At 72.8% G+C, this 226,843-nt stretch carries 216 protein-coding genes and 4 tRNA genes (2 of these 220 cut by a window edge); 161 read left to right on the top strand and 59 right to left on the bottom strand.

Annotated elements, in window-relative coordinates; translation table 11 throughout:
• The 5 genes in view from SERN_RS03225 to ccsB are tightly spaced (at most 3 nt apart) and all read left to right on the top strand, a layout consistent with a single transcriptional unit that may run on beyond the window.
• Window positions 1–176: the final stretch of a histidine phosphatase family protein gene (locus tag SERN_RS03225; protein WP_135848644.1), read on the top strand. The gene continues 472 nt to the left of window position 1, outside the view; the window shows 176 of its 648 coding nt (coding positions 473–648); its start codon lies off the left edge, out of view; it ends in the stop codon at window positions 174–176.
• Window position 177: 1 nt separating this feature from the next.
• A complete protein-coding gene (locus SERN_RS03220) occupies window positions 178–792 on the top strand; it encodes a TlpA family protein disulfide reductase (protein ID WP_233251428.1) in 615 nt (204 codons plus the stop codon).
• A 3-nt stretch (window positions 793–795) separates the two neighbouring features.
• Complete coding sequence (locus SERN_RS03215; RefSeq protein WP_135848643.1) at window positions 796–1,566, top strand: cytochrome c biogenesis CcdA family protein; 771 nt, start codon at window positions 796–798, stop codon at window positions 1,564–1,566.
• Window positions 1,563–3,293, top strand: a complete 1,731-nt coding sequence (resB, locus tag SERN_RS03210) for a cytochrome c biogenesis protein ResB (protein WP_233251427.1) — start codon at window positions 1,563–1,565, stop codon at window positions 3,291–3,293. The genes SERN_RS03215 and resB overlap by 4 nt, the downstream gene beginning before the upstream one ends.
• Complete coding sequence (ccsB, locus tag SERN_RS03205; RefSeq protein WP_233251426.1) at window positions 3,286–4,248, top strand: c-type cytochrome biogenesis protein CcsB; 963 nt, start codon at window positions 3,286–3,288, stop codon at window positions 4,246–4,248. Before resB ends, ccsB begins: the two co-directional genes overlap by 8 nt.
• A 13-nt stretch (window positions 4,249–4,261) precedes the next feature.
• Here the strand turns inward: ccsB and SERN_RS03200 are convergent, their stop codons facing one another.
• Complete coding sequence (locus SERN_RS03200) at window positions 4,262–4,606, bottom strand: hypothetical protein (RefSeq protein ID WP_135848642.1); 345 nt, start codon at window positions 4,604–4,606, stop codon at window positions 4,262–4,264.
• A 43-nt stretch (window positions 4,607–4,649) separates the two neighbouring features.
• Here SERN_RS03200 and SERN_RS03195 point away from each other — a divergent pair, with 43 nt between their 5' ends.
• Window positions 4,650–4,970, top strand: a complete 321-nt coding sequence (locus SERN_RS03195) for a DUF4229 domain-containing protein (RefSeq protein WP_158292551.1) — start codon at window positions 4,650–4,652, stop codon at window positions 4,968–4,970.
• A 27-nt stretch (window positions 4,971–4,997) separates the two neighbouring features.
• Here the strand turns inward: SERN_RS03195 and SERN_RS03190 are convergent, their stop codons facing one another.
• Together SERN_RS03190 and SERN_RS03185 are read right to left on the bottom strand one after the other, a co-directional pair.
• Window positions 4,998–5,915 carry a 1,4-dihydroxy-2-naphthoate polyprenyltransferase gene (locus tag SERN_RS03190; RefSeq protein ID WP_135848640.1) on the bottom strand — a complete coding sequence of 306 codons (918 nt, stop codon included), beginning with the start codon at window positions 5,913–5,915 and terminating at the stop codon, window positions 4,998–5,000.
• An 82-nt stretch (window positions 5,916–5,997) separates the two neighbouring features.
• Window positions 5,998–7,167 (bottom strand): AMP-binding protein, encoded by a 1,170-nt coding sequence (locus SERN_RS03185; protein WP_233251425.1) that lies wholly within the window; start codon window positions 7,165–7,167, stop codon window positions 5,998–6,000.
• Between the two features lie 50 nt (window positions 7,168–7,217).
• Between SERN_RS03185 and SERN_RS03180 the strand changes: the two genes are divergently transcribed.
• Both SERN_RS03180 and SERN_RS03175 read left to right on the top strand, forming a co-directional pair.
• Window positions 7,218–8,342, top strand: coding sequence for a DUF3048 domain-containing protein (locus SERN_RS03180; protein ID WP_233251424.1), 1,125 nt, complete (start codon window positions 7,218–7,220; stop codon window positions 8,340–8,342).
• A 149-nt stretch (window positions 8,343–8,491) separates the two neighbouring features.
• Window positions 8,492–8,671 (top strand): hypothetical protein, encoded by a 180-nt coding sequence (locus SERN_RS03175; RefSeq protein WP_135848638.1) that lies wholly within the window; start codon window positions 8,492–8,494, stop codon window positions 8,669–8,671.
• An 11-nt stretch (window positions 8,672–8,682) separates the two neighbouring features.
• Here SERN_RS03175 and SERN_RS03170 read toward each other — a convergent pair whose 3' ends face one another.
• On the bottom strand, window positions 8,683–9,681 hold the full coding sequence (locus SERN_RS03170; protein WP_135848637.1) for a 1,4-dihydroxy-2-naphthoyl-CoA synthase: 999 nt from the start codon (window positions 9,679–9,681) through the stop codon (window positions 8,683–8,685).
• Window positions 9,682–9,819: 138 nt separating this feature from the next.
• On the opposite strand from SERN_RS03170, the gene SERN_RS03165 reads away from it, so the two are divergent.
• The 5 genes from SERN_RS03165 (at window position 9,820) to SERN_RS03145 (ending at window position 16,310) form a co-directional block, all read left to right on the top strand.
• Window positions 9,820–11,352: a hemolysin family protein gene (locus tag SERN_RS03165; protein WP_135848996.1), complete on the top strand. Its 1,533-nt coding sequence runs from the start codon at window positions 9,820–9,822 to the stop codon at window positions 11,350–11,352.
• 9 nt (window positions 11,353–11,361) lie between these two features.
• Window positions 11,362–12,318, top strand: a complete 957-nt coding sequence (locus tag SERN_RS03160) for an o-succinylbenzoate synthase (protein WP_135848636.1) — start codon at window positions 11,362–11,364, stop codon at window positions 12,316–12,318.
• Window positions 12,315–14,057: a 2-succinyl-5-enolpyruvyl-6-hydroxy-3-cyclohexene-1-carboxylic-acid synthase gene (gene menD, locus SERN_RS03155; RefSeq protein WP_199241482.1), complete on the top strand. Its 1,743-nt coding sequence runs from the start codon at window positions 12,315–12,317 to the stop codon at window positions 14,055–14,057. The genes SERN_RS03160 and menD overlap by 4 nt, the downstream gene beginning before the upstream one ends.
• 145 nt (window positions 14,058–14,202) lie before the next feature.
• Window positions 14,203–15,753, top strand: coding sequence for a S1C family serine protease (locus tag SERN_RS03150; RefSeq protein WP_199241481.1), 1,551 nt, complete (start codon window positions 14,203–14,205; stop codon window positions 15,751–15,753).
• Window positions 15,754–15,938: 185 nt separating this feature from the next.
• Window positions 15,939–16,310, top strand: coding sequence for a VOC family protein (locus SERN_RS03145; protein ID WP_135848635.1), 372 nt, complete (start codon window positions 15,939–15,941; stop codon window positions 16,308–16,310).
• Here the strand turns inward: SERN_RS03145 and SERN_RS03140 are convergent.
• The 4 genes from SERN_RS03140 to SERN_RS03125 form a co-directional block, all read right to left on the bottom strand.
• Complete coding sequence (locus SERN_RS03140; protein WP_135848634.1) at window positions 16,294–17,031, bottom strand: DUF4184 family protein; 738 nt, start codon at window positions 17,029–17,031, stop codon at window positions 16,294–16,296. The two genes, SERN_RS03145 and SERN_RS03140, sit on opposite strands and share 17 nt — an antisense overlap.
• A gap of 85 nt (window positions 17,032–17,116) precedes the next feature.
• Complete coding sequence (locus tag SERN_RS03135) at window positions 17,117–17,401, bottom strand: DUF2277 domain-containing protein (RefSeq protein WP_135848633.1); 285 nt, start codon at window positions 17,399–17,401, stop codon at window positions 17,117–17,119.
• Between the two features lie 41 nt (window positions 17,402–17,442).
• Window positions 17,443–18,732 (bottom strand): isochorismate synthase, encoded by a 1,290-nt coding sequence (locus SERN_RS03130; RefSeq protein WP_135848993.1) that lies wholly within the window; start codon window positions 18,730–18,732, stop codon window positions 17,443–17,445.
• Window positions 18,733–18,808: 76 nt separating this feature from the next.
• A complete protein-coding gene (locus SERN_RS03125) occupies window positions 18,809–19,696 on the bottom strand; it encodes a hypothetical protein (protein WP_135848632.1) in 888 nt (295 codons plus the stop codon).
• A 70-nt stretch (window positions 19,697–19,766) separates the two neighbouring features.
• Between SERN_RS03125 and SERN_RS03120 the strand changes: the two genes are divergently transcribed.
• The 19 genes from SERN_RS03120 (at window position 19,767) to SERN_RS03030 (ending at window position 40,868) form a co-directional block, all read left to right on the top strand.
• On the top strand, window positions 19,767–20,459 hold the full coding sequence (locus SERN_RS03120) for a demethylmenaquinone methyltransferase (protein ID WP_135848631.1): 693 nt from the start codon (window positions 19,767–19,769) through the stop codon (window positions 20,457–20,459).
• 423 nt (window positions 20,460–20,882) lie between these two features.
• Window positions 20,883–22,187 (top strand): geranylgeranyl reductase family protein, encoded by a 1,305-nt coding sequence (locus SERN_RS03115; protein WP_135848992.1) that lies wholly within the window; start codon window positions 20,883–20,885, stop codon window positions 22,185–22,187.
• Complete coding sequence (locus SERN_RS03110) at window positions 22,184–22,543, top strand: NADH-quinone oxidoreductase subunit A (RefSeq protein ID WP_135848630.1); 360 nt, start codon at window positions 22,184–22,186, stop codon at window positions 22,541–22,543. Before SERN_RS03115 ends, SERN_RS03110 begins: the two co-directional genes overlap by 4 nt.
• Window positions 22,544–22,551: 8 nt before the next feature.
• Window positions 22,552–23,106: an NADH-quinone oxidoreductase subunit B gene (locus SERN_RS03105; RefSeq protein WP_135848629.1), complete on the top strand. Its 555-nt coding sequence runs from the start codon at window positions 22,552–22,554 to the stop codon at window positions 23,104–23,106.
• The gene (locus SERN_RS03100) at window positions 23,103–23,861 is read left to right on the top strand and encodes an NADH-quinone oxidoreductase subunit C (protein ID WP_135848628.1); all 759 of its coding nucleotides are present in this window, start codon (window positions 23,103–23,105) and stop codon (window positions 23,859–23,861) included. The genes SERN_RS03105 and SERN_RS03100 overlap by 4 nt, the downstream gene beginning before the upstream one ends.
• Window positions 23,858–25,213, top strand: coding sequence for an NADH-quinone oxidoreductase subunit D (locus tag SERN_RS03095; protein ID WP_135848627.1), 1,356 nt, complete (start codon window positions 23,858–23,860; stop codon window positions 25,211–25,213). Before SERN_RS03100 ends, SERN_RS03095 begins: the two co-directional genes overlap by 4 nt.
• Window positions 25,210–26,115 (top strand): NADH-quinone oxidoreductase subunit NuoE, encoded by a 906-nt coding sequence (nuoE, locus tag SERN_RS03090; RefSeq protein WP_135848626.1) that lies wholly within the window; start codon window positions 25,210–25,212, stop codon window positions 26,113–26,115. The genes SERN_RS03095 and nuoE overlap by 4 nt, the downstream gene beginning before the upstream one ends.
• Window positions 26,112–27,416, top strand: coding sequence for an NADH-quinone oxidoreductase subunit NuoF (nuoF, locus tag SERN_RS03085; protein ID WP_135848625.1), 1,305 nt, complete (start codon window positions 26,112–26,114; stop codon window positions 27,414–27,416). The genes nuoE and nuoF overlap by 4 nt, the downstream gene beginning before the upstream one ends.
• A complete protein-coding gene (locus SERN_RS03080; RefSeq protein ID WP_135848624.1) occupies window positions 27,413–29,932 on the top strand; it encodes an NADH-quinone oxidoreductase subunit G in 2,520 nt (839 codons plus the stop codon). Before nuoF ends, SERN_RS03080 begins: the two co-directional genes overlap by 4 nt.
• Complete coding sequence (nuoH, locus tag SERN_RS03075) at window positions 29,929–31,272, top strand: NADH-quinone oxidoreductase subunit NuoH (protein ID WP_135848623.1); 1,344 nt, start codon at window positions 29,929–29,931, stop codon at window positions 31,270–31,272. The genes SERN_RS03080 and nuoH overlap by 4 nt, the downstream gene beginning before the upstream one ends.
• The gene (gene nuoI, locus SERN_RS03070; RefSeq protein ID WP_135848622.1) at window positions 31,265–31,948 is read left to right on the top strand and encodes an NADH-quinone oxidoreductase subunit NuoI; all 684 of its coding nucleotides are present in this window, start codon (window positions 31,265–31,267) and stop codon (window positions 31,946–31,948) included. The genes nuoH and nuoI overlap by 8 nt, the downstream gene beginning before the upstream one ends.
• Window positions 31,945–32,817 (top strand): NADH-quinone oxidoreductase subunit J, encoded by an 873-nt coding sequence (locus SERN_RS03065; RefSeq protein ID WP_269846116.1) that lies wholly within the window; start codon window positions 31,945–31,947, stop codon window positions 32,815–32,817. The genes nuoI and SERN_RS03065 overlap by 4 nt, the downstream gene beginning before the upstream one ends.
• Window positions 32,814–33,113: an NADH-quinone oxidoreductase subunit NuoK gene (nuoK, locus tag SERN_RS03060; RefSeq protein ID WP_135848621.1), complete on the top strand. Its 300-nt coding sequence runs from the start codon at window positions 32,814–32,816 to the stop codon at window positions 33,111–33,113. The genes SERN_RS03065 and nuoK overlap by 4 nt, the downstream gene beginning before the upstream one ends.
• 7 nt (window positions 33,114–33,120) lie before the next feature.
• A complete protein-coding gene (nuoL, locus tag SERN_RS03055; protein ID WP_135848620.1) occupies window positions 33,121–35,037 on the top strand; it encodes an NADH-quinone oxidoreductase subunit L in 1,917 nt (638 codons plus the stop codon).
• A gap of 13 nt (window positions 35,038–35,050) precedes the next feature.
• A complete protein-coding gene (locus SERN_RS03050; protein WP_135848619.1) occupies window positions 35,051–36,577 on the top strand; it encodes an NADH-quinone oxidoreductase subunit M in 1,527 nt (508 codons plus the stop codon).
• On the top strand, window positions 36,574–38,157 hold the full coding sequence (gene nuoN / locus SERN_RS03045) for an NADH-quinone oxidoreductase subunit NuoN (protein ID WP_135848618.1): 1,584 nt from the start codon (window positions 36,574–36,576) through the stop codon (window positions 38,155–38,157). Before SERN_RS03050 ends, nuoN begins: the two co-directional genes overlap by 4 nt.
• An 8-nt stretch (window positions 38,158–38,165) precedes the next feature.
• Window positions 38,166–39,179, top strand: a complete 1,014-nt coding sequence (locus tag SERN_RS03040; protein WP_135848990.1) for a polyprenyl synthetase family protein — start codon at window positions 38,166–38,168, stop codon at window positions 39,177–39,179.
• 14 nt (window positions 39,180–39,193) lie between these two features.
• Window positions 39,194–39,979, top strand: coding sequence for a putative protein N(5)-glutamine methyltransferase (locus SERN_RS03035; RefSeq protein WP_135848617.1), 786 nt, complete (start codon window positions 39,194–39,196; stop codon window positions 39,977–39,979).
• Window positions 39,980–40,076: 97 nt separating this feature from the next.
• Window positions 40,077–40,868 (top strand): HAD-IIA family hydrolase, encoded by a 792-nt coding sequence (locus SERN_RS03030; protein WP_135848616.1) that lies wholly within the window; start codon window positions 40,077–40,079, stop codon window positions 40,866–40,868.
• A 25-nt stretch (window positions 40,869–40,893) separates the two neighbouring features.
• Here SERN_RS03030 and eccCa read toward each other — a convergent pair whose 3' ends face one another.
• On the bottom strand, window positions 40,894–44,859 hold the full coding sequence (gene eccCa / locus SERN_RS03025) for a type VII secretion protein EccCa (RefSeq protein ID WP_135848615.1): 3,966 nt from the start codon (window positions 44,857–44,859) through the stop codon (window positions 40,894–40,896).
• A 125-nt stretch (window positions 44,860–44,984) separates the two neighbouring features.
• On the opposite strand from eccCa, the gene SERN_RS03020 reads away from it, so the two are divergent.
• Window positions 44,985–46,400 carry a hypothetical protein gene (locus SERN_RS03020; RefSeq protein ID WP_135848614.1) on the top strand — a complete coding sequence of 472 codons (1,416 nt, stop codon included), beginning with the start codon at window positions 44,985–44,987 and terminating at the stop codon, window positions 46,398–46,400.
• Window positions 46,400–47,620: an RDD family protein gene (locus SERN_RS03015; protein WP_135848613.1), complete on the top strand. Its 1,221-nt coding sequence runs from the start codon at window positions 46,400–46,402 to the stop codon at window positions 47,618–47,620. Before SERN_RS03020 ends, SERN_RS03015 begins: the two co-directional genes overlap by 1 nt.
• A 12-nt stretch (window positions 47,621–47,632) precedes the next feature.
• Here SERN_RS03015 and SERN_RS15230 read toward each other — a convergent pair whose 3' ends face one another.
• From SERN_RS15230 to SERN_RS02995, 4 genes are all read right to left on the bottom strand, one after another.
• Window positions 47,633–49,009: a hypothetical protein gene (locus SERN_RS15230; RefSeq protein WP_158292550.1), complete on the bottom strand. Its 1,377-nt coding sequence runs from the start codon at window positions 49,007–49,009 to the stop codon at window positions 47,633–47,635.
• A complete protein-coding gene (locus SERN_RS03005; protein WP_135848612.1) occupies window positions 49,006–49,527 on the bottom strand; it encodes a hypothetical protein in 522 nt (173 codons plus the stop codon). Before SERN_RS03005 ends, SERN_RS15230 begins: the two co-directional genes overlap by 4 nt.
• Before the next feature lie 169 nt (window positions 49,528–49,696).
• Window positions 49,697–49,990, bottom strand: coding sequence for a WXG100 family type VII secretion target (locus SERN_RS03000; protein ID WP_135848611.1), 294 nt, complete (start codon window positions 49,988–49,990; stop codon window positions 49,697–49,699).
• Window positions 49,991–50,004: 14 nt separating this feature from the next.
• The gene (locus tag SERN_RS02995; RefSeq protein ID WP_135848610.1) at window positions 50,005–50,322 is read right to left on the bottom strand and encodes a WXG100 family type VII secretion target; all 318 of its coding nucleotides are present in this window, start codon (window positions 50,320–50,322) and stop codon (window positions 50,005–50,007) included.
• Window positions 50,323–50,528: 206 nt separating this feature from the next.
• Between SERN_RS02995 and SERN_RS02990 the strand changes: the two genes are divergently transcribed.
• The 4 genes from SERN_RS02990 to SERN_RS02975 all read left to right on the top strand — a co-directional run bounded on the left by SERN_RS02990 (window position 50,529) and on the right by SERN_RS02975 (window position 56,125).
• Window positions 50,529–51,929 (top strand): EsaB/YukD family protein, encoded by a 1,401-nt coding sequence (locus SERN_RS02990; protein ID WP_158292549.1) that lies wholly within the window; start codon window positions 50,529–50,531, stop codon window positions 51,927–51,929.
• Window positions 51,930–51,945: 16 nt separating this feature from the next.
• Window positions 51,946–53,385: a type VII secretion protein EccB gene (locus tag SERN_RS02985; protein ID WP_158292548.1), complete on the top strand. Its 1,440-nt coding sequence runs from the start codon at window positions 51,946–51,948 to the stop codon at window positions 53,383–53,385.
• The gene (locus SERN_RS02980) at window positions 53,382–54,641 is read left to right on the top strand and encodes a S8 family serine peptidase (RefSeq protein WP_135848607.1); all 1,260 of its coding nucleotides are present in this window, start codon (window positions 53,382–53,384) and stop codon (window positions 54,639–54,641) included. The genes SERN_RS02985 and SERN_RS02980 overlap by 4 nt, the downstream gene beginning before the upstream one ends.
• 104 nt (window positions 54,642–54,745) lie before the next feature.
• Window positions 54,746–56,125 carry an FAD-dependent oxidoreductase gene (locus tag SERN_RS02975; protein ID WP_135848989.1) on the top strand — a complete coding sequence of 460 codons (1,380 nt, stop codon included), beginning with the start codon at window positions 54,746–54,748 and terminating at the stop codon, window positions 56,123–56,125.
• Window positions 56,126–56,226: 101 nt separating this feature from the next.
• Here SERN_RS02975 and SERN_RS02970 read toward each other — a convergent pair whose 3' ends face one another.
• Window positions 56,227–56,514, bottom strand: a complete 288-nt coding sequence (locus SERN_RS02970; protein WP_135848606.1) for a hypothetical protein — start codon at window positions 56,512–56,514, stop codon at window positions 56,227–56,229.
• A gap of 150 nt (window positions 56,515–56,664) precedes the next feature.
• A complete protein-coding gene (locus tag SERN_RS15945) occupies window positions 56,665–56,787 on the bottom strand; it encodes a hypothetical protein (RefSeq protein WP_269846115.1) in 123 nt (40 codons plus the stop codon).
• Between the two features lie 121 nt (window positions 56,788–56,908).
• On the opposite strand from SERN_RS15945, the gene SERN_RS02965 reads away from it, so the two are divergent.
• The 5 genes from SERN_RS02965 to SERN_RS02945 all read left to right on the top strand — a co-directional run bounded on the left by SERN_RS02965 (window position 56,909) and on the right by SERN_RS02945 (window position 63,883).
• On the top strand, window positions 56,909–57,835 hold the full coding sequence (locus SERN_RS02965; RefSeq protein WP_135848605.1) for a LysR family transcriptional regulator: 927 nt from the start codon (window positions 56,909–56,911) through the stop codon (window positions 57,833–57,835).
• A 70-nt stretch (window positions 57,836–57,905) separates the two neighbouring features.
• A complete protein-coding gene (locus tag SERN_RS02960) occupies window positions 57,906–58,712 on the top strand; it encodes an ABC transporter ATP-binding protein (protein ID WP_135848604.1) in 807 nt (268 codons plus the stop codon).
• Entirely contained in the window at window positions 58,712–61,357 is a 2,646-nt protein-coding gene (locus SERN_RS02955; protein WP_135848603.1) for an ABC transporter permease, read from the top strand. Before SERN_RS02960 ends, SERN_RS02955 begins: the two co-directional genes overlap by 1 nt.
• A 65-nt stretch (window positions 61,358–61,422) precedes the next feature.
• Window positions 61,423–62,250: an aldo/keto reductase gene (locus tag SERN_RS02950; RefSeq protein ID WP_135848602.1), complete on the top strand. Its 828-nt coding sequence runs from the start codon at window positions 61,423–61,425 to the stop codon at window positions 62,248–62,250.
• A 136-nt stretch (window positions 62,251–62,386) separates the two neighbouring features.
• Window positions 62,387–63,883, top strand: a complete 1,497-nt coding sequence (locus tag SERN_RS02945; RefSeq protein WP_135848601.1) for an APC family permease — start codon at window positions 62,387–62,389, stop codon at window positions 63,881–63,883.
• Window positions 63,884–63,928: 45 nt separating this feature from the next.
• Here the strand turns inward: SERN_RS02945 and SERN_RS02940 are convergent, their stop codons facing one another.
• From SERN_RS02940 to SERN_RS02920, 5 genes are all read right to left on the bottom strand, one after another.
• Complete coding sequence (locus tag SERN_RS02940; RefSeq protein ID WP_135848600.1) at window positions 63,929–64,540, bottom strand: MBL fold metallo-hydrolase; 612 nt, start codon at window positions 64,538–64,540, stop codon at window positions 63,929–63,931.
• Entirely contained in the window at window positions 64,537–65,637 is a 1,101-nt protein-coding gene (locus SERN_RS02935; protein ID WP_135848599.1) for an S-(hydroxymethyl)mycothiol dehydrogenase, read from the bottom strand. Before SERN_RS02935 ends, SERN_RS02940 begins: the two co-directional genes overlap by 4 nt.
• Before the next feature lie 83 nt (window positions 65,638–65,720).
• Complete coding sequence (locus SERN_RS02930; protein WP_135848598.1) at window positions 65,721–66,533, bottom strand: polyprenol monophosphomannose synthase; 813 nt, start codon at window positions 66,531–66,533, stop codon at window positions 65,721–65,723.
• The gene (locus tag SERN_RS02925; protein ID WP_158292547.1) at window positions 66,530–67,636 is read right to left on the bottom strand and encodes a glycosyl hydrolase family 8; all 1,107 of its coding nucleotides are present in this window, start codon (window positions 67,634–67,636) and stop codon (window positions 66,530–66,532) included. The genes SERN_RS02930 and SERN_RS02925 overlap by 4 nt, the downstream gene beginning before the upstream one ends.
• An 85-nt stretch (window positions 67,637–67,721) precedes the next feature.
• Window positions 67,722–68,231 carry a GtrA family protein gene (locus tag SERN_RS02920; RefSeq protein ID WP_233251421.1) on the bottom strand — a complete coding sequence of 170 codons (510 nt, stop codon included), beginning with the start codon at window positions 68,229–68,231 and terminating at the stop codon, window positions 67,722–67,724.
• A gap of 124 nt (window positions 68,232–68,355) precedes the next feature.
• Here SERN_RS02920 and SERN_RS02915 point away from each other — a divergent pair, with 124 nt between their 5' ends.
• Window positions 68,356–69,576 (top strand): amidohydrolase family protein, encoded by a 1,221-nt coding sequence (locus SERN_RS02915; protein WP_135848595.1) that lies wholly within the window; start codon window positions 68,356–68,358, stop codon window positions 69,574–69,576.
• 18 nt (window positions 69,577–69,594) lie between these two features.
• On the opposite strand, the gene SERN_RS02910 is transcribed toward SERN_RS02915, so the two are convergent.
• Both SERN_RS02910 and SERN_RS02905 read right to left on the bottom strand, forming a co-directional pair.
• Window positions 69,595–70,278, bottom strand: coding sequence for a GntR family transcriptional regulator (locus tag SERN_RS02910; protein ID WP_135848594.1), 684 nt, complete (start codon window positions 70,276–70,278; stop codon window positions 69,595–69,597).
• Between the two features lie 53 nt (window positions 70,279–70,331).
• Window positions 70,332–71,306, bottom strand: coding sequence for an ornithine cyclodeaminase family protein (locus SERN_RS02905; protein ID WP_158292546.1), 975 nt, complete (start codon window positions 71,304–71,306; stop codon window positions 70,332–70,334).
• A gap of 286 nt (window positions 71,307–71,592) precedes the next feature.
• Between SERN_RS02905 and SERN_RS02900 the strand changes: the two genes are divergently transcribed.
• The 7 genes from SERN_RS02900 to SERN_RS02875 all read left to right on the top strand — a co-directional run bounded on the left by SERN_RS02900 (window position 71,593) and on the right by SERN_RS02875 (window position 79,202).
• Window positions 71,593–72,513: an ABC transporter permease gene (locus SERN_RS02900; RefSeq protein ID WP_135848592.1), complete on the top strand. Its 921-nt coding sequence runs from the start codon at window positions 71,593–71,595 to the stop codon at window positions 72,511–72,513.
• A complete protein-coding gene (locus tag SERN_RS02895; RefSeq protein WP_135848591.1) occupies window positions 72,510–73,469 on the top strand; it encodes an ABC transporter permease in 960 nt (319 codons plus the stop codon). The genes SERN_RS02900 and SERN_RS02895 overlap by 4 nt, the downstream gene beginning before the upstream one ends.
• A 4-nt stretch (window positions 73,470–73,473) precedes the next feature.
• Window positions 73,474–74,460: an ABC transporter ATP-binding protein gene (locus SERN_RS15420; protein ID WP_199241480.1), complete on the top strand. Its 987-nt coding sequence runs from the start codon at window positions 73,474–73,476 to the stop codon at window positions 74,458–74,460.
• Complete coding sequence (locus tag SERN_RS15415; protein WP_233251420.1) at window positions 74,457–75,341, top strand: ATP-binding cassette domain-containing protein; 885 nt, start codon at window positions 74,457–74,459, stop codon at window positions 75,339–75,341. The genes SERN_RS15420 and SERN_RS15415 overlap by 4 nt, the downstream gene beginning before the upstream one ends.
• Window positions 75,342–75,433: 92 nt before the next feature.
• Entirely contained in the window at window positions 75,434–76,954 is a 1,521-nt protein-coding gene (locus SERN_RS02885) for an ABC transporter substrate-binding protein (protein ID WP_135848590.1), read from the top strand.
• Window positions 76,951–78,444 (top strand): chlorohydrolase family protein, encoded by a 1,494-nt coding sequence (locus tag SERN_RS02880; protein WP_199241479.1) that lies wholly within the window; start codon window positions 76,951–76,953, stop codon window positions 78,442–78,444. The genes SERN_RS02885 and SERN_RS02880 overlap by 4 nt, the downstream gene beginning before the upstream one ends.
• Window positions 78,445–78,449: 5 nt before the next feature.
• Window positions 78,450–79,202: an aspartate/glutamate racemase family protein gene (locus tag SERN_RS02875; protein WP_233251419.1), complete on the top strand. Its 753-nt coding sequence runs from the start codon at window positions 78,450–78,452 to the stop codon at window positions 79,200–79,202.
• A 102-nt stretch (window positions 79,203–79,304) separates the two neighbouring features.
• Here the strand turns inward: SERN_RS02875 and SERN_RS02870 are convergent, their stop codons facing one another.
• The 4 genes from SERN_RS02870 to rarD form a co-directional block, all read right to left on the bottom strand.
• Window positions 79,305–79,967 (bottom strand): hypothetical protein, encoded by a 663-nt coding sequence (locus tag SERN_RS02870; RefSeq protein WP_135848589.1) that lies wholly within the window; start codon window positions 79,965–79,967, stop codon window positions 79,305–79,307.
• 27 nt (window positions 79,968–79,994) lie between these two features.
• On the bottom strand, window positions 79,995–80,492 hold the full coding sequence (locus tag SERN_RS02865) for a YajQ family cyclic di-GMP-binding protein (RefSeq protein ID WP_135848588.1): 498 nt from the start codon (window positions 80,490–80,492) through the stop codon (window positions 79,995–79,997).
• 490 nt (window positions 80,493–80,982) lie between these two features.
• A tRNA-Tyr gene (locus tag SERN_RS02860) sits at window positions 80,983–81,064 on the bottom strand.
• Between the two features lie 74 nt (window positions 81,065–81,138).
• Window positions 81,139–82,101 carry an EamA family transporter RarD gene (rarD, locus tag SERN_RS02855; protein WP_135848587.1) on the bottom strand — a complete coding sequence of 321 codons (963 nt, stop codon included), beginning with the start codon at window positions 82,099–82,101 and terminating at the stop codon, window positions 81,139–81,141.
• A gap of 118 nt (window positions 82,102–82,219) precedes the next feature.
• On the opposite strand from rarD, the gene SERN_RS02850 reads away from it, so the two are divergent.
• From SERN_RS02850 to SERN_RS02830, 5 genes are all read left to right on the top strand, one after another.
• A tRNA-Thr gene (locus SERN_RS02850) sits at window positions 82,220–82,292 on the top strand.
• 43 nt (window positions 82,293–82,335) lie between these two features.
• Window positions 82,336–82,409, top strand: a tRNA-Met gene (locus SERN_RS02845).
• 114 nt (window positions 82,410–82,523) lie between these two features.
• Window positions 82,524–82,694, top strand: a complete 171-nt coding sequence (gene rpmG, locus SERN_RS02840) for a 50S ribosomal protein L33 (RefSeq protein ID WP_135848586.1) — start codon at window positions 82,524–82,526, stop codon at window positions 82,692–82,694.
• A 3-nt stretch (window positions 82,695–82,697) separates the two neighbouring features.
• Window positions 82,698–83,153: an FAS1-like dehydratase domain-containing protein gene (locus SERN_RS02835; protein ID WP_135848585.1), complete on the top strand. Its 456-nt coding sequence runs from the start codon at window positions 82,698–82,700 to the stop codon at window positions 83,151–83,153.
• Window positions 83,150–83,626 (top strand): MaoC/PaaZ C-terminal domain-containing protein, encoded by a 477-nt coding sequence (locus SERN_RS02830; RefSeq protein WP_135848584.1) that lies wholly within the window; start codon window positions 83,150–83,152, stop codon window positions 83,624–83,626. Before SERN_RS02835 ends, SERN_RS02830 begins: the two co-directional genes overlap by 4 nt.
• Window positions 83,627–83,647: 21 nt before the next feature.
• On the opposite strand, the gene SERN_RS02825 is transcribed toward SERN_RS02830, so the two are convergent.
• Window positions 83,648–84,703, bottom strand: coding sequence for a LacI family DNA-binding transcriptional regulator (locus SERN_RS02825; protein ID WP_233251418.1), 1,056 nt, complete (start codon window positions 84,701–84,703; stop codon window positions 83,648–83,650).
• A gap of 85 nt (window positions 84,704–84,788) precedes the next feature.
• On the opposite strand from SERN_RS02825, the gene SERN_RS02820 reads away from it, so the two are divergent.
• From SERN_RS02820 to SERN_RS02800, 5 genes are all read left to right on the top strand, one after another.
• Entirely contained in the window at window positions 84,789–86,057 is a 1,269-nt protein-coding gene (locus tag SERN_RS02820) for an MFS transporter (protein ID WP_233251417.1), read from the top strand.
• Between the two features lie 9 nt (window positions 86,058–86,066).
• A complete protein-coding gene (locus SERN_RS02815; RefSeq protein ID WP_135848582.1) occupies window positions 86,067–87,179 on the top strand; it encodes a UDP-N-acetylmuramate dehydrogenase in 1,113 nt (370 codons plus the stop codon).
• Between the two features lie 91 nt (window positions 87,180–87,270).
• Window positions 87,271–87,903 (top strand): PadR family transcriptional regulator, encoded by a 633-nt coding sequence (locus SERN_RS02810; RefSeq protein WP_135848581.1) that lies wholly within the window; start codon window positions 87,271–87,273, stop codon window positions 87,901–87,903.
• A complete protein-coding gene (locus tag SERN_RS02805) occupies window positions 87,900–88,724 on the top strand; it encodes an ABC transporter ATP-binding protein (RefSeq protein WP_135848580.1) in 825 nt (274 codons plus the stop codon). Before SERN_RS02810 ends, SERN_RS02805 begins: the two co-directional genes overlap by 4 nt.
• Before the next feature lie 7 nt (window positions 88,725–88,731).
• Window positions 88,732–91,473 (top strand): ABC transporter permease, encoded by a 2,742-nt coding sequence (locus tag SERN_RS02800; RefSeq protein ID WP_135848579.1) that lies wholly within the window; start codon window positions 88,732–88,734, stop codon window positions 91,471–91,473.
• Here the strand turns inward: SERN_RS02800 and SERN_RS02795 are convergent.
• Entirely contained in the window at window positions 91,427–92,491 is a 1,065-nt protein-coding gene (locus SERN_RS02795) for an adenosine deaminase (protein WP_135848578.1), read from the bottom strand. The two genes, SERN_RS02800 and SERN_RS02795, sit on opposite strands and share 47 nt — an antisense overlap.
• Window positions 92,492–92,571: 80 nt before the next feature.
• On the opposite strand from SERN_RS02795, the gene SERN_RS02790 reads away from it, so the two are divergent.
• A complete protein-coding gene (locus SERN_RS02790) occupies window positions 92,572–93,822 on the top strand; it encodes an aminoglycoside phosphotransferase family protein (protein WP_158292545.1) in 1,251 nt (416 codons plus the stop codon).
• The gene (locus SERN_RS15225) at window positions 93,819–94,310 is read left to right on the top strand and encodes a hypothetical protein (RefSeq protein ID WP_158292544.1); all 492 of its coding nucleotides are present in this window, start codon (window positions 93,819–93,821) and stop codon (window positions 94,308–94,310) included. Before SERN_RS02790 ends, SERN_RS15225 begins: the two co-directional genes overlap by 4 nt.
• 142 nt (window positions 94,311–94,452) lie before the next feature.
• Here the strand turns inward: SERN_RS15225 and SERN_RS02780 are convergent, their stop codons facing one another.
• Genes SERN_RS02780 through SERN_RS02765 form a run of 4 tightly spaced genes read right to left on the bottom strand, consistent with a single transcriptional unit; the run spans window position 94,453 to window position 98,353 of the window.
• The gene (locus SERN_RS02780; protein WP_135848576.1) at window positions 94,453–95,124 is read right to left on the bottom strand and encodes a response regulator transcription factor; all 672 of its coding nucleotides are present in this window, start codon (window positions 95,122–95,124) and stop codon (window positions 94,453–94,455) included.
• Window positions 95,121–96,659 (bottom strand): sensor histidine kinase, encoded by a 1,539-nt coding sequence (locus SERN_RS02775; RefSeq protein WP_135848575.1) that lies wholly within the window; start codon window positions 96,657–96,659, stop codon window positions 95,121–95,123. Before SERN_RS02775 ends, SERN_RS02780 begins: the two co-directional genes overlap by 4 nt.
• On the bottom strand, window positions 96,649–97,071 hold the full coding sequence (locus SERN_RS02770; RefSeq protein WP_135848574.1) for a hypothetical protein: 423 nt from the start codon (window positions 97,069–97,071) through the stop codon (window positions 96,649–96,651). Before SERN_RS02770 ends, SERN_RS02775 begins: the two co-directional genes overlap by 11 nt.
• Window positions 97,072–97,114: 43 nt before the next feature.
• Window positions 97,115–98,353, bottom strand: coding sequence for a pyridoxal phosphate-dependent aminotransferase (locus tag SERN_RS02765; protein WP_158292543.1), 1,239 nt, complete (start codon window positions 98,351–98,353; stop codon window positions 97,115–97,117).
• A 171-nt stretch (window positions 98,354–98,524) separates the two neighbouring features.
• On the opposite strand from SERN_RS02765, the gene SERN_RS02760 reads away from it, so the two are divergent.
• The 5 genes from SERN_RS02760 (at window position 98,525) to rplA (ending at window position 101,173) form a co-directional block, all read left to right on the top strand.
• Window positions 98,525–98,597: transfer RNA gene (locus tag SERN_RS02760), tRNA-Trp, on the top strand.
• 61 nt (window positions 98,598–98,658) lie between these two features.
• A complete protein-coding gene (gene secE / locus SERN_RS02755; protein ID WP_135848572.1) occupies window positions 98,659–98,916 on the top strand; it encodes a preprotein translocase subunit SecE in 258 nt (85 codons plus the stop codon).
• A 79-nt stretch (window positions 98,917–98,995) separates the two neighbouring features.
• Window positions 98,996–99,814 carry a transcription termination/antitermination protein NusG gene (gene nusG / locus SERN_RS02750; protein WP_135848571.1) on the top strand — a complete coding sequence of 273 codons (819 nt, stop codon included), beginning with the start codon at window positions 98,996–98,998 and terminating at the stop codon, window positions 99,812–99,814.
• An 83-nt stretch (window positions 99,815–99,897) separates the two neighbouring features.
• Window positions 99,898–100,329 (top strand): 50S ribosomal protein L11, encoded by a 432-nt coding sequence (rplK, locus tag SERN_RS02745; RefSeq protein ID WP_135848570.1) that lies wholly within the window; start codon window positions 99,898–99,900, stop codon window positions 100,327–100,329.
• 127 nt (window positions 100,330–100,456) lie between these two features.
• Window positions 100,457–101,173 carry a 50S ribosomal protein L1 gene (gene rplA, locus SERN_RS02740; RefSeq protein WP_135848569.1) on the top strand — a complete coding sequence of 239 codons (717 nt, stop codon included), beginning with the start codon at window positions 100,457–100,459 and terminating at the stop codon, window positions 101,171–101,173.
• Window positions 101,174–101,295: 122 nt separating this feature from the next.
• Here the strand turns inward: rplA and SERN_RS02735 are convergent, their stop codons facing one another.
• Complete coding sequence (locus SERN_RS02735) at window positions 101,296–101,973, bottom strand: hypothetical protein (protein ID WP_135848568.1); 678 nt, start codon at window positions 101,971–101,973, stop codon at window positions 101,296–101,298.
• Window positions 101,974–101,980: 7 nt separating this feature from the next.
• The gene (locus SERN_RS02730; protein WP_135848567.1) at window positions 101,981–102,391 is read right to left on the bottom strand and encodes a DUF4383 domain-containing protein; all 411 of its coding nucleotides are present in this window, start codon (window positions 102,389–102,391) and stop codon (window positions 101,981–101,983) included.
• 362 nt (window positions 102,392–102,753) lie between these two features.
• On the opposite strand from SERN_RS02730, the gene rplJ reads away from it, so the two are divergent.
• The 38 genes from rplJ to SERN_RS02540 all read left to right on the top strand — a co-directional run bounded on the left by rplJ (window position 102,754) and on the right by SERN_RS02540 (window position 132,798).
• Complete coding sequence (rplJ, locus tag SERN_RS02725; RefSeq protein WP_135848566.1) at window positions 102,754–103,275, top strand: 50S ribosomal protein L10; 522 nt, start codon at window positions 102,754–102,756, stop codon at window positions 103,273–103,275.
• An 84-nt stretch (window positions 103,276–103,359) separates the two neighbouring features.
• Window positions 103,360–103,746 (top strand): 50S ribosomal protein L7/L12, encoded by a 387-nt coding sequence (rplL, locus tag SERN_RS02720; RefSeq protein ID WP_135848565.1) that lies wholly within the window; start codon window positions 103,360–103,362, stop codon window positions 103,744–103,746.
• 451 nt (window positions 103,747–104,197) lie between these two features.
• A complete protein-coding gene (gene rpoB, locus SERN_RS02715) occupies window positions 104,198–107,710 on the top strand; it encodes a DNA-directed RNA polymerase subunit beta (RefSeq protein WP_135848564.1) in 3,513 nt (1,170 codons plus the stop codon).
• A 101-nt stretch (window positions 107,711–107,811) separates the two neighbouring features.
• A complete protein-coding gene (locus SERN_RS02710; protein WP_135848563.1) occupies window positions 107,812–111,702 on the top strand; it encodes a DNA-directed RNA polymerase subunit beta' in 3,891 nt (1,296 codons plus the stop codon).
• A 420-nt stretch (window positions 111,703–112,122) separates the two neighbouring features.
• The gene (gene rpsL, locus SERN_RS02705; protein WP_135848562.1) at window positions 112,123–112,497 is read left to right on the top strand and encodes a 30S ribosomal protein S12; all 375 of its coding nucleotides are present in this window, start codon (window positions 112,123–112,125) and stop codon (window positions 112,495–112,497) included.
• On the top strand, window positions 112,497–112,967 hold the full coding sequence (gene rpsG, locus SERN_RS02700; RefSeq protein WP_135848561.1) for a 30S ribosomal protein S7: 471 nt from the start codon (window positions 112,497–112,499) through the stop codon (window positions 112,965–112,967). The genes rpsL and rpsG overlap by 1 nt, the downstream gene beginning before the upstream one ends.
• Before the next feature lie 111 nt (window positions 112,968–113,078).
• Entirely contained in the window at window positions 113,079–115,181 is a 2,103-nt protein-coding gene (gene fusA, locus SERN_RS02695; RefSeq protein ID WP_135848560.1) for an elongation factor G, read from the top strand.
• Window positions 115,182–115,286: 105 nt separating this feature from the next.
• Window positions 115,287–116,477, top strand: coding sequence for an elongation factor Tu (gene tuf / locus SERN_RS02690; protein WP_135848559.1), 1,191 nt, complete (start codon window positions 115,287–115,289; stop codon window positions 116,475–116,477).
• 475 nt (window positions 116,478–116,952) lie between these two features.
• Complete coding sequence (rpsJ, locus tag SERN_RS02685; protein WP_109228855.1) at window positions 116,953–117,261, top strand: 30S ribosomal protein S10; 309 nt, start codon at window positions 116,953–116,955, stop codon at window positions 117,259–117,261.
• A gap of 10 nt (window positions 117,262–117,271) precedes the next feature.
• The gene (gene rplC, locus SERN_RS02680; RefSeq protein WP_135848558.1) at window positions 117,272–117,928 is read left to right on the top strand and encodes a 50S ribosomal protein L3; all 657 of its coding nucleotides are present in this window, start codon (window positions 117,272–117,274) and stop codon (window positions 117,926–117,928) included.
• Window positions 117,929–117,930: 2 nt separating this feature from the next.
• Entirely contained in the window at window positions 117,931–118,590 is a 660-nt protein-coding gene (gene rplD / locus SERN_RS02675) for a 50S ribosomal protein L4 (protein WP_135848557.1), read from the top strand.
• Entirely contained in the window at window positions 118,587–118,889 is a 303-nt protein-coding gene (gene rplW / locus SERN_RS02670) for a 50S ribosomal protein L23 (protein WP_135848556.1), read from the top strand. The genes rplD and rplW overlap by 4 nt, the downstream gene beginning before the upstream one ends.
• Before the next feature lie 32 nt (window positions 118,890–118,921).
• Window positions 118,922–119,758 (top strand): 50S ribosomal protein L2, encoded by an 837-nt coding sequence (gene rplB, locus SERN_RS02665; RefSeq protein ID WP_135848555.1) that lies wholly within the window; start codon window positions 118,922–118,924, stop codon window positions 119,756–119,758.
• Window positions 119,759–119,773: 15 nt separating this feature from the next.
• Complete coding sequence (rpsS, locus tag SERN_RS02660) at window positions 119,774–120,055, top strand: 30S ribosomal protein S19 (RefSeq protein ID WP_109228850.1); 282 nt, start codon at window positions 119,774–119,776, stop codon at window positions 120,053–120,055.
• Between the two features lie 40 nt (window positions 120,056–120,095).
• Window positions 120,096–120,455, top strand: a complete 360-nt coding sequence (gene rplV, locus SERN_RS02655) for a 50S ribosomal protein L22 (protein WP_135848554.1) — start codon at window positions 120,096–120,098, stop codon at window positions 120,453–120,455.
• On the top strand, window positions 120,455–121,273 hold the full coding sequence (gene rpsC, locus SERN_RS02650) for a 30S ribosomal protein S3 (RefSeq protein ID WP_135848553.1): 819 nt from the start codon (window positions 120,455–120,457) through the stop codon (window positions 121,271–121,273). Before rplV ends, rpsC begins: the two co-directional genes overlap by 1 nt.
• A gap of 5 nt (window positions 121,274–121,278) precedes the next feature.
• Entirely contained in the window at window positions 121,279–121,698 is a 420-nt protein-coding gene (rplP, locus tag SERN_RS02645; RefSeq protein WP_135848552.1) for a 50S ribosomal protein L16, read from the top strand.
• Complete coding sequence (gene rpmC / locus SERN_RS02640; protein ID WP_135848551.1) at window positions 121,698–121,937, top strand: 50S ribosomal protein L29; 240 nt, start codon at window positions 121,698–121,700, stop codon at window positions 121,935–121,937. The genes rplP and rpmC overlap by 1 nt, the downstream gene beginning before the upstream one ends.
• Window positions 121,938–121,945: 8 nt before the next feature.
• Window positions 121,946–122,236: a 30S ribosomal protein S17 gene (gene rpsQ, locus SERN_RS02635; RefSeq protein WP_135848550.1), complete on the top strand. Its 291-nt coding sequence runs from the start codon at window positions 121,946–121,948 to the stop codon at window positions 122,234–122,236.
• Window positions 122,237–122,306: 70 nt separating this feature from the next.
• Complete coding sequence (gene rplN, locus SERN_RS02630; protein ID WP_135848549.1) at window positions 122,307–122,675, top strand: 50S ribosomal protein L14; 369 nt, start codon at window positions 122,307–122,309, stop codon at window positions 122,673–122,675.
• A 3-nt stretch (window positions 122,676–122,678) separates the two neighbouring features.
• Window positions 122,679–123,026 (top strand): 50S ribosomal protein L24, encoded by a 348-nt coding sequence (gene rplX / locus SERN_RS02625; protein ID WP_135848548.1) that lies wholly within the window; start codon window positions 122,679–122,681, stop codon window positions 123,024–123,026.
• A complete protein-coding gene (gene rplE / locus SERN_RS02620; protein ID WP_135848547.1) occupies window positions 123,026–123,616 on the top strand; it encodes a 50S ribosomal protein L5 in 591 nt (196 codons plus the stop codon). The genes rplX and rplE overlap by 1 nt, the downstream gene beginning before the upstream one ends.
• Window position 123,617: 1 nt before the next feature.
• On the top strand, window positions 123,618–123,803 hold the full coding sequence (locus SERN_RS02615; RefSeq protein ID WP_109228841.1) for a type Z 30S ribosomal protein S14: 186 nt from the start codon (window positions 123,618–123,620) through the stop codon (window positions 123,801–123,803).
• Window positions 123,804–123,869: 66 nt separating this feature from the next.
• A complete protein-coding gene (rpsH, locus tag SERN_RS02610; protein WP_135848546.1) occupies window positions 123,870–124,268 on the top strand; it encodes a 30S ribosomal protein S8 in 399 nt (132 codons plus the stop codon).
• A 10-nt stretch (window positions 124,269–124,278) separates the two neighbouring features.
• Entirely contained in the window at window positions 124,279–124,815 is a 537-nt protein-coding gene (gene rplF, locus SERN_RS02605) for a 50S ribosomal protein L6 (protein ID WP_135848545.1), read from the top strand.
• Between the two features lie 2 nt (window positions 124,816–124,817).
• Window positions 124,818–125,195, top strand: coding sequence for a 50S ribosomal protein L18 (rplR, locus tag SERN_RS02600; RefSeq protein ID WP_135848544.1), 378 nt, complete (start codon window positions 124,818–124,820; stop codon window positions 125,193–125,195).
• A gap of 31 nt (window positions 125,196–125,226) precedes the next feature.
• A complete protein-coding gene (gene rpsE, locus SERN_RS02595) occupies window positions 125,227–125,916 on the top strand; it encodes a 30S ribosomal protein S5 (protein ID WP_135848543.1) in 690 nt (229 codons plus the stop codon).
• Window positions 125,916–126,098: a 50S ribosomal protein L30 gene (gene rpmD, locus SERN_RS02590; RefSeq protein ID WP_135848542.1), complete on the top strand. Its 183-nt coding sequence runs from the start codon at window positions 125,916–125,918 to the stop codon at window positions 126,096–126,098. Before rpsE ends, rpmD begins: the two co-directional genes overlap by 1 nt.
• The gene (gene rplO, locus SERN_RS02585; protein ID WP_135848541.1) at window positions 126,098–126,610 is read left to right on the top strand and encodes a 50S ribosomal protein L15; all 513 of its coding nucleotides are present in this window, start codon (window positions 126,098–126,100) and stop codon (window positions 126,608–126,610) included. The genes rpmD and rplO overlap by 1 nt, the downstream gene beginning before the upstream one ends.
• A gap of 109 nt (window positions 126,611–126,719) precedes the next feature.
• Window positions 126,720–128,030 (top strand): preprotein translocase subunit SecY, encoded by a 1,311-nt coding sequence (gene secY, locus SERN_RS02580; protein ID WP_135848540.1) that lies wholly within the window; start codon window positions 126,720–126,722, stop codon window positions 128,028–128,030.
• Between the two features lie 14 nt (window positions 128,031–128,044).
• On the top strand, window positions 128,045–128,602 hold the full coding sequence (locus tag SERN_RS02575) for an adenylate kinase (RefSeq protein WP_135848985.1): 558 nt from the start codon (window positions 128,045–128,047) through the stop codon (window positions 128,600–128,602).
• Between the two features lie 231 nt (window positions 128,603–128,833).
• Complete coding sequence (gene infA, locus SERN_RS02570; protein WP_135848539.1) at window positions 128,834–129,055, top strand: translation initiation factor IF-1; 222 nt, start codon at window positions 128,834–128,836, stop codon at window positions 129,053–129,055.
• 59 nt (window positions 129,056–129,114) lie between these two features.
• A complete protein-coding gene (rpmJ, locus tag SERN_RS02565; protein WP_015883600.1) occupies window positions 129,115–129,228 on the top strand; it encodes a 50S ribosomal protein L36 in 114 nt (37 codons plus the stop codon).
• A gap of 149 nt (window positions 129,229–129,377) precedes the next feature.
• Window positions 129,378–129,758 (top strand): 30S ribosomal protein S13, encoded by a 381-nt coding sequence (rpsM, locus tag SERN_RS02560; protein ID WP_135848538.1) that lies wholly within the window; start codon window positions 129,378–129,380, stop codon window positions 129,756–129,758.
• A 63-nt stretch (window positions 129,759–129,821) separates the two neighbouring features.
• Complete coding sequence (rpsK, locus tag SERN_RS02555; protein WP_109228831.1) at window positions 129,822–130,229, top strand: 30S ribosomal protein S11; 408 nt, start codon at window positions 129,822–129,824, stop codon at window positions 130,227–130,229.
• A gap of 118 nt (window positions 130,230–130,347) precedes the next feature.
• The gene (locus SERN_RS02550; RefSeq protein WP_135848537.1) at window positions 130,348–131,358 is read left to right on the top strand and encodes a DNA-directed RNA polymerase subunit alpha; all 1,011 of its coding nucleotides are present in this window, start codon (window positions 130,348–130,350) and stop codon (window positions 131,356–131,358) included.
• A gap of 56 nt (window positions 131,359–131,414) precedes the next feature.
• Window positions 131,415–131,969 carry a 50S ribosomal protein L17 gene (gene rplQ / locus SERN_RS02545; protein ID WP_135848536.1) on the top strand — a complete coding sequence of 185 codons (555 nt, stop codon included), beginning with the start codon at window positions 131,415–131,417 and terminating at the stop codon, window positions 131,967–131,969.
• Window positions 131,970–132,030: 61 nt separating this feature from the next.
• Complete coding sequence (locus SERN_RS02540; protein WP_158292542.1) at window positions 132,031–132,798, top strand: alpha/beta fold hydrolase; 768 nt, start codon at window positions 132,031–132,033, stop codon at window positions 132,796–132,798.
• Here the strand turns inward: SERN_RS02540 and SERN_RS02535 are convergent.
• Window positions 132,773–133,522: an ROK family protein gene (locus tag SERN_RS02535; RefSeq protein WP_135848534.1), complete on the bottom strand. Its 750-nt coding sequence runs from the start codon at window positions 133,520–133,522 to the stop codon at window positions 132,773–132,775. The genes SERN_RS02540 and SERN_RS02535 overlap by 26 nt on opposite strands.
• Window positions 133,523–133,553: 31 nt before the next feature.
• On the opposite strand from SERN_RS02535, the gene truA reads away from it, so the two are divergent.
• On the top strand, window positions 133,554–134,414 hold the full coding sequence (gene truA, locus SERN_RS02530; RefSeq protein ID WP_233251416.1) for a tRNA pseudouridine(38-40) synthase TruA: 861 nt from the start codon (window positions 133,554–133,556) through the stop codon (window positions 134,412–134,414).
• A 37-nt stretch (window positions 134,415–134,451) separates the two neighbouring features.
• Here truA and SERN_RS02525 read toward each other — a convergent pair whose 3' ends face one another.
• On the bottom strand, window positions 134,452–134,886 hold the full coding sequence (locus tag SERN_RS02525; RefSeq protein WP_199241478.1) for a DUF5709 domain-containing protein: 435 nt from the start codon (window positions 134,884–134,886) through the stop codon (window positions 134,452–134,454).
• 387 nt (window positions 134,887–135,273) lie between these two features.
• On the opposite strand from SERN_RS02525, the gene rplM reads away from it, so the two are divergent.
• The 4 genes from rplM to SERN_RS02505 all read left to right on the top strand — a co-directional run bounded on the left by rplM (window position 135,274) and on the right by SERN_RS02505 (window position 138,513).
• Window positions 135,274–135,717 carry a 50S ribosomal protein L13 gene (gene rplM, locus SERN_RS02520; protein ID WP_135848533.1) on the top strand — a complete coding sequence of 148 codons (444 nt, stop codon included), beginning with the start codon at window positions 135,274–135,276 and terminating at the stop codon, window positions 135,715–135,717.
• Window positions 135,718–135,776: 59 nt separating this feature from the next.
• Window positions 135,777–136,262 (top strand): 30S ribosomal protein S9, encoded by a 486-nt coding sequence (gene rpsI, locus SERN_RS02515; protein ID WP_135848532.1) that lies wholly within the window; start codon window positions 135,777–135,779, stop codon window positions 136,260–136,262.
• A gap of 14 nt (window positions 136,263–136,276) precedes the next feature.
• Window positions 136,277–137,650, top strand: a complete 1,374-nt coding sequence (gene glmM / locus SERN_RS02510) for a phosphoglucosamine mutase (RefSeq protein ID WP_135848531.1) — start codon at window positions 136,277–136,279, stop codon at window positions 137,648–137,650.
• Between the two features lie 176 nt (window positions 137,651–137,826).
• On the top strand, window positions 137,827–138,513 hold the full coding sequence (locus tag SERN_RS02505) for a DedA family protein (RefSeq protein ID WP_135848530.1): 687 nt from the start codon (window positions 137,827–137,829) through the stop codon (window positions 138,511–138,513).
• Between the two features lie 38 nt (window positions 138,514–138,551).
• On the opposite strand, the gene coaA is transcribed toward SERN_RS02505, so the two are convergent.
• Window positions 138,552–139,583 carry a type I pantothenate kinase gene (gene coaA / locus SERN_RS02500; protein ID WP_408640856.1) on the bottom strand — a complete coding sequence of 344 codons (1,032 nt, stop codon included), beginning with the start codon at window positions 139,581–139,583 and terminating at the stop codon, window positions 138,552–138,554.
• Window positions 139,584–139,623: 40 nt separating this feature from the next.
• Here coaA and glmS point away from each other — a divergent pair, with 40 nt between their 5' ends.
• The 7 genes from glmS to rimI are packed head-to-tail and all read left to right on the top strand — an operon-like array spanning window position 139,624 to window position 147,063.
• Window positions 139,624–141,471, top strand: a complete 1,848-nt coding sequence (gene glmS, locus SERN_RS02495) for a glutamine--fructose-6-phosphate transaminase (isomerizing) (RefSeq protein WP_135848528.1) — start codon at window positions 139,624–139,626, stop codon at window positions 141,469–141,471.
• A 12-nt stretch (window positions 141,472–141,483) separates the two neighbouring features.
• On the top strand, window positions 141,484–141,840 hold the full coding sequence (locus tag SERN_RS02490) for a holo-ACP synthase (RefSeq protein ID WP_135848527.1): 357 nt from the start codon (window positions 141,484–141,486) through the stop codon (window positions 141,838–141,840).
• 1 nt (window position 141,841) lies between these two features.
• Window positions 141,842–143,341 carry a bifunctional ADP-dependent NAD(P)H-hydrate dehydratase/NAD(P)H-hydrate epimerase gene (locus SERN_RS02485; protein ID WP_233251415.1) on the top strand — a complete coding sequence of 500 codons (1,500 nt, stop codon included), beginning with the start codon at window positions 141,842–141,844 and terminating at the stop codon, window positions 143,339–143,341.
• Between the two features lie 4 nt (window positions 143,342–143,345).
• A complete protein-coding gene (alr, locus tag SERN_RS02480; protein WP_135848526.1) occupies window positions 143,346–144,518 on the top strand; it encodes an alanine racemase in 1,173 nt (390 codons plus the stop codon).
• Window positions 144,515–145,003 carry a tRNA (adenosine(37)-N6)-threonylcarbamoyltransferase complex ATPase subunit type 1 TsaE gene (tsaE, locus tag SERN_RS02475; RefSeq protein WP_135848525.1) on the top strand — a complete coding sequence of 163 codons (489 nt, stop codon included), beginning with the start codon at window positions 144,515–144,517 and terminating at the stop codon, window positions 145,001–145,003. Before alr ends, tsaE begins: the two co-directional genes overlap by 4 nt.
• Window positions 145,004–145,012: 9 nt before the next feature.
• A complete protein-coding gene (tsaB, locus tag SERN_RS02470; protein WP_135848524.1) occupies window positions 145,013–145,717 on the top strand; it encodes a tRNA (adenosine(37)-N6)-threonylcarbamoyltransferase complex dimerization subunit type 1 TsaB in 705 nt (234 codons plus the stop codon).
• Entirely contained in the window at window positions 145,714–147,063 is a 1,350-nt protein-coding gene (rimI, locus tag SERN_RS16055; protein ID WP_135848523.1) for a ribosomal protein S18-alanine N-acetyltransferase, read from the top strand. Before tsaB ends, rimI begins: the two co-directional genes overlap by 4 nt.
• Before the next feature lie 4 nt (window positions 147,064–147,067).
• Here rimI and SERN_RS02460 read toward each other — a convergent pair whose 3' ends face one another.
• The gene (locus SERN_RS02460) at window positions 147,068–147,679 is read right to left on the bottom strand and encodes a malonic semialdehyde reductase (protein ID WP_158292541.1); all 612 of its coding nucleotides are present in this window, start codon (window positions 147,677–147,679) and stop codon (window positions 147,068–147,070) included.
• A gap of 94 nt (window positions 147,680–147,773) precedes the next feature.
• Between SERN_RS02460 and tsaD the strand changes: the two genes are divergently transcribed.
• Window positions 147,774–148,823 carry a tRNA (adenosine(37)-N6)-threonylcarbamoyltransferase complex transferase subunit TsaD gene (gene tsaD / locus SERN_RS02455; protein WP_233251414.1) on the top strand — a complete coding sequence of 350 codons (1,050 nt, stop codon included), beginning with the start codon at window positions 147,774–147,776 and terminating at the stop codon, window positions 148,821–148,823.
• Window positions 148,824–148,903: 80 nt separating this feature from the next.
• Here tsaD and SERN_RS02450 read toward each other — a convergent pair whose 3' ends face one another.
• Window positions 148,904–150,052: a glutamate--cysteine ligase gene (locus tag SERN_RS02450; protein ID WP_135848520.1), complete on the bottom strand. Its 1,149-nt coding sequence runs from the start codon at window positions 150,050–150,052 to the stop codon at window positions 148,904–148,906.
• Window positions 150,052–151,293, bottom strand: coding sequence for a class I SAM-dependent methyltransferase (locus SERN_RS02445; protein ID WP_135848519.1), 1,242 nt, complete (start codon window positions 151,291–151,293; stop codon window positions 150,052–150,054). The genes SERN_RS02450 and SERN_RS02445 overlap by 1 nt, the downstream gene beginning before the upstream one ends.
• 259 nt (window positions 151,294–151,552) lie before the next feature.
• Here SERN_RS02445 and groES point away from each other — a divergent pair, with 259 nt between their 5' ends.
• Window positions 151,553–151,849, top strand: a complete 297-nt coding sequence (gene groES / locus SERN_RS02440; RefSeq protein ID WP_135848518.1) for a co-chaperone GroES — start codon at window positions 151,553–151,555, stop codon at window positions 151,847–151,849.
• Between the two features lie 77 nt (window positions 151,850–151,926).
• Here groES and SERN_RS02435 read toward each other — a convergent pair whose 3' ends face one another.
• Window positions 151,927–152,217, bottom strand: coding sequence for a WhiB family transcriptional regulator (locus tag SERN_RS02435; RefSeq protein ID WP_135848517.1), 291 nt, complete (start codon window positions 152,215–152,217; stop codon window positions 151,927–151,929).
• Window positions 152,218–152,571: 354 nt separating this feature from the next.
• On the opposite strand from SERN_RS02435, the gene guaB reads away from it, so the two are divergent.
• Window positions 152,572–154,038, top strand: a complete 1,467-nt coding sequence (guaB, locus tag SERN_RS02430) for an IMP dehydrogenase (RefSeq protein ID WP_233251471.1) — start codon at window positions 152,572–152,574, stop codon at window positions 154,036–154,038.
• 12 nt (window positions 154,039–154,050) lie between these two features.
• On the opposite strand, the gene SERN_RS02425 is transcribed toward guaB, so the two are convergent.
• Both SERN_RS02425 and SERN_RS02420 read right to left on the bottom strand, forming a co-directional pair.
• Window positions 154,051–154,416, bottom strand: coding sequence for a GntR family transcriptional regulator (locus SERN_RS02425; RefSeq protein WP_135848516.1), 366 nt, complete (start codon window positions 154,414–154,416; stop codon window positions 154,051–154,053).
• A 26-nt stretch (window positions 154,417–154,442) separates the two neighbouring features.
• Complete coding sequence (locus tag SERN_RS02420) at window positions 154,443–155,303, bottom strand: hypothetical protein (protein ID WP_135848515.1); 861 nt, start codon at window positions 155,301–155,303, stop codon at window positions 154,443–154,445.
• A 133-nt stretch (window positions 155,304–155,436) separates the two neighbouring features.
• Between SERN_RS02420 and SERN_RS02415 the strand changes: the two genes are divergently transcribed.
• The 10 genes from SERN_RS02415 to fdhA all read left to right on the top strand — a co-directional run bounded on the left by SERN_RS02415 (window position 155,437) and on the right by fdhA (window position 167,825).
• Window positions 155,437–156,840: a dihydroorotase gene (locus tag SERN_RS02415; RefSeq protein ID WP_233251413.1), complete on the top strand. Its 1,404-nt coding sequence runs from the start codon at window positions 155,437–155,439 to the stop codon at window positions 156,838–156,840.
• A gap of 139 nt (window positions 156,841–156,979) precedes the next feature.
• Entirely contained in the window at window positions 156,980–158,743 is a 1,764-nt protein-coding gene (locus SERN_RS02410; protein WP_199241476.1) for a urocanate hydratase, read from the top strand.
• Window positions 158,736–159,878 (top strand): S-methyl thiohydantoin desulfurase domain-containing protein, encoded by a 1,143-nt coding sequence (locus tag SERN_RS02405; RefSeq protein ID WP_135848513.1) that lies wholly within the window; start codon window positions 158,736–158,738, stop codon window positions 159,876–159,878. Before SERN_RS02410 ends, SERN_RS02405 begins: the two co-directional genes overlap by 8 nt.
• Window positions 159,879–159,924: 46 nt before the next feature.
• Window positions 159,925–160,881, top strand: coding sequence for an ABC transporter substrate-binding protein (locus tag SERN_RS02400; RefSeq protein ID WP_135848512.1), 957 nt, complete (start codon window positions 159,925–159,927; stop codon window positions 160,879–160,881).
• Between the two features lies 1 nt (window position 160,882).
• Window positions 160,883–162,598 (top strand): aromatic amino acid ammonia-lyase, encoded by a 1,716-nt coding sequence (locus SERN_RS02395; RefSeq protein ID WP_135848511.1) that lies wholly within the window; start codon window positions 160,883–160,885, stop codon window positions 162,596–162,598.
• Window positions 162,595–163,743, top strand: a complete 1,149-nt coding sequence (locus tag SERN_RS02390) for an ABC transporter ATP-binding protein (protein WP_135848510.1) — start codon at window positions 162,595–162,597, stop codon at window positions 163,741–163,743. The genes SERN_RS02395 and SERN_RS02390 overlap by 4 nt, the downstream gene beginning before the upstream one ends.
• A complete protein-coding gene (locus tag SERN_RS02385; RefSeq protein WP_233251412.1) occupies window positions 163,740–164,468 on the top strand; it encodes an ABC transporter permease in 729 nt (242 codons plus the stop codon). The genes SERN_RS02390 and SERN_RS02385 overlap by 4 nt, the downstream gene beginning before the upstream one ends.
• Window positions 164,458–165,177, top strand: coding sequence for an ABC transporter permease (locus SERN_RS02380; protein WP_135848509.1), 720 nt, complete (start codon window positions 164,458–164,460; stop codon window positions 165,175–165,177). The genes SERN_RS02385 and SERN_RS02380 overlap by 11 nt, the downstream gene beginning before the upstream one ends.
• A 7-nt stretch (window positions 165,178–165,184) precedes the next feature.
• Window positions 165,185–166,486: a M20 family metallo-hydrolase gene (locus SERN_RS02375; RefSeq protein ID WP_135848508.1), complete on the top strand. Its 1,302-nt coding sequence runs from the start codon at window positions 165,185–165,187 to the stop codon at window positions 166,484–166,486.
• A gap of 121 nt (window positions 166,487–166,607) precedes the next feature.
• Window positions 166,608–167,825 carry a formaldehyde dehydrogenase, glutathione-independent gene (fdhA, locus tag SERN_RS02370; protein WP_135848507.1) on the top strand — a complete coding sequence of 406 codons (1,218 nt, stop codon included), beginning with the start codon at window positions 166,608–166,610 and terminating at the stop codon, window positions 167,823–167,825.
• A gap of 16 nt (window positions 167,826–167,841) precedes the next feature.
• Here fdhA and SERN_RS02365 read toward each other — a convergent pair whose 3' ends face one another.
• The gene (locus SERN_RS02365; protein WP_135848506.1) at window positions 167,842–168,702 is read right to left on the bottom strand and encodes an exonuclease domain-containing protein; all 861 of its coding nucleotides are present in this window, start codon (window positions 168,700–168,702) and stop codon (window positions 167,842–167,844) included.
• 83 nt (window positions 168,703–168,785) lie between these two features.
• Between SERN_RS02365 and SERN_RS02360 the strand changes: the two genes are divergently transcribed.
• The 6 genes from SERN_RS02360 (at window position 168,786) to SERN_RS02335 (ending at window position 175,436) form a co-directional block, all read left to right on the top strand.
• Window positions 168,786–169,910 (top strand): GuaB3 family IMP dehydrogenase-related protein, encoded by a 1,125-nt coding sequence (locus SERN_RS02360; protein WP_135848505.1) that lies wholly within the window; start codon window positions 168,786–168,788, stop codon window positions 169,908–169,910.
• Window positions 169,911–170,001: 91 nt separating this feature from the next.
• Window positions 170,002–170,799 carry a dimethylargininase gene (gene ddaH / locus SERN_RS02355; RefSeq protein WP_135848504.1) on the top strand — a complete coding sequence of 266 codons (798 nt, stop codon included), beginning with the start codon at window positions 170,002–170,004 and terminating at the stop codon, window positions 170,797–170,799.
• 14 nt (window positions 170,800–170,813) lie between these two features.
• Complete coding sequence (locus SERN_RS02350; protein ID WP_135848503.1) at window positions 170,814–172,214, top strand: class II fumarate hydratase; 1,401 nt, start codon at window positions 170,814–170,816, stop codon at window positions 172,212–172,214.
• Between the two features lie 283 nt (window positions 172,215–172,497).
• Entirely contained in the window at window positions 172,498–173,337 is an 840-nt protein-coding gene (locus SERN_RS02345) for a DeoR/GlpR family DNA-binding transcription regulator (RefSeq protein WP_332888452.1), read from the top strand.
• A gap of 127 nt (window positions 173,338–173,464) precedes the next feature.
• Window positions 173,465–173,914 (top strand): PTS sugar transporter subunit IIA, encoded by a 450-nt coding sequence (locus tag SERN_RS02340; protein ID WP_135848502.1) that lies wholly within the window; start codon window positions 173,465–173,467, stop codon window positions 173,912–173,914.
• Between the two features lies 1 nt (window position 173,915).
• The gene (locus tag SERN_RS02335; RefSeq protein WP_135848501.1) at window positions 173,916–175,436 is read left to right on the top strand and encodes a PTS fructose transporter subunit IIC; all 1,521 of its coding nucleotides are present in this window, start codon (window positions 173,916–173,918) and stop codon (window positions 175,434–175,436) included.
• A 90-nt stretch (window positions 175,437–175,526) separates the two neighbouring features.
• Here the strand turns inward: SERN_RS02335 and SERN_RS02330 are convergent, their stop codons facing one another.
• The 3 genes from SERN_RS02330 to SERN_RS02320 are packed head-to-tail and all read right to left on the bottom strand — an operon-like array spanning window position 175,527 to window position 181,332.
• Window positions 175,527–176,753, bottom strand: a complete 1,227-nt coding sequence (locus SERN_RS02330) for an acetate/propionate family kinase (protein ID WP_135848500.1) — start codon at window positions 176,751–176,753, stop codon at window positions 175,527–175,529.
• On the bottom strand, window positions 176,750–178,828 hold the full coding sequence (gene pta, locus SERN_RS02325) for a phosphate acetyltransferase (protein WP_135848499.1): 2,079 nt from the start codon (window positions 178,826–178,828) through the stop codon (window positions 176,750–176,752). The genes SERN_RS02330 and pta overlap by 4 nt, the downstream gene beginning before the upstream one ends.
• Window positions 178,825–181,332, bottom strand: coding sequence for a phosphoketolase family protein (locus SERN_RS02320; RefSeq protein ID WP_135848498.1), 2,508 nt, complete (start codon window positions 181,330–181,332; stop codon window positions 178,825–178,827). The genes pta and SERN_RS02320 overlap by 4 nt, the downstream gene beginning before the upstream one ends.
• A gap of 159 nt (window positions 181,333–181,491) precedes the next feature.
• Between SERN_RS02320 and SERN_RS02315 the strand changes: the two genes are divergently transcribed.
• Entirely contained in the window at window positions 181,492–182,328 is an 837-nt protein-coding gene (locus SERN_RS02315; RefSeq protein ID WP_135848497.1) for an SURF1 family protein, read from the top strand.
• A gap of 93 nt (window positions 182,329–182,421) precedes the next feature.
• The gene (locus tag SERN_RS02310; protein WP_135848496.1) at window positions 182,422–183,984 is read left to right on the top strand and encodes an AMP-binding protein; all 1,563 of its coding nucleotides are present in this window, start codon (window positions 182,422–182,424) and stop codon (window positions 183,982–183,984) included.
• Window positions 183,985–184,022: 38 nt separating this feature from the next.
• Here the strand turns inward: SERN_RS02310 and SERN_RS02305 are convergent, their stop codons facing one another.
• Window positions 184,023–185,762: an ABC transporter ATP-binding protein gene (locus SERN_RS02305; RefSeq protein WP_135848495.1), complete on the bottom strand. Its 1,740-nt coding sequence runs from the start codon at window positions 185,760–185,762 to the stop codon at window positions 184,023–184,025.
• Window positions 185,759–187,633 (bottom strand): ABC transporter ATP-binding protein, encoded by a 1,875-nt coding sequence (locus SERN_RS02300; RefSeq protein WP_233251411.1) that lies wholly within the window; start codon window positions 187,631–187,633, stop codon window positions 185,759–185,761. Before SERN_RS02300 ends, SERN_RS02305 begins: the two co-directional genes overlap by 4 nt.
• Before the next feature lie 151 nt (window positions 187,634–187,784).
• Here SERN_RS02300 and SERN_RS02295 point away from each other — a divergent pair, with 151 nt between their 5' ends.
• From SERN_RS02295 to SERN_RS02285, 3 genes are read left to right on the top strand one after another with little or no spacing between them, the layout of a single operon-like run.
• The gene (locus SERN_RS02295) at window positions 187,785–188,222 is read left to right on the top strand and encodes a DUF3817 domain-containing protein (RefSeq protein ID WP_135848494.1); all 438 of its coding nucleotides are present in this window, start codon (window positions 187,785–187,787) and stop codon (window positions 188,220–188,222) included.
• Window positions 188,223–188,242: 20 nt separating this feature from the next.
• Window positions 188,243–189,823 (top strand): glutamine-hydrolyzing GMP synthase, encoded by a 1,581-nt coding sequence (gene guaA, locus SERN_RS02290; protein ID WP_135848493.1) that lies wholly within the window; start codon window positions 188,243–188,245, stop codon window positions 189,821–189,823.
• Window positions 189,824–189,851: 28 nt separating this feature from the next.
• Entirely contained in the window at window positions 189,852–190,994 is a 1,143-nt protein-coding gene (locus tag SERN_RS02285; RefSeq protein ID WP_135848492.1) for a glycosyltransferase family 4 protein, read from the top strand.
• Between the two features lie 102 nt (window positions 190,995–191,096).
• Here the strand turns inward: SERN_RS02285 and SERN_RS02280 are convergent, their stop codons facing one another.
• Both SERN_RS02280 and SERN_RS02275 read right to left on the bottom strand, forming a co-directional pair.
• Window positions 191,097–191,390: a hypothetical protein gene (locus SERN_RS02280; RefSeq protein WP_135848491.1), complete on the bottom strand. Its 294-nt coding sequence runs from the start codon at window positions 191,388–191,390 to the stop codon at window positions 191,097–191,099.
• Window positions 191,387–192,823: a PspC domain-containing protein gene (locus tag SERN_RS02275; RefSeq protein WP_135848490.1), complete on the bottom strand. Its 1,437-nt coding sequence runs from the start codon at window positions 192,821–192,823 to the stop codon at window positions 191,387–191,389. The genes SERN_RS02280 and SERN_RS02275 overlap by 4 nt, the downstream gene beginning before the upstream one ends.
• A 126-nt stretch (window positions 192,824–192,949) precedes the next feature.
• Between SERN_RS02275 and SERN_RS02270 the strand changes: the two genes are divergently transcribed.
• From SERN_RS02270 to SERN_RS02250, 5 genes are all read left to right on the top strand, one after another.
• Complete coding sequence (locus tag SERN_RS02270) at window positions 192,950–194,254, top strand: ATP-binding protein (protein ID WP_135848489.1); 1,305 nt, start codon at window positions 192,950–192,952, stop codon at window positions 194,252–194,254.
• 1 nt (window position 194,255) lies between these two features.
• Window positions 194,256–194,963, top strand: coding sequence for a LuxR C-terminal-related transcriptional regulator (locus tag SERN_RS02265; RefSeq protein WP_135848488.1), 708 nt, complete (start codon window positions 194,256–194,258; stop codon window positions 194,961–194,963).
• 105 nt (window positions 194,964–195,068) lie between these two features.
• Window positions 195,069–196,316 (top strand): S-layer homology domain-containing protein, encoded by a 1,248-nt coding sequence (locus SERN_RS02260; protein WP_135848487.1) that lies wholly within the window; start codon window positions 195,069–195,071, stop codon window positions 196,314–196,316.
• Window positions 196,316–197,641, top strand: coding sequence for an S-layer homology domain-containing protein (locus SERN_RS02255; RefSeq protein WP_135848486.1), 1,326 nt, complete (start codon window positions 196,316–196,318; stop codon window positions 197,639–197,641). The genes SERN_RS02260 and SERN_RS02255 overlap by 1 nt, the downstream gene beginning before the upstream one ends.
• 132 nt (window positions 197,642–197,773) lie before the next feature.
• On the top strand, window positions 197,774–200,080 hold the full coding sequence (locus SERN_RS02250) for a polysaccharide pyruvyl transferase family protein (protein ID WP_135848485.1): 2,307 nt from the start codon (window positions 197,774–197,776) through the stop codon (window positions 200,078–200,080).
• Window positions 200,081–200,112: 32 nt separating this feature from the next.
• Here the strand turns inward: SERN_RS02250 and SERN_RS02245 are convergent, their stop codons facing one another.
• From SERN_RS02245 to SERN_RS02230, 4 genes are all read right to left on the bottom strand, one after another.
• The gene (locus tag SERN_RS02245; protein WP_135848484.1) at window positions 200,113–201,273 is read right to left on the bottom strand and encodes an ABC transporter permease; all 1,161 of its coding nucleotides are present in this window, start codon (window positions 201,271–201,273) and stop codon (window positions 200,113–200,115) included.
• Complete coding sequence (locus SERN_RS02240; protein ID WP_135848483.1) at window positions 201,270–202,208, bottom strand: ABC transporter ATP-binding protein; 939 nt, start codon at window positions 202,206–202,208, stop codon at window positions 201,270–201,272. The genes SERN_RS02245 and SERN_RS02240 overlap by 4 nt, the downstream gene beginning before the upstream one ends.
• Before the next feature lie 138 nt (window positions 202,209–202,346).
• Window positions 202,347–203,051 carry a response regulator gene (locus SERN_RS02235; protein ID WP_135848482.1) on the bottom strand — a complete coding sequence of 235 codons (705 nt, stop codon included), beginning with the start codon at window positions 203,049–203,051 and terminating at the stop codon, window positions 202,347–202,349.
• Entirely contained in the window at window positions 203,048–204,373 is a 1,326-nt protein-coding gene (locus SERN_RS02230; RefSeq protein WP_135848481.1) for a sensor histidine kinase, read from the bottom strand. The genes SERN_RS02235 and SERN_RS02230 overlap by 4 nt, the downstream gene beginning before the upstream one ends.
• Before the next feature lie 102 nt (window positions 204,374–204,475).
• Between SERN_RS02230 and SERN_RS02225 the strand changes: the two genes are divergently transcribed.
• The 5 genes from SERN_RS02225 (at window position 204,476) to SERN_RS02205 (ending at window position 211,406) form a co-directional block, all read left to right on the top strand.
• The gene (locus SERN_RS02225) at window positions 204,476–207,127 is read left to right on the top strand and encodes a UvrD-helicase domain-containing protein (RefSeq protein WP_135848480.1); all 2,652 of its coding nucleotides are present in this window, start codon (window positions 204,476–204,478) and stop codon (window positions 207,125–207,127) included.
• A 50-nt stretch (window positions 207,128–207,177) separates the two neighbouring features.
• On the top strand, window positions 207,178–207,567 hold the full coding sequence (locus SERN_RS02220; RefSeq protein WP_135848479.1) for a hypothetical protein: 390 nt from the start codon (window positions 207,178–207,180) through the stop codon (window positions 207,565–207,567).
• Between the two features lie 140 nt (window positions 207,568–207,707).
• Window positions 207,708–208,877 (top strand): ADP-forming succinate--CoA ligase subunit beta, encoded by a 1,170-nt coding sequence (sucC, locus tag SERN_RS02215; protein ID WP_135848478.1) that lies wholly within the window; start codon window positions 207,708–207,710, stop codon window positions 208,875–208,877.
• Between the two features lie 38 nt (window positions 208,878–208,915).
• On the top strand, window positions 208,916–209,806 hold the full coding sequence (sucD, locus tag SERN_RS02210) for a succinate--CoA ligase subunit alpha (protein WP_135848477.1): 891 nt from the start codon (window positions 208,916–208,918) through the stop codon (window positions 209,804–209,806).
• A gap of 100 nt (window positions 209,807–209,906) precedes the next feature.
• Complete coding sequence (locus SERN_RS02205) at window positions 209,907–211,406, top strand: cell division protein PerM (RefSeq protein WP_135848476.1); 1,500 nt, start codon at window positions 209,907–209,909, stop codon at window positions 211,404–211,406.
• Here SERN_RS02205 and SERN_RS02200 read toward each other — a convergent pair.
• Window positions 211,393–212,109: a hypothetical protein gene (locus SERN_RS02200; protein ID WP_135848475.1), complete on the bottom strand. Its 717-nt coding sequence runs from the start codon at window positions 212,107–212,109 to the stop codon at window positions 211,393–211,395. The genes SERN_RS02205 and SERN_RS02200 overlap by 14 nt on opposite strands.
• A gap of 134 nt (window positions 212,110–212,243) precedes the next feature.
• On the opposite strand from SERN_RS02200, the gene purN reads away from it, so the two are divergent.
• The 3 genes from purN to SERN_RS02185 all read left to right on the top strand — a co-directional run bounded on the left by purN (window position 212,244) and on the right by SERN_RS02185 (window position 214,973).
• Window positions 212,244–212,882 carry a phosphoribosylglycinamide formyltransferase gene (purN, locus tag SERN_RS02195; RefSeq protein ID WP_233251410.1) on the top strand — a complete coding sequence of 213 codons (639 nt, stop codon included), beginning with the start codon at window positions 212,244–212,246 and terminating at the stop codon, window positions 212,880–212,882.
• 158 nt (window positions 212,883–213,040) lie between these two features.
• Window positions 213,041–214,696 (top strand): bifunctional phosphoribosylaminoimidazolecarboxamide formyltransferase/IMP cyclohydrolase, encoded by a 1,656-nt coding sequence (purH, locus tag SERN_RS02190; protein ID WP_135848473.1) that lies wholly within the window; start codon window positions 213,041–213,043, stop codon window positions 214,694–214,696.
• Window positions 214,697–214,721: 25 nt separating this feature from the next.
• Window positions 214,722–214,973, top strand: a complete 252-nt coding sequence (locus SERN_RS02185; RefSeq protein ID WP_135848472.1) for a DUF3017 domain-containing protein — start codon at window positions 214,722–214,724, stop codon at window positions 214,971–214,973.
• A gap of 91 nt (window positions 214,974–215,064) precedes the next feature.
• Here the strand turns inward: SERN_RS02185 and SERN_RS15410 are convergent, their stop codons facing one another.
• Window positions 215,065–216,183: an aquaporin gene (locus tag SERN_RS15410; RefSeq protein WP_199241475.1), complete on the bottom strand. Its 1,119-nt coding sequence runs from the start codon at window positions 216,181–216,183 to the stop codon at window positions 215,065–215,067.
• A 233-nt stretch (window positions 216,184–216,416) separates the two neighbouring features.
• Complete coding sequence (locus tag SERN_RS02175; RefSeq protein WP_135848471.1) at window positions 216,417–218,633, bottom strand: NADP-dependent isocitrate dehydrogenase; 2,217 nt, start codon at window positions 218,631–218,633, stop codon at window positions 216,417–216,419.
• A 149-nt stretch (window positions 218,634–218,782) separates the two neighbouring features.
• Here SERN_RS02175 and SERN_RS02170 point away from each other — a divergent pair, with 149 nt between their 5' ends.
• The 6 genes from SERN_RS02170 (at window position 218,783) to SERN_RS02145 (ending at window position 226,083) form a co-directional block, all read left to right on the top strand.
• Window positions 218,783–219,766, top strand: coding sequence for a malate dehydrogenase (locus SERN_RS02170; RefSeq protein ID WP_135848470.1), 984 nt, complete (start codon window positions 218,783–218,785; stop codon window positions 219,764–219,766).
• 250 nt (window positions 219,767–220,016) lie between these two features.
• Window positions 220,017–221,198, top strand: a complete 1,182-nt coding sequence (gene chvE, locus SERN_RS02165; protein WP_135848469.1) for a multiple monosaccharide ABC transporter substrate-binding protein — start codon at window positions 220,017–220,019, stop codon at window positions 221,196–221,198.
• A gap of 94 nt (window positions 221,199–221,292) precedes the next feature.
• Window positions 221,293–222,846, top strand: a complete 1,554-nt coding sequence (gene mmsA / locus SERN_RS02160) for a multiple monosaccharide ABC transporter ATP-binding protein (protein ID WP_135848468.1) — start codon at window positions 221,293–221,295, stop codon at window positions 222,844–222,846.
• Window positions 222,843–224,021: a multiple monosaccharide ABC transporter permease gene (gene mmsB / locus SERN_RS02155; RefSeq protein ID WP_135848467.1), complete on the top strand. Its 1,179-nt coding sequence runs from the start codon at window positions 222,843–222,845 to the stop codon at window positions 224,019–224,021. Before mmsA ends, mmsB begins: the two co-directional genes overlap by 4 nt.
• A 47-nt stretch (window positions 224,022–224,068) precedes the next feature.
• The gene (locus SERN_RS02150; protein ID WP_135848466.1) at window positions 224,069–225,271 is read left to right on the top strand and encodes an ROK family transcriptional regulator; all 1,203 of its coding nucleotides are present in this window, start codon (window positions 224,069–224,071) and stop codon (window positions 225,269–225,271) included.
• Window positions 225,268–226,083, top strand: coding sequence for an ATP-binding cassette domain-containing protein (locus SERN_RS02145; RefSeq protein WP_135848465.1), 816 nt, complete (start codon window positions 225,268–225,270; stop codon window positions 226,081–226,083). The genes SERN_RS02150 and SERN_RS02145 overlap by 4 nt, the downstream gene beginning before the upstream one ends.
• A 27-nt stretch (window positions 226,084–226,110) precedes the next feature.
• On the opposite strand, the gene purU is transcribed toward SERN_RS02145, so the two are convergent.
• Window positions 226,111–226,843: the 3' portion of a formyltetrahydrofolate deformylase gene (gene purU, locus SERN_RS02140; RefSeq protein ID WP_135848464.1), read on the bottom strand. The gene runs 110 nt beyond the window's last position; only the last 733 of its 843 coding nucleotides appear in the window; the start codon falls outside the window, past its right edge; the stop codon is at window positions 226,111–226,113.

Here is a 226,843-nt window from a genome sequence, read left to right as displayed (position 1 = left end):
GGGCCGTGCGCCGCGCGCTGCAGAACAAGCCGCTGTGGCACGACCCCCGGGCGCGCGAGTGCTCGCTCGCCTCGGTGACGTCGCTCACGTTCGACGGCACGACCCTCGTCGCCCACAGCTACAGCGAGCCCGCCGCCGCGCTCCTGCCCGGCGCCTCGGCGGTGGCCGGTGCGTGACGTGGCGACCGGGTCGGTGCGGGGGCCGGGACGCCGGCCGCGCGGACTGCGCGCCCTCGGCGCCGTCCTCGCACTGGGACTCGCCGCCGTCGCCCTGACCGCGTGCACGCCCGACGACGGCGACCCCACCGTCGCCGAGCCGGGCTACCAGGAGGGCAACGGCGCGTTCACGACGTGGAGCCCGGCCGAGCGCCCGGACGCGCCCGCCATCGCGGGCGTGGACTTCGCGGGTGAGGCCGTCGACGTGGCGGACTGGCGCGGCCAGGTCGTCGTGCTGAACTTCTGGTACGCCGCCTGCCCGCCGTGCCGCGCCGAGGCGCCCGACCTCGCGGAGATCTCGCAGGAGTACACGGGCGACGTGCAGCTGCTCGGCATCAACGGCACCGACGACGCCGCGACCGCCGACGCCTTCGCCCAGACCTACGGCATCACCTACCCGAGCCTGGACGACGGCGACGCCTCCGCCGTCGCCGCGCTCGAGGGTCTCGTGCCCCTGCGCGCCATGCCGACGACAGTCGTGCTGGACCGCGAGGGCCGGCCCGCCGCGCGCATCGTCGGACTCGCGTCCAAGATCACGCTGAGCGGCCTGATCGACGACGTCCTGGCCGAGGGCTAGCCGGTGGACCTCGGCTCGGTCGCGCAGGCGTTCCAGGACACGGTGCTCTCCGGACCGCTGCTCCTGGCGCTGCCGGTCGCGCTGATCGCCGGATTCGTCTCGTTCGCCTCGCCGTGCGTGCTGCCCCTGGTGCCCGGCTACCTGGGGTTCCTCGGCGGAATGACCGGCTCGGACCTCGCGGAGACGAAGGGGGCCGAACGCGGGCGCCTGCTGGCGGGGGTGCTGCTCTTCATCGCCGGCTTCACCGTGGTGTTCGTCGGGCTCGGGTACGCGTTCGTGTCCGTCGGCGTCCGGATCCTCCCGCACGTCGACGAGATCATGCGGATCCTCGGCGTGGTGGTCATCCTCATGGGGCTGTCGTTCGCCGGCTGGCTGCCGTTCTTCCAGCGCGAGCGTCGGCTCCACCTGGCGCCGAAGGCGTCGCTCGCGGGTGCCGCGCTGCTCGGCATCACGTTCGGTCTCGGCTGGGTGCCGTGCATCGGCCCGACGCTGGCCGCCATCTCCATCCTCGCCCTCGAGACGGGTTCGGCCGACCGCGGCGCGGTGCTCGCGCTGGTCTACAGCCTCGGGCTCGGGGTGCCGTTCCTCATCATCGCGCTCGCGTTCCGCCGTTCAGCGCGTTCGGTGAGCTTCCTCAAGCGGCACCGGGTCGCGATCATGCGGATCGGCGGGATCATGCTGATCGTGCTCGGTCTCGCGCTCGTCTCCGGTGTCTGGCAGCACCTGTCGCAGCAGCTCCAGGGCTGGGTCGCGCAGTACGGGACGCTGCTGTGAGCGCCGGCTACCGCCCCGAGGGGCTCGTCTCCGGCGACGACCCGGAGCGGCCCGACGGCGACTCCACCGACACCACCCGGCCCACCGCGCAGGCCCCCGCCCCCGGCCCGGTCGGTTTCGGACCCGTCGCGTGGCTGCGCTGGACGTGGCGGCAGCTGACCTCGATGCGCGTGGCGCTCCTGCTCCTGCTGCTGCTCGCCGTCGTCGCGCTGCCCGGCACGTTCTTCCCGCAGCGTCCGCAGGACCCCGCCCGCGTCGCGCAGTACTACCTCGACAACCCCTCCCTCGCGCCGGTGCTGGAGCGCTGGGGGCTGTTCGACGTCTTCGCCTCGCCGTGGTTCTCCGCGGTCTACCTGCTGCTGTTCCTCAGCCTGGTGGGCTGCATCGTGCCTCGCTCGCTCGACCACATCAAGGCGCTGCGACGCCCGCCGCCCGCGGCCCCGAGCCGCTTCACGCGGTTCCCGGTGCGGGACGCGTTCGCGTCCCCGGTCGCCCGCGACGAGGCCGTCGCGACGGCGACCACCGCGCTCAAGGGCTACCGGCTGCGCCGCACGGACGGCGCCGACGGCGCGGTCACCACGCTGTCGGCCGAACGCGGCTACACGCGCGAGTCCGGCAACATCGTCTTCCACCTCGCCCTCGTGGGGCTGCTCATCGCCGTCGGCTACGGCACCTTCGTGCACTACCGCGGTCAGGTGATCGTGGTGGAGGGCGACACCTTCGCCAACTCGCAGGTGCAGTACGACTCCTTCGAGTCGGGGCCGTGGTTCGACGAGGGCGGGCTCGAGCCGTTCCGCATGCGCCTGGACCGCTTCACGTCCGCGTTCGACGAGGTCTCGGGCCAGGCGGCGGACTTCCGCGCCGAGGTCACCGTGACCGAGCCCGACGGCGACGAGCAGCCCGAGACGATCCGGGTCAACCACCCGCTGCGCACGGGTGGTGCGAGCGTCTACCTCATGGGCAACGGTTTTGCGCCCGACGTCACGGTGACCGACGCCGAGGGGAACGTCGGGTTCTCCGGCCCCGTGCCGTTCGTCATCGTCGACCAGGCCACCTACGACTCCCGCGGCGTCATCAAGGTGCCGGACACCCAGGTCGGGGACCAGATCGGGCTGAGCGGGGTGTTCCTGCCGACGGCGGTGGTCGACCCCGCGAGCGACACGGCCTTCTCGATCTCGCCCGAGCCGAACGAGCCGCTGCTCGTGCTCGACGTCTGGTACGGCAACCTCGGCCTGGACGACGGCGTGCCCCAGAACGTCTACCAGCTGGACACGCAGGCGATGCAGCAGGTCAGGGCTCCCGGGCCCGACGGCGAGGACGCCCCCGTGCGCGTCGTCGTCGCCCCCGGTCAGACCGTCGATCTCCCCGACGGGCTCGGGACGATCACGTTCAACGACCTCCCGCGCTACGTCGGGCTCGACCTCCGCTACGACCCGACGCTGCCGTGGGTGCTGACGTTCGCGCTGCTCGCGCTCGCCGGCCTCTCGGCGTCGCTGTTCCTGCCTCGCAGGCGCGTCTTCGTGCGGATCGGGCAGGACGAGGGTGGTCGTACAGTGGTGACCGCAGCCGCGCTCGCGCGTGGCGACGACCCCGGCCTGGAGCGCGAGCTCACGCGAGTGCTGGAGCCGCTCCGCCCCGCCGTCGGGAAGACGGACCAGGACAGGATGAACCAGGAGACCGGCCAGGCGCCGGACCGGCAGCAGGACGAAGGAGCCCGACGTGGCTGAGCTCGGTCAGATCAGTCTGTACCTCGTGACGGCGGCCATGACCGCCTACCTCATCGCGACGATCGCGTTCGCCATCGACTTCTCGCGTCTCGCCGCCGACCGACCCAGCCGCGTCTCGCGCACGGCCGACGCGCGCGAGCTCGTGAGCGCCGGCGTGGCCGACGCGCCCGTCGTCGCGGCCCGTCCCGTGGCCGACGCCCCGCTGCCGCCCGTCCGCCGCGCTGCGGCCATCGGGCAGTCGACGTTCACGGTCGCCGTCCTGATGCTCGTGGCCGGCGTCGTCACGCGCGGTTTCGCGGCCGGACGCGTGCCGTGGGCCAACATGTACGAGTTCACCACGGTGTCCGTCGTGGTCGCCTCGGTCGTCTTCCTCGGCATCCAGCGCAGGCGCGACGTCCGCTTCCTCGGCACGTTCATCTCGCTCTTCGCGCTGCTGGCGCTGTTCCTCGCGCTCGCGGTGCTCTACACGGACCCGACCGCGGTGCAGCCCGCGCTGCAGAGCTACTGGCTCGTGATCCACGTGGCCATCGCGACCTCGGGGATGGGCGTCTTCGCCGTCGCCGCCACCGTCTCGGGGCTGCAGCTGGCCAAGGACCGCGCGATCGGCCGGGGCACGCAGGGCCGCATCCTGTCCTCGCTCCCGACCTCGGCAGACCTCGAGCGGCTCGCGTTCCGCATCAACGCGGTCGGCTTCGTACTGTGGACCTTCGTGCTGATCTCCGGTGCGATCTGGGCGGAGCACGCGTGGGGCCGGTACTGGGGCTGGGACGCCAAGGAGGTGTGGTCGTTCGTCATCTGGGTGGTCTACGCCGCCTACCTGCACGCCCGCTCCACGCGCGGCTGGGAGGGCCGCCGCGCCGCCTGGTTCTCGGTGGCCGGCTTCGCGTCGATCCTCATCAACTACTACGTCGTGAACCTCTTCGTGAACTCCCTGCACAGCTACTCGGGAGTCTGATCCGGCGCGTCGCTCAGGCGGGGCGGGCCTCGGGCTCGTCGTCGCCCAGGTCGGTGTCGTCCGTGCCGCCGGCGGCGTCGCCGGGAGTCGTGGGTGCGTCGTCGGTGTTCGTCCCGCCGTCGCCCGCAGCAGCCGCAGCGGCGTCGTCCTGCGCCTGCCGGCGGCGTCGCGCCTGCTCGGCCTGGCGGCGCTGCTCGCGCAGGCGCGAGTCGAGCTGGGCGAGGAACTGCGGGTCGTCGTCGGGCGCGGGACGGCGCGGGGCCGCGGCGACGCGGCGCTCGCGGGCACGCATGGACAGCCACACCAGCCCGTAGACGACGAGGCCGGCGATGACGACGAACAGGATCAACCGAGGCATCCCTCGATGCTACGTCGACCGCACGACGACTTACCCTTGTCGGGTGCCCCTGCTCCGCTACTCGCTCCTGCGCGTCGTCGTCCTGCTCGCGTCCTTCGGCCTGTTCTGGCTGATCGGGATGCGCGGCTGGCCGTGGCTGATCGTCAGCGTGATCGTCGCGGGCGCCGTCAGCTTCCTCACGATGCGCACGCAGCGCGACGCCGCCGTCGGATCGCTGACCTCGCGCGCCGAGGCCGTGGACGCCCCCGTGCGCGGTGACGACGAGGACGTGGAGGACCGCGCACTGGACGAGGCGGAGCGCGCCGAGCGGGCTCGTGACGAGCGTGCCCGCGACGACGACGGCGCCGCGCCGCCCCGCGTCTGACCCGCGCGCCCGCGCCCCGGCGTCGCCCTACAGCCCGATCGGCCCCGCCGGTCCGCTCCACCACAGTCCCAGCGCGAAAGCGACGGCGACGCCCAGCTCGAGCAGGCCCGTGTCGCGCAGCACGCCGATGAGGTCGCGACCCGACGCGCCCCGCAGCACGATCAGCGAGAGCGCGATCGCGACCGGGAGCGTGGCGAGCACGAGCAGCGGCGCCAGGCTGAGCGGGACGTCCGTGGGCGCGGCCAGCGCGGCCACGACGGCGGCCAGGTAGGGGACCGCGAGCATCCCGGCGTAGGCGAGGCGGGCACGGTCCTCGCCCAGCCGGACGGCCAGCGTGCGCTTGCCCGCCGCGGGGTCGGTGTGGATGTCGCGCAGGTTGTTCGCCATGAGGATCGCGCAGGCGATCGAGCCGACCGCGGCGGCCGCCGCCCAGGTGCCCACCGTGACGGTGCCGGCCTGCGCGTAGGCGGTGCCCGCCGTCGCGACGACACCGAAGAACGTGAACACCATGACCTCGCCGAGCCCGAGGTAGCCGTAGGGCCGGGCGCCGCCCGTGTAGCCCCACGCGGCGACGAGGCAGGCGGCGCCGACGGCCAGCAGCCACCAGTGGCCGGTCCAGGCGCACAGCGCCACGCCCGCCAGGCCGCCGACGCCGCCGGCCAGCAGCGCGGCCCGCTTGACGGCGGCGGGCGTCGCGGCCCCTGACGCGACCAGGCGCATCGGGCCGGTGCGGACGTCGTCGGTGCCCCGGACGCCGTCGGAGTAGTCGTTGGCGTAGTTCACGGCGACCTGCAGCGCGAGCGCGAGGATCACGCACAGCAGCGCGGCCAGCGCGTCGAACCCGCCGAACCCCGCTGCGGCACCGCTGCCGGCGAGGACGGGGGCGAGGGCGGCGGGCAGCGTGCGCGGGCGCGCACCCTCGAGCCACTGGGCGGAGGTCGTCATGGTGGGGCGGTGCTCCTTGCGGACGGGTGGTGCCGGCGGGGTGGGGCGGTGTTCGACAGTAGTCGGCGGGCGTCGGTGGCGGTCAGCCGGCGAGGTGTCGGTCCGACCCCGGCAGCAGCGCGCGGACGGCGGCGCGGTCGGGCTTGCCCGGTCCGCGCAGCGGCAGCGCGTCGAGCACGACGACGCGGCGCGGCACCCACGGCCCCCCGAGGCGCGCGCGGACGACGTCCTGGACGGCGGCCACGAGCGCGTCGCGCCGCGCGGGGTCGGCGTGCACGGCCGCGTCGGTCGGCACGAGGGCGGCTACGACGACGGCGCCCCACTCGGCGTCGGGCACCCCCGTCACACACACCTCGGCGACGCCCGGCACGGTCGCGGCCACGGTCTCGACGTCGACCGGATCGACGTTGACGCCGCCGGTCAGCACGACGTCGTCGGCGCGGCCGAGGACTCTCAGGTGGTGGCCGTCCCACGTGCCGCGGTCGGCCGTGACGAGCGAGCCGTCGAACGCCTCGAGCCCGTCCGGGGTGAGGTACCCGAGCGCCAGCTGCGGACCAGCGAGGACGATGCGACCGCCGTCGTCGATCGAGACGCGCACCCCCGCCAGGGGAACGCCGTCGTAGACGCAGCCGCCGCTGGTCTCCGTCATGCCGTACGTCGTCACGACGCGGACGCCCGCGGCGCGGGCCCGGTCCAGCAGCGGGCCGGGGGTGGCGGCGCCGCCGACGAGGACGGCGTCGAACGACGCGGCGGCGGCGAGCGCGCGCGGGTCGTCGAGGACGCGGCGCAGCTGGGTCGGGACCAGGGAGGTGTAGGAGCGCGGGGGAGCGCCGTCGTCGGTCGCGCGCGCGTCGTCTCGGGCGGCGAGGTGGCGCGCGACGTCGTCGGCGAACGTGCCGGCGCGGAACGGCCCCGGTGCGGCCACGGTCAGCTCCGACCCGGCGATCAGCGCACGAGCGGTCACCATCACCCCCGCCACGTGGTGCGCCGGCAGGGTCAGGAGCCAGGCCCCCGGCCCGCCGAGGGCGGCGTGCGTGGCGGTGGCCGACGCACGCACCGCCGCGGCCGTGAGCGCCACCGGGCGCGGGGTGCCCGACGTCGATCCCGACGTCTCCAGGACGAGGGCCGCCTCGGACGGGAGGCGGTGGGGGAGGGCGTGAGCCGCCGCGACGAGCACCAGCGGGGCGCCGCCGTCGAGCGCCCGCGCGAGCCCCTCCCGGACGTCGTCGGGGGGCACTGGTGTGGTGGGCACGCCCGCCAGCCTAGGAGCCTCGCGCGGGCGGCCGTGGCACAGTGACCCGCATGCGCCAGATCCGCGCGCGCGTCCCGCGCGCCAGCAGCAGCCTCCGCCGCCGTTCCGGCGGGCGTCGCACTACCACCGCCGCCGCCGCGAGCGGGCTCGTGCTGGCCCTCGGGCTGCTGGCGGGGTGCGCGGGTGAGGTCGAGGTCGAGCCGACCACGCAGCCGCCGACGACGGTCCAGCCGGACACCGGCGTGGACAAGACCCCGGCGCCCGAGCCGGCCATCCCGGCGACGTGGCCGCTGACCGGGGTCGAGGGTGCGCCCGAGGCGCGCCCCGCCGTCGCCGTGAAGATCGAGAACTCCACCCAGGCGCGGCCGCAGACGGGTCTCGGTTCCGCCGACATCGTCTGGGAGGAGATGGTCGAGGGGGGCATCACGCGATTCAACGCCGTCTACCACTCGGCCGTCCCCGAGACGGTCGGGCCGATCCGGTCGGTGCGGCCCATGGACGCCGGCATCGCCGCGCCGCTGGGCGGTCTCATCGTGTTCTCCGGCGGTCAGCCCCAGTTCGTGCAGAAGATGCGGGACTCCGGCCTCCAGGTGATCAGCCAGGACGAGGGCGCACCGGGCATGTACCGCTCGAGCGAGCGCCGCGCCCCGCACAACGTCTACGGCACGATGGCCGACTTCCTCGGCGCGGCCGACGGCGGGCGCACGTCCCCGCCGCCCGCCCAGTTCGCGTTCGCGCCGCGCGCCCAGGAGGCGTCGACGGCGACGGCGGGCACCCCCGCCTCACGCCTCGTCACCGCCTTCCCGCAGGCGACGCCGAGCTGGGACTGGGACGCCGGCAGCGGCCGCTGGCTGCGCAACGAGGGCTCAGCGCCGGCCGTCGGGGCCGACGGCGAGCGGCTCTCGGCCGCGACCGTCGTCGCGATGCGCGTGGAGGTGCGGAGCTCCGGCGCCCTCGACCCGGCGGGCAACCCCGTCCCCGAGACGGTGCTGACCGGGTCGGGCGAGGTCACGGTGGCCTCCGGCGGCGCGACCGTGACCGGCACCTGGACCAAGAACAGCGACGGCGAGCCCGTGGTGCTGACGGGAGCCGACGGCGCCCCGATCCTGCTGACGCCCGGCAACGTGTGGGTCGAGCTCGTCCCGACCTCGGGCGGGTCGGTCACGGTCTCCTGACCCCGCGTCCCCGCGACCCACCCCGAGGGGGAGGGAGTCGGGGTCAGCCCGGGGGATGACGCGGTCTCCGCCGGTCGACCGACCCCGGGGCGGACGAGCGTGACCGTCGGGCTGATGTGCGGCGCACCCGCCCCGGCCAGGCTGGACGCATGGCCACGCTCAGCAGTCCCCAGCCCACCACGTCCACCACCCGGACCGAGCGGTTCCTGCGCTCCTCGACGGTCCTGCCGGTCGCCGTCGCCCTCGTGGTGGTGACGTCCCTGATCGTCGGGGGCGCCGCCGTCGTCAGCCGCTGCATCGCGATCGTCAGCGGTCTGCTCGGCGGCTGACGCCGCCGGCGTCAGAAGTAGTGCGGGAAGCCGGACCAGTCGGGGTCCCGGCGCTCCAGGAACGCATCGCGACCCTCGGCCGCCTCGTCCGTCATGTACGCCAGCCGGGTCGCCTCGCCCGCGAACACCTGCTGACCCGCCAGGCCGTCGTCGGCCAGGTTGAAGGAGTACTTCAGCATCCGGATCGCCTGCGGCGACTTGGTCGCGATCGTCGCGGCGTACTCCAGCGCCCGCTCCTCGAGCTCGGCGTGCGGGACCGACTCGTTGATCGCGCCCCAGCGCTCGGCGTCGTCGGCCGAGTACCGCCGCGCGAGGAAGAAGATCTCCCGCGCACGCTTCTGGCCCACCTGCCGCGCCAGCAGCGCCGACCCGTACCCCGCGTCGAACGACCCGACGTTCGCGTCGGTCTGCATGAACGCGCCGTGCTCCCGCGAGGCGATGGCCAGGTCCGCCACGACGAACAGGGAGTGGCCACCCCCGGCCGCCCAGCCGTTGACGACGGCGAGCACCACCTTCGGCATCGTCCGCATCAGCCGCTGCACCTCCAGGATGTGCAGGCGTCCCGCACGCGCGGGGTCCACGGACTCGCGCGTCTCGCCCGCCGGCGTCCCGTCGGCGTGCTCGGTCACGTACCGGTAGCCGTCCTTCCCGCGCACCCGCTGGTCGCCGCCCGAGCAGAAGGCGTAGCCGCCGTCCTTCGGGCTGGGGCCGTTGCCCGTGAGGATGACCGTGCCGACGTCGGAGGTCATGCGCGCGTGGTCCAGGACCCGGTAGAGCTCGTCCACGGTGTGGGGGCGGAACGCGTTGCGCACCTCGGGGCGGTCGAACGCGATCCGGACCACGGGGAGGTCACGGACCGTGGTGCGAGGAGCGCCGCCGTCGCCCGCGTCGTCGATCGTGCGCTCCACGCCCCGGTGATAGGTCACGTCCGTGAGGTCGAAGCCCTCCACGGTGCGCCACCGCCGCGGGTCGAAGGTGTCGGAGACCTGCTGCGGGAGGGAGTCGCTCATGCCACGAGCCTAGGAGGCGCGGCGCGCCGCCCGCGCGGTCGCCTTGCGGAACGTGCCACCGATGTCGTTGCATATGGGGATGGATGACTATCGAAGTCTGTGGCCCAGCTCTCCCCGTACCGCGGCGGTGGCCGCCTGATGGACGGTGAGACCTGGGTCAACATCGCACTCGTCCTCGTGTTCATCCTCGTCGGAGGAGTGTTCGCGGGAACCGAGATCGCACTCGTCTCCCTGCGCGAGAGCCAGATCGACCAGCTGGCCAAGCAGGGGAAGCGCGGCCGCAGGGTCGCGCAGGTCGCGCGGGACCCCAACCGGTTCCTCGCCGCCGTGCAGATCGGTGTGACCGTCGCCGGCTTCGCGTCCGCCGCGTACGGCGCCTCCACGATCGCCCCGGACATCGCACCGCTGTTCGTCACGTGGGGCCTGTCGGAGTCGCTCGCCGGCACCGTGGCCACGCTCGTGATGACGCTGATCATCGCCTACCTCTCGCTCGTGCTCGGTGAGCTCGTGCCCAAGCGCCTGGCGCTGCAGCGCTCCTCGGCCCTCGCCCTCACGGTCGCCCCGCCGCTCGACACGTTCGCCAAGGCGATGCGCCCGGTGATCTGGCTGCTGTCCCGCTCGACGAACGCCGTCGTCCGCCTCCTCGGCGGTGACCCGACGCAGTCCGGCGAGCAGATGAGCGACGAGGAGCTGCGCGACCTCGTCGTCGCGCACGAGGGTCTGCCCGACGTCGAGCGCGCCATCCTGCGCGACGTCTTCGAGGCCGCCGACCGCACGCTGGTGGAGGTCATGCGCCCGCGGCACGAGGTCGCGTTCCTCGAGGCCGACTGGAGCATCGCCGAGGCCATCGCGTTCGCGTCCACCGCGCCGTACTCCCGGTTCCCCGTCAAGGACGGCGACGTCGACTCGATCCTCGGGTTCGTGCACGTGCGCGACCTGTTCCTCGCGGGCGTCGACCCCTCCGACCCCTCGCTCGAGGCGGCGCGCCGCTCGGGTGACGACGACGCCGGCGCGACGCTGGTGGACGACGTGGCGGGCGAACCCGCCCGCACCGTGCGCGACCTCACGCGCCGGATCATCGTGCTGCCGGGGTCGAACGTGCTGCTGCCCGCGATGTCCACGATGCGCCGCGAGCGCATCCACATCGCGATCGTCATCGACGAGTACGGCGGCACCGACGGCATCGTCACGCTCGAGGACCTGGTGGAGGAGCTGGTCGGCGAGATCCACGACGAGCACGACGCCGTCGTGCTCGAGCAGCGTCCGGTGCCCGGCGCGCCCGTGGTCGTGCCCGGTGGCCTGACGATCGAGGACGTCGCCGAGCGGACCGGCGTCGAGCTGCCGGACGGCGGCTACGAGACCATCGGCGGCCTCGTGCTCGACCTGCTCGACCGCACGGCCGAGGTCGGGGACAGCGTGCTCGTCCTGGCCGCCGAGCAGGGTGACGACGACGTCGTCGACCTCGGCGAGGACGAGGTGCTCGGCCACCGCCTCACGGTCACGGAGATCGACGGTCACCGCATCGTCGCCGTCGGCATCGAGCCGGAGGTGGCCGCCGCGGCCGCCGTCGTGGCGACGCCGGGGGGTGCGCCCGTCGAGGCCGCCCCGATGCGTGCCGGCGCGGGCGCTGCGGCGCACGAGGCCGGGGCGGAGCCGACCGCCCGGTCGTAGGGTGGTCGGGTGCTCGCCGCCCCGCTCGTCTACGCCACGCCGCTGCGCACGCGGTTCCGCAACATCGACGTCCGTGACGGCGTCCTGATCCGCGGCGAGGCCGGCTGGGGCGAGTTCTCACCGTTCTGGGACTACGACGACGTCGAGTCCGCCGCCTGGCTCCGCGCCGCGCTCGAGAGCGCGGCGCGGGGCTGGCCGGACCCCGTCCGCACCCGCGTCCCGGTGAACGTGACGATCCCCGCCGTCGGGCCCGAGGTCGCTCGCCGCCTTGTCCTGGCCTCCGGCGGCTGCACGACGGCGAAGGTCAAGGTCGCGCAGACCGGCCAGGACGTCGGTGCGGAGATCGAGCGCCTCGAGGCCGTGCGCGACGCGCTCGGACCCGACGGCCGCATCCGGATCGACGCGAACGCCGCGTGGGACCTCGACGAGGCGCTGCGCCGCCTGCCCGTGCTCGACCGCGCGGCCGGCGGCCTGGAGTACGCCGAGCAGCCCGTGCCCGACGTCGCCGACCTGGCGGCGCTCCGCCGTCGTCAGCACGTGCCGATCGCGGCCGACGAGTCCATCCGGCGCGCCGCCGACCCGCTCGCCGTGCGGCGGGCGGAGGCGGCCGACGTCGTGGTGCTGAAGGTGCAGCCGCTCGGCGGCGTGCGCGCGTGCCTGGACCTGGCCGAGGCGGTCGGGCTGCCGGTCGTGGTGTCCTCGGCGCTGGAGAGCTCGGTGGGGATCGCCGCCGGGCTGGCGCTGGCGGGTGCCCTGCCCGAGCTGCCGTACGCGTGCGGGCTCGCGACCGTGCACCTGCTGGAGCACGACGCCGTCGCCTCGCCGCTGCTCCCCGTCGACGGGACGATGCCGGTGCTGCGCGCGGACGAGCTCGACCCGCTGGCCGACCTCGGCGCCGACGGGGCGACGACGGCGCGCTGGCACGCGCGGTTCGCGCGGGTCGAGGGGATGGTGGGACGGTCGTGAGCGACGTCCCCGTCGAGGGCGTGCCCGACGAGTCGCTGCCGCCCGCGCAACAGCTCGCGCGCCGCGTGGTGCGCGCCCTCGTGCACAGCGGGGTGCGCGACGCGGTGCTCGCGCCCGGATCGCGCAGCGCACCGCTCGCCTACGCGCTGCTCGACGCCGAGACCGCGGGGGTGCTCCGGCTGCACGTCGTGATCGACGAGCGCTCGGCCGGTTTCGTCGCGCTCGGTCTCGCGGCGGCCACGGAGCGACCGGTGCCGGTGGTGGTGACCTCGGGGTCCGCCGTCGCGAACCTGCATCCCGCCGTCGTGGAGGCGGGGCACCAGCGCGTCCCGCTCGTGGTGGTCAGCTGCGACCGGCCCGCGGAGCTGGTGCGGCGCGGTGCGAGCCAGACGACCGAGCACGTCGGCATGTTCGGCGACGGGACGGGGCTGTCCCGGCCGCGCGCAACGGCGGAGGTCGACGAGGCGTTCCAGGCGGCGACCGAGGTGCCGCGCGTCGTGCGCGCTGCCGTGGGGTCGCGCCGTCGCGTCGATCCCACCGGCCTCGCCGTGCCGGGACCCGTGCACCTCAACGTGGTGCTGGCGGATCCGCTCGTGCCGGACGCGGCGGGCGCAGCGCCCGATCTCGAACCGGGGGAGGTGCCGCTGCGGTGGTCCTCGTCGGTCCCGCACCAGCTCGACCTCGGACCGCGGACCGTGCTGCTCGCCGCCGACGGCGCGGGGTGGGCGGGTGCCGCCCTCGCGGCGTCCGGCCGCTGGCCCGTGCTCGCCGAGCCGTCCGCCGGCATCGATGCCGGGCACGCGCTCGGGGCCGTCCCCGCCCTGCTGGACGCGCTCGGGTCCGAGATCGAGCGGGTCGTGGTCGTCGGACGGCCGACGCTGTCGCGTCAGGTGACGCGGCTGCTCGCGCGGGACGACGTCGAGGTCGTGCTGCTCGATCCCCGCGGCGCGCCCTGGCTGGACGTGCCGGGGGCGGTGCACGTCCAGGAGCACGAGGTGCTCGACCCGGAGGCCTCACCGGCAGGACCGGACGACGCCGCGTGGTCGGTGGCCTGGGCCGAGGCCGGCGCGGCGGTGCAGGCGGTGCTCGACGCCGAGGTGGCCGGTGCGACGGACGGTAGTCCGCCGGTCGGCGACGTCGTCGCGCGGCTGGTCTCGTCCGCCGTCGCGCGCGATCGCGGACTGCTCGTGGCGGGCGCCTCGATGGCGATCCGCTACCTCGACCTCGCGGGTGCGCCGGGCGCGCCGGTCGTCGCGAGCCGCGGGGTGGCGGGGATCGACGGGACGCTCTCGACGGCGCTGGGGCGGGCGCTCGGTCGGTCCGGCGCCGGGGAGACCGGTCCCGTGCGCGCCCTGGTCGGCGACCTGACGTTCCAGCACGACGTCGGCGGGCTGGTCCGCGGTCGGCTCGAGCGCGAGGTCGACCTCCAGGTCGTCGTGCTGGCCGACGACGGCGGTTCCATCTTCGCCACGCTCGAGCACGGCCGACCCGAGCACGCCGCGGCGCACGAACGCGTCTTCGCGACGCCGCAGGCCGTCGACATCGGCGCGCTCGCCCGCGGGGCGCGGGTCGCGCACGCGGTCGTCGACGACGTCGCCGGGCTGGTCGCCGCACTGGCCGACCCCGTGCGGGGGCGGTCGGTGCTCGAGGTGCGCCTGGATCGGACCGGCGCTGCGGCGCGGCGTGCGGCGCTCCAGTCGCGGCTCGTCGCCGCGGCGCGCGACGCCGTCGGCGGCTGACCGCACGGAAACTACCTCGCGAGCGCCCTGAAGTACCTCGCGAACGGTTCCCAGGGAGTCCTCAGGGTGCGCCCAGGGGGGCGTCAGGTCGACCGCGTTGACTCCAGGACATCACGAGAGCACGACCCAGCCCCTGGAGGACGACATGGACGAGCGCGACAACCGCGAACCGCAGACCGGTGACCGGGCGGACACCCCGCCCACGTTCCCCCCGGCCTCCACCCCCGCCCCGCCCCCCGCGGCGACGCCCGCCCCCTCGCAGGAGAGCTCGCACGTCTTCGGGTTCGGCTGGGAGCGCCCGCAGGGCCAGCCGCCGACGACCGCCGGTCAGCAGCAGCCGCAGCAGCAGCCCACGGCGACCTACCCCGCCTGGGCGACGCAGGCGCACCAGCCGATCGGCGCGCAGCAGGCCCAGCAGCACGGCGCCTACCCGACCCCCACGCCGATCCCCGCGTCGGCCACGGCCGCCCCGCCGCGCCGTCGCCGCCAGTGGCCCGGCATCGTGACCGCGGCCGTCCTGGCCGCCGTGCTCGCCTCCGGCGGCACCGCCCTCGCGACCGGCGCGCTCGATCAGGACGGCACCTCCTCGGCCTACTCCGGCCTCGGCGGCACCACACCGGTCGCGGCCTCCTCCGCCACGGACGTGGAGTGGCAGGCGCTGGCATCCCAGGTCCGGGACGCCGTCGTCGCCATCACCGTGACCACCGCGCAGGGCACCGGTCAGGGCTCCGGCGTCGTGATCGACGCCGACGCGGGCTACGTGGTCACGAACAACCACGTCGTGGGCGACGCCAGCAACGGTGGGATCACCGTCACGCTCGCCGACGGCCGCATCATCGACGCGACCATCGTCGGCACCGACCCGACCACCGACATCGCCGTGGTCCAGCTCTCCGACGTCCCGGACGACCTGCAGGCCGCCCCCTGGGGCGACTCCACCGACGTGCTCGTCGGTCAGGACGTGATGGCCGTCGGCAACCCGCTCGGGCTCGCGAGCACCGTCACCACCGGGATCATCTCCGCGATCGACCGCCCGGTCTCCACGAGCGCCGAGGACGCGAGCTCCGCCGTCGTGACGAACGCGATCCAGATCGACGCGGCCATCAACCCGGGCAACTCGGGCGGCCCGCTGTTCAACACGGCGGGCGAGGTCATCGGCATCAACTCCTCGATCGCCACGACGTCGGAGGCCTCGGGCAGCATCGGTCTCGGCTTCGCGATCCCGTCCGCGCAGGCGAGGCGCGTGGCCGAGCAGCTCGTCGCGGACGGCGTGGCCGACCACGCCTACCTCGGCGTGAGCCTGTCGGACGCCACCGCGACGGCCGACGGCGTGACCCGCTCGGGCGCCCAGGTCGAGTCCGTCTCGTCCGGCACGCCCGCGGCCGACGCCGGTCTCCGTGCCGGCGACGTCGTCGTCGGCATCGACGCGAAGGCCGTCGGCGGCGCCGAGTCGCTCACCGGTTTCGTCCGGCAGTACGCCGCAGGCGACGAGGTCACCCTCACCGTGGTCCGCGGCGGCGAGGCGACGGACGTCAACGTGACGCTGGCGGACCTTCCGGTCCAGCCGACCTCGGGCACCCCCGGTCAGTCCGCTCCCGACCCGACGACCCCGGACCAGCAGCAGTCGCCCGACAGCGGCTCCGGCCAGCTCCCGCAGCTGCCCGGGCTGCCCTGGGGCGGCCAGGACAACGGCTGATCCCACGAGCTGCGGGTCGGTGGCGGTCAGGCCACCGTCCCGCTGTCCGGGAGGCGACATCAGGGGCGCCCACCGGACCCTGCGAGACCCGGACGCGGTGCCCCCTCACCCGGCGTCCGGGTCTCGCTCTGCCTGCGGTGCGGGTCTACCCTGACCGCACCGGTGTCGGAGCGAAGGAGCACGTCATGGTCAGCATCTCCTCGGGCTGGGCGGGCTACGCCGCCCCCGACCTCGACGTCGCGCAGGCGTTCTACACGGGTCTCGGCATCACGGTGGAGCGCGACGACGAGATGGCGATGCTGTCCCTGAAGCTGACCGCCGACGTCTCGATCTACCTCAAGCCCGACCACGTCCCCGCGACGTTCACGGTGCTCAACCTGCTGGTGGACGACCTCGAGGCGGCGGTCGACGGCGCGGTCGCCGCCGGGGCGACGTTCGAGCGCTACGAGGGTTTCGAGCAGGACGAGCGCGGCATCGCCCGCGGTCCGGTCGGCCCCGCGATCGCGTGGACGACCGATCCCGCGGGCAACGTCGTCGCGTTCATCGAGTCCTCCTGACCCGTCCCAGGTGCCACAGGGCGCACCCGATAAGGATCACGACGGTGACGGCGACCATTCCCGTCCGCGTGCCCTCGTAGGCGATCCGCCACAGCGGTCCGCCGTGGACCAGCCCGACGACGACCCCGGCGACCAGGGCGCCGAGCACGGCCACCGCCGTCGCCCGCCGGAGCGCGGCCGTGCGCTCGCGCGAACCGCGGTCGAGCCGACGACGGGGCCGCCGCCAGAACCAGACCGCGAGGACGAGGAGACCCAGCACACCCGAGAGGTCCTGGAACCACGCGTACAGCGGGACGCCGCGCACCCGGTCGTCCAGGACGGGCGCGAGGGCCACGCCCCAGCGGCCGTGGTGGGTGAACGCGTCCCACACCACGTGGGTCAGCACGCCGAGGGCGAGCGCCGCCGTCGCGAGGAGGCGGCGACGGGCGGGCGACGCGGTCGCCCCCGTGGCCGAGGAACCCGCGTACCGCGCGGCGCACCACGACGGCGACAGGTCGGACGCGGCCGGGAGGACCACCACCCGCCAGGCCAGCCAGAGGGCGCCGGCGAGCAGCGTGGTGACCGGGAGCCACGCGAGGGAGTGCGTCGTGGAGTACAGCGGCGCGAACGGGACGAAGAGGCGCAGGTCGGGGGTCATCGCCCCGACGGCGACCGCGCTCGCCGGGAGTGCCGTGCGTCGCAGCGGCAGGGCGACGACGGCGTGGCTGACGGTGAAGGGCACGCACCGAACCTACGGCTCGTCCCCGGAGGCGGGACGGGGAGGGTGTGGGAATCCCGGGGAGACCCGGCGCGCGCGGACGGTCGGGTCAGCCGGCCTTCGCGGCCTCGCGCGCGGCGATCCGCGCCTGCACCTCGGGGCGACGCAGCGGCGGCAGCACGGTGGCCGGCTTCTGGCGCTCGGGCAGCTCGTCGAGGAGCTCCCGGGTGAGGACGGCGATCGCGGCGACGGCGCGCTCGAACACCTCCTCGGTGCGGGCGGAGGGGTGGGTGATCCCGGAGACCTTGCGCACGTACTGGCGGGCGGCTGCCTCGACCTCGTCGGTGGTCGCGGGCGGTTCGAGCCCGCGCAGGAGAGTCACGTTGCGGCACATGCCGACACCCTCGTCCCGTGCGCCGCGAGGCGTCAAGGGCCTCAGCCCAGCAGGGCCTGGCGCATCGGTTCGAGCTTGGCCTCGGTCTCGTCCAGCTCGGCGCCCGGGTCGGAGGCCGCCACGATCCCGCAGCCCGCGAAGAGTCGGATGCGCCGCGGGTCGGCGGGGTCCAGGGCGCCGCAGCGCAGCGCGATGCACCACTCGCCGTCGCCCTCGGACCCGATCCAGCCGACGGGGCCGGCGTACCGGCCGCGGTCCATGCCCTCGATCTCGCCGACGAGGCGGACCGCGTCGGCGGTCGGGGTGCCGCCGACGGCGGCCGTCGGGTGCAGGGCGGCGGCGAGCCGGAGCGCGGACGGGCGGGCGCCGTCGGCCCCGCGCTGCAGCACGGCCGTGACGTCCGTGGCCAGGTGCATGACGTTGGGCAGGTGCAGGACGCTCGGGACCTCGGGCACGTTGGCGCTCTCGACGAACGGTGCGAGTGCGCGCGCCAGGGACTCCACGGCGAACTCGTGCTCCTCGAGGTCCTTGGAGGAGCGTGCCAGGGCCGCGGCGTGGGCGAGGTCGCGCTCGTCGTCGCCCGTCCGTCGGATCGTGCCGGCGAGCACGCGCGAGGCGACCATGCGGCGCTCGCGGCGGATCAGCATCTCGGGCGTCGCGCCCACGAGGCCGTCGACGGCGAACGCCCACGTCGTGGGGTAGGCGTGGGAGAACCGGGTGACGAGCGCACGGGGGTCGAGCGGCGAGCTCGAGGTGGCCCAGACGTCGCGCGCCAGCACGATCTTGGCTGCCTCACCGGCGCGGATGCGAGCGACGGCGTCGGCCACCTTCGCCTTCCACTCCTGCGGGGTGACCGCGCCGGGGGAGTAGGTGACGTCGGTGGGCAGGGCGAGCGGGGCGCGGTCGCCGTCGATCGCGAGGGGGGCGGCGCCGTCGGGGTCGATGGTCGTGATCCAGGCGTGGCCGGCGCGGCGACCGACGACGACGCGGGGGACGATCAGCGCGCCACCGGCGGGGGCGTCGTCGTCGAAGGAGAACGAGCCGAAGGCGATCAGCCCGGTGCCGGGGAGGTCGACGTCGTCGCTGATGTCCGCGCCCTCGCGCAGCCGGCCGAACCAGGCATCGGCGTCGAGCATGCGCGTGGCGCCGGCGGTGTCGATGCGGGCGGCCTCGCCCCACGCGACCATGCCGTCACCGCGGCGCACCCAGGTGGAGACGCTGTCGTTCGCGGGGATGAGGTCGAGCAGGTCACCGGGATCGGCGACGGCGTGCGTGCGCACCTGGAGGGTGGGGACGCGCGCGGCCTGGCGGGTGGGGGCGGGAGCGGACATCGCCAGCCAGCCTACGCCCGGGATCGCGCGGATCATGAGGGTGGCGGGCGTCTCCTGCGTCACGTGGTGACGGTGCTCAGGAGACCGGTCGCAGGGCTCCGGTGACGCGGACCTGGGCCGGGGTCAGCCACGGCGACACCGCCTCCTCGATCGCGGCGACCGTCGCGGTGTCGGCCACCTCGACGTCGACGGCGAGCACGCCGTCGACGCCGGAGCCCGACGACATCACGCCGCTGACGCCGTCGGAGCCGTGCACGGCCGACTGCGCGGCCGCGACGTCCTGCGAGGTCGGGAGGTCCTTCTCGGCGACGCAGAGCCAGCCCGGCCACACCTCGCGCAGGCTGGCGTGCGCGGCGTCCGCGTCGCCCTCGTCCGCCGAGACGACGACGTTGAGCTGCTGAGCACCGTCGCTGACGTAGGTGGTGACGTAGCCCGGGAGTGCGGCAGCCGCCGCCACGAGGTCGTTCTGCGCCTCGGCGGCCTCCGGTTCGGCGGCCGCCGCCTCGTCACCGCCCCGCCAGGGATCGGTGCACAGCGCGTCGAACGAGACCGTGCCCCACTCGTCGGACGGTGCCGCCGAGCCCGGCGGTTCCGCCGCGGGCGTTCGCGTCAGCGTGAGGGTCCTGTCCGCGTACGTGCCCACGAGGTAGCCCCGACCCGAGGTGGTGCCGTCGACCGTGGTGGCCCCGGGGACGTCGTCCCAGTCGAGCCCGTCGACTCGGGGTCCGCCGCACGGAGGCGCCGGGTAGATCGCCGGCATCGGGCCGATGCAGAGAACCACCCCGCCGCCGTCCCGCTCCTCGAACCCCGCCACCACCTCGTACTCGACCGCGCCGTCGCCGGGTGTGCCGTCGGTCCCGTCCGGGGCGCCGCAGGCGGCAAGCAGCGCGGTCGTCACCAGCGCGGTCGCCGAGGCCCCCGCGGTGGTCGTCGTCGTGCGGGCACTGCCACCGAGGGTTCTCATGCCCGGCCTGTGTCGCGGAGCTCGGGGATCTTGCACGGCTCGGACCGGCCGCCCGTGAAAGGATCGGCCCATGGCTCGCGCTCAGCTCGACAAGGACCCTGCCGACGTCGCCGGGATGTTCGACGACGTCGCCGGTCGCTACGACCTCACCAACGACGTCCTCTCCCTCGGCATGGACCGGCTGTGGCGCCGCGCCACCGTGCAGGCGGTCGACGCCGCCCCGGGCGAGCGGCTGCTCGACCTCGCCGCGGGCACCGGCACCTCCACGGCCGCGTTCGCGGATCGCGGCGTGGACACGGTCGCGTGCGACTTCTCCACCGGCATGGTCTTCGAGGGCAAGCGACGCCGCCCCGACCTCGCGTTCGTCGCCGGGGACGCCACCCGGCTGCCGTTCGCCGACGACACCTTCGACGTCGTGACCATCTCCTTCGGGCTGCGGAACGTGAACCCCACGGTCGACGGGCTGCGCGAGATGCTGCGCGTCACGCGCCCCGGGGGTCGCCTGGTGGTGTGCGAGTTCTCGACGCCGCCGCTGAAGGCGTTCGGCGCGCTGTACCGCTTCTACCTGCGCAACGTGCTGACCCCGATCTCGCGCGCCGTCAGCTCCAACCCCGAGGCCTACGACTACCTCGAGGAGTCGATCCTGGACTGGCCCGACCAGGCGGGCGTCGCGGCGCTGCTGCACGAGGCCGGGTGGCGCTCGGTCACCTACCGCAACCTCACCGGCGGCATCGTCGCGCTGCACCGCGCCGTCGCGCCGTAGCGCGTCGCCCCCTCGATGAGGGAGGACGACTGCCGACGGTGACCGCCCGATGCCGGCGTCGTCGCAGGTCGCGACCCTGCGCCTGAGTCAGGCCCGGCGCTCGACCGACGTCGTCCTCCCCGCGCGAGGGCGGGGGTCCCGACCCGGCCCACGACGGGGCCGCCTCGACCGACCAGCGCCTCCCCTCCGCGACAGGCAGTCTCGGAGCGGGAGACGCCGTGACCGGCATCACCTGCAACGACTGCACCAGCGACGATGCCCGCCAGGGACCTAGGTCCCGACCCGCGTCGCATGGTTAGGTGATCCTTGGGAGACACCCCGCGAGGGCGTTTGTAGAGTGCGAACGGTGCTCGACTCGAACGGGGTTCTCCCGTGCGGGCGAACGCCCTGCGGAACGGCTATCTTGACGGCGAGGTGGACACGATGGGCACGGCTGCCCGGACGGCTGACGTCGTCGTCGTCGGCGCGGGGCCAGGAGGCGCCGCCACCGCGCACTACCTCGCCCAGCGCGGACTGGACGTCGTGGTGCTCGACAAGGCCACGTTCCCCCGCGACAAGATCTGCGGTGACGGGCTGACCCCGCGCGCGGTCGCCGAGCTCATCTCCATGGGCGTGCCCACGCGCGAGGAGGACGGCTGGGTCCGCAACACCGGCCTGCGCGTCGTCGGCGGCGGTCACACCATCGAGATGGACTGGCCCGACCTCGAGACGGTCCCGAGCTACGGCCTCGTGCGCACGCGCCAGGACCTCGACGAGACGCTCGTGCGGCACGCCGTCACCACGGGGGCCACGCTGCTCGAGGGGCACAGCGTCACCGGCGCCCTGCGCGACGACGACGGCCGCGTCACCGGTGTCACGGCCAAGCGGGTCGATGGTCGCGGCCGCGCCGTCGGTGAGCCCGAGATGACCTTCACCGCCCCGTTCGTCATCGATGCGGGCGGCGTCTCGGCCCGGCTGGCCACGTCCGTGGGGCGCGAGAAGCGCAGCGACCGTCCGATGGGCGTCGCGGTCCGCACCTACTTCCAGGTGCCGGAGACCTCGCCCCGCTACACCGACCCCCTGATGGAGTCCCACCTCGAGCTGTGGGACGGGGCGCCGAACGCGAGCGACCTGCTGCCCGGCTACGGCTGGATCTTCGCGGCCGGCGGCGGCCTGGCCAACGTGGGCCTCGGGAGCGTCAGCTCGACCGCGAAGGCCACCAAGCTCGACTACAAGGACATCTTCGCGCGCTGGATGGCGAACGTCCCGGACGAGTGGGGCTTCACCCCCGAGAACCAGGTGGGCGACCTGCGCAGCGCCGCGCTGCCGATGGCGTTCAACCGTCAGCCCCTGTACGCCGACGGGCTGCTGCTGGTCGGTGACTCCGGCGGCATGGTCTCGCCCTACAACGGCGAGGGCATCGCCTACGCGATGCAGGCCGGCCGGATCGGTGCCGATGTCATCTCCCAGGCGCTGGCCCGCCCGAACGCCGCGAGCCGCGAGCGTGCGATGCAGGCCTACGCCCGGACGATGAAGGCCGAGCTCGGTGGCTACTACTCGCTCGGCAAGCAGTTCGTGCGGATCATCGAGCACCCCGGCATCATGCGGCTCTGCACCAGGTACGGGCTGCCCCGGCCGCTGCTGATGAAGTTCGTCCACAAGCTGCTGTCCGACTCCTACGACCGGACCGGCGGCGACGCCCTGGACCGGATCATCACCGCGCTCACGAAGGTGGTGCCGAAGGCATGAACCCCTACGTCCCGATCCTGATCATGATGGGCGTCGCCGCCGTCATGGCGATCGCCGGCCTCGCGACGAGCGCCATCATCGGGCCCAAGACCTACAACCGCGCCAAGCTCGAGGCCTACGAGTGCGGCATCATGCCGACGCCGCACGCGCTGGGCAAGGGCCGCTTCAACATCAAGTACTACCTGGTGGCGATGACGTTCATCGTCTTCGACATCGAGGTCGTCTTCCTCTACCCGTGGGCCGTCGCATTCAGCGACCTCGCCGTCTTCGGGCTCGTCGCGATGCTGGGGTTCATCGCGCTCATCACCGTTCCGTACATCTACGAGTGGCGCCGCGGCGCGCTCGACTGGGACTAGGAGTCATCGTGGCCGGTATCGAGGAGAAGGCACCAGGTTTCGCGCTCGGCACGATCAGCGACCTGGTGGGGCTCGCCCGCAAGGCGTCGATGTGGCCCGTCACGATGGGTCTGGCGTGCTGCGCGATCGAGATGATGGCCACGGGCGGCGCCCGGTTCGACATCTCGCGGTTCGGCATGGAGGTGTTCCGCGCCTCCCCGCGCCACGCCGACGTCATGATCGTCTCCGGTCGCCTGTCGCAGAAGATGGCGCCCGTGGTCCGCCAGGTCTACGACCAGATGGCCGGTCCCAAGTGGGTCATCTCGATGGGCGCGTGCGCCTCCTCCGGCGGGATGTTCAACAACTACGCGATCGTCCAGGGCTGCGACCACATCGTGCCCGTGGACATCTACCTCCCCGGCTGCCCGCCCCGGCCCGAGATGCTGCTGCACGCGATCCTCGAGCTCCACGAGCAGGTCAAGAACACCCCGCTCGGGCTCGACCGCGTGAAGGCGGCCCGCGCCGTCGAGGCCGCCGCGCTGGCCGCGGTGCCGGTCCAGGCGCAGAAGGGCCTGCTCGCGTGACGACACCGAACGTGCCGCAGGGCCCGGCCGGCGGCAGCCAGGCCGGCTCGGACCTCGGCCTGACCCCCGTCACGCGCGGCGGGCAGAGCCTCGGCGACCTCGTCGCCAAGCGGCAGGGGCTGTTCGGCAACGACGGCTCCGGCGACACGTCGGGCTTCGGCGGGCTCGTGTCCACCGTGGTCCTCGGCGTCCCGAGCGAGCGGCCGTACGGCGGCTGGTTCGACGACGTCGTCGACATCCTGGCCGAGTCGCTCGCCGACCGCGGACTCGCCTACGACGACGCCGTGGCCAAGGTCGTGGTGGACCACGGCCAGCTGACGCTCGAGATCCGGCGCGAGCACATCGTCGCCGTCTGCCGGACGCTGCGCGACGAGCAGGACCTCCGGTTCGAGCTGTGTCTCGGCGTCAACGGCGTGCACTACCCGAGCGACGTCGGGCGCGAGCTGCACGTGATCTACCCGCTGCGGTCGATCACGCACTCGCCGCGCACGCTGTGCCTCGAGGTCGCGGTGCCCGACTCCGATCCGCACGTTCCCTCCACCACGGACGTCTACCCGACCAACGACTGGCACGAGCGCGAGGCCTGGGACTTCTTCGGGATCGTCTTCGACGGCCACCCCGCCCTGGCTCGCATCGCGATGCCGGACGACTGGGTCGGCCACCCGCAGCGCAAGGACTACCCGCTGGGCGGGATCCCGGTGGAGTACAAGGGCGCCACCATTCCCCCGGCGGACGAGCGGAGGTCCTACCGATGAGCACCACGGGCTTCGACAGCGACGTCGACAGCGAGGCGGACGGCACCGAGGGTGTCCGCACGTTCACCGCCAACGGCGGCGACTGGGCCGCGATCGCCGAGGAGGCGGCGCGCCTGGGCGAGGAGCGCATCGTCGTCAACATGGGTCCGCAGCACCCCTCCACGCACGGCGTGCTCCGCCTGATCCTGGAGATCGACGGCGAGACCGTGCGCGAGGCCCGCGTCGGCATCGGCTACCTCCACACGGGCATCGAGAAGAACATGGAGTTCCGCACCTGGACCCAGGGCGTGACCTTCTGCACCCGGATGGACTACGTCGCCCCGTTCTTCCAGGAGGTCGGCTACTGCCTGGCTGTCGAGAAGCTGCTCGGCATCGAGGCGCCCGAGCGCGCCACGCTCGTGCGCGTGCTGCTGATGGAGCTGCAGCGGGCGGCGTCGCACCTCGTCGCGATCGCCACCGGCGGAAACGAGCTCGGCGCCACCACGATCATGATCGAGGGCTTCCAGGCGCGCGAGGAGATCCTCAAGATCTTCGAGCTCGTCTCCGGTCTCCGCATGAACCACGCCTACATCCGCCCGGGCGGCCTGGCGCAGGACGTCCCGCCGGGCACCACGCAGGCCATCCGCGACATGCTGCCGCGCTTCCGCAAGCACGTGAAGCACCTGCACATGCTGATGGACTCCAACCCCATCTTCGCGGGCCGCGCCAAGGGCGTGGGCTATCTGCCGCTGTCGACCGCGCTCTCGCTCGGTGTCACCGGTCCGATCCTGCGCTCGGCCGGGCTGCCGTTCGACCTGCGCAAGGACGATCCGTACTGCGGGTACGAGACCTACGACTTCGACGTCCCGACCTCGACCGACGCCGACGCCTTCGCCCGTGTGATGCTCCGCTTCGACGAGATCGACGAGTCCCTGAAGATCGCGATGCAGGTCGTCGAGCGCCTGGAGAAGCAGGACCGCGACGGGCAGAGCCACCCGGTGATGGTGGACGACCCGGCCATCGCCTGGCCCGCGCAGCTCGCGATCGGCCCGGACGGCCAGGGCAACTCCGCCGCCCACATCCGCAAGATCATGGGCCAGTCGATGGAGTCCCTCATCCACCACTTCAAGCTGGTGACCGAGGGCTTCCGTGTGCCGGCCGGGCAGGTCTACCAGCAGATCGAGCACGCCAAGGGCGTGCTCGGCATCCACCTGGTCTCCGACGGCGCGACGCGGCCCTACCGCGCGCACTTCCGCGACCCGTCCTTCACCAACCTGCAGTCCCTCGCGGCCATGTGCGAGGGCGGGCAGATCGCCGACGTCGTCGTCGCCGTCGCCTCCATCGACCCCGTCCTGGGAGGGGTGGACCGATGACCACCGAGTCGCCGTCGCACGCCGCGCCCACCGTGGCCCCAGGAGCGTCCTACCCCGAGGACGTCGCGGTGCGCCTGCGCGCCGACGCCGCCGTGGTCGTGGCGCGCTACCCGGACGAGCGCTCCGCGCTCCTGCCGCTGCTGCACCTCATCCAGTCGGTGGACTCGTTCGTCTCGCCGCGCGGTGTGGCGTTCTGCGCCGACGTGCTGGGCCTCTCCCGGGCCGAGGTCTCCGCCGTCGCCACGTTCTACAGCCAGTACAAGCGCAAGCCCAACGGTCGATACACGGTCGGGGTCTGCACGAACACGCTGTGCGCCGTCATGGGCGGCGACGACGTGTACGACGCCGTCAGCGCCCACCTCGGGCTCGGCAACGACGAGACGACGCCGGACGGCGTGGTGACCCTCGAGCGCCTCGAGTGCAACGCCGCGTGCGACTACGCACCGGTCGTGATGGTCAACTGGGAGTTCTTCGACAACGTCACCCCCGACAGCGCCGTCGACCTCGTGGACCGCCTCCGGGACGGTCAGGCCGTCACCGCCTCGCGCGGCCCCGTCGTCCAGGACTTCCGCGCGGTCTCGCGCGTGCTGGCCGGGTTCGAGGACGGTCTGGTCGACGACGGTCCGGGCGCCGGCGACGCCACGCTCGTGGGCCTGCGGATCTCCCGCGAGCACGACTGGCGCGCACCGGCCTACCCCTCCGACGCGACGCAGGACGAGGCCGACACGGCCGACGCCGTCGGGCACGGCGACGGAAGGACGGGTCTGCACGAGGTGGGCGAGGAGCAGTCCTCGTCCGATCACGCGGCGGCGACGCCGTCGGAGAGCACGGTGGGGCAGCGACCCGACCAGCCCGTCGACGACGACGCCAAGGCCGACGACACGAAGGGGCAGGCGACGTGACGAACTCCCACAGCACCCTCACCCCGGTCCTCACGGACATCTGGGACGCCCCGCGCTCCTGGACGCTCGCGACGTACCGGGACCACCGCGGCTACGAGGCGCTCGCGAAGGCGCGGGACACGGCGCAGGCCGACCTCGTCGAGCTGGTCAAGGGCTCCGGTCTGCGCGGCCGCGGCGGCGCCGGGTTCCCGACCGGGCTGAAGTGGAGCTTCCTGCCGGCGCCCGACGGCGGCCCGCGCTACCTGGTCGTCAACGCCGACGAGTCCGAGCCGGGCACGTGCAAGGACGTCCCGCTCATGATGGCCAACCCGCACGTGCTCGTGGAGGGTGTGGCGATCACGTCGTACGCCATCGGCTGCGACCACGCGTTCATCTACCTGCGCGGCGAGGTCGTGCACGTCTACCGCCGGCTGCTCGCTGCCGTGCGCGAGGCGAAGGAGGCCGGCCTGCTCGGCGACCTCGAGATCACCGTGCACGCGGGCGCCGGCGCCTACATCTGCGGTGAGGAGACGGCGCTGCTGGACTCCCTCGAGGGTCGGCGCGGCCAGCCGCGCCTCAAGCCGCCGTTCCCCGCCGTCGCGGGCCTGTACGCCCGGCCGACGGTCGTGAACAACGTCGAGACCATCGCCTCGATCCCCGCCATGGTGCTGGGCGGCTCGGAGTGGTTCGCCGGGCTCGGCACGCCCAAGAGCGCGGGCCACGGCATCTTCTCGCTGTCGGGCCACGTCACGCGCCCCGGACAGTACGAGGCGCCGCTCGGCATCACGCTGCGCCAGCTGCTCGAGCTCGCTGGCGGCGTCCGTGCCGGCCACCGGCTGAAGTTCTGGACCCCCGGGGGATCCTCGACGCCGCTGCTGACGCAGGAGCACCTGGACGTCCCGCTGGACTACGAGGGCGTCGCCGGTGCGGGCTCCATGCTCGGCACGCGCGCGCTGCAGATCTTCGACGAGACGGTCTCGGTCGTGCGCGCGGTGAGCCGCTGGATCGACTTCTACAAGCACGAGTCCTGCGGCAAATGCACGCCGTGCCGCGAGGGCACGTTCTGGCTGCAGCAGATCATGCACCGGCTCGAGGAGGGCCGCGGCACCGCCGACGACCTCCAGTCGCTGTCCGACATCGCGGGCAACATCCTGGGCCGCAGCTTCTGCGCGCTGGGCGACGCCGCCGCGACGCCGATCCAGAGCGGCCTGACGTACTTCCGCGACGAGTTCGAGGCCGGCTGCCACACGCCGGCGCGCGAGCTGTTCCCGCCGCACCGCTCCGTGCTGCACGCGACGGACTCCGAGGAGGTTCCGGCATGACCGCCACCCAGCCCGACTCGCGCGCCGGCGAGCGCACCCCGGTGCCGCTGGTCGAGGTGACGATCGACGGCGTCGTGACCGAGGTGCCGAAGGGGACCCTGGTGATCCGCGCGGCCGAGGACATCGGCATCGCGATCCCGCGGTTCTGCGACCACCCGCTCCTGAAGCCGGCCGGCGCGTGCCGGCAGTGCCTGGTCGACGTCGCGATGCCCGACCGCGAGGGCAACGTCCGCCCGATGCCGAAGCCCCAGGCCTCGTGCACGCTCGAGGTGACGCCCGGCATGGTCGTCAGCACGCAGCTGACGAGCGAGACGGCGGACGCCGCCCAGCGCGGCGTGATGGAGTTCCTGCTCATCAACCACCCGCTCGACTGCCCGATCTGCGACAAGGGCGGTGAGTGCCCGCTGCAGAACCAGGCGATGAGCCACGGACGCGGCACGACGCGCTTCGTCGACGTCAAGCGCACCTTCCCCAAGCCGCTGAGCATCTCCACCCAGGTGCTGCTCGACCGCGAACGCTGCATCCTGTGCCAGCGCTGCACCCGGTTCTCCGACGAGATCGCCGGCGACCCGTTCATCGACCTGCAGATGCGCGGGGCGCGCCAGCAGATCGGCACCTTCGACGAGACGGTGCTCGGCTTCGAGGGGCAGGCGCCCGTGGGCGACGCCCAGATCGACGTCTCCGGCCGCCCGTTCGCGTCCTACTTCTCGGGCAACACGATCCAGATCTGCCCCGTCGGTGCGCTGACGTCGGCCGCCTACCGCTTCCGCGCCCGCCCGTTCGACCTCGTCTCGGCCCCGGCCGTGGCGGAGCACGACGCGTGCGGCGCCGACATCCGCGTCGACCACCGCCGCGGCGTGGTCCTGCGCCGGCTCGCCGGCAACGACCCGGCCGTGAACGAGGAGTGGATCAGCGACAAGGACCGGTTCGCGTTCCACTGGCAGTCCGCCGCCGACCGCCTCGTCGCGCCGCTGGTGCGCGAGCACGGCGGCCGCGGCGATACGGACGATGCGCTGGTGGAGACCTCCTGGGCCGATGCGCTCGACGTCGCCGCCACGCTGATCGCCGAGCGCCGCGGCCGGCTCGCCGCCCTGCCCGGCGGACGCGGCACGCTCGAGGACGCGCTCGCGTGGAGCGCGTTCACCCGCGTCGTGCTCGGCACGAACGACGTCGACTTCCGCTCCCGCGCCTACGGCGACGCCGCCGAGGAGCAGGTGCTCGGTTCCCACGTGGCCGGCTCCGGCATCGCCGTCACCTACGCGGACCTCGAGGGCGCCGACGTCCTGCTCGCCGGGCTCGAGCCCGAGGAGGAGGCCGCCACGATCTTCCTGCGGCTGCGCAAGGGCGTGCTCGCCGGACGCGCCAGCGTCCGCACCGTCGCACCGCTGCTGTCCGGCGGGGCGAGCAAGCTGCGCGCCGACCTCCTCACCGCCGCGCCGGGCACCGAGGCCGAGGTGCTGGACGCCGTCGCCGAGCTCGGCTCGGCCGATCGTCCGGGCGTGGTGCTCGTGGGGGAGCGGCTCGCCGCCGCCCCCGGCGGCCTCGCCGCCGCCGTCCGGCTGGCGGAGCGCACCGGTGCTCGCCTGGCCTGGGTGCCGCGCCGGGCGGGCGACCGCGCCGCGCTCGAGGCGGGGCTGCTCCCGCGTCTGCTGCCCGGTGGTCGTCCGGTCGACGACGCCGCGGCCCGCGCCGAGGTCGCCGCCGCCTGGGGCGCGGACGAGCTGCCCGCGCAGCCCGGCCGCGACCTGACGGGCATCCTGGCCGCGCTCGCCGCGGGGGAGCTCGACGGTGTCGTGATCGGCGGCGTCGATCTCGACGACCTGCCCGACCCCGTCGCCGCGCGCGCCGCCCTCGCGGCCGTCCGCGCCGCCGGGGGAGTGGTCGTCCAGCTCGAGGTCCGCACGTCCTGCGTGACGCCGTACGCCGACGTCGTCCTCCCGGTCGCGCCGCCGAGCGAGAAGTCCGGCACCTACCTGACGTGGGAGGGCCGCCCGCGGCCGTTCGCCGAGGTCTTCGCGACCTCCGCGATGTCGGACGCCGCGGTCCTCGGCCTCGTCGCCGCCGAGCTCGGCCTGGGGTGGGCCGACGACGGTGCCGCAAAGGCGCCCGCCGCCTGGACGGGTGCACGGCTGACCGTCGACGCGACGCGCGGGGCCGCGGCGGACGCCGTCGAGCCGCCGGCGCTCGGAGCGGGGCAGGCCGTGCTCGCGACCTGGAAGCTGCTGCTCGACGGTGGTCGCGGCCAGGACGAGGAGCCGCACCTGGCCGGCACCGCTCGCCGCGCCGTCGCCCAGCTCTCGCCCGCGACCGCCGCCGCGCTCGGCGTCACCGGGGCCGAGCGCGTGACCGTCCGCGGTCCGCGCGGTGAGCTCACCTACCCCCTGGTCGTGGCACCGATGGCCGACGGCGTGGTCTGGGTCCCGACCCGGCCTCGCTCGACGGGCGCCGGATCCGACACGCTCGACGTCGCCACCCTCGGCGCCCGCGCCGGCGAGATCGTGGAGGTCCGCGCATGAACCACGGGGTCGTCGCCGACTTCTCCCAGGAGACCTGGTGGATCTCGGTCATCAAGGCCGTCGCCATCCTGGTGTTCCTGCTGCTCAGCGTGCTCATCGCGATCTGGGCCGAGCGTCGGGTGCTCGCGCGCATGCAGATCCGCCCCGGGCCGAACGTCCACGGGCCGTTCGGTCTGCTGCAGTCGCTCGCCGACGCCATGAAGCTCCTCCTCAAGGAGGACCTGACGGTCAAGGCCGCGGACAAGTTCGTCTACGTCCTGGCGCCGCTCATCACGGTGTTCGCCTCGCTGCTCGTCTTCGCGGTCATCCCGTTCGGGCCCGAGGTCAGCGTGTTCGGCGTCGTGACGCCGCTGCAGCTCACCGACCTCCCGGTCTCGGTCCTCTACATCCTGGCCGTGACCTCGTTCGGCGTGTACGGCATCATGCTCGGCGGCTGGGCCTCCGGCTCGACCTACCCGCTGCTCGGCTCCGTCCGCGGTACCGCCCAGGTCATCTCCTACGAGCTCGCGATGGGCCTGTCGCTCGTGAGCGTGTTCATCGTCTCGGGGTCGATGTCGACCTCGGCCATCGTGGAGTCGCAGCAGGGCTTCTGGTGGGCGGTCGCACTGCTGCCCGCGTTCGCCGTCTACCTCGTCTCGATGGTCGGGGAGACCAACCGTCTCCCGTTCGACCTGCCCGAGGCCGAGGGCGAGCTCGTGGCCGGTCACATGACCGAGTACTCCTCGATGAAGTTCGCCTGGTTCTTCCTGGCCGAGTACATCAACATGTTCAACGTCGCCGCCGTCGCCACCACGCTGTTCCTCGGCGGCTGGCGCGCCCCGTGGCCCATCTCCGCGATCAACGACGGGATGTTCAACGAGGGCTGGTGGCCCGTCCTGTGGTTCCTGGCCAAGCTCTGGCTCGTGATGTTCTTCTTCTTCTGGCTCAGGGGAACGCTGCTGCGCTTCCGCTACGACCAGTTCATGAACATCGGCTGGAAGGTGCTCATCCCGATCGCCCTGGTGTGGCTCGTCGCCGTCGCCGGCGTGCAGGCGGTGCGCCAGTTCGCCGATGTCGACCTGCGGACCACCCTGATGTGGATCGGGATCCCGCTCGTGGTGGTCCTGGCCCTCCTGCTGCTCTGGCCCGAGAAGAAGGCGCCACCGGAAGCCGCGGGGCCGAGCGAGCCCGAGGAGATCGACGCCTTCGCCGAGGGCTTCCCCGTCCCGCCGCTGCCCGGTCAGGTGCTGCCGCCGTCGCCGCGGCGCGCCGTCCTCAGCGTGACCGCGCCGGCCGCCACGGCCACGACCACCACCCCGACCGCCACGACGACGTCCGACGAGGAGGCCAGCGATGGCTGAGGAGAAGAAGAGCTCGACATCGTCGGGGCCGTCAGGAATCGGGAGGGCGCTGAGCGAGCTGCTCGCCCCCGTCGCCGGGTTCGGCGTGACGTTCTCGAACATGTTCCGGCCGGCCGTGACCGAGCAGTACCCGTTCGTCAAGCACCCGACCGCGCCGCGCTACCACGGGCGGCACCAGCTCAACCGGTACCCGGACGGGCTGGAGAAGTGCATCGGGTGCGAGCTGTGCGCGTGGGCCTGCCCGGCCGACGCGATCTTCGTCGAGGGTGGCGACAACACGCCCGACGGCCAGTACTCCCCGGGCGAGCGGTACGGCCGCGTCTACCAGATCAACTACCTGCGCTGCATCTTCTGCGGTCTGTGCATCGAGGCCTGCCCGACGCGTGCGCTCACGATGGGCAACGACTTCGAGCTCGCCGGACCCACGCGCGAGGGCCTCATCTTCACCAAGGAGGACCTGCTCGCGCCCCTGAAGGAGGGCATGCTCGCCGCGCCGCACCCCATGGTCGAGGGCACGACCGACGGCGACTACTACCGCGGCGACGTCACGGCCCCCACCTCGGCGCAGGTCGACTGGGTCGCCGAGCAGCGCCCGGAGGACCCGACGCTCGAGGCCGCGGGTCGCGCTGCGGCGTCGGACACCTCGGGACCGTCGGCGCGGAAGGGCGCGAAGTGACCGAGAGCGCCGTGGGCTCGGGAGGCGAGCTCGTCCTGTTCTGTATCATCGGCCCCCTCATGGTGGTGGCGGCGCTCGCGCTGCTGTTCGCGCGCAAGCCCGTGCACGCCGCCGTCGGCCTGATCTTCGTCATGATCGGCATGGCGTTCCTCTACACCGCGCTCGAGGCGCCGTTCCTCGGCGTCGCCCAGGTGGTCGTCTACACCGGCGCGATCATGATCCTGTTCGTGTTCGTGCTGATGCTCGTGGGCGTCGACGCCGCCGACTCGGTCGCGGAGACGATCAGGGGTCAGCGCTGGATCGCCGTCGCCCTCGGAGCCGGACTCGTCGCGGTGCTCGCCGGCGTCGTGCTCACGGCCAACCTGCCGCCCGCCGTCGGGCTGGAGGAGGCGAACGCCATGACCAACCCGGTCGGCGTCGCGTACGAGATCTTCGGCAGCACCGTGTTCGCGCTCGAGCTCGTCGGCGTCCTGCTGATCACCGCCGCGCTCGGGGCCATCACGCTGACCCACAAGGAGCGTCTCTCGGCGATCCGGGACCAGCGGGCCACCGTGCGGCTGCGACAGCGCGCATATGCGCGCGGCGAAGGTTCGCAGGTGCTCACGCCCGCTCCCGCGCCCGGCGTCTACGCGCTGCACAACGCGGCCGACGTCCCCGCGCTGGACCCCGAGGGCAACCCGATCGACATCTCCGTGCCGCGCGTGCTGCGCATCCGCGGCCAGGAGCTCGCCCCCGCCGACGTCGACGGCCACGTCGCCTCGATCGCGAGCGGCACCTTCGTGCAACCGGTCGCGTCCCCGCCGGCCCCGTCGCCCGACACGTCCGACCCCGCCGCGGGTCGGACCGACGAGGAGGGGGGCGAGCGATGAGCCTGATGCACTACCTGGTGCTGTCCGGGATCCTGTTCACGATCGGCGCGGTCACGGTTCTCGTGCGCCGCAACGCGATCCTCGCCTTCATGGGCGTCGAGCTCATGCTCAACTCCTGCAACCTGGCGCTCGTGGCGTTCAGCCGGGTGCACGGCACGCTGACCGGGCAGGTGATGGCCTTCTACGTGATGGTCGTGGCCGCCGCCGAGGTCGTCGTCGGCCTCGCGATCATCGTCTCCATCTACCGCGCGCGTCGGACGGTCTCCGTCGACGAGCCGAGCCTGCTGAGGAACTGAGCCAGCCATGATCGATCTCGCCTGGCTCGTCGTCGCCATCCCCCTGGCCTCGTCCGCCCTCCTGCTGCTCCTGGGCCGCCGCAGCGACGCCTGGGGTCACCTCCTGGCGACGCTCGCGGCGGTCGCGTCCTTCGTCGTCGGGCTGCTCGTCGTCCTGGAGGTCCTCGGGCAGAGCCCCGAGGAGCGCATCAACGACGTCCACCTCTTCTCGTGGATCCCGGCCGGGGAGCTGAGCATCGACGCCGGCCTCCGCGTCGACCCGTTGTCGCTGACCTTCGTCATGCTGATCACGTTCGTGGGCTCGCTGATCCACGTGTACTCGATCGGGTACATGACGCACGACCCGGCCCGCCGCCGGTTCTTCGCCTACCTCAACCTGTTCGTGGCCGCGATGCTCGTGCTGGTGCTCGCCGACTCCTACGCGCTGCTGTTCGTCGGCTGGGAGGGGGTGGGCCTCGCGTCCTACCTGCTCATCGGCTTCTGGAACCACAACACCGACTACGCGGTCGCCGCCAAAAAGGCGTTCGTGATGAACCGCGTGGGCGACATGGGCCTCATCGTCGCGATGGGCCTGATGTTCGCGAGCCTCGGCACCGTGAGCTTCTCCGGCGTCGACGCCGCGGCGAGCGGTCTGAGCACGCCGATGGCGACGGCGATCGGCCTGCTGCTGCTGCTCGGGGCGTGCGGCAAGTCGGCGCAGTTCCCGCTGCAGGCGTGGCTGGGGGACGCCATGGCCGGCCCGACGCCGGTCTCCGCCCTCATCCACGCCGCGACCATGGTCACGGCGGGCGTCTACCTCATCGTCCGCGCGGACTCGATCTTCTCCGCCGCCCCGACGGCGCAGCTCGTCACCGCGTGCGTCGGCGCATTCACGCTGCTGCTCGGCGCGGCGATCGCGTGCGGCAAGGACGACATCAAGAAGTCGCTCGCCGGCTCCACGATGTCCCAGATCGGCTACATGGTGCTGGCGGCCGGGCTCGGCCCGATCGGCTACGCCTACGCGATCTTCCACCTCGTCACGCACGGCTTCTTCAAGGCCGGTCTGTTCCTCGGGGCCGGTTCGGTGATGCACGCCAACGGCGACTCCACCGACATGCGGACCTACGGGGGGCTGCGCAAGGTCATGCTCGTGACCTGGGCGACGTTCGCCGTCTGCTGGCTCGCGATCATCGGAGTCCCGCCGTTCGCCGGCTTCTACAGCAAGGACAAGATCATCGAGACGGCGTTCGTCGGCGAGGGCTGGCAGCCGTGGGTGTTCGGCGGCGCGGCCCTGGTGGGCGCGGCCGTGACGGCGTTCTACATGTCGCGGATGTTCTTCATGACCTTCCACGGCAAGGCCCGCTGGGTCGACGAGGCCTCCAAGCTGGGCGCCGACGACCCGCGCCCGCGCCGCCACCCGCACGAGTCCCCGCTCGTCATGACGCTCCCGGTCGTGGTCCTCGCGATCGGCGCCGTCAGCCTCGGCTTCCTGCTCAGCCTCGGAGACGGGATCACAGGGTGGCTCGAGCCCGTGACCGGTCATGTCGACCACCCCGAGCCCGTGCTGCCCGTCCCCGTGATCCTCACGGCCACCCTGGTGCTGGTGGCGGCCGGCGTCGCGCTGGCCTGGCGCCAGTACGGTATGAACACCGTGCCGCTGACCGCACCGGCCGGGAGCCCGCTGACGCGCGCCGCGCGCCGCGACTTCTTCGCCGACGACGTCAACGAGGCCCTCGCGATGCGGCCCGGTCAGCACCTCACCCGCACGCTGGTCTACGCCGACACGGCGGTGGTCGACGGCGCCGTCACCGGTGCCGCGGCCGGCACCGTGGCCTCGGGCCGCGTGCTGCGGAAGCTGCAGAACGGCTACGTGCGCAGCTACGCCGCCATGATCCTTGCCGGCGTGGTCATCGCCGGCGCCGTCCTGCACCTCGTGCGCCTGTAGGAGAGGAGGAGACGTGAGCTCGCTTCCCTGGATCACCATCCTGATCGCCGTCCCCCTCGTCGCAGCACTCGTGCTGTGGCTCGTCCCCGGACTCCACCGGTTCGCCCGCCCCGTCGGGCTCGCCGTCTCGCTCGTCACGCTGGGCGGGGCCGTCGCCATGGCGACCGGCTTCGACCCCTCGCGCGCCGGTGAGCAGCAGCTCACCCAGACCGTGGGCTGGATCCCGTCGATCGGGGCGAGCTACGCCGTCGGGCTCAACGGCCTCGGCCTCGTGATGGTGCTGCTCGCCCTCGCGCTGGTGCCGATCGTGCTCGCGGCCGACTGGCACGCCGTCCCCGACGCGAGCGAGGCCGACCGCCGAGCCACCGACCGCCGCCGGGCCACCTTCGTGGCGCTCGTGCTGGCGCTCGCCTCGCTCATGGTCGCGGTGTTCGCCGCACGCGACGTGTTCCTGTTCTACGTGGTGTTCGAGGTCATGCTCATCCCGGTGTACTTCCTGGTCGGCATGTTCGGCGGTGCCAACCGCCGCTCCGCCGCGGTGAAGTTCCTCGTCTACTCCCTCGCGGGCGGGCTGATCATGCTCGTCGGCGTCGTGATGCTCTACCTCCAGGGCCCCGGCGGCCCGCAGGGCTTCCTCATCGACAACCTCGCGGGCGTCGTGAGCGACCCGACGACGGAGCGCTGGCTGTTCGTCGCGTTCTTCGTCGCGTTCGCGGTGAAGGCACCGATGTGGCCCGTGCACACCTGGCTGCCTGACACCACGGCCCAGGCAACGCCCGGCACCTCCACGCTGCTGGTCGGCGTGCTGGACAAGGTCGGCACCTTCGGGATGCTCGCCCTGTGCCTACCGCTGTTCCCGGGCGCCGCCCGCTGGGCCGCACCGGCGATCGTCGTCCTCGCGCTGATCTCGATCGTCTACGGCGCGCTCGTGGCGATCGGCCAGCAGGACATGATGCGCTTCATCGCCTTCACGTCGATCTCGCACTTCGGCTTCATCGTGCTGGGCATCTTCGTCGGCTCCGAGGTCGCGATGACCGGGGCGATGTTCTACATGCTCGCGCACGGCCTCTCGATCGCCGGGTTGTTCCTGCTCGCCGGCTACCTCGCCGAGCGCGGCGGCTCCCGACGCATCGACGCCTACGGCGGCTGGCAGCGCGTGACGCCGGTCCTGGCCGGGCTGTTCCTCGTCTCGGGCATGGCCTCGGTGGCGCTGCCCGGGCTGTCGGGCTTCATCGGCGAGTACCTCGTGCTGGTGGGCAGCTTCGCGTCCTCGATCCCGGCGGCCGCCGTCGCCACGCTCGGGGTCGTGCTCGCCGCCCTCTACTTCCTGCTCGTCTACCAGCGGGTGTTCACGGGTCAGCCGCGTGCCGAGATCGCGCAGGCGCGCGCCGACGGCGCGCTGCGCGACCTCGGGGCGCGCGAGCGCTGGAGCCTGGTGCCCGTCGTGGTGGCCATGGTGGTGCTGGGCGTGCTGCCCGGCCCGGTGCTGGACCTGTTGACCCCGCTCGCGCAGGTGCTCGCCCTGGGAGGCGCCCAGTGACCACGTTCCAGCCCCCCGTCATCGACTGGGCCGCGCTCACGCCGGTCCTGGTGATCGTCGGCGCCGGCGTCCTCGGAGTCCTCGTCGCGGCGTTCGCGCCGGCCGCGCGGCGCCGCAGCATCCAGGTCGTCGTCGCCCTGCTGGCGCCGCTCGCGGCCCTGGGTGCGGTCGCCTGGCGCTGGAGCGAGGTGGTCGGCGGTGGCGAGTCCACGTTCGTGGCCGGTCAGCTCGCCGAGGACGGTTTCGGCCTCGCGGCCCAGATGATCCTGCTCGTCATCGCCCTGGTCGGGTTCGCCGTGCTCGCCTCGCGGCTGCCGGGCGGCGAGGACGCGTTCACGCCGCAGGGTGCCTCGGCACCCGGTTCGGCCTACGAGGAGGCGGCGCGCAAGGCCGGTCTCGAGCAGACCGAGGTCTACCCGCTGGCGCTGTTCAGCCTCGCGGGCATGCTCGTCTTCACGATGGCGAACGACCTCCTGGTGCTGTTCGTCGCCCTCGAGGTGCTCTCGCTCCCGCTGTACGTGCTGACCGCGCTGGCCCGGCGTCGCCGCGTGCTGTCGCAGGAGGCCGCGCTGAAGTACTTCCTGCTCGGCGCCTTCTCCTCGGCGATCTTCCTGTTCGGCGTCGCGCTCCTGTTCGGCTACTCCGCCTCGCTCACCTACGCGGACATCGGCACGGCCGCCACGGCGAGCGTCGGGATGGACGGGATGGCCGTCGTCGGCCTCCTGATGGTCCTGACCGGTCTGCTCTTCAAGGTCGGCGCCGTGCCGTTCCACGCGTGGGTCCCCGACGTCTACCAGGGTGCGCCGACGCCCGTGACCGGCTTCATGGCCGCCGCCACCAAGACCGCCGCGTTCGCCGCGATCGCCCGCCTGCTGTACGTCGCGGCGCCGGGCTTCGCGTGGGACGTGGAGCCCGCGCTGTGGGTCGTGGCGATCGCCTCGATGCTCGTGGGCACCGTGCTGGCGATCGTGCAGACCGACATCAAGCGGACGCTGGCCTACTCCTCGGTCGCGCACGCCGGGTTCGCGCTCGTCGCGATCGTCTCGCTGCCCGAGGGTGGTCCTGACGCGCTGCTGTTCTACCTGCTCGCCTACAGCTTCGCCACCGTCGGTGCCTTCGCCGTCGTCACGCTCGTGCGCGAGCGCGACGACGCCGGGAACGTCACCGGCGAGGCCACGCACCTGTCGCAGTGGGCGGGCCTCGGCCGCCGCAGCCCGGTGCTGGCCGCCGCGATGGCGCTGTTCCTGCTGTCGTTCGCCGGCATCCCGCTGACGGCCGGGTTCCTGGGCAAGTTCACCGCGTTCGTCGCCGCGGCCGACGGCGGCGCGTGGCCGCTCGTCGCGGTCGCGGTGCTCGCCTCGATCGCCGCCGCGTTCTTCTACGTGCGCGTGATCGTGCTCATGTTCTTCACCCGGCCCGAGGAGTCCGACGAGCCGCAGCGCCAGCGCGCGCAGGCCGTCGCGCCCGGTGCGCTCACGCGCGTCGCGCTCGTCGTGTGCGCCGCGGGCACCCTCGTGCTCGGCGTCTGGCCGACCCCGGTTCTCGACCTGCTCGCGCAGGCGGCTAGATTCGTCGTGTGAGCCCGCGCGTGAACCAAGGACCCCTCCCCCTGAGCGACCCCGGGCTGGAGCAGGTCCTGCTCGACGGGCTCGCGGAGATCGAGAGCCGGCTCGACGTGGCGGTGTCGCGCACGCGCGTGCTCGGCGACGCGCCCTCGCGCCACCTGCTGTCCGCGGGTGGCAAGCGGATGCGCCCGGCGCTCGCGCTGCTGACCGCCCAGCTCGGCACCGGGACGTCGGAGGAGGTCCTCGAGGCCGCCGTCGGCGTCGAGCTCACCCACCTCGCCTCGCTGTACCACGACGACGTGATGGACTCGGCGACCACGCGTCGCGGTGCCCCGAGCGCGCACCAGGTGTGGGGCAACTCCGTCGCGATCCTCGCGGGTGACCTGCTGTTCGCGCGCGCCTCGCAGACCGTGGCCGGCCTCGGGGCCACCGCCGTGAAGATCCAGGCCGAGACGTTCGAGCGCCTGTGCGTGGGGCAGCTCCAGGAGACGATCGGACCGCAGGACGGCGAGGACCCGGTCGAGCACCACCTCGAGGTCCTCGCGGGCAAGACCGGGTCGCTCATCGCGGCCGCCGCCCACTTCGGCGCGCTGTTCGGCGGCCTGACGGGGGAGCGGCTGCGTGCCGTCGTGGCGTACGGCGAGCGCGTGGGCGTGGCGTTCCAGCTGGCCGACGACGTGCTCGACCTCGCCTCCTCGGCCGAGGTGCTCGGCAAGATCCCCGGCACCGACCTGCGCGAGGGCGTGCCGACGATGCCCGTCCTGCTGCTGCGCCGGGCCGGCTCCGACGCCGACGACTCCGGCATCGACGACGAGGGCCGCGCGATCCTCGCCGCGCTCGACGGCGACCTGCACTCCGACGAGGCGCTCGCCGCCGTCGTCGCCAGGCTCGCCGCGCACCCCGTGATGGAGCAGGCGCGCGAGATGGCGCGGGGCTCCTCGCGCGACGCCGTCGCCGCGCTCGACGTGATCGAGAGCTCGCCCGCGAAGGACGCGCTGCGCGAGTTCGCCGACCTCGTGGTCGAGCGTCTGGCCTGAGGCCGCGGGCCGCCATGACGTCCGACGCGGGCAGCGGAGCGCCGGTCGAACCGCTCGTCGCGCGGCTGCGTGCCGCCGGGTGCGTCTACGCCGAGGACGAGGCCGCCGCGCTGCGCGAGCTCCCGCCCGAGCGGCTCGAGGCCTCCGTCCGACGCCGCGAGGCGGGAGAGCCGCTCGAGCACGTGCTCGGGTGGGTGGAGCTCGGCGGACGTCGGCTCGCGATCGAACCCGGCGTGTTCGTCCCGCGGCAGCGCACGCTGCTGCTCGTGGCCGAGGCGGTCCGGCTGACGCCTCCGGGATCGCGCGTCCTGGACCTGTGCTGCGGGTGCGGCGCGGTCGGCAGGCTGCTGGCCGAGCGGGTGCCCGGACTGCACCTGGACGCGGCCGACGTCGACGAGCGCGCGGTCGCCGTCGCGCGCCGCAACCTCGCTCCCGTGGGGGGCCGCGTGTGGTGCGGCGACCTCGTCGATCCGCTGCCGACGGCGCTGCGCGGTGCGCTCGCGACCATCACCGCCAACGTCCCCTACGTCCCGAGCGGCGCGGAGCACCTCGTGCCCGGGGACCTGCGAGCGGCCGAACCGCGGTTCACGCGCGACGGCGGGGAGGACGGCCTCGACGTCCTGCGTCGCGTGGCGGCGGTGGCGGCGTCGTGGCTCGCACTTGGCGGCCACGTGCTGAGCGAGGTGGCCGAGCACCAGGTGCCCGCGGCGGTGGCGGTCCTGGCAGCGGCGGGGCTGACGCCCGCGCACGTCGTGGACGACGACGGCACCGCCGTGGTCGTGGGCGCCCGACGGCGCTGACGGGGCTGACGGGGCTGACGGGGCTGACGCGGACACGGCCTCGGGGGCAGGATGGTGGCGACGACAGACGGTCGCCACAAGGACCCCAGGAGCCGAGATGTCCCGACGCGACGAGATCCAGTGCTGGCTGACCGACATGGACGGTGTGCTGGTCCACGAGAACCACGCGCTGCCGGGGGCGGCCGAGCTGCTGGAGCAGTGGGCGACCGAGGACCGGCCGTTCCTGGTGCTGACGAACAACTCGATCTTCACGCCGCGCGACCTCAGCGCCCGGCTGCGAGCGTCCGGCCTGATCGTGCCCGAGGAGGCGATCTGGACCTCGGCCCTGGCGACGGCGGACTTCTGCGCCTCGCAGATGCCCGGCGGCTCGGCGTTCGTGATCGGCGAGGCCGGCATCACCACGGCCCTGCACGAGGCCGGGTTCATCATGACCGAGACCGACCCCGACTACGTGGTGGTCGGGGAGACCCGGAACTACTCCTTCGAGGCGATCACCAAGGCGATCCGGCTCATCGGTGCGGGTGCACGCTTCATCGCCACCAACCCGGACGCCACCGGCCCCTCGGCCGACGGGCCGATGCCCGCCACGGGAGCCATCGCCGCGCTGATCACGAAGGCCACGGGACGCGAGCCCTACGTGGTGGGCAAGCCCAACCCGATGATGTTCCGCTCGGCCATGAACCGCATCGGCGCGCACTCCGAGAACACCGCCATGATCGGCGACCGGATGGACACCGACATCGTCGCGGGCATCGAGGCGGGCCTGCACACGATCCTGGTCCTCACGGGCATCAGCGACGAGGCCGAGATCAACCGCTACCCGTTCCGGCCCGACGAGGTCATCTCCGGTGTCGGTGAGCTGGTGCGGCACCCGCGGTCCGCAGTCTGACGCCGGGCCCGCCGGAGCCGAACCACTAGAGCTGGACCGGCGGCACGTAGGCCAGCTGCGCCACCTGCACGCCCGCCTCGCGCGTGATGACCTGAGCGCGACCGGGAACGCCGATGCGGGCCTTGATGCGCCCGAGCAGGGCCCCCTCGTCCGGGCTGCCGGACAGCAGGATCGTCGGGACCGCGAGGTCCTTGAGCGGCTGGAGCACGGGGTCGTACAGGGCCCGGCTCGCGCCGCCCACGCGCCGGGTGACGGCGAGGTGCAGCCCGACGTCGCCCGCCTGGGCGAACAGCGGCGCCAGGGCCAGCAGCGGGTTGCCGGCCGACGTCGCCACGAGGTCGTAGTCGTCCACGAGCACGAAGACGTCCGGCCCCTTCCACCAGGACCGGGCGCGCAGCTGGGCGGGCGTCACGTCGGGTCCGGGCATCCGTGTGCGCAGGAACTGCACGAGCCCCTGGAGGCTGCCGGTGGCCTGCTCGTGACCGGTGTAGTAGCCGTTGAGGTAGGAGTCCGGGATCTCGCCGAGCAGCGCGCGCCGGTAGTCCAGCACGACGAACTGCGCCTCCTTCGGCGTCCGCGTGCGCATCACCTCGTGCACGAGGCCGCGCAGGAAGGACGTCTTGCCCGCCCCGCTGTCGCCCAGCAGGAGCACGTGCGGCTCGTCCGTCGGATCGAGGCCGAGGGGCGCGAGGGCCGCCTCGTCGACGCCGAGCAGCAGCCGCGGGTCCTCGGCGCCGGCGTCGGCGCGCACCTCATCGAGCGAGATCAGCTCGGGCAGCAGGCGCAGCTTGGGGCCGGCCGGGCCGTCCCAGGCCGAGGCGATCGTCTGGACGAGGTCGCCCACGCCGTCGCCCAGCGTGCCGGGACGCGGATCGCCGTCGATGCGGGGGAGCGCGCCGAGCATGTGGTGCTTGGACGGCATGAGGCCGCGACCGGGCCGGTTCGCGGGCACCGTCTGGGCGACCTTGCGGTCGACCTCGGAGTCCAGGGAGTCGCCCAGGCGCAGCTCGAGCCGGGTGCCCACCACGTCCTTCATCTGCGAGCGCAGGTCCATCCAGCGTCCCGACGCGAGCATCACGTGCAGACCGAACGTGAGGCCGCGGCCCGCGAGCGCCTGGATGAGCGGCTCGATGTCGTCGAACTCGCTGCGCAGCGTGGTCCAGCCGTCGATGACGAGGAAGACGTCGCCGTAGCCGTCGTCGATCCCGGTCGGGTCGCCCGGCGTGCGGCGCGACCGGTAGGTCTCGACCGTGTCGATGCCCTTGTCGCGGAAGTACTTCTCGCGGGCGTTCACGATCGCCGTCACCTCGGCCACCGTGCGGCGCACGACGTCGGGCTCGCTGCGCCCGGCCACGCTCGCGACGTGCGGGAGGTCGCGGAACGGGGTGAACGTGCCGCCACCGAAGTCGAGCACGTAGAACTGCGCCTCGAGCGGCGTGTGCGTCAGCGCGACGCCCGTGACGATCGAGCGCAGCATCGTGCTCTTGCCGCTGCGCGGGGCACCGACGACGCCGACGTGCCCGCCCGCACCCGCGAGCGAGATCGTGAGGGTCTCGCGACGCTGCTCGAGCGGCCGGTCGACCAGACCGAGCGGCACCACCATGTCGCCCGCCGCTCGCCAGCCGGGGGAGTGCAGCCCGCGGCCCGGCTCGACCACGAGGTCGGGGGCGAGCTGGTCGAACGTGAGGGGGACCTCGAGCGGCGGCAGCCACACCTGGTGCGCCTCGGGACCCTGGTCCTTCATGCGGCGCACGGCGATGTCGAACGTCGCGCGACCCGCCTCGGGGTCGGGGGCGTCCTCCTGCTCGACCTCCACGACGCGCTGCGCCTGCACCGGCGCGGCCGTGAACGGCGTGAGACGCACGTCGCCGGACGAGCGACGGCGTCGGCGACGACGACGGGGCGGCGGTCCGGAGACGTAGGCGGCGCGGAACTGGATCAGCGACGTGGTGTCGGGCTTGAGGTAGCCGATGCCCGGGACCGAGGGCAGCGTGTAGGCGTCGGGGACGCCGAGCACGGTGCGCGACTCCGCCGAGGAGAACGTGCGCAGACCGATGCGGTAGGACAGGTGGGACTCCAGCCCGCGCAGCCGGCCCTCCTCCAACCGCTGCGAGGACAGCAGCAGGTGCATCTGCAGCGATCGGCCGAGCCGGCCGATGGCCACGAACAGATCGGTGAACTCCGGCTTCGCCGAGAGCAGCTCGGAGAACTCGTCGCACACGATGAGGAGCGCCGGCAGCGGCGGCAGGTCGGTGCGCCCCTCCTTGCGCGCCTTGGTGTACTCGCTGACGTTCGTGAAGTTGCCGGCCGAGCGCAGCAGCTCCTGCCTGCGGGTCATCTCACCCTGCAGCGCGTCCTGCATGCGGTCGACGAGCGCGAGCTCCTCACCCAGGTTGGTGATGATCGCCGAGACGTGCGGCATGTCCGCCATCCCGGCGAACGTCGCACCACCCTTGAAGTCGACCAGCACGAAGTTGAGGTCCTCGGACGAGTGCGTCATGGCCAGGGCCAGCACCAGCGTGCGCAGCACCTCGGACTTGCCCGAGCCGGTGGCGCCGATGATCAGCCCGTGCGGGCCCATGCCCTCCTCGGCGGACTCCTTGATGTCCAGGTGGATCGGGGCGCCCTGCGTGGTCATGCCGATCGGCACGCGCAGCCGGTCGCGCTTCGACCGCGGTCGCCAACCCTGCGCGACCGAGAAGTCGCGCACGTCCCCGAGCCCGAGCAGGTCCACGAGCTCGGCGGAGGTGACCGTCCGGGGACCCGACTCCTCCTCGGTCGGCAGCCCGCCGCGCACGAGACGTCGCGCGGCCGCCTCCGCCCCGGCGATCGAGAGCGCGTCCGCCTCGCCGATGCGCGGGTCGACGCCGTAGCGCACCACGCTCAGGCGCGACGGGCCGCCGCCCGCGGTCGGCTGCAGCAGCAGCCGCGTGTGGTGGACGTCGGCGACGTCGCCCCACTGCTGCGGCAGGTCGAGCACGGTGACGCCCTGCAGCCCGCCCTCGCGGGCCAGCGCGTGGGTTGCGGGCAGTGCGACGCCGTCGGTCACGAGGACGACGTGCGGCAGCGCCTGCTCGGCGGCCAGGGAGAACGGTCCGCGCTCGCCGAGCGGCAGCAGCACGAGCACCTCGGCGGCGTCGGAACCGATGACGCGGACGTGCCCGGCGCCGTCGGTCCGGGTGGGCGACCACGCGTGCGGCAGCCACTTCACCCACTCCCACGCCGGCAGGTTCTCGGGCGAGGCGACGACGGCGATGCGCACGTCGGCGGGGGAGGTGAACGTCGCCAGGTGGCACAGCACGGCGCGCGCGAGCGCGCGGGAGGCGTCGCCGTCGCCGGCGATCTCGACGCGGGACGTCGACATGAGGTCGAGGCGCGTGGGCAGGTCCGTCTGCACCGAGTGCGTGGTGACGAACCGGTGCGCGGCGCTCGCGGCGACGGGGTCGGGCTGGGCGTTCGGCTCGGGCTCCGCCTCCTCGATCGTCACCGAGAGCGGCGCCTGCGCGGTGCCGATGCGCACGTGCAGCAGGTCGGGGTCGCCGACCCGCCGCTCCCAGACGCGCGTGCCCTCCTCGGCCACGACCGCCAGCGCGGGCGGGCTGGGCATGTGCCACTCGGCGTTCAGCCGCTGGCGTCCGGCCGCCGCGCGCACGTCCTCGCGCAGCCCGGCGAGGTAGGACAGGTACTCGCGCCGCGCGCCCGTGACCGCCGAGCGGTGCATCGAGCGCTGCCGCATCAGGTTGACGATCACGAAGCCCAGCGACGCCACGAGGATCGCGCCGCCCATGAGGATGCGCGTGGTCGAGACGCCGCCACCGCCGGTCGCACCGAGCGTGATGACGGCGATCGAGCCGACGCTGCCCATCACGGGCATGATCGTCATCGCCGTGCTGCTGCCGCCCTCCGCCTTGACCAGGTCGGGGGGTGCCTGCAGCTCGATCGTCCCGGTCGGCACCGGGGGTGCCTCGACGCGGCCGGTCTCCACACTCATGTCAGTCCTTCCGGCGGCGAAGTCGACCGCCTGCCCAGGGTAGTTGCCCACCTAGACTCGGCGGGAGTCGAGACAGCGGTCCGTGCGGGCGGGATGCGCTGGTGGTCCACCACGGGAGGCGAGAGATGACGGCGACGGCATCGTCAACCGGTGGGGCCGACCTGGTCACGACCTACTCCGTGCTCACGCCGCAGGGCCGGCGCGACGTCGTCCTGACCGGCGCCGTCACCGTGGCCGACCTGCTCGAGGCCGTGCAGCTGCCGGCGACGACGGCGCTGCTCACGGCCGGCGGGCTGGTGCTGCACGCGAACGACGACCTCGACCGTCTCGCGGGCGGCGAGGTGCTGGTGGTCGGCGTGCGCCGCGGGGAGGGCCCGAGCCGGGGCCGGACGAGGGACGAGGACGACGACGAGGACGTCGCCGCGGCCCCCGCCGCCCTCGCCGCGCCGCTGTGGGCGGTCGCGGGTGCGACCGGCGCGCTGGCCCTGGTCCGCGCGGCCGAGCTCGCCGGCGGCGGTGCGGACGCCGCGGTGCCCGTCTGGCCCGCCGTGCTCGCGGGGCTCCTGGCCGTCGTGCTCGCGATCCTCGGGCCCCGTCGTGGCGCCGCCGCGACCGCCACGACGGTGGCGACCTGGACGGCCGCCGCCGCGGGCGGTCTGCTCGCCGTTCCCGGTGGCCTGCTCGACCCGGCCGTGGCCTCACCGCTGCTCCTGCCCGTCACGACCGCCCTGCTCGCCGCGTCGGCCGCGGTCGCCCTGCGGTACGCGTCGCTGCACGGCACCTCGGCCGCCGTCCTCGCCGGCGTCGTCCTGGCGTTCACGGGGGCGCTGGCGTCGGCCGGAGCCGTGGCCGTGATGACGGGGACGGGGGTCGTCGGCGCGTGCGCCGTGGTGCTCGGTCTCGCGCCGATCGTCGCTCGCGCCCTCCCGGCGGGGAGTCTCGACGTGCCCGACCACGTCGTGGTCGACCTGAGCGCGGCTCAGCGCACCGCCACGTCGGTGCGCGAGCGCGAGGTCGCCTCGCCGCCGTTCGTGCGTGGCCACACCGTCCGCCGATCCGTCACGACGGCGCAGGCCCGCCGCAGCAGCGCAGCGGTCCTGCTCGGGGTGGTCGTCGCCGTGCTGGCGCCGGTCGTGCTGCTCGCGCCGCTGCCGGAGCCGACGGGCTGGACCTCGCACGTCCAGCTGTGGGCGACGGGTGCGCTCGGCGTGGTCGTGTCCCTCGCCCTCGTCCTGATCCCGCGCCAGGAGCGACTCACGGCGGCCCGCCTCGGGCCGCGGCTGGCCGCCGGAGCCACCGCCGTGCTGTCGGCCGTCTGGTTCGCCCGCGTGCTCGACGCCGGGGTCCTGCCGGTCGCGGTCGCGCTGCTGGCAGCGGTCCTGGCGGTCGCGACGTCGTTCGCCCTCGGCCGCGGCTGGCGATCGGTCAGGGCCTCGCGCTCCGCCGACGCGCTGGAGTCCGTCGCGGTCGCCCTGGCCCCGGCGCTCGGCCTGCTGACGGCCGGGGTGCTGGCCTGGCTGCGTCTGTTAGCGTCCGGGTGATGGCCGTCCCGCCCCGTCCCAGCGCCCCGCCGCCGTCCACGGCGGCGGCCGTCGATGCGCCCGCGCTGCCGCGTGCCGGCGTGGGACAGCGCCTCGCGGCCTACGCCGTCGACCTCGCGCTGGTCGGGGCCGTGCTCGCCGTCGGCGTCCTCCTCGGCAGCTGGATCCTCGGCGTCGTGCTGGCGCTCGAGGTGGTCGTGATCTCCGTCGTCGTCGAGTCGCGGTACGGCCTCACCCTCGGCAAGCTCGTCACCCGCACGCGCACCACCACCGCGGGCGGCGACCTGGCCCCCGGGCTGCGACGCGGCGCGACGCGGGCCGCCCTGTTCGGCGCGGCCCACCTGGCCGCCGGGCTCGGGCAGATCGCCCTCCTCGCGGCCTCCGGTCGCGCCACGGCCTGGCACGACCGGGTCGCCGGCACCGACGTGGTGACGCTTCGCTCGCCCACCGCCCGGCGGGTACCGGCCGCGTCCCTCGCGGCGGCCGTGCCAGCGGTTCCGACGGCGCCCGCGGGCGTGCCCGCCGGCGTCTGGCCCGGAGCGGGGCCCGCCGGCTCCCGACAGCCGGGTGCGGCCGGGGCTCCGGCATCCTGGCGGCCGCCCGAGCTGCTGGACGTGCCCGTCAGCTCCGACTCGATCTCGATGCGCGAGTTCCGCGCGCTGCGCGACGCGGCCGCCGGCCGACCGCCGGCCGCCCCGCGACCCGCGGTCGCGGTCCCGCCGCGTCCGGGGCCAGCGGGTCACGTGCCGCCGTCGGCCCCTCGAACCGCGGCCCAAGACTTCCGGCCCCCGGCGGCGCCGGCGGCCTCGAGCGCCGTAGCCGCGCCCGTGACACCGGCCGCACGGATCGGCGCGCCGGCGGTTCCGGCTCCGCCGGTGACCGGGGCCGCGCGGGTCACCCGCGTCGTGCTCTCGCCCGGTGACGGCGCGACGCACACGATCACGGGCTCCGCCGTCGTCGGACGCCGTCCGCGTGCCGAGAGCGAGGACGTCCAGGTCGTCGAGATCGCGGACGTCGCACGGTCGCTCTCGCGCACCCACGTGCGCATCCGGGTGACGGGCGGGGTCGCCTGGGTCGAGGACGCAGGTTCGGCCAACGGCACGCGTCTCCGGGCCCCGGACGGGACGCTGACGCCGCTGGGCGCCGGGGTCCCCGTCCGGCTGGTCTCCGGAGCGGTGCTGGAGCTGGGGCAGGTCAGCCTGGGTGTGACCCTGGGCTGATCGCCCGCCCGGTCACCAGTCCTCGGACTCCGCGGGCGCCGCCTCGATCGAGGATCGGCTGCCCGAGGACGACGCCGCGGCCACGATGGCCGCGGCGGCCTCGTCCTCGTGCGTGCTGCGCACGATCGCCGTACCCGACTCCGCCTCGCCGCCCGTGCCGCCGCCCGAGCCGGGGACGAACGGGACGGCCGCACCGCCGGCGGCAGCGGCAGCCGTGGTCGGGGCCGCGGCGGCGGGGGCCGCCGAGGAGGCGGCCGCGGGGGACATCGAACCGTCGGGGCCGGTGTCGTGCTGCGCTCGCGTGGAGACCCAGGTGTCGCGGGGGGCCGTGCCGGCCGAACCGCCACCGGCGGACCGGTGGCCACCGCCGCCCCCACCACCGCGACGGGCCGACGCGAACCTGGCCGCACCCGCGGCCGCGGCCCCGGCAGCGCCACCACCGGCGACGGCACCGGTGGACGGCGACTCCTGCGCCACCGACGCCGAGTCGGGTGCGGGCTGCGGGTCGGTGACCACGCGTGGCTTCTCCACGATGATCGGCTCCGTGCGGGTGGGGTCCTCACCATCGAACGTGGGGACCTCGACCGGGCGCATCAGGCTCGCGGCGCGTGCCATGTCCGCCTCGAACCGCTGCATCGCCTGACGAGCGGCGACCTTCTGCTCCTTGCCGACCTCGGTCATCCAGTGCTGCTGGGCGGCGGCCGGGGTGAGCATCCCGACACCGGAGACGACGATCGGCTCACCGAGCGCCAGGAGCGAGCGGTGGGCGGGCGCCAGCTCGATCTTCTCGATCCGCCGGAACTCCTCGTGCGCCTCCTGCATCGCGCGCTCCGCGAGCTCGAGCCCGTCGAGCGAACCGCTGATGGCGTCGGCGGTGTCGCGCAGGTGCAGCGCGAGGGTCAGGTAGGCGACGCGGGCCGGATCGCCCTGGATGCCGTCGAGCATCGGCTCCTCGGACTGCCTGCGCAGGCGCGCCGACACCTCCTCGACCGCCTCGGCGCTGCGTCGCAGCGTCTGACGCTGCTCGCCGCGCACCCCGGCCTGGTCGGTGAACGCGGCCGCGACGGCCGACAGCTCCATCAGGCCACGGGGCGTGCGGCGGGGTCGACGGCGGCACCGAGCGAGACCGGTGACGCGGCTGCCGACGAGCCGGGCGCGGTCGCGCGGCGGCGTGCCGAGGGAGCTCGCGACGACTCGACGCTCGTCGGTGACGGGCGTCAGCACGTCGCGGCGAGGACCGCGGCCGTCGTCGCCGACGAGTCGGGCGCCCTCGCGGGGCGAACCGTTCAGCCCGGCGTCGCCGGGAGCGAACCCGACCAGTCGGGCCTCGCCGTGGTCGAGGGCGACCATCCGCTGCGCCGCGACCTCGGGGCGGTTGTCGTCGCTCATGCCTGCGTCTCCTGCTCGGGTGCGATCGGGGTGGGACGGACGTCGGGACCGCCCTCGAAGCGTGCCGGCAGGGCCTCGAACACGGGCTGCGAGGAGGAGATCGGTCGCGACGGGTCCAGGGTGGCCGGGGCGGGGAGGGTCCTGATCGGTGTGGCGCCCGAGCCCGTGGTGGAACCCGACGCACTCCCGCCGCCGTCGATGCCGTCCGCGATGGCCCGCAGCCGGTCGGCGAGGTCCTCGTCGACGGCGGTCACCTCACCCGCGAGCTGCGTCAGCTTCCTGGCCATCACCAGCAGCTCGTCCCCCATGACGGCGAGCGAGGCCTCGTAGCTCTCCAGCGCGTCGCTGAAGGAGGAGTCCAGGCGGACGCCGGGGTCGGTGGGGGAGTAGGGCTCGCGCTCGTTGAGGTCGGCCGTGAGGCCGAGGTCCTGCTCGTCGCGCCGGAGCTGGTCCGAGCAGTCCTCCATCACGGTCACGTGGTTCCTGACGACGCTCTCGTCGACGCTGATGCGCTTCATGCTCGGCCCCTGGATGGCTCGTGGCCGGTCCCGGACGGTCCCGGTCGGTGCTGTCTGGATCGGTGCTGGGTCTTCGGTGCTGGGTGGTGCGGCGTGGTGACGCCTCGCAGAACGGCGGCACGTACCGGAACCGCGCGGGGCTCCGGTACGACCGTCGTGCGGGGAGGCGTCACTGCCAGGCGCGGGTGGCCTTGCCCTCGACGCCCTGGTAGGCCTCGTTGCTGTTCGTGACGGTCGTGCCGACCTGCAGCAGGAGGGCCTTCATGTCCTCGAGCGCGCTGTTCCACTGGGTCTGCGCGACGCGGTAGGACTCCTTCGCGTCACCGTCCCAGTCGGCCTGGAGGGCCTGGAGGCGACCCTCGAGGTCGGCCAGCGTGCTGCCGATGTTGTTCGCGCCGTGCTTGATGTCGCCGGCCGCCGTGTCGAGCGCGGAGAAGCCGACTGTGATGCCGTTGCCACTCATGGTGTGTCCCCTTCTCAGTTCCCGCTGAGGCTGGCGTTGAACGCGTTCATCGCCTGCTGCGCGGAGTCGTCGGTCTCGGTGTACGCGGTGTCGGTGCCGGTGAGGTTGGCCTCGAAGGTCTCCAGGGCCGTGGTGAGGCGGCTCGCGTCGCGCTCCCAGTTGGTCATGACGTTGGAGAAGGCGAGCTGGCCGGTACCGCGCCACTGCCCCTCGAGCGAGGTGAGCTTCGTACGGAGGTCGGCGATCTGGGTGTTCAGCGTCGTGCGAGCGTCGCTGACGTGGCCGGCACCGGTCCGTAGCGCGCCTTCCTCGGCTGAGAACTGGTCAGCCATGTCACTCTCCTTTTCTCATGGGCCTCGGGCCCCCTGACGATGTCTCGTCCGTCACCGGTTCGGCGACATGGCTAGGACACTACGACGCGGTGACCACGGGTGGCGATGGGGAGATGTCCCCATGGGTGGCGGACCCACCCCTCGCGCCGCGCCCGCACCTATGCTGGGCCGAGCCCGCCGCCGAACCACGAAGGAGCACGGCGTCCATGACCCTCCCCGCGCCCGCCGCACCCCCGCCCACCGGTGGGGACGAGGCGACCGTCGCCGGTGGCGGCCTGGTACGCGTGACGGTGGCCGCCGGACCCCGCCGTGCCGACCTCACCCTTCCCGCCGAGGTCCCGCTGGTCGAGGTGCTGCCGGGACTCGCGCGCACGCTCGGCCAGCTCGAGGTCACCTCGGCGCACACCGGCCTCGAGCTCGTCACCACGCAGGGACGTCGCCTGGGCGGCGAGCTCACGCTGGCGGGGGCCGGGGTCCTCGAGGGCGCCGTCCTGACCCTCGCCCCCGCACGCGCGCGCTCGGGCAGCACCCGCTACGACGACGTCGTCGAGGCCGTCGCCGACGTGATCGAGCAGGGCAGCGAGCCGTGGAGCCCGCAGGACGCGGCGCGCGCCGCCGTCGGCGTCGCCTCGGTCTTCCTGCTGGCGGGCGGGGCCGTCCTCGCCGTCAGCGGCCTGGGCCCGGTGCTCACCGCGAGCCTCGGGGGAGCGGGTGCGCTCCTGGCGCTCGTGACCGCCGTCGTCCTCGCCCGCACCGACGCCCCGCGCACCGCCGCCCTCACGATCGGGGTCGTCGCCTCGGTGCTCGCCGCTCTCGCGGGCTTCCTCGGTCTCGACGGGCTGACCCGCCTGGCCGACGGCGAGGCCGCCCTCGCGCTGACGGCCGCCGGCGGCGGGGCCGTGCTCGTGGCGGGGCTGCTCGCCGCCCTCGTGCCCGGGCTGCGCCGCGAGATGGTCGGTCCCGCGATCGCGGGCACCGTCGCGCTGCTCGTGGGCGGCATCACCGCCTGGCAGGGGAGCGGTCTCGCCCCTGTCGTGACCATCGCGGCCTTCGCCGTCGTGGCGTGCGCCCTGGTCGGGGTGCCATGGCTGGCGCTCGCCGCCACGCCGCTGCGCGTCGTCACCCCGCGCGACGACCGCGAGATCCTCGCCGACGTGCCGCCCGTGGACATCGAGGCCGTGCGCGAGCAGGCGATCCAGGGCCAGCGGCTGCAGATCGCGATGCGCGCGGGCGCGGGTGCCGCGCTCGTCGCGCTGACGCCGGGGGCGGCGACCGCCGGCGTGGCGGGCCTCCTCATGACGACGGTGGGCTTCGGCGCGCTGCTCCTGACGGTGCGCGAGTCGCGCGCCCGGTGGGACGTGGCCGTCGTGACAGCGACGGGTGCCGGCGGATTCCTGCTGGCGATCCTCACGGCGGCGCTGACCCAGCCGACCTGGCGGCCCGCGCTCGTGGTGGTGCTCCTGGCGGGGGCGTTCGCCGTCGTCGTGACCGCCCTGCTCGTCACCGGCCGCCAGCTCCGCCTCGCGCGCGCGGCCGACGTCGCCCAGCTCGCGCTGCTGGCCGCGCTGCCGCCGCTCGCGGTCGTCGCGGCCGGGGCGCTGCAGTGACGGCGAGGGGCTGAGCGTGGCGTCGAAGAAGGAGCTGGTCGAGGCCCAGTCGTTCAGCCGCCGCAGGCTGCTGACCGCGTTCGTCTCCGGCGCCCCGGGCGGCCGCGAGCTCGAACCGACCTCCCCCGTGCGCGGCGTGGTCGCCGGCGTCGTCCTCGCGGTGCTGGTCGTGGCCGGCGGTCTCGGCAGCGGTCTGCTCAACCGCGGGCTGCCCGACGGCTGGGAGAACGGCCGCATCATGCTCGTGGGCGACAACGCCGCCCGCTACGTGACCGACGACGGACAGCTCGTCCCGATCCTCAACATGGCCAGCGCGCGCCTGCTCGTCGAGCCGGGGGCGCCGATCCACACCGTCAGGGCGAGCCTCGTGGAGGGGATCCCCGTCCTCGCCCCCGCGGGCATCGTCGGTGCTCCCGACAACCTGCCCGGCACGGACAGGCTCGTCGACGACGGCTGGCAGGCGTGCCTCGCGCTGGACGGCGGCACCGCGACGTCGCTCGGCAGCTCGGACGGCGCGGCGTCGGGCGACTCCGGTGCCGCAGACGACGACGCCGTCGCAGCCCCCGCGGGGCCGCCCGCCTCGATGCTCGCGCTCGTGGGCGACCAGGTGCACCTCGTGCAGGGCGGCTACTCCTACCTGCTCGGCGGCGGCGAGGAGCAGAGCGGCCTCCTGCGCGAGCTCGGCTTCGGTCCGGACAGCCCCCGTCCCGCGCGCGAGGAGTGGCTCGCGCTGGTCACACCGGGGGAGACCCTCGCGCCGTACCTGCCCGAGGGCGTCGGCGGTGTCCCCGCGGGCGACCTCGGTCAGATCGCCGGTGTCACGGTCGGAACGGTCGTGCAGCGCGAGGAGACCGGCCAGGAGTACGTGGCCCTCGCGGACGGGCGCCTCGCACCCCTGAACTCCTTCACGGCCGCGATCTACCGCACGGCACCCGGCGTCGGCGCGCCCGTGTCGGTCCCCGCCAACGCGCTGGCGTCGGTGGCCGACGTGCCGGCCGCCGAGACCCCGTTCCCGCGCGACTGGCCGCAGGAGCTCGGCGTTCCTCTCACGGACGCGCAGCCGGCGTGCGCCGAGCTCAGCGTCGCCGACTTCGGCGCCACGCTGGTGGCGGGCGACGGCGACGTCCCGGAGCGGTCGGGCGTCACCGTCGCGCAGGGTGGCGGCGCGCTCGCGCTGTTCGCCGCCGAGGCCGACACCACCTCCGGACCCGTCCGGTTCGTCGACGAGAACGGCACCGCCTACGCCGTCGAGGCGGCCGGGGGCGGCACGCGGCAGGACGCCCTGAACCGGCTGTTCTCGACCGGCGGCTCCGACGTGGTCGTGCCCGTCGTCGTGCCCTACGCCTGGGGCGACCTGTTCGCCTCGGGTCCGACGCTCTCGATCGAGGCCGCGCAGCGCTCGCGGACCGAGGTGCCCGCAGCCGCCGATGCCGCGAGCGAGGGCGGCACGCCGTGAGGCGAGGGTTGGCCGCGGTCACGACGGCGGCGCTCACGGCGGGGCTGCTCGTCGGCCCCGCGCTCGTGGGGCCGACCGGGTCGGCCGGGTCGGTCGGGGTGTCGACCGCGAGCGCCGCGGTCGGGGGGACGTGCGAGCCGGACGCGCTGATCGGTGAGCCCGAGTGGGGTCCTGCGGCGATCGGGCGCGACGCTGCGAATGCGCTGGCCGACGGCGCGGGCGTGCGCGTCGCCGTCGTCGACTCCGGCGTGCAGGCGACGTTCCCACACCTGGTGGGCGCGGTGGAGCCGGGGCGCGACGTCGTCGCCAAGGATCCCGAGGACGGCACGGGGACGCGCGACATCTTCGGCCACGGGTCGGCGGTCGCCACGATCATCGCGGGCCGACGGGTCGAGGGATCCGCGCTGGTGGGCATCGCGCCCGCCGCGACGATCGTGCCCTTCCGCGTCTACTACGAGGACGACAGCGACCAGGCCGAGCGCGAGGACAAGCACCCGACGCCGGCCAGGATCGCGGCGGGCATCAGGGAGGCGGCGGCCGCGGGCGTTCGCGTGATCGTCGTGGCCATGAGCACGGCCGAGGACAACCCCGAGCTCGCCGCCGCGGTCGCGGACGCGACGGCCGGCGGCGCGCTGGTCATCTCCTCGATGGGCAACGCGACCGAGGACTCCGACCCGACCCGTCCGCGCTACCCGGCGGCCTACCCCGAGGTGCTCGCGGTGGGCGCGTTCGACCAGGAGTTCACGCCCGTCCTCGCCTACCGGGGTGACCACGTGGACGTGGCCGCGCCCGGGGTCGGCGTCCTGACGACGGGGAGGTCGGGGGGCGACTGCCTCCTCGGCACGACCGAGCAGGCGACCAGCTGGGCGACCGCGCACGTCGGTGGTGTGGCCGCGCTCGTCGCCCAGACCCACCCGGAGGAGACCCCGGCGCAGTGGGCCTACCGGATCACGGCGACGGCGGCGCGCACCGTGCCCGACGAGCGGTCCGACCTCGTGGGCTGGGGACTCGTGCAGGCGCCCGACGCGATCGCGTTCGTCGACGACGGCAGCGCGCGCGGCCCGGTCAGCGGCGCCGTCCCCGCGGTCGAACGCCCCGTCGCCGAGAACGCGCCGGTGGTCATCACCTCGCCCCCCGACCCGTGGGCGGACGCGCGCGGCACGCTCGCGTGGTGGGCGCTTGGCGCCGCCGTCGTGGTCGCCGCCTCGCTCGTGGTGGCCCGCACGCCGTCGCGCCGGAGTGACCAAGGCAACTGAGGATGCCCTCACCCGGCCCGTACACTGGGGTCTTCCCGCGCACGCGGCCCCGCACGACCGGGCCCGAGCGCCACCCCCACGGATGAGGTTCACCTGTGAGCTCGTTGCGCGTCGCCGTCGTCGGCGCCGGCCCCGCCGGCATCTACGCCTCCGACATCCTGTCCCGCACGCTGCCCGGCACCGCGATCGACCTGTTCGACCGCCTGCCCGCGCCCTACGGGCTCGTCCGCTACGGCGTCGCGCCCGACCACCCCCGCATCAAGGCGATCGTCAACGCGCTGGACAAGATCCTCGGCCGCGGCGACATCCGGCTGCTCGGCAACGTGGACCTCGGCACCGACATCTCGATCGACGAGCTGCGCGAGCACTACGACGCCGTGATCGTCTCGACCGGCGCGATCAGGGACGCGGCGCTGCCGATCCCCGGCATCGACCTGCCGGGCTCGTACGGCGCCGCCGACTTCGTGTCCTGGTTCGACGGGCACCCCGACGTGCCGCGCACGTGGCCGCTGGAGGCGAAGGAGATCGCCGTCATCGGCGCCGGGAACGTCGCACTCGACGTCGCCCGCATGCTCGCCAAGCACCCCGCCGACCTCGGTCCCACCGAGATCCCGGCCAACGTGGCCGCCGGTCTGGCCGCCTCGCCCGTCACCGACGTGCACGTGTTCGCGCGCCGCGGTCCCGCCCAGGCCAAGTTCTCGCCGCTGGAGCTGCGCGAGCTGGGCCACGTGCCCGACGTCGACGTCATCGTCTACCCCGAGGACTTCGCGTTCGACGAGGGTTCCGAGGCCGCGATGGCCGCGTCCAACCAGACCCGCCAGGTCGTGGCGACGCTGACCGACTGGGCGCTGAACGATCCAGAGGACTCGACCGCCTCGCGCCGGATCCACCTGCACTTCCTGCACCAGCCCGTCGAGGTCGTCGGCGAGGTCGGCCCCGACGGCGTGGAGCGCGTCGCCGCGCTGCGCACCGAGCGCACGGAGCTGGTGGGCGACGGGACCTCGCGCGGGACCGGCGTCGTCGTGGACACCCCGGTGCAGGCGGTCTACCGCGCGGTCGGCTACTTCGGCTCGCCCGTCCCGGGCATCCCGTTCGACGACGTCCGCGGCGTCATCCCCAACGACGGTGGCCGCGTGCGTGGCGCCGACGGTGCGACGATCCCCGGGCTGTACGCCACGGGCTGGATCAAGCGCGGTCCGGTCGGCCTCATCGGCCACACCAAGTCCGACGCGCAGGAGACGATCCGCCACCTCGCCGAGGACGTCGAGGCGGGCATCGGGCTGCGCTCGGGTACCGGAGGTGGCGACGCGGTCGACGTCGTCGAGCTTCTCGAGGAGCGCGGCGTGCCGGTCACGACGTGGGAGGGCTGGGAGCTGCTCTCGGCCCACGAGCAGGCGCTCGGCGAGGCCGAGGGCCGGCAGCGCGTCAAGGTCGTGCCGCGCGAGGAGATGACGGCGCTCTCGCGCCCGCTCCGCGTGCGCTGAGCCCACCAGCCCGCCGAGCAAGCCGCAGGGGTCGTTATCGCGTCGATAGCGACCCCCGAAGGCTTGCTCGACGGCTCGTGGCGGGCTGTCGCGTGCCGGTCTCACCAGGTCCAGCCGCGGGCGGCGAGGTCGAGCTCCAGCCCGACGACGTCGCCCGGGTGGTGGAGCGCGTCGTCGCCGCCCGCGAGGCGCAGGGCTCGGCGCAGCACGCCCTCGTAGGCGCCCTGCGTCGCCCGGACGTGGTGCGCGCGCCCGAAGGCCCCGTCGGCGCGGTCGAGGCGGCACAGCTCCGTGGTCAGCCGGCCGAGCGTCGCCTGCGTCTCGAGCGTGAGCAGCGGGTCGACCGCGGGCGCGCGGCGCTGGCGCAGACGGGACCAGAGCTGCGGCACGGCGACCTCCGTCGGTCGACCTCGGGGTGCGCCGGTGAGGCGTGCGCCGGCGTCGGTCCCAGAGTAGGAACCATCGGGCCCGCCGGGCAATGGCGAGAGCCGCCGCCCCGGGTGGGGGCGACGGCTCGGCGCGTCAGGTCCGGCGAAAGATCAGCTGGGGACCCGGCTGTTGTAGGTGGGGTCGAACGGGCGACGCATCAGGCCGTCGTGGCGCACCTCGTGGACCACACCGGCGAGAACGGCGACGACCAGGGCAACGGCTGCGACGATCATGAGTATTCGACCTTCCGAGAGGGTCCGCGCGCGGGGTGCGCTGCGGGATGACTCCATTCTCGTCTCGTGCAACCCTCAGCACTAGTTAGTAGAAGTAGCACTCAGGGTTTAGCGTTGCTTCATGATCGACCCCCTCAGCCTGCGCGTTCTGATCGCCGTCTGCGACACCGGATCGGTGACCCGCGCGGCCCGGTTGCTGGCGTACTCGGCGCCCAACATCACGCAGCACCTGCGCAAGCTCGAGAAGGCCCTGGGTGCCCCGATGGTCGTCAGGGCGGGCCGCGGCATCGTCCTGACCCCCGAGGCGCTCGGTGTGGTCGAGCGGGCGCGCGGCATCGTGGACGACCTCGAGCAGCTCCGCGTGGCCGCCGCCGTCGAGGCCGAGCCGAACGGTCGCTTCCGGATCGCGGCCTTCCCGACGGCGCTGCGCCAGATGGTGATCCCGGCCATCGCCCAGGCGCGCACGGACTACCCGCTGCTGGACCTCGTGCCCACCGAGCTCGAGCCGGAACCCGCGTTCGACCTGCTGGGGATCGGGCGGGTCGACGCCGTGCTCGCCAAGGCGCTGGGGACCAGTCAGGTCACCGCGCCGGGCTCGGACCGACTGACCCGCATCCGGCTCGGCACGGATCCGCTGGACGTCGTCGTGCCGCGCGGCCACCGGCTGGCGGGGCGCCCCGGCGTCCACCTGGTCGAGCTCGCGCGCGAGCGCCTCGCGATCACGCCGCAGGAGGATCCGTACGGCGCGTGGATCGCCTCGCACTCCCCGGACCTGCTCGAGCTGGTCGGCCGGGCCTTCGAGGCGGTCGAGCTGCAGTCGCTCGTGCGCTACGTCGAGCTCGGCCTGGCGGTGACCGTGCTGCCGCGGATGGGTCGGCCGCACCTCCCTGAGTCGGTGGTCAGCGTCCCGCTCGACGACGACGACGCCTTCCGCACCATCGAGCTCCACGTCCGCTCGATCGCGGCGCGGTCGCGCACGGTGACCGCCGTCGTCGACATGCTGCGCACCCACCTGCGCGAGGGTGGCGGGGACGCGGGGCGGTCCTGACGGCCGGCGGTCCGCGAGATCGGGGCGATGCCGGATACCGCGCGGTCACCGCGCGTGGAAGAGTCGCGCCGTGACCGCATCCCGTCCCGCCGCCTCGCCCATCGCCTCCGCCCGCGGGCTCGTGAAGGTCTACGGCGGGGGTGACACCGCGGTCCGCGCGCTCGACGGCGTCGACGTCGACTTCGGGCGGGGCCGCATGACGGCGATCATGGGCCCGTCGGGCTCGGGCAAGTCCACCCTGATGCACTGCATGGCCGGGCTGGACCGCCCCACGTCGGGCTCCGCCGTCGTGGAGGGGGAGGAGATCGGCCGCATGAACGAGCGCCAGCTGACGAAGCTGCGCCGCACGCGCCTCGGCTTCATCTTCCAGGCCTTCAACCTCGTGCCCACGCTGACGGCGCTCGAGAACATCACGCTGCCGCTGGACATCGCCCGCACGCCCGTCGACCGCGCGCACCTCGACGCCGTCGTGCAGGCCGTGGGACTGACCGACAGGCTCGGGCACAAGCCGGGCGAGCTCTCGGGCGGGCAGCAGCAGCGCGTGGCGTGCGCGCGCGCCCTGGTGGCGCGACCCGCCGTCGTGTTCGCCGACGAGCCGACGGGCAACCTCGACTCCACCTCCTCGGGGGAGGTGCTCGGCTTCCTGCGACGCAGCGTGGAGGACCTGGGCCAGTCGGTCGTGATGGTCACGCACGACCCGACGGCCGCCTCCTACGCGCACCGCGTGCTGTTCCTCGCCGACGGACGGCTCGTCGGCGACATCGCCGACCCGACGCCGGAGACCGTGCTGGCCACGCTCGGGTCGCTGCGCCGCACCGGGCCCCGGCACGCGGCCCCCGCCGAGGCCTCGCCGTCCTCGAGCCCGACGGCGTCCTGATGCTGCGGGTCGCGCTGCGGGGGATCCGCGCCCACCTCGTCCGCTTCCTCCTCTCGCTGCTGGCGGTCGCGCTCGGCGTCGCTTTCGTCGCCGGGACCTTCGCGCTGCGCTCCATGCTGAGCGGCACGTTCGACGGGATCGTCGAGGCGAGCACGCCGGCCGACGCGTACGTGCGGGGTCTCGACCCCGCGGCCGACGCGTCCGACGACGGCGACGACGGCGGGACCGCCGCCCCGGCCGGAGGTCCGGGTGCCGCGTTCGGCTCCGCGAGCCCCGGCGTCCCGCTGACGCTCATCGAGGCCGCAGCCGCGGCGGACGACGTCGCGGCGGTCATCCCCGTGATCCAGGGTTCGGTCGTGCTCGTGGGCGCCGACGGGACCGCCGTCGCGGCCGGCCAGGCGCCGAGCCTCGCGCTCGTCTACTCCGCCGACGACCCCTCGATCACGCTGCTCGCGGGGTCGGCCCCGGTCGGCGACGGCGAGATCGCGCTCGAGAGCGGCGCCCTGGCCGCCTCGGGTCTCGCACCGGGCGACACCACGACCGTCGTGCTCGGGGGCGAGATCCGGGAGGTGACGGTCACGGGCGAGGTCGGTTACAGCGCCTCGTTCGCGGGCGCGACGCTGGTGCTGCTGCCGCAGGACGTCGCCCTCGCCGTCTACGCCCCGGACGGGCTGGTCAGCCAGCTCGCGGTCTTCGGTGCCGACGGCGCGACGCAGGACGACGTCGTCGCCTCCGTGACGCGGGCGCTGGCGGGGCTCGACGCCGGCGACGCCGCAGCCGCCGGCGTCGAGGTCGTCACCGGCGAGGACGTGGTCCAGGAGAACAAGGACGCCATCGGGACCGTGCTCGGCTTCATCACGACGTTCCTGCTCGTGTTCGCCGCGATCGCGCTGTTCGTGGGCGCGTTCATCATCTCCAACACGTTCGCGATGTCCGTGCGGCAGCGGATGCGGGAGTTCGCGCTGCTGCGCGCCGTCGGCGCCTCGCCGGTGCAGGTGTTCGCCTCGATCCTCGTGCAGGCGGCCGTGGTCGGACTCGTCGGCTCGGCCCTCGGGGTCGCGGGCGGGCTGGGCCTGGTCGAGCTGCTGCGCGCCGTGCTCGGCTCGATGGGGATGGAGCTGGCGGGCGACGTCCCGCTCGACGCCGCGAGCGTCGGGCTCTCGCTCGGCGTCGGCACGCTGGTGAGCGTGGTCGCGGCCGCGATCCCGGCGCGGCGGGCCGCACTCGTCCCGCCCGTCGAGGCGATGCGCGACGACGTCACCACGCCCGAGGCGCCCATGCACCGTCGCCTCGTCGTCGGCCTGGTGCTGGCCCTCGGGGGCGCCGCGGCGCTCGCGGCCGCGATGCTGCGCCCGGACTCCGGCCGCGCGGGTCTGCTGCTGGGCGTGGGGGCGGGCGCCGTCGTCGTGGCGATGCTCGCGCTCGCCCCGGCCATCGCCACCGCGGTGGTCCGCGTCCTGGCGTGGCCGCTGGTGCGTGCGCTGCCGCCGATGGGTCGCCTCGCTCGCGGCAACGTGGTCCGCAACCCTCGCCGCACCGCCAGCACGGCCGGTGCGCTGATGATCGGCATGGCGCTGGTCGGCGCCGCGACCGTCATCGCCTCGACGACGCAGGCCTCGGTCGCCGACGTCGTCGCGCAGGAGGTCGACGCCGACCTCGTGCTGCGCTCGGCCGGGGCGGGCATCCCCGCCGGCGCGGTGACCGACGTGCGTGCGCTGGACGACGTCGCGACAGCCGACGCGTTCGCGTTCGCCGCGCTGGCCGTCGCCGGTCCGGACGAGACCGGTGACGGTGGCGACACCGGTGACGCAGTCGCCCCGGCGGCCGGGACCATCGTCGTCGGCGCGACGCCGGGGACCTTCGGCCGCACCATGACCGTGACGACGGTCGACGGCGACCTCGCCACCCTGGCCGACGGCCTGGCGGCCGTGAACCAGACCGTGGCGGGCGAGGACTGGCGGGTGGGGGACACGCTGCGGATCACGTCCTCGACCGGGTCGCACGAGGTGCAGGTCGGCGCCGTCGTCACGTCGCAGGGGATCGGCGGGTCGGTCGTGGTGGACGCCGACGTCCTGGACACCTGGGAACCGCCGCAGGCCCAGGTGATCGACACCGTCTTCGTCCGCGGCACCACGGGCGACGTCGAGGCGCTGCGGACCGAGGTCGCGGCCGCCGTCTCGCCCTACATCGTGGTGTCGGTGATGACGAGCGACGAGTTCGTCTCCGACCTCGCGGCGCAGGTCGACCAGATCCTCGTGATCCTCTACGCCCTGCTCGGGCTGTCGATCGTGATCGCGGTGCTCGGGATCGTCAACACGCTCGCACTGTCGGTGATCGAGCGCACGCGCGAGATCGGGCTGCTGCGCGCCGTGGGGCTCGGCCGCCTGCAGCTCGCGGCCACGATCACGATCGAGTCGGTGCTGACGGCGGTGTTCGGGACGGCGATCGGGCTCGCGGTCGGTGTCGGCCTCGCCTCGACCCTGCCCACGCTGTTCGCCGACCAGGGGCTCTCGCAGCTGGCGATCCCCTGGGGGTCGCTGCTGGCGATGCTGGCGCTCGCGGTCGTGGTGGGCGTGCTCGCCGCCCTGTGGCCGGGTGTGCGCGCGGCCCGGTTGCGGGTGCTGGACGCCGTCTCCTACGAGTGAGTGGACGGGCGGGGTGCGGCGGCGCACAGCGTCGTCAGCGTCGCCGACGTCGTTAGCCTGGGAGGATGACGCACACGCTGAAGGACGGAACGACCCTGCCCGCCGTCGGGTTCGGCACCTACCCCCTCAAGGGTGAGGAGGGCGTGGCCGCGATCGTCTCGGCGCTCGAGGTCGGCTACCGCTACCTCGACACGGCGGTGAACTACGAGAACGAGACCGAGGTCGGACAGGCGCTGCGGCGCTCCGGTCTGCCGCGCGAGGAGGTCGTCCTCGCCACGAAGATCCCCGGCCGCTTCCACGAGCGCGAGCTCGCCCTGCGCTCGCTCGCCGACTCGGCGCAGCGCCTCGGCGTCGAGCGGATCGACGTCGGTCTCATCCACTGGCCCAACCCGAGCCGCGACCTCTACGTCGACGCGTGGCGCGCGCTCGTGCAGGCGCAGCAGGAGGGCCTCGTGGCGCACATCGGCGTCAGCAACTTCACGGCGGCGCACCTGGACCGGATCATCGAAGAGACGGGGGTGGCACCCGCGATCAACCAGATCGAGCTGCACCCCCGCTTCCCGCAGGCGGAGATGCGGGCCGCCAACGTCGAGCGCGGCATCCTGACCCAGGCCTGGAGCCCGCTCGGCAAGCGCGAGGCCCCGTTCGACGAGCCGGCCGTCGTCGCGGCGGCCGAGCGCCTCGACGTCACGCCCGCGCAGGTGCTGCTGGCCTGGCACCTCGCGGTCGGCAGCATGCCGCTGCCCAAGTCGGCCACGCCGGAGCGTCAGCGCGCCAACCTCGACGTCCCGCGGCTCGCGCTGACGAACGCCGAGATCGCGGCGATCACGGAGCTGGGGCGCGCGGAAGGACGGCTCTTCGGCGGGGACCCGGACACGCACGAGGAGCTCTAGCGGCCCGACGGCCGACCGGCGGGGCGGTCTCGTCCATCCCCTGGTCCGGGGTGTTGCCGCGGTGCGCGGCGGGTCTACGGTTCCCTCCCCGGTGAGCGCCGACCCGTGCTCGCCGACCGCAGCGAGAGAGCACGTGATGAGCTTCCTGACCCGCACCAAGAGCATCGAGGCGTCGCTGGCCGACACCTCCTCGGCGCACCACTCCCTCACGCGGTCGCTGACCGCGTGGGACCTCGCGATCATGGGGGTCGCGGTCGCCGTCGGGGCCGGGATCTTCTCGGTGGGCGCGAAGGCCGCCGGCCTGTACGCCGGACCGTCGATCTCGGTCGGGTTCCTGATCGCGGCGTTCACGTGCGGGCTCGCGATGATGGCCTACGCCGAGTTCGCCTCGACCGTGCCGGTCGCGGGATCCGCCTACACGTTCACCTACGCCACGCTGGGGGAGTTCCTCGCCTGGATCATCGGCTGGGACCTGATCCTCGAGACGCTCACGGCCGCCGCGGTCATCGCGAAGTACTGGGGCATCTACCTGCAGGAGGTGTTCGCGATCGCCGGGCTGGACGTGCCGGCGACGTTCCAGCTCGGCGCCGCCACCATCACGTGGGGGCCGTTCGTCATCGTCTCGATCTTCACCGTGCTCCTGGTGCTGGGGACGAAGCTGTCCTCGCGCGTCAGCGCGGTGTTCACCGTCCTGAAGGTCGCCACGGTCGTGTTCGTCATCGTCGTGGGCGCCTTCTACGTCAGGGCCAGCAACTACACGCCGTTCCTCCCACCGGCACAGGAGATCCCCGCGGGGGAGTCCACCGTGCTGCACCAGAGCCTGGTCTCCGTGATCCTGGGCGCCCCCGCCTCGACGTACGGCATGTTCGGGCTGCTGTCGGGGGCCGCCCTGGTGTTCTTCGCGTTCATCGGGTTCGACGTCGTGGCCACCTCCGCCGAGGAGGTGAAGAACCCGCAGAAGAACCTGCCGCGCGGCATCTTCGGCGGCCTGGCGCTCGTGACGATCCTGTACGTCGCGGTCAGCGTCGTCCTGACCGGCATGGTGCCCTACACCGACCTGGCGGCCGCCGAGGACCCCTCGCTCGCGACGGCGTTCACCCTCGTGGGGGCCGACTGGGCCGCTCAGGTCATCTCGCTGTCGATCCTGCTCGGCCTGACGACCGTGATCATGGTGCTGCTGCTCGGCCTGACCCGCGTGGTGTTCTCGATGAGCCGCGACGGGCTGTTCCCGCGCTCGTGGTCGGTGACGTCCCAGAAGCGCAAGACGCCCGCCCGGCTGCAGGTCGCCGTCGGGGCGGTCGTGGCCGTGCTGGCCGCGACGCTCGACGTCGGCGTGCTCGAGGAGATGATCAACATCGGCACGCTCTCGGCGTTCGTGCTCGTGAGCATCGCCGTGATCGTGCTGCGCCGGAAGTACCCCGACCGCGAGATCGCCTACCGGATGCCGTGGTCGCCGTTCCTGCCGATCCTCTCGGCGGTGCTGTGCCTGTGGCTGATGCTCAACCTGACGACGCTGACGTGGATCCGGTTCGCGGTCTGGCTGCTGATCGGCATCGCGATCTACCTGCTCTACGGGCGGCGCCACTCGCGCCTGGCGACCGAGTCCGGCGTCGACCGGTCCCTCGACCGCTGACGCCCCGGCCCACCCCCGGGGTGGGTGGGGTGGGTGGGCGCGGGGTCAGCGACCCAGCGCCGCGGCCTCCGCACCGATCGTGGTGGAGTCACCGTGGCCCGTGTGGACCACGGTCTCCTCCGGCAGCGCGAACAGCACGCGGCGGATGGACTCCACGATGAGGTCGGCGTCGGAGAAGGACCGCCCGGTCGCGCCGGGCCCGCCCTGGAACAGCGTGTCGCCCGTGAGCACGACGCCGAGGTCGGGCACGTGCAGCGACACCGCGCCCGGTGCGTGGCCGGGGGTGTGCAGCACGCGCACGACCGTCCCGCCCACGGTGAGCTCCTGACCGTCGGCGAGGTCGCCGTCGGGCGCCCGGTCGGGGTGGGTCAGCTCCCAGACGGGGGCGTCGGCCGGGTGCAGCAGGATCGGGGCGCCGGTGGCCTCCGCCAGCGCGGGGGCCACGCGGACGTGGTCGTCGTGCGCGTGGGTGCACACGATCGCGCTCACGCGCCGCCCGGCGACCACGGCCAGGATCGCCTCGACCGAGTGCGGGGCGTCCACGACGATGCACTCGGTGTCGTCCCCGACGACCCAGATGTTGTTCTCCACGTCGAACGTCTGACCGTCCAGCGAGAACGTGCCGGCGGCGGTGCCGTGGTCGATCCGCGCCGTCACAGCACGACCACGCTTCGCAGCACGTCGCCGTCGTGCATCTTCGCGAAGGCCGCCTCGACGTCGCCGATGCCGATCTTCTCGGTGACGAACTTGTCGAGCGGGAGGCGACCCTGCAGGAACAGGTCGATCAGCATCGGGAAGTCGCGCGAGGGCAGGCAGTCGCCGTACCAGGAGGACTTCAGCGCGCCGCCGCGGCCGAACACGTCCAGGAGCGGCAGGTCGGGGACGGTCATCTCCGGCGTCGGGACGCCGACGAGCACGACGACGCCGGCGAGGTCGCGCGCGTAGAACGCCTGCTTCCACGTCTCGGGCCGCCCGACGGCGTCGATCACCACGTCCGCGCCGTTGCCGCCGGTGAGGTTCTGGATGGCCTCGACGACGTCGCTCTCGCCACCGTTGACGGTGTGCGTGGCGCCGAGCTCGCGCGCCGTGGCGAGCTTCCGCTCGTCCAGGTCGACGGCGATGATCGTGGCCGCGCCCGCGAGGCGCGCCCCGGCGATCGCGGCGGCGCCGACGCCGCCGCAACCGATGACGGCGACCGAGTCGCCGCGGCCGACCTCGCCGGTGTTGATGGCGGCACCGATCCCGGCCATCACGCCGCAGCCGAGGAGCCCCGCGACCTCGGGGGCGGCGGCCGGATCGACCTTGGTGCACTGGCCGGCGGCCACGAGGGTGAACTCGGTGAACGCGCCGATGCCGAGGGCGGGGGAGAGCTCGGTGCCCGCGCCCTCGCCGTCGGCGATGGTCATCCTCTGCGCCGCGTTGTGCGTGTTGAAGCAGTACCAGGGGCGGCCGCGGCGGCACGCGCGGCAGTCGCCGCAGACGGCGCGCCAGTTGAGGATCACGTAGTCGCCGGGGGCGACGTCGGTCACGCCCTCGCCGACCTCCTCCACGACGCCGGCGGCCTCGTGGCCGAGCAGGTAGGGGAACTCCTCGCCGATGCCGCCGAGCTTGTAGTGCAGGTCGGTGTGGCAGACGCCGGAGGCCTGGACGCGGACGACCGCCTCGCCCGGCCCGGGGTCGGGGACGCTGATGGTGACGAGCTCGACGGGGGCGTTCTTCGCGCGGGCGATGACTGCCTGGGAGGTGCGTGGCATGGGAGACCCTTCGTGGGGAGGGGGCGCCGCGTCGTCGCGGGCTCGGGCGTCCTCCACCCTACGCAGGGTCGGGGCCGGATCGGCTACCGGCGGGTGGCTGCGCGGTCCAGCCCCTGGTCGCCGTGGCGCCGGGCGAACCCGGCCAGGCGCTGGAGCCGGCGCTCCAGCCCCCACCAGGTGAGGCGGGTCAGCGACTCGCGGACGATGCCGCCGGTCATCTTGCTGACGCCGTTGACGCGCTCGGTGAAGATGATCGGCACCTCGACCACCGTCAGGCCCGCCTGCAGCGCGCGGTGCGCGAGCTCGATCTGGAACACGTAGCCGCGCGAGGCGATGGTCGGCAGGTCGAGCTGCTCCATCGCCGAGCGGCGGTAGGCGCGGAAGCCGCCCGTCGCATCGCGCAGCGGCATCTCGAGCGCCACCCGCGCCACGAACGAGCCGCCCCGGGAGAGGATGCGGCGGTGCAGCGGCCAGTTCTCCACGCCGCCGCCCTCGACCCAGCGGGAGCCGAGCACGACGTCGGCCTTCGCGAGCGTGGCGAGCAGGCGCGGCACGTCCTCGGGGTGGTGGGACAGGTCGGCGTCCATCTCCATGACGGCGTCGTAGTCCCGCGCCAGCGCCCAGGCGAAACCGGCGAGGTAGGCGGCGCCGAGGCCGTCCTTGGTCGTGCGGTGCAGCACGTGGATCAGGTCGGACTCCTCCGACCGGCCCTGGGCCCAGGTGCCCGTGCCGTCGGGGGAGCCGTCGTCGACCACGAGCACGTGGACGTCGGGCGCCGCCGCGTGCAGGCGCTCGAGGAGCACCGGGAGGTTCTCGATCTCGTCGTAGGTGGGCACGACGACCAGGGGTCGGCGGACCGGTGTCCGCGCGCGCGAGGTGTCGGGGTTGTCGGTCATCGTTCCCTCTCCAGCGGCGGGCACCCGCCGAGCAGGTCGGTCTCCAGCGTGAGTCGTCCGAGCGCCGCCCAGGCGGAGCCGAAGTAGGTGGGGTAGCTCTCCAGCAGCGCCTCGGCCGCACGCAGGTCGTCGAGCGCGCCGGTGCGATCGCCGTCGAGCGCCCGGACCGCCGCGCGAGCCACGTGCGTGAGCGGGTGCTGGTCGGTGGTGGCGGAGGTCCCGTCGAGGTCGAGCTGCGCGTGCAGCGTGCGCGCCGTCCCGAGGGTGTCGAGCGTGCCGGCCACGACGCGGTGGTCCTGCGCGTCGCACGACTCGGCGTACCGCACGAGCGTGCGCGCCGCGTCGTACCCGAAGCCGACGTCGCTCCCGTCGGGGCCGCGGACCGGCTCGACGCGGCCGTCGCCGTCGACCTGCGCCCAGTTGGGCGGAAGGCTCCCGTCGCCGGTGAGCTCGCCGACGACGGCGCGCATCCCCTCGTCGAGCTCGGCCCACCGCGGATCGTCGTCCAGATCGGCGAGCAACCGGGTCGCGACGGGGGTGGGGTAGCTGGGGTTGACCTGGTACGGGTCGTCGTCCGCCCAGGGTCCGGCGAGCAGGATGCGCCCGGCGCCGGTCTCGGCCGTCTCGCGGTCGAGCACGGCCTGGCCGAGCGCCGTCGCGGCGTCGGTGTAGGTCGGGTCGTCGAAGGCCGCCCCGGCGAGGACGAGAGCGCGTGCGGCGTCGAGGTCGGCGTCGGAGGCGGGCTGGTCGTCCGCCACGGCGCCGTCGACCCAGCGCCACGACAGGAGGCCGTCGGGACGCTGGAGGTGCTCGCGGGTCCAGCCCCAGACCGCCGCGAACGTCTCCTCGTCCTGGAGCGCGACGGCGATCAGCATGCCGTACGCCTGACCCTCGCTCACGGTGTCGCCGCCCTGGTCGCGGCGGACGACACGGCCGTCGTCGTCGACGTACTCGGCCAGGAAGGCCTCGCCCGCCTCGACCGGCGTGCGGCCGGCGTCGGTCGCCGACGCCTCGGGCGCCGGCCCTGCCGCGGGGGTGCACGCGGCGAGCACGAGGGTGAGCAGGGCCACCGGGACGGCGAACCTGCGGGGGCTGTGGGTCACGACCGAAGTGTCCACGGTTCTCGGGCGTCGGGCCAACCCGGGAGCGCGACGTCGGCGACGGCGCACGTGGGAGGGACGCACGGGGTCACCGGGCGGCGGCGGACGCGAGCACCGGGTCGCCCGCGGTCGCGACCGTCGGGCGCGAGGGCGTCCGGGCGAAGACGAAGCGGCGGTACGCCACGTAGCGGAAGGCCGTGCCGAGGACCAGGCCGACACCGTTGCCCGAGACGTTGTCCGCGAGGCGTGAGGTGAACCCGAGGACGTGGTGGGAGACGAGCAGGCACGCCGCGGCGATGAGCAGCCCGACGACGTTGGTCACGACGAAGGCCGCCAGCTCCCCTGGAGCGGACTCGCGCCGCCGGTCGGAGAACGTCCACCAGCGGTTGCCGACCCAGGCCACCAGGACGGCCACGGCCACCGAGGCGACCTTGGCCCCCACGGGCTGGTCCGCCAGCACGGTGGAACGCAGCAGGTTGTAGACGCCGACGTCCACGACGAAGGCCGCGCCGCCCACCGCACCGAAACGCAGGATCTCGAGGAGCCTGGGCGGCAGGGTGACGCCGCGACGCGCGGTCGACGAAGCGGCACTGGTCACGTGGGAGGTTCGGGGCAAGGGTCGCCGCGGATGGGTCCGGCCCCTGCGGTATACGCGACCGGCAGCGAGAGCGAGCCCATCATACCGACACGCGCCCGTCACGTGGATCCGGTATACAGGAGGCATGGTCTCCACCACCCTCGTCAACGTCCGCCCCTGGGGCGCCCCCGCGAGCGACGTCACCGTCGACGACGGCCGGATCGCCGCGATCGCGGCGCACGACGCCGCCCGGCCGCCCGAGCCCGACGACGTCCCGGGCGAGGGGCGGATCCTTCTGCCCTCCTTCAGCGACGTCCACGTCCACCTGGACTCCACGCGCGTGGGCCTGCCGTTCCGGTCGCACTCCGTGCCGGAGCCCCGGACCCTGTGGGACTGCATCATGAACGACCGCGAGAACTGGCGCGACGCCGGGGCGAGCGTCGCCGAGCGCGCCACGACCACGCTGGGTCGCGCCATCGGCCACGGTCTGACGAGCGCTCGCTCCTACGCGCAGGTCGACGCCGACTGCGGGCTGGAGCGCCTGGCGGGGGTCGTCGCGGCGCGCGAGGCGCACGCCGGCCGGGCCGACGTCCAGATCGTCGCGTTCCCGCAGGCCGGCCTGCTCCTGGAGCCCGGGGTGCCCGAGCTGATGGACGCGGCGCTGCGCGAGGGGGCCGACGTCGTCGGCGGGATCGACCCGTGCGGTCTCGACCGGAACCCGGTCGCCCACCTCGACATCGTCTTCGACCTCGCCGAGCGGCACGACGTCCCGATCGACATCCACCTCCACGAGGCGGGCGAGCTCGGGCTGTTCTCGATGGGGCTGGTGCTCGACCGCATCCGCGCCCACGGGCTCACCTCCCGGGTCACGCTCGCCCACTCCTTCGCGCTCGCCTCCGGGCTGCCCGCCGTGGCGGGCGTGCTCGACCGGATCGCGGAGTGGGACGTCGCGCTCACCACCGTGGCCCCGGGGCCGCGGGAGGGGCTGCCCATGACCGACGTCCTCGCGCGCGGGATCCGCGCGGGACTGGGGCAGGACGGTCAGCGCGACTACTGGTCGCCCTACGGCACCACCGACATGCTCGACCGCACCTGGCAGCTGGCGTTCACGCAGGGCTGGAACCGGGACGCGCTGATCGAGCACGCGCTCGCGGTGGCGACCGTCGGCGGCCGCTCCGTGATCGACCCGGCCGCCCCGCGGCTGACGTCGCTCGAGGACCGGCCGGGACTCGCCGTCGGAGACGCGGCGGACGTGGTGCTGCTGCGCGGGGACACGCCCACGGCGGCCGTGATGGACCGCGACGGCGGCCGCACCGTGCTGCGCGGCGGCCGCGTGGTCGCGCAGGACGGGGTCCTGCTCGGCTGAGCAGGTGTCCCGGGGCTCTCAGCCCTGCAGGATGACGCGCATCGACTCGAGCGACGGCGCGCGGCCGACCTCGATGTGCGCGTAGACGAGGGTCTCGGCCAGGCGCACGTTGCCCTCGCGGATCGCCGAGACGATCGCGGAGTGCTCGCGGCACGCCTCCTCGTGGTCGCGGTGCGCCGTCAGGTAGAACAGCCAGACCATCCGGGCCGAGACGGTCCGCATCAGCCCGTCGATGAGGGGGTTGCCGGCCGCCCCGACGAGCGCCTGGTGGAAGCGGACGTTCGCCTCGGCGAACCCCAGCTCGTCGCCCGCGCGGAGCTCCACCACCGAGCGCTCCAGGGCGTCCTCGAGCTGCGCCACACCCGCCACGCGGGCCGCCGCTCGCGCCGCGGCGCTCGTCTCGAGCGCGAGCCTGGCGTCGAACAGGTCGTGCACGGTGCTCGTCGTCCAGGAGGCCACGACGGCGCTGCGCCGGTGGGTGGTCTCGATCAGCCCGTCGGTGGCCAGTCGCGACAGCGCCTCGCGCAGCGGTATCCGCGAGACCTCGAGCTCGTCCGCCAGGCGCTGCTCCGGCAGCCGCGACCCCTGCGCGAACTCGCCGAGGATGATGCGGCGGCGCAGCGTCTCGTAGGTGCGGGTGGCCAGCGAGGCGGAGAGGTGGTCGTCGTCGGTGTCGACGGACGGGTCGGTCACGAGGGACATGGCGGCATCCTAGGGAGATCGGTCGTGCGGGGCGGTCCGGCTGGTGCGAGGGGTCAGGGGACGGACGTGCCGAGGCGTTCCAGGATCAGGCGGACCGTGGCCAGGTCCTGCAGTGCCACGCCGATGGAGCTGTGGAGCGTGATCTGGTCCGGGTCGGTGCGCCCCGGGTGGTCCCCGGCCAGGACGGCGCCGATCTCCACCAGCGCGCCGCCGTCGAACCCGGCGGCCACGGCGTCGCGGACCTGGGCGGACTCGGCGAGGGCGACGGCGCGGTCGTCGACCACGACCAGATCAGCACGGGCGAACGACCCGGCATCAACCTCACGGTAGCCCGGCCGCGGAGGCGAGCCGACGGCGGAGACGTGCAGGCCGGGCCGCAGGTCACCGGCCATCAGGAGCGGGTCGGTCGCCGGCGTGACCGTGACGACGGCGTCGGCGCTCGCCGCCACGGCGGCGGGCGAGTCAGCGACCCGCGCCCGCAGCCCGAGCTCGCGGGCGCTCGCGGCCAGGGCCTCGACCGACGCCGGGGTCCGGGACCAGAGGACGACCTCCGCCGGGTCGAGGTGGTCCCGCGCGGCCCGCAGGTGCTCCAGGGCGAGCGCGCCGGCCCCCAGGACGCCGAGCACCCGCAGGTCCTGCCGCGCCAGCGTCGCGACGGCCAGCACCGTGGCGGCGGCCGTGCGCACGCGCGTGAGGGTGCGGCCGTCGAGCAGCGCCAGACAGTCCCCGGTGCGTGTGGAGTGGACGGCCAGCACCGAGCGCTGGGCGGGGCCGCCGTCGTCGCGCCGGGCCGGGGCGTCCAGCAGCGTCTTGACGACGGTCAGGTCGCCGTCGGCCGCCGACATCAGCACGTGCCGCGGGCGTCGCTCCGCATCCAGTCGGCCGTGACCGGGCAGGTCGAGCGCCGTCGGCACCGGCTGCGCGATCGCGCCGCGGTGGTGGGCGATGTGCGCCGCGGCGAGCGCGACGGCGACGTCGCGCGGCCGGAGCAGCGCCGCGCACGTGGCGTCGTCGACGAGTCGGGTCATGGGCATCCCCTTCCTGGAATGTGGCAACTGTATACAGACGGAGCGCGACGCCGGAGTGGCTATGGGTGACGTCGTATCACCGCACCTCCCGGCGTGGCGCTCAAAGTAACGCGGTTGCAACATTTCGAGCCCGAAAGTGTTCACACGTCGTTTACGCCGGGTCCTACGCCGGAAACACTGGTCCGGTCATTCTGTATACAGCCAGGTCCGACTCCCCCCGGAGGTGTTGCAGCGTGAACCGCCCATCGAACGCCAGGACGCCCCTCGTCCCGGCCCGGACGCCCCGATGACACGCTTCGTCGGACGGCGGCTGCTGCAGGCGCTCGTGACGATCTTCGCCGTCGTCCTGATCGCCTTCGTCTTCGGGCGCCTCGCCGGTTCCCCGGCCGCGCAGCTCCTGCCGGAGAACGCGACGCAGGAGCAGCGCGACGCGCTGAACGCCGAGCTCGGATTCGACCGCCCGGTGATCGTGCAGTTCGGCGACTACCTCGGTGGCCTGCTCCGCGGCGACTTCCAGAACTCCTACCGCGAGACCGGGACGTCGTCGATGGCGCTGGTCGCGGAGCGGCTGCCGGTCTCGCTGCACCTCGGGCTGGTGGGTCTCGCCTTCGCCCTGGTGCTGGCCTTCGGGGCGGTGCTGATCGTCCAGTACACGGGGAGCCGCATCCTGCGCTCGACGGTGCTGAGCGTCGGATCGGTGCGCGCCTCGATCCCCGACTTCTTCTTCGGTCTGCTGCTGGTGCTGACCCTCTCGGTGCACCTCGGCTGGCTGCCGTCGCTCGGCAACTCCGCACCGCTGTCCGTCCTGATGCCGGCCCTGACGATCGGCACCGGCCAGTTCGTCGTCTACACGAGGCTCCTGGACAACTCCATGTCCCTCGAGGGCGCCTCCGACTACGTCCGCACCGCCAGGGCCCGGGGCGAGGGCCGCGCCTTCATCGTCTTCCGGGAGGTGCTGCCGAACGCGATCCTCCCGGTGCTCACGCTCGCCGGCATCAACCTCGGAGCCTTCCTGGGAGGACTCGTGCTCATCGAGAACGTCTTCGCCTGGCCCGGACTGGGTCAGCTGATCGTCGGATCGGTCTACGCCAGGGACTTCCCGGTGGTGCAGTCCGGCATGATCGTGGTCGCCGCACTCTTCGTGGCGGCCAACCTGCTGGTCGACCTGGTCCAGGGCGTCCTGGACCCCCGGGTGCGTCTCGCATGACCGCCACCCAGCCGCTCGACGGCGTCGACCGCGAGCTCGACCCCGCCCTCGTCCCCGCCGCCCCGCTCGACCGGGGATCGCGCCGTCCACGACGGATCGCCGGACCCCGCTCCTGGGGTCTGGGGCCGTGGCACTGGATCGGCCTGGCCATGCTGACGGTCGTCGTCGGCTACTCCCTGCTCTACCCGCTGCTGCCGTCCTACGACCCCTACGGGCAGGACCTGGGCCGGATCCTGCTGACCCCGGGCGCCGACCCCGCCCACCTGTTCGGCACGGACAGCCTCGGGCGGGACACCGCGTCGCGGCTCGCTCTCGCCGGGCGGGTGACCGTCGGCGTCGTCGTGGTGATCATCGTGGTCAACGCCCTCATCGGGATGATCGTGGGCACCGTGGCCGGCTACTTCGGCGGCCGCCTCGACAACGCGATGATGGCGCTGGCCGACGTGAAGCTCGCCCTGCCGATGATCCTCGTCCTGACCGCCCTGGCGGCGACGTTCGGGCCGAGCATCAAGCTCATGGTCATCGTGCTCGCCGTCACCTACTGGGTCGGCTACGCCAGGGTGGCGCGGACGTCCGCGACGTCCCTGCGGCAGCGCGACTTCGTGCTCGCCCCCGCGCTGCAGGGCGCGCGGACCGCGCGGATCCTGCGGGTGCACGTCCTGCCCACGGTCTTCTCGCAGATGCTGATCCTGGCGAGCACCGACGTCGGTGCGGTGATCCTGCTGATGTCCTCGTTCGACTACCTCGGTCTCGGGGTCCAGCCGCCCGTCCCGAGCTGGGGATCGATGATCGGCGAGTCCCAGAAGTACCTGCGCCAGAACCCCGCCCAGGCGATCGTGCCGGGCGTGGCGATCTTCCTCGCGGTGGCCGGGATGAACCTCGTCAGCCAGCGGTTCACGTCCGAGCGCGCCGCCGCCCGTCGACCCTCGCGCCGCGCCCGCGGCCGGAAGGAGTAGCGCCATGGCCCAGCTGCTGGAGGTCGAGAACCTCCGCGTCGGCTACACCGAGGGCGACCGCGAGATCGCCGTCGTCGAGGACGTCTCCTTCACCCTGGCGGAGGGGGAGTCGCTGTGCATCGTCGGGGAGTCCGGCAGCGGGAAGTCCGTCACGGCGCTGGCCGTGCTGGGGCTCCTGCCGCGGCCCCTGGAGGTGATCGGCGGGAGCATCCGGCTGCGCGGTCGTGAGCTGCGGGGTGCACCCGAGAAGGAGCTGCGCGCCATCCGCGGCAAGGACGTCGCGATGGTCTTCCAGGACCCGATGTCGAGCCTGAACCCGGTGCGGCGCGTGGGCGACCAGATCGGGCGCGCGATCCTCGCGCACCGGCCCCGGACCCCGCGCGCCCAGGTCAGGGCCCAGGTGGAGGAGATCCTCGTGCGGGTGGGGATCGCGGAGCCGCGCGAGCGCATGCGCTCCTACCCCCACGAGTGGTCCGGCGGCATGCGCCAGCGCGCCGTCATCGGCATGGCGATGGCCAACGACCCCGCCGTGCTGCTGGCCGACGAGCCCACCACCGCGCTCGACGTGACCGTCCAGGCGCAGGTGGTCCAGGTGCTGGCGGACCAGCGCGCGGCGACCGGCGCGGCGATGGTGATGATCACCCACGACCTCGGCCTGGTGGCGCAGATCGCCGACCGGGTGGCCGTGATGTACGCGGGGCGGTTCGTGGAGACGGGCACGGTCTGGGACGTCTTCGACGACCCGCGCCACCCGTACACCCGCGGGCTCCTCGACAGCCTCCTGACGGCGCAGAACCTCGGCGCTCGCGCGTACGCGATCCCCGGTTCGCCGCCGTCGGTGCACGGCCGACCCGACGGCTGCCCGTTCGCACCCCGGTGCGGCAGCCCGCTGCGCACCGACGCGTGCGCCGAGGGGCGCCCGACCCTGGAGCTGCTCACCCCCGGGCACGCGGCCGCGTGCACCCCGCTCACCGCGATGGTGGACGCGTGAGCCCCGTCCTCGGCCCGACGCCGGCCGGCGCCCAGCCGCGCGACGGCGGCCGCGAGCGCTCCGCCCTCGAGGCGAGCATCGACGCCATCCGGGCGGAGGGGTTGACGGTGGAGTTCACCTCGCGGCGCGGCACGCGCCGCCAGACCCTCCGGGCGGTCGACGGGGTCGACCTCACCCTGCACCAGGGCGAGACGCTCGCGCTGGTGGGGGAGTCGGGCTGCGGCAAGTCGACCCTGGTCCGCACGATCTTCGGCCTGAACCCGATCGCGGCCGGGCAGGTGTCGGTGTTCGGGCAGGACGTGGCCACGGCCACCCCCCGGCAGCGGCTGGCGATGCGCCGCCGGATCCAGATGGTCTTCCAGGACCCGTTCTCCTCCCTCAACCCGCACCTGACCGCGCACGAGATCATCGCGGAGCCGCTGCGGATCAACCGGGTCTACAGCCGGGAGCGGGTCACCGAGCTGTTCGAGCAGGTGGGTCTGACGCGCGACTCGTTCGGCAAGCGCCCGGCGGAGTTCTCGGGCGGCCAGCGCCAGCGGATCGGCATCGCCAGGGCGCTCGCCCTCGACCCCGACGTGCTCGTGCTCGACGAACCGGTCTCCGCCCTCGACGTCTCCGTGCAGGCCCAGGTGCTCAACCTGCTGGCCGACCTCCAGGAGCGGCTCGGCCTGTCCTACCTGTTCATCGCGCACGACCTGTCGGTGATCCGGCACATCGCGACACGGGTCGCGGTCATGCAGCGGGGCCGGATCGTCGAGCTCGGCACGCGTGACGCGGTGTTCACCGCACCCGCCCACCCCTACACGTCCCTCCTGCTGGGGTCCGTCCCGGTCCCCGACCCCCACCGCCGGCCGGCGGCGCTGGCGACCTCACCCAGCTGAGCTCCGCCGTCACCACCACACCCCCGCGTCCACCACACCCCCGCGTCCACCTCACCCCGCCCCGCGCTCGACCCCTCCCAAGGAGCACCCTCATGGCACGACGTCACGCCCCCGTCCTCGCCCTCGGCCTGGCTCTCGCTCTCACGCTGACCGCGTGCGGCAGCGGCTCCGACACCGCCGCGTCCGGTGGTGAGCAGGAGCTGCCCAGCATCACGCTCGGCGCCGTCACCGAGCCGACGGCGGTCCCCGACCCCCTCGTCGACGGGTCGCTCGCCGGCTACAGCTACTACTACAACGTCTTCGACTCCCTGACCCGGCTCGATGCGAGCGGCGAGCTCCAGCCGCTGCTGGCGACCGAGTGGACCTCGAGCGAGGACCTCACGGAGTGGACGTTCACGCTCCGCGACGACGTCACCTTCAGCAACGGTGCGCCGCTGACCGCCCAGGACGTGGCCTTCAGCTACACCACGATCCTGGAGAACCCGGCGTCGGACCCCTACACCTACATGCGCCCGCTGGAGAGCGTGGAGGTCGTGGACGAGACCACGGTCCTGTTCCGCCTCAACACCCCGTTCTCGCCGTTCCCCTCCATCACCACGTCGGTCTCGATCGTGCCGGAGGACGTCTACACCGAGCTGGGCTCCGAGGGCTTCGCGGACGCCCCGATCGGTTCCGGCCCGTACACGTTCGCGAGCCGGACGCCCGGGGTGGAGTACGTGATCGAGCGCAACCCCGACTACTGGGGCGAGAGCGCCCCGTTCGAGCAGGTGACCTTCCAGACCATCGCCGACGCCGACGCCCGGCTGAACGGTGTCCTCTCCTCGAGCCTCGACGTCGCCCTCATCGCGCCCAACCAGGTCGACTCGCTCACGGGCGCCGCGACCCTGGCCAACACCGAGTCCAACGGCGTGACCTTCCTCGGCGCCAACTCCACGTCGGGGCCGCTGGCGGACGTCCGGGTGCGCGAGGCGATCGAGCTCGCCATCGACAAGGACGCCCTGGTCACCGGGGTGCTGTCCGGCCGCGCGGCCGTCGCGACGCAGATGATCGCCCCGCCGGTCGCGGGCTTCGACCCGTCGATCGAGGCGAGCGAGACCGACGTCGACCGGGCCGAGGAGCTGCTCGCCGAGGCCGGCTACGCCGGTGAGCCCATCACGCTGTCCTACGCCATCGGCGGTCGCATCCCGCTGAGCGAGGAGATCGTGCAGGCCGTCCAGGGCATGCTCGCCGACGTCGGCGTGACGGTCACGCTGGAGGGCATGGACCAGTCCACGTTCTCCTCCCGCGTCTACGACAAGAAGGACATCGGCGGGCTCTACCTCAACACGTACGCGCCGTCGCAGATGGACGGCGACCCGGTCGTCGAGGACTTCTTCGCGGGCGGCTACAACGACTACGCGATGAGCCCGGAGAGCGCCGCGCTGGTGCAGGCCACGCGCGAGGTGGCCGGTGAGGAGCGCATCGCCGCCTACGGCGACCTGATGACCTTCAACATCGACAACCGCCAGATGATCCCGCTGTACGTCCCCGAGACCAACTACGCCACGACCGACGGTCTGGCGTGGGCGCCGCGGGCCGACGGCCTCTTCCTCTTCGGGGCGCTGGAGAAGTGACGCGCGACGACGGCGCGCAGCGCACCACCCGCATCACCGCCGGCCACGTGCTGGCCTGGGACGGCACCGACCACGTCCTCCTTCGGGACGCCGAGGTCGTCTACCGCGGCACGCGCATCGTGCACGTGGGGACGGGCTGGGACGGTCCGGTCGACGAGGAGATCGACGCCTCCGGTCAGCTCGTGATGCCGGGACTCATCGACCTGGACGCCCTCACGGACATCGACCACTGCCTCCTGGACTCGTGGTCCGACGTCGAGGACTACGCGTGGTCCCCGGAGTACGCCACGCGCTCGGAGCACGTGTTCGACCAGGCGGAGCGGGCCGTGGTGCGCGAGTACGCGATCGCACAGCTGGCCCGGCACGGCGTGACGACCTACATGCCGATCGCGTCCGAGGTGCACTCGGCGTGGGCCGAGACGGCCGCGGACTTCCGCGACGTCGCCGAGATCACGCAGCGGATCGGGCTGCGTGGCTACCTCGGTCCCTCCTACCGCTCCGGCGTCACCGTGTCGGAGGGCGGCGAGCTGCGGATCCACTGGGACGAGCGGCGCGGTGAGGAGGGGTTCGCCGACGCCGTCGCCTTCCTCGAGGAGGCCGCGAGGATCGACTCCGACCTCGTGCACGGTGTCCTGCTGCCGTGCCGGATCGAGACGCTCACGCTCGAGGTGATGGCGGCCACCGCCGCCGCGGCGTCCGAGCGCGGCGTCATGGTCCGCCTGCACTGCCTGCAGTCGCCGCGCGAGGACGGGCTGCTCCGGGAGCGCTACGGCCTCGGCGTCGTCGACGCCCTCGAGCGGACCGGGCTGCTCGCGGCCTCCCTGCTGATCCCGCACGGGAGCCAGCTGGGGGACCTGCGCGATCCCGCGGTCGTGGCCGGTCCGGACGTGCAGCGGCTCGTCGCCGCCGAGGTGCCGATCATCCACTGCCCGCTGACGTCGGCGCGGTACGGGGGCGGGCTGCGCTCGTTCGAGGCCTACCGCGCCGCCGGCCTGCGCATGGTGCTGGGCACCGACTCCTTCCCGCCGGACCTGCTGCGGGGGATCGACGTCGGGGTCCAGGTCGCCAAGATCCTCGAGGGGAGCCTGGCGGCCGGGCGGGTGGAGAGCTACGTCCGTGCGGCCACCAGCGACGCCGCGGACGCGCTCGGGCGCCCCGACCTGGGGCGGCTGGCGGTCGGGGCGAGCGCCGACCTCCTGATCGCCGATCTGACGGACTTCGCCACGGGTGTGATCGAGGACCCGCTGCGCACGCTCGTGGTCAACGGGTCGGGGCGCGACGTCGTGCGCACCGTGGTCGCCGGGCGCACGGTGATGCTGGACGGCGACGTGCTCGGCGCCGACCTGCCGGAGCTCGCACGCCGGGCGCAGGAGCTGTTCGACCGCATGCGCCTCGCCTACTCGGTGCGCGACGGGCGCGGGCGCCCCGCGGACGACCTGTTCCCCGGGTCGTTCCCGGCGCGTCCGGCGCCGGTCCCGGCGCTCGTGTGACGGCCGTGGTCGGCGACGGCGGAGGCCGGTGCATCGCCGTCGTCAACTGCAACACCTCCAGCGAGATGACCCGGGAGATCGCGGCGGGCGCCCGCGCGGTGGCCGCGCCGGGGACGGAGATCCTCGGCCTGCAGCCGGTGTGGGGGCCGACCTCGGCCGAGGGCTTCTACGACAGCTTCATCACGGCGGCCGCGGTGCTCGACCTGCTCACGACGCTGCCGGCCGAGGTCGAGATCGACGCCGTGGTGATGGCGGGGTTCGGCGAGCACGGCCGGGAGGGGGCCAGGGAGCTGCTGGAGTGCCCGGTCGTCGACATCACGGAGGCCGCGGCGATGCACGCCATGCTGCTGGGCCACCGGTACGGCGTCGTCACCACGCTCCCGCGCGTCCGGGGGCAGATCGAGGACAGCCTGCTGGTGGCGGGACTCGCGCAGCGGTGCGTCGGCGTGGAGGCGGCCGACCTCGGCGTGCTCGAGGTGGGCCGGGACCACGCGCGGACCGTCGCGGCCTTCGTCGCGGCGGGGGAGCGCGCGATCGGGGCGGGGGCCGACGTGCTCGTCCTGGGGTGCGCGGGGTTCACCGCGGTGCGCGCGGAGCTGGCGGCGGCGCTCGCCGTCCCGGTGGTGGACGCCGTCTCGGCGGGCGTCACGACGGCGGAGGCCCTGCTGGCGTGCGGATCGCGCACCAGCAAGGTCGGGGCCTACGCGCGCCCGCTGACGAAGGCGCGCACGGGCTGGCCGGTCGCCGTCGGCTGGTAGACGGCCCCCCGCCGTCGTCTGGTGTCGGCCGAGAACGTCCTGGCTCGCGTTCCGGGGGTCCGGAACGCGACCCGCGACGTTCTCGGCGGCCGTCGCTGGGCGTCAGTCGTCGCCGTCGAACGCTCCGCCGTCCAGCAGCCAGTGGTAGCGCAGCCGGAGTGCGCGCTCGGTGCTGGCCAGGATCGTCGCGACCAGCACGCTGACGTTGAGCCAGCCGGGGAGGTGGATCGGCGAGGTGAACACCCCGATGCGCTCGGCGATCGGCGGGATCTCGGTGATCTGCTGCACGATCTGCGGCGCTCCCAGCACCAGGGCGACGACGAGCACGAGGACCGAGAGCGCGCCGAGCGCCCGGCTCAGGCTCGGGTGTCGCTGCTCGAGCCGGGCTCGCCGGCCCTCGGCCGAGGCGCGGTCGGGAACGAGCTGGCGCTCGAGGCCGGTGTCGGCGACGTAGTGGCAGCGCCGCAGACCGAAGCTGCTGGCGACGACGGCGATCGTGCCGCCCGGAACCTCGAACGTCGCCGGCAGCCGGGACCGGGCGTGGTGCCGCCCGTCGCGGTAGAGGTTCGCGACCACGTCGCCGTCGTCGTCACCCCACAGCCGCACGTCGACCGACCAGCGCTCCGGCTCGCCGTCGCCCCCGACCAGATCGAGGTGGAGCAGGGATCGCGACAGGGGCTGCCACCAGCGGTAGCGCGGCAGCGCGTGCCCGTCACCCGCCGTCACACGGGCGGCGGCGCGGCGGCGCCTCCAGTCGGAGAACATCGCTCCCACCGTCGCTCGGGCGCGGCGTCAGCGGTAGTTGACGAACTGGACCGCGAAGTCGAGGTCGGCACCCTTGAGGAGCTGCTGGACGTCCTGCAGGTCGTCACGGCTCTTCCCGCTGACGCGGACCTCCTCGCCGGTGATCTGCGTCTTGACCGCCTTGGGGCCGTCGTCGCGGATCAGCTTCGTGACCTTCTTGGCGTTCTCGGAGCTGAGGCCCTCCTTGAGGGTGCCCGCGAGGCGGTACTCCTTGCCGGAGATCTTCGCCTCCTTGTCCTCGCCGAAGTCGATCGACTTCAGCGAGACGCCACGCTTGACCAGCTTGGTCTCGAACACGTCGAGGACCGCCGTCACGCGCTCGGGGGAGTTGGCCACGATCACGATGCTCTCGCCGCTCCACTCGATGGAGGCGCCGACACCCTTGAAGTCGTAGCGCTGCGCGATCTCCTTGCCGGCCTGGTTCAGGGCGTTGTCCACCTCCTGGCGGTCGACCTTGCTCACGACGTCGAAAGAGGAGTCAGCCATGTCACTTCCTTGGGTGCGGGGCGGGGCCCGGGGCGGGCGGTACGAGGACGGGCGGTGGGGACGGGTCCCCGACTCCGACCAACCTAGCGCCGTCGGCGTTCCTTCGAGCTCTCCTGACCCGGGCGACGCGAGCCCGTATCGGTCGGCGAGACCGCACGTCGCCCGCGTGGTTGATGAGTAACCTGACCTGGTGGGGGCACGAAAGAACGCCGTTGAACAGCGTTGGACGCGCGTGGGTCAGCCGTGGTGCTCGCACCAGTGGGCCGGGCGCGAGCGGGTGCAGGACCAGCTCACGGGAAACCTGCTGTGCGAGATCTGCGGCATCGTCTGGCCGCTGGGCGACCCAGCGCCGCCGCCTCGTGGGTCGAGTGCCGCGCCTCGCGGCGAAGAGCGCCCGACGGAGGGCTGAGCGCCGACGAGGGTCCGCCGACGACGTCGTCCGCCAACGACGAAGGCCCGGAACCGCTGGGGTTCCGGGCCTTCGTGTGCGTGGCAGGTGGGGGATTCGAACCCTCGTAGCATGACGCGGCTGATTTACAGTCAGCTCCCTTTGGCCGCTCGGGCAACCTGCCGTGCTGGTGGTGCGTGCCCCGGAGGGCCGGTTGAGCATACCGTCCAGGTGGGCGGGGTGTGAAATCGAGGGGGCCTAGACCCCCGACGTGCCGGGAGGTCCCGGAGCCCCGGTCGCCCCCACGACGGCCGGCTGTCTCCGGAGCCGACGCACGCCGTCGGACGTGATGACGATCAGCGCCACCCAGACCAGGGCGAACCCGATCCAGCGCGCGAGCGGCATCGGCTCGCCCATGACCAGGACGGCCACCCCGAGCTGCATGATCGGCGCGATGTACTGCAGCGAGGCCATGGTCGCCAGCGGCAGGCGTCGGGCCGCGGTCGCGAACAGCAGCAGCGGGATCGCGGTGATCGGACCGGACAGCGCCAGCAGCACGGCGAACCAGAACGGGCCGGCCACCTCGCCGGGTCCGCCGAAGGCGCCCGCCCCGGTCACCGCGAGCACCAGGAGGTAGACCAGGGCGAGCGGGGCCAGGACAGCCGTCTCCACGGTCAGCCCCGGCAGTGCGCCCACGTGCGAGCCGACCCGGTTCTTGATGAGGCCGTAGAACCCGAACGAGAACGCGAGGATCAGCGCGAGCCACGGCACGCTGCCGTAGCCGACACCGATCACGACGACGGCGACGACGGTGAGGCCGAGCGCCACGAGCTGGGGCGTGCGGAGCCTCTCGCGCAGCACCAGCACCGCCAGCAGGGCCGTGACGATCGGGTTGATGAAGTAGCCGAGCGCGGCGTCGGCCGTGTGGTGGGTCGAGACCGCGACCACGTAGGTGATCCAGTTGACGGCGATGAGGACCGCGGCCAGCGCGAGCAGCCCGAGCGTCCTGGTGTCGCGGAGGATCGCGACGAAGGCGGCTGTGCTCCGCGTCACGGCGAGCAGCAGCAGGCACAGGCCGAGGCTCCACAGCACGCGGTGGGCGACGATCTCGACGGCCCCCGCGGGGGCGAGCGCGGCGATGTACAGGGGGATGAGACCCCAGAGGAGATAGGCGGTAGCGCCGGCGGGAGTGCCTGCCCGCGAGGGGGTGGGTGTGGACACGTCGTGAGCGTACGACGGGTGGTCCCCGGAGGGCGGCGGACGTCCGTCCAGGGCCCGGGAGCCCTACGGCCCGCTCGATTTCACTACCGGGGCGACAAGCGTGTACCCTCGCATGGCTGCCCCGATAGCTCAGTCGGCAGAGCGTCTCCATGGTAAGGAGAAGGTCAAGGGTTCGATTCCCTTTCGGGGCTCTGATGACCGGCCCGTACGCCTCGCGTGCGGGCCTGTCGTCGAGGCGGGATAGCTCAGACGGTTAGAGCGCACGACTCATAATCGTGAGGTCGCGGGTTCGATCCCCGCTCCCGCTACCGCAGCTGGCCGGGCCATCCCGGGATAGGCTGGTCGATCGGCACGTCAGCAGCTGCGCTGACATGCCCGGAGCGTCACCACCACCGCAGCATCGCGACGAAAAGGACACGGCCGTGGCCAGCAAGAGCTCAGACATCCGCCCGAAGATCACCCTGGCGTGCTCGGAGTGCAAGGAGCGCAACTACATCACGAAGAAGAACCGTCGTAACACGCCGGATCGCCTCGAGATGAAGAAGTACTGCTCGCGCTGCAACCTCTCCACCTCGCACCGCGAGACGCGCTGACCCGTGTCGGCCACCGTTGACGCCTCCCGCGTGGGGAGCGTGTTCACCGGGACCCCGCCGTTCGAGGTGTCACGCCGAGACGTGATCGCCTTCGCCGACGCCGTCGGCGCCACCAGCCCGGTCCACCGCGACATCGCGGAGGCCCGGGCTGGTGGCTTTTCCGATCTGCTCGCGCCCGTGACCTTCCCTGTCGTCATCGCGCAGGAGGCCGAGGCCGAGTACATCGCCGACCCGGCCTCCGGGGTCGACTTCTCGCGCGTCGTGCACGCCGAGGAGTCCTTCTCCCACCGCCGCGCGGTCGTCGCGGGGGAGACCCTGACCACCGCCGTGCACGTCGACGCGATCACCGCCCGTGGCGGCCTGACCCTCGTCACCACCCGCACCGAGATCACCGACGAGGCGGGCGACGGCGTCGCGACCGTCGTCTCGACCCTCGCCGTCCGAGGAGCCGACGCGTGAGCGCCGTCCCGCAGCGGGCTGCAGCCGCAGCGGCAGGCACCCTCACCGACGCCGCGGTCGGAGACGTCCTGTTCACGCGCGAGGTCGAGGTCACGCGCGACCGACTGGTGCGGTACGCCGGTGCGAGCCGGGACTTCAACCCGATCCACTACAACGACGTCGTCGCCACCGAGGTCGGTCTGCCGGGCGTCATCGCCCACGGCATGCTCACGATGGGGCTGGCCGGCTCCGCCCTGACGGACTGGCTCGGTCACACCGGCGACGGGACGGCCCGCGTGGCGCGCCTCGGCACGCGGTTCTCCCGCCCGATCCCCGTGCCCGCCACGGGGGGCGTGACCCTGACGATCACCGGCACGGTCGGCGCCGTCGGGGTGAGCGACGACGACGGCGCACCGTGCGTGCGCGTCGACCTGCGCGCCGAGGCCCTGGGCGTCACCGTGCTGGCCAAGGCCCAGGCCTTCGTCAGGGTCTGAGCCCGTTCCTGCTCCGGCCCCTCAGGCGTCGGACGGCGCCGGACCGAGGGTCGTCCCCGGTCGCTGGACGACCGCCAGCTCGGTGTGCGCGGGCTCACCGCCCGCCATCAGCGCGACGGCGGCCTCCCCGCCCAGCTGACCCTTGCGCGTCGCGGGCTGCTCGACCGAGTCGATGACGTCGGGGGCCAGCCACGGGAGGTCGACGCCGTCGAACCCCGTGATCGACAGGTCGCGCGGGACGGCGAGCCCGAGCTCGCGGGCCGCCAGCAGCACCCCGGCCGCCAGCAGGTCGGAGCACGCCATGATCGCCGTCGGGCGCTCGTCCTGCTGCAGCAGCACCTTGGCGGCCTCGAAGCCCTCCTCGACCAACGACCCCGCGGTCACGTAGACCTGGGTCGGGACCACGCCGGCGTCGTGGATCCCGGCGATCCGCCGCTGCGTGAAGGGGAAGGCGTCCTCGTCCGGACCGGCGTCGGGCCGCAGTCCCGTCGGCTCTCCCGGCGCCCAGGGCAGGGAGACGACGGCGACGCGCGTGTGGCCGAGGTCGCGCACCCGCCCGGCGAGCTCCGCCATCCCGGTCCGGTCGGCGATCTGGATCGAGGCCGCGCCGGGGAAGAGCGACTCGAGCAGCACGACGTTGATGCCGCGGTCGGTCAGCAGGTCCACGACGCGCTCGCGCGGTCCGACCGGGCGCAGGAAGACGGCGGCATCCATCGCGGCTCGACGGATCAGATCGGCGCCCTCGCCGGCCTCGCCCGCCCGGATCAGCAGCATGCCGAGGTCGTGGGCGCCGAGCGCGTCGGCGAGGCCGTCGAGCGTGCGCAGGGTGACCGGGTCGCGAAAGCTGGACGCGAGCTCGTTCGTGATGACGCCGACGACGCCGCTCTCGCCGCGCCGCAGCGACCGCGCCAGCGGATCGGGGCCGGAGAAGCCGAGCTCCTTCGCCGCGGCGAGGACCCGTTCGCGGGTCGCGGGAGAGACGGGGCCGGAGCCGGAGAAGGTCAGGGACGCCGTCGACGCCGACACCCCGGCCAGGCGGGCGACGTCGGCCAGCGTGGCTCGGCCGTGACGGGTCACGCGTCCTCCGGGGGGCTTGCGACGGGGTGCTCCGGGACGACGGCGGGCGTCACCTCCGGGCGGCGGATGCCCCACACTAGTGCACATGTCTCGAATCGATTCGATGCGTGCGGACGAGCCGGACTCGCGCCAGCTCGCGAGGGTGGCGTTCCGGGCGACCTTCGGCGTCTTCGTGCTCAGCGGGTTCCTGTTCGCCTCGTGGGTCTCGCGCATCCCGACCGTCCGCACCGACCTGGACGTCGGACCCGCCACGATCGGCACGATCCTGCTGGTTGGATCGCTCGGCTCCGTGGTCGCGCTGCCGCTCGCGGGCGCGGTCGTGATGCGGCTCGGGACCGCCAGGACCGTGGTGGCCGCCACCTGCGTCGCCGGGGCGGGATTCGCCGCGCTGGCCGGGAGCGTCGCACTGGGCAACCTGGTCCTGATGGCGGCGAGCCTCGCGTTCGCGAGCGTCGGCATCGCGGGCTGGGACGTCGCGATGAACCTCGAGGGCGCGATGGTGGAACGGGGCCTGGGTCGCGCCGTCATGCCGATGTTCCACGCCGGGTTCTCGCTCGGCACGGTCGCGGGTGCCGGCGTGGGTGCCCTGGCCGCCCACCTCGGCGTCTCGCCCTCGTGGCACGTCGTGGCGGCGGTCGTGGCCGTCGTCGCCCTCGTGACGGTGGCCGTGCGCCGGTTCCTCGCCGAGACGGGTGGCACCCCCGACGTCTCGGCCGCGACGGACCCGTCCGCCGCAGCTGTCCCCGCGCCCCCGCGCCGCCACCCGTTCGCCGCCTGGGCCGAGCCGCGGACGCTGCTCATCGGGCTCCTGGTCCTGTCTGCTGCGCTGACCGAGGGAGCCGCGAACGACTGGCTCGGCCTGGCGGGGATCGAGGCGTTCGACCTCACCGACTCCGGCGGCGCCCTGATGCTGGCCGCCTTCCTCGCGGCGATGACCGCGATGCGGTTCCTCGGCACGGGGCTGCTCGACCGGTTCGGCAGGGTGGTCGTGCTGCGCCTGTGCATCGCGCTCGCGCTCACCGGCCTGACGCTGTTCAGCCTCGCGCCGACCGTGCCGCTCGGCGTCGTCGGAGTCGTGCTGTGGGGCCTCGGCGCCGCCCTCGGGTTCCCGGTCGGGATGTCGGCCGCCTCCGACGACCCGCTGCACGCGGCCGCTCGGGTGTCCGTCGTCTCCTCGATCGGCTACACCGCGTTCCTCGCGGGGCCGCCGCTGCTCGGCCTCCTGGCCGAGCACGTCGGCTACCGCAACGCGCTGCTGGTGATCCTCCTGCCGCTCGCCGTCAGCCTGCTGGTCACCCGGGTCGCGGCGCCGCCCGCCGACGCGCGACCCGCCGGGGTGCAGGACGCGACGTAGGCTCGCGAGGTGACCGAATCCGCCCCGTCCGCCACCGCCACCGCCGCGACCGTGACCGCTCTCGCCGACCTGACCACGCTGCGCGTGGGCGGACCGGTGCGCTCCTACCGCGAGACGTCCAGCGAGGCGGAGCTGCTCGACGTCGTGCGCGAGGCCGATGCGGCCGGGACGCCGCTGCTGGTCCTGGGCGGGGGCTCCAACGTGCTCGCCTCGGACGAGCCGTTCGACGGCGTCGTCGTGCGCGACCTCCGGCGCGGCCTCGAGACGCGCGAGTCGTCGGCGTGCTCCGGGGCCGACGTCGTGGTCCCCGCCGGTGAGGTGTGGGACGACCTGGTCGCGCGCGCCGTCGACGAGGGCTGGTCGGGCATCGAGGCGCTGTCCGGGATCCCCGGCAGCGTCGGTGCGACGCCCGTGCAGAACGTCGGCGCGTACGGCCAGGAGGTCGGCGACGTCCTCGCCTTCGTTCGCACGTGGGACCGAGCGCGCGGTCGCATCAAGACGTTCGCCCGCTCCGAGCTGGGGCTGGGCTACCGCACGTCGCTGCTGAAGCGGTCCTTCACCGGGGACGCCGACGGCGTCGCCTGGGGCCCCACGCCCCGGTACGTCGTCCTCGAGGTGGGCCTCCAGATCCCGCACGCCACGCTGTCCGCGCCGATCCGCTACGCCGAGCTCGCGCGCGCCCTCGGCGCCGAGGTGGGGGAGCGCGTCCCCGCCGTCAGGGTGCGCGAGACGGTGCTCGAGCTGCGCCGGGGGAAGGGCATGGTCCTGGACGCGGCCGACCCCGACACCTGGAGCGCCGGGTCGTTCTTCACCAACCCGCTGCTGTCGGCGGAGGCTGCCGGTGCCCTCCCCGAGGACGCGCCGCGGTTCCCGATCGGGGACGCCGCCGGCACGGTGAAGTCCTCCGCCGCCTGGCTGATCTCCCACGCGGGCTTCGAGCGCGGCCACGGGCTCCCCGGTCCGGCGTCGCTGTCGACGAAGCACTCGCTCGCGCTGACGAATCGCGGCGGGGCGAGCGCCGAGGACGTCGTGACCCTCGCGCGCGAGGTGCGCGACGGCGTCGCGGCGAGCTTCGGCGTCGTGCTCGAGGCCGAGCCGGTCCTGGTGGGCCTGACGCTCTGAGCGACGCACCGGTCGGTGCACCGACCGCCGCGGTGCTTGCGTCGGCGTGGTTTCCGAGTAACCTCTGCCCTACTCGAGGTGGAGGTTGACGATGACCGTGCGTCACGGACTGGTGGCACTGCTCGCCGAACGGCCCATGGGCGTCTACGAGCTGCGCAAGGAGTTCGACGCGCGGACCGGCGGCACCTGGCCCCTCAACATCGGGCAGGTGTACACGACGATCCAGCGGCTGATGCGGGACGGTCTGGTGGAGCACGTGCCGCTGGAGTACTCCCACGAGGCCGGCGACGCCGAGCCCTACCGCCTCACCGAGGCCGGCTACCAGGAGGCCGACGGCTGGTGGCACCAGCCCGTCGACCGATCGGTCCCCGGTCGCGACGAGCTGGTGATCAAGCTCGCGCTCGCCGCCGCGTCGCCCGACGTCCACGTCCCCACCGTCGTCCACGCCCAGCGGGTGGAGTCGATGCGGGCGCTGCGCGACTACACGCGGCTCAAGGCCCGCGAGCCCGAGCACGTGACCACGCGCGAGGGTCTGGCCTGGAGCCTCGTGCTCGACAACCTCATCTTCACCGCGGAGGCGGAGGTGCGCTGGCTCGACCACGTCGAGGCCACCGTCGCACGGGTCGGGGCCCTGCCGGTGCCGGGAGTCGCGGAGCAGGGGGCCGCGGCTCCCGCACCGGTGGGCGCGAGCGACGACAGCACCTGGACGGGACGCGGGCGATGACCGGTCGGCGCGCATCAGGTCCGACCGCAGGGGCGGAGGCGGGTACCGAGGCGTCGCCGATCATCCTCGAGCTCACGGGTGTCACGCGCGTGCACGGCGAGGGCGAACGTCGCGTCGTCGCGCTGCGCGAGGCCGACCTCGAGGTCAGGCTCGGGGAGCTCGTCGCGGTCATGGGCCCCTCGGGCTCGGGCAAGTCGACGCTCCTGAACCTCGCTGGAGGTCTCGACACCCCCTCCGCCGGGGAGGTGCGACTGGGCAGGGACCTCCTGTCGCACCTGGACGCCGCGGGTCGGGCCGCGATCCGCCGTCGTCGCGTGGGCTACGTCTTCCAGGACCTCAACCTGATCCCGGCCCTGACGGCCGCGGAGAACGTCGCGCTGCCGCGCGAGCTCGACGGCGTGGGCGTGCGCGAGGCGCGCGAGCAGGCTCGTTCGGCGCTCGCCGAGGTCGGTGTGGTCGAGCTCGCCGACCGGTTTCCCGAGGAGATGTCCGGTGGTCAGCAGCAGCGCGTCGCGATCGCCCGTGCCCTGGTGGGGCCGCGGCGGCTCGTGCTCGCCGACGAGCCGACCGGGGCGCTGGACAGCCACACGGGGGAGGCGGTGATGCGCGTGCTGCGGCAGCGGATCGACGCCGGGGCGGCCGGTCTGCTCGTCACCCACGACCCGCGGTTCGCGGCCTGGGCCGACCGGACCGTGTACCTGCGCGACGGCGTTGTCGTCGACGCCGATCGCGACGACCGCGCGAGCGACCTGCTGGTCGGTGCGGGGCGCGGCTCCGGGCGTGACCGCCGTCGTGGCATCGGCCCCGGCCTGGACGACTGAGGCAGCCGTGACGACCGGGGGATCGGGGTCGCACGCGGCGCACGACGGCGGACACCGGCGCGGTCTGCCGGCGTGGGTGGCGCGGTGGCGCGCCGCGCTGCGGATCGCGCGCCGCGACGCGTGGCGGCACCGGGGGCGCACCGCGATCTCGCTGGCGATGATCGGCCTGCCCGTCGCGGCGGCGGTGTTCCTGGCGGGGTTCGTCGCATCCTCCGGCGGGACGGCGCTGACGCGCGCGGAGCTCCAGCTCGGACCCACCGCGCAGGCGACGATCGCCGACGCCGGGTGCGGTGGCTGCGTCGTCGAGCAGACCCCCGACCTCAACGGGTGGGGGACGAATGGTGCGGGCGCCGGATCCCCTGACACCGGCGCGATCGAGGCGGCCCTGGGCGGCCGCGGGGTCACCCTCGAGGAGACGGGTCGGCACGCGGTCGCCGCCGGGGACCGCGACATCGGGTCGCACTCGATCTCCGCGCTGCCGGCGGAGGCGCTCGCGTCGGTCTACCCGATCCGCGAGGGGCGCACCCCGGCGACGAGCGGTGAGGCCGCTCTGCTCCACGGCGTGGCCGACCGGCTGGGGATCGGGATCGGGGACACCGTCCGCGTCGCGGACACGGACCTCGTGGTGACCGGCATTCTCGACAGCCGCAACCGGACCGTGCCCGACGTCCTGACCGTGACGGGCGCACTCGCCCTCGCGCCCGCCGGGTGGTGGGTGCTGGACGACGAGCCGGTCACGTGGGCCGACGTGCTGGCGGTCAACACGGTCGGGGCCACGGTCCTCAGCCGCGCCGTCCTGCTCGACCCGCCCCCCGTCGACCCGATGTACGCCGGTGGCTCGATGATGACGACCCAGACGGTCGGCGTCGGTGCCGCCATCGCCGCGATCGCCCTGATCGAGGCCGTGCTCCTCGTCGGCCCGGCCTTCGCGGTGGGTGCGCGCCGCCAGACCCACAACCTCGCACTGCTGGCCGCGACCGGGGGGAGCGCCGCCGACCTGCGCCGGACCGTCCTGAGCACCGGGGTCGTAGCCGGACTCGTCGCCGGTCTCGGCGGGGCCGTCGTCGGCACGGTGGGGATCCTCGTGACCTGGTGGTGGACGGCCGGGGGCTGGAACCCTTTCCCCGCGCTCGTGGTGCCCTGGTGGGCGCCGCTCGGCGGGGTGGCCTTCGCCGTCGGGCTCGGTTCCCTCGCCGCCCTGGTGCCGGCGCGAGCCGCCGCCCGGCTCGACGTCGTCGCGGCACTCGCGGGCCACCGAGCGGATCCCGCCGCGCGACGCGGCGTCTCGTGGCTCGGGATCGGCCTGGCGGTCGCCGGTCTGGCGACCGCCGCGGTGGGAGGCCTCACGTCGAAGGTCGGCCTGCTCGTGGGCGGGATCGTGGCGCTCGAGGTGGGCGTCGTGCTGCTCACCGGTGGACTGCTGTCGCTCGTGGCCCGGTGGGCGCCACGCCTGGGCGTGGCCGGCCGATTCGCGCTCCGGGACGCGGTGCGGCAGCGGAGCCGGACCGTGCCCGCCGTCGCCTCCGTGCTGGCCGCCGTCGCGGCCGTGACCGCGGGGGCGGTGTACGTGGCGACCGACGAGGCGGCGGCCCGGGAGGCGTGGAACCCGTCCCTCGGCACCGGCACCATCACGATCAACCCCGACTGGGGTGCTCCCCTGGAGGATCAGGAGGTCGCGCTGACGGCAGCGCTGACCGAGGTCGCCGCGGACGTCCCCGTCACCGGGTCGAGCGTCGTGCGGGCGCTCGCGGCCGAGACGCCGACGGTGGGCGGACCCTCGGTCTACGCCGCGCCGATCGTCCGGCCGGACCGGCGCTGCCCCGTGGACGAGAGCACCACGCAGGCCGAGTACGAGGAGCTCGTCGGCGATCCCCGCTGCCTGGTCGGGCGAAGCTGGAGCTCACCCTTCGGCGGCTCCTTCAGCGACGGGACGCTGATCGACGACGGTTCGGCGATCGCGCTGATCCGCGCGGACGGTGCGGCCGAGGCGGCCACGGCGCTCGCCTCGGGACACATCGTGGTGGGTCACCCCGACGACGTCTGGGCGGACGGGACGGCCCACGTGGAGATCGGCGTCGCCGACCCCGATCGTCCCGATGCCGATCCGGTGATCGTCGAGGTCGTGGCCCCGGCGCACCTCGTCGGATGGGGAGCCGGCCGTCTCGTCCTCCCGCCCGACCTCGTGGCGGACGTCCCCGGGGTGAGCGTGATCCCGGTCGGAGCCGTCGCTCACACCACGCTGACCTACGACCGTGCGTGGGCCGACAGCATCACCCGATCGGTCGGCGCGACGTCCGTGAACGTGGAGGCGCCGTACACCTCGAGCGAGGACGTGGTCACCGTCGTCCTGGTGCTGGTCGCCTCCCTCGTGGCGCTGGCGGCGACGTGGCTCAGCATCGGGCTCGCGGCCGCCGAGACGCGTCCCGACGTGGCGACGCTGGCGGCGGTCGGGGCACCGCCGCGGCTGCGGCGCCGGATCGTGGCCGCCCAGGCAGCGGTCATCGGCGTCCTCGGGGTCCACGCGGGGGTGCTGCTCGGTCTCGCGCTGGGCTTCGTGCTCGGTCGCTGGACCCTCGGACAGTCGTGGCAGGTCGAGGAGCTGCTGCGGCTCGGTCGCGACGTTCCGGGCGTGACTGTCCCGTGGCTCTGGGTGGCGGGGATCGCCGTCGTCCTCCCGCTGCTCGCGGTCGGCGGCGCGTGGCTCACCGCGCCGCGGCACCTGCCGCTGGTGCGTCGGCTGGCGCAGTAGGCGCGGGGGCCGCGAGCCACGCGTCCACCTCCGTGAGCCAGCGCCGCCGATCGGTCTCGGGGGCGAGGCTCGCACCGATCGAGTCGCGGGCGAGCGCGGCGATCGCGGCGTCGTCGAGCCCGTGCACCACGCGGGCCGCGGCGTACTGCTGGACCAGGCGGGAACCGAACAGCAGCGGGTCGTCGGCGCCGAGCGCGACGGGGACGCCGGCGTCGATCAGGGCGCGCAGCGGCACGTGCCGGCTCTCGCGGAAGACGCCGAGGGAGACGTTCGACGCCGGGCACACCTCGCACGCGATGCCCGCGCGCGCCAGCTCGTCCAGCAGGGCGGGGTCCTCGGCGGCTCGCACGCCGTGGCCGAGGCGCCGCGGGCGCAGGTGGGTCACGACGTCGCGCACGTGCTCGGGCCCGAGCAGCTCGCCGCCGTGCGGGACACCGGGCAGCCCGGCGCGCGCCGCGATCGCGAACGCTGACGCGAACTCGGCGGTGTCGCCGCGCCGCTCGTCGTTCGACAGCCCGAACGCGACGACCGCACCCGGCCCGTCGCCGGCGTGACGCGCGGCGAGGCGGGCCAGCGTGCGCGCCTCGAGGGGGTGCCGCATGCGCGAGGACGCGACCACCACGCCGACCGAGACGCCGGTCGCCTCCCCGGCGAGCCGCGCCTCGTCGAGAACGATCTCGAGCGCGGGGACCAGGCCGCCGACGTGGGGGGCGTACGACGTCGGGTCGACCTGGATCTCGAGCCGTCGCGACCCCTCCGCGGCGTCGTCCGCCACGGCCTCGCGCAGCACGCGACGCATCGCGCCCTCGCTGCGCACCACCGCTCGCGCCGACTCGTACAGCCGCTGGAACCGGAACCAGCCCCGCACGTCGGCCGGGACGTCCGGCACGCCGTCGAGCAGCGCCGAGGGCACGCGCAGCCCCTGCGCCGCGGCGAGGTCGGCCAGCGTCGTCGGGCGCATGGACCCCGTGAAGTGCAGGTGCAGGTGGGCCTTGGGGAGCGTCGCGAGGTCTCGCATCCCCACGAGTCTAGGCACGATGAGAAGGCTCTCATCGACCCCTCACACGCATCTCACCGGGCCCGGGTGACATGGGTGCCATGACGACGACGGTCCCCGCCCCCCACGCAGCCACCGTGCTGTGCGGTCCGGCGCGCTCCGACCTGGTGCGCGCCGCGATCGGTCTGGCGGCCGGTGCACCGGTCGACGTCCGCGTCGAGCGCGTGCAGCACCGCGGGGACGGCACGAGCGTCGGCTACGACGTCCGCTACGGGGGCGCGGGGGACGCGGGCTCGACCGACTACCTCGTCGCGTCCACCGCACCAGCGGCGCTGTCGGCGCAGGCGTCCTCCGGCGTCGTGCGCCTGAGCGACGGCGACCTCGACGTCGCCCTGTGGCGGCACCCCGGCGACCCCGCGCTGCCGGGTCTCGCCGCGAGCTGCGACGTCGCGACCGTGGCGGCCTGGCTGCCCGGCACGACGCGCCTGGAGATGGTCACCTACCGCCCCCTGCGTCGCGCCGTGGTGCGCGCCCTCGGTCCCGCCGGCGTCACCGGCTACGTCAAGATCGTGCGACCGGGCGGCGTCGACCGCCTCGTCCGTCAGCACGCCGCGACGGCGGAGCTCGGCTCCCCGCGCGTGCTCGCCGCACCCGCCCCGGGCGTCCTGGTGCTGGCCGACGTCGGCGGCCGGACGCTGGCCGAGGCGATCGCCGACGGCGACCGCGCACCGGACCTCGCCGACGTCCTCGCCCTTCTGGAGCGCACCGCGGCGACCGCGACGCGGGAGGTGGCGGTCGAGCCGTTCTCGCTGGGCCTCCTGGCGCAGGTCGCGGCGGTCGAGGGCGCGCTCGACGCCCCGACGACGCAGCGGCTCCGGCGCCTCGCGCGCGCCGTCGAGGCGTGGATCGCGCGCACCGCGCGGGCCTGGCCCGTGGTCGCGACGCACGGTGACCTGCACGCGGCCAACCTCGTGGTCCGCACGACGGACGGCGACGCCGAGATCGTCGGCGTGCTCGACGTCGACAGGGTCGGCCCCGGCCACCGCGTCGACGACCTGGCGTGCCTCCTGGCGCACCTGAGCGTCGCGAGCACCGGTGCCGGCGGCCTCGCGACCGCGGCCTCGGACCGTGCGCGGGCAACCGTCGAGCGCTGGTGGTCCCAGGTCGCCGACCCCGCACCGCTGGCCGCGCGCACGGCGAGCGTCGTGCTCTCTCTCGTCGGCGTGGTGGACCCCGTCAGGGTCCCTGCGCTCCTCGATCTCGCGGGCGCCTGGTGCGCCCGCGCGTCCACCCCGAACGCCCCGCTGCACCGCGGCGGGACCGGGTCCGTCCCACCCTCGGAGGAATCATGAACCGCAAGACCTGGATCGTCACCGGCACCCTCGGCGCGCTCGGCCTCGTGGGCGGCAGCGCGGCCGTCGCGATGGCGGACTCCCCGGACGTGAACGCCCCCGGCGGCCCCGTCGCGTTCGACGCGCCGACGGCGCCCGCCGCGCCCACCACCGGTCCGGCCACCCCGAGCCCCACCGTGCCGACGCCGCCCAGCCCGGCGAACCAGCCGCCCGCGGCACCGTTGCCGGCGCCGCCGACGTCGGCTCCCGCGACGCCCGGGCCCGGCGCCCCGGTCGCCGGTGCGGCTCCCGCCCCGACCGACCCGGCGTCGCCGGCCGCGACGGGCCACCACAGCTCCGTCACCACCGTGACGGCCGTCAGCCCGCTCAGCCCCGTCACGGCCGTCAGCCCGATCACGCCGCCGACGCCGCCGTCACCCGTCAGCCCGATCTCGCCCCAGACGCCGCCGACCCCGCCCTCCCCGGTGAGCCCGCCCTCGGTCGACTGACCGATCCAGCGCCCCCACCCCGCGCCGAGAGCGACCCCTCCGCCGTGGGAGCGACGTGTCAGACGTCGCTCCCACGGCGGAGGGGTCGCTCTCGGCGTCGGCGGGCGCCGCCGGAGGGCGCCGGCGGGGCGCCCCGCGGGGCTCAACCGAAGCGGTAGCCCATGCCCCGCACGGTCGTGATGGTCTCGGCGCCGAGCTTGCGGCGCAGGTAGCGCACGTACACGTCCACCACGTTCGAGCCGGGGTCGAAGTCGTAGCCCCAGACCCGCGAGAGCAGCTGCTCGCGACTGAGCACCTGACCGGGGTGGCGCAGGAACGTCTCCGCGAGGGCGAACTCCCGGGCCGACAGCTCGACCTCGCGCTCGCCCACCCGCGCGCGTCGCGAGCGCAGGTCGAGCTCGACGTCGCCCTGGCGCAGCACGGTGGCCGACCCGGCGTCCTCGCCGCTCTCGCCCGCCGTCCGCAGCCGCAGCCGGACGCGAGCGAGCAGCTCCTCGAACCGGAACGGCTTGGCCATGTAGTCGTCCGCGCCGCCCTCGAGGCCGGCCACGGTGTCTGTGACCGAGTCGCGCGCGGTCAGGATGATGATCGCCATGCTCGACCCCTGCGCGCGGACGGCGGCGGCGACGTCCATGCCGTCGCCGTCGGGCAGCCCGAGGTCGAGGACCATGAGGTCGTACTCGCCCGTGAGCGCGTGCTCGACGGCGTCGCGCGCCGTCCCGACCACGGTCGGCACGTGTCCGGCCGCCCGCAACCCCTTGGCGACGAACGAGGCGATGCGCTCGGAGTCCTCCACGACGAGGATCTGGCTCACGGTGCGGCTCCTGCCCTGACGACGGGGATCTCCATGGTGCCGCCCTGCACGTCCGGCAGCACGATCGTCACGGTCGTGCCGCGGCCGGGGGCGCTGACCAGCCGCACGTCGCCGCGGTGGGCGCGGGCGATCGAGGCGACGATCGACAGCCCCAGGCCGGTGGAGTCGACGGTCGCCGTGCTGCCTCGCGCGAACCGCTCGAACACGAGCTCCTGCTCGTGCGGCGGGATGCCGACGCCCTCGTCCCTGACCCAGAGCTCGAGATCGGACCCGTTCCAGGCCGATCCGATGCCGATCCTCGAGTCAGGGGCGGAGTAGCGCACCGCGTTCGCGGCGAGCTGGAGGAGCGCCTGCGTCACGCGCTGCGGGTCGAGCAGCGCCTCACCCTCCGCCAGCGCGTCGAGCCGCCACCGGCGTTCGCCGAGGCTGCTGGCCTTGGACAGCACGTCGTCGGTGAGGCCGGCGACGTCGCACGCCCGGGGTTGCACGAAGTCGGGGCGTCCCGCGCGGGCGATGGTCATGAGGTCGTCGATGAGCCGGTACATGCGGTCCAGCTCGTCCAGGGCGAGGTCGCGCGTGGCGGTGGTGTCGGCGACGTCGGCGGGGTCCATCAGCTCGAGGTGGCCGCGCACGACGGTGAGCGGGGTGCGCAGCTCGTGCCCGACGTCGTCCAGCAGCTGCCGCTGTGCGGTGAACGCGCCCTCGAGGCGCGCGAGCATCGCGTTGATCGTGACCGTCAGGTCCGCCAGGTCGTCGTCACCGCTGACGGGGATCCGGCGCTCGAGGTCGCCGGAGCCGAGCTCGTGCGCCGTGCGCCGCAGCAGCCGGATCGGCGTGAGGATGCGCTCCACGATGAGCCAGCCGGTCACGGCGATGCCCGCCAGCGCGACGGCCGCGATGCCCGCGTACAACCGGAACGTCGGGACGAGGGCGGCCAGCTCCGCGCCGCGGTCGAAGACGACGACGAACGCGGCGGGTGCGCCGTCGCCGACCTGGACGGGCAGCACGACGTAGCGGTAGTCCGCCGTCGAGGTGCGCTCGCGGGCGATGGTCACCGCGGTGCGGTCGGCCGCGCCGGCGAGCGCCGCGACGAGCTCGGCGTCCGTGTCGGGCCGGATGCCGTTGAGCTCGGAGTACTGCAGCACGCCCTCGGCGCCGATCGAGAACGCGGCCTCGGTGTCGCTCGGCACGTAGCGCTGCAGCGCGAAGTACAGGAGGTCCTCGGCGTTCGCGAACGGCTGGCCCGTGGTCGGGTCGACGTCGTTCTCGGCGATCGCCCGGACCTCCGCGACGGTCCGCGTCAGCGAGTCGTCCATCCGCTCCTCGACGCGGTCGCGCTCGATCCCGTACAGCGTCGTCCCGGCCGCGGCGAGGGTGAAGGCGGAGAGTCCGACGAGCGCGAGCAGGATGCGCGCCCGCAGCGACCCCCACCACCGACGGCGGGGCGGGCGCGGCTCGGTGTTCTCGTCGGGGGCGGGGGCGGGGGCCGGGGCCGGGGCGGATCCGGCCGGAACCGCGGGCAGCTCAGCGGTCATCGTCGTCCCCGTCGTCGTCGGAGTCGTCGTCACCGGGTCCGTCGTCATCGTCGTCGTCATCGTCGTCGTCACCCACGTGCGGGGCCGGCGGCACGGGCACGGGGGCCGGGGCGGGCGCCGGGGGAGCGGGGGCGGGCGTCGTCGGCTCCACGGTCGCCGGCGGCGCCGTCGCGGTGTCCTCCGGGGTCGGGACCGGCTCGTCGGTGGGCGGCGTCGTCGGTTCGACGGGGGGAGGCTCGGGGGTCGGCCCCGGCGTCACGACGACGCGGTCCCCGAGCGGGATCTCCCTGTCCCCCGTCCCCCCCACGAGCGCGTTCCCCACGCCGAACGTCACGAGGCCCAGCAGGAGGGTCGCGGCGAGCGCGGCGAGGACGGTGCGTCCCCGGCCCGCGTGCGGCCGCTCGGAAGTCATGCCGAGCAGTGTTCCGCACGAGGATGAGACGCGGATGAGAAGGTCAGCGGGCCTCGCCCAGCAGGGCGGCGATCCGTGCCACACCCTCCGCCAGGTCGGCGTCGCCGAGCGCGTAGGACAGGCGGAGGTACCCGCTCGGCCCGAACGCCTCGCCCGGCACGACGGCGACCTCGGCCTCGGTGAGGATCAGCTCGGCCAGCTCGGCCGACGTCGTCGGGACCACGCCCCGGATCTCGCGACCCAGCAGCCCCTGGACGGACGGGTAGGCGTAGAACGCCCCGGTCGGCGTCGGGCAGTCGACGCCCTCGATGGCGCTCAGCGCCGCGACCATGGCGCGCCGACGGCGGTCGAAGGCGGCGCGCATCTCCGCGACGGCGCTCAGGTCGCCGGTGAGGGCGGCGACGGCGGCGCGCTGGGACACGTTGCTCACGTTCGACGTGAGGTGGGACTGGAAGTTCGTCGCAGCCTTCACGACGTCGGCCGGACCCTGCATCCAACCGACCCGCCAACCGGTCATCGCGTAGGTCTTGGCGACGCCGTTGACCACGACGGTCGTGTCGGCGAGCTCGGGCACCGCGCGCAGCACGGGCGTGAAGACGGCGTCGTCGTAGACGAGGTGCTGGTAGATCTCGTCCGTGATCACCCAGATGCCGTGCTCGAGCGCCCAGCGACCGATGGCCTCGATCGCCTCGGGCGGGTACACCGCACCGGTCGGGTTGGAGGGGGAGCAGAGCAGCAGCGCCTTCGTCGCGGGCGTGCGCGCGGCCTCGAGCTGCTCCACCGTCACGAGGTAGGCGGCCTCGGGCCCCGCGAAGACCTCGACGGGGACGCCCCCCGCCAGGCGGATCGCCTCGGGGTAGGTGGTCCAGTACGGCGCGGGCAGGAGGACCTCGTCGCCCGGATCCACCACGGCGCCGAAGGCCTGGAACACGGCCTGCTTGCCACCGTTGGTGATCAGCACGCTGGACGGGTCGATCTCGTAGCCGCTGTCGCGCAGCGTCGCTGAGGCGACCGCCTCCCGGAGCACCGGCAGGCCACCGGCGGGGCTGTAGCGGTGGTTCGCGGGGTCCTGGGCAGCGGCGACGGCGGCCGCGACGATCGCGGGCGGCGTCGGGAAGTCGGGCTCCCCGGCGCCGAAGCCGATGACGGGACGACCCTGGGCCTTCAGGGCCTTGGCCTTCGCATCGACGGCGAGCGTCGCGGACTCGGCGATGCCGGCGAAGCGCTGCGACACCCGGGGGTGGGCGGCGGAGGAGGCGGGGGCGGCATCGGTGGAGGTCACGCGTCCTATCGTGGCACGGGTGCGTTCGACCGCGCCCGCATCCTCGCGTACAGTGACTTCCCGGTGGTCACGGACCGCCCCGCTCGGTTGTGCCCCTCGAGGCGATCGCGAGTCCCCTCGGGAGTCGTGCTCGCGCCCCGGGGCCGGGGCGCGGCGGAGGTGGCCGGCCGAAGGGTAGTGGCGCAATTGGTAGCGCACCGGTCTCCAAAACCGGCGGTTGCGGGTTCGAGTCCCGCCTGCCCTGCAGCATCGACGCCGACCGGCGTCGGACGTCCATCAGCATCGATCTGGGAAGGGGAGGGGTCATGAGCGAGTCGAGCACGACCGCTGCCGGCAAGCCGGAGAAGTCGCCGCAGGAGCTCGGCTTCTTCGGACGCATCGTCCTCTTCGTCCGCCAGGTGATCGCCGAGCTGCGCAAGGTCGTCACACCGACCCGGCCCGAGCTCCTGAACTACACGCTGGTCGTGCTGGTCTTCATCCTGGTCTGCATGGCCTTCGTCTTCGTCCTGGACTTCGGCATCGGCCGTCTCGTCCTGTGGATGCTGGGCACCCCCGGATCCTGATCGCCGCGGCGCAGCCCCTCCCCGACCGGGTGACGGCGGCGCAGCCCGCAGCAGCACACTGAACAGAAAGCAGGCAGACGTGTCCGAGACCACCTCGAACGACGGCGTCCTCGACGAGGACGGCGCGACCGAGTCCGCCGTCGACGACGCGACCCTCACCGACACCTCCGTCCCCGGGGTCGTCGAGACCGTCGAGGTCATCGACGCCGAGGCGCTGGACGCGCTCGACGAGAGCGCGGCCAACGCCGACTCCTCCGAGGACGCCGACGAGGCCGTCGAGGAGGAGGTCGACCCGCTCGAGGCCTACCGCCGCGACCTGCAGGTCCTGCCCGGCGACTGGTACGTCATCCACTCCTACGCGGGTTACGAGAACCGCGTGAAGTCCAATCTCGAGACCCGCATCTCCAGCCTCAACATGGAGGAGTACATCTTCCAGATCGAGGTGCCGATGGAGGAGGTCGTCGAGGTCAAGGCGAATGCTCAGAAGAAGGTCGTCAAGCGCGTCCGGATCCCCGGCTACGTCCTGGTCCGCATGGATCTCACGGACGAGTCCTGGGGCGCCGTCCGGCACACGCCCGGCGTCACCGGCTTCGTGGGCCACACGCACTCCCCGGTGCCGCTGACCACGTCCGAGGTCATCTCGATGCTGGCCCCGACGTTCGAGCCGGCACCCGGCACGCCCGCGGCTGCCGCTGCGGCCGGTGCGGGCTCCACCCGTCCGATCGAGGTCGACTTCGCCGTCGGCGAGTCGATCACCGTCACCGACGGCCCGTTCGAGGGCATGCCCGCCTCGATCTCCGAGATCCAGCCCGAGTCGGGCAAGCTCAAGGTTCTCGTCTCCATCTTCGGTCGGGACACCCCGGTCGAGCTCGCCTTCGGTCAGGTCGCGAAGATCTGATCGTCCCTGCGCCGCGGTCTCGCGAGCGCACTGCAACCGGGTCATCGCCCACGGCGTAGGTCCACAACGAGAAGGAAGTCAGCATGCCTCCCAAGAAGAAGGTCACCGGCCTCATCAAGCTCCAGATCAAGGCCGGCGCGGCCAACCCCGCCCCGCCGATCGGTCCGGCGCTCGGTCAGCACGGCGTCAACATCATGGAGTTCTGCAAGGCGTACAACGCGGCCACCGAGGCGCAGCGCGGCAACGTCATCCCCGTGGAGATCACCGTCTACGAGGACCGCTCGTTCACGTTCATCCTCAAGACGCCGCCGGCCGCCGAGCTCATCAAGAAGGCCGCCGGTGTCGCCAAGGGTTCTGCCACGCCGCACACGGTCAAGGTCGCCACGATCTCCCGCGACCAGATCCGCGACATCGCCAGCACCAAGCTGGACGACCTGAACGCCAACGACCTGGCTGCCGCCGAGAAGATCATCGCCGGCACCGCCCGTTCCATGGGCATCACGGTCCAGGACTGAGGCCCTCCGGCCTGAGTCCTGAGGCCTGAGAGCCGTTCGACTCCGCAGCCCCGCCGGGGCCGCGGCCAGTGGGAGGGTCCGCGTGGACCCGTCGACCACGACTGCACGAGACACCGAGGAGCAGAGCATGGCCACGCACGGCAAGAGCTACCGCAAGACAGCCGCCCAGATCGATCGCAACGAGGTGTACGCACCTCTGGCGGCTCTCCGTCTGGTGCAGTCCACCGCCTCGGCGAAGTTCGACCAGACGGTCGACGTCGCGTTCCGCCTCGGCGTGGACCCCCGCAAGGCCGACCAGATGGTCCGCGGCACGGTCAACCTGCCGCACGGCACGGGCAAGACGGCGCGAGTCGTCGTCTTCGCCGTCGGCGAGCGGGCCCAGCAGGCCCTCGACGCCGGTGCCGACGAGGTCGGTGGCGACGAGCTGATCGAGAAGGTCGCGGCCGGCTACACCGACTTCGACGCCGCCATCGCGACGCCGGACCTCATGGGCAAGGTCGGCCGCCTCGGCCGCGTCCTCGGCCCGCGTGGTCTCATGCCGAACCCGCGTACGGGCACGGTCACCATGGACGTCACGAAGGCCGTCACCGAGATCAAGGGTGGCCGCATCGAGTTCCGCGTCGACAAGCACTCCAACCTCCACTTCGTGGTGGGCAAGGCGTCCTTCACCGACACGCAGCTGGTCGAGAACTACGCCGCCGTGCTCGAGGAGGTGCTGCGCCTCAAGCCGTCCTCCTCCAAGGGCCGCTACATCATCAAGGGCGCCGCCTCCACGACGATGGGCCCCGGCGTTCCGCTGGACGTCACCAAGACGCGCAACGTCACGACCGAGGACGCCTCCTGACTCACGCGGCATCCTGAGTCACCCGCACGAACGGCGCGAGCCCCGTCCCCCTGGTGGGGGCGGGGCTCGCGCCGTTCGTCGTGCGTCCGAGCCGGCGTCGCCGACGTCGCGACCGATGCTGGTCAGTGACCGCCGTGCACCTGCACGACCGGCGGTCGACCGGATCGCGCGGGATCGAGGTAGGAGGCCTGCGGGCGCGGGGTGGCGGCCGCCTCGGCCTCGGCGGCCGGGGAGCCGTGCTCGCCGTGCGGGACGGCGTAGTCGCCGGCGGCGGACGCGGCGAGGCCGGGGGTGACGAGCGCCCCGACGACGGCGGCGCCCGCGGCCAGGGCCAGCAGGCGGCGCCCGGCGCGCGGACGGGCGGGCCCGTCGGCGGCCGGTTCCGCGGCGGCGCCGCCCCGTGCGACCAGGACGACGCCGAAGGCGGTCAGGAGCAGCAGGGCGGCGGTCGCGTAGTCGTCGGCACCGGGGAGGCGGACCCCGGGCAGCACGAGCAGCAGCACGGGCTGCGCGACCGTGTACGCGACGACGCCGAGCGCCGTCGTGGCGAAGGTGGAGGCGACGACGGCGCGGGGGAGGAGCACCGCGCCGCGGCGGAGCGACGCCAGCGACCAGGTGAGGGCGGCGAGCCCCAGGACCAGGACCAGCGCCAGGAGGACGACGGAGGCGGTCGTGCCCTCGCCGTCCCGGGCGATGCCCGGGACGGCGGCGAGCAGGAGCATGGCGGCCCCCAGCCCCAGCAGCGCGGTCACGACCACGCCGCTGGGGGTGCCCGAGGACGTGGGGGCCTGCGAGGTCATGCCGAGATCACGCGGCCCGCGTGCCGGCGGGGGTGACACCGCGGTCCTGCGTCAGCCCGACGCCGAGCAGCAGCACGGCGCTGGCGAGGTGCAGCACGTTGTCCGCGCCGTTGAGGGCGAGGATGTTCGCGCCGGAGTCCAGCAGGAACAGGCCGACGACGCCGACGAGCAGGTAGACGGCACCGACGGTGGTGTTGACACCCTTGGCGCCGGCGACGGTGCGGGAGCCGAGGAGAAGGGCCGCGCCGATGGCGAGGTGGACGATGTTGTGCAGCGGGTTGACCTCGAAGACGATGAGGGTCCCGCCCTCGGTGCCGGCGAACTGGGCGCCGGAGGTGACGGCGAAGCCGGCGAGGCCGACGAGCAGGTACACAGCGCCGAAGATGGCGGCGATCAGGCGGTTCGGGCTGGAAGTCATGGGTCGCTCCTTGTTCGTGCCGGACCTGTTCCGGCGTGACGTGGTTCACGCTGTCACCGGGTGTTCGGTGCGGAGGAGGTGCGGGATGGGTGCGTATTCGGTAGGCACGGCGGAGCGGGCGCCTGAGCCGCGGTCCGACACGTGGTCAGGATCGGTCTGCGCGACGTGTACTGTTGTCGCCGTACCCCAGACCGCCGGTCATCGGTTGCGCGTGAGAGCGAGCAGCCGGAGCGAAGTTCCCACGGGAAGCCTGCGCAGGTTCGAGCAACGACTGCGGCGCCCAGCGCCGGATCCGAGCCCCGTGCCTGCGCACGGGGCTTTTTTCGTGGTCACGGTGGCGGTCACCATCGGAAAGGAATGCCATGGCGAGGCCGGACAAGGCAGCAGCCGTTGCCGAGCTGACGCAGCTGTTCCACGACTCGAACGCGGCGGTGCTCACCGAGTACCGCGGCCTGACGGTCGCTCAGCTCAAGGCTCTGCGCAAGGCCCTCGGGTCGGATGCGCACTACGCCGTGGCAAAGAACACGCTGACCGCGATCGCGGCTCGCGAGGCCGGTCTGGAGAGCTTCGCCGAGAAGCTGTCCGGTCCCTCGGCCATCGCGTTCGTCACCGGTGACCCGGTGACCGCGGCCAAGGGTCTGCGTGACTTTGCCAAGGCCAACCCCGCACTGGTCGTCAAGGCCGGTGTGCTCGACGGCAAGGAGATCTCTCCTGCCGACATCACCGCCCTCGCGGACCTCGAGTCCCGCGAGGTCCTGCTGGCCAAGGCGGCCGGAGCGATGAAGGCGAAGCTCTACCAGGTCGCCTACCTCTTCACCGCTCCCGCGTCGCAGGCGGTCCGCACCATCGACGCCCTGCGCGAGAAGCAGGCGGACGCCGCCTGACCCACCCGGGTCGGTCGTCGTCAGACACCAACACCAGTACTCGCGCAGCACGCGCTGGGACACTTACAGGAAGGAACGCCGATCATGGCGAAGCTCACCACCGACGAGCTCATTGACGCTTTCAAGGAGCTCACGCTCCTCGAGCTCTCCGAGTTCGTGAAGCAGTTCGAAGAGGTCTTCGAGGTCACCGCTGCGGCCCCGGCCGCCGCTGCCGCCCCCGCCGCTGCCGGCGGCGCCGCCGCCGAGGAGGTCGAGGAGCAGACGGAGTTCGACGTCATCCTGGACGCCGTCGGCGCGCAGAAGATCGCGGTCATCAAGGAGGTGCGCTCCCTCACCGGTCTCGGTCTGAAGGAGGCCAAGGACCTGGTGGACGGCGCTCCCAAGCCCGTCCTCGAGGGCGCCACCAAGGAGGCCGCCGACAAGGCCAAGGAGCAGCTCGAGGGCGCCGGCGCGTCGGTCACCGTCAAGTGATCTGATCGCCCCTCGCGATCTCCCGCGGCCCCGGCCGCAGCACGACCAGCAGGGCCCGTACCGCACGCGGTACGGGCCCTGCCGGCGTTGCAGGGTGCGCGGAGGAGCGGTCGCGACGCGCCGTGACCCCGCACCTCTCGACGCGGAGCCCCCGCGTGGGGCAGACTGCGTGTCGCACGACGACGTGCACGCACGGCTCCCGGGTGATCGACGACGCCCTCCCGGACGGTCGAGCAGGAGGCCCACAGGCCTCCCCGGGGGCGGGGTTTGACCGTGCCCAGATTCGTGGGTATGCTCGCGCTTTGCGCTGTCCTGTGCCCCCAGCCCACTCTTCCACTCCGTGATGCCACGTCCCCGGTGCCCACATGGCCCCGGATCGGACATCGACGGCGGACCCTGGGGTAAGCAGAACCTCGTCTGAGAACACCCTTTTCGTAGGGAAGGATCCCTCTTGGCTGCCTCGAGCAACCCTTCGATCGCTGACGCCATCGCCAACCGCACTGCTTCGCGAAGGGTCTCCTTCGCCAAGATCTCCGAGCCCATGCAGGCGCCTGACCTGCTCGGCCTCCAGACCAACAGCTTCGACTGGCTCCTGGGCAACGAGCGCTGGCGCGCTCGTGTCGAGGAGGCTGCCAAGCGCAACCAGTCCGTGCCGGCCTCGTCCGGGCTGGAGGAGATCTTCGCGGAGATCTCCCCGATCGAGGACCTCGGCGGCTCCATGTCGCTGTCGTTCCGCGATCACCGCTTCGAGCCCTCCAAGTTCACGGCCGAGGAGTGCAAGGAGAAGGACTTCACCTTCTCCGCGCCCCTGTTCGTGACGGCGGAGTTCGTCAACTACACCACCGGCGAGATCAAGTCGCAGACGGTCTTCATGGGCGACTTCCCGCTCATGACCGAGCGCGGCACGTTCGTCATCAACGGCACCGAGCGCGTGGTCGTCTCGCAGCTCGTCCGTTCGCCCGGCGTGTACTTCGAGCGCATCGCGGACAAGACCTCCGACAAGGACGTCTTCACCTCCAAGATGATTCCGAGCCGCGGTGCGTGGCTGGAGTTCGAGATCGACAAGCGCGACGCCGTCGGCGTCCGCATCGACCGCAAGCGCAAGCAGTCGGTCACCGTCTTCCTCAAGGCGCTCGGCATGACCGAGTCGGAGATCCGCGAGGAGTTCGCCGAGTTCCCCGTCGTGCTCGAGCTCCTGGAGAAGGACTCGGTCAACACGCAGGACGAGGCGCTCGTCGACATCTACCGCAAGACGCGTCCGGGCGAGCCCCCGACGGTCGAGGCCGGTCAGGCGCTGCTCGACAACTTCTACTTCAACTCCAAGCGCTACGACCTCGCGAAGGTCGGCCGCTACAAGCTGAACAAGAAGCTCGGTCGCTCCGCCGAGCTCACCGAGTCCGTCCTCCAGGTCGCCGACATCGTCGCCACGGTCAAGTACCTCGCCGCGCTGCACCGCGGTGTCGACGAGGTCGAGGTCGGCCCGGCCGACGCCCGCACCACGGTCGTGGTGGAGACGGACGACATCGACCACTTCGGCAACCGTCGCATCCGCGCCGTGGGCGAGCTCATCCAGAACCAGGTCCGCACGGGTCTGTCGCGGATGGAGCGCGTCGTGCGCGAGCGCATGACGACGCAGGACGTCGAGGCGATCACGCCGCAGACCCTCATCAACATCCGGCCGGTCGTCGCCTCCATCAAGGAGTTCTTCGGCACGAGCCAGCTGTCGCAGTTCATGGACCAGAACAACCCGCTCGCGGGCCTGACGCACAAGCGGCGTCTCTCGGCCCTCGGCCCGGGTGGTCTCTCCCGTGACCGCGCCTCGATGGAGGTCCGTGACGTCCACCCGTCGCACTACGGCCGCATGTGCCCGATCGAGACCCCCGAGGGTCCGAACATCGGCCTCATCGGCTCGCTCGCGACGTACGCGCGCATCAACCCGTTCGGCTTCATCGAGACGCCGTACCGCAAGGTGCAGGAGAACGGCGTCGTCTCCGACGACGTCACCTACCTGACGGCCGACGACGAGGACCGCTACGTCATCGCGCAGGCCAACGCGCCGCTGACCGAGAAGTCCAGCTTCGCGGAGGCGACCGTCCTGGTCCGCACCCGCGGTGGCGAGACCGAGCTCGTGCCGGCCGCCGAGGTCGACTACATGGACGTCTCGCCGCGCCAGATGGTGTCGGTCGCGACCGCGATGATCCCGTTCCTCGAGCACGACGACGCCAACCGCGCCCTCATGGGCGCGAACATGCAGCGTCAGGCCGTTCCGCTGGTCCGTTCCGAGGCCCCGCTCGTGGGCACCGGCATGGAGCGGCGCGCCGCCGTCGACGCCGGCGACGTCATCGTGGCCACCAAGGCCGGTGTCGTCACCGAGGTCTCGGCCGACGCGATCACCGTCGCGCACGACGACGCCACGTCCTTCACGTACCGGGTCGCGAAGTTCCAGCGCTCGAACCAGGGCACCTCCTACAACCAGCGCGTGCTGGTCGACGAGGGCGCCAGGGTCGAGGTCGGCTCGGTCCTCGCGGACGGTCCCGCCACCGACGAGGGCGAGCTCGCGCTCGGCCGGAACCTGCTGGTCGGGTTCATGTCGTGGGAGGGTCACAACTACGAGGACGCGATCATCCTGAGCCAGCGTCTCGTCGCCGACGACGTGCTCTCCTCGATCCACATCGAGGAGCACGAGGTCGACGCGCGCGACACCAAGCTGGGCCCGGAGGAGATCACGCGGGACATCCCGAACGTCTCCGAGGAGGTCCTCGCGGACCTCGACGAGCGCGGCATCGTCCGCATCGGTGCCGAGGTCGGCGCCGGCGACGTGCTGGTCGGCAAGGTCACGCCCAAGGGTGAGACCGAGCTGACCCCGGAGGAGCGCCTGCTGCGCGCCATCTTCGGCGAGAAGGCGCGCGAGGTGCGCGACACCTCCCTCAAGGTGCCCCACGGCGAGTCCGGCACGGTCATCGGCGTGCGCGAGTTCAACCGCGAGGACGGCGACGAGCTGCCCCCCGGCGTGAACCAGCTGGTGCGCGTCTACATCGCGCAGCGACGCAAGATCACCGACGGTGACAAGCTCGCCGGTCGTCACGGCAACAAGGGCGTCATCTCCAAGATCCTGCCGATCGAGGACATGCCGTTCCTGGAGGACGGCACGCCGCTCGACGTCGTGCTCAACCCGCTGGGCGTGCCCGGCCGGATGAACGTCGGCCAGGTCCTGGAGACGCACCTCGGCTGGGTGGCCAAGACGGGCTGGGACGCCGGCATCGCCGACGCCAAGGCCGGCAAGGTGCCCTCGTGGGCGAAGAACCTGCCCCCGGAGAACCTCAAGGGTGCTCCGGGCACGACCGTGGCCACGCCGGTGTTCGACGGTGTCCGAGAGGACGAGCTGGCGGGTCTCCTCGACTCCACGCTCGTCACCCGCGACGGCGTCCGTCTGATCAACTCCACGGGCAAGGCCCGGCTCTTCGACGGTCGCTCCGGCGAGCCGTTCCCCGAGCCGGTCGCGGTCGGCTACATGTACATCCTCAAGCTGCACCACCTGGTCGACGACAAGATCCACGCTCGTTCGACCGGTCCGTACTCGATGATCACGCAGCAGCCGCTGGGTGGTAAGGCGCAGTTCGGTGGTCAGCGGTTCGGCGAGATGGAGGTGTGGGCGCTCGAGGCGTACGGCGCCGCCTACGCGCTCCAGGAGCTCCTCACGATCAAGTCCGACGACGTCCCCGGCCGCGTGAAGGTCTACGAGGCGATCGTCAAGGGCGAGAACATCCCGGAGCCCGGCATCCCCGAGTCCTTCAAGGTGCTCATCAAGGAGATGCAGTCGCTCTGCCTGAACGTCGAGGTCCTCTCCGCCGACGGCACCATCATCGAGATGCGTGACACCGACGAGGAGGTCTACCGCGCTGCTGAGGAGCTCGGTATCGACCTCTCCCGTCGCCCCGACGCCAGCAGCGTCGAAGAGATCTGAGCCACGACGTCCCGGGGCGCGCACGATGCGCGCCCCGGGACGGCGGGTGGCAGATCACAAGTATCGACTTACCGGTGACACACCGAAGGAAGTAGGACACCTTGCTCGACGTCAATGTCTTCGACGAGCTGCGGATCGGCCTTGCATCGGCCGAGGACGTGCGCACCTGGTCGCACGGCGAGGTCAAGAAGCCCGAGACGATCAACTACCGCACCCTCAAGCCCGAGAAGGACGGACTCTTCTGCGAGAAGATCTTCGGTCCGACCCGGGACTGGGAGTGCAACTGCGGCAAGTACAAGCGCGTGCGCTTCAAGGGCATCGTCTGCGAGCGCTGCGGTGTCGAGGTCACGCGCTCCAAGGTTCGCCGCGAGCGCATGGGCCACATCGAGCTCGCTGCGCCCGTCACGCACATCTGGTACTTCAAGGGCGTTCCCTCGCGCCTCGGCTACCTGCTCGACCTCGCTCCGAAGGACCTCGAGAAGGTCATCTACTTCGCGGCGTACATGATCACGGACGTCGACGCCGACAAGCGCCACACCGATCTGCCGAGCCTGCAGAACGAGATCGACATCGAGCGCGACGCGATCACCAAGCGTCGTGACCTCGACGTCGACGCGCGCGCCAAGAAGCTCGAGACCGACCTCGCCACGCTCGAGGCCGAGGGGGCCAAGGCCGACGCCCGCCGTCGTGTCCGCGACTCCGCCGAGCGCGAGATGGCGCAGATCCGCAAGCGCAGCGACGCCGAGCTCGACCGGCTGCAGCGCGTGTGGGACCGCTTCAAGAACCTCAAGGTCGCCGACCTCGAGGGCGACGAGCTGCTCTACCGCGAGCTCGAGATGCGCTACGGGCAGTACTTCTCCGGCTCGATGGGCGCCCAGGCGATCCGTCGCCGCCTCGAGACGTTCGACCTCGAGGCCGAGTCCGAGAACCTGCGCGAGATCATCCGCAGCGGCAAGGGCCAGCGCAAGACCCGTGCCCTCAAGCGCCTCAAGGTCGTCAACGCGTTCATGACGACGACCAACTCGCCCATGGGCATGGTGCTGGACTGCATCCCCGTGATCCCGCCGGACATCCGTCCGATGGTCCAGCTGGACGGTGGCCGCTTCGCGACCTCCGACCTCAACGACCTGTACCGCCGCGTGATCAACCGCAACAACCGCCTCAAGCGTCTGCTCGACCTCGGTGCGCCCGAGATCATCGTGAACAACGAGAAGCGCATGCTCCAGGAGGCCGTCGACGCGCTGTTCGACAACGGCCGTCGTGGTCGCCCCGTCACGGGCCCCGGCAACCGTCCGCTGAAGTCGATCTCCGACATGCTCAAGGGCAAGCAGGGGCGTTTCCGCCAGAACCTGCTCGGCAAGCGCGTCGACTACTCGGGCCGCTCGGTCATCGTCGTCGGCCCGCAGCTGAAGCTGCACCAGTGCGGTCTGCCCAAGCAGATGGCCCTGGAGCTCTTCAAGCCGTTCGTGATGAAGCGCCTGGTGGACCTCAACCACGCGCAGAACATCAAGAGCGCCAAGCGCATGGTCGAGCGCGCGCGCTCGGTCGTGTGGGACGTCCTCGAGGAGGTCATCACGGAGCACCCGGTGCTGCTGAACCGCGCACCCACGCTGCACCGTCTCGGCATCCAGGCGTTCGAGCCCCAGCTGGTCGAGGGCAAGGCGATCCACCTGCACCCGCTCGTCTGCGGCGCGTTCAACGCCGACTTCGACGGTGACCAGATGGCCGTCCACCTGCCGCTGTCGGCCGAGGCGCAGGCCGAGGCCCGCATCCTCATGCTGTCGAGCAACAACATCCTCAAGCCGTCCGACGGTCGCCCCGTGACCATGCCCTCGCAGGACATGATCATCGGTCTGCACCACCTGACCAGCGAGAAGAAGGAGGCCGACGGCGAGGGCCGCCAGTTCTCCTCGATCGCCGAGGCGATCATGGCGTTCGACCGCGGCCAGCTCGACCTGAACGCCGAGGTCACCATCCGCATGACGGACCTGGTGCCCCCGATCGACTGGGAGGCGCCCGAGGGCCACTCCGAGGGTGACGCCGTGCTGTTCGGCACCACGCTGGGTCGCGCGCTCTTCAACGAGACGCTGCCCGTGGACTACCCGTTCGTGAACGGCGTCGTCGGCAAGAAGGAGCTCTCGGTCATCGTCAACGACCTCGCCGAGCGCTACCCGAAGGTCGCCGTCGCCGCGAGCCTGGACGCCCTCAAGGCGGCCGGCTTCAGCTGGGCCACCCGCTCGGGCATCACGATCGCCATCAGCGACGTCATCGCCCCCGAGGGCAAGAAGGCCATCCTCGAGATCCACGAGGCCCAGGCCGCCAAGGTCCAGGGCCAGTACGAGCGTGGTCTCATCACGGACGAGGAGCGTCGCTCCGAGCTCATCGACATCTGGACCAAGGCGACCGACGAGGTCGCCGCGGCGATGCGCGAGAGCTTCCCGGAGCGCAACACCATCCAGCGGATGGTCGGCTCCGGTGCGCGCGGCAACTGGATGCAGGTCCGCCAGATCGCCGGTATGCGTGGCCTCGTGGCCAACCCGAAGGGCGAGATCATCCCTCGTCCGATCACGTCGAACTACCGCGAGGGCCTGTCGGTCCTCGAGTACTTCATCGCGACGCACGGTGCTCGCAAGGGTCTGGCCGACACGGCTCTGCGCACCGCCGACTCGGGCTACCTGACGCGTCGTCTGGTCGACGTGTCGCAGGACGTCATCATCCGTGAGGACGACTGCGGCACCGAGCGCGGTCTCGTCACGACGATCGCCGTCAAGGACGGCGCGACCGGTGACAACGTCCGCGCCGAGACCGTCGAGACCAGCGCCTACACGCGGACGATGGCCACCCAGGTCCTCGACTCCGACGGTTCCGTGCTGGCCGAGGCGGGCGACGACGTCGGCGACGTCCTGATCGAGAAGCTCGTCGCCGCCGGCGTCGAGACGATCAAGATCCGCTCCGTGCTGACCTGCGCGTCCCGCGTGGGCACGTGCGCCAAGTGCTACGGCCGGTCGCTCGCGACCGGCAAGCTCGTGGACGTCGGCGAGGCCGTCGGCATCATCGCGGCGCAGTCGATCGGTGAGCCCGGCACGCAGCTGACCATGCGGACGTTCCACACCGGTGGTATCGCCGCCGCGGAGGACATCACGCAGGGTCTGCCCCGTGTCCAGGAGCTGTTCGAGGCCCGCACCCCCAAGGGTGAGGCGCCGATCAGCGAGGCGGCCGGCCGCCTGGCGATCGACGACTCCGAGCGCATCCGTCGCCTGGTCATCACGCCGGACGACAGCACCGAGGAGATCGCCTACCCGATCACCAAGCGTGCGCGTCTGCTCGTCGCGGACGGCGACCACGTCGTCGTCGGGCAGCAGCTCGTCTTCGGTGCGGTCGACCCCAAGAAGGTGCTCCGCATCCTCGGTCCGCAGGCGGTCCAGAAGCACCTGGTCAACCAGGTGCAGGAGACCTATCGCAGCCAGGGCGTGGACATCCACGACAAGCACATCGAGGTCATCGTGCGGCAGATGCTGCGTCGCGTGACCGTGCTCGACTCGGGTGACGCGAACCTCCTGCCCGGCGAGATCGCCGAGCGTGGCCGGTTCGAGGACGAGAACCGTCGCGTGGTGTCCGAGGGCGGGACCCCCGCCTCCGGTCGACCGGAGCTGATGGGTATCACGAAGGCGTCGCTCGCGACGGACTCGTGGCTGTCGGCGGCGTCCTTCCAGGAGACGACCAAGGTGCTGACGGAGGCCGCGATGAGCGGTCGCCGCGACTCCCTGCTCGGCCTCAAGGAGAACGTCATCCTCGGAAAGCTCATCCCGGCGGGTACGGGCCTGGCCCGCTACCGCAACGTCTCGGTGGAGCCGACGGAGGAGGCGAAGGCCGAGCTGTACCCGGCCTTCGGCTACGACGAGATCGACTACCTCCCGCTGGGCTCCGGCTCGGGCGAGGCGATCGCCCTCGAGGAGCTCGACCTGGGACGCGGGTACGACGACTACCGCTGATCCGGCGGCGCCTCTCGGCCCGCTCCAAGCACGACGGCGGCCCGTCACCTCTGCGGAGGTGGCGGGCCGCCGTCGTCCCCGGGGAGCGCAGGGACCGAGGGAGCCCCGGGGTCCCCGGGAGCCTGGGGAGCCTGGGGGAGTGGTTGACGGCGCCCGGCAGCGGCGGTACATTTGTCGGCGGTGCCCGCACGTGCGGGCTCCTGCGTGCGCGTGACACAGGCTCGCGACGGATCTCTCCCGTGGTTCATCCCGGGGGAGCCGGAGCCCGGTGCCACTGAGTGGCTGCGAGCCACCGGCGTCCTCCCGGCCTCCAGGGCCTCGGGTTGCCTCCGGTAGCCGCCTCCAGCGTAGGGGCGCGGCGTCGTGGCAGGCAGCAGGCAGTCACGTCGTTCCACCCAGTCATCTCGAGACGGAGAAGCAGTGCCCACAATTCAGCAGCTGGTCCGCAAGGGCCGCTCGCCCAAGGTCACCAAGTCCAAGACCCCGGCGCTCAAGGGTTCGCCCCAGCGCCGCGGCGTCTGCACCCGCGTGTACACCACCACGCCGAAGAAGCCGAACTCGGCTCTCCGCAAGGTGGCGCGCGTGAAGCTGTCCAGCCAGATGGAGGTCACGGCCTACATCCCCGGCGTCGGTCACAACCTGCAGGAGCACTCCATCGTGCTCGTGCGCGGCGGCCGTGTGAAGGACCTTCCCGGTGTTCGCTACAAGATCGTTCGCGGCGCGCTGGACACCCAGGGTGTGCGTGGTCGTCAGCAGGCTCGCAGCCGCTACGGCGCCAAGAAGGAGAAGAAGTAATGCCTCGTAAGGGCCCCGCCCCGAAGCGCCCGATCGTCGTCGACCCGGTCTACGGCTCCCCGACGGTCACGCAGCTCGTCAACCGCGTCCTCCTCGACGGCAAGAAGTCCGTCGCCGAGCGCATCGTCTACGACGCCCTCGAGGGCGTCCGCGAGAAGACCCAGGGCGACCCCGCCGCGGTCCTCAAGCGTGCGCTCGACAACGTGCGCCCCGCGCTCGAGGTCAAGTCCCGTCGCGTCGGTGGCACCACCTACCAGGTGCCGATCGAGGTCCGCCCGGCCCGCGCCACCGCGCTGGCCATGCGCTGGCTCGTCGACTACTCGCGCAAGCGTCGCGAGAAGACGATGACCGAGCGCCTCATGAACGAGATCCTCGACGCGTCCAACGGCCTCGGTGCCGCGGTGAAGCGTCGCGAGGACGTCCACAAGATGGCCGAGTCGAACCGGGCCTTCGCGCACTACCGCTGGTGATCACGGGGACGGCCGGGTCCGCGGGCAACCGTGGGGCCGGCCCCCCGCACCACCCCGGTCGCGCTCGCGCGTGACCTCATTCCTGCTCATCCCGACCAGAATCGAGCACCCGTGGCACAGGACGTGCTGACCGACCTCAACAAGGTCCGCAACATCGGCATCATGGCGCACATCGACGCCGGCAAGACGACGACGACCGAGCGGATCCTGTTCTACACCGGCGTCAACTACAAGATCGGCGAGACGCACGACGGCGCCTCGACGACCGACTGGATGGAACAGGAGAAGGAGCGCGGCATCACCATCACGTCCGCCGCCGTCACCTGCTTCTGGGACAAGAACCAGATCAACATCATCGACACCCCCGGTCACGTGGACTTCACGGTCGAGGTCGAGCGCTCCCTGCGTGTGCTCGACGGCGCCGTCGCCGTCTTCGACGGCAAGGAGGGCGTCGAGCCCCAGTCCGAGACCGTCTGGCGTCAGGCCGACAAGTACGACGTCCCGCGCATCTGCTTCGTCAACAAGATGGACAAGCTCGGCGCCGACTTCTACTTCACGGTGGACACGATCATCTCGCGCCTCGGCGCGAAGCCGCTGGTCATCCAGCTGCCGATCGGTTCCGAGAGCGAGTTCGAGGGCGTCGTCGACCTGGTCGAGATGCGCGCGCTGCTCTGGCGCGGCGAGACCGCGATGGGCGCGAACTACACCGTCGAGGAGATCCCGGCCGAGCTGCAGGAGAAGGCGGAGCAGTACCGCGCCGACCTCCTCGAGGCCGTCGCCGAGGCCAACGACACGCTGCTCGACAAGTTCCTGGGCGGAGTGGAGCTCACCACCGACGAGATCAAGGCGGGCATCCGCGAGCTGACCATCAGCTCGCAGGCCTACCCGGTCCTGTGCGGTTCGGCGTTCAAGAACAAGGGCGTCCAGCCCATGCTCGACGCCGTCATCGACTACCTGCCCTCGCCGCTCGACGTCCCCGACGTCGTCGGTCACGACGTCCGTGACGAGGAGGTCGCGCTCTCCCGCCCGGCCGCTCTCGACGCGCCGTTCTCGGCGCTGGCGTTCAAGGTCGCGACGCACCCGTTCTTCGGCAAGCTCACCTTCGTGCGCATCTACTCCGGGCGCATCACCCCGGGGTCCCAGGTGCTCAACGCCACCAAGGGCAAGAAGGAGCGCATCGGGAAGCTCTTCCAGATGCACGCCAACAAGGAGATGCCGGTCGAGGAGGCCACCGCCGGTCACATCTACGCCTTCATCGGGCTCAAGGACGTGACCACGGGCGAGACCCTCTGCGACCTGCAGAACCCGATCGTGCTCGAGTCCATGACGTTCCCGGACCCGGTCATCGAGGTGGCCATCGAGCCGAAGACCAAGGGTGACCAGGAGAAGCTGGGTGTCGCCATCCAGAAGCTCGCCGAGGAGGACCCCACCTTCCAGGTCATGCTCGACCAGGAGACCGGCCAGACCGTCATCAAGGGCATGGGCGAGCTCCACCTCGACATCCTCGTCGACCGCATGCGTCGCGAGTTCCACGTCGAGGCCAACGTCGGCAAGCCGCAGGTGGCCTACCGCGAGACCATCCGCCGCAAGGTGGAGAAGGTCGACTACACCCACAAGAAGCAGACGGGTGGTTCCGGTCAGTTCGCCAAGGTCCAGGTGACCTTCGAGCCGCTGGAGTCCGAGGACGGCGAGCTGTACGAGTTCGTCAACGCCGTCACCGGTGGTCGTGTCCCGCGCGAGTACATCCCGAGCGTGGACGCGGGCATCCAGGACGCGCTCAGCGCGGGCGTCCTGGCCGGCTTCCCGATGGTCGGCGTCAAGGCGTCGCTCATCGACGGTGCCGCGCACGACGTCGACTCCTCGGAGATGGCGTTCAAGATCGCCGGCTCCATGGTCGCGAAGGAGGGCTTCCGCAAGGCGGACCCGGTCATCCTCGAGCCGATCATGGACGTCGAGGTGCGGACGCCCGAGGAGTACATGGGCGACGTGATCGGCGACCTGAACTCCCGCCGTGGCATGATCCAGTCGATGAACGACGCCAGCGGGGTTAAGGTTGTCCGCGCACTGGTTCCGTTGTCGGAGCTGTTCGGCTACATCGGCGACCTGCGGTCCAAGACCCAGGGTCGTGCTGTGTACTCGATGCAGTTCAGCAACTACGCCGAGGTTCCTCGGAACGTTGCCGAGGAGATCATCAAGAAGACCCGGGGCGAGTAGTCCCACGGGGCGCCAGCTCCACCATCAGTATCCAGACCCGTAGGGACACCGCCAGCAGAAGACCTGCACGGTGAAGCAACTACCCAAGTTCCAGGAGGAACGACAGTGGCGAAGGCCAAGTTCGAGCGGACCAAGCCGCACGTCAACATCGGTACCATCGGTCACGTTGACCACGGTAAGACGACGCTGACGGCAGCGATCTCCAAGGTGCTGCACGACAAGTACCCCGACCTGAACCCCTTCACGCCTTTCGACGAGATCGACAAGGCGCCCGAGGAGAAGCAGCGCGGTATCACGATCAACATCGCGCACGTCGAGTACCAGACCGAGAAGCGTCACTACGCGCACGTCGACGCGCCCGGTCACGCCGACTACATCAAGAACATGATCACGGGTGCCGCGCAGATGGACGGCGCGATCCTGGTCGTGGCGGCCACCGACGGCCCGATGGCCCAGACGCGTGAGCACGTCCTGCTCGCCCGTCAGGTCGGCGTGCCCTACCTGCTGGTCGCGCTCAACAAGTCCGACATGGTCGACGACGAGGAGATCCTCGAGCTCGTCGAGATGGAGGTCCGTGAGCTGCTGTCCTCGCAGGGCTTCGACGGCGACGACGCGCCCGTGGTGCGCGTCTCCGGCCTCAAGGCCCTCGAGGGCGACCCGGAGTGGGTCGCCACCGTGCAGGCGCTCATGGACGCCGTGGACGAGTCCGTCCCGGAGCCCGAGCGCGACATGGACAAGCCGTTCCTGATGCCGATCGAGGACGTCTTCACGATCACCGGTCGTGGCACCGTCGTGACCGGCAAGGTCGAGCGCGGCAAGCTGCCGATCAACTCGGAGGTCGAGATCGTCGGCATCCGCGACGCCCAGAAGACCACGGTCACGGGCATCGAGATGTTCCACAAGCAGATGGACGAGGCGTGGGCCGGCGAGAACTGCGGCCTCCTGCTCCGTGGCATCAAGCGTGAGGACGTCGAGCGCGGCCAGGTCGTCGTGAAGCCGGGCACCAACACGCCGCACACCAACTTCGAGGGCCAGGTCTACATCCTGTCCAAGTCCGAGGGTGGCCGCGACAACCCGTTCTACTCGAACTACCGCCCGCAGTTCTACTTCCGCACCACGGACGTCACGGGTGTCATCACCCTGCCCGAGGGCACGGACATGGTTCTGCCGGGTGACAACACCGAGATGTCGGTCGAGCTGATCCAGCCGATCGCCATGGAGGAGGGCCTCGGCTTCGCCATCCGCGAGGGCGGCCGGACCATCGGTTCGGGCAAGGTCACCAAGATCAACAAGTGATCGGATCCCGCAACCGCGGGACCTGAGAGCCGCAGTGACGAGGGCCCGGGAGCACACGCTCCCGGGCCCTCGTGCGTCACCGGCACTCGTCGAGGGGCGAGGCCGGGGGCGCGGCGGGGGAGTGGCGAGAACCACCTGCCCCGTGAATTGGCCAGATCCCGGCACCTGTGGCAGACTGTCACGGTTGCCTCGTGGAAACGAGACTCGTGCGTGCGCGCTCTGCGTGCAGACGGCGAACTGACCGGAGAGATCCGGGCGTTGCTGCTGCGCCTTGCGCCACGCGTCCGAGTGTTCGATCCCGGCAGCCATCGCCGTTCGGTCCCCCTCCGGGAGATCGGACGCACAGACCCCGACTCGAGTACCGGCTCGCAGCATGCGAGTGCGCCGCCCGGGTACGTCGCTAGCGCGACACGCCCGAGCGCGGGGGTCGGTCAGCAGTTCACGAGCGGTAACGACGAGAGAGAGTCAGACAGCTATGGCGGGACAGAAGATCCGCATCCGGCTGAAGTCCTATGACCACGAGGTCATCGACAGCTCGGCGCGCAAGATCGTCGACACGGTGACCCGTGCCGGTGCAACGGTGGTCGGCCCCGTGCCGCTGCCGACGGAGAAGAACGTGTACTGCGTCATTCGTTCTCCGCACAAGTACAAGGACAGCCGCGACCACTTCGAGATGCGCACGCACAAGCGCCTCATCGACATCATCGACCCGACGCCGAAGGCCGTCGACTCGCTCATGCGTCTCGACCTTCCTGCGGACGTCAACATCGAGATCAAGCTCTGAGGATCCGACAATGACTTCCACAACCACCAGCCCCGCCGTGACGGCGCTGCTCGGGACGAAGCTCGGCATGACCCAGGTCTGGGACGCCGCCGGCAAGCTCGTCCCCGTGACGGTCGTCCGCGTCGGCACCAACGTGGTCTCGGCCGTCCGCACGCAGGAGATCGACGGCTACAGCGCCGTCCAGCTCGCGTTCGGGCAGATCGACCCGCGCAAGGTCACCCAGCCGCTCAAGGGCCACTTCGAGAAGGCCGGCGTCACGCCGCGCCGCCACGTCGTCGAGATCCGCACGGCCGTCACCGACGTGACGCCGGGCCAGGAGCTCACCGCCGAGGTGTTCGAGGCCGGCGCACGCGTCGACGTCATCGGGACCACCAAGGGCAAGGGCACCGCCGGCGTCATGAAGCGACACGGCTTCCACGGTGTCGGTGCCTCCCACGGTGCACACCGCAACCACCGCAAGCCCGGCTCGATCGGTGGCGCCTCGACGCCGTCGCGCGTGTTCAAGGGCATGAAGATGGCCGGTCGCATGGGCCACGCCCGCAAGACCATCCAGAACCTGTCGATCCACTCCGTGGACGTCGCCGCCGGTCTGCTGCTGGTCGCGGGCCCCGTGCCCGGTCCCAAGGGCTCGCTCGTCGTCGTCCGCTCCGCCGTGAAGGGGGCGTGACCATGACCTCCGTCGACGTCATCGACGCCACCGGCAAGAAGGCCGGCACCGCCGACCTCCCCGCCGAGGTTTTCGACGTGACCACGAACGTGCCGCTGATCCACCAGGTCGTCGTGGCGCAGCTCGCCGCGGCCCGCCAGGGCACGCACAAGACCAAGACCCGGGCCGAGGTCCGCGGTGGCGGCAGGAAGCCCTACAAGCAGAAGGGCACCGGCCGCGCCCGTCAGGGTTCGACGCGTGCACCTCAGTTCGCCGGTGGTGGCGTGGTCCACGGACCGACGCCGCGCGACTACAGCCAGCGCACCCCCAAGAAGATGAAGGCCGCCGCTCTTCGTGGCGCCCTCTCCGACCGGGCTCGTGCCGGCCGCGTGCACGTGCTCGCCGACCTCTCGATGGAGACGCCGTCGACGCGCGCCGCTCTGGCCGCTCTGCGCGCCGTCTCCACGGCGAACCGCGTGCTCGCCGTCGTGGGCCGTGACGAGGACGCCGCGTGGCTGAGCCTGCGCAACGTCGTCGAGGTCCACCTCGTGAGCCCGGACCAGCTGAACACCTACGACGTCCTCGTCAACGACGACGTCGTGTTCACCTCCGGTGCGCTCGAGGCCTTCCTGTCCGGCGCCATCCACACGCCCGTGCAGATCACCGAGGAGGACGCCAAGTGAGCGACATCGGCAAGGACCCGCGCGACATCCTGATCGCGCCGGTCGTCTCCGAGAAGAGCTACAGCCTGCTCGACGCGGGCAAGTACACCTTCCTCGTCGACCCCCGCGCCAACAAGACCGAGATCAAGATCGCGGTCGAGCAGGTGTTCGGGGTCAAGGTCGCCGACGTCAACACGCTGAACCGGACGGGCAAGACCCGTCGGACCCGCGTGGGCACCGGCAAGCGCAAGGACACCAAGCGCGCCATCGTCACGCTGCGCGAGGGCTCGATCGACATCTTCGGTGGACCGGTCGGCTGACGCCCGGCCCCGAGAAGAGAAGGACCTAGATCATGGGAATCCGTAAGTACAAGCCGACGACTCCGGGCCGGCGCGGTTCGTCCGTCGCCGACTTCGTCGAGATCACCCGGTCGACGCCTGAGAAGTCGCTCGTGCGCCCGCTCAGCAAGACCGGCGGTCGTAACGCGACCGGTCGCATCACCACCCGCCACAAGGGTGGTGGGCACAAGCGCGCCTACCGCGTGATCGACTTCCGTCGTCACGACAAGGACGGCGTGCCCGCCAAGGTCGCTCACATCGAGTACGACCCCAACCGCACGGCGCGCATCGCGCTGCTGCACTACGCCGACGGCGAGAAGCGCTACATCATCGCGCCGAACAAGCTCGGTCAGGGTGACCGCATCGAGCAGGGCCCGGGTGCCGACATCAAGCCCGGCAACGCTCTGCCCCTGCGCAACATCCCCACCGGTACGGTCATCCACGCCGTGGAGCTCCGTCCCGGCGGCGGTGCCAAGATCGCCCGCTCGGCCGGCTCGTCCGTCCAGCTGGTCGCGAAGGACGGGCCCTACGCGCAGCTGCGCATGCCGTCCGGCGAGATCCGCAACGTCGACGTGCGCTGCCGCGCCACCGTCGGCGAGGTCGGCAACGCCGAGCAGTCGAACATCAACTGGGGCAAGGCCGGCCGCATGCGTTGGAAGGGCAAGCGCCCGACCGTCCGCGGTGTGGCCATGAACCCGGTCGACCACCCGCACGGTGGTGGAGAGGGCAAGACCTCCGGTGGACGCCACCCGGTCAGCCCCTGGGGTCAGGCCGAAGGCCGCACCCGCCGTCCTGGCAAGCCGAGCGACAAGCTCATCGTGCGCCGTCGGCGTACCGGCAAGAAGCGCTGATAGGGAGTACGAAGCATGCCTCGCAGCCTGAAGAAGGGCCCCTTCGTCGACGGACACCTTCAGAAGAAGGTGGATGTCCAGAACGAGAAGGGCACCAAGAACGTCATCAAGACGTGGTCGCGCCGCTCGATGATCACGCCGGAGTTCCTCGGCCACACCTTCGCGGTGCACGACGGCCGGAAGCACGTGCCGGTGTTCGTCACCGAGTCGATGGTCGGACACAAGCTCGGAGAGTTTGCGCCGACCCGCACGTACCGTGGACACGACAAGGACGACCGCAAGGCTCGTCGCCGCTGACGCGGTGACGACCCTGACGGTCCCAGAAAAGGACAGACACATGGAAGCCAAGGCGCAGGTGCGGTATCTCCGCGTCACGCCCCAGAAGGCTCGCCGCGTCGTGGACACCATCCGTGGCAAGCGAGCCGAGGAGGCAGTTGCCCTGCTCGGGTTCGCCCCGCAGGCCGCCGCCGTCGACGTGCGCAAGCTCGTCGCCAGCGCGATCGCGAACGCTCGTGTGAAGGCCGACGCCGCAAGCGTCCGGTTCGACGCGAGCGAGCTCGTCATCGCGGAGGCGTACGTGGACGAGGGCCCGACGCTCAAGCGGATCCGTCCGCGTGCCCAGGGGCGCGCTGCGCGCGTCCTCAAGCGCACCAGCCACATCACTGTGATCGTGGCGCCGAAGGAAGGGGCTCGCTGATGGGCCAGAAGGTCAACCCGCTCGGGTTCCGGCTCGGTATCACCACCGAGCACCGTTCGAAGTGGTTCGCCGACTCGACCAAGCCGGGTCAGCGCTACCGCGACTACGTCCGCGAGGACGTCGAGATCCGTCGCCTGATGTCGGCGGGCCTCGAGCGCGCCGGTGTCTCCAAGGTGCAGATCGAGCGCACCCGTGACCGCGTGCACGTCACGCTGCACACGGCTCGCCCCGGCATCGTCATCGGTCGCCGCGGCGCCGAGGCCGACCGCCTGCGCGGTGAGCTGGAGAAGCTCACCGGCAAGCAGGTCACGCTGAACATCCACGAGGTCAAGAACCCCGAGCTGGACGCCCAGCTCGTGGCGCAGGGCATCGCCGAGCAGCTCGCCAGCCGTGTCGCGTTCCGTCGCGCCATGCGCAAGGGCATGCAGTCCGCTCAGCGTGCCGGCGCCAAGGGCATCCGGGTGCAGTGCTCCGGCCGTCTCGGCGGCGCCGAGATGAGCCGCAAGGAGTTCTACCGCGAGGGTCGTGTGCCGCTGCACACGCTGCGCGCGTACATCGACTACGGCTTCTTCGAGGCCCGGACGACGTTCGGTCGCATCGGCGTCAAGGTCTGGATCTACAAGGGCAACATGACGGAGCTCGAGTACGCGGCGGAGCAGGCCGGCGCGCCGGCCCGTGGCCGTGGCCCGCGTCCCGACCGTGGTGACCGCAACGACCGCCCGCGCGGCCGTCGTGAGGACTCGGCCGCCCCGGCTGCCGCTCCTGCCGCTGAGGCTTCTCCGGCCACGGAGACCGCCGCCACCGGAACGGAGGCCTGAGCCCGATGCTGATCCCCAGGCGGACCAAGCACCGCAAGCAGCACCACCCGAAGCGTCGTGGAGCCGCCACCGGCGGGACCGCGATCTCGTTCGGCGAGTTCGGAATCCAGGCGGTCGAGGGTGGATACCTCACCAACCGTCAGATCGAGTCCGCGCGTATCGCCATGACCCGTCACATCAAGCGTGGTGGAAAGGTGTGGATCAACATCTACCCCGACCGCCCGCTGACCAAGAAGCCCGCCGAGACCCGCATGGGTTCCGGCAAGGGCTCCGTGGAGTGGTGGATCGCCAACATCAAGCCCGGTCGCGTTCTCTTCGAGCTCGCCGGCGTTCCTGAGCCGCTGGCTCGCGAGGCCATGCGTCGCGCCCAGCACAAGCTTCCGATGAAGACCCGCTTCGTGCGGCGCGAGGGTGGTGACATCTGATGGCAGTGGGTTCGAAGGACCTGCAGACGTCCGAGCTGGACGGCATGGACGACGAGCGTCTCGTCGTCGAGCTGCGCAAGGCCAAGGACGAGCTGTTCCACCTGCGTTTCGCCTCGGCGACCGGTCAGCTCGAGAGCCACGGCCGCCTCAAGGAGGTCAAGCGCGACATCGCGCGGATCTACACGGTCCTGCGTGAGCGTGAGCTCGGGATCCGTACCGCCCCGACGAGCGTGAAGTGAGCGAGACAATGACGAACGACGCAGTGGCGCACGACGCCACGAACGAGGCGCGAGCCGACCGCAAGACGCGGCAGGGCTACGTCGTCAGCGACAAGATGGACAAGACGGTCGTGGTCGAGCTGGAGGACCGGGTCAAGCACCCGCTCTACGGCAAGGTCATCCGTCGTACGACCAAGGTCAAGGCTCACGACGAGGTTTCGGTCGCGGGCGTCGGGGACCTGGTCCTCATCATGGAGACGCGGCCGCTCTCCGCCACCAAGCGGTGGCGCGTGGTCGAGGTCATCGAGAAGGCACGCTGACCACCAGTAAATATCCGTTCGGCCAGGCCCGGCACATGCCGAGAACCGGCACGACGACAGGAGCAGGTTCATGATCCAGCAGGAGTCGCGACTCAAGGTCGCCGACAACACGGGTGCCAAGGAGATCTTGTGCATCCGCGTTCTCGGCGGTTCCGGTCGTCGCTACGCCGGCATTGGCGACGTCATCGTCGCCACCGTCAAGGATGCGATCCCCGGAGGCAACGTCAAGCGTGGCGACGTCGTCAAGGCGGTCGTGGTGCGCACCCGCAAGGAGCGCCGCCGTCCCGACGGTTCCTACATCCGTTTCGACGAGAACGCGGCCGTCATCCTCAAGCAGGACGGCGAGCCCCGTGGCACGCGCATCTTCGGCCCGGTGGGCCGCGAGCTGCGTGACAAGAAGTTCATGCGCATCGTTTCGCTCGCACCGGAGGTGATCTGAGTTATGGCGAAGATCAAGAAGGGCGACCTCGTCGTCGTGATCTCCGGCAGCCGCGCGGACCGTGGCAAGCAGGGCCGTGTCCTCGAGGTGTTCACCGAGACCAACCGCGTGGTGGTCGAGGGCATCAAGCGCGTCACGAAGCACACCAAGGTGTCGCAGTCGCAGCGCGGCAGCCGCACCGGTGGCATCGAGACCGTCGAGGCCCCGATCCACATCAGCAACGTGATGCTGGTCGACCCCGAGTCCAAGAAGGGCTCCAGGGTCGGCTACCGCACCGAGGAAGTCGAGCGCGACGGCCGCAAGCGTACGGTTCGCGTCCGCATCGCCAAGCGCTCCGGTAAGGACGTGTGATGACCGAGACGACTGTGACGACCGAGGCCGAGAACGCCCCCAAGGTCGCACCCCGCATGAAGACCCGCTACCGCGAGGAGATCATCCCCGCGCTGCGCGAGGAGTTCAGCTTCGCCAACGTCAACCAGGTTCCCGGCCTCGTGAAGGTCGTCGTGAACATGGGTGTCGGTGACGCGGCCCGCGACTCCAAGCTGATCGACGGCGCCGTTCGCGACCTGTCGCTCATCACGGGTCAGAAGCCGCAGGTCACGAAGGCCCGCAAGTCCATCGCGCAGTTCAAGCTCCGCGAGGGTCAGCCGATCGGTGCGCACACCACGCTCCGCGGCGACCGCATGTGGGAGTTCGTGGACCGTCTGGTCTCCATCGCCCTGCCGCGCATCCGTGACTTCCGCGGCCTGTCGCCCAAGCAGTTCGACGGCCACGGCAACTACACGTTCGGTCTGAACGAGCAGTCGATGTTCCACGAGATCGACCAGGACTCGATCGACCGCGTGCGCGGTATGGACATCACGGTGGTCACCACCGCGTCCACCAACGACGAGGGCCGGTCGCTCCTGCGCCACCTCGGCTTCCCGTTCAAGGAGAACTGACATGGCGAAGACCGCCCTGGTGCAGAAGGCCGCCGGCAAGCAGAAGTTCGCCGTTCGGGGCTACACGCGTTGCAACCGCTGCGGGCGTCCCCGCTCGGTGTACCGCAAGTTCGGCCTGTGCCGCATCTGCCTGCGTGAGATGGCCCTCGCCGGCCAGCTCCCGGGCATCACCAAGAGCAGCTGGTAACAACTACGCCGCAGGTCCCCACCGTCATCGGTGGGGGAAACCACGGTGAGGAAGGGCGAAGGCCCGATGACGATGACAGACCCCATCGCAGACATGCTCACGCGTCTGCGTAACGCGAACTCCGCGTACCACGAGTCGGTCAAGATGCCGTACTCGAAGCTCAAGTCGCACATTGCCGAGATCCTCCAGGCGGAGGGCTACATCGCGGGATGGAGCGAGGAGGAGGCCGAGGTCGGCAAGACCCTCGTGCTGAACCTCAAGTTCGGCCCGCACCGTGAGCGTTCGCTCGCCGGTGTGCGCCGTGTGTCGAAGCCCGGTCTCCGGGTGTACGCCAAGTCCACGAACCTGCCCAAGGTGCTCGGCGGCCTGGGCGTGGCGATCCTGTCCACGTCCTCCGGTCTGCTCACCGACCGTCAGGCTGCCAAGAAGGGCGTGGGTGGGGAAGTCCTCGCCTACGTCTGGTAAGGGAGGAACCATGTCCCGCATTGGGAAGATCCCCGTTGTGGTCCCGGCAGCCGTCGACGTCTCCCTCGCGGAGCGCGTCGTCACGGTCAAGGGCCCCAAGGGCACGCTGACGCACACCGTTCCGTCGCCGATCGAGGTCTCGCACTCCGACGGCACGCTCGTGGTGACGCGTCCGAACGACGAGCGCCTCGCGCGCTCGCTCCACGGCCTCACGCGCACGCTGCTGTCGAACCTGATCACCGGTGTCACCGAGGGCTATGAGAAGAAGCTCGAGATCGTCGGCACGGGTTACCGCGTCGTCGCCAAGGGCAGTGACCTCGAGTTCGCGCTCGGGTTCAGCCACCCGGTCACCGTCAAGGCGCCCGAGGGCATCTCGTTCGCGGTCGAGTCGCCCACCAAGTTCTCGGTGGCCGGCATCGACAAGCAGCAGGTCGGCGAGGTCGCCGCCAACATCAGGAAGATTCGCAAGCCGGAGCCCTACAAGGGCAAGGGCGTGCGGTACGCGGGCGAGCAGGTCCGCCGCAAGGTCGGAAAGGCTGGTAAGTAGCCATGGCGATCTCCATCAAGTCGGCAGGCAAGTCGACGGTGAAGGCACGCAAGCGCCGCCACCTCCGCATCCGCAAGCGCCTCAGCGGCACGGCAGAGCGTCCGCGCCTCGTCGTGACCCGCTCGGCCCGGCACATCGTCGCCCAGATCGTGGACGACGCGACGGGCACGACGCTCGCGTCGGCGTCCACGCTCGAGGCCGACCTCCGCGCCAGCACCGGCGTCAAGGTCGACAAGGCCAAGGCCGTCGGTGGCCTGGTCGCCAAGCGCGCCGTCGCCGCCGGTGTCACCACCGTGGTCTTCGACCGTGGTGGCAACGCCTACCACGGCCGCGTCGCCGCCGTCGCTGACGGCGCCCGCGAGGGAGGCCTGACCCTGTGAGGACCTTCCGCAAGCACGAGAGGAACAGCTGATGGCTGCACCGCAGCGCACCAGGACCGCCGGGGCCGCTCCGACCACCGGTGGCAGCAACGAGAACGACCGTTCCGGCGGCCGTGGCGAGCGTCGCGGCGGCGGTGAGCGTCGCGGTGACCGTGGCGGTCGCGAGCCCGAGCGCAGCCAGTTCGTCGAGCGCGTCGTCACGATCAACCGTGTCGCCAAGGTCGTCAAGGGTGGTCGTCGCTTCAGCTTCACCGCCCTGGTGGTCGTGGGCGACGGCGACGGCACCGTCGGTGTCGGCTACGGCAAGGCCAAGGAAGTTCCGGCCGCCATCGCCAAGGGTGTGGAGGAGGCGAAGAAGAACTTCTTCCGCGTCCCTCGCATCGGCAGCACCATCCCGCACGTCGTGCAGGGTGAGGCAGCGGCCGGCGTCGTCTTCCTCCGCCCGGCGTCCCCGGGTACCGGGGTCATCGCGGGCGGTCCGGTCCGTGCGGTCCTCGACTGCGCCGGCATCCACGACGTGCTGAGCAAGTCGCTGGGCTCGTCGAACGCGATCAACATCGTCCACGCGACGGTGGAGGCGCTCCGTCAGCTCGAGCAGCCCGAGGCCGTCGCGGCTCGCCGCGGTCTCCCGCTCGAGCACGTCGTCCCCGCCCCGCTGCTGCGCGCCCAGGCCGCCGGCCGTGCCGCGGCCGCCGCGAAGATCTCGGCGGGGGTGTCCTGATGGCGCAGCTCCAGGTCACGCAGACCAAGTCCGCGATCGGCGGCAAGCAGAACCAGCGTCACACGCTGCGCACGCTCGGCCTCGGCAAGATCGGCCGTGTCACGGTCCGTGAGGACAACGCCCAGGTGCGCGGCATGATCCAGGTCGTCAACCACCTGGTGAAGGTCGAGGAGGTCGACTGATGGCAGAGTCGAAGAAGAGCGGCGCGACCGCTGAGCAGTCGCAGGAGAAGGAGGTGACCCCGGCGTCCCGCACGCTGCGGGTCCACCACCTCCGCCCCGCCCCGGGGTCCCACACCAAGAAGACCCGCGTCGGTCGTGGTGAGGGCTCGAAGGGTAAGACCGCGGGTCGCGGTACCAAGGGCACCAAGGCCCGGTACCAGGTCCCCGCCGGTTTCGAGGGTGGCCAGATGCCGATGCACATGCGGCTCCCGAAGCTGCGCGGATTCACCAACCCGTTCCGCACGGAGTACCAGGTCGTCAATCTCGACCGACTCTCCGTGCTGTTCCCGCAGGGCGGCACCGTGACGGTGGACGACCTGGTGGCAGCGGGTGCCGTGCGTCCGAACCGTCCGGTCAAGGTGCTCGGCACCGGTGACCTCGGCGGCGTCAAGATCGACATCACCGCACAGCGGTTCTCCACCAGCGCCAAGGACAAGATCCTCGCCGCCGGTGGTTCCGCCACGCAGGCCTGAGCACGACGGGTGGCGACGTAGGGTTTCTACGTCGCCACCCGTTGTCGTGTCTTCCCGTCCCCGCGCCGCACCGCGCGCGGAACATGCCCCCACCTGACCTGGAGGAAGAGTGCTAGGCGCATTCGCTCAGGCGTTCCGTACGCCCGACCTGAGACGCAAGCTGTTTTTCACGATGGGGATCATCGCGATCTTCCGCCTCGGCTCCTTCATCCCCAGTCCCGGGGTGAACTACGGCAACGTCCAGATCTGTACCGCGGCGTCCGCCGACAACGACATCCTGGGCATCATCAACCTGTTCTCCGGCGGTGCGCTGCTGCAGCTGTCGGTGTTCGCGCTCGGGATCATGCCGTACATCACGGCCAGCATCATCGTGCAGCTCCTCCGCGTGGTCATCCCGCGGTTCGAGGCGCTGCACAAGGAGGGCCAGTCGGGTACCGCGAAGCTGACGCAGTACACCCGCTACCTCACGATCTTCCTCGCCGTGCTGCAGGCCACGACCATCGTGACCACCGCCCGCACCGGCGTCCTCTTCGCGGGCTGCGGCGCCGCGGACTCTGGCACGCCCGTCATCGCCGACGACAGCGTGATCACGATCCTGCTCGTCATCCTCACCATGACCGCCGGTACCGGTCTGGTCATGTGGCTGGCCGAGCTCGTCACCGAGCGCGGTGTCGGCAACGGCATGTCGCTCCTGATCTTCATCTCGATCGCCGCCAGCTTCCCGGCCGCCCTCTGGGCCGTGGCGCAGACGCCCGGCGGCCTCACGACGTTCTTCATCGTCCTGGCCATCGCGCTGGTGCTGATCGTCGCCGTCGTCTTCGTCGAGCAGTCCCAGCGCCGGATCCCGGTGCAGTACGCCAAGCGGATGGTCGGCCGACGCACGTACGGCGGCACCAGCACCTACATCCCGATCAAGATCAACATGGCCGGCGTGATCCCCGTGATCTTCGCGTCCTCGATCCTGGCGCTGCCGACGCTGGCCGCCCAGTTCGGCGACCAGACGCAGCCGTGGGTGCAGTGGATCATCGCCAACTTCGCCGATCCGGGTGCGCCGCTGTACATCCTCGTGTTCGCGGTCATGATCCTGTTCTTCGCGTTCTTCTACACGTCGATCACCTTCAACCCGGAGGAGACCGCGGACAACATGAAGCGCTACGGCGGCTTCGTGCCGGGCTACCGGGCGGGTCGTCCGACGGCGGAGTACCTGCGCTACGTGGTCAACCGCGTGACGTCGGCGGGTGCGATCTACCTGCTGCTGGTGGCGCTCATCCCGACGATCGCGTTCGTGCTCCTGGGTGTGCAGACGACCATCCCGTTCGGCGGCACGTCGCTGCTGATCATCGTGGGCGTCGGCCTCGAGACCGTGAAGCAGATCGACAGCCAGCTGCAGCAGCGTCACTACGAGGGGATCCTCAAGTGACGCGACTGGTGATCATGGGACCGCAGGGCTCCGGCAAGGGCACCCAGGCGGCGCGCGTGGCCCAGGCGCTGGCGATCCCGGCGATCTCGACCGGGGACATCTTCCGGGCGAACATCAAGGGCGACACCGAGCTGGGGCGACTCGCGCGCTCGTTCAGCGACCGGGGTGAGCTCGTGCCCGACGAGGTCACGAACAGCATGGTGCGGGACCGTCTCGCGCAGGACGACGCCGCCGGCGGGTTCCTGCTCGACGGCTACCCGCGCAACGCCGCCCAGGTCGTCGAGCTCGACGCGATCCTCGCCGAGCACGGCGTGGCGCTCGACGGCGTCGTCGAGCTCGAGGTCGCCGAGGAGGAGCTCCTGGAGCGCCTCGCCCGTCGCGCGGAGGTCGAGGGTCGCAGCGACGACACCCCCGAGGGCATCCGCCGCCGGCTCGCGGTCTACCACGAGCAGACGGCGCCGCTGGCGCAGGCCTACGCCGAGCGCGGCATCCACGCGAAGGTGGCCGGCTCCGGCGACCTCGACGTGATCACGTCCGCGGTGCTCGAGGCCGTCGCCTCCCTCCAGGACTGACCCGGCGCCGGGGGAGACCCCGGCACCCGGGTGGCCCGGCCTTGCGGCCGGGCACCACCGATGGTCGGACCGTCGTGCGCGATCGCGTATGATGGCTCGTTGGGTCTGCGCTCGCGCGCACACGGCCCGCTCGGGACGCACCCGTGCGTCCCGCACGATCTGCAGCGTGAACGTCAGGCGCTGCGCACGCGCCACACCTCTCGTGTGGCACCCCGACAGTTAGCGGAGGACATGGGGAAGAAGGACAACGTCATCGAGATCGAGGGCGTCGTGGTCGAGGCCCTGCCCAACGCGATGTTCCGCGTGGAGCTGAGCAACGGGCACAAGGTGCTTGCCATGATCTCCGGGAAGATGCGGCAGAACTACATCCGGATCCTTCCCGAGGACCGGGTCGTCGTCGAGCTCACGCCCTACGACCTGTCCCGCGGCCGCATCGTCTACCGCTACAAGTAACACCCGCCACTCACGCAAGCCGTCGCCTTCGCAGGGCGTGCGGCGGCAAGGGAAGAATCATGAAGGTCAAGCCCAGCGTCAAGCCGATCTGTGACAAGTGCAAGGTGATTCGCCGGCACGGTCGCGTCATGGTGATCTGCGAGAACCTGCGCCACAAGCAGCGTCAGGGCTGAACATCCCCTGACAGGTGGCACCACCGCCACCAGCGTGTCGTCAACGCCGCCCGATCCGTCGGGCGGTGACCCCCGGTCCGGAGGCCGGGGCCCCCGCTCCAGGGGGATGACGGGACGACCGACCTCCGGATGCACGACGGAGACACCGCATGGCACGTCTTGTCGGCGTCGACCTCCCCCGCGAGAAGCGGCTCGAGGTAGCGCTCACCTACATCTTCGGAATCGGCCGCACGCGTGCGGACGAGACCCTCGCCGCGACGGGGCTCAGCCCCGACCTGCGCGTGCGCGAGCTCGGTGACACCGAGCTCGTCGCGCTGCGCGACCACATCGAGGCGCACTACAAGACCGAGGGCGACCTTCGCCGCGAGGTCGCAGCCGACATCCGCCGCAAGGTGGAGATCGGCTCGTACGAGGGCCTCCGGCACCGCCGCGGCCTTCCGGTGCGCGGTCAGCGCACCAAGACCAACGCGCGTACCCGCAAGGGTCCGAAGCGCACCGTGGCCGGCAAGAAGAAGGCCGGTCGCAAGTAGCCGCCTGACCGTCGCCCCCGGGTGACGGTCGGTGGTCAGACGACCTCGACGAAGGACTAAGGCATGCCTCCCAAGACTCGCGCCGCCTCCGGCGCACGCAAGACGCGCCGCAAGGAGAAGAAGAATGTCTCCCACGGTCACGCGTACATCAAGTCCACGTTCAACAACACGATCGTGTCCATCACGGACCCCTCGGGTGCGGTGATCGCCTGGGCCTCCTCCGGCCAGGTCGGTTTCAAGGGCTCGCGCAAGTCGACGCCGTTCGCGGCGCAGCTCGCCGCCGAGGCCGCCGCCCGCCGTGCCCAGGAGCACGGCATGAAGAAGGTCGACGTCTTCGTGAAGGGCCCGGGCTCGGGCCGCGAGACGGCGATCCGCTCGCTCCAGGCCACCGGCCTCGAGGTGGGCTCGATCTCCGACGTGACGCCCCAGGCGCACAACGGCGTTCGTCCCCCCAAGCGCCGCCGCGTCTGATCCGTCCCTGCCGGCGGGTGCTCCCCGCACCCGCCGGCATCGACGTGCCGGTGGCAGCCCGCCGCCGGCCCCCTGTGTGGACGTCAAATAGCGGACGTCCGAAGGAAGGAACCACCCCGTGCTCATCGCACAGCGCCCCACCCTGACCGAAGAGGTCGTCAACGAGAGCCGCTCGCGGTTCATCATCGAGCCCCTCGAGCCCGGCTTCGGCTACACGCTCGGCAACTCGATGCGTCGCACGCTGCTCTCCTCCATCCCCGGCGCCGCCGTGACCAGCATCCGCATCGACGGCGTGCTGCACGAGTTCTCCACGGTGGACGGTGTCAAGGAGGACGTCACCGAGGTCATCCTGAACATCAAGAACATCGTCGTCTCCTCGGAGAACGACGAGCCCGTCGTGATGTACCTGCGCAAGCAGGGCCCCGGCGTCGTCACCGCGGCGGACATCACGCCCCCCGCGGGCGTGGAGATCCACAACCCCGACCTCCACATCGCGACGGTCAACGGCAAGGGCAAGCTCGAGGTCGAGCTCACGGTCGAGCGTGGCCGCGGCTACGTCTCCGCGCAGCAGAACAAGGCCTACGACACCGAGATCGGCCGCATCCCGGTCGACTCGATCTACTCGCCGGTCCTCAAGGTCACGTACAAGGTCGAGGCGACGCGCGTCGAGCAGCGCACCGACTTCGACCGGCTCGTGGTGGACGTCGAGACGAAGCACGCGATCTCGCCGCGCGACGCCGTCGCGTCCGCCGGCAAGACGCTGGTGGAGCTGTTCGGTCTGGCTCGTGAGCTGAACACGGCCGCCGAGGGCATCGAGATCGGCCCGTCGCCGACCGACGTGGAGCTGGCGCAGGACCTCGCGCTGCCCATCGAGGACCTCGACCTGACGATCCGGTCGTACAACTGCCTCAAGCGCGAGGGCATCCACTCCGTGGGTGAGCTCGTGGCCCGCAGCGAGGCCGACCTGCTCGACATCCGCAACTTCGGCGCCAAGTCGATCGTGGAGGTCAAGGAGAAGCTCGCCGGCCTGGGGCTCTCGCTCAAGGACAGCCCGGCCGACTTCGACCCGTCGCTCGTGGCCGACGCCTACGACGGCGACGACGCGGACTACGACCCGAACTTCAGCTGACCACCACCACTTCCACTCACTCACGTCGCTGACGCGGCGTCAAACGAGGAGACACCATGCCTACGCCCACCAAGGGCCCCCGCCTCGGAGGCGGACCGGCGCACGAGCGACTGATCCTGGCGAACCTTGCCACGGCGCTCTTCGAGCACCGCCGCATCACGACGACCGAGGCCAAGGCCAAGCGCCTGCGCCCGCTCGCCGAGCGGATGGTCACGTTCGCCAAGCGCGGCGACCTGGCGGCCCGCCGCCGCGTCATGACGGTCCTGAAGGACAAGGGCGTCATCCACGTCCTGTTCACCGAGATCGCCCCGCTCGTCGCCGACCGCCAGGGTGGCTACACCCGCATCACGAAGATCGGTCCGCGCAAGGGCGACAACGCCCCCATGGCGGTCATCGAGCTCGTGCTGGAGCCGCTGAGCCCGAAGCAGTCCACCGTCGCGGAGGCCACGGCCGCCACGAAGCGCGCCTCGAAGGCCGACAAGCCCGCCGCGGCTCCGGTCGAGGACGCTCCGGTCGAGGAGGCCCCCGTCGAGGAGGCGCCCGCGTCCGCCACGGACGAGGCCACCACCGAGCCCGCCGAGGAGAAGGCCGTCGAGGCCGACTCCAAGTGATCCACCACGAGGCCCGGACCGCATGGCGGTCCGGGCCTCGTCGTACCCCCGGGAGGTCGTCGTGAGCGCGTCGCAGGAGTCGGCAGCGACACGGGTGGTGCTCGTGCACGGTGTGCGAACCTCGCGCACCATGTGGCGTCGTCAGGTCGATCTGCTCACCTCCCGGGGCCTCGACGTCCGAGCAGTCGATCTCCCGGGGCACGGGCGGCGGCGCGACGAGCCGTTCACCCTGGCGCGGGCCCGCGCCGTCCTGGACGAGGCCGTCGGGGACGCTCCCGGGCGCGTGGTCGTGGTGGGTCTGTCGCTCGGTGGGTACGTCACGCTGCACTGGGCCGCCCGCGGCGGGAGGTGCGACGCCGTCGTCGTGTCCTCGTGCACGGCGCGACCCGGTGGCACGCTGCACCGGTCGTTCATCGCGATCTCGCGCGTGATCGCGGCGACCGGCGCGGGCGCCGACCGTCTCAGCGACCGCGCGGCGCGCCTCGCCGTCGGGGCGGTCGGCGCCGTCGACGTGGCGGCCGGTGGGCTGTCGTCCGCGGGCCAGGCCACGACCCTCACGGCGGTCCTGAAGACCGATCCGCTCGCGGACGTCGCTGCTCTCGAGCGCTCCGGTGTCCCGCTGCGCTTCGTCGTGGGGGAGTGGGACCACTTCCGGCTCGACGAGCGCGCGTTCCGGGCCGCCGCACCGTCGGCCAGCTGGGTGCTCGTGCACCGCGCCAACCACCTCGTGAGCCTGCACCGACCGGCCGCCTACGGGCGCGCCCTGCTCGACGCGCTGCGCGACCTCGTCCCCGGCGGTCGCGTCAGCGGTCGATCGACCAGGCTCTGACGCCGCCGACGATCCCGGCGGAGTTGGGCACGACGACCACGGTGTCGCCCAGCCGCTGCAGCGTGGTGGCGGAGATCCGGCGGGCGTTGCCGCCGCCGAGGTAGAGCCGGTCCCAGACGAGCACCGGGGCCAGAGCGTCGACCACGCGGCGCACGCGGCGCGACCAGTGCGAGTCTCCCAGCCGCAGCCGCTCGTGCTCGCCGATGTACTCGTCGTAGGTCAGGCCCCACCGGACCGGCGCCTGGCTGAGCTCGAGGTGCGGGGCGAGACGGCCGCCGTCGAAGATCGCGTTCCCGAGCCCGGTGCCGAGCGTCATGACGACCTCGAGACCCGTGCCGGCCACCACGCCGCACCCGTGCACCTCGGCGTCGTTCAGCACGATCGCCGGGAGCCCGAGGCGCTCGGCCACGGCGCGCTCGACGTCGAAGCCCGCCCAGGCGGTCACGAGGTCGGGCAGCACGCGTGTGCGCGGGCCGGCACGCGTCACGTAGTGCGGCGTCGCCACGACGACGCCGTGGCGCACCATGCCTGGCATGCCGACCGTGACCCGGTCCGCCGGTGGCAGAGCGGCGGCGAGGGCCGCGATCTCCTCCAGCAGCCGCGACGGCGGCAGCGGGTAGGGCGTCGGGCGCCGCACCGCGGGGGCGTGGAGCGTGCCGGCGGCGTCGAGCACCGAGGCCTTGAGCCCACCGCCCCCGCAGTCCACCGCCAGCGTCGCCTCCATGACCTCCGAACCTAGGCGATAACCTCGCGGGGTGACGAACGGAGCGCAGGACGTGGTGCGCGTGCGTCTCGACCTCTCCTACGACGGCACCGGGTTCTCGGGCTGGGCGACGCAGCCCGGTCGGCGCACGGTGCAGTCCGAGCTCACGACGGGGCTCGAGACGGTCCTGCGCACGCCGGTGGTCGTCACGGTCGCGGGTCGGACGGATGCGGGCGTGCACGCGCGCGGGCAGGTGGCGCACCTCGACGTCGCCCTCGAGCGGTGGGAGGCGGTCGCCGGGCGTGGTGACCGGACACCGCAGGAGGCCCTCGTGTCACGGCTCGCGGGAGTCCTGCCGCCCGACGTCGTCCTGCGGCGGGCCTGCGTCGTCCCCGACGCGTTCGACGCCCGCTTCTCGGCGACGTGGCGCCGGTACGTCTACCGGATCGACGACGGCGGCGCGCCCGACCCGCTGCGCCGTGCGTGGGTGCTGCGTCACCGCCGTGCACTCGACGACGTCGCGATGGACGCCGCCCTGGCGCAGCTCCTGGGGGAGCACGACTTCCTTGCCTACTGCAAGCCGCGCGACGGGGCGACCACGATCCGCACCCTGCAGGAGGCGTCCGTGCGACGTCGTGACGGCGTCGTCGAGATCGAGGTCCGCGCCGACGCCTTCTGCCACTCGATGGTGCGCTCGATCGTGGGGGCGCTCCTCGCCGTCGGGGAGGGCCGCCGTCCGCCGTCCTGGCCGCGCGAGGCGCTGGAGCAGGTCAGGCGGGAGGCGGGGGTCGCCGTCGCCCCGCCCACCGGGCTCGTGCTCGAGGAGGTCGGCTACCCCGCCGACGCCGAGCTCGCCGAGCGGGCGCGCACCGCTCGCGCCGTGCGGGTGCTGGGCGGCACGCTCCCGGACTGAGGACCCGACGGTCCTTCGGGCGACGGCCGGGCGCCGGTCAGTCGTAGGTGGGCTCGAGCCCCTGGGCCTCGCGCTCCTCGACGGCGCGCAGCTCCTCGAGCGACGTCGTGTGCATGGCGGCCTCCTCGGCGCCCGCCGCCCCGCCGGCGACACCGGCGTCCCTGGCGTAGTTGTCCTGCCCCCACGAACCGTCGCTCGACTCCTCCAGGCGCCCGGCCCGGTCGCTCTCGCGACCCCCCGCCACCGGGGCGTCCCACTCGTCGGGAACCTCCTGCTGCAGCCGCGCGTCCAGCGACTCGCCCAGCTGCTCCTCCAGGGGTGTCTCGCCCCAGTGGCTGCGCGTGTCGCGCTCGGGGGGCGAGTAGCTCTCGTCCAGCGGGTCCTGCACCGGGCTGTCGTCCAGCGTCTCGTCGGCGCTCAGCTGGTCGCCGTCCTGCTCCGCGACCTGCTCGGGATCGATGCGTTCGGTCATCTCCCTACTGTGGCACTGCGCACAGAGGATGGCCAGGGCGCCCCGGCGGTCGTCAGCACGGCCGACCGACCTGCATACTGGAAGTGCGTACACGTCATCGCGGTCGCACCACACCGGTCGTTTTGACGACGGGCCGTGCCCGCAGTACGCTTGATCGTCGTTGTGCGTTCGCACGCCAACGCTCCAGGGACCTCCGTTCCCGGTCACCACGCGGTGGCCGGTGCAGCGACCCGGACGGGGCGTCAGCTGCGGGGCCGGCCCGTGGTTCCACCTCGGTCGCCCAGCACACACCGCAACCATCAGGCACTGCCGATGGTCCGGGTCACGGTTCGCGCCTGACCAGGGTCGTCGCAGCGCCCCCTCGCAAGCGAAACGAAGGCTACGACTGTGCGTACGTTCACCCCGAAGCCGTCCGACGTCGACCGCACCTGGGTCGTCGTGGACGCGTCCGACGTCGTCCTCGGCCGCCTGGCGACCCACGTGGCGAACCTGCTGCGCGGCAAGCACAAGGCGACGTTCGCGGCCCACGTCGACACCGGTGACTTCGTCATCGTCGTGAACGCCGACCAGGTCGCCCTCACCGGCAGCAAGGCCGAGAAGAAGATGGCGTACCACCACTCGGGCTACCCGGGCGGCCTGCGCGCCACCTCCTATGCCGAGCTGCTCGCCACCCGTCCGGAGCGTGCCGTCGAGAAGGCCGTGGCCGGCATGCTTCCCAAGACCAGCCTCGGGCGCGCGCAGCTGCGCAAGCTCAAGGTGTACCGAGGCGCTGAGCACCCGCACGCCGCCCAGCAGCCCCAGGCCTTCGAGCTGACGCAGGTCGCGCAGTAACACGCGCACCGCGGCCGTGACCGGCCGCGTCAGGTGACTTCACACCCTTTAGGAGAACCGTGGCTCAGCCGCTGACCGACGAGCTGGACGAGAACGCACCCAGCAGCTACACCACCGAGACGGCCGCCCCCGTGGCCAACGGTGGCCAGAGCATCACCGCCCCCGGCGCTGCCGTGGGCCGCCGCAAGGAGGCGGTCGCCCGTGTGCGCATCGTCCCCGGCACGGGCGAGTGGACCATCAACGGCCGCACGCTCGAGGGCTACTTCCCGAACAAGCTGCACCAGCAGCTCGTGAACTCGCCGTTCGCGCTGCTCGAGCTCGAGGGCCGCTTCGACGTGATCGCCCGCATCGACGGCGGCGGCATCTCCGGCCAGGCCGGCGCGCTTCGCCTCGGCATCGCCCGCTCGCTCAACGGCATCGACGTCGAGGCCAACCGCGCCTCGCTGAAGAAGGCCGGCTTCCTGACCCGTGACGCCCGCGTCACGGAGCGCAAGAAGGCCGGTCTCAAGAAGGCCCGCAAGGCGCCTCAGTACTCCAAGCGCTGATCGAGCGCTCCGCCGTGGCGAGAATCTTCGGGACCGACGGGGTCCGGGGCCTCGCGAACCGCGACGTCACGCCCGAGCTGTCGCTCGGGCTGGGCGTCGCGGCGGCGCGTGTGCTCTCGGCCCACGCCGACGAGCACCACCGCTCCGCGACGGGCGGCCGGCCCACGGGCCGGCCGCGCGCCGTCGTCGGACGTGACCCCCGCGCGTCGGGGGAGTTCCTCACCGCCGCTCTCGCGGCAGGTCTCGCCTCGGCGGGCGTCGACGTCGTCGACCTGGGCGTGCTGCCCACCCCCGCCATCGCGCACCTCACGGCCGCCACCGACGCCGACATCGGTGTCGTCGTGTCGGCCTCGCACAACCCGATGGCCGACAACGGCATCAAGTTCCTCTCCCGCGGCGGGCACAAGCTCCCCGACGATCTCGAGGACGAGATCGCCTCGCTGCTCGGTGCGGTGTGGGAGCGACCCACCGGTCCCGACGTCGGGCGCCTCAGCCGCGACACCGGCCACGCCGGCGAGCAGTACGTCGCCCACCTGCTGACGACGATCGACACCGACCTGACCGGGCTGCGCATCGCCGTCGACTGCGCCAACGGCGCCGCGAGCGAGGTCGGCCCGGCCGCGCTGCGCGAGGCGGGGGCCGACGTCGTCGTCATCAACGCCTCGCCCGACGGCCGCAACATCAACGAGAAGTGCGGCTCCACCCACCCCGAGCAGCTCCAGGCGACCGTGGTCGCCTCGGGCGCCGCGATGGGGGTCGCGTTCGACGGCGACGCTGACCGCTGCCTCGCGGTCGACGCCGCCGGCACGCTGGTGGACGGCGACCAGATCATGGGCCTGGTGGCCCGCTCCCTGCACCGGCGCTCGCTGCTGGCCCGCGACACCCTCGTCGTGACCGTCATGAGCAACCTCGGGCTGCTCCACGCCATGCGCGACACCGGCATCGCCGTCGAGCAGACGGCGGTCGGCGACCGCTACGTGCTCGAGCGGATGCGCGAGGGCGGGTACAACCTCGGCGGCGAGCAGTCGGGCCACATCATCATGTCCGACCACGCCACCACCGGTGACGGGGTGCTCTCGGCGCTGCAGCTCGCGGCCCTCGTGGTCAAGGACGGTCCGCTCGCGGACCAGGCGAGCCTGGTGCGCCGGATGCCGCAGATCCTCGTCAACGTCGGCGGTGTCGACCGCGCCGCGGCGTCCAGGGACGAGGCGCTGCTGGCCGCCGTCGCGGCGGCCGAGGCCGAGCTGGGCGACGCCGGCCGGGTGCTGCTGCGTCCCTCGGGCACGGAGCCGCTGGTCCGCGTCATGGTCGAGGCGGACACGCAGGAGCGGGCCGCGGCCGTGGCGCACGCGCTCGCGGACGTCGTCCGGGCCCGCCTGACGCTCTAGCCCGACCGGCGACCGACCGGCTCCTCGCTCGCCCTCCGACGTCGCTCCCGCGACGTCGACCCCGTCAGGGGTCGGAGGTCGGAATCCGCCCGGGGGTGGAGGTGGCCGGCCCCGTCCCCGTGGTTCGGTTGTCACGCACGCACCGCACAGCTGAACCGCGCATCGACGAGGACGACATGGCCGAGTTCTTCCACAGCCTCCAGGACTGGGTCCTGATCGCTGCCGACCAACCCTGGATCCTCCTGGTCCTGTACGCCTTCTGCACGATCGACGGGTTCTTCCCGCCCGTGCCGAGCGAGTCGATCGTCATCGCGATCGCGACCCTCGCGGTCCACGGCGACGCGGTGCCGCTGTGGGCCGTGATCCCCGTCGCGGCGGCGGGCGCCATGACGGGGGACCTGATCGCCTTCGCGATCGGACGTCGCATCCCCATCCACCGCCTCCGGATGTTCCGCTCCGGGCGGGGTCGGCGCCTGCTCGCCTGGGCCGAGAACCAGCTGCGGCTGCGCGGCGGGGTCTTCATCCTGTCGGCGCGCTACATCCCCATCGGCCGCGTGGCCGTGAACATGACCGCCGGGGCCGTCGGTTTCCCGCTGCGCCGCTTCATCGCGTTCGACGCCGTGGCCGCCGTCATGTGGGCCTGCTTCGGGTCGGCCATCGGCGTCGTGGCCGGCCAGCTGTTCGAGGGCAACCCGCTGCTGTCGATCGCCGTCGGGGTCGCCGGGGGAGTGGTGATCGGGTTCATGCTCGACAAGCTGCTGGCACGCCTCGGGTTCGGCCCCGCGGAGCTGGCGCCGCGCAGCGACGCGGGCGGACCGGTCGAGGTCGCCGTGCCGGCCCCCAGCGAGCAGCCGCGGCCGTAGCCGCTGCCGTCACCCGGTCCCCACCGGCACGCGGCCCGTCAGAGCTTGCGCAGCAGCACCCGCTGGATGCGGTGCTCGCCGTCCTTCGTCATCACGAGGTTGGCGCGCGAGCGCGTCGGCACGATGTTGGCCCGGAGGTTCGGTTCGTTGATGCGTCGCCAGATGTCCCGCGCCGTCGCGACGGCGGCGTCGTCGTCGAGGTCGGCGTAGCGGCGGAAGTACGACCCGGGGCGAGCGAACGCGGTGCTGCGCAGGCGCAGGAACCGCTGGACGTACCACCGCTCGATGTCCCGTGTGCGGGCGTCGACGTAGATCGAGAAGTCGAAGAAGTCCGAGACCGCCAGGCTGGTGGTCCCCTCCCGGTCCGCGCGTGCGGGCTGGAGCACGTTGAGGCCCTCGACCACGAGGACGTCGGGCTGGGAGACCGTGACGGTGCGGTCGGGCACGACGTCGTAGGTCAGGTGGTCGTAGATCGGCGCCTCCACCCGGGGTGCGCCCGACTTCACCTGCGTGAGGAAGCGCAGCAGCGACCGGCGGTCGTAGGACTCCGGGAACCCCTTGCGCTCCATGAGCCCGCGACGCTGCAGCTCGGCGTTGGGCAGGAGGAACCCGTCGGTCGTGACGAGCTCGACCCGGGGCGTCTCGGGCCAGCGGCGGAGCATCTCCACCAGCACGCGCGCGGTGGTCGACTTGCCGACGGCGACGCTCCCGGCGACGCCGATGACGAACGGCGTCCGGGTGGCGCGCTCGCCGAGGAAGGTGGAGGTCGCCGCGTGCACGTGCTCGACGCCCTCGACGTACAGGCCCAGCAGGCGCGAGAGCGGCCGGTAGACCGTGTCGACCTCGGCCAGGTCCATCGGGTCGCTCATGCCGCGCAGGCGGACGACGTCCTGGGTGGTCAGCGGCAGCGGGGTGGAGGCGGACAGCCGGCTCCAGTCCTCACGATCCAGCTCGACGAAGGGTGTGGTGTTGCTCTCGTCCACGCGCGGGTGGGAGCCGTCGGCGGTGCCCGGTCTCTCGTGGCCGCTGAGGAACAGGGCCGGCAGCGCCCCCGACGTCGTCTTGCTCACCTGTCCAGTCTGGCCCACGGGGGCGGTTATCGTAGCCAGCATGTGTGGAATCGTCGGCTACGTCGGCCCCTCGACCCCGTCCGCCCGCCCGCTCGAGGTGGTGCTCGCCGGCCTCGGACGGCTCGAGTACCGCGGCTACGACTCCGCGGGGGTGGCGCTCGTGTGCCCGACCGGGCTCGAGACGGCCAAGCGCGCGGGCAAGCTCACCAACCTCCTCGGCGAGCTCGAGGCGCACCCCGTGCCCGACGCCACCGCCGCGATCGGTCACACCCGCTGGGCCACGCACGGCGGTCCCACCGACGCCAACGCCCACCCGCACCGCGTGGGCGGCCTCGCCGTCATCCACAACGGCATCATCGAGAACTTCGCGCAGCTGCGCGAGGAGGTGCGCGCCGACGGCGCGACGTTCCTGTCCGAGACGGACACCGAGGTCGTCGCCCACCTCCTCGCCCGCGCCTACGACGGCGACCTCACGCAGGCGATGCTCGCCGTCGTGAACCGTCTCGAGGGCGCGTTCACGCTCCTGGCGGTGCACGAGGACGTGCCGGACACCGTCGTCGGCGCGCGCCGCAACTCCCCGCTGGTCGTCGGCCTCGGCGAGGGCGAGAACTTCATGGGCAGCGACGTCGCCGCCTTCATCTCCTCGACCAAGCGCGCGCTCGAGCTCGGCCAGGACCAGGTCGTGACGATCACGCCGACCTCGGTCGACGTCGTCACGTTCGAGGGGGACAGCGTCCAGGCCCGCGAGTTCACGGTGGACTGGGACGCGAGCGCCGCCGTCAAGGGCGGGTTCGATTCCTTCATGGACAAGGAGATCCACGACCAGCCCAAGGCCGTGGCCGACACGCTGCTCGGCCGCACCGACGCCTCCGGGGACCTGATGCTGGACGAGCTGCGGATCCCGGAGACGGTGCTGCGCAGCATCGACAAGATCATCGTGATCGCGTGCGGCACGGCCGCGTACTCGGGCCACGTCGCCAAGTACGCGATCGAGCACTGGTGCCGCATCCCGGTCGAGGTCGAGCTCGCGCACGAGTTCCGCTACCGCGACCCGATCCTCACCCCCCGCACCCTGGTGGTGGCGATCTCGCAGTCCGGCGAGACGATGGACACCCTGATGGCCGTGCGCCACGCGCGCGAGCAGGGCGCCTACGTGCTCGCGATCGTGAACACGCACGGGTCGACCATCCCGCGCGAGTCCGACGCCGTGCTCTACACCCACGCCGGCCCGGAGGTCGCCGTCGCCTCCACCAAGGCCTTCCTGGCGCAGATCACCGCGTGCTACCTGCTCGGGCTCTACCTCGCGCAGCTGCGGGGCACCAAGTTCGCCGACGAGATCCAGGAGACGCTGCAGGAGCTCCAGGCGCTGCCGGACAAGATCCAGTCCGTGCTCGACGACGAGGCCGCCGTCCGCGAGGTCGCGCAGGCGATGAAGGACGAGCCGTCGTTCCTGTTCCTGGGGCGTCACGTGGGCTACCCGGTCGCGCTCGAGGGCGCGCTCAAGCTCAAGGAGATCGCCTACATCCACGCGGAGGGCTTCGCCGCCGGCGAGCTCAAGCACGGCCCGATCGCGCTGATCGACACGGGCCAGCCGGTGTTCGTGATCGCGCCGTCGCCGCGCGGCCGCGACCAGCTGCACTCCAAGGTCGTCTCCAACATCCAGGAGGTGCGCGCGCGCGGCGCCCGCACCCTCGTGATCGCCGAGGAGGGTGACGAGGCGGTCGTGCCGTACGCCGACATCCTCTTCCGCGTGCCCCAGACGCCCACGCTGCTCTCGCCGCTCGTGGCGGTCGTCCCGCTGCAGATCTTCGCGAGCGAGCTCGCCAAGGCGAAGGGGCTCGACGTCGACCAGCCGCGCAACCTCGCCAAGTCCGTCACGGTCGAGTAGGCGGCGCAGGCCGTGATCGTCGGGGTCGGGATCGACGTCGTCGACGTCGCCCGGTTCCTCGCCACCCTGGAGCGCACGCCGCGGCTGGCCGAGCGGCTGTTCACCGACGTCGAGCGGGACCTCGCGCCGGCGTCGCTGGCAGCGCGGTTCGCGGCCAAGGAGGCCATCGCCAAGGCGCTCGGTGCGCCCGCCGGCATGCGCTGGCACGACGCCACCGTCGCGCGCGTGCCCGGCGCGGCGCCCACGGTCGACCTCACCGGGACCGTGCTGGCGCGGGCGCGCGAGCTCGGCGTGGACCGCTGGCACCTGTCGATCTCCCACGACGCCGGGATCGCGTCGGCGTTCGCCGTCGCCGAGCGGCTGGACTGACGTGCTGATCGCCCGTCGCGCCCGCGACGTCACCGCCGCCGAGGCGCCCCTGCTCGCGGCGGGCGTGCCGCTGATGGCGACGGCGGTCCGTGCCCTCGGCACGGCCGTCGCCGGACTGCTGCGCCAGCGATGCGGCCGGGTCGTCGGGACGAGCGTCGCCGTGCTCGTGGGGAGCGGGGACAACGGGGCCGACGCCCTCCTCGCCGGCGCCGAGCTGGCGCGCCGGGGTGTCGCGGTCATCGCGATCCGCGCCGGTTCCCGGGTGCACGACGGCGCCGCCCGCGCCGCGCACCGCACGGGCATCACCCTCCTGGCGCCCGGGGCGGCGGCCCTCGCGCGCGCGGCGCGCTGCGACGTCGTGCTCGACGGCGTCACGGGCATCGGCGCGGACGGACCGCTGCGGGGGGCCGGGCTCGACGTCGTCGTCGGGCTCCTGGCCGCGCTCGAGGCGGTGCCCCGGCCCGACCGCCCCCTCGTCGTCGCGGTCGACGTGCCGAGCGGGATCGGCGTCGACGACGGCACGGTCGCGGGACCCGTGCTGGGGGCCGACCGGACGATCACCATGGGGACGGCCAAGCCCGGGCTGCTGCTGCCGCCAGCGGCGCTGCTCGCGGGCGAGGTCGACGTCGTCGACCTCGGGCTGGACCTCGCGGGTGCGGAGCCCGCCGTCGTCCGCCTGGAGCGCGCCGACGTCGCTCGGCTGTGGCCCGTGCCGGGGCCGACCGACCACAAGTACACGCGCGGCGTGCTCGGCGTCGTGGCCGGATCGACCGGCTACCCGGGTGCCGCGGTCCTGGCGACCTCCGCCGCCGCTCCGCTGGTCGGCATGGTGCGCTTCCTCGGCCCCGACACCGTGGTGGACGCCGTCCTGGCCCGCCACCCCGAGGTCGTCCACGGTGACGGCCGGGCGCAGGCGTGGCTGGTCGGCCCGGGCATCGGCGTGGACGACGGCGAGCGGCTCGCCCAGGTGCGTGAGGTGCTGGAGCGGGCGGTCGCCCACGGCCTGCCCGCCGTCGTGGACGCGGGGGCTCTCGAGGTGCTGCCCGAGCGCGTGGGCGCCCAGGTGGTGCTGACACCGCACGCGGGGGAGCTCGCGCGACTGCTCGGTGCGCGCGGGGAGGACGTCGCCCGGGAGGACGTCGAGGCTCGACCGCTGGCGCACCTGCGCCGCGCCGTCGCGCTGACCGGCGCCACGGTCCTGCTCAAGGGGGCCGTCACGCTGGTGGCCGGCCCCGGCACGGCGGTCCACTCGCAGGCCGACGGCACCGCATGGCTCGCGACGGCGGGGGCGGGCGACGTGCTCGCGGGCGTCGTCGGTGCGGCGCTCGCGGTCCGCTCAGACGACGTCGTCGCCGAACCCGGACTGGCTGCTCCGCTGGCCGCGGCGGCCGCTGCCGTGCACGGCCGGGCGGCGCGCCGCGCGAGCGGTGGCGGACCGATCGTCGCCGGGGACGTCGCCCGCGCCGTCGCGGCGACGCTCGCGGAAGTTCTGCGAGACTGACGTCGTGAGCACCTTTCCCGCACGCGCCGTCGTCGATCTGGACGCGATCGCCGGGAACGTCCGCCACCTCGCAACGCTCGCCCCGGCCAGCCAGGTGATGGCCGTCGTCAAGGCCGACGCCTACGGCCACGGCCTGGTCCCGTCCGCGCTGGCCGCCCAGGCCGGCGGCGCGACGTGGCTCGGCGTCGCCCAGCTCGCCGAGGCGCTGACGCTGCGCGCCTCGGGGGTCACGGGACGCATCCTCACCTGGATCTACTCACCCGGGGCCCCGCTCGAGAGCGCGCTCGCCGCCGGGCTCGACCTGTCGGTGGGGGCGCCGTGGGCGCTGACCGAGGTCGTCGCGGCCGCGCGCGCCTCCGGCCGCACCGCCCGCGTCCACCTCAAGGTCGACACGGGGCTCGCGCGCGGCGGCATGTTCCTGGAGGACTGGAGCGAGGTGCTGGCCGACGCCCTGCGCGCGCAGGCCGATGGCGTGATCGAGGTCGTCGGCGTCTGGTCCCACCTCGCCTCCGCCGAGGACGTCACCTCGCCGATCACGCAGGCCCAGCTCGACGTCTTCGTCGAGGCGATCGCCCGCGCCGAGGCCGGTGGCGCGCACCTCGAGGTCCGCCACCTCGCCAATTCCGCGGCGACCCTGGTCAACCCCGCGATGCACTTCGACCTCGTGCGCCCCGGGCTGGCCGTGTTCGGGCTGAGCCCGGTCCCCGGGCGCACACCAGCCGATCTCGGCCTGACCCCGGCGATGCGGCTCGAGGCCGAGATCATGCTGGTCAAGCGTGCCGCCGCGGGGCAGGGCGTCAGCTACGGCCACACCTACACGACGACGGAGGACACGCTGCTCGCGGACGTCCCGCTCGGGTATGCCGACGGCATCCCGCGGCACGCGAGCGGGACGGGGCCGTTCGACGTCGGGGGCAGGCGCGTCCGCATCGCCGGACGCGTGTGCATGGACCAGGTGGTCCTCGACCTCGGACCGGACGCCACCGCGCGCGCCGGCGACGTCGCGGTGCTGTTCGGTCCCGGGACCGACGGCGAGCCGACGGCGCAGGACTGGGCCGAGGCGGCAGGAACGATCTCCTACGAGATCGTCACGCGGCTGGGGTCGCGGGTGCCGCGCGTGCACGTCGGCACGGCGGGACGTCCCGTGGCGGAGCTCGCGCGGGAGAGGGCGTGGTGACCGACGTCGTCCGCCTGCACCTCGCCGACGCCGAGGCCACCGCGGCCCTGGGCGCCGCGCTGGCGCGCGTGCTGCGCGCCGGCGACCTCGTCATCCTCACCGGGGACCTCGGGGCGGGCAAGACGACGCTGACGCAGGGCCTGGGACGCGCCCTCGGCGTGCGCGGCCAGGTCGCCTCGCCCACGTTCGTCATCGCGCGCGAGCACGCCCCGCTGGCGGACGGTCCGGGCCTCGTGCACGTGGACGCCTACCGCCTCGGCGGCCTGACCGAGCTGGACGCCCTCGACCTCGACTCCTCGCTGGCGGAGTCCGTCACGGTGGTGGAGTGGGGCGCCGGCCTCACGGAGACGCTCGCGGAGGACCGCCTCGACGTCGTCATCGACCGCGCGCGGGGCGACGCCGTGGACGAGGGCCGGCAGGTGAGCGTCCGCGGCATCGGGGCCCGGTGGGACGGCGTCGACCTGGCGGCCGCGCTGCAGGCCTAGGGTGGTCCGGTGAGTGACGTCATCCTCGCGCTCGACACGTCGAGCGGAACCCGCACCGCCCTGGTCCGCGACGGGCGCGTGCTCGCGACCCGGACGCAGCTCGACGCGCGCGCCCACGCCGAGCACGCCACCCCGCTCGTCGCCGAGGTCCTCACCGAGGCCGGGATCGCCGTCGGTGACCTGACGGGGATCGTCGTCGGCACCGGACCGGCACCCTTCACGGGGCTCCGGGTCGGGCTCGCGACGGCGCAGCTGCTCGCGCTCGCCGTCGACCTGCCCGTGTGGGGCGTCCCGAGCCTGGACGCGTGGGCGGCGGGCGCGTTCGCCGCCGACCCCGGTCTGGAGGAGGTCCTCGTGGCGACCGACGCGCGCCGTCGCGAGGTGTACGAGGCCCGGTACGTGCGCGACCCCGGTGCCCCCGGCGGCCTGCGCCGCGTCGGCGACTTCGCCGTCCACCGCCCCGACCCGGTCGCCGGCCCCGTGCCCGCCGTCGGCACCGGAACGACGCTCTACCCCGAGGCCTACCCGGTCGTGGTGGCGGCCGTCGACCTGGACCCCGGCCGCCTCGCCGACATCGGGCTGGCGCGCGCCCGGGCCGGGGAGCCCGTGCCGCTGACGCCGCTGTACCTGCGCCGGCCCGACGTCCACGGCGTCCCGGGCGGCCGCGAACCCCTCGCCCCCACGACGCCCACCCCCGCTGCGGAGGAACGATGACGGCCGTTCGGACACGAGCGCTCGAGGCGCGCGACCTCGACCGCGTGGAGGAGCTCGAGCCCGAGCTCTTCGGCGTGGGCGCCTGGTCCCGCCAGACCTACGAGCAGGAGATCGAGCGCGAGGACCGGGTCTACCTCGCCGCCGTCGACGAGGACGGGACGCTGCTCGGCTACGGCGGGGTCGCGCTCGACCCCGAGTGGACGATCATGACGGTCGGCGTCGCGCCGCGGGCCCGGCGCCGCGGCGTCGCGACGGTGCTGCTCGACGCGCTGATCGACGCCGTCCGCGACGCGCGTGGGACGGAGCTCTTCCTCGAGGTGCGAGCGCACGACGGCGGTGCGCAGCAGCTCTACCGCAACGCCGGCTTCGTGCGGGTGGGGCTGCGCAAGCGGTACTACCAGCCCGAGGGGGCCGACGCCGTCGTGATGCGGCTCACCCTCGCGCGGCGCGTGGGTGCCGTCGGCGTCGAGGTGACGACCGGCGTCGGTGACGACGTCGCGGCCCCCGCGGGCGAGGCGCGCGACGCGGTGTTCGTCGACGTCGACGCCGTGCACACCGCCGTGTGGAGCGAGCGACCGCCGACCGTGCTCGACGTCCGCTGGGCTCTCGGCCGCGACGACGGACGCGAGGTGTACGGCCGGGGCCACCTGCCCGGTGCGGTCTTCGTCGACCTCGACGACGACCTCGCCGCGGCGCCGTCGCCCGCGGCCGGGCGGCACCCGCTGCCCGAACCGGAGAAGCTGCAGGCCGCCGCCCGCCGCTGGGGCATCGGTACGGACTCGAGCGTCGTCGTCTACGACGACGCCGGCGGCACCTCGGCGGCGCGGGCCTGGTGGCTGCTGCGGTGGGCCGGGGTGCGGGACGTGCGGATCATCGACGGCGGGCTGCGCGCCTGGGTCGCGGCGGGTCACCACCTGGAGGACGGGTTCGTCCGGCCGCGGCCGGGCGACGTCGTCGTCCGCCCGGGGGCGCTGCGCACGGTGGGGGCCGACGACGTCGCCGACCACCCCGGCGTCGTGCTCGACGCCCGCGACCACGAGCGGTTCACGGGCGAGGTCGAACCGGTCGACCCGCGCGCGGGTCACGTGCCAGGGGCGGTGAGCGCGCCGACGCGAGCGAACCTCTCGCCCGACGGCTGGCTGCTCGAGGCCGACGACCTGCGCCGTCGCTTCGACGCGCTCGGCGTGCGGCCCGGCGTCGACGTCGCCGTCTACTGCGGGTCGGGCGTCACGGCGGCCCACCAGATCGCCGTGCTCGCGTCGCTCGGCGTGGACGCCGCGCTCTACCCGGGATCGTTCTCGCAGTGGAGCAACGACCCCGGGCGCGAGGTCGCGACGGGGGAGTAGCGCGCTACAGCGTCACGACGGCGTCGCCCGCCTCCAGGCGCGGCGCGCGGGGGTACGTGCCGTCCTCGGCGGCCGCCCAGCCGACGTTGACGACCAGCAGGGAGCGCCAGCCGGACTCGGCGTGCAGGTCGGCGTCGAGCGCGTCGGCGTCGAAACCGCCCATCGGGCCGACGACGAGACCGCGCGAGCGCAGCGCCAGCACGAGGTAGCCGGCCTGGATGAGCCCGTTGGTGCGGGCCATCTGCTCGCGGCGCTCCGGCTGGCTCTCGAGCTGCTCCGCCAGGCCCTCGCGCGTCGGGGCGAGCGTGCCCAGGTGCGTGTGGAACGCGGGATCGGCCGAGGCGACGACGGTCAGCGGCGCGGCCAGCGTCTTGTCCCGGTTCCCGGGCATGAGGTGGGAGACCAGCCGCTCGCGCTGCTCCCCGCGCGGAACGACCGTCAGGCGCAGCGGGGAGATGTTCATCGCCGTCGGGGCCCACCGGAGCAGCTCGTACGCGGCGTCGATCTCGGCCGGGTCCACCTCGGCGTCGGAGAAGGCGTTGACGGAGCGCGCATCGTGGAAGAGCAGGTCGAGGGACGTGTCGTCCAGGGCGGAGGTCTGTGCGAGAGCGGTCATGGTTGAAAGAACAACTACCGGAGGCGGGTCCTTCCCCGGTGTGACCGTCGTCACCGACGGGCGCGAGGGCGGGCGGCGAGTAGGCTCGGTGGCCGTGAGCGAACCCCTGGTGCTGGGCATCGAGTCCACCTGCGACGAGACCGGAGTCGCCCTCGTGCGAGGCCGCGAGCTGCTGGCCGACGTGACGGCGTCCTCGATGGACGAGCACGCACGCTTCGGCGGGATCGTGCCCGAGGTCGCCTCGCGCGCCCACCTCGAGGCGCTGCGTCCCACGATCACCGCGGCGCTCGACGCCGCGGGCGTCACCCTGGCGGACGTCGACGCCGTCGCCGTCGCCTCGGGCCCGGGCCTGGTCGGCTCGCTCACGGTCGGGACGGCGGGGGCCAAGGCGCTCGCGCTCGGCCTCGGGGTCCCGCTGTACGGCGTCAACCACGTGATCGGCCACGCCGCCGTCGACGAGCTCGTGCACGGTCCGTTCCCCGAGCGCTTCCTGGCGCTGGTGGTCTCCGGCGGCCACTCCTCGCTGCTGCTGGTGAACGACGTCGCGACGGACGTCGTGGAGCTCGGTCAGACGCTCGACGACGCGGCCGGTGAGGCGTTCGACAAGGTGGGCCGGCTGCTCGGTCTGCCCTACCCGGGCGGACCGCACGTCGACAGGCTCGCCAGGCAGGGCGACCCCGCGGCGATCGCGTTCCCGCGCGGGCTCTCGAAGGGCCGCGAGCTCGCGCGCCACCCCTACGACTTCTCCTTCTCCGGTCTCAAGACGGCGGTGGCGCGCTACCTGGAGGGCCGCGCCGACGCGGGGGAGGAGTACTCGCCGGCCGACGTCGCGGCGTCGTTCTCCGAGGCCGTCGCCGACGTGCTGGTCACCAAGACCCTGCGGGCGTGTGCCGAGCACGACGTGCGCACCCTCGTCATCGGCGGCGGATTCTCGGCCAACTCGCGGCTGCGGGAGCTCGCCGCGGAGCGCTGCGCGGCGGCGGGCGTCGAGGTCCGCATCCCGCCGATCCGCTACTGCACCGACAACGGCGCGATGATCGCGGCGCTCGGGTCGGCGCTGGTGCGCGCGGGGGTGGCGCCGTCCCCGCTCGACCTCGCCGTGGACTCCTCGATGGCGCTGTCCCTCGTCTCCGTCCCCGCCTGACGACGAGGTCTTTTCGGGCGTCCGCGAGGCACTTGGGGGCGTTCGCCAGGCCTCGCGAACGCCCGAAAGGGCCTCGCGACCTACAGCGGGGTGCCCGCCCGCATCTCCCGCACGAGCGAGCTGACGACGGCGTCGAGCGCCCCCGAGGACCGTCGCGCCACGGCGCGCTGGCGCTGGTAGGAGGCACCCCGGCGAGCGATGACGCGGAGGTTCTCGAGGTCCTCGCGGCAGCCGAGGCGGTCCGCGACGGGCCCCAGCAGGTCGATCCAGCGGAAGACGGCGTCGGTCACCAGCTCCTCGTTGCCCGCGGCGTCGAGGATGATGATCGCGTCCATGCCGTAGCGCGCCGAGCGCCACTTGTTCTCCTGGTGGAACCAGGGCGGCATCACGGGCAGCTCGAGACCGTCGTCGAGCATCGTGGAGAAGTGCTCGATGGCGCAGTGCACGAACGCGGCCAGGGCCCGCAGCTCGAGGATCGACGGCGTGCCGTCGCTGACCCGCACCTCGATCGTGCCCAGGCGGGGCGCGGGCCGAATGTCCCAGCGGACCTCGTCGAACGCGTCGATGACCCCGGTGTGGAGCATGTCGCCGGCGTACTGCTCGAGCTCGGGCCAGGTGGCCAGGTCGAACGGCAGCCCCGCCGTCGGCAGCTGCTGGAACATCAGGGCGCGGTTGGAGGCGTACCCCGTGTCCTCCCCGCCCCAGAACGGGGAGGAGGCCGAGAACGACTGCAGGTGCGGGAGCAGCGTCGTCATCGCCCGCACGATCGGCAGCACCTTGGCCACGTCCTCGACGCCGACGTGGACGTGGACGCCGTAGATGAGCATCTGCCGACCCCACCACTGCGTGCGGTCGATGAGCGTCGCGTAGCGCTGCTTGTTCGTGACCTTCTGCTGGTTCCAGCGCGCGAACGGGTGGGTGCCCGCGCACATCAGCTCGACCCGCAGGGGATCCGTGACGGTCCGCACCTCGGCGATCGCGCGCTCGAGGTCCTCGGCGGCGCCGCCGACGGTCTCGTTGATGCCCGAGATCACCTCGATCGTGTTGAGCAGCAGCTCCTGCTTGATGTGCGGGTGCTCGCCGCCCCCCTCGGGCCGGACCGCGTCCAGGACGACCTCGGCGACCTGGCGCAGGTCGCCGGAGTCGACGTCGACCAGCGCCAGCTCCCACTCCAACCCGATCGTGCCGCGGCGGGACGGGGCGAACGGGATCTCGCGGGGTGCGGCCATCAGGACTCCTCGGGTGGTGCGACCGGGCCGCGGACGTCGGTCCCGGCCCCCAGGCGTTCGACGACGAGGACCCGCGGGGCGCCGGCGATCCTCGTCAGCACGATGGTGGCAGAGGCGGAGCCGCGCAGGGCCAGCTGGGTGCGCAGACGCGCCGGGTCGAGCGCCGAGCCGCGCTTCTTGATCTCCAGCACGCCGACGTCCCGCTCGCGCAGGTAGCTCTTCAGGCGCTTGAGCGAGAACGGCATCGCGTCGAGGACGCGGAAGCCGGTCGCGAACGGGGTCGCGGTCGGGGCGGGGGCCGTGACGTAGGCGATGGTCGGGTCAACGAGGTGGCCGCCCAGGTCGGCCGCGAGCCGCGCCACCAGCCCGGCACGGATGACGGCGCCGTCAGGCTCGTAGAGGTAGGAGCCGACCGGGCCGGCGTCGGCCTGCTCGACGGGGGACGATGGGTCGCCCGCGCCGGCGAGCGTGACACCTGTCCCTGCGGCGTCGACGACGAGCGCGGACCTGCCGGCGCCCTCGGGGGCGAGGTCGCCGAACCACAGGTCGGCCTCCACGACGTCACCGGCCACGCTGAGCCACTGCGCGTGCGCGTCGCGGGGGATGTCGCGGTGGGCGAGACCGGGGCCGAGCTTGAGGCCGAGGCGGGGGATGCGCGCGCGGAGGTCCAGGAGCGCGTCGACGGCGGGGGAGTAGTCCGCCAGCTCGTGCAGCCGGCGCCCCGAGGACGTGCGGCGGGCCGGGTCGGCCCACACGCCGTCGACGCCCTCGAGGTCGACGGCGAAGGCGTCGGCCGTGACGACGCGCGCCTCCGGGAGCTGACGCAGGTTGACCGAGGCGACCATCGCCGTCGCCGGGTCCCGCTCGACGGCGAGCACGCGCATCCCGAGGCCGGCGAGGGCGAGCGAGTCGGCGCCGATGCCGCAACCGAGGTCGGCGACGTGCGTGGCGCCGGCGGTGCGGAAGCGGTGGGCGTGGCGTGCGGCCACGGTGAGCCGGGTCGCCTGCTCGAGCCCCTCGGGGGTGAACAGCATGTCCTGGGCGAGGTCGCCGAACTTACCGACGGCCCTGGCGCGCAACCGCGACTGCGTGAGGGCCGCGGCGACCAGGTCGGCGTCGAGGCCGGTCTCGCGCAGGGCGGTGCCGAGGGCGAGCGCCTGGGCGGCGTCGTACGGAGGGAGCTGGGCCAGCAGGGCCCACCCGGCCGGGTCGACGAGCGGTCTGATGCTGGCGGGATCCACGGGCCGATCCTCCCAGACCCCACGGACGGGCCCGACATCGGGTTGAGGTGGCCCCGCGGGGGCGACGGGCGTCTCACGGACCCGACCCGCTGGCACTCGCCTTGACCGAGTGCTAATCGGCTTCCTACAGTGGTGGCAGCACCGGGCAGGTCCCGGCGCCGGTCTCGACGGACACGACCGCCCGACCCCCGCGACGGCGGGTGGAGGTGCCCGGAGCGACCGACCACCGTTCTTTTCACTACGGAAGGGGAGGTCCGACGTGTCGGTCTCCATCAAGCCGCTCGAGGACCGGATCGTCATTCAGACGCTCGAGGCCGAGCAGACCACGTCCTTCGGCCTGGTTCTCCCGGACAGCGCCAAGGAGAAGCCCCAGGAGGGCAAGGTCGTCTCCGTGGGCCCCGGCCGGGTCGACGACTCCGGTAACCGGATCCCGGTCGACGTCGCCGTGGGCGACGTCGTCATCTACAGCAAGTACGGCGGCACCGAGGTCAAGTACGCCGGCGAGGACTACCTGATCCTGTCGGCCCGCGACGTTCTCGCGGTCGTCACCAAGTAGTTCCCAGCAGCACGACGAGGCCCCGGGCGGATCATCCGCCCGGGGCCTCGTCATGGGTGCAGGTGAGGAACCTGTGGTCAGCCGGCGCGACGGAGCGTCGGATCCAGCAGCGCCGTGCGCTCCTCCTCCGAGAGGCCGCCCCAGACGCCGTAGGGCTCCTTGACGGCGAGAGCGTGGCTGCGGCACTGCGCGAGCACGGGACAGGCGGCGCACACGGCCTTGGCGGTCTCGTTGCGACGACGGCGGGCCGAGCCGCGCTCACCCTCGGGGTGGAAGAAGGTCGAGGGCTCCACCTGGCGGCACGCGCCGTCGAACTGCCACTCCCAGTGGTCCATCACGGGGCCGGGCAGTCGCGAGAGTTCAGCCATGGAGGCCCCCTTGTCGTGCTGCGCCGCGGCAGCTCCGTCGTGTCGCCGGTCACACTACAAGCGATTCATGAGCGGTTCAAGGAAGGTTCACGGGTTGGGTAGCCTGTGGCGATCAGAGGGGGCGAGCGAGGCGGGTAAGGGGCGATTGCCGGTGCTCCAGCACGTCCCGAGGGAGTCGTCCGGCGGGTCCGCCGAGGCGCTCGGCATGACACGTCTCACCCGTCGGGGGGCACGGGGCCGTTCCGTTCCGACGCGTACGATGGCCCGGTGGCTGCTCCTGACGTGTACCCCGCAAGTGACAGCGCGCCGCTCGGCGCTCCGGAAGGTCTCGCCGAGAAGTTCGGCTTCGTCGGTCTGACCTACGACGACGTCCTCCTCCTCCCGGGTGAGACCGACGTGATCCCGAGCGAGGCGGACACCACCTCGCGGCTGACCCGGGAGATCTCGGTCAGGATCCCGCTGCTGTCGGCGGCGATGGACACGGTCACCGAGGGGCGGATGGCGATCGCCATGGCGCGCCAGGGCGGGATCGGCATCCTGCACCGCAACCTCCCGATCGCCGAGCAGGCCGGCCAGGTCGACCTCGTGAAGCGGTCGGAGTCCGGCATGATCACCGACCCCGTGACGATCGGTCCGGACGCGACGCTCGCCGAGCTCGATGCCCTCTGCGGCCAGTACCGCGTCTCCGGCCTCCCCGTCGTCGAGGACGACGGGTCGCTCGTCGGCATCATCACCAACCGCGACCTCCGCTTCGTCCCGCGCGACCGGTTCGAGACCGCGCGCGTCCGCGAGGTGATGACCGCCTCGCCGCTCGTGACCGCGCAGGTCGGGATCGCTCGCGAGGACGCCGCGGCCCTGCTGAACAAGCACCGCATCGAGAAGCTGCCCCTGGTCGACCACGAGGGCCACCTCCGCGGTCTCATCACCGTGAAGGACTTCGTGAAGTCCGAGCAGTACCCCTCGGCCACCAAGGACGGCGAGGGCCGACTCGTCGTCGGCGCCGCCGTCGGCTTCTTCGGCGACGCCTGGGACCGGGCGACCGCGCTGGTCGAGGCGGGCGCCGACGTGCTCGTGGTCGACACGGCCAACGGCCACGCTCGCCTCATGCTCGACATGGTGCGCCGTCTCAAGTCCGACCCCGCCACCCGTGACGTCCAGATCATCGGCGGCAACGTCGCCACCTACGCCGGTGCCGCGGCTCTCGTGGAGGCCGGGGTGGACGCGGTCAAGGTCGGTGTCGGGCCCGGGTCGATCTGCACCACCCGCGTCGTCGCGGGCGTCGGGGTGCCGCAGGTGACGGCGATCTACGAGGCCTACCGCGCGTGCCGCGACGCCGGGGTCCCGGTCATCGGCGACGGCGGTCTGCAGTACTCGGGAGACATCGCCAAGGCGCTGGTCGCCGGCGCCGACACGGTCATGCTCGGAGGGCTGCTCGCGGGCACCGACGAGAGCCCGGGCGACCTCGTGCTCGTCAACGGCAAGCAGTACAAGCGCTACCGGGGCATGGCCTCGCTCGGCGCGATGCAGTCGCGCGGCGACCGCCGCAGCTTCTCCAAGGACCGCTACTTCCAGGGCGACGTCTCCGACGACGACGTCATCACCGAGGGCATCGAGGGCCAGGTGCCCTACCGCGGTCCGCTCGCCGCCGTCGCGCACCAGCTCGTCGGTGGCCTGCACCAGTCGATGTTCTACGTCGGCGCCCGGACGATCCCCGAGCTCCAGCAGCGCGGCAAGTTCGTCCGCATCACGCCGGCCGGGCTCAAGGAGTCCCACCCGCACGACGTGCAGATGGTGGCGGACTCGCCCAACTACTCGCGCTGAGCGACCGCCGCCTCAGGCGTGGGCGGCGTCGCGCAGGACGGTGACGGACTCCTCCAGCCCGACGCCGAGGCGCCGCGCGTGCGCGAGGTACGCCGACGCGTGGGCCGCCAGCTCGGAGCGAGCGGCGTCGCTGGCGGGGGAGGCCACGACCGTGCCGGCGCGTCCGCGGGTCTCGACCCGTCCCTCCGACTCCAGCTCGCGGTAGGCCCGCGCGACCGTGTTCACGGCCAGGCCGAGGTCCTGGGCGAGCCGACGCACGGTCGGGAGCCGGGCGCCGGGAGCGAGGTCGCCGTCGTCGATCGCCGCGGCGTACTGCGCACGGATCTGCTCGAAGGGTGCGACGGCGGAGCCGGGGTCGATCCGGATCGCTGCGGTCATGCTGGGGCCTCTCCTGCGGCCGGCGCTCAGGATCGGCCGGGTGCGGCCTCGAGATCCTCCGGCGTCAGCTCGAAGACACGATCGTTCCACAGCCGACGGCGGAAGGTCTGCTGCGGGCGGGGCCACAGCGCGACGACGGCGAGTGCGGTGACGGCGATCAGCAGCGGCACCCCGCTGGCCGCGGTCGCGGGGAAGAGCGCGAGCACCACCGCCCCCAGGCTGGCGACAGCGGTGACGGCCGAGGCCTCGATGACGGATCGGCCGACGAAGCCGTCCTGCCACGCCAGCTCCAGGTCCGTCCGCGCGAGGCGGGGCGCTCGGATCGCGCGGGCGGAGACGAGAGAGAATCCGGCCAGGCCGAGCAGTGCCGCCGTCATGAGGACGATCGCGCCGGCGAGACTGTCGCGCGCGGCCCACGGTTCCTCGCGCACCAGGGACGCGGCCGCCACCGCCGCCACGGCGAGAACCGGGGCGGTCCACGTCACGACCGTCAGCCAGCGCGGGGCGAAGTCGTCGACGCTGAGTGCCCGCGCATGCGTGACCCGTGGGCCCGGCGGGGCCGACGGCACCTGGGCAGCTGCAGCGGCGGCCGTTCCGAGAGTCATGCCGAGCCAGAGTCCGACGATCGCGCCGTAGGGATAACCGGTGGACCGCGTGATCCAACCGACGAGGAGGCCCAGCCCCGATCCGACGACGGCGCCGATCGCGTCGCCACGGGCGATGCTCCGCGTCCGGCGAACGGCATCGACGTGGGCCGTCCACGTCAGAGGCAGGCGCCAGCGGTGGGAGATCCGTTGCACCTCACCCAGGACCATCGACTCCCGTGTCCGGAACAGGCGCGCGAGACAGATCCCCGCCATGAGGAACGGCCAGGTCCACCAGTCCATGCGACACCCCTTTGTCTCAACTGTTGTGTCAACCGTAGCAGGGTGCTCGGGACGCGGTAGGCCGGGTGCCTAGGCCCGCGACGAGGCTCGACGTACCCTCGGACACCGATCCGTGCCAGACCGAGGAGGCGGCGTGACTGGACCCGACGACGACGCGACGGCGTCCGGTGCGCACCCGGGCGACGCCGTCGGTCAGCCGCTCCGCCCCACCCTGGTCGTCGCGGGCAGGCTGCTCCTGGGGGGTACCTGGCGGCGCGGCGAGGTCTGGATCGAGGGCGAGCGGATCGTCCGGGTGACCGCCACCTCCGCCGAGGACAGGAGCGGGGCCCGGCGGATCGACGTCGGCGAGGACCGCGTGATCCCGGGGATCGTCGACGCCCACGTGCACTCCCTCAGCCACGCGCACGAGGGCATCCGTGCCGCCACCCGGAGCGCGGCGGCCGGCGGGGTCACGACGATCGTGGAGATGCCGTTCGACGCGACCGGGCCCGTCAACACCGTCGATCGGCTGCGGGCCAAGCAGGAGCTCGCCGATCGCGAGGCGCACGTCGACGTCGCCCTCCTGGGCACGATCGAGCCCAGGGGAGGCTGGCGTCGCGCGGAGGCGCTGGCGCACGCCGGTGCCCGCGGGTTCAAGGTGAGCCTGTTCGACACCGACCCGGTCCGCTTCCCCCGGATCGACGACCGCGACCTGCTGAACGTCAGCGCCGCCGTCGGGGCGACCGGACGCACGCTGTGCGCGCACGCGGAGAACAACGAGATCATCAAGGCGCTCCTGGTCGAGGAGGCCGGCTCGACCGACGTCCACGCCCACACCCGCAGCAGGCCGCCGGTCGCGGAGGCGCTCGGCGTCCTGACCGCGATGGAGATCGCGGCGACCTCCGGCAGCGCGCTGCACCTGTGCCACCTGTCCCTTCCCCGCAGCGTGGACCTCGCGCTCTGGTACCGCGACCAGGGCGCCGACGTCACGTTCGAGACCTGCCCGCACTACCTGACCTTCACCAGCGCCGACCTCGAGACCCGGCGCGGTCGTCTCAAGATCAACCCCCCGCTGCGCGAGGGGGCCGATCGCGAGGGCCTCTGGTCACGCATCGCGGCCGGGCGGGTGCCGGTCATCTCGAGCGACCATGCACCGTGGCCCGCGGAGCTCAAGGACCACGACTCGATCCTGGCGAACCGCTCCGGCGCCCCCGGCGTCGAGACGATGGCTGCCGTGACGCTCGGTGGGGCGCTGGCGAGGGGCGAGGAGGTCTTCACGCGCGCGCTCGAGGCGTTGACCATCGGTCCGGCGCGGCGCTACGGGCTCGAGGGGCGCAAGGGGTCGATCGAGGTCGGCAAGGACGCTGACATCGCCGTGCTCCGGACCGATCCGGACGCGCGGATCGACGAGCGTCGCCTGCACTCGCGCGCCGGCTGGTCGCCGTACGACGGCGTGCGGCCGGGTGTCGTCGTCACCGCCACGATCGCACGCGGGACGGTTGTCTGGGACGCGGGCGTCGGTCTGTCGTCCACCGACGGACGGGGTGAGGTGCTGTGAGCGCGGGACCGGATGCTGAGACGGCCGCGCGCGGGTTGGTGGACGCCGTCCGCCGGGGCCACGCTGCTGGCATGGGGACGGAACGATGCGTGCGCGCGCGCCCGGACACGGGCCCACCCGTGCTCGACAGGGGCGCCCGGTGACTGCGCTCAGTCCGATCCTCGCGCGCGGCGCCGAACCGCTGCGTGCTCACCGCGGGACCGAGCTGCGTGCACGCAGCTGGCGCGCCGAGGGTCTGCTGCGCATGTTCGAGAACGTCCTCGAGGTCGGCGAGCGGCCGCAGGACCTGGTCGTGTACGCCGCCATCGGCAAGGCCGCCAGGGACTGGGACGCCGCGGCTCGCATCGCCACCGCGCTCCTCGAGCTCGACGTCGCCGACACCCTCGTCCTCCAGTCGGGAATCCCCGTCGGCACCCTCCCCACGCACGACGGCGCGCCCCTCGTGCTGTCCGCCGTCAACAACACCGTGGGCAACTGGGCCACCGCCGACCGCTTCTACGACCGGTTCGCGGCCGGGCAGACCATCTGGGGCGGGTTGACCGCCGCCGCCTGGCAGTACATCGGGCGGCAGGGTGTCCTGGCCGGGACGTACGAGCTGCTCGGCGCCGTCGCCGCGCGCCACTTCGGCGGCCGGACGCCCGAGCACCTGCGCGGACGCTGGATGCTGACGGCCGGCATGGGCGGCATGGGTTCGTCGCAGCCGATCAGCGCCGCCATCCTGGGGCTGTCCTCGCTCACGGTCGAGGCGGATCCGGTCAAGATCGAGCGGCTGCGCTCGGCGGGCGGGCTCGACGTCGTCGCCGAGGACCTCGAGAGCGCGCTCGCGGCCCTGCACCACGCGCTGGACGCGGGGGAGGTGATCGCCGTCGGGTTGCTCGGGAACGCGGCCGAGACGTTCCCGGCCGTGGCCGAGCGCGGGCTCGTGCCCGACGTCGTGACGGACCAGACCGCAGCGCACGACGTGCGATTCGGCTACCTGCCGGTCGGCTACTCGCTGGAGTCCTGGGCGGCGACGCGCGAGAGCGACCCGCAGCGCGTGGAGCGCGACGCCCGCGCGTCGATCGCGCGCCAGGTCGAGGCGATGCTCGCCCTCGCCCGGGCGGGCGCGGTGGTGTTCGAGAACGGCAACAACCTGCGGGTGCAGGCGATCGCGTCGCTCGACGACACGGTGCCGGTCGGTCGGGAGAGCCGCGAGTCGGCCGAGCGCCGCATCCTGAGCATCCCCGGCTTCATGGAGGGCTACCTGCGTCCGCTGTTCGCGCGGGGCATCGGTCCGTTCCGCTGGGTGGCGCTGTCGGGGGATGCGCGCGACCTCGACCGGATCGACGCCGAGGTCTCCGCCCTCTTCCCGCAGCGCCCCGAGATCGCCGCCTGGATCGCCCTCGCGCGGCAGCACGTGCCCGAGCAGGGGCTCCCCGCACGCTCGTGCTGGCTGGGGCTGGGGGAGCGGTCGGCGATCGCCGTCCGCGTCAACGAGCTCGTCGCGAGCGGTGAGCTCACGGCGCCCGTGCTGTTCTCGCGCGACCACCTCGACTCCGCCGGGATGACGCACCCGCGCATCGGCACCGAGGGCATGCGCGACCGCTCCGACGGCGTCACCGACTGGCCCCTGCTGGACGCGATGGTGCTGTCCGCCACCGGGGCGGACCTCGTGGCGATCCACTCCGGCGGGGGCGGCTACGCCGGCTGGATGCAGTCGACCGGTGTCTCGATCGTGGCCGACGGCGCGGCCTCCACGGCGCAGCGTCTGACCAGGGCGCTGGACGGCGACAGCGGGCTCGGCGTGCTGCGGCACGCGCAGGCCGGCTACCCCGAGGCGGCGGCGTCCGCGGCGGCCGGGGGCGAGACGTGTCAGGCCCCCGTGGCATGGTTCGGAAGGAACGAGGGAGAGCGCGATGCGTGACTTGACGGCGACGGACGCCAGGAACGCCGTCCTGGGCGGCGGGGTCTTCGCCTGCGGCGGGGGCGGCTGGGAGCACCACGGCGTCCTCATGGGCGGCCTGGCCACGAGCGTGAGCACGCCGGTGCTCGCGACGGTGGACGAGCTGCCCGCCGACGCCTGGGTGGCGACCGTCGCCGCGATCGGCGCACCCGCCGCGGCGAACTGGGAGATCCGCCCCGTCGACTACGTCGACGCCCTGCGCGAGCTGATGCGGCTGTCCGAGCACCCCATCGCGGCCGTCATGACCGGTCAGAACGGCTACTCCACCACCGTCAACGGCTGGATCCAGTCCTCGCTGCTCGGCGTCAAGGTGCTCGACGCCGCCGGCGACGTCCGCGCGCACCCCACGGGCAAGCTGGGCTCGCTCGGGCTCACCACGCGTCCCGGCTACACGACGACGCAGGTGGTCTCCGGCGGCAACCGCGCGCTCCACGGTCACTTCCTCTCGGTCAACACCGGACTCGTCACCACGTGCGACGACGTGCTGCGCGACATCTCGGTCCGGACGGGCGGGTTCATCGCCTCGGCGCGCAACGTCGTCGAGCTGGACTGGGTCAAGCAGCACGCCGCGATCGGCGCCATCTCGCTCGCGCTCGACCTCGGCGCCGCCATGGCCGCCGAGCTGGACTCACGACGCCGGAACACGGGTGCCGCCGTCGTCGAGGCGGTGCTGCGCGAGACCGGCGGTCGCGTGCTGGCGAGGGGCCCGCTCGAGCTCGCGACGCCGACCGTCACGCGGGGTGGCTGGGACCACGGCACGTTCCGCGTCGGCGACGTCACAGTGCCCTACCTCAACGAGTACATGGCCGTGGAGTCCGGGGGCGAACGCCTCGCGACCTACCCCGACACCATCGCGATCCTGCGCGCCGACACCGGCCTCCCGCTCGCGGTGAAGGACGCGGGCGAGGGCGGCTTCGACGTGGTGGTCGTCACGGTGGACGCCTCCACCCTTCCCCTGGCGAGCTCCGCGACGGATCCTGTTGCCCTGGCCGAGTGCGAGGACATCATGGAGATCGAGCTCCTCCGGTACCTGCCGAACGACCCGAACCTCCCAGACGGCCCCGACCGCACGACCAGCAAGGCTTCCGGTGCGTAGCACGCGCCCCGGGCACCCGACCCGCACGACCCAACGAGGAGCACCCATGTCCCGCAGGAAGATCACGACCCTGGCGTCCATCGCCGCCGCGTCCGCGCTGGTGCTGACCGCCTGCTCCGGTGGCGGCGACCCGCTCGCCGGCGGCGACGACACGAGCAGCAGCAGCGGCAGCAGCGAGGGCGGCGACACCGGCTCCGTCATCATCGGCTCCGCCAACTTCACCGAGTCCGAGATCATCGCCAACCTCTACGCCATCGCCCTGGAGGACGCCGGGGTCGAGGTCGAGACCAAGTTCCAGATCGGTTCGCGCGAGGCCTACATCCCCGCGCTCCAGGACGGTTCGATCGACCTCATCCCCGACTACACCGGCAACCTGCTGCGCTTCCTGGACACCGAGGCGACCGCCACGTCCGCCGAGGACGTCGACGCCGCGCTCCCCGCGGCCCTGGAGGCCGAGGGTCTCGCGACCCTCGAGCCGGCGCCGGCCGAGGACAAGGACGCCGTCGTGGTGACCGCCGAGACCGCCGAGCAGTGGAACCTCACCACGATCGCCGACCTCGCGCCCTACAACAGCGAGATCAAGTTCGCCTCCAACGCCGAGTTCGCCGAGCGTCCCTCTGGCCTGCCCGGCCTCGCGGCGCTCTACGGCTTCGAGCCGGTCGAGTTCGTCGCGATCGCCGACGGCGGTGGCCCCGCCACCGTCTCGGCGCTGCTGGACGGCCAGGTCCAGGCCGCCAACATCTACACCACCACCCCCGCGATCGAGGAGAACGACTTCGTGGTCCTGGAGGACCCCGACGCCAACTTCGCCGCGCAGAACGTGGTGCCGGTCCTCAACTCCGACAAGGTGACCGACCAGATCACCGAGGTCCTCGACGCCGTCTCGGCCGCGCTGACCACGGAGGACCTGCTCGCGCTCAACGGCAAGGTCTCGGGCGACGAGAAGCTCGAGCCCGCCGTCGCCGCGCGCGAGTGGCTGGAGGAGAAGGGCCTCATCGGCTGACATGTCGATCGACGACCGCAGCACCGCACCGTCCCCGGGTGCGCCGGCCACCGCCGGCGCCCCCGGGTACGGGCGCGCGGTCATCGACCTCGGCACGCAGCGCCTGACCCCGGGCGAGGTCGCCCTGGTCGCCGTCGGCGGCGCACGGTTCCGCGCCCCGCAGGCGACGATCGACCTCCTGGCCCGGGCCCGCCGGGTCATCGACAGCGTCCTGGCGGACGGGCTCCCGAGCTACGGCGTCAACCGCGGGCTCGGTCCGATGCGTGACCAGGAGATCCCCCTCGACCTGCAGGAGCAGTTCCAGCACTTCGTGCTCGCCTCCCACGCGGCCGGGGTGGGGGAGGCGCTCAGCCCCGCCCAGTCCCGCGCGATCCTGGCGGCTCGCCTGGCGGGGCTCGCCCAGGGCGGGTCGGGGATCTCGGTGGCGACGTTCCGCGCCCTGGTCGCGCTGGTGGACGCCGACATCACCCCGGTCGTGACCCGGTTCGGCTCCGTCGGGGCGGCCGACCTCGCCCCGCTCGCCGCCATCGGCGCCGTCCTGGTGGGGCGTGGCAGCACGTTCGGTCCCGACGGCACCCGCGTCCCCGGGGCGCAGGCGCTCGCGGCGGCGGGGCTGACCCCGGCCACCCTCGGTCCGAAGGACGCGCTCGCCCTGGTCGGGGCGAACTCCGGGTCGATCGGGCTCGCGTGCCTCGCCTCGCTGCAGCTCGACACGCTCGTGCTCTCGTCCGACCTCGTCGCGGCGATGACGGTCGAGGCGCTCGGCGCGAGCCTCGCGCCGTTCGACGAGGTGGTCGCCGAGGCCCGGCCGATGCCCGGTCAGGTGGCCTCCGCGGCGGCGGTCCGCGAGGCGGTCTCCGGCGGCGACCTCGAGCAGGGCCTCATCGCCACCATCTCGCTCCAGGACGCGCTCTCGATCCGCACCGTGCCCCAGGTGCACGGCGTGCTGCACCAGGTCGCCTCCGACCTGCGCGAGATCCTCACCGTCGAGCTGAACTCGCCGACCGACAACCCGCTCGTGGACGTCGAGGCCGGGGTGGTGCGTCCGACGGGGAACTTCTCCGTGCTGGAGCTCGCCATCTCGGCGGAGTCCACCAGGCTGGTGCTGGCCCACGTCGGCATGCTCGCCGAACGGCGCATCGCCTCGCTCGTGCAGCGCGTGCGCTCCGACCGGCCGCTGGTCGACCAGATCGCCGCGGCGGCGTCGTCGGCCGGGTTCCTGACCCCCGTCATCCTGGCGAACACCGCCTCGCAGGTCGTGGTCAGGCTGAAGCACCTCGCCAATCCCCTGTCCACCGCCGGCACCACCGTGGGGGACGGCGTCGAGGACCACAGCTCGCAGGCCTTCGCGGCCGTGCTCGCCACGGTCGAGGCGATCGAGGCCACCGAGATCCTGCTCGCGATCGAGACGCTGCTCGCCGCCGACGCGCTCAGCGCCGACATCGCCCGGCGCGGCTCCCGCCGCCTGGGGATCGGCGTCGCCGGGCTGCACGGCGCCGTCGTCGACCTCACCTCGGCGCTCGGCAGCGCCGAGGTGGCCCACGACGTCGTGGAGAAGGTGCGGCCCCTGGTCGCGATCGCCGCGACGGCGATGTCCGGTCGCGCGCTGCGCGACGCGACCTGGCACGCCCAGCACGAGCACCTGTCCGACACCACCCCGGCCGACCTCGTCGACGACCCCGGCGCACTGCGCCACCGCCTGAGAGGATCCTCATGATCACGTTCGACCACGTCACGAAACGATTCCCGGACGGCACGGTGGGGGTCGACGACCTCAGCCTCGAGATCGAGCAGGGGTCGTTCACCGTGTTCGTCGGCCCGTCCGGCTGCGGCAAGACGACGTCCATGCGGATGATCAACCGGATGATCGACCCGACCGAGGGCACCATCACGGTCGGGGGCCGCGACATCTCCACCGTCCGACCGACCGAGCTGCGCCTCGGCATCGGGTACGTCATCCAGAACGCGGGCCTGATGCCGCACCGCACCGTCGTCGACAACGTCGCCACGGTGCTCGTGCTGCAGGGCGTCACCAAGCGCAAGGCGCGGATCACCGCGCTCGAGGCGATGGAGCGCGTCGGGCTGGACCTGCGGATGGCGACGCGCTACCCGGCCCAGCTGTCGGGCGGTCAGCAGCAGCGCGTGGGTGTGGCGCGTGCGCTGGCCGCCGACCCGCCCGTGCTCCTGATGGACGAGCCGTTCTCCGCCGTCGACCCCGTGGTGCGCGACGACCTGCAGCGCGAGATGCTGCGCCTGCAGTCCGAGCTCTCCAAGACCATCGTGTTCGTCACCCACGACATCGACGAGGCGATCCGCCTCGGCGACCGGGTCGCGGTGTTCGGGACCGGGGGCGTGCTGCAGCAGCTCGACACCGCCGAGGCGGTCCTGACGCGGCCCGCCAACCCGTTCGTCACCAACCTCGTCGGGCGCGACCGCGGTTTCCGCTCGCTGTCCTTCCAGTCCGCGACGCAGGTGCCGGTGCACGACGTCGAGACGCTCCCGCTCGCGGGACTCGGCTCCGCACCCGCGCTCGCGCCGCACGCGTGGGCGCTCGTCGTCGACGGCGACCGGCGCCCCGTGGGCTGGCTGAACGCCACCCGCCAGGCCCTGGTGGGCGAGCGGGGCGAGGCGGCGCTGGCGCCGCTGGGCTCCCTCTCGACGCCGTCGCGCACGCTGCGCCAGTCGCTCGACGCCGTGCTGTCCTCACCGTCCGAGCGGGGCGTGGTGGTCGACGACGACGGCGCGCTGCTGGGCGTCGTCGAGGCGAACGACGTGCTCGCGGCGCTGTCGGCCCAGCGCGGTTCGACCACCGATGACGCCGGCGTCCTCGGTGCCACCGCGACGCAGGACGCGCTCTCGTGAACCTCTGGGGCATCCGGAACTGGGAGGCCGTGCAGCCGCTGCTCGTGCAGCACCTCTACCTCTCGGTCGTCCCCACGCTCATCGGCGTGGTCGTCGCGATCCCGATCGGGCTGCTGCTGCGCGACCGGCGCCGGGCGCGCACGGTCGCCGTCGTGCTCTCGAGCGCGATCTTCACGATCCCGTCGCTGGCGCTGTTCGTCGTGCTGCCGCTGCTGCTCGGGACGCGGGTGCTCGACCCGATCAACGTCGTCGTCGCGCTCACGCTCTACACCGTGGCGCTGTCGGTGCGCACCACGTTCGAGGCGCTCGACGCCGTCCCTGCCGCCACGCGCGAGGCGGCCACGGCCGTCGGCTACTCCTCGTGGCGCCGCGCGACGGCGGTCGACCTCCCGCTCGCGATCCCCGTGCTCACGGCCGGGACGCGCGTCGTCGCCGTCACGAACGTCTCGATGGTCTCGGTCGGTGCCGTGATCGGCATCGGTGGACTGGGCCAGCTGTTCACGACCGGCTACCAGCGCGACTTCCCCGAGCAGATCCTCACCGGGCTGGTGCTGATCCTGCTCGTGGCGATCGTGTTCGACCGGATCATCGCCCTCGTGGGACGAGCGTTCACGCCGTGGATCCGCGGTGCCAGCCTGCGGGCTTCCGAACGCCGCCTGCGCGCGCTCGCCCAGGCGCTCCCCGAGGTCGGCCGGCTGCGGGAGGTGGTCTCCGGTGCTCGCTGACCTGGCCGCCTACCTGGGCGACGGCACCAACTGGGCCGGGTCGACCGGCATCCTCAACCGGCTCGTGGAGCACGTGGGCTACTCCGCCCTCGCGCTCCTCGTCGGTGCCGTGATCGCCGTACCGCTCGGCCTCGCGATCGGCCACACGGGCAGGGGCGAGGGCATCATCGTCGGGCTCGCCAACACGATGCGCGCCCTGCCGAGCCTCGGGCTGATGACGTTCCTCGTGCTCCTGATGTCCTCCACGCTGATCCCGCCGATCACGGCGCTGGTGGCGCTGGCCGTGCCACCGCTGCTCGCCGGCGTCTACGCCGGTATCGCCAACGTCGACCGCTCGGTGGTCGACGCCGCGCGCGCCATGGGGATGACCGAGTGGCAGATCCTGCTGCGCGTGGAGCTCCCGAACGCGCTCCCGCTCATCGTGGGCGGCCTGCGCGGGGCGACCCTGCAGGTCGTGGCGACGGCGACGATCGCCGCCTTCGTCAATCTCGGTGGGCTGGGTCGCTACATCTTCGACGGCCTGGCGCTCTACGACTACACGCGGGTGCTGCTGGGCGCGCTCCTCGTGACCGCGCTCGCCCTCGTCCTGGACGGCCTGCTGGCCCTCGTGGTCAAGCTCGTGCAGCCCGGGACCGGCCGGATGACCGTCAGGGACACCGGGCTGCAGGCGGCCATCGACGACCGCGCGCCCGCTGCGCCGACGGCGTGAGGCGAGCGTGACGGCGTCGGGCGGCACGGCGGGGTCGATCGATCTCGACCGCCTGGCGCCCGACGCCGACCGCGTCGCCTCGACGATCGCGACGCTCGCCGCTGGATTCACCGAGTCCGCCGAACCGGGGTGGACGCGACGGGTGTTCTCCGACGCCTACCGGGCCTCGCGCGGCTGGACGCTGGCGCTGATGCGCGACGCCGGGCTCGAGGCGCACCTCGACCCCGCGGGCAACGTCGTGGGCGTGCTGCCGGGACGGAACCGGTCCGCCCCACCGCTCATGACCGGCTCGCACACCGACACCGTGCACGGGGGCGGCCGCTTCGACGGGATCGTCGGCGTGGTCGGTGCGGTCGAGGTCGCGCGCCGGCTGCTCGAGAGCGGTCAGCAGCTCGAGCGCGACCTGGTGGTGGTCGACTTCCTCGGCGAGGAGGCCAACCCGTTCGGCGTCTCGTGCGTCGGCTCGCGCTCGATCGCCGGGCTCCTGGACGCCGAGCACCTCGGCCGCCGCGACGACGAGGGCCGTCGCCTGGGCGACGTCATGACGACGTTCGGTCTCGATCCCGGCGCCGCCCTCGCCCAGGGGTGGAGCCCGGGCTCGCTGCACGGCTACGTCGAGCTGCACGTGGAGCAGGGTCCGGTGCTCGAGACCGCGGGCACGTCGATCGGGGTCGTGACCGCCATCGCCGGCATCGAGCGACTCTTCGCACGCTTCACCGGCCGTGCCGACCACGCCGGGACCATGCCGATGGACCAGCGCCGCGACGCACTGGCGGCTGCGGCGGCGGCCGTGGTGGCCGTCGAGCGCGAGGGCTGCGGCGCGCCGGTGCACGGTGTCTCGACCGTCGGCCGGTTCGAGTCGAGCCCGGGTGCCCTCAACGTCGTCCCTGACGAGGCCCGGGTCTGGGCCGAGATCCGCTCGACCGAGGCGGCGTGGCTCACGGGTGCACGACGCCGCGTGGTCGACGCGATCGGGGCGGAGGCCGAGCGCCGTGGGGTGACCACCGTGGTGGACTGGCTGAACGACCAGGACCCCGTGCGGGCGGACCCGCTGGTGCAGGACCTCATCGGGTCCTCGGCCGACTCCCTCGGTCTCCGCTGGCAGGCGGTCCCCTCGGGCGCCGGGCACGACGCCGCGCACCTGGCGCACCTGGGCCCGATGGGGATGATCTTCATCCCGTCGGTCGGTGGCCGGAGCCACTGCCCCGAGGAGCTCTCGCAGACCGACCACGTGGCCGAGGGTGTGCACGTCCTCGCGGCCACGCTCGTGGCGATGGATGCGCGGAGCGGAGCGGTCACCTCCGCCTGAGGCGGGTGGGCGCACGCACGGGGGTTCTCATCCCGTCGTGAGGTGCCTAGGGTCGAGGTGACCCCCCGGGGACGGGCGGTCGAGCAGGGAACGGTCCCACCGCACTCAACGAGGAGTCGAAGTGACGAGCAACAGAGCAGTCGCGTACAAGGGTCCAGGCGTCGTGGAGGTCATCGACACGCCCTACCCGGAGTTCGAGCTCAAGGACGGGCCGGGGGTGAATCCCGCCAACGTCGGCCGTGATGTGCGGCACGGGGCGATCCTGCGCACCGTCAGCACGAACATCTGCGGGTCGGACCAGCACATGGTCCGGGGTCGCACCACCGCACCGTCCGACCTCGTGCTGGGGCACGAGATCACCGGTGAGGTGATCGAGGTCGGTCCCGACGTCGAGTTCATCAAGGTCGGGGACATCGTCTCCGTACCGTTCAACATCGCCTGCGGACGCTGCCGCAACTGCAAGGAGCGCAAGACCGGCATCTGCCTGAACGTCAACCCCGACCGTCCCGGCAGCGCCTACGGCTACGTCGACATGGGCGGCTGGGTCGGTGGTCAGGCCGAGTTCGTGCTCGTGCCGTACGCGGACTGGAACCTGCTGGCCTTCCCGGACCGCGACCAGGCGCTGGAGAAGATCCTCGACCTGACGATGCTGTCCGACATCTTCCCGACGGGCTTCCACGGCGCCGTCACGGCCGGGGTGGGCGTGGGCTCCACGGTCTACATCGCGGGTGCCGGGCCGGTCGGGCTGGCAGCGGCGGCCGGGGCGCAGCTGCTGGGGGCCGCCGTCGTGGTGGTCGGCGACCTGAACGAGGAGCGGCTCGCGCAGGCGAGGTCCTTCGGCTGCGAGACGGTCGACGTCAGCAAGGGCGACCCGGGGGAGCAGCTGGAGCAGCTGCTCGGCGTGCCCGAGGTCGACTGCGCGGTGGACGCCGTCGGGTTCGAGGCGCGCGGCCACGGCGCCGACGCGTCCCACGAGGCGCCCGCGACGGTGCTGAACTCCCTCATGACGGTCACGGCCGCCGGCGGTGGGCTCGGCATCCCCGGGCTGTACGTCACGGGCGACCCCGGCGGGATCGACGACGCGGCGAAGGAGGGCTCGCTCTCGCTGCGTCTCGGACTCGGGTGGGCGAAGTCGCTGTCGTTCGCCACGGGGCAGTGCCCGGTGATGAAGTACCACCGGGGCCTGATGATGGCGATCCTGCACGACAAGGTGCAGATCGCGAAGGCGGTCAACGCGACCCCCATCACGCTGGACGAGGCCCCGCAGGGCTATGCGGACTTCGATGCCGGGGCCGCCAAGAAGTACGTCATCAACCCGAACGGCTACATCGCGGCCTGACGGGAGCGCGGGTGGATCAGCCGGTTGCTGCTGCGACCGGCTGGTCCACCGGCTGCTTGTCCAGCTGATGCTTGTCCAGCTGCTTGTCCACCCGCTGCGCCGCGGCGGCGGCGCGGGCGCGGGCCACGATGTCGGCGATGATCTCCTCGCCGAGCGCGTACTCGCCCTGCAGGGGCCAGCTGCCGTCGGCCGGGGGCCGGTCGTAGCCGTTCTCCTGCAGCCAGGTGTTGAAACCGCGCGCCCACATGTGGTGCGCGCGGATCTGCCGCTCGTGCATCGCCGAGAGCGGCACCTCGGCCAGCTCGGGGAACCGGCGCACCAGGGCGCCGAGGACGTCGAGCGTCGCGTCGACGTCGACGTCGGCGGCGTGCAGCTCTCCGGTGGCCACGACGCCGTAGTACTCCGCCAGGTTGCCCAGCCGGCGCTTGCCGGGGCGGTAGCGGTCCAGCGCGCGGTCGAGGACCAGCGGGTCGATCGCGGGGCCGGGGGCGCGCCCGAGGCGGTCCGTCAGGGTGACCAGCCCGTGCCGGGCGAGCTCGTACTCGAGGATCGTGAGGTCGTAGGAGGCGTTGAACGCCACGACCGGGACGCCGTCGGCCATCGCGCCCGCCAGGGCCGCGGCGACCTCCTCGAGCACCTCGGCCGGCGGGCGACCGTGCTCGCGGGCATACGCCGTCGTGACGCCGTGGATCGCGGAGGCGGCCTCGGGGATCTCGACCCCGGGGTCGATGATCCAGGTGCGCACGCGGGACAGGCCTCCCAGGCCGTCGCGCATCACGAGCGCGGCCGTGACGATTCGGTCGCTCGTGACGTCGACCCCGGTCGTCTCCGTGTCGAAGCCGAGCACCCTGCTCGAGGTCCACCCGCCTGCTGTCATGCCCACACCCTGCCATCCGCGACCGACATCCATGCGGCGGTCCACGCCGTGCGTCGCGCATCCGCCCGGTAGCCTGGGTGACCGTGAGCAACGAGATCGAGATCGGCCGTGGCAAGCGTGGGCGTCGCGCCTACACCTTCGACGACATCGCCGTCGTCCCGAGCCGGCGCACCCGGACGCCCGACGACGTGTCCGTCACCTGGCAGATCGACGCCTACCAGGTCGACATCCCGGTCGTCGCGGCGCCGATGGACTCCGTGATGAGCCCGGAGACCGCGATCGAGCTCGGACGCCTGGGCGGTATCGGCGTGCTGGACCTCGAGGGCCTGTGGACGCGGTACGAGAACCCCGAGCCGCTGCTCGAGGAGATCGCCACGATCCCCGCGGGTGACGCCACGCGCCGCATGCAGGAGCTGTACTCCGAGCCCGTCGTGCCCGAGCTCATCCACGAGCGCATCCGTCAGATCCGCGCCGCCGGCGTCACCGTCGCCGGCGCCCTGTCGCCGCAGCGCACGCAGGAGCACTGGCGCACCGTCGTGGAGGCCGGCGTCGACCTGTTCGTGATCCGCGGGACGACCGTCTCGGCCGAGCACGTCTCCTCCGAGGCCGAGCCGCTCAACCTCAAGCGCTTCATCTACGAGCTCGACGTGCCCGTCATCGTCGGCGGCGCCGCGACCTACACCGCCGCGCTGCACCTCATGCGCACGGGCGCCGCGGGCGTCCTCGTCGGCTTCGGCGGCGGTGCCGCCAACACCACGCGCGCCAGCCTCGGCATCCACGCGCCCATGGCCACCGCCGTGGCCGACGTCGCCGCGGCCCGCCGCGACTACCTCGACGAGTCGGGCGGCCGGTACGTGCACGTCATCGCCGACGGCAGCGTCGGCCGCAGCGGCGACCTGGTCAAGGCCATCGCGTGCGGCGCCGACGCCGTCATGCTCGGTGCCGCGCTCGCCCGCGCCACCGAGGCGCCCGGCCGCGGCTGGCACTGGGGCTCCGAGGCCCACCACCCCGACCTGCCGCGCGGTGAGCGCGTGCGGGTCGGCACCGTCGGCACGCTGCGCGAGATCCTGCACGGTCCGGGCGGCCGCGCCGACGGCACGCTCAACATGATCGGTGCGCTCCGCAAGGCGATGGCCACGACCGGCTTCTCCGACGCCAAGGAGTTCCAGCGGGTCGAGGTCGTCGTCTCGCCCTACTCGCCGCGCTGACGCCTCGGCGCCCTCCGCCGAGAACGCCCCTGCTCGCGTTCTGCGCCCCGATCCCGCGACCCGGGGCGGTCTCGCGGTGCAGGATGGAGTCGTGAAGCGCCTCCTGGTCCGTCGCCCCTCGCCCCGTCTCGCCGACGGTGAGCTGACCCACCTCGAGCGCCAGCCGGTCGACGCCGACCTCGCGCAGCGGCAGTGGGAGGGCTACGTCGCCGCGTTCGCCGAGCGCGGTTGGGACGTGGTGGAGGTCGAGGCGGTACCCGAGCAGTCCGACGGCGTCTTCGTCGAGGATGCGGTCATCGTGTTCGACGACCTCGCCGTGCTGGCGCGCGCGGGCGCGGAGTCGCGGCGCGGCGAGCGCGCGGGGGCCGAGGCCGCCGCGCGGTCGCTCGGTCTGAGGGTGCACGCCGTCGAGGCGCCCGGCACGCTCGACGGCGGTGACGTCCTCAAGATCGGGCGGCGCGTCTACGTCGGGCGCACCGCCCGCACGAACGACGCCGGGATCGCACAGCTGCGGGCCGTCCTCGAGCCGGCGGGCCGCGAGGTGGTGGTCGTCCCGGTCACGACGGCACTGCACCTGAAGTCGGCCGTGACGGCCCTCCCGGACGGCACGGTCATCGGCCACTCCTCGCTCGTCGAGGCGCCCGGCGCGTTCCCGGCGTTCCGCCCCGTGCCCGAGGTGACCGGCACCGCCGTCGTCGTCCTGGACCCCGGCACCGTCCTGATGTCGGCGAGCGCCCCCGAGACGGCGCAGCAGTGGCGCGACGCGGGCCTGGAGGTCGTGACGGTGGACATCACCGAGTTCGAGAAGCTCGAGGGCTGCGTGACCTGCCTGTCGGTGCGGGTGCGTGCGGGCGTGGCAGAGTTGGCCTCGGACCAGCCCAGAGACTGACGAAGGAGCACCGCATGGCCGCGGAGACCGAGTACCGCATCGAGCACGACACGATGGGGGAGGTCAGGGTCCCGAAGGACGCGACGTACGCGGCGCAGACCCAGCGTGCTGTCGAGAACTTCCCGATCTCCGGCACGACGCTCGCACGCCACCACATCGCCGCGCTCGCCCAGATCAAGAAGGCCGCCGCGCGGGCCAACGCCGACCTCGGCGTGCTCGACCGCGACATCGCCGACGCCATCGCCAGGGCCGCCGACAGGGTCATCGCCGGCGAGCTCGACCACGACTTCCCGATCGACGTGTTCCAGACCGGATCCGGCACGTCCTCGAACATGAACACGAACGAGGTCATCGCGACGCTGGCCAGCCGCACGCTGGGCCGGGCCGTCCACCCCAACGACCACGTCAACGCGTCGCAGTCGAGCAACGACGTCTTCCCGTCCTCGATCCACGTCGCGGCGCTCGAGGCCGTCACCACGGTCCTGCTGCCCGGGCTGGAGGCGCTCGCCGTCTCGCTCGAGGCGAAGGCGGTCGAGTTCGCCGACGTCGTGAAGTCCGGTCGCACGCACCTCATGGACGCGACGCCGGTCATGCTCGGCCAGGAGTTCCGCGGCTACGCCACGCAGATCCGCTACGGCATCGCGCGCGTCCGCGGCACGCTGGACCGGCTCGCGGAGCTGCCGCAGGGCGGCACCGCCGTCGGCACGGGGATCAACACCCCGGCGGGGTTCCCGCAGAAGGTCATCGGCTACGTCGCCGAGCAGACCGGGCTGCCTGTCGTCGAGGCGACCGACCACTTCGAGGCGCAGGGCGCGATGGACTCCTTCGTGGAGACGTCCGGATCGCTGCGAACGGTGGCGGTCTCGCTCGTGAAGATCTGCAACGACCTGCGGTGGATGGGGTCGGGACCGCGCACCGGGCTCGGCGAGATCGCGCTGCCGGACCTGCAGCCGGGATCCTCGATCATGCCCGGCAAGGTCAACCCCGTCCTGCCCGAGGCGACGCTCCAGGTGTGCGCCCAGGTGATCGGCAACGACCAGGCCATCGCGTTCTCCGGCACCACGGGGCTGTTCGAGCTCAACGTCATGCTCCCCGTGATGGCGCGCAACCTGCTCGAGTCGATCACGCTGCTGGGCAACGTCTCCCGGGTGCTCGCGGAGCGCTGCATCGACGGCATCACGGCCAACGTCGAGCGCTGCCGCGAGCTGGCGGAGTCCTCGCCGTCGATCGTCACGCCGCTGAACCGCGTCATCGGCTACGAGGCCGCGGCCGCGATCGCCAAGCACTCCGTCAAGGAGGGCATCACGATCCGCCAGGCCGTGGTCGACCTCGGCTACGTGGAGCGCGGCGAGGTCACGCACGGCCAGCTCGACGTCGCCCTCGACGTGGCGGCGATGACGACGCCGCGCAACTGACCTCTCCGACGACGGCCCGGGACCCGCGAGGTCCCGGGCCGTCGTCGTGCCGCGCCGCTCCGCTGACCTCCGCTACCCGCCGCCCTTCCGTGCTGCCCGCCGCCGTCGCGCACCCACCGCAACAAGATCTGCGATCGTTCGTGGCCTTCGGAAGGACACGAACGAACGAGAAAGCAGGCTGCACGGCCGAGTGGATGTGGGAAACCACAGATTTGGTGCCCGACTCTTCGCCGTATCGGTCCGAATCTGTTGACATGCGCGCCGAACATGGGCACACTCGGACGTGGCGACAAAGGATGTCGCCGGTGGCGCACCGCAGCGCCGGATGGAGGACATCGTGTATCCACCTGAACGGCACGCCGAGATCACCGCGCGGGCCCGCGCCCACGGACGCGTCGACGTCGCCACCCTGGCCCGCGAGCTCGACGTCACCGCCGAGACCATCCGGCGCGACCTGACCCTGCTCGAGCGCCGCGGGAGCGTCCGCCGCGTGCACGGCGGCGCCGTCGCCGTCGAACGACTCGGCCTCGAGCCGAGCGTCAGCGAGCGCGAGGTCGTCAACACCGCGGCTAAGCACGCGATCGCCGCCGCAGCACTTGCCGAGATCGGCGACGCCGCCACCATCGTGCTGGACGGCGGGACGACGACGGCGCGGCTCGCGACCATGCTGCCGACCGACCGCGAGCTCACCGTCGTGACCCACGCCCTGCCCATCGCGAGCATCGTCGCGACGCGACCCAACGTGCACCTCCACCTCGTGGGCGGACACGTGCGCGGTCGGACCCTCGTGGCCGTCGGCCCCTGGACCACCCAGGCGCTCGCCCGGGTCAAGGCCGACGTCGCCGTCCTCGGAGCGAACGGCATCAGCCGCGAGCAGGGCGTCACGACACCCGACGTCGCCGAGGCCGAGGTGAAGGCGGCGCTCGCGGCCGCCGCCCGGCGCGTGATCGTCGTCGCCGACCACTCCAAGATCGGCCGGGACGAGCTCATCTCGGTCATCCCGTGCGACGCCATCGACACCCTCGTCACCGACGACGACGCCGACCCCGAGCTCACCGACGAGATCGAGGCCGCGGGTGTGAGCGTGCGCCGCGCGACGCCCGCCGTCGCACCGCCGCCCTGATCTCCCTCGTTCGACCCGGCGCAGCCAGCCACCCGGCCCTCAGCCAGCGAGACCCCAGCCAGCGAGACCCCAGCCAGCCCAGCACCGCAGCAGTCCTCACCCACCCCCGCACCAAGGAGCGCAGCCCATGACCAGCCAGCTCATCACCGCCGACCTCGTCGCCGTCAACGTCTCCGCAGCAGACAAGGGGGCCGTCATCGACCTCCTCGCCCAGCGCCTCGCCGACGCCGGTCGCGTCAGCGACGCCGCCGCCTTCGCCGCCGACGTCCGGGCCCGCGAGGCCGTCACCGCGACCGGTATGCCCGGTGCGATCGGCCTGCCGCACGCCAAGTCGGCCGCGGTGCTCGTTCCCTCGCTCGCCGTGGCGACCGTGCCGGACGGCGTCGACTTCGAGGGTCCCGACGGCGCCGCCACCCTGGTCTTCCTCATCGCTGCCCCGGCCGAGGGCGCCGACGAGCACCTCAAGATCCTCGCCAAGCTCGCCCGCAAGCTCGTCAGCCCCGCGTTCACCGGTGCGGTCCGCGACGCGGCCGACGCCGAGACCGTGGCGACCGTCGTGACCGAGGCGGTGGCCTGACATGAAGTTCGTCGCCGTCACCTCCTGCCCGACGGGCATCGCGCACACGTACATGGCCGCCGAGGCCCTCGAGCAGATCGGCAGGGCCGGTGGCCACGAGGTCGTCGTGGAGACCCAGGGTTCCATCGGGACCGACGCGATCGACCAGTCCGTCATCGACGCCGCCGACGGCGTCATCTTCGCGGCCGACCTCGAGGTCAAGGGTCGCGAGCGCTTCGCGGGCAAGCCGACGATCGACGTCGGTGTGAAGCGCGCCGTGCACGAGCCGCAGAAGGTCCTGGACGAGGCGATCGCCGCCGTCGAGAGCGGCGTCGTCACCGCGGCCGCGACGTCGTCGTCCTCCGGTGGTTCCGGTCCGGCGACCAAGGTCGACCCGAACGCCAGCACGCTGTCCCGCGTGCGGCAGTGGTTGATGACCGGGGTGTCCTACATGATCCCGTTCGTCGCCGCGGGCGGCATCCTCATCGCGCTGAGCTTCATGCTCTCGCAGCTCGCGTGGGGCGGAGCCGACGGCGCGATCGAGGTCACCGCCGTCGACGCCGCCGGCGTCCTGGCGAGCTTCGACCCGACGTCGCTGCAGCACTGGTGCGTCGTGCTCCTCAAGACCGGTCAGCTCGCGTTCGGCTTCCTCGTGCCCGTCCTCTCCGGCTTCATCGCCTACGCGATCGCCGACCGTCCCGGCCTCGTCCCCGGGTTCGTCGGAGGTGCCGCCGCCGGGTTCGTCGGTGCCGGGTTCCTCGGAGGACTCGTGACCGGCTTCGCGGCCGGCTTCCTCGCGCTGTGGATCTCCCGCTGGCGGGTGCCCAAGGGCGTGCGGGGCGTGATGCCGGTCGTGGTGATCCCGCTGCTGTCGTCGCTCGGGATCGGCATCCTCATGCTCGTCGTGCTAGGCCGGCCCATCGCCGCGCTGATGGACGGTCTGGGCACCTGGCTCAGCAGCCTCTCGGGCGGGTCGATCGTGCTCCTGGGCATCCTGCTCGGCGCGATGATGGGCTTCGACCTGGGCGGCCCGATCAACAAGGTGGCCTACACGTTCGCGGTCACCGGACTCGCGACCGAGGGCCTCGCCTCCGACGCCGCGCAGTACAAGATCATGGCCGCCGTGATGGCCGCGGGCATGGTGGCGCCCCTGGCGATGGCGCTCGCCACCACGGTGCGCAAGGGGTTGTTCACCGAGATCGAGCGCGAGAACGGCAAGGCCGCCTGGCTGCTGGGGGCGTCCTTCATCTCCGAGGGTGCGATCCCGTTCGCGGCCGCCGACCCGTGGCGCGTCATCGTCTCCTCGGTCGTCGGTTCGGCCGCGACCGGTGGTCTCGTGATGGCGTTCGGCTCGACGCTCGTGGCGCCGCACGGCGGCATCTGGGTGCTCCCGCTGATCGGCAGCTGGCTCGGCTTCCTGGCCGCGGTCGTCATCGGGACGCTCATCACGGCTGCCGTCGTCATCCTGCTCAAGACGCTGCGGGACCGCTCCGCCGTCCGTACGCAGGACGTCGCCGCCGAGGGTGCGCTCGTCACCGCCTGAGCCCCACGACGACGGGCCCGGAGACCTCGCGGTCTCCGGGCCCGTCGTCGCACGGAAAGTGCCTCGCGGACGCCCGAAAGTACCTCGCGGTCAGAGTGCGGCGAGCGTCTGCCGCGTGATCTCCAGCTCCTCGTTGGTGGGCACCACGAGCACGGTCACGCGGGCGCCGTCGGGCGAGATGACCCGCGGCTGCGAGGACCGGACCGCGTTGCGCTCGGGATCGACCTCGATGCCCCAGCCCGCCAGGCCGGCGAGCGCACCGGCACGGACCGTGTCGTCGTTCTCGCCGATGCCGGCCGTGAACGTGATGACGTCGAGGCGACCGAGCTCGGCGTGGTAGGCGCCGACGTACTTCCTCAGCCGCAGCAGGTAGACGTCCAGCGCCAGCCGGGCACCCTCGTCGCCGGAGGCCACGAGCGCGTGCAGCTCGCGCATGTCCGCGACGCCGGACAGCCCCTTGACCCCGGACCGACGGTTGAACAGGTCGTCGATCTCGTCGATCGACAGCCCCGCGTTGCGGTGCAGGTGGAAGACCGCGGCGGGGTCGATGTCACCCGTGCGGGTGCCCATCACGAGCCCCTCGAGGGGGGTCAGACCCATGGAGGTGTCGATCGCCTCCCCGCCCCGGACGGCCGAGGCCGAGGCCCCGTTCCCCAGGTGCAGCACGATCTGGTTCAGCTCCGCGACGTCGCGCCCCAGGAACGAGGCGACCTCGCGCGAGACGTAGCGGTGCGAGGTGCCGTGGGCGCCGTACCGGCGCACCTGGTGCGCCCGGGCGACCTCGGCGTTCAGCGCGTAGGTGGCTGCCGCCTCGGGCAGCGTCGCGAAGAACGCCGTGTCGCAGACCGCGACGTGCGGCACGTCGGGCAGCAGCCGGCGTGCCACGCGGATGCCGGTGAGGTTGGCCGGGTTGTGCAGCGGCGCGAGCGGTGAGAGCGCCTCGATGTCGGCCTCCACGGCGTCGTCGATCACCACGGCCTGCAGGAAGCGCGTCCCGCCGTGCACCACGCGGTGCCCGACGGCGACGATCCCGGCGTCCGCGAGCGGCGGGCCGACCCCGTCGAACAGCCCGAGCACCACCTGGAGCGCAGCGGCGTGGTCGGCGACGGCGAGCGAGCGCTCGGTCCGCACGCCGTCGACGTCGTGCCGGACGCCGGAGGAGGCCTCGCCGACGCTCTCGATGATCCCCGAGGCCAGGGCGTCGCCCGAGCCGGCGTCGACGAGCTGGTACTTCAGGGACGAGCTGCCCGAGTTCAGGACCAGCACCGATCGGCCGGAGCGTCCCTCGTGGACGACGGGGGTGGCAGGGGTGGTCATGCGTCCTTCCGGGCGGACGCGGCGGCGTCCTGGGCCTGGATCGCCGTGATGGCGACCGTGGTGATGATGTCCTTGACCGTAGCGCCGCGCGAGAGGTCGTTGACGGGCTTGTTCAGACCCTGGAGCACCGGTCCGACGGCCACCGCGCCGGACGTGCGCTGCACCGCCTTGTAGGTGTTGTTGCCCGTGTTGAGGTCGGGGAAGATCAGCACCGTCGCCTGGCCCGCCACGGGGGAGCCGGGCATCTTGGACGCGGCGACGCCCGGGTCGACCGCGGCGTCGTACTGGATCGGACCCTCGACCACGAGCTCGGGCGCCCGCTGCCGCACGAGCTCGGTGGCCGCGCGGACCTTCTCGACGTCGGCCCCGCTGCCGGACTCGCCCGTGGAGTAGGACAGCATCGCGATGCGCGGCTCGACGCCGAACTGGACGGCCGAGCGCGCCGAGGAGATCGCGATGTCCGCGAGCTGCTCCGCGTCGGGGTCGGGGTTGACGGCGCAGTCGGCGTAGACGAGGACCTTGTCCGCCAGGCACATGAAGAAGCACGAGGAGACGATCTGCACGCCGGGCGCGGTCTTGATCGTCTCGAACGACGGCCGGATCGTGTGCGCGGTCGTGTGCTGCGCCCCCGAGACCATGCCGTCCGCGAGGCCGAGGTGCACCATCAGCGTGCCGAAGTAGGACACGTCGATGACGATCTCCCTGGCGCGCTCGACGGTCATGCCCTTGTGCTCCCGCAGCCGGGCGTACTCCTGGGCGAGCTGCTCCAGCAGGTCGGAGGAGACGGGGTCGACGATCGTCGCCGCGGTCAGGTCGAGGCCGAGCTCGACGGCGCGCTGGCGCACCTGCTGCTCGACACCGAGGATCGTCAGGTCGGCCACGCCGCGCGAGAGCACGGTGCTGGCGGCCCGGAGCACGCGGTCGTCCGTGCCCTCGGGCAGGACGATGTGGCGCCGTTCGCTGCGGGCGCGCTCGTAGAGCATGTGCTCGAACATCAGGGGCGTGACGACGTCGGAGGCCTCGACGTCGAGCGCGGCCAGGACCGCGTCGGCGTCGACGTGCGCCTCGAACGAGCTGCGGGCGAGCTCGACCTTGCGCTGCGTGCCCGAGCTGAGCAGCCCGCGCGTGCCGGCCACGACCTTGGCCGCGGTGAACGTGCCGAGGTCGGTGCGCAGGATCGGGAGGCGCTCGCCGAGGCTGTGCACGAGCCGGTCGATCTGCGGGTCGAGGTCGAACCCGCCGTTGAGCGCGATGCCCGCGAGCGTGGGGAAGTCCCCGGCCGTGTGGGCCGCGAGCAGCGCGACGATGGCGTCGCCGCGGTCGGCCGGCGTGATGACGAACGACCCCTCCTGGAGCCGGTCGAGCATGTGGTTGATGCCCATGGCGCCGACCAGCATGTGCTCGGCCTCGCGGTCCAGCAGCGACTCCTCGCCGGCCACCATCTCGCCGTCGAGCGCGACCATCAGGTCGCGGACGGACGGTGCTGACAGCAGCGGGACCTCGGGGAAGGTCCAGACCGGCACGTCGGCGTGGAGCCCGGTGCGGTAGTCCTCGATCGAGGCGGGGTCGCAGCGGTTGGCCACGATCCCGGCGACGCGCGCGTGGTGCGCGGCGAGCTCGCCGACGGCGACCTCGCTGACCTGCCTGACCTGGGCGGGTGTGCGGCCCTGGGCTCCCAGGACGAGCACGACCGGCGCGCCGAGGTTGGCGGCGACGCGCGCGTTGAACGCGAGCTCCGTGGGCCCGGCGACGTCGGTGTAGTCCGACCCGACGACGATGAGGACCTGGCACTCCTCGGCCAGGGCGCGAGCCTTGGTGAGGATCGTGTCCAGCGCGGCGTCGGCGTCGGCGTGCACCTGCTCGTAGGTGACGCCGACGCACGCGTCGTAGTCGAGGTCGACGCCGTCGTGCCGCAGCAGCAGCTCCAGCACGCGGTCGGAGCCCTCGGCGGCCACGACCGGGCGGAAGACCCCGACCTTCTGCACGCGCGCGGTGAACAGGTCGAGCAGACCCAGGGCGATGGTGGACTTGCCGGTGCTGCCCTCGGGAGAGGCGAGGTAGACGGAGCGGGTCACTCGTTGTCACCACCGGTCGCGGAGGTGGCGGACGTCGAGGGGGCGCCGGGACGTCCTGTCCCGTCCCCGCCGTCCGGCCACACCCAGTCGGCGACCTCCGGGAGGTCCTCGCCGTGCGTGCGCGTGTACTGGCGGGCCTCGATCCGCTTGTCCTCCATGCGCTGGCGCAGGCCGGCGTAGCGGGCGGCGAGTCCGGGGACCCTGTCGCTGGTGTCGATCACGAGCTTGAACCTGTCCAGATCGTTGAGCATCACCATGTCGAAGGGCGTCGTGGTCGTGCCCTCCTCCTTGTAGCCGCGCACGTGCAGGTTGCCGTGGTTGGTCCGTCGGTAGGTGAGGCGGTGGATGAGCCACGGGTAGCCGTGGTAGGCGAAGATGACCGGCTTGTCGGTCGTGAAGATGCCGTCGAAGTCGTTGTCGGTCAGCCCGTGCGGGTGCTCGGTGGAGTCCATCAGTCGCATCAGGTCGACCACGTTGACCACCCGGACCTTGAGGTCGGGCACGTGCTGGCGCAGCAGGTCCGCCGCGGCGAGCGTCTCCACGGTGGGGACGTCGCCGGCGCAGGCCAGGACGACGTCGGGGGCGTCGCCGTCGGACTCCGTCCCGGCCCACTCCCAGATGCCCAGGCCGCGCGTGCAGTGCGCGATCGCCTCGTCCATCGTGAGGAACTGCGGCGCAGGCTGCTTGCCCGCCACGACGACGTTGACGTAGTCCCGGCTGCGCAGGCAGTGGTCGTACGTCGAGAGCAGGGTGTTGGCGTCGGCCGGGAGGTAGACGCGCACGACCTCGGGCTTCTTGTTCACCACGTGGTCGATGAAGCCAGGGTCCTGGTGGCTGAACCCGTTGTGGTCCTGGCGCCAGACGTGGCTGGAGAGCAGGTAGTTCAGCGAACCGATGGGGCGGCGCCACGGGATCTCCCGCGTCACCTTGAGCCACTTGGCGTGCTGGTTCAGCATCGAGTCGATGATGTGGATGAAGGCCTCGTAGCAGTTGAACAGGCCGTGACGGCCCGTCAGCAGGTAGCCCTCGAGCCAGCCCTGGCACTGGTGCTCGCTGAGCATCTCCACCACGCGGCCCTCGGGGGCGAGGTGCTCGTCGGTGTCGGCACCCTGCAGGATCCCGGCGTTCCAGACCTTGTCCGTCTCGGCGAACACGGACTGCAGGCGGTTGGAGGCCGTCTCGTCCGGGCCGAAGATCCGGAAGTTCTCCGGGTTGAGCCGGATGACCTCGGCGAGCCACTGGCCGAGCACCTTGGTGCTCTCGGCGATCGATGCGCCGGGGGCCGGCACGTCGACGGCGAAGTCGCGGAAGTCGGGCAGCCGCAGGTCCTGCAGCAGCAGCCCGCCGTTGGCGTGCGGGCTCGCGCTCATCCGCCTGCTCCCGACAGGCGCGAGCGTGGCCACGTCGGCGTCCAACCGGCCGTCGGCGTCGAACAGCTCCTCGGCCCGGTAGGAGCCGAGCCAGTCGGCGAGCACCTGCAGGTGCTCGGGGGTGTCGCGGGCGCTGGCGAGCGGCACCTGGTGGGCGCGCCAGGAGTCCTCGGCCTTCTTGCCGTCGATGATCGCGGGGCAGGTCCAGCCCTTGGGGGTGCGGAAGATGATCATCGGCCACATCGGGCGCGTGGTGTCGCCCGCGGCGGCCCGCTCCTTGATCGCCACGATCTCGTCGAGCACCTCGTCCAGCACGGCCGCGTAGCGACGGTGGATCGAGACGTGGTCCTCGTCGTCGAACCCGGCCACGAACTCGTGCGGCGTGTGTCCGTAGCCCCGCATGAGGTCGTGCAGCTCGTCGTCACCGATGCGAGCGAGCACCGTCGGGTTGGCGATCTTGTACCCGTTCAGGTGCAGGACCGGCAGCACGACACCGTCCGTGGCGGGGTTGACGAACTTGTTCGAGTGCCAGGAGGTCGCGAGCGGGCCGGTCTCTGCCTCGCCGTCGCCCACCACGGCCAGCACCAGGAGGTCGGGGTTGTCGAACGCGGCGCCGTAGGCGTGGCTGAGGGCGTAGCCGAGCTCACCGCCCTCGTGGATCGAGCCGGGCGTCTCGGGAGCGACGTGGCTGGGGATGCCGCCGGGGAAGGAGAACTGGCGGAACAGGCGGCGAAGGCCCTCGGTGTCCTGCGTGATGTCGGAGTACGTCTCGGTGTACGTGCCCTCGAGGTAGGAGTTGGCCACCAGGCCGGGGCCGCCGTGGCCGGGGCCGGTGATGTAGATGGCGTCGACGTCGCGCTCGACGATGGCGCGGTTCATGTGCGCGTAGAGGAAGTTCAGGCCCGGGGTCGTGCCCCAGTGGCCGAGCAGGCGCGGCTTGACGTCGTCGCGGTCCAGGGGGGTGGCCAGCAGGGGGTTGGCCAGGAGGTAGATCTGGCCCACGGAGAGGTAGTTGGCCGCGCGCCACCACCGGTCGATGCGCTCGAGCGTCACCTCGTCCAGGGCGTTGTCCGGGCGGCGCTGCCACCCGGGAGCGGTCTGAGTCTCGGGGCTGACCCCGTGCACCGTAGCCATGCCCCCCACCCTGCCCTGTTTCCCCGGTGGTGGCGAGGGCCGTTCGTCCCGGGTGCGGCGTTATTCCGCCGGATACGCGCGTCGGTGACCGTGTGAGTGTCGTCACCGACAGCCGGGGGCGCCACGGCGGCGCGGCGGTGGCCGACGTAGGCTGGGCCGGTGCCCCAGGACCCCCCAGCAGCCGTCCTCGTCGAGACGGCCGTCGCGACGAGGAAGCCGGCGCGCCCGCGGCTGCGCGAGCTGCTGGCCGCAGCGCGCACCCCGCGGATGCTGGGTCTGCTGGCACTCATCGTCGTCGCCGCGATCGTCTGCGCGCGGCTCGGTGCGTGGCAGATCGACCGGGCCTTCGAACGGGCGGACGCCGCTGCCGCCGCCGAGGCGGCCTCGCTGTCCGACGCGCCGCCGGAGCCGCTGACGGAGGTCCTCGAACCGGGTGCCCACGTGATGGGCTCGATGGTCGGCCACCCGATGGAGGTCACCGGCACGTTCGACGCGGCCGGGCAGTACCTCGTGCCCGACCGGGTGGTCGACGGCGAGACCGGCTACCTCGTGGTGACCCCGCTGCGGGTCGAGTCGACCGGTGCCTGGCTCGCCGTCGTGCGCGGCTGGAGCGCCGACACCGACGTGCCGGACGCGCCCACCGGCACGGTCACGGTGAACGGCTCGATCACGGCGGGTGAGGCCTACGAGCCGCTGGCCCTCCCGACCGGTCAGACGGACTCGATCAGCCCCGCCTACTTCGCGGGCGTGTGGGGGCTGCCGATCTACAACGCCTACCTCGTGCCGAACGCCGCGGCGACGGCGGACCTGGGTGGCCTCGGCGTCGTCCCGGCGCCCCAGCTCGACGGCGGCACGGGCGTCGACCTCCGCAACCTCGCCTACGCGATCGAGTGGTACGTGTTCGGCGCCTTCGCGCTGATCGTCTGGTACCGACTGGTGCGCGAGGAGGCGCTGATGCGCCGCGAGGACGTGGCCGCGGGAGCCGCTCCCGCCTGACGGGCGGCGTCGCCGTCGGCCCCCGGCGGGGCGGGTCTACCCGTTGTCGGCGACGGTGGGTAGCGTGCGTGGTCCGACGTCGATGGAGACCCGATGACCGAGCTGACCATTCCCGATGCCACCGTGTACGAGACCCTCTTCGGATCGCTCACCGGGCCGGACCTGGAGCGGATCGCGATCGTGGAGGGCGGCAGCGGCGCCGCGCTCACGTTCGGCGAGCTGCGCGATCGGGTGGACGCCTTCGCGGGCGCTCTCGCCGCCCGTGGGGTGGTGCCGGGCGACGTCGTGGGGCTGATCGCCCCGAACGGTCCGGGGTTCGCGATCGCCTTCCACGGCATTCTGCGCGCCGGCGCCACCGCGACCACGCTGAACGCGCTCTACACGGCGAAGGAGATCGGCAACCAGCTGGCCGACGCCCGCGCGGTCGCCCTCGTGACCGTCTCGCCGCTGCTGGAGCGCGCGCGTCCCGCCGCCGAGCGGCTCGGGATCCCGGCCGAGCGGCTCGTGGTCCTCGACGGCGCCGACGGACACCCGTCGCTCGCGGACCTCCTCGCGCAGGCCGCCCCGCCGCCGGAGGTGACGATCGACCCCGCCACCCACCTCGCGGTGCTGCCCTACTCCTCCGGGACCACCGGGCACCCCAAGGGCGTGATGCTCACGCACCGCAACCTGGTCGCGAACGTCGTGCAGTGCGGCGCGATCGGGGTCGAGGGCGACGACGTCGTGCTCGCCGTGCTGCCGTTCTTCCACATCTACGGCATGACCGTGCTGCTGAACTACGCGCTGCTGCACCGCGCCAGGCTCGTGACGATGCCGCGCTTCGACCTCGCCGAGCTCCTCCGGCTGATCGAGGAGCACCGCCTCACGTGGTTGTTCATCGCACCGCCGATCGCGGTGGCGCTCGCCAAGCACCCCGCGGTCGACGGCGTGGACACCTCCAGCGTCAGGGCGGTGTTCTCGGGTGCCGCCCCGCTCGACCGCCACCTGGCCGACGCCGTCGCCGACCGCCTGGGCTGCGCCGTCGCGCAGGGGTACGGGATGACCGAGACGTCCCCCGTCACCCACGTGACCGACTGGACCGATCCGGACGTCGACCGCGCCTCCGTCGGTCGGCCGGTCGCCGGCACGCAGGTGCGGCTGGTCGCGGCGGGCGGCGCCGACGTCGAGCCCCCGACCTCCGGGCCCAGCGAGCCGGGCGAGGTGTGGATCCGCGGGCCCCAGGTGATGGTCGGCTACCTCGGCCGGCCCGAGGAGACCGCCGCGACGCTGGACGCCGACGGCTGGCTGCACACGGGCGACCTCGCGACGGTCGACGACACGGGGGTCTACCGCATCGTCGACCGCCTCAAGGAGCTCATCAAGTACCACGGCTACCAGGTGGCGCCCGCGGTGCTGGAGGCCGTGCTGCTGGAGAGTCCCGACATCGCGGACGCCGCGGTGATCGGGGGCCGCGACGAGGACGGGCAGGAGATCCCGCAGGCGTTCGTGGTGCGCCGGGCCGGCAGCGACGTGACCGCGGAGCAGGTGATGGCGTTCGTCGCGGAGCGGGTCGCGCCGCACGAGAAGGTGCGCGCGGTCGAGTTCATCGACGCCGTGCCGAAGTCCGCCTCCGGCAAGACCCTGCGGCGCGAGCTCCGCACGCCCGCGGTGTCCTGACGGGGCCTGCGGCGCCCGAGGGCGCCGCGGGCGGCCGCCTACTCGCTCTGCCAGGAGTGCCAGAGGCTGGCGTACTCGCCCCCGCGGTCGACGAGCTCGTGGTGCGGCCCGATCTCGGTGATGCGCCCGGCGTCGATGACGGCGACGCGGTCGGCGTCGTGCGCCGTGTAGAGGCGGTGCGCGATGGCGACCACGGTGCGCCCCTCGAGCACGCCCGCGAGGGACGCCTCGAGGTCGCGCGCCTGACGCGGGTCGATGAGCGAGGTCGCCTCGTCCAGCACCAGCGTGTGGGGGTCGAGCAGCACCAGGCGCGCCAGGGCCACCTGCTGCGCCTGCGCGGGCGTCAGCTCGTGACCGCCCGAGCCGACCTCCGTCGCGAGCCCCTGCGGCAGCGCCCCGGCCCAGCCCAGCGCGTCCACGGCGGCGAGCGCCTGCTCGATCTCGGCGTCGTCCGCCTCCGCCTTGGCCAGGCGCAGGTTGTCCGCGAGCGTGCCGACGAACACGTGGTGCTCCTGCGTGACGAGCGCGACGTGGCCGCGCAGGTCGGTCAGGGGCAGGTCCACCAGCGGCACGCCGCCGACGGCGACGCGGCCTCCCGTGGGCGGGTGCACCCCGGCGAGCATGCGGCCGAACGTCGACTTCCCGGCCCCGGAGGGACCGACGATCGCCAGGCGCTCGCCGACGGCCAGGTCGAGGTCGATGCCGTGCAGCACGGGCACGCCCTCGCGGTAGGCGTAGGTGACGCCGGAGGCGACGATGTGCTCGTCCTCGGGCTGCTCGTCGGTCGCCGTGCGGTCGGGCCTGACCTCGCTCACCCCGAAGATGCGCGCGAGCGAGACGGTGGCGACCTGGATCTCGTCGACCCAGAAGATGAGCTCCCACACGGGGTTCATCAGCTGGACCGTGTAGAGCGCGACGGTCGTCACGGCGCCGACGGTGACCTGGCCCTGCGAGACCAGCCAGCCGCCCCAGATCAGGACGGCGACGCTCGGGAGCCCGAACGCCATGTCGACGGCGGGGAACAGCACCTGGCGCAGCCGGAGCGTGGCCCACTCGGCCTCGACGGTCTCGGCGAGGTCGGCGTCGCCGCGCAGCCGACGACGGCGCGCGAGAGCCAGCGCCTCCACCGTGCGCGCACCCTCGACCGTCTCGGTGAACGTGCCGTTGATCGCCGTGTACGCGGCCGACTCGCGCAGGTAGGCCGTGGTCGCGCGGCGCAGGTACCAGCGCACCGCGATCAGCAGCAGCGGCACGCCGACCAGCAGCCCGAGCGCCACGATCCAGCTCGTCAGCGCGGCGGCGACCACGGTCAGGGTGATGGTCGTGACGGCCACGAGCACGCGGGGGATGCCGAAGCGGACCGTGTGCTGCACGCGGTCGACGTCGTTGGTGGTGCGGCCCACGAGGTCGCCGGTGCCGGCCTTCTCCACCGTGGACAGCGGGAGCGAGGTGATCGTGGCGATGAACTCCTCGCGCAGCTGCGCGAAGATCGTCTCGCCGAGCACCATCGAGGACCGCTGCGCGTAGCGCACCGTGATCGACTGCGCGATCACCGCGACCACGAGGATCAGGACGGCCTGGTCGACGGCGGAGACGTCCGTCCCGCCGACCACGTCGTCCACGATGCGGCCGAGCAGGAACGGTCCGGCGAGCCCGGCCGTGGCGGCCAGACCCTGGAGCAGCCCGACGCGCGCGAAAGCGCCGGAGTGGCGGCGCAGCAGGGCGCCGGCGTCGCGACGGAGCTGGGGTCCGTCGGCGATGGGGAGCGTGGTGCTCATCGGGCACCTCCCGTCACGTGGCTGGAGTCGGTGGCTGTCCGGTCGGTCGCCGGGTGGGTCGACCCCTCGGCCTGGTCGTCGGTGTGGCCGGGCGTCTCGGCGGGGGAGTCGTCGACGTTGCGGCTGACCACGCGGCGGTAGGCCACGGCGGCCTCGGCCCGCTCGCCGGTGAGGTCGCCGCGGGCGGCGCGCTCGGCGTCGTGCACCAGGTCGTGGTGCGATCCGCGGGTCACGACGCGACCCCGGGAGACCAGCACGACCTCGTCGACCTGGTCCAGGACGAGCGGGCTCGCGGTCACCACGACCGTCGTGCGCCCCGCGCGCGCCGGCCGGAGCCGGCTCGCGATGCGCGCCTCGGTGTGCGCGTCGACGGCGGAGGTCGGCTCGATCAGCACGAGCACCTCCGCATCGGTCAGCAGCGCGCGGGCGAGCGCGACGCGCTGCCGCTGACCGCCGGACAGCGAGCGACCCTTCTCGGCGACCGTGCCGTCCAGTCCGCCGGGCACGGAGTCGACGACGTCACCGGCGTCGGCCACCACGAGCGCGTGCTCGACGGCGGCCCGGTCGCCGACGTCGCGCACGTCGAGCTCGTCGGCCAGCACGCCGGTGAAGATGCTCGGCGTCGCCTCGGAGACCACGACCCGGCGTCGCACCTCGGACAGGGGCGCGTCCGCGAGCGGTACGCCGCCCAGGGTCGGGCTCGCGAGCTCGGAGGAGTCCTCGAACCGGCCCAGGCGCGTGGCGATGGCGGCGGTCTCGTCCGGGTCGGCGGCGACCAGCGCGATGAAGGAGCCGGGGGTCACGTGCAGACCGCTGGTCGGGTCGACGAGCTCGGCCGGACCTTCCGGCAGGCGTGAGGTGGTGCCGACGTCGGTGACCGCGGGGGCCACGCGCAGCACCGACAGCACGCGCCGGGTGGCGATGCGGGCGCGCGTGAAGATCTGCACGCCCTGGCTCGCATCGCTCAGCGGGGTGGTGAGGAAGGCGGCGTAGCCGTAGAACGCGACGAGCTCACCGGGGGAGATGTCGCCCGCGATCGCGAGCCGCGCGCCGTACCAGATCACCCCGGCCAGGAAGAGCCCGGGCAGCAGGGTCTGGACGCCGTCGAGCAGCGACTGCGTGCTCGCGACGCGCACCCCGGCCTCGCGCACGCGCTGCGACTGCGCGCGGTAGCGGGCGGTGAAGGCCTCCTCGCCGCCGATGCCGCGCAGGATGCGCAGACCGGAGACGGTGTCGGAGCCGAGCGTGGTCAGGCGACCGTTCTGCTCGCGGTGCTCGGACTGGCGCTGCTGCAGCGGCCGCACGATGAGCGCGAGCACACCGGCCACCACGGGGATCCCGAGCAGCACCGCCAGGCCCAGCGTCGCCGAGGCGTTCAGCAGGATGATCGCGACCGCGACGTAGGCGATGAGGCCGCCGAGAAAGCGGCCCATGAACGCGTAGACCTCGCCGATGCGCGGGGAGTCCGAGGCGACCGTGGCGACGACCTCGCCGGTCGGCGTCGTGCGGCGCACGGTCTCACCCTTGGTCGCGACGGTGGCGCCCATGAGGTGGATCGTGCCCAGGCACGCCCGCAGCCAGTTGGCGACGTCGACCCGGTGCGCGAACACGCCGCTGACGGCGCGGATCACCCACAGGAGCAGCAGCGCCCCGCTCCACGTGAGGAGCTCGCGGGAGATGCCCCGCTCGAGACCGTCGTCGACGGCGCGGCCGAGCACGTAGGGCGCGCCCGCCTGCGTCATGGCGTTGACGACGCCGAGCGCGACACCCGCCACGACCAGGCCGCGCTGCTGTCCGGCACGCCACCAGAGGTAGCGGGCGACGCCGGACGTCGGAGCGTTCGAGGTGGCGGGGCGGTGGAGATCGAGCACGTGCTCCACAGTAGGCAGCGCCCACGGCCTCGACCAACAGGATTACGGGACACGGAGGGCGGGCCGCTCGGCGGGCGGCGGCCGTCACGGCTGCGCGAGCGTCGCGGCGGGTGCGGGAGGATGGGGTCACGCCCCCGGAAGGAAGAACGCCATGAGCCAGGCTGCGCCGTCGTCCGCCACCCCCGACGCCGGAGGAGAGACCGCCCCGTTCGCCAAGGACGCGCCGCGCACGCGCAAGCCGTTCCAGCGCTACCGCGTGATGGCGTTCATCACGGGTGGGTTCCTGCTGCTGCTGTGCGTGGAGATGGTGCTCAAGTACGTGCTGCGCGTCGACGGTGTCGACGCCGTGCTCGGCTGGGTGCCGTTCGTGCACGGCTGGATCTACGTCGTCTACATCGTCACCGCCTTCGACGTCTGGTCGAAGGCGCGCTGGGGCTTCGGGCGGATCGTGATCATGGTGCTCGGCGGTGTCGTTCCCGTGCTGTCGTTCGTCGTGGAGGCGCGTGCGTCGCGCTGGCCGGTCGAGGTCGCACGTGCCGTGCCGGTCCGCGTCGTCCCGCCGTCCGGGCACGACGCCGGCACCTCCTGACCGCGGCCTAAACTGGGGGCGTGACGCAGACCCCCACCCTCGCGCCCCGGCCCGTCCTCGTCGTCGACTTCGGTGCGCAGTACGCGCAGCTGATCGCGCGCCGCGTCCGCGAGGCCAAGGTCTACTCCGAGATCGTCCCCCACACGTTCTCCGCCGAGCAGATGCTCGCGAAGGACCCCGTGGCGATCATCCTGTCGGGCGGCCCGTCCTCGGTCTACGAGGAGGGTGCGCCGTTCGTCGACCCGGCGATCTTCACCGCCGGGGTCCCCGTGCTGGGCATCTGCTACGGCTTCCAGGCGATGGCGCGCGCGCTCGGCGGCGACGTCGCGCGCACCGGCCTGCGCGAGTACGGCGGCACCGCGATCGACGTGTGCGAGTCCGGCGTCCTGCTGTCCGGTTCGCCGCAGACGCAGAAGGCGTGGATGAGCCACGGCGACTCGGTGCAGCGCGCACCCGAGGGCTTCACCGTGCTGGCGACCTCGCTCGGGGCGCCCGTCGCGGCGTTCGAGGACACCGACCGCCGCCTGTTCGGCGTGCAGTGGCACCCCGAGGTCCGCCACTCCGCCCACGGCCAGGCCGTGCTCGAGCGCTTCCTGTACGACGGCGCCGGCCTCGCCCCCGACTGGACCCCCGGCAACGTCATCGCCGACCAGGTCGAGGCCATCCGCGCCCAGGTCGGCGACGCCCGCGTCATCTGCGGGCTGTCGGGCGGCGTGGACTCCTCGGTCGCCGCCGCCCTGGTGCAGCGCGCCGTCGGCGACCAGCTCACGTGCGTGTTCGTGGACCACGGCCTCCTGCGCAGCGGTGAGGCCGAGCAGGTCGAGGAGGAGTTCGTCGCCTCCACGGGCGTCAACCTCGTGGTCGTCGACGCGCAGCAGCGCTTCCTCGACGCCCTCGCCGGTGTGAGCGACCCCGAGACCAAGCGCAAGATCATCGGCCGCGAGTTCATCCGCGTGTTCGAGCAGGCGGCCCGCGACATCGTGGCCGCAGCCGGCGCGCATCAGGAGGAGGTCAAGTTCCTCGTCCAGGGCACGCTCTACCCCGACGTCGTGGAGTCCGGCGGCGGTGAGGGTGCCGCCAACATCAAGAGCCACCACAACGTCGGCGGCCTGCCCGACGACCTGGCGTTCGACCTCGTCGAGCCGCTGCGCACGCTGTTCAAGGACGAGGTCCGCGCCGTCGGCCTCGAGCTCGGCGTGCCCGAGGGCATCGTCTGGCGCCAGCCGTTCCCCGGCCCCGGCCTCGGCATCCGCATCGTCGGGGAGGTCACGAAGGAGCGCCTGGACACGCTGCGCGCCGCCGACCTCATCGCTCGCGAGGAGCTGACGAAGGCGGGGCTCGACCGGGAGATCTGGCAGTGCCCCGTCGTGCTGCTCGCCGACGTCCGCTCGGTGGGCGTGCAGGGTGACGGGCGCACCTACGGTCACCCGATCGTGCTGCGTCCCGTCTCCTCCGAGGACGCGATGACCGCCGACTGGACCCGCGTGCCCTACGAGGTCCTCGCGGACATCTCCACCCGCATCACCAACGAGGTGGCCGACGTCAACCGCGTGGTGCTCGACGTCACGAGCAAGCCGCCGGGCACCATCGAGTGGGAGTGATCCCCGTGGGCCCGAGGGCGGCGGCGGGATGAGGATCGTGCACGTCTCGGACTGCTTCGCCCCCCGGGTGGGCGGGATCGAGACGCAGGTCGGCGATCTCGCGAGCCACCAGGTGGCCGCCGGGCACGAGGTGCACGTGCTGACCGCGACGGCCGACGGCGAGGCCTACCGCTCCGTGACCACGACGCCGGACGGCGTGCGGGTGCACCGCCTCGCCTCGCGCCTCGTGGCCGGACTCCCGGTCAACCCGCGCGGCGGCTCGCTGATCGCGCGGCGGCTTCGCGCGCTGGCGCCCGACGTCGTGCACGTCCAGGCGGGGGTCCTGTCACCGTTCGCGTTCCAGGGCGCGCGGGCCGCACGCGCCGCCGACCTCCCGCTCGCGATCACGTGGCACTGCATGCTCGACGGCGTCGAGCGACCGCTGCGCCTCGGTGCCCGCGCGCTCGACTGGGACGGCGAAAGCGCGGCGCTGTCCGCGGTCAGCGACGTCGCGGCGGCGCGGGTCGCGCAGGCGTTCCCGGTCGACGGCCTGCCCGGTGACGTCGGCGTGCTGCCCAACGGGCTCGACCTGGCCGCCTGGGCGCCCGCCGCCGGCACGGGCCCGCGGACGGCGGACGGTGTGCTCCGCCTCGTGGCCACGCAGCGCGTCGCGCCCCGCAAGCGCACGAGGACCCTCGTGCGCACGCTGGCGGCCGCGCGCACGGTGCTGGGGGACGGCACCGTCCAGCTGACGATCGCCGGGGACGGGCCGGACCTCGCGCGCGTGCGCCGCGAGGCCGAGCGCCTGGGCGTGGCCGGATCGCTCCACCTGCTCGGCCGCGTGCCGCGTGCCGAGCTCCCCGCGCTGTACGCGCGGCACGACGCCTTCCTCTCGCCGGCGCGGCTGGAGGCCTTCGGCATCGCCGCGCTCGAGGCGCGTGCGTCGGGGCTGCCGGTGGTCGCGCTGGCGGGCACCGGGATCGGCACCTTCGTCACGCACGAGCGCGAGGGGCTGCTGGCCGGCGACGACGCGGGACTGGTCTCCGCCGTCGTCCGCCTCGCGCTCGAGAACGGGCTGCTGGCCGGGATCACCGCGCACAACCGCGCCGTGCCGCCGGCGACCGCGTGGAGCGACGTGCTCGCCGCCGCCGAGCGCGAGTACGCCAGGGCGCGTCGCCTCGTCCGCTTCTGACACGACGTCCGACGGGACGTCGGCGTGCCTCGTGGGGAGGATCCGCGTGCGGGGTGCACGCGGATCCTCCCCACGGGTGTGGTGCGGGGGCCGCAGGCGGTGTCAGCGACGCCGGCCGCGGGCCGAGCCGATGACCGCGGTGAGCAGCAGCAGCACCCCGGCGGCCGCGAGTCCGATGATCGCGGTCAGCTCGAGGTCGAGCGAGAACCCGGTCGAGACGACGATCGTCAGGACGCCCACCGCGATCACGACCAGCCCCCAGACCACCGTGCCGGGGCGCGGACCGCGCGCGATCGGGCGCTCCGGGGTGTGCGGCCCGAACGGCGTGACGGGTGGCGTCGCACCGGGCGCCGTGTGAGCGGTGTCGAACGTGCGGTCGTGCGGTGTGCTGCTCATGAGGTGGCCTCCGTGATCTGGACGTCGCCGGCGCCGACCTGCAGGTCGAGCACGAGCTGGGGCTGCGCGCCGTCGGCGACGCTGTCGGTGGAGTAGACGAGCTCGTCCGGCAGACGGCCGGAGACGTGCTCGTCCTGACCGTCGACGGTCCAGCTGACCTCGCCCGCGAACATGTCGAGGTCGGCGCGGACGTCGGCGCCCTGCGGCACGACCACGACGATCTCGCCGGCGTTGATCGAGATCGGCACGGTCAGGGTCTCGTCGGTCAGCGGCACCTGCGTGAGGTCGATGCGCGCCGATCCCGCCCCGATGCTGACGGCGGCGGCGGCCTCGTCGCGCGTGGTCGGCGTGATGTCGACCTCGCCGAAGACCTGCTGGCCCTCCCAGTCCCAGTTCCAGCCCTGCGCGTTGGTGAGGGCCGACGGCGCCGCGACCAGACCGACGATCGCGAACAGCATCAGGATGCCGCTGCGGCGACCCCGGAGACCCGTGACGACGGTGGCGACCCCGACGAGCGTGACGAGCACACCGACGGTCAGCGCCCAGCCGGACCCGGCGACCACGCCCGCCCGGTTGGCGAGGAGCAGGCCGGCGACCGTGAGGATCGCCAGGGCGGCGACGACGGCGACCATCGCCCCGCCCGGACCCCGCACCAGCGGGGCCGGCGGCCTGGGTGCGGCGTACGAGGCCGCCCAGGGGGCGGATCCCGACGGGGAGGAGGCGCCTGCGGCGGCGGAGCTCGAGGATGCGGAGGCGTCAGGCAGCACGACGGTCTCGAACGGTGTGGTCGAGACGGCGGCGGCGGGCGATCCGTACGGATCCTGCAGGTCCTGCACCGTGGGTGCCGGCGAGGTCGCGGCGCTCGGAGCGGCCGATCCCCACAGCGGCGCCGCTCCGGAGGGCTGCGGGGTCGGGCCCGCACCGCCGGCGCCGTTCTGACCGCCGTTCCGGTGCGCACCCTTCCCCGTCCGGCGGTGGCGCACGTACAGGTAGACGAGGAGCGCGACGACGATCCACCCGGTGCCGCGCAGACCGTTCCACGCGCCGTCGCCGGCCCAGCCGGCACCGAACCAGCTCGCCGGACCGATGCCGGCCACGACGAAGAGGCCGATCCCGACGAGCGCCGAGTCACCGTGACCCCGCAGCGCGCGCTCGGCGTGGATGCGGCCGTCGGGCTCGGGCAGCAGCGCCCAGGCGACGCCGTACGCGAGGAAGCCCACGCCACCCAGGAGGAGCGAGGCGGCGAACAGGCCGCGGACCACGAGCGGGTCGAGGCCCCAGCGGGCGGCGACACCGCCGGCGACGCCGCCGATCCACCGCTCCTGGCTGCGGCGGATGCCGAGATCACGCACCCACGTCCAGAACGGCTGGGTGGTGGGCGGCGTGCTCCCGCCGGCGGGGGTGCTCGGCGGTGGTTCGAGTGGTGTGGACATGGCACCCAGCCTGGCGGTGAGAACGGCGGGCCAGCCATCGGGGACCGCCCTGATTCTCGCCCCGTCCGACCCTGAGATCGCCCCGACGGGGGGTCGGGGGCCGCCGTTGCGTGCCACGATCGTCGGGTGAGCACACCCGTCCCCCCGGCGCCGCACCGCCCGGCCGCCCCCGCGCCGTCGCGCGTGCGGCTGCTGCGCCCGCAGCGGGGCCGCTGGATCGCCGGGGTGGCCGCGGGCCTCGCGGCGCACCTGGGGATCGACGTGCGGATCGTCCGCGCCGTCCTGGCGCTGGCCACGCTGCTCGGCGGCGTCGGGGCGCTCGCCTACGTCTTCTGGTGGGTCACGATCCCGCCGGGCACCCCGGGACGCGAGCCCGCCGCCCCCGCATGGGCCCGGCTCGCGCGCCCCCTGACGGCCGCCGAGGGCGGGACGCGCCGCGGTCTGAAGGTGAGCGACGTCGTCGTCGCCCTCGGCCTGCTCGCGGTCGCCGCGCTCCTGCTGGCGTCGCGGCTCGGGGAGGGGCCCGGCCAGAACTGGGTCGTGCCGGTGCTGCTGCTGCTCGCCGGCGCCGCGCTCGCATGGAGCGAGCTCGACGCGCGGCGCCCGGGAGGTGCGGGTCACGGCCACGGCGCGATCACCGGCCGCGTGCGGGTGGCACGCCTCGCGGGCGGGATCGCGATCACCGCCACGGGGGTGTTCCTCCTCGTGGGGCAGCGGGCCGAGCCGGTGGTGATGGTGCAGTCGGCGCTCGCGGCGATCGCGGTGCTCGCCGGGGTCGCCCTGGTGCTGGCCCCGTGGTGGCTCCGGCTCGTGCGGGAGCTGGGCGACGCGCGCGCCGAGCGCGAGCGCGAGTCCGAGCGCGCCGACATCGCCGCCCACCTGCACGACTCGGTGCTGCAGACACTGGCGCTCATCCGCACCCGCTCGACCGAGCCCGAGGTGGTGCGGCTCGCGCGGGCGCAGGAGCGCGACCTGCGTTCGTGGCTGTACGACGACCGGGCCCCGGCCGCGACGTCGTTCGCGGTCCAGGTGAAGGAGGTCGTCGCGGAGATCGAGGACACCCGCACCCACACCGACGGCACCGCGCCCCAGATCGAGACGGTCGTGGTCGGCGACGTCGTCCCGACCGAGGAGACGCACGCCGTCCTGGCCGCGACACGGGAGGCGCTGCTGAACGCGGTCGCGCACGGGCGGCCGCCCGTGTCGGTGTACCTGGAGGCGTCGCAGACCGAGGTCGAGGTCTTCGTGCGCGACCACGGCGACGGGTTCGACCCCGACGCGGTCTCAGCCGACCGGTTCGGCGTGCGGGAGTCGATCCTCGGCCGGGTGCGGCGGCGCGGCGGCCAGGCGAGCGTGCGCGAGGTCCCCGACGGCGGGACCGAGGTCCGCATCTATCTTCCCCGGGACACCCGGGGCGACGGCGAGGAGTGAGATGAGCGAGAACAACCGGACGGCAGCGGCGGCAGGGGAGCCCGGCGAGCCCGTGCGGGTCGTGCTGGTGGACGACCACGACATGTTCCGGACGGGGGTGCGCGCGTCCCTGGACGCGCGGATCGACGTCGTCGGCGAGGCGGCGGACGTGCCGAGCGCCGTCGCCGTCGTCCGGCGGGAGCGGCCCGCCGTCGTCCTCCTGGACGTGCACCTGCCCGGGGGCGCCGGCGGCGGGGGCGCGGAGGTGGCGAGGCAGTGCGCCGACCTGGCGCCCGGCGTGCGGTTCCTCGCCCTGTCGGTGAGCGATGCCGCGGAGGACGTCGTCGGCGTCATCCGCGCCGGCGCGCGCGGCTACGTCACGAAGTCCATCAGCCCCGAGGCGCTGTGCGACGCCGTGGTGCGGGTGGCCGGGGGCGACGCCGTCTTCTCGCCTCGGCTGGCGGGCTTCGTGCTCGACGCGTTCGGTGCCGTCGGGGCCGCGGGCGCGGCCGAGCAGGCCGCCGACGACGACGAGATGGACCGTCTGACCGCGCGCGAGCGCGAGGTGATGCGACTGATCGCGCGCGGCCGCTCCTACCGCGAGGTCGCCGGGGAGCTGTTCATCTCGATCAAGACGGTCGAGACCCACGTCTCGGCGGTGCTGCGCAAGCTGCAGCTGTCCTCCCGGCACGAGCTCACCCGGTGGGCGGCGGCGCGGCGGCTGCTCTGACGCGTCCGACACCGGCGCCGCGCCCTCGACGCGCGCACCGTTCGACGGACCGCTAGGGTCGCGGCATCGGCTGCGGTGCTGCGGCCTCATCGAGAAGGAACCGCCGTGCGCAGAGTGCTCTCCGTCATCGTCGTGGCGCTGCTCGCCGCCTGCATCGGGATCGCTCCCGCGATGGCTGCGCCGGGCACACGTCTGACGGTCGTCCTGGCGGATCCGGATGCTGGACGGGCCTTCGTCAACGTCTCCGGGGTCGGTGAGGTCGAGGGATACCGCAGCTCTGCCGTGATCGCGCAGGGCGCGCGCGAGCCTGCGGTGTTCCTCGGTCTGCAGCCGGGCCGGTACAGCGTCCAGGTGTCGTTCGACGACCGTCCGACCGTCTGGGTGGCGCCCGACGGTCGGTCCCTTCCCCGAACGACGGCACCGCCACCCCTGGTGGAGGTCGGCACGAGCCCGGTCTCGGTCGGCCCGGTCACGGTCCCGGCCGGTGCGGGGTTGACGGGCCGTCTGGTCGACTCCGCAGGAGCTCCCGTCCAGGCCATGAACGTCTACGCAACGGCTCAGGACCTCAGCCAGCCGACCCGCATCACATCGGGCACGAGCGGCGCCTTCGGGCTGAGCGGACTCGCGGAGACGGGATACACGGTCGAGGCCGATGTGATCGGGCAGCGGTACCGCCTGGTCGAGGGGCCGCACGGGCTCGTGATGAGTCGCACGGGCGACCCGTTCGCCCCCGGTCTCGCCCTGGGGTCGACCACCGACCTCGGTGATGTGATCGTCCGGGACGTGTTCGCCGACGTCCGTGCCACGAATCAGTTCTCGACGGAGATCGCTTGGGCGCGCGAAGGGGGCATCGTCAACGGTTACGACGACGGGTCCTTCCGCCCCCGGGCACCCGTGAACCGCGACGCGATGGCGGCGTTCCTCTACCGGATGGCGGGGCGACCGTTCTTCGATCCCCCTGCTGTCTCACCGTTCGTCGACGTGCCTCCCTCCGCGGCCTTCTACCGCGAGATCACGTGGCTCGCGTCGACCGGGATCAGCACCGGCTGGCCGGACGGCACCTTTCGTCCGCTGCAGCCGGTGGCCCGTGACGCCATGTCGGCCTTCCTGTTCCGCTACGTGAGCGTCGCGGGCCACTGGCGAGGCACGTCGCAGTCGACGACCGCGGGGTTCCAGGCACCGTCGACGAGCCCGTTCACCGATCTGACGACCTCGACACCGTTCTTCAGGGAGATGGCCTGGATGTCCTACCGTTCGGTGTCCACCGGCTACCCGGACGGCTCTTTCCGACCGTCGGATCCCGTGCAGCGCGACGCCGTCGCCGCCTTCCTCCACCGCTCGAGAGGCTTCTGATGTCCCCGACCGGGCGCCCCCGCGCCACCTCCCTCACGGCACGGGCCCGCCGCGGGACGACCGCCGCTCTCGCCGCGCTCGCCTGTGCCGCGCTCGTCGTCGTCAGCGCCCCCGCTCCGAGCTCCGCCGAGGCCGTCGGGTCGACGACGAGGCTCACCGTGGTCCTGGACGGACCCGCGGCCGATCTTCTCCTGCTCCAGGTGACGCCGGTCGGGCCGGCGGGAGGGCCGACCCGGCACGGCATGGTCATCCACCGCGACAGGCAGTCTCACGCGATCACGCAGCTCTCCCCGGGCCCGCACACCGTCGCGCTCAACCAGGACCGGAGGACGAACCTCTACCCGTCGGGCTGGCTCGACGACGCCGGGCGGTGGGTGAGCAACGAGTCCGGAACGGCCCCCGTGGTCACGATCGGATCCAGCTGGCGGGAGCTCGGCCCGGTTTCGATGCCTCTCGGCGGGACGATCACGGGACGGCTCGTCGACTCCGCCGGGGCGGACGTCACTCTCCTCGGCGCCTCGGCGACCCCTGCGGGGGCCTCGGCGGAACGCACCGGCAGTGGTGACGGCTCCGCCCGGCTCCTGGTGCCGGGACTCTCCTCGACGACCTACGGCCTGCGCGTCGAGACGTTCCTCGGCGAGCACGTGTTGATCGACACCCCTGCCGGACCGGCGCTCGCGACCGAGGGGGCCCTGATGCCCGTGTCCGCGCGGCTGGGCACGACGACCGCGCTGGGTGCCATCGTGGTTCCGGACGTCTTCACCGACGTGCTCGCCTCGAACCAGTTCGCACGAGAGATCGCGTGGGTCAAGGACCGAGGGGTCGCCACCGGCTTCCCCGACGGCCGGTTCGCGCCGCTGCAGAGCGTCAACCGTGACGCGATGGCCGCGTTCCTCTACCGTCTCGCCGGCGAACCGCCGTTCACCGCGCCCGAGGCCTCACCCTTCGCCGACGTCCCCGTCGGCACCCAGTTCTACAAGGAGATCACCTGGTTGGCCGACTCCGGGATCTCGACGGGGTGGCTGGACGGCACCTTCCGACCGCTCGAACCCGTGGGCCGGGACGCGATGGCGGCCTTCCTCTACCGCTACGTCGACGCCTTCGGCCGGTGGGCTGACACGCCACGGTCCAGCACCACGCGTTTCGTAACACCGGTGGCATCGAGGTTCCCCGACGTGTCCACCACGTCGCCGTTCCACCGCGAGATCTCCTGGATGGCCGCCGAGTACCTCACGAACGGCTTCGGCGACGGCACGTTCCGCCCCCTCCAGCCCGTCAACCGGGACGCGATGGCAGCCTTCCTGATGCGGGTCTGGGGGAGGTGACGCGCGAGGAGACCCTCGGGGCGTCCCACGCCGTCGTGCGCGACGCTCGCAGGCCGCGCCAGGCCCTCGCGCCGAGCCGCGCCGGGGGGTCTCACCGGGCGCTCACGATTTCCTGACGGTAGGGTCGGGCCCATGCGTGTTGCGGTCCTCGGCGACGTCGGTCAGCTCGTGTACCACGTCGGCGACGAAGCGATGGTGCACGCTCTCAACCACGCCCTGACCTCCCGCGGGCACACCACCGTGATCCTGACCAGGGACGAGGCGGACACCCGCGCCCGGTTCGGCGGCGACGTCGCCACGGCGCCCACCCCCGTCTTCCCCTGGGCCCCCGCCGAGCGCGAGGCCTACCTCGCCTCGATCCAGAACCTCCTCGCCGGTCGCGAGCACGACCTCACCGACGACGACCCCGTCCACGCCCTGCGCGCGACCCTGCGGACGTGCGACGCCCTCGTCGTCGCCGGCGGCGGCAACATGAACTCGCGCTACGGCTGGCTGATGTACGAGCGCATGGCCGCCCTCGCGATCGCGCGCTCCCTCGACCTGCCGACGCTCGTCACGGGACAGACGGTCGGGCCAGCCCTGACGAGGCCGGACGTGCGCACCCTGGTGGACGGACTGTCCGGGACCCTCGCCGTGGGGGCCCGCGAGGACGCCACGCAACGACTCCTGGAGCGGCTGCTGCCCGACGGTCTCGTGCACCGCGTGCTCGACGACGCCGCCTTCCTCGGCGACGTCCCGGTGCCCACGGGCGTCGCGCCGTCGCCGTCCGCCCCCGAGTCCTCGGCGGGTGCCGTCGTCGTCACGATCGCGCACGGCAGCCTCGGAGTCGACGACGCCGCGCTGCCCCGCCTCGTGCGGGCGCTGGACGACCTCGCCGAGCGCTCCGGGGCCCCGATCCACCTCGTGCCCCACATGGCCGTGCCCGGCACGCGGCACGTGGACATCGAGATCCACGACCGGATCGCCGCGGCGCTCGCCGCCCCGGCGGTCTCGCTCGACGTCGAGCACGCGCTCGTCGCGGCGCGACGGGCGCGCGAGGCCGCGATCGTCGTCACGACGCGCTACCACCCCGCGGTGTTCGCGGCCGAGGGCGGCGTGCCGGCGCTGGCGATCGCCGCCGACGACTACTCCCGCGTCCGCCTCGCGGGTGCGCTCGGCTCCTGGGGGCTCGACGGCGCCGTCCTTCCGCTGGCCGACGTCGAGGTCGTCCCCGACCTCCTGTCGCGGCGGCTCCTGGCGCTGTGGGAGGGCCGGGACCGTGTCGCGGGCGCGCTCGCCGCGGCCGCGCCCGCCCTCGCCGCGCACGCGTCGGCCTTCTGGGACACGGCGAGCGACGCCGTGGCGACGGGTCGGATCTCGGGCGACGCGAGGACGAGCAGCCACCTTCCCGAGGTCGCCCGCGTCGTCGCGCCGGGCGCCGAGGTGGACGTCACGTCGCCGTCGACGCCGGTGGTCAGCGTCGTCGTGCGGACCAAGGACCGCCCCACGATGCTCGCCAGAGCGCTGGACGACATCGCCGGCCAGACGTTCTCGTCGCTCGAGGTCGTCGTCGTCAACGACGCCGGCGATGCGGCCGAGGTCGACGCCGTCGTGGCACAGGTCGTCGGGCTGGAGGACCGGGTTCGCGTGCTGCACCGCATCGTGTCCACCGGGATGGAGGCCGCGTCCAACGCCGGCGTCGAGCTGGCCCGCGGCGAGATGCTCGCGATCCACGACGACGACGACACCTGGGACCCGGCCTTCCTCGCCAGGTCCGTCGCTCACCTCCGCCACCACCCGACCGACCGTGCCGTCGCCGCCCGGACGGCGATCGTGTGGGAGAGGTCGGTCGACGGCGTCGAGCGGCTCGTGGAGGAGGGGCGCGAGATCTTCGAGCCCCACGTCCGCCTCGTCACGGTGCTCGACCTGATGCGCTACAACCGCATGGTGCCGATCAGCCTGCTGCTGCGGCGGTCGGTGCTGGAGGAGATCGGCAAGTTCGACGAGTCGCTGTCGGTGGTCGGGGACTGGGAGTTCAACCTCCGCCTGGCGACCCTGGGCCCGGTGACCGTGATGCCCGGCGAACCGCTCGCGTTCTGGCACCAGCGCCGCGCGGCCACGGACGAGCTGGGCAACAGCGTCATCGTCGACGCCGACGCCCACCTCGACGTCGACCTCCGGCTGCGCGACGAGCGTCTTCGCCGGCACGTCGCCGAACGCGGCGACGGCGACCTGATGTACCTGACGCGGTTCATGCACGAGCGGCACGAGGAGCTCGCCGGGCACGTGCTCGCCGTCGAGCAGCGGATCGTCGACCTGGAGAACCGCCTCGGTCGGGCGCTCGAGGCCATCGGCCACGAGACGCGCGAGGCGGGCGTGGTCGGCCTCGCCCGACGGAAGTACTGGGCCGCTCGGCACCGCCTGCGCGGCGGACGCGGCAAGGGCGCCGACCTCGACTGAGATCGGCGCCCTCGGCGTCGGTGCGTCCGGGGTCAGGAACCCCGCAGCGCCTCGCGCAGCGAGACCCGCGAACCCATCTTGAGCAGCGAGTTCGTGTAGATCTTGCTGGCCAGGGCGATCACCGCGAGCGTTGAGACCACGAGCAGCCCCAGCGACAGCAGCGGCTCCCACCAGGCGGCCTCGCCGAAGAACAGTCGCAGCGGCATCGCGACCGGGGCGCTGAACGGCACGTAGGACAGGATCGTCATCACCAGGGTGTTGTCGGCGAAGAAGACCACCCCGAAGTACGGCAGCATGATCAGCATCATGGCTGGGCTCATGATGGCGCCGGTGTCCTCCTGCCGCGAGACCATCGACGCACCGCCGGCGAAGATGCTGGCGACCAGCACGAAGCCGAACAGGAAGAACACCACGAACCAGATCAGCGGCGCCGAGAGCATGTCCAGCAGCGCCCCCTGACCGGTCAGGGCCAGACCGAGGGCGGCGACCGCCGCCATCGCCGCGGCGTTCCCGACACCGATGACGCTGTTGCCCAGGATCTTGCCGGCCATGAGCGCCCGGGCGGGGACCGCGGCCAGGAGGATCTCCACGACGCGGGACTGCTTCTCCTGCACCGTGTTCTGCACGATCATCGCGCCGGAGCCGAGGGCGACGACCATGAAGACCAGGCCGAAGGCGATCCCGATGAGCGCGCGCAGGCCGTCGGAGGTCGGCTTCGGCTCGAGCAGCTCGACGGCGGGGGCGACCGACAGAGCCTGGACCACGTCGGACGGAGCCTCGTCCAGCGCGAGGACGGCGATCCCCGAGGGTGAGGCGGAGTCCTCCACCACGGCGGCGTCGACGTCGCCCGAGCGCACGAGCGCCTCGGCCTCTGCGCGATCGGCGACGGCGACGCCCTCGAGCGTCTCCACGCCGTCGACCACCTCGCTCGCACCCGGCAGGACCGCCACGCGGGCGGGCTCGGGCTCGTCGGTGGCGCTGCCGCCGACGAGGCTCGAGACGATGATGCCGCCGAGGATCAGCACGAGCGTGATGATGCTGGAGATGATGAACGACTTCGTGCGGATCTGGCTGGAGATCTCGCGCTCGGCGACCAGGAGGGTCGCGTTCCAGGCGCTCACCGGCGCGCCGGGTCGGCGGCCGGTCCTCGGGGCGGCGGGGGTCCGTCGGTCCTGCTGCGTCGGCGTGCTCATGCCGCCTCCTCCTTCGTGCTCGGGGTGGTGGGTTCGTCGTCGCTGCGGGGGACGTCCACGACGATGTCGCGGAAGATCTCGCCCAGCGTGGGCCGCACTGGCCGGAAGGACGTGACCTCGCCGCGCGCGACGGCGTCGCGCAGCACCTGCTGGGCGACCGCCTCGTCGGCGTGGAAGACGGTGGTGTCGCCGGCCAGCTCCTCGACGCGGACGCCGGGGACGCCCCGCACCCACCCGGTGTCGGTGCGGGCCTCGAGCTCCCAGCGCGCGCTGCTGTGCGCGGTCCGCAGCTCCTCGCGGGTGCCGGTGGCGCGGATGGCGCCGCCGGCGATGATCACGAGGTCGTCGCACAGCCGCTCGACGACCTCGAGCTGGTGGGAGGAGAACAGCACGGGGATGCCGCGTGCGGCGTGCTCACCGATGACGGTGACGACCTCGTCCACCGCGAGCGGGTCGAGGCCGGAGAACGGCTCGTCCATGATCAGGACGTCGGGTTCGTGCACGAGCGCGGCCGCGACCTGCACGCGCTGCTGGTTGCCGAGCGACAGCGACTCCAGCTTGTCCTTGCGTCGCGGTCCGAGACCGAGTCGCTCGAGCAGGTCGTCGGCGCGCCGGGTGGCGCCCTGCTTGTCGATGCCGTGCAGCCGCGCGAGGTAGGTCAGCTGCTCGTTGATCTCCATCTTCGGGTAGAGGCCGCGCTCCTCGGGCATGTAGCCGAAGCTGCGCAGGGCGTCGCCGTCGATGGGTCGGCCGTCCAGCGACACCTCGCCCGAGCTCGCGTTCAGCACCCCGAGGATGATCCGCATGGTCGTGGTCTTGCCGGCGCCGTTGCCGCCGACGAAGCCCGTCAGCCGGCCGCGCGCGACGTCGAAGGAGACGTCCTGCAGCACCTGGCGGCTGCCGAAGCTCTTGGTGATGCCTGTGAGGCTGATCATCGGGTGTCCTCCCGCTCGTCGTTGCCTCCACGCTAGGAGAGCGGCGACGGCGGCGCCTCAGCCGTGCGGGCGATCCTGCGGCTCCGCCTCGTGGGGGAGAGGGGCGGTCGGCGCGGTCGGTCGCGTCAGCCGCGGGACTCAGCCGAGGTCGACCAGGCCGTGGCGGTAGGCGAACGCGACCGCCTGCACCCGGTCGCGCAGCGCGAGCTTCATCAGCACGTTGGAGACGTGGGTCTTCACGGTCGCGCGGCCGACGAACAGCTGCGCGGCGATCTCGTCGTTGGACAGGCCCTGCGCCAGGAGTGCGAGCACCTCGACCTCGCGCTCGGTGAGCGAGGCGACGGCGGCGGCGCTCGCGGGGTCACCGATCGACGGCGATGCGTGCGCCGGGGCGTCGACGGCGCCGTTCCCGCCCGCGACCGCGCGCTCGATGACGGCGCGCGTCACCTCGGGCGAGAGCAGCGAGTCGCCCGCGGCGATGGCACGGATGCCGTCGGCGAGCTGCTCGGGTCGCGAGTTCTTCAGCAGGAACCCGCTGGCGCCCGCCGTGAGGGCCGCGAGCAGGTAGTCCTCGCGCTCGAACGTGGTCAGCACGAGCACGCGCGCGGACACGTCGGGGTCCGCGACCAGCCGTCGCGTCGCCTCGAGCCCGCCGATCCCCGGCATCTCCACGTCCATGCAGACGACGTCGGGGCGCTCGCGGCGCACGACCTCGATCGCCTCCTCGCCGCTCCCGGCCTGCCCGACGACGTCGATGTCGCCCTGCAGCTGCAGGATCGTCCGGATGCCCTCGCGCATCAGGGCGTGGTCGTCGACCAGGACGATGCGGACGGGTGCGGTCATCGGGTGCTCTCCAGGGTGGGGACCGAGGTCGGGGTGGCGGCGGGGGGTGGCGTCGTGGCAGCGGGCAGCGGGACCGTCGCGCGCACGAGGAACCCGCCGGCGAGCCGGGGCTGCGCGACGAGGGTCCCGGCGAGCGCCTTGACGCGTTCGTGCATGCCGAGCAGGCCGAGCCCGGCGCCTGTGGCCCGCGTGGGGCGGCCCGCGCCGTCGTCGGCCACCTCCAGCTCGACGCTGCCGTCGTGGTGGCGCAGCCGGACCGACACCGTCGCCCCGGTGCCGGCGTGCTTGAGCACGTTCGTCAGGGACTCCTGCGTGATGCGGTAGAGGTTCAGCGAGACGAGCGGTGGCAGGGGCTGCGGCTCGCCGATCCGCTGCACGTCGATCGCGAGGCCGGCCGTGCGCGACTCCGCGACGAGGTCGTCGAGGTCGTCGATCCCCGGGGCGGAGTCGGGGTCGACGGCCTCGTCGTCCCGCAGGGTCCCGAGCAGGTTGTAGAGCTCAGCGACGGCGCCGCGCGAGGAGTCCTCGAGCGCCTCGATCTGGGTCTCGGCGGCGCGCGTGTCGTGCGCGAGCAGGGCCCGTGCGGCCGCGGCCTGCACGCCCATGAGCGAGACGTGGTGCGCGACGGCGTCGTGCAGCTCGCGCGCGATGCGCAGCCGCTCGATGGTGATCGCCTGCTGCGACAGGCGCGCGCGCTCGCGCTGCAGCTCCTGCGTCCTGGCCTCGCCGACGGCGCGCTGCCTGGCCGCGTTCCAGGCGTGGTTGCCGAACCAGTAGGCCCCGGCGAAGTAGAGGACGTTGACCATCGTCTGCTGCAGCATCAGGGCGGCCACCGGGGTCATCGCGCCGAAGCCGGCCGCGTCCTCGAGCCCGAGGTCGGCGGTGCTGGCGCGGAAGAACGAGGTCAGCAGCCAGACGAACATCACCGCGACGATGGTCAGGCGCACGACCGTGGCGCGGCGACGGTCGGGCTCCCACGCGCCGATCGTGTAGATCGCCATGAACAGGGCGATGTTGGAGACGGTCGCCTCCGCCACCGGGATCTCACCGACCGCGACGAAGGCGACGGCGGCGACGACGGCGACCACGCTGGGGTAGCGGCGTCGCCACGCCAGCGGGAGCGTCACCGCGGCGAGCACGCCCACCGCGAGCGGCAGGGGGGCGGCGCCACCCGCCTCGCCGTACATGCCGAACGCGCGGCCCAGCACGAGGGAGCCGATGGCGAGGGCGAGGAGCCCGACGGCGATGCCCGCGTCGGCGCGTCGCTCACCGGGCGTGGGGCCGGGGCGGCGCCACGTGAGCAGCTCGGGATCGTTGGTCACGACGACACGGTAGCCACGAGCGCCGGTGGGGCGCCTCCGTCCAGCGGTGGAGCGGTGGAGCGGTGCGTCGATGTCGGCGGTGAGATCTACGCTGGAGGGGCCATGACGACTCTCTTCGACAACCTCCTGCCCGGTCCCGGGAGCGACGGACGTGACGCGTCCTCCTCGCTCGGGGCGCTCGCCGTGACGGCCCCGGGAGCCCGGCTGCCCGGCATCGTCCCCCTGGCGCGCAGCGGGGGCAGGGGAGCAGGCGGCGCGGGGGACGGGACCGACGGCGAGAACGGCGGGCGTCCCGTCGGGGGCGGGCGCCACCTGCGGACCGGCCGCTCGGCGGAGTCGCTCCTGGAGGGGCTGAACCCGCAGCAGCGCGAGGCCGTCGAGCACACGGGCGGTCCGCTCCTCATCATCGCGGGAGCAGGTTCGGGCAAGACGCGCGTGCTGACCAACCGGATCGCCCACCTCCTCGCCACCGGTCAGGCCCGTCCGGGCGAGATCCTGGCCATCACGTTCACCAACAAGGCCGCGGCCGAGATGCGCGAACGCGTCGAGGAGCTGGTCGGCCCGCCGGCGCGGAGCATGTGGGTCTCCACGTTCCACTCGGCGTGCGTGCGCATCCTGCGCCGTGAGCACGCGGCCCTGGGGCTGCGCTCGAGCTTCTCGATCTACGACTCCGCGGACTCCCAGCGCCTGATGCAGCTGGTCTGCCGCGGTCTCGACCTCGATCCGAAGCGGTTCCCGCCGAAGGCGTTCAGCAAGCGCGTCTCCGACCTCAAGAACGAGCTCATCGACCCGGACGAGTTCGCGCGCACGGTCAGCGAGTCCAACGCCTACGAGGCGAACCTGGCTGCGGCCTACCGCGGGTACGCCGACCGCCTCCGGCAGGCGAACGCGCTCGACTTCGACGACCTGATCGCGACCACGGTGCACCTGCTGCAGGCGTTCCCGGCCGTCGCGGAGAGCTACCGCCGCCGGTTCCGCCACGTGCTGGTGGACGAGTACCAGGACACCAACCACGCCCAGTACGTGCTGGTGAAGGAGCTGGCGGGCGTCTCGACCACCGGGTGGGAGGTGCCCGAGGGGGACGCCACGCACGGTGCGCCGGAGCCGTCGGTCGTCCCGCCGGCGCAGCTGACCGTCGTCGGTGACGCCGACCAGTCGATCTACGCCTTCCGGGGCGCCACGATCCGCAACATCCTCGAGTTCGAGGAGGACTACCCGCAGGCCCGGACCATCCTGCTCGAGCAGAACTACCGCTCGACCCAGAACATCCTCACGGCCGCGAACGCCGTGATCGCCCGCAACCCGGGGCGCCGCGCCAAGAACCTGTGGACCGCCGAGGGCAGCGGTCCGAAGATCATCGGCTACGTCGCCGACTCCGACCACGAGGAGTCGCGCTTCGTCGCCGACGAGATCGACGCCCTCGGCGACTCCGACGGGGTCAAGCCGGGCGACGTCGCGGTGTTCTACCGCACCAACGCCCAGTCGAGGTCGCTCGAGGAGGTGCTGGTCCGCTCCGGCATCCCGTACAAGGTCGTCGGCGGGACGCGGTTCTACGAGCGCCGCGAGGTCAAGGACGCGATCGCCTACCTGCGTGCCATCGCCAACCCCGACGACTCCGTCAACATCCGGCGCATCCTCAACGTGCCCAAGCGCGCGATCGGGGACCGGACCGAGGGCGCCCTGGCGTGGTTCGCCGAGCGCGAGCGCATCTCGTTCGGGGCCGCCGTCGAGCGCTACGAGGAGATCGGCATGCCGGCGCGCGCCGCCGGGGCCGTCGGCGAGTTCGCCGAGCTCATGTCGGGGCTGCGCGAGCTGCTCGAGGCGGGCGGCTCGCCGGCCGAGGTGCTCGACGCCGCGCTGGACCGTTCCGGCTACCTCGCGGAGCTGCGTGCCAGCGACGACCCGCAGGACGCGACGCGGGTGGAGAACCTGGCCGAGCTGCACGCCGTCGCCGCGGAGTTCACCGCCTCCGACCCCGACGGCGACCTGGTCGACTTCCTCGAGCGCGTGGCGCTCGTGGCCGACGCCGACCAGATCCCCACCGAGGACGGCGGCGACGGCGTCGTCACCCTCATGACGGTGCACACGGCCAAGGGCCTCGAGTTCCCCGTCGTGTTCGTCACCGGTCTCGAGGACGGCACCTTCCCGCACCAGCGCTCGCTCGCCGATCCCGACCAGCTGAGCGAGGAGCGACGGTTGGCCTACGTCGCGCTGACCCGCGCCCGGCACCGGCTCTACATCACGCGCGCGGCCGTCCGCACGGCGTTCGGCGTGCCCAACGAGCTGCCGGCGTCACGCTTCATCGACGACCTCCCCACCGAGGTGCTCGAGTGGCGGCGCGAGGAGTCCTCGATGCAGACCCTGCGCGGTGGCTGGGGCGGCGGCTACGGCTCCCGCGGCGGCTACGGCTCCGGCGGCGGATCGCGCAGGAGCGACGACGGCGACTTCTCACCCGCCTACGGCAGCGGCACGCGCGGCGAGTCCGGGGGGACGGGAGCCCGGGGCGGTCGATCCGACCTGACCCGGTCCTTCGGTCCGCGGCGCACCGACGCCTCGGGTGGCGCGGGCGCCGCGAAGGCGCAGGCGGACGTGCCCACGCTCGCGGTGGGAGAGCGCGTCACGCACGACTCCTACGGTCTCGGCACCGTCGTCTCCCTCGAGGGCTCCGGCTCGAGCGCGGTGGCGAAGATCGACTTCGGCAGCGGCGGCACCAAGCGGCTGCTCCTGCGGTACTCGCCTGTCACCAAGCTCTGACGGCCCGCCTTCCAGGGCGGCCGCGCGAGCGGCAGCCCTAGGATCGACGCGTGTCCTTCCCCACCCTCGTCGGTCTCGTCCTCGGGCTCCTCGGCCTGTTCTCGCTCGCCAACGGCGCCTTCACGATCTGGCGCTCCTCGGGACGCCGCACCCGATCGGCCGTCGTGGCGGAGGTGGTGCCGCAGGCCACCTTCCAGATCCTCCACCTGGACGTCGACGACGACGGCGGCACCGTGCGCGTCCCCGCTCGACGTCCGCTCCAGCCCACGCCGGTCGAGGTCGGCCAGCGGCTCGAGGTCGTGCTCGACGGCCGCCGGAAGATCGCCTGGATCGGTCGCCCACCGCGTTCGCTGCGGGTGCTCGGCGTCGTCTCCATCGTGCTGGGGACGCTCCTGATGCTGTTCGGGGTGAGCCTCGTCGCGGCGGGCACCTCACTCTGAAGGCGCTTTCCGCGAGGCGCGCAGTGACCTGCGGCACGCCCCACGCGCCCCTCTCGCGGGCTAGGGTGGTCGCGTTGTCTCTACGTCGAGACACCTCTGCATCCCAGCGCCGAGATCCGGCGTGAAACGGAAGGACCTCTGTGGACCTGTTCGAGTACCAGGCACGTGACGTCTTCGAGAAGCACGGTGTCCCCGTGCTCGGCGGCATCGTCGCGACGACTCCCGACGAGGCACGCGCGGCGGCCGAGAAGCTGGGCGGCGGCGGCGTCGTCGTCGTCAAGGCCCAGGTCAAGACCGGAGGCCGCGGCAAGGCCGGCGGCGTCAAGGTCGCCAAGACCCCGCAGGAGGCCTACGACCACGCGGCCGCGATCCTCGGGATGGACATCAAGGGCCACACCGTCCACCGCGTGATGATCGCCGAGGGCGCCGACATCGCCGAGGAGTTCTACTTCTCCGTGCTGCTGGACCGCGCGAACCGCTCCTACCTGGCCATGGCCAGCGTCGAGGGCGGCATGGAGATCGAGATCCTCGCCGTCGAGCGCCCCGAGGCCCTCGCCCGCATCGAGGTCGACCCGACGGTCGGCATCGACGCGGCCAAGGCCGCGGAGATCGTCGCCGCCGCCGGCTTCGACGCCGACATCGCCGAGGACATCGCCGACGTCTTCACCAAGCTGTGGACGGTCTACCAGGCCGAGGACGCCACGCTGGTCGAGGTCAACCCGCTGGTCCGCACGGGCGCCGGGAAGATCGTGGCCCTGGACGGCAAGGTCTCGCTCGACGAGAACGCCTCCTTCCGCCACCCGGACCACGCCGAGCTCGAGGACGCCTCCGCGGTCGACCCGCTCGAGGCCAAGGCGGCCGAGAACGACCTCAACTACGTCAAGCTCGACGGCAGCGTCGGCATCATCGGCAACGGTGCGGGGCTCGTCATGAGCACGCTCGACGTCGTGGCCCTCGCCGGAGAGAAGCACGGCGGCGTGACGCCGGCCAACTTCCTCGACATCGGTGGCGGCGCGTCCGCGGCCGTGATGGCCGCCGGCCTCGACGTCATCCTGGGTGACGCGCAGGTCAAGAGCGTGTTCGTCAACGTCTTCGGCGGGATCACCGCGTGCGACGAGGTCGCCAACGGCATCGTGAAGGCGCTGGAGATCCTGGGCGACGAGGCGAGCAAGCCGCTGGTCGTCCGCCTGGACGGCAACAACGTCGAGGAGGGGCGCCGCATCCTCGCGGAGGCCGCCCACCCCCTCGTCACGCTCGCCGAGACCATGGACGGCGGCGCCGACAAGGCTGCCGAGCTGGCCAACGCCTGAGCCCCGCCTCCCCCTGACACAGAAGGACTGAACCAGACATGGCTATCTTCATCGACGCCGACTCGCGCGTCATCGTCCAGGGCATGACCGGCTCCGAGGGCCTCAAGCACACCACCCGGATGCTCGCCTCGGGCACCACGATCGTCGGCGGTGTGAACCCCCGCAAGGCCGGCACCTCTGTCACCTTCCCCGGCGCCGACGGCGCCGACGTCGACGTGCCCGTCTTCGGGTCCGTCGCCGAGGCCGTCGAGGCCACGCGCGCCGACGTCTCGGTCATCTTCGTCCCGCCGGCCCACACGAAGGGCGCCGTCGTCGAGGCGATCGAGGCGGGCGTGCCGCTCGTCGTCATCATCACCGAGGGCGTCCCGGTCGCCGACAGCGCGGAGTTCTTCACGTTGGCGCAGGCCAAGGGTGTGCGCCTCATCGGCCCGAACTGCCCCGGAATCATCAGCCCCGGCAAGTCCAACGTCGGCATCATCCCCGCGAACATCACGGGCCCGGGCAAGGTCGGCCTGGTGTCGAAGTCCGGCACGCTGACCTACCAGATGATGTACGAGCTGTCCGAGTACGGCTTCTCCACCGCGATCGGCATCGGCGGCGACCCGATCATCGGGACGACCCACATCGACGCCCTCGAGGCGTTCGAGGCCGACCCCGACACCGAGGTCATCGTGATGATCGGCGAGATCGGCGGCGACGCCGAGGAGCGGGCCGCCGAGTTCATCAAGGCCAACGTGACCAAGCCGGTCGTCGGCTACGTCGCCGGCTTCACCGCCCCCGAGGGCAAGACGATGGGCCACGCCGGCGCCATCGTCTCCGGCTCCGCCGGGACCGCGCAGGCCAAGAAGGAGGCCCTCGAGGCCGCCGGGGTCAAGGTCGGCACCACGCCGAGCGAGACCGCGCAGCTCGTGCGCGACCTGCTGGGCTGAGGCCCGCGCCCGGGCGCGTGCCGCCCGGTGAGATCAGACGCACCATCGACGACGGCGTGGCTCACGAGCCACGCCGTCGTCGCGTTGCACCATGGGAACGATGGCCCGTCCTCCCGCACCCCGACTCACGCCGCGACCCGTCGCGGCGCCCGCCCGCGACCGCGCCGGACGTGACGCCACGCCCGCCGACGCGCGCGACACCGACGCCTACGAGCGCTACGACGCCGCGGACGACGGGTTCGACGACGAGTCGGACGACGACGACGACGCGGGTGACACGCAGGCCCTGGCGATCCGCAGCCCCGGCGGGTCGAGCGAGTATGGCGCACCCCGGCGGTGGACCGTCCTGGAACCCGCCGCGCGGGCGCGCGAGGGGGTGCTCCGGCCCCAGCTCGTGCGGGCGCTGCGCGCCGGTCTCGAGTCCGTCATCATCTCCTGGCTTCTCGTCACGGTGCCCGTCATCGCGGCCTACGTCGCCACGGTCGCCTCGCCGACGCTGGGGGAGGCCAGCTGGCTCGACGCCGCCCGCAGCGGCAGCGCGGGCTGGCTCCTGGGACTCGGGCAGGAGATGCCCGTCGTCGCCGCGGACGGCACCGCGACGGCGGTCACCCTGGCCCCGCTCGCCCTCACCCTGCTGACCGCCGGCCTGCTCGCCGGCAGCGTCCGCCGGGCGCGGCTCACGCACCCGGCGGCGTTCCTCGTCGCGGCCCTGGCTGCCGCGGCAGCGGTCGGCGGCGCCTACTCGCTGGCCGAGGCCTCGGTCAGCGCTCGCGCGGGGATCACCACGGCCGTCGTCGTCGCCATGTCGGTCACGGTCGGTGCCTGGCGGTCGGGAGCGCTGCCGGCGCTGCCGGAGCACGCCGTCGTCACCGCGCTCGCCGACGGCGCCCGGAGCGGCCTTCGCGCGTCGCTCGCCCTCGTGGCGCTCGGCGTCGCGACGGTGCTGCTGCTCCTGCTCACCCGGGCGTCGGACGTGCTCGAGGTGCAGCGTGCGCTCGGCCCGGACGCCCTGAGCACGGTCGTGCTGGTGGTCGGTCAGCTGCTGGCGCTCCCGACGTTCGCGGTCTGGGCGTTGTCCTGGTGGCTCGGACCGGGGTTCTCGATCGGTCTCGTCGACGTCGTCCCGGCGGGTGTCACGGACGGCCCCCTGCCGGTCATCCCGATCCTGGCGGCGATCCCGGAGTCGGGCGGCGGACCCGGCGCCGCCGCCGTCGTGCTTCCCGTGCTCGTCCTGACCCTCGCCCTGACCGGGGTGGTGCGACGCACCGCCGGCGACCTCCGGCGACTGATCCTCACGCTCGCCGCGGCGACCGTGACGACGACGGCGCTCCTCACCGTGCTGGCGGGGCTCTCGGGCGGCGCCGACGGTGCGACCGTCGGACCGCTCGCGGCCGTCGGCACCTCGGCCCCGGCCGTCGCCCTCGCCGCCGGGGTGACCACCGCGCTCGCGTCGGTGCTCGCGTGGCTCCTGGTGACGGGGGCTCGACGCCTGGATCTCCCCGCGCGCTACCCGGTGCTGCGCGAGGTGGCCGCCGCGTGGCGGCGCGTGCGCGCGCGGGTCGCGACCTCGCCGCTGGGGCGCCGTCTCAGCCGCGGCTGAGGAACCCGAGGAGGTCCTCGGTGAACCGCGCCTCGCAGGCGGCCTCGGCCCCGTGCGTCAGCGCGCGGTCGCGGCACTGCTGGAGGTCCATCTGGGCGGGCCACGACACGATTGCCGCGCCGCTGGTCAGCGCGACGAACCCGCTCATCGCCAGCGACGCGATGATCAGGGGGTTCCAGATCGCTCGGGTGGTCCCGCGCGAGGACATCAGCATGCGGATCCCCACGACCACGGCCACGACGGCCAGCACGAGGGCGAGCACGGACCACGGCAGCTGGAGCGAGGAGGCGAGGACGGCGGCCGCGACCAGCAGGAGGAACCGTCCGAGCCCGCGACGCGACGATCCGCCGGCGGCCTCGCCGTCAGCTGCCGCGCCGGAGTCGTCGCCGTCCCGGTGCGGGGCGTCCTTCGGGCGCGAGGTCGGGGCGCGACGGACGGGCGTCGCGGGGCGCTGCGGGCGGCTGGACTGCACGGGGCGTGCCGGCGGGAGCTGCTGCACGCCGGGCAGCTGCTGCTGACCGGGCTGCTGGGGCTGCTGGGCGTGCTGGGTGCTCGAGGGTGCCCCGCCCGAGACCGTGCCCCGGACCTGCTGGGGCGGCGGGTAGGCCGCCGGGGCCCCGGGCTCCGTCCCGGCCGGGTCGGCCGCGGGGTCGGTCCCGTGCGTCGGCCGCGACGTCTCGTCGTGCCTGCTGTCGTCCGCCACTGGTTCCTCCGTCGTCGTGCGCCCGCGGGTGGCTCCCCGCCGTCCGGCCCCGACCATTGTGCGCGATGGGGCGGGCGGCGGACGGCCCCTGGACGGGCGCGGTGGGGATCCGTCGCCCCGACTACCCTCGCAGGGTGAACTCCCAGCGCCCCGCCCGCGTCGTCGTCCTCATCTCCGGGGGAGGGTCGAACCTCGCGGCGCTGCTGGCGGCGTCGGACGAGCCCGGCTACGGCGCGCAGGTCGTCGGCGTCGGGGCCGACCGACACTCGGCGGCCGGGCTGGCTCTCGCCGCGGAGCGGGGCATCCCGACCTTCGTCGAGCGCGTCGGCGACCACGTCGAACGCGCCGACTTCGACCGCGCGCTGACGGCCAGGGTCGCCGAGCTCGAACCCGACCTCGTCGTCTCGGCCGGCTTCCTCAAGCTCGTCGGGGCCGACTTCCTCGCGGCGTTCGCAGGCCGGTACGTCAACACGCACAACTCCCTGCTGCCGGCGTTCCCGGGCATGCAGGCGCCCGCGGACGCGCTGGCGCACGGCGTCAAGGTGGCCGGAGCCACCCTGTTCGTCGTCGACGAGGGGGTGGACGCCGGACCGATCATCGCCCAGACCGTCGTGCCCGTGCTCGACGACGACGACCTCGACACCCTCACCGAGCGGATCAAGGTCGCCGAGCGCGCACAGCTGGTCGACGTCGTCGGGCGCCTGGCCCGTGACGGCTGGCGCGTCCGGGGGCGTCGGGTCGTCATCGGGACGGCCGACGAGGCGCTCCGCTAGTCTTGCCGCGGACCGTGACTGGCGACGTCGGCCCCCTGGTGGGCGCGGCACGAGGTGGACAACCACCGGGGAGCGGTCCAGTGCTGGCCCCGACCTCACCCGCCGATCGCCTGGGCGCGTGACCTGACCGACGTCCTCGTCCCCAGGAGCACCCACCCATGACCCACGCAGCCACCCCCCGCACCACGCCCGACGTCGTCCCCGTGCGCCGCGCGCTCGTCTCGGTCTACGACAAGACCGGTCTCGTCGAGCTCGCCACGGCGCTGTCGGCGGCCGGCGTGGAGATCGTCTCGACCGGATCCACCGCCGCCACGATCGCCGCGGCCGGTGTCCCCGTCGTCGGCGTCGAGGAGGTCACGGGCTTCCCGGAGATGCTCGACGGGCGCGTCAAGACGCTGCACCCGCGCGTGCACGCCGGGATCCTCGCCGACCGCCGCCTGCCCGAGCACGTCGCCACGCTCGCCGAGCACGGCATCGAGGCCTTCGACCTCGTGGTGGTCAACCTCTACCCCTTCGCCGCGACGGTCGCCTCGGGCGCCGGGCAGGACGAGTGCGTCGAGCTCATCGACATCGGGGGACCCTCGATGGTCCGCGCCGCGGCCAAGAACCACCCCAGCGTCGCCGTCGTCGTCGACCCCCGCGCCTACGACGGCGTCGTGGCGGCCGTCACCGGCGGCGGCTTCACCCTGACGCAGCGGCGCTCGCTGGCGGCCACCGCGTTCCGCCACACAGCGAGCTACGACGTCGACGTCGCCTCCTGGATGGGCAGCGTCGTCGCTCCCGACGACGTCGTCGGCGAGGGCGACCAGCCGAGCGGCTCCAGCGCTTTTCCGAGCTGGGTGGGGGCGACCTGGGAGCGCGCCGCCGTCCTGCGCTACGGCGAGAACCCCCACCAGCGCGCGGCCCTCTACGTCGACGGGGCCGGACACCCCGGCCTCGCCCAGGCCGAGCAGCTGCACGGCAAGGAGATGAGCTTCAACAACTACGTCGACGCCGACGCCGCGTGGCGCGCCGCGTTCGACCACGACGCCGCCGCCGTCGCCGTCATCAAGCACGCCAACCCGTGCGGCATCGCGATCGGCGACACGATCGCCGCGGCGCACGCCGCGGCGCACGCGTGCGACCCGGTCTCCGCGTTCGGCGGGGTCATCGCCGCGAACCGCGAGGTCACGGCCGCGATGGCCGCCCAGGTCGCCGAGGTCTTCACCGAGGTGATCCTCGCGCCCTCCTACGAGAGCGAGGCGCTGGAGATCCTGCAGCGCAAGAAGAACATCCGCGTGCTCGTCGTGGCCCCGCCCGCGCGCGGCGGCGTGGAGATGCGGCCGGTCTCCGGCGGTGTCCTGCTGCAGCAGCGCGACGCCGTCGACGCCGTCGTCGAGGCCGGCGGCGACGACCCGTCGTCGTGGACCCTGGCCACGGGCGAGGCCGCGGACCCCGCGACCCTGCGGGACCTGGCGTTCGCGTGGCGCGCGGTGCGCGCCGTGAAGTCCAACGCGATCCTGCTCGCCTCGGGCGGCGCGTCCGTCGGCGTCGGGATGGGACAGGTCAACCGGGTGGACTCGTGCCGCCTGGCGGTCGAGCGGGCCAACGGCGTCGGCACCGAGGGGGGCGAGGGCGTCGAGCGCGCCAGGGGGGCGGTCGCGGCCTCGGACGCGTTCTTCCCGTTCGCCGACGGTGCCCAGGTCCTCATCGACGCCGGCGTGCGGGCCATCGTGCAGCCGGGCGGGTCGGTGCGCGACGCCGAGGTCGTCGCCGCGGCGGCCGCCGCGGGCGTGACGATGTACCTCACGGGGACCCGGCACTTCGCTCACTGAGCGGGCGCGCGGATAGGGTCGCCCGGTGGAGCGGATCAAGGTCAACGGCGTGCAGCTCGCGGCGCTCGGCGGGGTGCTGGCCGCGACGCTCGTCGCGCTCGTCTCGGTGCGCGGCGCGATGCAGGTGCTCTCGCTGGTGCTGCTGGCCCTCGCGGTGCTGCGGCTGGCGGGGCGTCCGGAGCGGGTGCTGGTGGCGCGCTCGAGGCTGTTCGACGTCGCGCTGCTGCTGGTGCTGAGCGGCGCGCTGGGCTACCTCTCCTTCAGCCCCGGCCTCTGACGACACGCTTCCCCCGGCGCCCCCGGAACGACCGAACGGGACCGAACCGCAGCAGCGCTGCGGCTCGGTCCCGTTCGTCGTGCGTGGTGGATCAGGAGCGGGGGGTGCCCGGCTCGTCGTGGTTCTGGGTGGTCGGGGCGGCGGGGTCGGTCGGGTCCGTCGGCTCGAACTCGGCGGTCTCGTTCCGCTCGGTCACCACGACCTCCTCGGTGGCGCCGGTCGTGCCGGGGACCGCGGCCGCCCGGTTCTGACGGGCGAGCAGCGCGTCGATCGCGTCGACGTCCGACTCCTGCTCGGCGGCGGCCTCGACCTCGCGCTCGGTGGCGCTGACGGACTCGCTGCCCTCGGCGGGCTCGGTCTCGGGCCACGCCTGCACCGCGGCGGGCGAGGGGGTCGCGAGCAGGTAGACGAGACCGGCGATCGCGGCGCCGAGCAGCGGCGCGACCCAGAACAGCCAGAGCTGCTGGAGGGCCCAGCCGTCGGAGAAGATGGCGGTCGCGGTCGCGCGCGCCGGGTTCAGCGAGCCGTTCGTGATCGGGGCGGCGAGCGCGATCAGCACGCCGAGCGTCAGGCCGATCGCGGCGGGGGCGTAGGAGATGCGCGAGCGCTTGTCGGTGACGCCGAGGATGACGCCGACGAACACCGCCGTCGCGACGACCTCGACCAGCAGGGCCTGAACCAGGGAGAACTCGACCTGACCGCCGGAGATCGTCGCGAGCGGCGAGTGCTCGCCGAAGCCGTTGCTCGTGCCGGAGAAGAACGTCCGCGCCGTGGCGTCGGGGTTCTGCCCGATCAGCGACGGGAGCGAGGACGGGATCAGGAAGAACAGGATGGCGGACGCTGCGGCACCGCCGACGAGCTGCGCGACCCAGTAGGGCACGAGGTCGGCCCACGAGATGCGACCCGCGATGGCGCCGCCGAGGGAGACGGCCGGGTTGAAGTGTCCGCCCGAGATGTGCCCGACGGCGCTGGCGGCACCCAGCACCGCGATGCCGAAGCCGAGCGGCACGATGACCCCGTTGCCGGCCACGCCGTTGACGGCGGCGAACAGCGCCAGGCCGACACCGAGGAGCACGAGGGTGAAGGTGCCGAACACCTCGGCGCCGAGGCGTGCCACGAGGCTGTACTCGGGGGCGACGTCGGTCTCCTCGCGGATCTCCACCTCGACGGGGTCGAGGTTCTCGGCGGGTGCCGAGCTCACTGCGGACATGGCTGCTCCTTCTCGGGGCGACATCGTGCGGTCTGGGGGCGTCGCGTCGACGCCGCCGAGCATCCTCGCACCGAATCCTGGACGCGGCCACAGGCTCACCGCGGTGACCGCGCTGCGAGATCGCCGCTCCGAGGAGCGCACGTCGGTGGACGACGACGGAACGCACGACGCACCGGCACCCCGTGAGGGGCCCGGCGCGTCGCGAGCGCTGCGGGTCTGCCGCAGCCGTGGCGTCAGAGGGCGGCGAGGGCCTCGTTCAGCGTGCGGCTCGGGCGCATCACGGCCTCCGCCTTGACGGCGTCGGGCCGGTAGTAGCCACCGATGTCGGCCGGGCTGCCCTGCACCGCGGCGAGCTCGGCGACGATCGTCTCCTCACCCTCGGTCAGCGCGGCGGCGAGCCCGGCGAACGCGGCTGCCAGCTCGGCGTCGACCTCCTGCGCGGCCAGCTCCTGCGCCCAGTACAGCGCCAGGTAGAAGTGCGAACCGCGGTTGTCGATGCCGCCGATCCGGCGGGTCGGGGACTTGTCACGGTCCAGGAACGTGCCCGTGGCCCGATCGAGCGTGTCGGCCAGGATCTGCGCGCGGGCGTTGCCCGTCGTCGTGGCCAGGTGCTCGAACGAGGCCGCCAGGGCGAAGAACTCCCCGAGGCTGTCCCAGCGCAGGTAGTTCTCCTTCACGAGCTGCTGCACGTGCTTGGGGGCGGAACCGCCGGCGCCGGTCTCGAAGAGGCCACCGCCGTTCATCAGCGGCACGACCGAGAGCATCTTCGCGCTGGTGCCCAGCTCGAGGATGGGGAACAGGTCGGTGTTGTAGTCGCGCAGCACGTTGCCGGTCACGGAGATGGTGTCCTCGCCGCGGCGCGCGCGCTCGAGGGAGAACGTGCACGCGGACGCCGGGTCCATGATCTCGATGCTCAGGCCGGTCGTGTCGTGCTCCGGCAGGTACTCCTTCACCTTGGCGATGAGGTTGGCGTCGTGCGCGCGGGCGGCGTCGAGCCAGAACACGGCGGGCGAGCCGCTGGCGCGCGCGCGGGTGACGGCGAGCTTGACCCAGTCGCGGATCGGGGCGTCCTTGGTCTGGCACGCGCGCCAGACGTCGCCGGCCTCGACCTCGTGGCTCAGCAGCACCTCGCCGGCGCCGTCGGTCACCTCGACCGTGCCGGCCGCGGCGATCTGGAACGTCTTGTCGTGCGAGCCGTACTCCTCGGCCGCCTTGGCCATGAGGCCGACGTTGGGCACCGAGCCCATCGTGGCCGGGTCGAGCGCACCGTTGACGCGGCAGTCCTCGATCGCGGCGGCGTAGATGCCCGCGTAGGAGGAGTCGGGGATGACGGCGAGCGTGTCGGCCTCGGCGCCGTCGGGGCCCCACATCTTTCCGCCACCACGGATCATGGCGGGCATCGAGGCGTCGATGATGACGTCGCTCGGGACGTGCAGGTTCGTGATGCCGCGGTCGGAGTCGACCATCGCGAGCGCGGGGCCGTCGGCCAACCCCTGCGCGACGGCGGCCCGGATGGCCTCGCCGTCGGGCAGCGTGTCGACGGCGGCGAGCAGGGCACCCAGACCGTCGTTGGCGGAGATGCCCGCGGCGGTGAGCTGCTCGCCGTAGGTCTCGAACAGCGCGGGGAAGAAGGCCTGCACGACGTGACCGAACAGGATCGGGTCGGAGACCTTCATCATCGTGGCCTTGAGGTGCACCGAGAACAGCACGCCCTCGGCCCGGGCCGCCTCGATCTGGGCGTCGAGGAACGTGCGGAGCGCGGCGGCGCTCATGAAGGTCGCGTCGACGACCTCGCCCGCGAGCACGCGCAGCCCGTCCTTCAGCACGGTGCGCGTGCCGTCGGTCGCCACGTGGGTGATCGTGAGGGTGTCGTCGGCGGGGACGACGACGGAGCGCTCGTTGCTGAAGAAGTCACCGGCGTCCATGGTCGCCACGCGCGTGCGCGACTCGGAGCTCCACGCGCCCATGCGGTGGGGGTGCGCCTTGGCGTAGCTCTTCACCGACGCGGGGGCGCGGCGGTCGGAGTTGCCCTCGCGCAGCACCGGGTTGACCGCGGAGCCCTTGACCCTGTCGTACTTCGCGCGGATGGCGCGCTCGGCGTCGGTGGCGGGGTTGTCCGGGTAGTCCGGCAGCGCGAAGCCCTGCTCCTGGAGCTCGGCGACCGCGGCCTTGAGCTGCGGGATGGAGGCCGAGATGTTCGGCAGCTTGATGATGTTGGCCTCGGGCGTGGTGGCCAGCTGGCCGAGCTCGGCGAGCGCGTCGTCCACGCGCTGCTCGGCCGTGAGGAGCTCGGGGAACTGCGCCAGGATGCGGGCCGCGACCGAGATGTCGCGGGTCTCGAGCTCGACCCCCGCCGTGGCGGCGTACGCCTCGACGATCGGGAGCAGCGAGTACGTGGCGAGCAGCGGGGCCTCGTCGGTGTGGGTGTAGATGATTCGTGCCGTGACCATGGAGCTGTCTCCGCTCGTCGGGTGCGTGATCTCTCGATGTCAAGATACCGGAGTCGCCCCACCCGCCGCCCGCCGTGCGTCACCCGACGCGCGTCGGCGCAGGACCTCCGTGCCTCGCGCGTCGGCCGCGCACGCCGCAGGATGGGGGCATGACCTCTCCCGTGACCCTCACGCTGTCCGGCGCGGCCGGACAGATCGGCTACGCGCTCCTCTTCCGCGTGGCCAGCGGGGAGATGTTCGGACCCGACACCCCGGTGCGCCTGCGGATGCTCGAGGTCGAGGGGGCGCTCGGCGCGGCCGCGGGCGTCGCGCTCGAGCTCCAGGACGTCGCCTCGCCGCTGCTGCTGGACGTCGACGTCACGGCCGATCCGGTGCGCGCGTTCGACGGCGTCGACGTCGCCCTCCTCGTCGGCGCGCGGCCGCGCACGGCCGGCATGGAGCGCGCCGACCTGCTGCGGGCCAACGGCGCGATCTTCGGACCGCAGGGCCGGGCCATCAACGAGCACGCCGGCGACGGCGTCCGCGTCCTCGTCGTCGGCAACCCCGCCAACACCAACGCGCTGATCACGCAGCAGCACGCGCACGACGTCCCCGCGAGCCGGTTCACGGCGCTGACGCGGCTCGACCACAACCGCGCCGTCGCCCAGGTGGCGCTGCAGGCCGGCGTGCGGACCGACGAGGTGCGCCGCGTGGCGATCTGGGGCAACCACAGCCGCACGCAGTACCCCGATCTGCGCCACGCCGTCGTCGGCGGCCGGCCGGCGCTGGAGGTCCTCCCGGCCGCGTGGGTCGAGGGTGAGTTCATCGAGACGGTCGCCCAGCGCGGCGCGGCGATCATCGCGGCCAGGGGCGCGTCGTCGGTGGCCTCGACCGCCACGGCGATCATCGACCAGGTGCGCCTGCGGCGCGAGGGGGTGCCGGCGGGGGACTGGACCTCGACCGGCCTGGTGTCCGACGGCTCCTACGGCGTGCCCGAGGGGCTGGTCTGCTCGTTCCCCGTCACGGCGCGGGACGCTGCCTGGGAGGTCGTGCCCGATCTGCACCTCGACGCCTTCTCCCGCGCCCGGATCGACGCCTCCGTCGCCGAGCTGGAGCAGGAGCGCGACGGCGTGCGGGCGCTCGGCCTGATCTAGATCCTCAGGGACACCGCTGAGTTCGAGTCGTGAAGTCAAGAGCGCGTTCGGGTCGGATCAGGCCCGGCCGGTCGGCCAGTAACCGTGACTGAACCGTGACCTGAACGTCTCGATCTCGGCTTGACTTTGAGAAGTGAAGGCAAGAGGCTCATGCCAACGGATCCGAGCAAGGCGCTCGGGACCGCACGACGGACCACCGGGCGATGCCGCCCGCACCGTTGACCCTGGCAATGATGCGAAGGAGAAGTTCATGCGTGTTCGTAAGTTCGGTACCGCTGCGGTCGTGACGGCCACCGCACTCGTCCTGGCCGCCTGCGGCGGCGGCGGCGCGGGTTCCAGCACCGACACCTCGGCCCCCGACGGCGGATCCTCGTCCGACGGCGGCGAGGCCCCCGCGGCCGAGGACATCACGGTCGGTGTCGCGATGCCGACCCAGACCTCCGAGCGCTGGATCGCCGACGGCGACGCCGTCAAGGCCGGGTTCGAGGGCGAGGGCTACTCCGTCGACCTCCAGTTCGCCAACGACGACATCCCCACCCAGAGCCAGCAGGTCGACCAGATGATCACGAGCGGCGTCGACCTCCTGGTCATCGCCGCGATCGACGGCACGGCCCTGTCGGGCCAGCTCGCCAACGCCGCGTCCGCCGGCATCCCGGTCATCTCCTACGACCGCCTCATCCGTGACACCCCGAACCTCGACTTCTACGTCACGTTCGACAACTTCGCCGTGGGCGTGCAGCAGGGCACCTCGCTCCTCGTGGGCCTGGGCGTCCTGAACGCCGACGGGAGCGAGGCCGACGCGACCGGCCCGTTCAACATCGAGCTGTTCGCCGGTTCGCTGGACGACAACAACGCCGGGTTCTTCTTCGACGGCGCCATGTCCGTCCTGCAGCCGTACATCGACTCCGGCGTGCTGGTCGTCCCCTCCGGCCAGACCTCGATCGACCAGGTCGCCACGCTGCGCTGGCAGCAGGAGGTCGCCCAGAAGCGCATGGAGGACCTCCTGACCTCCACGTACTCGGGCGCGGACAAGGTCGACGGCGTGCTGTCGCCCTACGACGGCATCTCGCGCGGCATCATCACGGCCCTGCAGAACGCCGGCTACGGCACCACGATCGCCGACGGACTGCCGATCGTCTCGGGCCAGGACGCCGAGATCGCCTCGGTCAAGCTGATCGCCGACGGCGTCCAGTTCGCCACGATCTTCAAGGACACCCGCAAGCTCGCCGAGCAGGCCGTGATCTCCGGCAACGAGATCCTGGCCGGCGAGGAGCCGGAGGCGAACAACACCACGGACTACGACAACGGCGAGTTCGTCGTCCCGTCGTTCCTGCTCGAGTCGGACGTCGTCTACGCCGACAACATCGAGAGCCTGCTCGTCGACTCCGGCTACTGGACCGCGGACGAGGTCGCCTCGGGCCAGTCGGACTGATCTCCCCGAGCTCCACCTCCCGTCCCGGCCCCATCCCTCGCGGGTGGGGCCGGGACGTCCCCGCGACGCGCGTGATGCAAGTAAGGAGACCGACATGAACCCACCCATCCTCGAGATGCGTGGAATCACCAAGACCTTCCCCGGGGTGAAGGCGCTGCAGGACGTGTCCCTGAGCGTCGCGCGCGGCGAGATCCACGCGATCTGCGGCGAGAACGGCGCAGGGAAGTCGACGCTGATGAAGGTGCTGTCGGGTGTCTACCCGCACGGCTCCTACGACGGCGACATCGTGTTCGAGGACGCCCCCGTGGCGTTCTCCACGATCAACGACTCCGAGGCCAAGGGCATCGTGATCATCCACCAGGAGCTTGCTCTCAGCCCCTACCTGTCGGTGGCCGAGAACATCTTCCTTGGCAACGAGCAGCGCGCGAGGAGCGGGCTGATCGACTGGAACCACACCAACGCCGAGGCCGCGAAGCTGCTGGCCCGCGTCGGCCTGGCCGAGAACCCCACCACGCCGATCAGCCAGCTCGGCGTCGGCAAGCAGCAGCTCGTGGAGATCGCCAAGGCGCTGTCCAAGCAGGTCAAGCTGCTGATCCTGGACGAGCCGACGGCGGCGCTGAACGACACCGACTCCGAGCACCTGCTCGACCTGCTGCGCCAGCTGCGCGACCAGGGCATCACCTCGATCATCATCTCCCACAAGCTGGGCGAGATCGAGGACATCGCGGACTCCACGACGATCATCCGCGACGGGAAGACCATCGAGACGATCACGATGGCGGAGCACGACAACGTGCAGGACCGCATCATCCGCGGCATGGTCGGCCGTGACCTCGAGCACCGCTACCCCGAGCGCGAGTCCCACCCCGGCGAGGAGATCCTGCGCCTGGAGAACTGGACCGTGCACCACCCCACGCAGACCGGTCGCAAGGTCGTGGACGGCGCGAACCTCTACGTCCGCGCCGGTGAGGTCGTCGGCATCGCCGGCCTCATGGGGGCGGGTCGCACCGAGCTCGCGATGAGCATGTTCGGCCGCAGCTACGGCAAGGACATCTCCGGCACCGTCTACGTGCACGGCAAGAAGGTCGACACCTCCACGGTGCCGAAGGCGATCGAGGCCGGCATCGCGTACGCGACCGAGGACCGCAAGGTCTACGGCCTGAACCTCATCGAGGACATCCGCCGCAACATCTCCTCGGCCGCGCTCGGGAAGCTCTCGAAGAACGGGTGGGTCAACGGCAACGAGGAGCTCGCCGTGGCCGAGCGCTACCGCAAGGACCTCGGGGTCCGCGCGCCGAGCGTGCTGGCCCTGGTCGGCAAGCTCTCGGGCGGCAACCAGCAGAAGGTCGTGCTGGCGAAGTGGCTCTACACCGACCCCGAGGTGCTCATCCTCGACGAACCGACCCGCGGCATCGACGTCGGGGCGAAGTTCGAGATCTACCAGCTCATCAACGCGATGGTCGCCGCGGGGAAGGCCGTCGTGGTCATCTCCTCCGAGCTTCCCGAGATCCTCGGGACGTGCGACCGCGTCTACACCCTCGCCTACGGCCGCATCACCGGTGACGTGCCCGTGGCCCAGGCCAGCCAGGAGCGGCTCATGGAACTCATGACCCAGGAGAAGTCCGACCAGAAGGAGAACGTCCAGTGACCGCCATCGCCAACGTCTGGGAGCTGGCCAGGCGCAACGTGCGCCAGAGCGGCATCCTCGTCGCGTTCGTCCTGATCGTCGCACTGTTCGCGGTCCTGAACGAGAACTTCCTCTCGCCCGGCAACCTGACGAACATCATCCTGCAGTACTCCTACATCCTGATCCTCGCGATCGGCATGGTGATCGTGATCATCGCGGGTCACATCGACCTGTCGGTCGGATCGGTCGTGGCGCTCGCGGGCTCCGTCTCCGCCGTCCTGGTGATCAAGAACGGTCAGCCGTGGTGGGTCGGCGTCATCGCCGCGCTCGCGGTCGGCTTCGTCGTCGGTGTCTGGCAGGGCTTCTGGGTCGCCTACGTCGGCATCCCCGCCTTCATCGTGACGCTCGCCGGCATGCTGCTGTTCCGCGGCCTCGCCGCCCGGGTCCTCGAGAACATCTCGCTGTCGCCCTTCAACACGCCCTACACCGACATCGCCGGCGGATTCCTCAACGGCCTCTTCGGCGGCAACGGGTACGACGTCTTCACACTGGTCGTCTTCGCGATCGGTGTCGTGGGCTTCGCGTTCTCGCAGTGGCGCGCCCGCCAGGGCAAGATCCGCTACCAGCAGGCGGTCGAGGCCATCTGGCTGTTCGCGCTCAAGCTGGTGCTGATCGCCGCCGTGGTGATGTGGTTCGCCTGGCAGCTGGCGCACAGCCGCGGCCTGCCGATCATCCTCATCATCCTGGCCGTGCTGATCCTCGCGTACTCGGTCATCACGCAGCGCTCGATCTTCGGCCGTCACGTCTACGCGATCGGTGGCAACCTGCACGCCGCCGAGCTCTCGGGAGTCAAGGTCAAGAAGATCAACATGTGGATCTTCATCAACATCGGTACGCTCGCCGGCCTCGCCGGGGTCGTGTACTCCTCCCGCATGAACGGCGCCCAGCCCTCGGCCGGCAACATGTTCGAGCTCGACGCGATCGCGGCCTGCTTCATCGGCGGCGCCTCGACGACGGGCGGTGTCGGCCGCGTGACCGGCGCGATGATCGGTGCGCTGATCATGGCCGTGATGTCGAACGGCATGCAGCTGATGGGCCTGGACCAGTCGGTCCAGCAGATCGTCAAGGGCCTCGTGCTCCTGCTGGCCGTCGCGTTCGACATCTTCAACAAGCGCCGCGCCGGCATCGCCCGCTGACGCGGACGACAGCCGTGGTCGAGCTCGCCCCCGTAGGGTGATCAGCTGTGAGTGGAGGGTGGGCGACCGGGTCGCAGACGTCGCTGCGTGAGGCCAATCGTGCGGCCATCCTCGACTCGGTCAAGCGGTACGGCGGACTCACGCAGGTCGAGCTCGTGGGCTCGACCGGCCTGTCCGCCGCCACGATCTCCACGATCGTCAAGGAGCTCACGAGCTCCGGCCTCGTCGAGGTGCGCCCGACGTCCCGCAGCGGGCGTCGGGCGCAGCTCGTCACGGTCGCCCGCCGGGTCGGCCTGGCGATCGGTGTCCAGGTGGGGACGCGGCACCTGCGGGTCGCCCTGGGCGACTTCGGCGGCGAGGTCATCGCCGACCAGACCCTTCCGCTCCCGAGCGAGCACCGCATCGACACGACCCTCGACCGGACCGCGCTCCTCATCGTCGACCTGCTCGACCGCGTCGGCGCGACCCTGGACGAGCTCGTCGGGATCGCGATGGCCGTGCCCGCGCCGGTCGACGTCGCCACGGGCCTGATCTCCGTGCGGGGAGTGATGCGTGGCTGGGACGACGAGCCCGTGGCCCAGGTGATGTCCAAGCGTCTGGGCAAACCCGTGTGGGTCGACAACGACGCCAACCTCGGCGCCCTCGCCGAGGCCACGCTCGGGGCGGGACGGCCGTTCGCCGACGTGCTCTACGTCCGCGCCTCGCACGGCATCGGCGCCGGCATCGTGCTCGGTGGCCGGCTGCACCGAGGCTTCGCCGGCACCGCGGGGGAGATCGGACACGTCCAGGTCGACCCCCAGGGCGCCATCTGCCGGTGCGGGTCGCGCGGCTGCCTCGACACCGTGGTCGGTGCCGACGCGCTCCTCGCGCCCCTCGCCGGCAGCCACGGCGCGCTGACGCTGCGCGACGTGATGCATCGCGCGATGGCCGGTGACCCCGGCTGCACCCGCGTCGTCGCCGACGCCGGGGAGGCCATCGGCGCGGTGCTCGCGAGCGCCGCGCAGGCGCTCAACCCGCAGGTGGTGGTGGTCGGGGGCGAGCTCGCCGAGACGGGGGAGATGCTCCTCGACCCGATGCGGCGCGAGCTGCGCCGTGGGATGCTTCCCAACCTGATAGCGCCGATCGACATCGTGCCTGCCATGCTGGGTCAGCAGGCCGAGGTGATGGGTGCGCTGGCGACGGTGCTGGAGAACACCGACGTCGCCGACACCGTCGATCGAGCCGCGACGACGCGGGAGGAGGAACGATGACGCCGCCCGAGGGCATTCCCGTCGCTCCCGAGCATCCCTCGGCCCTCGTGCCGCTCCTGCGGCTGAGCCAGATCGAACGCCGCTTCGGCGCCGTGGAGGCGCTGGTCGGCGCGAACCTCGAGGTGCGCGCGCACGAGGTCGTCGCGATCGTCGGGGACAACGCCGCGGGGAAGTCCACGCTGGCCAAGGTGGTCGCGGGCGTCCTGCAGCCGGACGCCGGCCTCATCGAGATCGACGGCGAGAGCGTGCAGATCGCCTCGCCCGCGGCCGCGCAGCAGCTGGGCGTCGCGACCGTCTTCCAGGACCTCGCCGTCGCCGACAACCTCGACGTGACGGCCAACCTCTTCCTCGGTCGCGAGCAGCGCCGCCGCGGGAGCCTCCTGATGGACGAGGGGGAGATGGAGGTGACGGCGCGCCGCGTGCTGCGCGACCTCGGCGCCCGGATCCCGTCCATACGCACCCGGCTGGGGGAGCTGTCGGGCGGGCAGCGCCAGGCCGTGGCGATCGCCCGCACGCTGATCGGCAACCCGCGCATCGTGGTGCTGGACGAGCCGACGGCGTCGCTCTCGGTCGGTCAGACGGCCGAGGTCCTCACGCACATCGAGAACCTGCGCGAGCTCGGGCTGGGCGTCATCTTCATCAGCCACAACCTCAACGACGTGCGCGCCATCGCCGACCGCGTCGAGGTCCTGCGGCACGGTCGCAACAACGGTTCGTTCACGGGGCGCGAGGCCACGAACGAGGACCTCATCGCCGCGATCACCGGCGCCTTCCGCGCGGACGGCCACCTCGAGGCCTACCGCCGAGGGTGACCCGATCGCCGGATCGCGGGACCGGTGTCAGCGGAAGACGACGGTGCGTCGACCGTCGACCAGGACGCGGTGCTCGGCGTGCCAGCGCACGGCACGCGCCAGCACGCGGCGCTCGACGTCCTCGCCCATCGCCTGCAGCTCGCCGACGGCGTCGTCGTGCTCCACGCGCTCGACGTCCTGCTCGATGATCGGCCCCTCGTCGAGGTCGGCCGTGGCGTAGTGCGCCGTCGCCCCGATGAGCTTGACGCCGCGGGCGTGCGCCTGCGCGTACGGCCGCGCTCCCTTGAACGAGGGCAGGAAGGAGTGGTGGATGTTGATGACGCGGCCGGTCAGCGCGCGGCACAGGTCGTCGGACAGGATCTGCATGTAGCGGGCCAGCACCACGAGCTCGGCATCCGTCTCCCGCACGATCCGGAGCAGCTCGGCCTCCGCGGCCGCCTTCGTCTCGCGCGTCACGGGCACGTGGTGGAACGGCAGGTCGTAGAAGTCGGCGATGCCCTGCAGCGCGGTGTGGTTGGAGACGACGGCGACGACGTCGATCGGGAGCCGGCCCGAGCGCTGCTGGTAGGCGAGGTCGTGCAGGCAGTGCGACGCCGTCGAGACCATCACGACCGTGCGCACCGGACGCCCGACGACGTCCAGGTCCCACGTCATGCCGTAGGTGTCGGCGACCTCGGCCAGGGCCGCCTCGAGCTCGGCCCGCTCGACGTCGGCCTGCGCCTCGACGCGCATGAAGAACAGGCCGGAGTCGGCGTCGCCG

The organism is Serinibacter arcticus (genome assembly GCF_004786095.1).
Lineage (GTDB): Bacteria > Actinomycetota > Actinomycetes > Actinomycetales > Beutenbergiaceae > Litorihabitans > Litorihabitans arcticus.
This window is presented reverse-complemented; position numbering and strand designations above follow the sequence as displayed.

What these genes read in the sequence shown, in the direction of transcription:
- rpsH (WP_135848546.1), top strand. Translation starts at nt 123,870, where the DNA reads ATGACGATGACAGACCCCATCGCAGACATGCTCACGCGTCTGCGTAAC.
- SERN_RS15420 (WP_199241480.1), top strand. Translation starts at nt 73,474, where the DNA reads ATGGCCCAGCTGCTGGAGGTCGAGAACCTCCGCGTCGGCTACACCGAG.
- SERN_RS15230 (WP_158292550.1), bottom strand. Translation starts at nt 49,009, where the DNA reads ATGAGCGACGACAACCGCCCCGAGGTCGCGGCGCAGCGGATGGTCGCC.
- SERN_RS02955 (WP_135848603.1), top strand. Translation starts at nt 58,712, where the DNA reads ATGCTGCGGGTCGCGCTGCGGGGGATCCGCGCCCACCTCGTCCGCTTC.
- nuoH (WP_135848623.1), top strand. Translation starts at nt 29,929, where the DNA reads ATGAACCACGGGGTCGTCGCCGACTTCTCCCAGGAGACCTGGTGGATC.
- SERN_RS02425 (WP_135848516.1), bottom strand. Translation starts at nt 154,416, where the DNA reads ATGACCGCAGCGATCCGGATCGACCCCGGCTCCGCCGTCGCACCCTTC.
- rplV (WP_135848554.1), top strand. Translation starts at nt 120,096, where the DNA reads ATGGAAGCCAAGGCGCAGGTGCGGTATCTCCGCGTCACGCCCCAGAAG.
- SERN_RS02820 (WP_233251417.1), top strand. Translation starts at nt 84,789, where the DNA reads ATGTCTCGAATCGATTCGATGCGTGCGGACGAGCCGGACTCGCGCCAG.
- SERN_RS02395 (WP_135848511.1), top strand. Translation starts at nt 160,883, where the DNA reads ATGTCGATCGACGACCGCAGCACCGCACCGTCCCCGGGTGCGCCGGCC.
- SERN_RS02285 (WP_135848492.1), top strand. Translation starts at nt 189,852, where the DNA reads ATGAGGATCGTGCACGTCTCGGACTGCTTCGCCCCCCGGGTGGGCGGG.
- SERN_RS02450 (WP_135848520.1), bottom strand. Translation starts at nt 150,052, where the DNA reads ATGGCCGCACCCCGCGAGATCCCGTTCGCCCCGTCCCGCCGCGGCACG.
- SERN_RS03000 (WP_135848611.1), bottom strand. Translation starts at nt 49,990, where the DNA reads ATGAGTGGCAACGGCATCACAGTCGGCTTCTCCGCGCTCGACACGGCG.
- SERN_RS02885 (WP_135848590.1), top strand. Translation starts at nt 75,434, where the DNA reads ATGGCACGACGTCACGCCCCCGTCCTCGCCCTCGGCCTGGCTCTCGCT.
- SERN_RS02350 (WP_135848503.1), top strand. Translation starts at nt 170,814, where the DNA reads ATGGCCGCGGAGACCGAGTACCGCATCGAGCACGACACGATGGGGGAG.
- SERN_RS02435 (WP_135848517.1), bottom strand. Translation starts at nt 152,217, where the DNA reads ATGGCTGAACTCTCGCGACTGCCCGGCCCCGTGATGGACCACTGGGAG.
- rpsS (WP_109228850.1), top strand. Translation starts at nt 119,774, where the DNA reads ATGCCTCGCAGCCTGAAGAAGGGCCCCTTCGTCGACGGACACCTTCAG.
- SERN_RS02945 (WP_135848601.1), top strand. Translation starts at nt 62,387, where the DNA reads ATGAGCTTCCTGACCCGCACCAAGAGCATCGAGGCGTCGCTGGCCGAC.
- rpsQ (WP_135848550.1), top strand. Translation starts at nt 121,946, where the DNA reads ATGACGAACGACGCAGTGGCGCACGACGCCACGAACGAGGCGCGAGCC.
- SERN_RS03135 (WP_135848633.1), bottom strand. Translation starts at nt 17,401, where the DNA reads ATGTGCCGCAACGTGACTCTCCTGCGCGGGCTCGAACCGCCCGCGACC.
- SERN_RS02240 (WP_135848483.1), bottom strand. Translation starts at nt 202,208, where the DNA reads ATGATCAGCCTCACAGGCATCACCAAGAGCTTCGGCAGCCGCCAGGTG.
- SERN_RS02505 (WP_135848530.1), top strand. Translation starts at nt 137,827, where the DNA reads ATGGCCGAGTTCTTCCACAGCCTCCAGGACTGGGTCCTGATCGCTGCC.
- SERN_RS02900 (WP_135848592.1), top strand. Translation starts at nt 71,593, where the DNA reads ATGACACGCTTCGTCGGACGGCGGCTGCTGCAGGCGCTCGTGACGATC.
- SERN_RS02330 (WP_135848500.1), bottom strand. Translation starts at nt 176,753, where the DNA reads ATGACCACCCCTGCCACCCCCGTCGTCCACGAGGGACGCTCCGGCCGA.
- SERN_RS03165 (WP_135848996.1), top strand. Translation starts at nt 9,820, where the DNA reads ATGGACGGTGAGACCTGGGTCAACATCGCACTCGTCCTCGTGTTCATC.
- SERN_RS03015 (WP_135848613.1), top strand. Translation starts at nt 46,400, where the DNA reads ATGGCCGTCCCGCCCCGTCCCAGCGCCCCGCCGCCGTCCACGGCGGCG.
- rpsJ (WP_109228855.1), top strand. Translation starts at nt 116,953, where the DNA reads ATGGCGGGACAGAAGATCCGCATCCGGCTGAAGTCCTATGACCACGAG.
- rplC (WP_135848558.1), top strand. Translation starts at nt 117,272, where the DNA reads ATGACTTCCACAACCACCAGCCCCGCCGTGACGGCGCTGCTCGGGACG.
- SERN_RS02870 (WP_135848589.1), bottom strand. Translation starts at nt 79,967, where the DNA reads ATGTTCTCCGACTGGAGGCGCCGCCGCGCCGCCGCCCGTGTGACGGCG.
- chvE (WP_135848469.1), top strand. Translation starts at nt 220,017, where the DNA reads ATGCGTGTTCGTAAGTTCGGTACCGCTGCGGTCGTGACGGCCACCGCA.
- SERN_RS03095 (WP_135848627.1), top strand. Translation starts at nt 23,858, where the DNA reads ATGAGCACCACGGGCTTCGACAGCGACGTCGACAGCGAGGCGGACGGC.
- SERN_RS02935 (WP_135848599.1), bottom strand. Translation starts at nt 65,637, where the DNA reads ATGCCACGCACCTCCCAGGCAGTCATCGCCCGCGCGAAGAACGCCCCC.
- SERN_RS03005 (WP_135848612.1), bottom strand. Translation starts at nt 49,527, where the DNA reads ATGAAGCGCATCAGCGTCGACGAGAGCGTCGTCAGGAACCACGTGACC.
- SERN_RS02310 (WP_135848496.1), top strand. Translation starts at nt 182,422, where the DNA reads ATGACCGAGCTGACCATTCCCGATGCCACCGTGTACGAGACCCTCTTC.
- SERN_RS02235 (WP_135848482.1), bottom strand. Translation starts at nt 203,051, where the DNA reads ATGACCGCACCCGTCCGCATCGTCCTGGTCGACGACCACGCCCTGATG.
- rpsK (WP_109228831.1), top strand. Translation starts at nt 129,822, where the DNA reads ATGCCTCCCAAGACTCGCGCCGCCTCCGGCGCACGCAAGACGCGCCGC.
- SERN_RS02905 (WP_158292546.1), bottom strand. Translation starts at nt 71,306, where the DNA reads ATGACCCGACTCGTCGACGACGCCACGTGCGCGGCGCTGCTCCGGCCG.
- SERN_RS02775 (WP_135848575.1), bottom strand. Translation starts at nt 96,659, where the DNA reads ATGACCGCTGAGCTGCCCGCGGTTCCGGCCGGATCCGCCCCGGCCCCG.
- SERN_RS15945 (WP_269846115.1), bottom strand. Translation starts at nt 56,787, where the DNA reads ATGATCGTCGCAGCCGTTGCCCTGGTCGTCGCCGTTCTCGCCGGTGTG.
- rpsG (WP_135848561.1), top strand. Translation starts at nt 112,497, where the DNA reads ATGCCTCGTAAGGGCCCCGCCCCGAAGCGCCCGATCGTCGTCGACCCG.
- SERN_RS03170 (WP_135848637.1), bottom strand. Translation starts at nt 9,681, where the DNA reads ATGAGCGACTCCCTCCCGCAGCAGGTCTCCGACACCTTCGACCCGCGG.
- rplX (WP_135848548.1), top strand. Translation starts at nt 122,679, where the DNA reads ATGGCGAAGATCAAGAAGGGCGACCTCGTCGTCGTGATCTCCGGCAGC.
- SERN_RS03190 (WP_135848640.1), bottom strand. Translation starts at nt 5,915, where the DNA reads ATGACGACCTCCGCCCAGTGGCTCGAGGGTGCGCGCCCGCGCACGCTG.
- rplA (WP_135848569.1), top strand. Translation starts at nt 100,457, where the DNA reads ATGGCCACGCACGGCAAGAGCTACCGCAAGACAGCCGCCCAGATCGAT.
- SERN_RS02790 (WP_158292545.1), top strand. Translation starts at nt 92,572, where the DNA reads ATGACGACGACGGTCCCCGCCCCCCACGCAGCCACCGTGCTGTGCGGT.
- SERN_RS03115 (WP_135848992.1), top strand. Translation starts at nt 20,883, where the DNA reads ATGGGCACGGCTGCCCGGACGGCTGACGTCGTCGTCGTCGGCGCGGGG.
- mmsA (WP_135848468.1), top strand. Translation starts at nt 221,293, where the DNA reads ATGAACCCACCCATCCTCGAGATGCGTGGAATCACCAAGACCTTCCCC.
- rplJ (WP_135848566.1), top strand. Translation starts at nt 102,754, where the DNA reads ATGGCGAGGCCGGACAAGGCAGCAGCCGTTGCCGAGCTGACGCAGCTG.
- SERN_RS02460 (WP_158292541.1), bottom strand. Translation starts at nt 147,679, where the DNA reads ATGACCGCTCTCGCACAGACCTCCGCCCTGGACGACACGTCCCTCGAC.
- SERN_RS02400 (WP_135848512.1), top strand. Translation starts at nt 159,925, where the DNA reads ATGTCCCGCAGGAAGATCACGACCCTGGCGTCCATCGCCGCCGCGTCC.
- SERN_RS03180 (WP_233251424.1), top strand. Translation starts at nt 7,218, where the DNA reads ATGCGCCAGATCCGCGCGCGCGTCCCGCGCGCCAGCAGCAGCCTCCGC.
- rpsM (WP_135848538.1), top strand. Translation starts at nt 129,378, where the DNA reads ATGGCACGTCTTGTCGGCGTCGACCTCCCCCGCGAGAAGCGGCTCGAG.
- SERN_RS03150 (WP_199241481.1), top strand. Translation starts at nt 14,203, where the DNA reads ATGGACGAGCGCGACAACCGCGAACCGCAGACCGGTGACCGGGCGGAC.
- rplR (WP_135848544.1), top strand. Translation starts at nt 124,818, where the DNA reads ATGGCGATCTCCATCAAGTCGGCAGGCAAGTCGACGGTGAAGGCACGC.
- SERN_RS02730 (WP_135848567.1), bottom strand. Translation starts at nt 102,391, where the DNA reads ATGACTTCCAGCCCGAACCGCCTGATCGCCGCCATCTTCGGCGCTGTG.
- SERN_RS02795 (WP_135848578.1), bottom strand. Translation starts at nt 92,491, where the DNA reads ATGCGAGACCTCGCGACGCTCCCCAAGGCCCACCTGCACCTGCACTTC.
- SERN_RS03125 (WP_135848632.1), bottom strand. Translation starts at nt 19,696, where the DNA reads ATGAGAACCCTCGGTGGCAGTGCCCGCACGACGACGACCACCGCGGGG.
- SERN_RS02225 (WP_135848480.1), top strand. Translation starts at nt 204,476, where the DNA reads ATGACGACTCTCTTCGACAACCTCCTGCCCGGTCCCGGGAGCGACGGA.
- glmS (WP_135848528.1), top strand. Translation starts at nt 139,624, where the DNA reads ATGTGTGGAATCGTCGGCTACGTCGGCCCCTCGACCCCGTCCGCCCGC.
- SERN_RS02265 (WP_135848488.1), top strand. Translation starts at nt 194,256, where the DNA reads ATGAGCGAGAACAACCGGACGGCAGCGGCGGCAGGGGAGCCCGGCGAG.
- rplE (WP_135848547.1), top strand. Translation starts at nt 123,026, where the DNA reads ATGACCGAGACGACTGTGACGACCGAGGCCGAGAACGCCCCCAAGGTC.
- SERN_RS02525 (WP_199241478.1), bottom strand. Translation starts at nt 134,886, where the DNA reads ATGACCGAACGCATCGATCCCGAGCAGGTCGCGGAGCAGGACGGCGAC.
- SERN_RS03130 (WP_135848993.1), bottom strand. Translation starts at nt 18,732, where the DNA reads ATGTCCGCTCCCGCCCCCACCCGCCAGGCCGCGCGCGTCCCCACCCTC.
- rpmC (WP_135848551.1), top strand. Translation starts at nt 121,698, where the DNA reads ATGGCAGTGGGTTCGAAGGACCTGCAGACGTCCGAGCTGGACGGCATG.
- SERN_RS02990 (WP_158292549.1), top strand. Translation starts at nt 50,529, where the DNA reads ATGACCCTCCCCGCGCCCGCCGCACCCCCGCCCACCGGTGGGGACGAG.
- SERN_RS02535 (WP_135848534.1), bottom strand. Translation starts at nt 133,522, where the DNA reads ATGGAGGCGACGCTGGCGGTGGACTGCGGGGGCGGTGGGCTCAAGGCC.
- SERN_RS02930 (WP_135848598.1), bottom strand. Translation starts at nt 66,533, where the DNA reads ATGACCGACAACCCCGACACCTCGCGCGCGCGGACACCGGTCCGCCGA.
- SERN_RS02245 (WP_135848484.1), bottom strand. Translation starts at nt 201,273, where the DNA reads ATGAGCACGCCGACGCAGCAGGACCGACGGACCCCCGCCGCCCCGAGG.
- SERN_RS02420 (WP_135848515.1), bottom strand. Translation starts at nt 155,303, where the DNA reads ATGGACTGGTGGACCTGGCCGTTCCTCATGGCGGGGATCTGTCTCGCG.
- SERN_RS03200 (WP_135848642.1), bottom strand. Translation starts at nt 4,606, where the DNA reads ATGCCTCGGTTGATCCTGTTCGTCGTCATCGCCGGCCTCGTCGTCTAC.
- SERN_RS02865 (WP_135848588.1), bottom strand. Translation starts at nt 80,492, where the DNA reads ATGGCTGACTCCTCTTTCGACGTCGTGAGCAAGGTCGACCGCCAGGAG.
- nuoL (WP_135848620.1), top strand. Translation starts at nt 33,121, where the DNA reads ATGATCGATCTCGCCTGGCTCGTCGTCGCCATCCCCCTGGCCTCGTCC.
- nuoK (WP_135848621.1), top strand. Translation starts at nt 32,814, where the DNA reads ATGAGCCTGATGCACTACCTGGTGCTGTCCGGGATCCTGTTCACGATC.
- SERN_RS02615 (WP_109228841.1), top strand. Translation starts at nt 123,618, where the DNA reads ATGGCGAAGACCGCCCTGGTGCAGAAGGCCGCCGGCAAGCAGAAGTTC.
- SERN_RS02335 (WP_135848501.1), top strand. Translation starts at nt 173,916, where the DNA reads ATGAAGTTCGTCGCCGTCACCTCCTGCCCGACGGGCATCGCGCACACG.
- SERN_RS03080 (WP_135848624.1), top strand. Translation starts at nt 27,413, where the DNA reads ATGACCGCCACCCAGCCCGACTCGCGCGCCGGCGAGCGCACCCCGGTG.
- SERN_RS03030 (WP_135848616.1), top strand. Translation starts at nt 40,077, where the DNA reads ATGTCCCGACGCGACGAGATCCAGTGCTGGCTGACCGACATGGACGGT.
- SERN_RS02910 (WP_135848594.1), bottom strand. Translation starts at nt 70,278, where the DNA reads ATGTCCCTCGTGACCGACCCGTCCGTCGACACCGACGACGACCACCTC.
- SERN_RS02915 (WP_135848595.1), top strand. Translation starts at nt 68,356, where the DNA reads ATGGTCTCCACCACCCTCGTCAACGTCCGCCCCTGGGGCGCCCCCGCG.
- rpsC (WP_135848553.1), top strand. Translation starts at nt 120,455, where the DNA reads ATGGGCCAGAAGGTCAACCCGCTCGGGTTCCGGCTCGGTATCACCACC.
- SERN_RS02175 (WP_135848471.1), bottom strand. Translation starts at nt 218,633, where the DNA reads ATGGTCACGGCACGAATCATCTACACCCACACCGACGAGGCCCCGCTG.
- SERN_RS02280 (WP_135848491.1), bottom strand. Translation starts at nt 191,390, where the DNA reads ATGAGCAGCACACCGCACGACCGCACGTTCGACACCGCTCACACGGCG.
- SERN_RS03175 (WP_135848638.1), top strand. Translation starts at nt 8,492, where the DNA reads ATGGCCACGCTCAGCAGTCCCCAGCCCACCACGTCCACCACCCGGACC.
- rplL (WP_135848565.1), top strand. Translation starts at nt 103,360, where the DNA reads ATGGCGAAGCTCACCACCGACGAGCTCATTGACGCTTTCAAGGAGCTC.
- SERN_RS02145 (WP_135848465.1), top strand. Translation starts at nt 225,268, where the DNA reads ATGACGCCGCCCGAGGGCATTCCCGTCGCTCCCGAGCATCCCTCGGCC.
- rplQ (WP_135848536.1), top strand. Translation starts at nt 131,415, where the DNA reads ATGCCTACGCCCACCAAGGGCCCCCGCCTCGGAGGCGGACCGGCGCAC.
- nuoE (WP_135848626.1), top strand. Translation starts at nt 25,210, where the DNA reads ATGACCACCGAGTCGCCGTCGCACGCCGCGCCCACCGTGGCCCCAGGA.
- SERN_RS02770 (WP_135848574.1), bottom strand. Translation starts at nt 97,071, where the DNA reads ATGACTTCCGAGCGGCCGCACGCGGGCCGGGGACGCACCGTCCTCGCC.
- SERN_RS03110 (WP_135848630.1), top strand. Translation starts at nt 22,184, where the DNA reads ATGAACCCCTACGTCCCGATCCTGATCATGATGGGCGTCGCCGCCGTC.
- SERN_RS15225 (WP_158292544.1), top strand. Translation starts at nt 93,819, where the DNA reads ATGAACCGCAAGACCTGGATCGTCACCGGCACCCTCGGCGCGCTCGGC.
- SERN_RS02275 (WP_135848490.1), bottom strand. Translation starts at nt 192,823, where the DNA reads ATGTCCACACCACTCGAACCACCGCCGAGCACCCCCGCCGGCGGGAGC.
- SERN_RS03120 (WP_135848631.1), top strand. Translation starts at nt 19,767, where the DNA reads ATGGCTCGCGCTCAGCTCGACAAGGACCCTGCCGACGTCGCCGGGATG.
- SERN_RS03035 (WP_135848617.1), top strand. Translation starts at nt 39,194, where the DNA reads ATGACGTCCGACGCGGGCAGCGGAGCGCCGGTCGAACCGCTCGTCGCG.
- sucD (WP_135848477.1), top strand. Translation starts at nt 208,916, where the DNA reads ATGGCTATCTTCATCGACGCCGACTCGCGCGTCATCGTCCAGGGCATG.
- rplN (WP_135848549.1), top strand. Translation starts at nt 122,307, where the DNA reads ATGATCCAGCAGGAGTCGCGACTCAAGGTCGCCGACAACACGGGTGCC.
- SERN_RS02405 (WP_135848513.1), top strand. Translation starts at nt 158,736, where the DNA reads ATGCGTGACTTGACGGCGACGGACGCCAGGAACGCCGTCCTGGGCGGC.
- SERN_RS02995 (WP_135848610.1), bottom strand. Translation starts at nt 50,322, where the DNA reads ATGGCTGACCAGTTCTCAGCCGAGGAAGGCGCGCTACGGACCGGTGCC.
- nuoI (WP_135848622.1), top strand. Translation starts at nt 31,265, where the DNA reads ATGGCTGAGGAGAAGAAGAGCTCGACATCGTCGGGGCCGTCAGGAATC.
- SERN_RS02805 (WP_135848580.1), top strand. Translation starts at nt 87,900, where the DNA reads ATGACCGGTCGGCGCGCATCAGGTCCGACCGCAGGGGCGGAGGCGGGT.
- SERN_RS02205 (WP_135848476.1), top strand. Translation starts at nt 209,907, where the DNA reads ATGGCCCGTCCTCCCGCACCCCGACTCACGCCGCGACCCGTCGCGGCG.
- rplF (WP_135848545.1), top strand. Translation starts at nt 124,279, where the DNA reads ATGTCCCGCATTGGGAAGATCCCCGTTGTGGTCCCGGCAGCCGTCGAC.
- rplK (WP_135848570.1), top strand. Translation starts at nt 99,898, where the DNA reads ATGCCTCCCAAGAAGAAGGTCACCGGCCTCATCAAGCTCCAGATCAAG.
- SERN_RS02365 (WP_135848506.1), bottom strand. Translation starts at nt 168,702, where the DNA reads ATGACAGCAGGCGGGTGGACCTCGAGCAGGGTGCTCGGCTTCGACACG.
- rpmJ (WP_015883600.1), top strand. Translation starts at nt 129,115, where the DNA reads ATGAAGGTCAAGCCCAGCGTCAAGCCGATCTGTGACAAGTGCAAGGTG.
- SERN_RS02255 (WP_135848486.1), top strand. Translation starts at nt 196,316, where the DNA reads ATGTCCCCGACCGGGCGCCCCCGCGCCACCTCCCTCACGGCACGGGCC.
- rplD (WP_135848557.1), top strand. Translation starts at nt 117,931, where the DNA reads ATGACCTCCGTCGACGTCATCGACGCCACCGGCAAGAAGGCCGGCACC.
- rpsE (WP_135848543.1), top strand. Translation starts at nt 125,227, where the DNA reads ATGGCTGCACCGCAGCGCACCAGGACCGCCGGGGCCGCTCCGACCACC.
- SERN_RS02950 (WP_135848602.1), top strand. Translation starts at nt 61,423, where the DNA reads ATGACGCACACGCTGAAGGACGGAACGACCCTGCCCGCCGTCGGGTTC.
- SERN_RS02810 (WP_135848581.1), top strand. Translation starts at nt 87,271, where the DNA reads ATGACCGTGCGTCACGGACTGGTGGCACTGCTCGCCGAACGGCCCATG.
- rplP (WP_135848552.1), top strand. Translation starts at nt 121,279, where the DNA reads ATGCTGATCCCCAGGCGGACCAAGCACCGCAAGCAGCACCACCCGAAG.
- eccCa (WP_135848615.1), bottom strand. Translation starts at nt 44,859, where the DNA reads ATGAGTGTGGAGACCGGCCGCGTCGAGGCACCCCCGGTGCCGACCGGG.
- SERN_RS03145 (WP_135848635.1), top strand. Translation starts at nt 15,939, where the DNA reads ATGGTCAGCATCTCCTCGGGCTGGGCGGGCTACGCCGCCCCCGACCTC.
- SERN_RS02575 (WP_135848985.1), top strand. Translation starts at nt 128,045, where the DNA reads ATGGGACCGCAGGGCTCCGGCAAGGGCACCCAGGCGGCGCGCGTGGCC.
- SERN_RS02320 (WP_135848498.1), bottom strand. Translation starts at nt 181,332, where the DNA reads ATGGCTACGGTGCACGGGGTCAGCCCCGAGACTCAGACCGCTCCCGGG.
- SERN_RS02895 (WP_135848591.1), top strand. Translation starts at nt 72,510, where the DNA reads ATGACCGCCACCCAGCCGCTCGACGGCGTCGACCGCGAGCTCGACCCC.
- SERN_RS02390 (WP_135848510.1), top strand. Translation starts at nt 162,595, where the DNA reads ATGATCACGTTCGACCACGTCACGAAACGATTCCCGGACGGCACGGTG.
- rimI (WP_135848523.1), top strand. Translation starts at nt 145,714, where the DNA reads ATGACGGCCGTTCGGACACGAGCGCTCGAGGCGCGCGACCTCGACCGC.
- SERN_RS03020 (WP_135848614.1), top strand. Translation starts at nt 44,985, where the DNA reads ATGACGGCGACGGCATCGTCAACCGGTGGGGCCGACCTGGTCACGACC.
- SERN_RS02340 (WP_135848502.1), top strand. Translation starts at nt 173,465, where the DNA reads ATGACCAGCCAGCTCATCACCGCCGACCTCGTCGCCGTCAACGTCTCC.
- secE (WP_135848572.1), top strand. Translation starts at nt 98,659, where the DNA reads ATGAGCGAGTCGAGCACGACCGCTGCCGGCAAGCCGGAGAAGTCGCCG.
- SERN_RS02965 (WP_135848605.1), top strand. Translation starts at nt 56,909, where the DNA reads ATGATCGACCCCCTCAGCCTGCGCGTTCTGATCGCCGTCTGCGACACC.
- SERN_RS02250 (WP_135848485.1), top strand. Translation starts at nt 197,774, where the DNA reads ATGCGTGTTGCGGTCCTCGGCGACGTCGGTCAGCTCGTGTACCACGTC.
- infA (WP_135848539.1), top strand. Translation starts at nt 128,834, where the DNA reads ATGGGGAAGAAGGACAACGTCATCGAGATCGAGGGCGTCGTGGTCGAG.
- SERN_RS02295 (WP_135848494.1), top strand. Translation starts at nt 187,785, where the DNA reads ATGAGCCAGGCTGCGCCGTCGTCCGCCACCCCCGACGCCGGAGGAGAG.
- SERN_RS02305 (WP_135848495.1), bottom strand. Translation starts at nt 185,762, where the DNA reads ATGAGCACCACGCTCCCCATCGCCGACGGACCCCAGCTCCGTCGCGAC.
- SERN_RS15410 (WP_199241475.1), bottom strand. Translation starts at nt 216,183, where the DNA reads ATGTCCGCAGTGAGCTCGGCACCCGCCGAGAACCTCGACCCCGTCGAG.
- SERN_RS02170 (WP_135848470.1), top strand. Translation starts at nt 218,783, where the DNA reads ATGACCTCTCCCGTGACCCTCACGCTGTCCGGCGCGGCCGGACAGATC.
- rpmD (WP_135848542.1), top strand. Translation starts at nt 125,916, where the DNA reads ATGGCGCAGCTCCAGGTCACGCAGACCAAGTCCGCGATCGGCGGCAAG.
- rplB (WP_135848555.1), top strand. Translation starts at nt 118,922, where the DNA reads ATGGGAATCCGTAAGTACAAGCCGACGACTCCGGGCCGGCGCGGTTCG.
- rplO (WP_135848541.1), top strand. Translation starts at nt 126,098, where the DNA reads ATGGCAGAGTCGAAGAAGAGCGGCGCGACCGCTGAGCAGTCGCAGGAG.
- SERN_RS02735 (WP_135848568.1), bottom strand. Translation starts at nt 101,973, where the DNA reads ATGACCTCGCAGGCCCCCACGTCCTCGGGCACCCCCAGCGGCGTGGTC.
- purH (WP_135848473.1), top strand. Translation starts at nt 213,041, where the DNA reads ATGACCCACGCAGCCACCCCCCGCACCACGCCCGACGTCGTCCCCGTG.